Annotated in this window: 251 protein-coding genes, 6 tRNA genes, 1 other RNA gene, 1 pseudogene, 2 riboswitches and 1 other annotated feature; of the genes and pseudogenes, 214 read left to right on the top strand and 45 right to left on the bottom strand. The window is 36.0% G+C overall.

Annotation, left to right across the window (positions count from 1 at the left end):
* Positions 1-513: ComE operon protein 2 (locus VIG73_RS15665; RefSeq protein ID WP_331643745.1), on the top strand; the 513-nt coding region annotated here is incomplete at its 5' end.
* Between the two features lie 10 nt (positions 514-523).
* Positions 524-2,797, top strand: a complete 2,274-nt coding sequence (locus VIG73_RS15660) for a DNA internalization-related competence protein ComEC/Rec2 (protein ID WP_331643743.1) — start codon at positions 524-526, stop codon at positions 2,795-2,797.
* A 47-nt stretch (positions 2,798-2,844) separates the two neighbouring features.
* On the opposite strand, the gene VIG73_RS15655 is transcribed toward VIG73_RS15660, so the two are convergent.
* Positions 2,845-2,979, bottom strand: coding sequence for a YqzM family protein (locus tag VIG73_RS15655; RefSeq protein ID WP_331643741.1), 135 nt, complete (start codon positions 2,977-2,979; stop codon positions 2,845-2,847).
* A 321-nt stretch (positions 2,980-3,300) separates the two neighbouring features.
* Here VIG73_RS15655 and holA point away from each other — a divergent pair, with 321 nt between their 5' ends.
* Positions 3,301-4,323 (top strand): DNA polymerase III subunit delta, encoded by a 1,023-nt coding sequence (gene holA / locus VIG73_RS15650; protein WP_331643738.1) that lies wholly within the window; start codon positions 3,301-3,303, stop codon positions 4,321-4,323.
* A 30-nt stretch (positions 4,324-4,353) separates the two neighbouring features.
* Here holA and rpsT read toward each other — a convergent pair whose 3' ends face one another.
* Positions 4,354-4,614, bottom strand: coding sequence for a 30S ribosomal protein S20 (gene rpsT, locus VIG73_RS15645; RefSeq protein ID WP_331643736.1), 261 nt, complete (start codon positions 4,612-4,614; stop codon positions 4,354-4,356).
* 151 nt (positions 4,615-4,765) lie between these two features.
* Between rpsT and gpr the strand changes: the two genes are divergently transcribed.
* The 39 genes from gpr (at position 4,766) to VIG73_RS15450 (ending at position 45,242) form a co-directional block, all read left to right on the top strand.
* On the top strand, positions 4,766-5,854 hold the full coding sequence (gpr, locus tag VIG73_RS15640; protein WP_331643763.1) for a GPR endopeptidase: 1,089 nt from the start codon (positions 4,766-4,768) through the stop codon (positions 5,852-5,854).
* A gap of 102 nt (positions 5,855-5,956) precedes the next feature.
* The gene (spoIIP, locus tag VIG73_RS15635; protein ID WP_331643734.1) at positions 5,957-7,120 is read left to right on the top strand and encodes a stage II sporulation protein P; all 1,164 of its coding nucleotides are present in this window, start codon (positions 5,957-5,959) and stop codon (positions 7,118-7,120) included.
* Positions 7,120-7,425 (top strand): hypothetical protein, encoded by a 306-nt coding sequence (locus VIG73_RS15630; protein WP_331643732.1) that lies wholly within the window; start codon positions 7,120-7,122, stop codon positions 7,423-7,425. Before spoIIP ends, VIG73_RS15630 begins: the two co-directional genes overlap by 1 nt.
* A 156-nt stretch (positions 7,426-7,581) precedes the next feature.
* Positions 7,582-9,390: a translation elongation factor 4 gene (lepA, locus tag VIG73_RS15625; RefSeq protein ID WP_331643730.1), complete on the top strand. Its 1,809-nt coding sequence runs from the start codon at positions 7,582-7,584 to the stop codon at positions 9,388-9,390.
* A gap of 87 nt (positions 9,391-9,477) precedes the next feature.
* Positions 9,478-10,635, top strand: a complete 1,158-nt coding sequence (hemW, locus tag VIG73_RS15620; RefSeq protein WP_331643728.1) for a radical SAM family heme chaperone HemW — start codon at positions 9,478-9,480, stop codon at positions 10,633-10,635.
* A 76-nt stretch (positions 10,636-10,711) separates the two neighbouring features.
* Positions 10,712-11,740, top strand: coding sequence for a heat-inducible transcriptional repressor HrcA (gene hrcA / locus VIG73_RS15615; RefSeq protein WP_331643726.1), 1,029 nt, complete (start codon positions 10,712-10,714; stop codon positions 11,738-11,740).
* Positions 11,741-11,835: 95 nt separating this feature from the next.
* Positions 11,836-12,426 (top strand): nucleotide exchange factor GrpE, encoded by a 591-nt coding sequence (grpE, locus tag VIG73_RS15610; RefSeq protein WP_331643723.1) that lies wholly within the window; start codon positions 11,836-11,838, stop codon positions 12,424-12,426.
* A 40-nt stretch (positions 12,427-12,466) separates the two neighbouring features.
* Entirely contained in the window at positions 12,467-14,296 is a 1,830-nt protein-coding gene (gene dnaK / locus VIG73_RS15605) for a molecular chaperone DnaK (RefSeq protein ID WP_331643721.1), read from the top strand.
* A gap of 150 nt (positions 14,297-14,446) precedes the next feature.
* The gene (dnaJ, locus tag VIG73_RS15600; RefSeq protein WP_331643719.1) at positions 14,447-15,559 is read left to right on the top strand and encodes a molecular chaperone DnaJ; all 1,113 of its coding nucleotides are present in this window, start codon (positions 14,447-14,449) and stop codon (positions 15,557-15,559) included.
* An 18-nt stretch (positions 15,560-15,577) separates the two neighbouring features.
* Complete coding sequence (gene prmA / locus VIG73_RS15595; protein ID WP_331643761.1) at positions 15,578-16,525, top strand: 50S ribosomal protein L11 methyltransferase; 948 nt, start codon at positions 15,578-15,580, stop codon at positions 16,523-16,525.
* A 15-nt stretch (positions 16,526-16,540) separates the two neighbouring features.
* Entirely contained in the window at positions 16,541-17,299 is a 759-nt protein-coding gene (locus VIG73_RS15590) for a 16S rRNA (uracil(1498)-N(3))-methyltransferase (RefSeq protein ID WP_331643717.1), read from the top strand.
* Entirely contained in the window at positions 17,299-18,645 is a 1,347-nt protein-coding gene (mtaB, locus tag VIG73_RS15585) for a tRNA (N(6)-L-threonylcarbamoyladenosine(37)-C(2))-methylthiotransferase MtaB (RefSeq protein WP_331643715.1), read from the top strand. The genes VIG73_RS15590 and mtaB overlap by 1 nt, the downstream gene beginning before the upstream one ends.
* Positions 18,646-19,251: 606 nt before the next feature.
* Complete coding sequence (gene deoC, locus VIG73_RS15580) at positions 19,252-19,902, top strand: deoxyribose-phosphate aldolase (RefSeq protein ID WP_331643713.1); 651 nt, start codon at positions 19,252-19,254, stop codon at positions 19,900-19,902.
* Positions 19,903-20,173: 271 nt separating this feature from the next.
* On the top strand, positions 20,174-20,353 hold the full coding sequence (gene rpsU, locus VIG73_RS15575; RefSeq protein ID WP_331643711.1) for a 30S ribosomal protein S21: 180 nt from the start codon (positions 20,174-20,176) through the stop codon (positions 20,351-20,353).
* 18 nt (positions 20,354-20,371) lie between these two features.
* Positions 20,372-20,818 (top strand): GatB/YqeY domain-containing protein, encoded by a 447-nt coding sequence (locus VIG73_RS15570; protein ID WP_331643709.1) that lies wholly within the window; start codon positions 20,372-20,374, stop codon positions 20,816-20,818.
* Between the two features lie 187 nt (positions 20,819-21,005).
* Entirely contained in the window at positions 21,006-22,334 is a 1,329-nt protein-coding gene (locus VIG73_RS15565; protein ID WP_331643707.1) for a nodulation protein NfeD, read from the top strand.
* Between the two features lie 72 nt (positions 22,335-22,406).
* Positions 22,407-23,417 (top strand): flotillin-like protein FloA, encoded by a 1,011-nt coding sequence (gene floA / locus VIG73_RS15560; RefSeq protein ID WP_331643705.1) that lies wholly within the window; start codon positions 22,407-22,409, stop codon positions 23,415-23,417.
* Between the two features lie 26 nt (positions 23,418-23,443).
* Positions 23,444-23,983, top strand: a complete 540-nt coding sequence (locus VIG73_RS15555) for a hypothetical protein (RefSeq protein ID WP_331643703.1) — start codon at positions 23,444-23,446, stop codon at positions 23,981-23,983.
* Positions 23,984-24,082: 99 nt separating this feature from the next.
* The gene (yqfC, locus tag VIG73_RS15550; RefSeq protein ID WP_331643700.1) at positions 24,083-24,367 is read left to right on the top strand and encodes a sporulation protein YqfC; all 285 of its coding nucleotides are present in this window, start codon (positions 24,083-24,085) and stop codon (positions 24,365-24,367) included.
* Positions 24,368-24,387: 20 nt separating this feature from the next.
* Positions 24,388-25,608 (top strand): sporulation protein YqfD, encoded by a 1,221-nt coding sequence (yqfD, locus tag VIG73_RS15545; protein WP_331643698.1) that lies wholly within the window; start codon positions 24,388-24,390, stop codon positions 25,606-25,608.
* A 28-nt stretch (positions 25,609-25,636) separates the two neighbouring features.
* Positions 25,637-26,599, top strand: coding sequence for a PhoH family protein (locus tag VIG73_RS15540; RefSeq protein ID WP_331643695.1), 963 nt, complete (start codon positions 25,637-25,639; stop codon positions 26,597-26,599).
* A 33-nt stretch (positions 26,600-26,632) separates the two neighbouring features.
* Complete coding sequence (locus VIG73_RS15535; protein WP_331643693.1) at positions 26,633-28,759, top strand: HDIG domain-containing metalloprotein; 2,127 nt, start codon at positions 26,633-26,635, stop codon at positions 28,757-28,759.
* A gap of 2 nt (positions 28,760-28,761) precedes the next feature.
* Positions 28,762-29,229, top strand: a complete 468-nt coding sequence (gene ybeY / locus VIG73_RS15530) for an rRNA maturation RNase YbeY (RefSeq protein WP_331643691.1) — start codon at positions 28,762-28,764, stop codon at positions 29,227-29,229.
* Positions 29,219-29,584 carry a diacylglycerol kinase family protein gene (locus VIG73_RS15525; protein ID WP_331643688.1) on the top strand — a complete coding sequence of 122 codons (366 nt, stop codon included), beginning with the start codon at positions 29,219-29,221 and terminating at the stop codon, positions 29,582-29,584. The genes ybeY and VIG73_RS15525 overlap by 11 nt, the downstream gene beginning before the upstream one ends.
* 147 nt (positions 29,585-29,731) lie before the next feature.
* A complete protein-coding gene (gene era / locus VIG73_RS15520; RefSeq protein ID WP_331643686.1) occupies positions 29,732-30,637 on the top strand; it encodes a GTPase Era in 906 nt (301 codons plus the stop codon).
* A 108-nt stretch (positions 30,638-30,745) separates the two neighbouring features.
* On the top strand, positions 30,746-30,883 hold the full coding sequence (locus VIG73_RS15515) for a YqzL family protein (protein WP_331643683.1): 138 nt from the start codon (positions 30,746-30,748) through the stop codon (positions 30,881-30,883).
* Positions 30,884-30,906: 23 nt separating this feature from the next.
* Entirely contained in the window at positions 30,907-31,653 is a 747-nt protein-coding gene (gene recO, locus VIG73_RS15510; RefSeq protein ID WP_331643680.1) for a DNA repair protein RecO, read from the top strand.
* A 53-nt stretch (positions 31,654-31,706) separates the two neighbouring features.
* Positions 31,707-31,877, top strand: a binding site (T-box leader).
* Positions 31,878-31,934: 57 nt separating this feature from the next.
* On the top strand, positions 31,935-32,816 hold the full coding sequence (gene glyQ, locus VIG73_RS15505) for a glycine--tRNA ligase subunit alpha (RefSeq protein WP_331643677.1): 882 nt from the start codon (positions 31,935-31,937) through the stop codon (positions 32,814-32,816).
* Positions 32,813-34,897, top strand: coding sequence for a glycine--tRNA ligase subunit beta (glyS, locus tag VIG73_RS15500; protein WP_331643675.1), 2,085 nt, complete (start codon positions 32,813-32,815; stop codon positions 34,895-34,897). Before glyQ ends, glyS begins: the two co-directional genes overlap by 4 nt.
* 355 nt (positions 34,898-35,252) lie before the next feature.
* Positions 35,253-35,888, top strand: coding sequence for a helix-turn-helix transcriptional regulator (locus tag VIG73_RS15495; protein WP_331643673.1), 636 nt, complete (start codon positions 35,253-35,255; stop codon positions 35,886-35,888).
* 20 nt (positions 35,889-35,908) lie between these two features.
* Complete coding sequence (locus VIG73_RS15490) at positions 35,909-36,724, top strand: pyruvate, water dikinase regulatory protein (RefSeq protein ID WP_331643671.1); 816 nt, start codon at positions 35,909-35,911, stop codon at positions 36,722-36,724.
* A 349-nt stretch (positions 36,725-37,073) separates the two neighbouring features.
* The gene (gene dnaG / locus VIG73_RS15485) at positions 37,074-38,885 is read left to right on the top strand and encodes a DNA primase (RefSeq protein ID WP_331643669.1); all 1,812 of its coding nucleotides are present in this window, start codon (positions 37,074-37,076) and stop codon (positions 38,883-38,885) included.
* Positions 38,886-38,922: 37 nt separating this feature from the next.
* Positions 38,923-40,038: an RNA polymerase sigma factor RpoD gene (gene rpoD / locus VIG73_RS15480; RefSeq protein WP_331643667.1), complete on the top strand. Its 1,116-nt coding sequence runs from the start codon at positions 38,923-38,925 to the stop codon at positions 40,036-40,038.
* 38 nt (positions 40,039-40,076) lie between these two features.
* Complete coding sequence (locus VIG73_RS15475) at positions 40,077-40,637, top strand: hypothetical protein (RefSeq protein ID WP_331643665.1); 561 nt, start codon at positions 40,077-40,079, stop codon at positions 40,635-40,637.
* 80 nt (positions 40,638-40,717) lie between these two features.
* Positions 40,718-41,080 carry a cytochrome c550 gene (gene cccA, locus VIG73_RS15470; RefSeq protein WP_331643663.1) on the top strand — a complete coding sequence of 121 codons (363 nt, stop codon included), beginning with the start codon at positions 40,718-40,720 and terminating at the stop codon, positions 41,078-41,080.
* 74 nt (positions 41,081-41,154) lie between these two features.
* Complete coding sequence (locus VIG73_RS15465) at positions 41,155-41,868, top strand: tRNA (adenine(22)-N(1))-methyltransferase (RefSeq protein ID WP_331643660.1); 714 nt, start codon at positions 41,155-41,157, stop codon at positions 41,866-41,868.
* Positions 41,861-42,976: a Nif3-like dinuclear metal center hexameric protein gene (locus VIG73_RS15460; protein WP_331643658.1), complete on the top strand. Its 1,116-nt coding sequence runs from the start codon at positions 41,861-41,863 to the stop codon at positions 42,974-42,976. Before VIG73_RS15465 ends, VIG73_RS15460 begins: the two co-directional genes overlap by 8 nt.
* Positions 42,977-43,008: 32 nt before the next feature.
* Positions 43,009-44,331, top strand: a complete 1,323-nt coding sequence (locus VIG73_RS15455; protein ID WP_331643656.1) for a DEAD/DEAH box helicase — start codon at positions 43,009-43,011, stop codon at positions 44,329-44,331.
* A gap of 20 nt (positions 44,332-44,351) precedes the next feature.
* Positions 44,352-45,242, top strand: a complete 891-nt coding sequence (locus VIG73_RS15450) for a deoxyribonuclease IV (RefSeq protein ID WP_331643654.1) — start codon at positions 44,352-44,354, stop codon at positions 45,240-45,242.
* A gap of 22 nt (positions 45,243-45,264) precedes the next feature.
* Here VIG73_RS15450 and VIG73_RS15445 read toward each other — a convergent pair whose 3' ends face one another.
* Positions 45,265-45,546 carry a DUF2624 family protein gene (locus VIG73_RS15445; RefSeq protein WP_331643652.1) on the bottom strand — a complete coding sequence of 94 codons (282 nt, stop codon included), beginning with the start codon at positions 45,544-45,546 and terminating at the stop codon, positions 45,265-45,267.
* A gap of 133 nt (positions 45,547-45,679) precedes the next feature.
* On the opposite strand from VIG73_RS15445, the gene VIG73_RS15440 reads away from it, so the two are divergent.
* Positions 45,680-45,979, top strand: coding sequence for a DUF4190 domain-containing protein (locus VIG73_RS15440; RefSeq protein ID WP_331643650.1), 300 nt, complete (start codon positions 45,680-45,682; stop codon positions 45,977-45,979).
* A 10-nt stretch (positions 45,980-45,989) separates the two neighbouring features.
* On the opposite strand, the gene VIG73_RS15435 is transcribed toward VIG73_RS15440, so the two are convergent.
* Positions 45,990-46,325, bottom strand: a complete 336-nt coding sequence (locus VIG73_RS15435; RefSeq protein WP_331643648.1) for a hypothetical protein — start codon at positions 46,323-46,325, stop codon at positions 45,990-45,992.
* Positions 46,326-46,391: 66 nt separating this feature from the next.
* On the opposite strand from VIG73_RS15435, the gene VIG73_RS15430 reads away from it, so the two are divergent.
* The 10 genes from VIG73_RS15430 to VIG73_RS15385 all read left to right on the top strand — a co-directional run bounded on the left by VIG73_RS15430 (position 46,392) and on the right by VIG73_RS15385 (position 52,928).
* Positions 46,392-47,027: an NfeD family protein gene (locus VIG73_RS15430; protein WP_331643646.1), complete on the top strand. Its 636-nt coding sequence runs from the start codon at positions 46,392-46,394 to the stop codon at positions 47,025-47,027.
* A 130-nt stretch (positions 47,028-47,157) separates the two neighbouring features.
* The gene (locus VIG73_RS15425) at positions 47,158-48,786 is read left to right on the top strand and encodes a Na/Pi cotransporter family protein (RefSeq protein WP_331643644.1); all 1,629 of its coding nucleotides are present in this window, start codon (positions 47,158-47,160) and stop codon (positions 48,784-48,786) included.
* A gap of 528 nt (positions 48,787-49,314) precedes the next feature.
* A tRNA-Asn gene (locus VIG73_RS15420) sits at positions 49,315-49,389 on the top strand.
* Positions 49,390-49,393: 4 nt separating this feature from the next.
* A tRNA-Met gene (locus VIG73_RS15415) sits at positions 49,394-49,467 on the top strand.
* A gap of 23 nt (positions 49,468-49,490) precedes the next feature.
* Positions 49,491-49,566 (top strand) — tRNA-His (locus tag VIG73_RS15410).
* Positions 49,567-49,580: 14 nt separating this feature from the next.
* Positions 49,581-49,657, top strand: a tRNA-Ile gene (locus tag VIG73_RS15405).
* A 12-nt stretch (positions 49,658-49,669) separates the two neighbouring features.
* Positions 49,670-49,762, top strand: a tRNA-Ser gene (locus VIG73_RS15400).
* 43 nt (positions 49,763-49,805) lie between these two features.
* A tRNA-Phe gene (locus VIG73_RS15395) sits at positions 49,806-49,878 on the top strand.
* A gap of 172 nt (positions 49,879-50,050) precedes the next feature.
* The gene (locus VIG73_RS15390) at positions 50,051-50,659 is read left to right on the top strand and encodes a superoxide dismutase (protein ID WP_331643642.1); all 609 of its coding nucleotides are present in this window, start codon (positions 50,051-50,053) and stop codon (positions 50,657-50,659) included.
* A 142-nt stretch (positions 50,660-50,801) separates the two neighbouring features.
* A complete protein-coding gene (locus tag VIG73_RS15385) occupies positions 50,802-52,928 on the top strand; it encodes a penicillin-binding protein 2 (RefSeq protein ID WP_331643640.1) in 2,127 nt (708 codons plus the stop codon).
* Between the two features lie 42 nt (positions 52,929-52,970).
* Here the strand turns inward: VIG73_RS15385 and VIG73_RS15380 are convergent, their stop codons facing one another.
* Both VIG73_RS15380 and VIG73_RS15375 read right to left on the bottom strand, forming a co-directional pair.
* Positions 52,971-53,543 carry a hypothetical protein gene (locus VIG73_RS15380; protein ID WP_331643635.1) on the bottom strand — a complete coding sequence of 191 codons (573 nt, stop codon included), beginning with the start codon at positions 53,541-53,543 and terminating at the stop codon, positions 52,971-52,973.
* 55 nt (positions 53,544-53,598) lie between these two features.
* Positions 53,599-53,817 carry a hypothetical protein gene (locus VIG73_RS15375; protein ID WP_331643633.1) on the bottom strand — a complete coding sequence of 73 codons (219 nt, stop codon included), beginning with the start codon at positions 53,815-53,817 and terminating at the stop codon, positions 53,599-53,601.
* A gap of 169 nt (positions 53,818-53,986) precedes the next feature.
* Here VIG73_RS15375 and rpmG point away from each other — a divergent pair, with 169 nt between their 5' ends.
* From rpmG to VIG73_RS15355, 4 genes are all read left to right on the top strand, one after another.
* On the top strand, positions 53,987-54,136 hold the full coding sequence (gene rpmG / locus VIG73_RS15370) for a 50S ribosomal protein L33 (RefSeq protein WP_146936974.1): 150 nt from the start codon (positions 53,987-53,989) through the stop codon (positions 54,134-54,136).
* Between the two features lie 69 nt (positions 54,137-54,205).
* The gene (locus tag VIG73_RS15365; protein WP_331643630.1) at positions 54,206-54,784 is read left to right on the top strand and encodes a 5-formyltetrahydrofolate cyclo-ligase; all 579 of its coding nucleotides are present in this window, start codon (positions 54,206-54,208) and stop codon (positions 54,782-54,784) included.
* A 44-nt stretch (positions 54,785-54,828) separates the two neighbouring features.
* Entirely contained in the window at positions 54,829-55,014 is a 186-nt protein-coding gene (locus VIG73_RS15360) for a hypothetical protein (protein WP_331643628.1), read from the top strand.
* A 153-nt stretch (positions 55,015-55,167) separates the two neighbouring features.
* The gene (locus VIG73_RS15355; RefSeq protein ID WP_331643626.1) at positions 55,168-56,631 is read left to right on the top strand and encodes a rhomboid family intramembrane serine protease; all 1,464 of its coding nucleotides are present in this window, start codon (positions 55,168-55,170) and stop codon (positions 56,629-56,631) included.
* Here VIG73_RS15355 and VIG73_RS15350 read toward each other — a convergent pair.
* The gene (locus tag VIG73_RS15350) at positions 56,628-57,470 is read right to left on the bottom strand and encodes a hypothetical protein (protein WP_331643624.1); all 843 of its coding nucleotides are present in this window, start codon (positions 57,468-57,470) and stop codon (positions 56,628-56,630) included. The two genes, VIG73_RS15355 and VIG73_RS15350, sit on opposite strands and share 4 nt — an antisense overlap.
* Positions 57,471-57,797: 327 nt before the next feature.
* Here VIG73_RS15350 and VIG73_RS15345 point away from each other — a divergent pair, with 327 nt between their 5' ends.
* Positions 57,798-58,004, top strand: coding sequence for a YqgQ family protein (locus VIG73_RS15345; protein WP_331643622.1), 207 nt, complete (start codon positions 57,798-57,800; stop codon positions 58,002-58,004).
* Positions 58,001-58,957 (top strand): ROK family glucokinase, encoded by a 957-nt coding sequence (locus VIG73_RS15340; protein WP_331643620.1) that lies wholly within the window; start codon positions 58,001-58,003, stop codon positions 58,955-58,957. The genes VIG73_RS15345 and VIG73_RS15340 overlap by 4 nt, the downstream gene beginning before the upstream one ends.
* Before the next feature lie 43 nt (positions 58,958-59,000).
* On the opposite strand, the gene VIG73_RS15335 is transcribed toward VIG73_RS15340, so the two are convergent.
* Positions 59,001-59,180: a DUF2759 family protein gene (locus VIG73_RS15335; protein ID WP_331643618.1), complete on the bottom strand. Its 180-nt coding sequence runs from the start codon at positions 59,178-59,180 to the stop codon at positions 59,001-59,003.
* Positions 59,181-59,346: 166 nt separating this feature from the next.
* Here VIG73_RS15335 and VIG73_RS15330 point away from each other — a divergent pair, with 166 nt between their 5' ends.
* Positions 59,347-59,973, top strand: a complete 627-nt coding sequence (locus VIG73_RS15330; protein WP_331643615.1) for an MBL fold metallo-hydrolase — start codon at positions 59,347-59,349, stop codon at positions 59,971-59,973.
* Between the two features lie 223 nt (positions 59,974-60,196).
* Here the strand turns inward: VIG73_RS15330 and VIG73_RS15325 are convergent, their stop codons facing one another.
* The 9 genes from VIG73_RS15325 to comGA all read right to left on the bottom strand — a co-directional run bounded on the left by VIG73_RS15325 (position 60,197) and on the right by comGA (position 65,189).
* On the bottom strand, positions 60,197-60,439 hold the full coding sequence (locus VIG73_RS15325) for a DUF2626 domain-containing protein (RefSeq protein WP_331643613.1): 243 nt from the start codon (positions 60,437-60,439) through the stop codon (positions 60,197-60,199).
* Positions 60,440-60,512: 73 nt separating this feature from the next.
* Positions 60,513-61,199 carry a helix-turn-helix transcriptional regulator gene (locus VIG73_RS15320; RefSeq protein WP_331643611.1) on the bottom strand — a complete coding sequence of 229 codons (687 nt, stop codon included), beginning with the start codon at positions 61,197-61,199 and terminating at the stop codon, positions 60,513-60,515.
* A 93-nt stretch (positions 61,200-61,292) separates the two neighbouring features.
* Positions 61,293-61,709: a hypothetical protein gene (locus VIG73_RS15315; protein ID WP_331643609.1), complete on the bottom strand. Its 417-nt coding sequence runs from the start codon at positions 61,707-61,709 to the stop codon at positions 61,293-61,295.
* Positions 61,678-62,133, bottom strand: coding sequence for a ComGF family competence protein (locus VIG73_RS15310; RefSeq protein WP_331643607.1), 456 nt, complete (start codon positions 62,131-62,133; stop codon positions 61,678-61,680). The genes VIG73_RS15315 and VIG73_RS15310 overlap by 32 nt, the downstream gene beginning before the upstream one ends.
* The gene (locus tag VIG73_RS15305; protein WP_331643605.1) at positions 62,081-62,422 is read right to left on the bottom strand and encodes a type II secretion system protein; all 342 of its coding nucleotides are present in this window, start codon (positions 62,420-62,422) and stop codon (positions 62,081-62,083) included. The genes VIG73_RS15310 and VIG73_RS15305 overlap by 53 nt, the downstream gene beginning before the upstream one ends.
* The gene (gene comGD, locus VIG73_RS15300; RefSeq protein WP_331643603.1) at positions 62,409-62,837 is read right to left on the bottom strand and encodes a competence type IV pilus minor pilin ComGD; all 429 of its coding nucleotides are present in this window, start codon (positions 62,835-62,837) and stop codon (positions 62,409-62,411) included. The genes VIG73_RS15305 and comGD overlap by 14 nt, the downstream gene beginning before the upstream one ends.
* Complete coding sequence (comGC, locus tag VIG73_RS15295) at positions 62,837-63,160, bottom strand: competence type IV pilus major pilin ComGC (RefSeq protein ID WP_331643601.1); 324 nt, start codon at positions 63,158-63,160, stop codon at positions 62,837-62,839. The genes comGD and comGC overlap by 1 nt, the downstream gene beginning before the upstream one ends.
* A 12-nt stretch (positions 63,161-63,172) precedes the next feature.
* Entirely contained in the window at positions 63,173-64,216 is a 1,044-nt protein-coding gene (locus VIG73_RS15290; RefSeq protein ID WP_331643599.1) for a type II secretion system F family protein, read from the bottom strand.
* Entirely contained in the window at positions 64,188-65,189 is a 1,002-nt protein-coding gene (comGA, locus tag VIG73_RS15285) for a competence type IV pilus ATPase ComGA (protein ID WP_331643596.1), read from the bottom strand. Before comGA ends, VIG73_RS15290 begins: the two co-directional genes overlap by 29 nt.
* Before the next feature lie 92 nt (positions 65,190-65,281).
* On the opposite strand from comGA, the gene VIG73_RS15280 reads away from it, so the two are divergent.
* Together VIG73_RS15280 and VIG73_RS15275 are read left to right on the top strand one after the other, a co-directional pair.
* Positions 65,282-65,773 (top strand): shikimate kinase, encoded by a 492-nt coding sequence (locus VIG73_RS15280; protein ID WP_331643594.1) that lies wholly within the window; start codon positions 65,282-65,284, stop codon positions 65,771-65,773.
* 57 nt (positions 65,774-65,830) lie between these two features.
* Positions 65,831-66,010, top strand: a complete 180-nt coding sequence (locus VIG73_RS15275) for a YqzE family protein (protein WP_331643592.1) — start codon at positions 65,831-65,833, stop codon at positions 66,008-66,010.
* Between the two features lie 18 nt (positions 66,011-66,028).
* Here VIG73_RS15275 and VIG73_RS15270 read toward each other — a convergent pair whose 3' ends face one another.
* Together VIG73_RS15270 and VIG73_RS15265 are read right to left on the bottom strand one after the other, a co-directional pair.
* Positions 66,029-66,829 (bottom strand): YqhG family protein, encoded by an 801-nt coding sequence (locus tag VIG73_RS15270; protein WP_331643590.1) that lies wholly within the window; start codon positions 66,827-66,829, stop codon positions 66,029-66,031.
* A 5-nt stretch (positions 66,830-66,834) separates the two neighbouring features.
* Complete coding sequence (locus VIG73_RS15265) at positions 66,835-68,481, bottom strand: DEAD/DEAH box helicase (protein WP_331643588.1); 1,647 nt, start codon at positions 68,479-68,481, stop codon at positions 66,835-66,837.
* A gap of 160 nt (positions 68,482-68,641) precedes the next feature.
* Positions 68,642-68,742, top strand: a riboswitch (glycine riboswitch).
* Positions 68,743-68,839: riboswitch (glycine riboswitch) on the top strand.
* A gap of 57 nt (positions 68,840-68,896) precedes the next feature.
* Here VIG73_RS15265 and gcvT point away from each other — a divergent pair.
* The 3 genes from gcvT to gcvPB are packed head-to-tail and all read left to right on the top strand — an operon-like array spanning position 68,897 to position 72,840.
* Positions 68,897-70,006, top strand: coding sequence for a glycine cleavage system aminomethyltransferase GcvT (gene gcvT / locus VIG73_RS15260; RefSeq protein WP_331643585.1), 1,110 nt, complete (start codon positions 68,897-68,899; stop codon positions 70,004-70,006).
* A gap of 22 nt (positions 70,007-70,028) precedes the next feature.
* Positions 70,029-71,381, top strand: a complete 1,353-nt coding sequence (gene gcvPA, locus VIG73_RS15255; RefSeq protein ID WP_331643582.1) for an aminomethyl-transferring glycine dehydrogenase subunit GcvPA — start codon at positions 70,029-70,031, stop codon at positions 71,379-71,381.
* Positions 71,374-72,840, top strand: a complete 1,467-nt coding sequence (gene gcvPB, locus VIG73_RS15250; protein WP_331643581.1) for an aminomethyl-transferring glycine dehydrogenase subunit GcvPB — start codon at positions 71,374-71,376, stop codon at positions 72,838-72,840. The genes gcvPA and gcvPB overlap by 8 nt, the downstream gene beginning before the upstream one ends.
* Before the next feature lie 198 nt (positions 72,841-73,038).
* Here gcvPB and VIG73_RS15245 read toward each other — a convergent pair whose 3' ends face one another.
* Positions 73,039-73,407 (bottom strand): rhodanese-like domain-containing protein, encoded by a 369-nt coding sequence (locus tag VIG73_RS15245; protein WP_331643580.1) that lies wholly within the window; start codon positions 73,405-73,407, stop codon positions 73,039-73,041.
* Positions 73,408-73,665: 258 nt separating this feature from the next.
* On the opposite strand from VIG73_RS15245, the gene mntR reads away from it, so the two are divergent.
* The 3 genes from mntR (at position 73,666) to VIG73_RS15230 (ending at position 75,897) form a co-directional block, all read left to right on the top strand.
* Positions 73,666-74,085: a transcriptional regulator MntR gene (mntR, locus tag VIG73_RS15240; protein WP_331643579.1), complete on the top strand. Its 420-nt coding sequence runs from the start codon at positions 73,666-73,668 to the stop codon at positions 74,083-74,085.
* Between the two features lie 60 nt (positions 74,086-74,145).
* Positions 74,146-75,042: a patatin-like phospholipase family protein gene (locus tag VIG73_RS15235; RefSeq protein WP_331643577.1), complete on the top strand. Its 897-nt coding sequence runs from the start codon at positions 74,146-74,148 to the stop codon at positions 75,040-75,042.
* Positions 75,043-75,198: 156 nt separating this feature from the next.
* On the top strand, positions 75,199-75,897 hold the full coding sequence (locus tag VIG73_RS15230) for a DUF421 domain-containing protein (RefSeq protein ID WP_331643575.1): 699 nt from the start codon (positions 75,199-75,201) through the stop codon (positions 75,895-75,897).
* Between the two features lie 10 nt (positions 75,898-75,907).
* On the opposite strand, the gene VIG73_RS15225 is transcribed toward VIG73_RS15230, so the two are convergent.
* Positions 75,908-76,243, bottom strand: a complete 336-nt coding sequence (locus tag VIG73_RS15225; protein ID WP_331643573.1) for an SA1362 family protein — start codon at positions 76,241-76,243, stop codon at positions 75,908-75,910.
* Positions 76,244-76,375: 132 nt separating this feature from the next.
* Here VIG73_RS15225 and VIG73_RS15220 point away from each other — a divergent pair, with 132 nt between their 5' ends.
* The 26 genes from VIG73_RS15220 to spo0A all read left to right on the top strand — a co-directional run bounded on the left by VIG73_RS15220 (position 76,376) and on the right by spo0A (position 97,341).
* Positions 76,376-76,834 carry a YqhR family membrane protein gene (locus tag VIG73_RS15220; protein WP_331643571.1) on the top strand — a complete coding sequence of 153 codons (459 nt, stop codon included), beginning with the start codon at positions 76,376-76,378 and terminating at the stop codon, positions 76,832-76,834.
* Positions 76,835-76,924: 90 nt separating this feature from the next.
* On the top strand, positions 76,925-77,371 hold the full coding sequence (gene aroQ, locus VIG73_RS15215) for a type II 3-dehydroquinate dehydratase (protein ID WP_331643569.1): 447 nt from the start codon (positions 76,925-76,927) through the stop codon (positions 77,369-77,371).
* A 23-nt stretch (positions 77,372-77,394) separates the two neighbouring features.
* Complete coding sequence (locus VIG73_RS15210; protein ID WP_331643566.1) at positions 77,395-78,456, top strand: Xaa-Pro peptidase family protein; 1,062 nt, start codon at positions 77,395-77,397, stop codon at positions 78,454-78,456.
* A gap of 32 nt (positions 78,457-78,488) precedes the next feature.
* The gene (gene efp, locus VIG73_RS15205) at positions 78,489-79,046 is read left to right on the top strand and encodes an elongation factor P (protein ID WP_331643564.1); all 558 of its coding nucleotides are present in this window, start codon (positions 78,489-78,491) and stop codon (positions 79,044-79,046) included.
* A gap of 126 nt (positions 79,047-79,172) precedes the next feature.
* Complete coding sequence (spoIIIAA, locus tag VIG73_RS15200; RefSeq protein ID WP_331643562.1) at positions 79,173-80,144, top strand: stage III sporulation protein AA; 972 nt, start codon at positions 79,173-79,175, stop codon at positions 80,142-80,144.
* Positions 80,089-80,601, top strand: coding sequence for a stage III sporulation protein SpoIIIAB (gene spoIIIAB / locus VIG73_RS15195; protein ID WP_331643559.1), 513 nt, complete (start codon positions 80,089-80,091; stop codon positions 80,599-80,601). Before spoIIIAA ends, spoIIIAB begins: the two co-directional genes overlap by 56 nt.
* Before the next feature lie 39 nt (positions 80,602-80,640).
* A complete protein-coding gene (gene spoIIIAC / locus VIG73_RS15190; protein ID WP_331643556.1) occupies positions 80,641-80,847 on the top strand; it encodes a stage III sporulation protein AC in 207 nt (68 codons plus the stop codon).
* 6 nt (positions 80,848-80,853) lie between these two features.
* On the top strand, positions 80,854-81,246 hold the full coding sequence (gene spoIIIAD, locus VIG73_RS15185) for a stage III sporulation protein AD (RefSeq protein ID WP_331643554.1): 393 nt from the start codon (positions 80,854-80,856) through the stop codon (positions 81,244-81,246).
* 33 nt (positions 81,247-81,279) lie between these two features.
* Complete coding sequence (spoIIIAE, locus tag VIG73_RS15180) at positions 81,280-82,443, top strand: stage III sporulation protein AE (protein WP_331643552.1); 1,164 nt, start codon at positions 81,280-81,282, stop codon at positions 82,441-82,443.
* Between the two features lie 11 nt (positions 82,444-82,454).
* Positions 82,455-83,078, top strand: a complete 624-nt coding sequence (gene spoIIIAF, locus VIG73_RS15175) for a stage III sporulation protein AF (RefSeq protein ID WP_331643550.1) — start codon at positions 82,455-82,457, stop codon at positions 83,076-83,078.
* 4 nt (positions 83,079-83,082) lie between these two features.
* Entirely contained in the window at positions 83,083-83,709 is a 627-nt protein-coding gene (gene spoIIIAG / locus VIG73_RS15170) for a stage III sporulation protein AG (protein ID WP_331643548.1), read from the top strand.
* A gap of 11 nt (positions 83,710-83,720) precedes the next feature.
* Positions 83,721-84,266, top strand: a complete 546-nt coding sequence (locus VIG73_RS15165) for a SpoIIIAH-like family protein (RefSeq protein WP_331643546.1) — start codon at positions 83,721-83,723, stop codon at positions 84,264-84,266.
* A 247-nt stretch (positions 84,267-84,513) separates the two neighbouring features.
* Complete coding sequence (gene accB / locus VIG73_RS15160) at positions 84,514-85,017, top strand: acetyl-CoA carboxylase biotin carboxyl carrier protein (protein ID WP_331643544.1); 504 nt, start codon at positions 84,514-84,516, stop codon at positions 85,015-85,017.
* A gap of 14 nt (positions 85,018-85,031) precedes the next feature.
* On the top strand, positions 85,032-86,393 hold the full coding sequence (accC, locus tag VIG73_RS15155; protein ID WP_331643542.1) for an acetyl-CoA carboxylase biotin carboxylase subunit: 1,362 nt from the start codon (positions 85,032-85,034) through the stop codon (positions 86,391-86,393).
* A 12-nt stretch (positions 86,394-86,405) separates the two neighbouring features.
* Positions 86,406-86,786: an Asp23/Gls24 family envelope stress response protein gene (locus VIG73_RS15150; RefSeq protein ID WP_331643540.1), complete on the top strand. Its 381-nt coding sequence runs from the start codon at positions 86,406-86,408 to the stop codon at positions 86,784-86,786.
* A 133-nt stretch (positions 86,787-86,919) separates the two neighbouring features.
* Positions 86,920-87,300: a transcription antitermination factor NusB gene (gene nusB / locus VIG73_RS15145; protein WP_331643538.1), complete on the top strand. Its 381-nt coding sequence runs from the start codon at positions 86,920-86,922 to the stop codon at positions 87,298-87,300.
* Between the two features lie 14 nt (positions 87,301-87,314).
* Positions 87,315-88,172 carry a bifunctional methylenetetrahydrofolate dehydrogenase/methenyltetrahydrofolate cyclohydrolase FolD gene (folD, locus tag VIG73_RS15140; RefSeq protein ID WP_331643536.1) on the top strand — a complete coding sequence of 286 codons (858 nt, stop codon included), beginning with the start codon at positions 87,315-87,317 and terminating at the stop codon, positions 88,170-88,172.
* Positions 88,165-89,511, top strand: coding sequence for an exodeoxyribonuclease VII large subunit (xseA, locus tag VIG73_RS15135; protein ID WP_331643534.1), 1,347 nt, complete (start codon positions 88,165-88,167; stop codon positions 89,509-89,511). The genes folD and xseA overlap by 8 nt, the downstream gene beginning before the upstream one ends.
* Positions 89,508-89,738 (top strand): exodeoxyribonuclease VII small subunit, encoded by a 231-nt coding sequence (gene xseB, locus VIG73_RS15130; RefSeq protein ID WP_331643532.1) that lies wholly within the window; start codon positions 89,508-89,510, stop codon positions 89,736-89,738. The genes xseA and xseB overlap by 4 nt, the downstream gene beginning before the upstream one ends.
* 2 nt (positions 89,739-89,740) lie before the next feature.
* On the top strand, positions 89,741-90,622 hold the full coding sequence (locus tag VIG73_RS15125; protein ID WP_331643530.1) for a farnesyl diphosphate synthase: 882 nt from the start codon (positions 89,741-89,743) through the stop codon (positions 90,620-90,622).
* A gap of 711 nt (positions 90,623-91,333) precedes the next feature.
* Complete coding sequence (locus VIG73_RS15120; protein WP_331643528.1) at positions 91,334-91,900, top strand: CNNM domain-containing protein; 567 nt, start codon at positions 91,334-91,336, stop codon at positions 91,898-91,900.
* A gap of 28 nt (positions 91,901-91,928) precedes the next feature.
* Positions 91,929-92,741, top strand: coding sequence for a TlyA family RNA methyltransferase (locus VIG73_RS15115; RefSeq protein ID WP_331643527.1), 813 nt, complete (start codon positions 91,929-91,931; stop codon positions 92,739-92,741).
* Between the two features lie 22 nt (positions 92,742-92,763).
* Entirely contained in the window at positions 92,764-93,213 is a 450-nt protein-coding gene (gene ahrC / locus VIG73_RS15110; RefSeq protein WP_331643525.1) for a transcriptional regulator AhrC/ArgR, read from the top strand.
* Between the two features lie 39 nt (positions 93,214-93,252).
* Positions 93,253-94,959 carry a DNA repair protein RecN gene (gene recN, locus VIG73_RS15105; RefSeq protein ID WP_331643523.1) on the top strand — a complete coding sequence of 569 codons (1,707 nt, stop codon included), beginning with the start codon at positions 93,253-93,255 and terminating at the stop codon, positions 94,957-94,959.
* 164 nt (positions 94,960-95,123) lie between these two features.
* The gene (gene spoIVB, locus VIG73_RS15100) at positions 95,124-96,401 is read left to right on the top strand and encodes a SpoIVB peptidase (RefSeq protein ID WP_331643521.1); all 1,278 of its coding nucleotides are present in this window, start codon (positions 95,124-95,126) and stop codon (positions 96,399-96,401) included.
* A 154-nt stretch (positions 96,402-96,555) separates the two neighbouring features.
* Positions 96,556-97,341 (top strand): sporulation transcription factor Spo0A, encoded by a 786-nt coding sequence (gene spo0A / locus VIG73_RS15095; protein ID WP_331643519.1) that lies wholly within the window; start codon positions 96,556-96,558, stop codon positions 97,339-97,341.
* Between the two features lie 48 nt (positions 97,342-97,389).
* On the opposite strand, the gene VIG73_RS15090 is transcribed toward spo0A, so the two are convergent.
* On the bottom strand, positions 97,390-98,733 hold the full coding sequence (locus VIG73_RS15090; RefSeq protein WP_331643517.1) for an aspartate kinase: 1,344 nt from the start codon (positions 98,731-98,733) through the stop codon (positions 97,390-97,392).
* Between the two features lie 96 nt (positions 98,734-98,829).
* Entirely contained in the window at positions 98,830-99,060 is a 231-nt protein-coding gene (locus VIG73_RS15085) for a DUF2627 domain-containing protein (protein ID WP_331643515.1), read from the bottom strand.
* A gap of 134 nt (positions 99,061-99,194) precedes the next feature.
* Between VIG73_RS15085 and VIG73_RS15080 the strand changes: the two genes are divergently transcribed.
* The 8 genes from VIG73_RS15080 to VIG73_RS15045 all read left to right on the top strand — a co-directional run bounded on the left by VIG73_RS15080 (position 99,195) and on the right by VIG73_RS15045 (position 108,465).
* On the top strand, positions 99,195-100,934 hold the full coding sequence (locus tag VIG73_RS15080) for a sigma-54 interaction domain-containing protein (protein WP_331643513.1): 1,740 nt from the start codon (positions 99,195-99,197) through the stop codon (positions 100,932-100,934).
* 72 nt (positions 100,935-101,006) lie between these two features.
* Positions 101,007-102,098 carry a branched-chain amino acid dehydrogenase gene (gene bcd / locus VIG73_RS15075; RefSeq protein ID WP_331643511.1) on the top strand — a complete coding sequence of 364 codons (1,092 nt, stop codon included), beginning with the start codon at positions 101,007-101,009 and terminating at the stop codon, positions 102,096-102,098.
* Between the two features lie 30 nt (positions 102,099-102,128).
* The gene (gene lpdA, locus VIG73_RS15070; RefSeq protein ID WP_331643509.1) at positions 102,129-103,550 is read left to right on the top strand and encodes a dihydrolipoyl dehydrogenase; all 1,422 of its coding nucleotides are present in this window, start codon (positions 102,129-102,131) and stop codon (positions 103,548-103,550) included.
* 38 nt (positions 103,551-103,588) lie between these two features.
* Positions 103,589-104,581 (top strand): thiamine pyrophosphate-dependent dehydrogenase E1 component subunit alpha, encoded by a 993-nt coding sequence (locus VIG73_RS15065; RefSeq protein ID WP_331643507.1) that lies wholly within the window; start codon positions 103,589-103,591, stop codon positions 104,579-104,581.
* Positions 104,582-104,595: 14 nt separating this feature from the next.
* Positions 104,596-105,579: an alpha-ketoacid dehydrogenase subunit beta gene (locus VIG73_RS15060; RefSeq protein ID WP_331643505.1), complete on the top strand. Its 984-nt coding sequence runs from the start codon at positions 104,596-104,598 to the stop codon at positions 105,577-105,579.
* Positions 105,580-105,609: 30 nt separating this feature from the next.
* Positions 105,610-106,872 (top strand): dihydrolipoamide acetyltransferase family protein, encoded by a 1,263-nt coding sequence (locus VIG73_RS15055; protein ID WP_331643503.1) that lies wholly within the window; start codon positions 105,610-105,612, stop codon positions 106,870-106,872.
* 76 nt (positions 106,873-106,948) lie between these two features.
* Positions 106,949-107,380: a BrxA/BrxB family bacilliredoxin gene (locus tag VIG73_RS15050; RefSeq protein WP_331643499.1), complete on the top strand. Its 432-nt coding sequence runs from the start codon at positions 106,949-106,951 to the stop codon at positions 107,378-107,380.
* Between the two features lie 98 nt (positions 107,381-107,478).
* Positions 107,479-108,465, top strand: coding sequence for an aromatic acid exporter family protein (locus tag VIG73_RS15045; protein ID WP_414648425.1), 987 nt, complete (start codon positions 107,479-107,481; stop codon positions 108,463-108,465).
* Between the two features lie 26 nt (positions 108,466-108,491).
* Here VIG73_RS15045 and prli42 read toward each other — a convergent pair whose 3' ends face one another.
* Positions 108,492-108,626 carry a stressosome-associated protein Prli42 gene (gene prli42, locus VIG73_RS15040; protein WP_331643495.1) on the bottom strand — a complete coding sequence of 45 codons (135 nt, stop codon included), beginning with the start codon at positions 108,624-108,626 and terminating at the stop codon, positions 108,492-108,494.
* A 111-nt stretch (positions 108,627-108,737) separates the two neighbouring features.
* On the opposite strand from prli42, the gene mce reads away from it, so the two are divergent.
* The 3 genes from mce to VIG73_RS15025 all read left to right on the top strand — a co-directional run bounded on the left by mce (position 108,738) and on the right by VIG73_RS15025 (position 111,651).
* Complete coding sequence (gene mce / locus VIG73_RS15035) at positions 108,738-109,160, top strand: methylmalonyl-CoA epimerase (RefSeq protein WP_331643493.1); 423 nt, start codon at positions 108,738-108,740, stop codon at positions 109,158-109,160.
* A gap of 39 nt (positions 109,161-109,199) precedes the next feature.
* Positions 109,200-110,336 (top strand): M20/M25/M40 family metallo-hydrolase, encoded by a 1,137-nt coding sequence (locus VIG73_RS15030; RefSeq protein WP_331643491.1) that lies wholly within the window; start codon positions 109,200-109,202, stop codon positions 110,334-110,336.
* A 61-nt stretch (positions 110,337-110,397) separates the two neighbouring features.
* Positions 110,398-111,651 (top strand): DNA polymerase IV, encoded by a 1,254-nt coding sequence (locus VIG73_RS15025; RefSeq protein ID WP_331643490.1) that lies wholly within the window; start codon positions 110,398-110,400, stop codon positions 111,649-111,651.
* Positions 111,652-111,653: 2 nt separating this feature from the next.
* On the opposite strand, the gene VIG73_RS15020 is transcribed toward VIG73_RS15025, so the two are convergent.
* The 3 genes from VIG73_RS15020 to VIG73_RS15010 are packed head-to-tail and all read right to left on the bottom strand — an operon-like array spanning position 111,654 to position 114,715.
* On the bottom strand, positions 111,654-113,042 hold the full coding sequence (locus VIG73_RS15020) for an aldehyde dehydrogenase (RefSeq protein ID WP_331643489.1): 1,389 nt from the start codon (positions 113,040-113,042) through the stop codon (positions 111,654-111,656).
* Positions 113,043-113,969, bottom strand: a complete 927-nt coding sequence (gene rnz, locus VIG73_RS15015) for a ribonuclease Z (protein ID WP_331643487.1) — start codon at positions 113,967-113,969, stop codon at positions 113,043-113,045.
* A gap of 14 nt (positions 113,970-113,983) precedes the next feature.
* Positions 113,984-114,715, bottom strand: coding sequence for a glycerophosphodiester phosphodiesterase family protein (locus VIG73_RS15010; RefSeq protein ID WP_331643485.1), 732 nt, complete (start codon positions 114,713-114,715; stop codon positions 113,984-113,986).
* 127 nt (positions 114,716-114,842) lie between these two features.
* Here VIG73_RS15010 and VIG73_RS15005 point away from each other — a divergent pair, with 127 nt between their 5' ends.
* Complete coding sequence (locus VIG73_RS15005) at positions 114,843-115,811, top strand: MBL fold metallo-hydrolase (RefSeq protein WP_331643482.1); 969 nt, start codon at positions 114,843-114,845, stop codon at positions 115,809-115,811.
* 92 nt (positions 115,812-115,903) lie between these two features.
* On the top strand, positions 115,904-117,166 hold the full coding sequence (locus VIG73_RS15000; protein WP_331643480.1) for a DNA polymerase thumb domain-containing protein: 1,263 nt from the start codon (positions 115,904-115,906) through the stop codon (positions 117,164-117,166).
* Positions 117,167-117,198: 32 nt separating this feature from the next.
* Here VIG73_RS15000 and VIG73_RS14995 read toward each other — a convergent pair whose 3' ends face one another.
* Positions 117,199-118,110, bottom strand: a complete 912-nt coding sequence (locus tag VIG73_RS14995; protein ID WP_331643478.1) for an aldo/keto reductase — start codon at positions 118,108-118,110, stop codon at positions 117,199-117,201.
* A gap of 113 nt (positions 118,111-118,223) precedes the next feature.
* Here VIG73_RS14995 and VIG73_RS14990 point away from each other — a divergent pair, with 113 nt between their 5' ends.
* From VIG73_RS14990 to VIG73_RS14895, 20 genes are all read left to right on the top strand, one after another.
* Entirely contained in the window at positions 118,224-118,772 is a 549-nt protein-coding gene (locus tag VIG73_RS14990; RefSeq protein WP_331643476.1) for an NUDIX hydrolase, read from the top strand.
* Positions 118,769-119,938, top strand: a complete 1,170-nt coding sequence (locus VIG73_RS14985; protein ID WP_331643474.1) for an endonuclease Q family protein — start codon at positions 118,769-118,771, stop codon at positions 119,936-119,938. The genes VIG73_RS14990 and VIG73_RS14985 overlap by 4 nt, the downstream gene beginning before the upstream one ends.
* Before the next feature lie 85 nt (positions 119,939-120,023).
* Positions 120,024-120,665 carry a stage II sporulation protein M gene (gene spoIIM, locus VIG73_RS14980; protein ID WP_331643472.1) on the top strand — a complete coding sequence of 214 codons (642 nt, stop codon included), beginning with the start codon at positions 120,024-120,026 and terminating at the stop codon, positions 120,663-120,665.
* Between the two features lie 109 nt (positions 120,666-120,774).
* Positions 120,775-121,245: a Fur family transcriptional regulator gene (locus tag VIG73_RS14975; RefSeq protein ID WP_331643470.1), complete on the top strand. Its 471-nt coding sequence runs from the start codon at positions 120,775-120,777 to the stop codon at positions 121,243-121,245.
* Between the two features lie 94 nt (positions 121,246-121,339).
* Positions 121,340-121,540, top strand: coding sequence for a DUF4227 family protein (locus VIG73_RS14970; protein ID WP_331643468.1), 201 nt, complete (start codon positions 121,340-121,342; stop codon positions 121,538-121,540).
* 4 nt (positions 121,541-121,544) lie between these two features.
* Positions 121,545-122,438 carry a site-specific tyrosine recombinase XerD gene (xerD, locus tag VIG73_RS14965; protein ID WP_331643466.1) on the top strand — a complete coding sequence of 298 codons (894 nt, stop codon included), beginning with the start codon at positions 121,545-121,547 and terminating at the stop codon, positions 122,436-122,438.
* Between the two features lie 66 nt (positions 122,439-122,504).
* A complete protein-coding gene (deoB, locus tag VIG73_RS14960; protein ID WP_331643464.1) occupies positions 122,505-123,689 on the top strand; it encodes a phosphopentomutase in 1,185 nt (394 codons plus the stop codon).
* Positions 123,690-123,693: 4 nt separating this feature from the next.
* Positions 123,694-124,518 (top strand): purine-nucleoside phosphorylase, encoded by an 825-nt coding sequence (locus tag VIG73_RS14955; RefSeq protein ID WP_331643462.1) that lies wholly within the window; start codon positions 123,694-123,696, stop codon positions 124,516-124,518.
* A 12-nt stretch (positions 124,519-124,530) separates the two neighbouring features.
* Complete coding sequence (locus VIG73_RS14950; RefSeq protein ID WP_331643460.1) at positions 124,531-125,832, top strand: pyrimidine-nucleoside phosphorylase; 1,302 nt, start codon at positions 124,531-124,533, stop codon at positions 125,830-125,832.
* A 91-nt stretch (positions 125,833-125,923) separates the two neighbouring features.
* Positions 125,924-127,096 carry a D-alanyl-D-alanine carboxypeptidase family protein gene (locus VIG73_RS14945; protein ID WP_331643458.1) on the top strand — a complete coding sequence of 391 codons (1,173 nt, stop codon included), beginning with the start codon at positions 125,924-125,926 and terminating at the stop codon, positions 127,094-127,096.
* A 107-nt stretch (positions 127,097-127,203) separates the two neighbouring features.
* Positions 127,204-127,557: an anti-sigma F factor antagonist gene (spoIIAA, locus tag VIG73_RS14940; protein ID WP_331643456.1), complete on the top strand. Its 354-nt coding sequence runs from the start codon at positions 127,204-127,206 to the stop codon at positions 127,555-127,557.
* Complete coding sequence (gene spoIIAB, locus VIG73_RS14935; RefSeq protein ID WP_331643453.1) at positions 127,554-128,000, top strand: anti-sigma F factor; 447 nt, start codon at positions 127,554-127,556, stop codon at positions 127,998-128,000. The genes spoIIAA and spoIIAB overlap by 4 nt, the downstream gene beginning before the upstream one ends.
* 11 nt (positions 128,001-128,011) lie before the next feature.
* The gene (gene sigF / locus VIG73_RS14930; RefSeq protein ID WP_331643451.1) at positions 128,012-128,773 is read left to right on the top strand and encodes an RNA polymerase sporulation sigma factor SigF; all 762 of its coding nucleotides are present in this window, start codon (positions 128,012-128,014) and stop codon (positions 128,771-128,773) included.
* An 86-nt stretch (positions 128,774-128,859) separates the two neighbouring features.
* Positions 128,860-129,459: a stage V sporulation protein AA gene (locus tag VIG73_RS14925; protein WP_331643448.1), complete on the top strand. Its 600-nt coding sequence runs from the start codon at positions 128,860-128,862 to the stop codon at positions 129,457-129,459.
* Positions 129,449-129,862, top strand: coding sequence for a stage V sporulation protein AB (locus VIG73_RS14920; protein WP_331643446.1), 414 nt, complete (start codon positions 129,449-129,451; stop codon positions 129,860-129,862). Before VIG73_RS14925 ends, VIG73_RS14920 begins: the two co-directional genes overlap by 11 nt.
* A 33-nt stretch (positions 129,863-129,895) precedes the next feature.
* The gene (locus tag VIG73_RS14915) at positions 129,896-131,365 is read left to right on the top strand and encodes a spore germination protein (RefSeq protein WP_331643444.1); all 1,470 of its coding nucleotides are present in this window, start codon (positions 129,896-129,898) and stop codon (positions 131,363-131,365) included.
* 777 nt (positions 131,366-132,142) lie between these two features.
* Positions 132,143-133,453 (top strand): diaminopimelate decarboxylase, encoded by a 1,311-nt coding sequence (lysA, locus tag VIG73_RS14910; RefSeq protein WP_331643758.1) that lies wholly within the window; start codon positions 132,143-132,145, stop codon positions 133,451-133,453.
* An 89-nt stretch (positions 133,454-133,542) separates the two neighbouring features.
* Complete coding sequence (locus VIG73_RS14905; protein ID WP_331643443.1) at positions 133,543-133,977, top strand: peptidylprolyl isomerase; 435 nt, start codon at positions 133,543-133,545, stop codon at positions 133,975-133,977.
* A gap of 16 nt (positions 133,978-133,993) precedes the next feature.
* Entirely contained in the window at positions 133,994-134,467 is a 474-nt protein-coding gene (locus tag VIG73_RS14900; protein ID WP_331643442.1) for a site-2 protease family protein, read from the top strand.
* A gap of 223 nt (positions 134,468-134,690) precedes the next feature.
* On the top strand, positions 134,691-135,062 hold the full coding sequence (locus VIG73_RS14895; RefSeq protein ID WP_331643440.1) for a GNAT family N-acetyltransferase: 372 nt from the start codon (positions 134,691-134,693) through the stop codon (positions 135,060-135,062).
* Positions 135,063-135,115: 53 nt separating this feature from the next.
* Here VIG73_RS14895 and VIG73_RS14890 read toward each other — a convergent pair whose 3' ends face one another.
* Positions 135,116-135,205: a YjcZ family sporulation protein gene (locus VIG73_RS14890; RefSeq protein ID WP_331643438.1), complete on the bottom strand. Its 90-nt coding sequence runs from the start codon at positions 135,203-135,205 to the stop codon at positions 135,116-135,118.
* A 130-nt stretch (positions 135,206-135,335) separates the two neighbouring features.
* Here VIG73_RS14890 and VIG73_RS14885 point away from each other — a divergent pair, with 130 nt between their 5' ends.
* The 11 genes and pseudogenes from VIG73_RS14885 to VIG73_RS14835 all read left to right on the top strand — a co-directional run bounded on the left by VIG73_RS14885 (position 135,336) and on the right by VIG73_RS14835 (position 145,823).
* Complete coding sequence (locus VIG73_RS14885) at positions 135,336-136,067, top strand: segregation/condensation protein A (RefSeq protein WP_331643436.1); 732 nt, start codon at positions 135,336-135,338, stop codon at positions 136,065-136,067.
* A gap of 35 nt (positions 136,068-136,102) precedes the next feature.
* Positions 136,103-136,696 (top strand): SMC-Scp complex subunit ScpB, encoded by a 594-nt coding sequence (scpB, locus tag VIG73_RS14880; RefSeq protein WP_331643434.1) that lies wholly within the window; start codon positions 136,103-136,105, stop codon positions 136,694-136,696.
* Between the two features lie 88 nt (positions 136,697-136,784).
* Positions 136,785-137,585 (top strand): annotated as a pseudogene (locus VIG73_RS14875) (D-alanyl-D-alanine carboxypeptidase family protein); the annotation flags it as partial.
* A gap of 71 nt (positions 137,586-137,656) precedes the next feature.
* Entirely contained in the window at positions 137,657-138,244 is a 588-nt protein-coding gene (locus VIG73_RS14870) for a nucleoside recognition domain-containing protein (protein WP_331643432.1), read from the top strand.
* Positions 138,245-138,246: 2 nt separating this feature from the next.
* Complete coding sequence (locus VIG73_RS14865) at positions 138,247-138,774, top strand: spore maturation protein (RefSeq protein WP_331643430.1); 528 nt, start codon at positions 138,247-138,249, stop codon at positions 138,772-138,774.
* 62 nt (positions 138,775-138,836) lie between these two features.
* On the top strand, positions 138,837-139,577 hold the full coding sequence (locus VIG73_RS14860; protein ID WP_331643428.1) for a pseudouridine synthase: 741 nt from the start codon (positions 138,837-138,839) through the stop codon (positions 139,575-139,577).
* Between the two features lie 54 nt (positions 139,578-139,631).
* Positions 139,632-140,207: a thiol-disulfide oxidoreductase ResA gene (resA, locus tag VIG73_RS14855; protein WP_331643426.1), complete on the top strand. Its 576-nt coding sequence runs from the start codon at positions 139,632-139,634 to the stop codon at positions 140,205-140,207.
* Positions 140,208-140,231: 24 nt separating this feature from the next.
* Positions 140,232-141,905, top strand: a complete 1,674-nt coding sequence (gene resB, locus VIG73_RS14850; protein ID WP_331643424.1) for a cytochrome c biogenesis protein ResB — start codon at positions 140,232-140,234, stop codon at positions 141,903-141,905.
* Positions 141,902-143,086 (top strand): c-type cytochrome biogenesis protein CcsB, encoded by a 1,185-nt coding sequence (gene ccsB, locus VIG73_RS14845; protein WP_331643422.1) that lies wholly within the window; start codon positions 141,902-141,904, stop codon positions 143,084-143,086. Before resB ends, ccsB begins: the two co-directional genes overlap by 4 nt.
* Before the next feature lie 242 nt (positions 143,087-143,328).
* Positions 143,329-144,045: a response regulator transcription factor gene (locus VIG73_RS14840; protein WP_331643420.1), complete on the top strand. Its 717-nt coding sequence runs from the start codon at positions 143,329-143,331 to the stop codon at positions 144,043-144,045.
* 2 nt (positions 144,046-144,047) lie between these two features.
* Complete coding sequence (locus tag VIG73_RS14835; RefSeq protein ID WP_331643756.1) at positions 144,048-145,823, top strand: ATP-binding protein; 1,776 nt, start codon at positions 144,048-144,050, stop codon at positions 145,821-145,823.
* A 337-nt stretch (positions 145,824-146,160) separates the two neighbouring features.
* Here the strand turns inward: VIG73_RS14835 and VIG73_RS14830 are convergent, their stop codons facing one another.
* Positions 146,161-146,409, bottom strand: a complete 249-nt coding sequence (locus VIG73_RS14830; RefSeq protein WP_331643418.1) for a ferredoxin — start codon at positions 146,407-146,409, stop codon at positions 146,161-146,163.
* Positions 146,410-146,744: 335 nt separating this feature from the next.
* Between VIG73_RS14830 and VIG73_RS14825 the strand changes: the two genes are divergently transcribed.
* The 52 genes from VIG73_RS14825 to nth all read left to right on the top strand — a co-directional run bounded on the left by VIG73_RS14825 (position 146,745) and on the right by nth (position 193,638).
* The gene (locus VIG73_RS14825) at positions 146,745-147,794 is read left to right on the top strand and encodes a helix-turn-helix domain-containing protein (protein WP_331643416.1); all 1,050 of its coding nucleotides are present in this window, start codon (positions 146,745-146,747) and stop codon (positions 147,792-147,794) included.
* Positions 147,795-147,808: 14 nt separating this feature from the next.
* Positions 147,809-149,368: an ATP-dependent DNA helicase RecQ gene (locus tag VIG73_RS14820; protein ID WP_331643414.1), complete on the top strand. Its 1,560-nt coding sequence runs from the start codon at positions 147,809-147,811 to the stop codon at positions 149,366-149,368.
* Complete coding sequence (locus VIG73_RS14815) at positions 149,355-149,921, top strand: CPBP family intramembrane glutamic endopeptidase (protein ID WP_331643412.1); 567 nt, start codon at positions 149,355-149,357, stop codon at positions 149,919-149,921. Before VIG73_RS14820 ends, VIG73_RS14815 begins: the two co-directional genes overlap by 14 nt.
* 11 nt (positions 149,922-149,932) lie before the next feature.
* Positions 149,933-150,175, top strand: a complete 243-nt coding sequence (locus VIG73_RS14810; RefSeq protein ID WP_331643410.1) for a hypothetical protein — start codon at positions 149,933-149,935, stop codon at positions 150,173-150,175.
* Between the two features lie 113 nt (positions 150,176-150,288).
* Positions 150,289-150,867 (top strand): genetic competence negative regulator, encoded by a 579-nt coding sequence (locus tag VIG73_RS14805; RefSeq protein WP_331643407.1) that lies wholly within the window; start codon positions 150,289-150,291, stop codon positions 150,865-150,867.
* 135 nt (positions 150,868-151,002) lie between these two features.
* A complete protein-coding gene (locus tag VIG73_RS14800) occupies positions 151,003-152,283 on the top strand; it encodes a Glu/Leu/Phe/Val dehydrogenase (protein ID WP_331643405.1) in 1,281 nt (426 codons plus the stop codon).
* A 104-nt stretch (positions 152,284-152,387) separates the two neighbouring features.
* Positions 152,388-153,377, top strand: a complete 990-nt coding sequence (locus tag VIG73_RS14795) for a YpdA family putative bacillithiol disulfide reductase (protein WP_331643754.1) — start codon at positions 152,388-152,390, stop codon at positions 153,375-153,377.
* A gap of 279 nt (positions 153,378-153,656) precedes the next feature.
* Positions 153,657-154,331, top strand: a complete 675-nt coding sequence (gene prsW, locus VIG73_RS14790; protein WP_331643403.1) for a glutamic-type intramembrane protease PrsW — start codon at positions 153,657-153,659, stop codon at positions 154,329-154,331.
* 106 nt (positions 154,332-154,437) lie between these two features.
* The gene (gene sleB, locus VIG73_RS14785) at positions 154,438-155,226 is read left to right on the top strand and encodes a spore cortex-lytic enzyme (protein ID WP_331643752.1); all 789 of its coding nucleotides are present in this window, start codon (positions 154,438-154,440) and stop codon (positions 155,224-155,226) included.
* Positions 155,227-155,240: 14 nt separating this feature from the next.
* Entirely contained in the window at positions 155,241-156,584 is a 1,344-nt protein-coding gene (ypeB, locus tag VIG73_RS14780) for a germination protein YpeB (protein WP_331643401.1), read from the top strand.
* Between the two features lie 86 nt (positions 156,585-156,670).
* Positions 156,671-157,339: a flagellar brake protein gene (locus tag VIG73_RS14775; protein WP_331643399.1), complete on the top strand. Its 669-nt coding sequence runs from the start codon at positions 156,671-156,673 to the stop codon at positions 157,337-157,339.
* Between the two features lie 78 nt (positions 157,340-157,417).
* Positions 157,418-158,116, top strand: coding sequence for a (d)CMP kinase (gene cmk, locus VIG73_RS14770; protein WP_331643397.1), 699 nt, complete (start codon positions 157,418-157,420; stop codon positions 158,114-158,116).
* Entirely contained in the window at positions 158,116-158,694 is a 579-nt protein-coding gene (locus tag VIG73_RS14765) for a lysophospholipid acyltransferase family protein (protein ID WP_331643395.1), read from the top strand. The genes cmk and VIG73_RS14765 overlap by 1 nt, the downstream gene beginning before the upstream one ends.
* A gap of 132 nt (positions 158,695-158,826) precedes the next feature.
* Complete coding sequence (rpsA, locus tag VIG73_RS14760; RefSeq protein ID WP_331643393.1) at positions 158,827-159,960, top strand: 30S ribosomal protein S1; 1,134 nt, start codon at positions 158,827-158,829, stop codon at positions 159,958-159,960.
* A 116-nt stretch (positions 159,961-160,076) separates the two neighbouring features.
* Positions 160,077-160,664 carry a YphA family membrane protein gene (locus VIG73_RS14755; RefSeq protein WP_331643391.1) on the top strand — a complete coding sequence of 196 codons (588 nt, stop codon included), beginning with the start codon at positions 160,077-160,079 and terminating at the stop codon, positions 160,662-160,664.
* Between the two features lie 102 nt (positions 160,665-160,766).
* Entirely contained in the window at positions 160,767-162,077 is a 1,311-nt protein-coding gene (gene der / locus VIG73_RS14750) for a ribosome biogenesis GTPase Der (protein WP_331643389.1), read from the top strand.
* 12 nt (positions 162,078-162,089) lie between these two features.
* Entirely contained in the window at positions 162,090-163,118 is a 1,029-nt protein-coding gene (locus VIG73_RS14745) for an NAD(P)H-dependent glycerol-3-phosphate dehydrogenase (protein WP_331643387.1), read from the top strand.
* A gap of 59 nt (positions 163,119-163,177) precedes the next feature.
* Positions 163,178-163,432: a stage VI sporulation protein F gene (locus VIG73_RS14740; RefSeq protein WP_331643385.1), complete on the top strand. Its 255-nt coding sequence runs from the start codon at positions 163,178-163,180 to the stop codon at positions 163,430-163,432.
* Positions 163,433-163,665: 233 nt separating this feature from the next.
* The gene (locus VIG73_RS14735) at positions 163,666-163,863 is read left to right on the top strand and encodes a DUF2768 domain-containing protein (RefSeq protein ID WP_331643383.1); all 198 of its coding nucleotides are present in this window, start codon (positions 163,666-163,668) and stop codon (positions 163,861-163,863) included.
* Positions 163,864-163,883: 20 nt separating this feature from the next.
* Positions 163,884-164,600, top strand: coding sequence for a hypothetical protein (locus VIG73_RS14730; RefSeq protein WP_331643381.1), 717 nt, complete (start codon positions 163,884-163,886; stop codon positions 164,598-164,600).
* Between the two features lie 192 nt (positions 164,601-164,792).
* Positions 164,793-166,271, top strand: coding sequence for a stage IV sporulation protein A (spoIVA, locus tag VIG73_RS14725; RefSeq protein WP_331643378.1), 1,479 nt, complete (start codon positions 164,793-164,795; stop codon positions 166,269-166,271).
* A gap of 332 nt (positions 166,272-166,603) precedes the next feature.
* Complete coding sequence (locus VIG73_RS14720; RefSeq protein WP_331643376.1) at positions 166,604-166,876, top strand: HU family DNA-binding protein; 273 nt, start codon at positions 166,604-166,606, stop codon at positions 166,874-166,876.
* An 87-nt stretch (positions 166,877-166,963) separates the two neighbouring features.
* Positions 166,964-167,188, top strand: a complete 225-nt coding sequence (gene mtrB, locus VIG73_RS14715) for a trp RNA-binding attenuation protein MtrB (protein WP_331643374.1) — start codon at positions 166,964-166,966, stop codon at positions 167,186-167,188.
* A gap of 97 nt (positions 167,189-167,285) precedes the next feature.
* Positions 167,286-168,035, top strand: coding sequence for a heptaprenyl diphosphate synthase component 1 (locus tag VIG73_RS14710; RefSeq protein ID WP_331643372.1), 750 nt, complete (start codon positions 167,286-167,288; stop codon positions 168,033-168,035).
* A 28-nt stretch (positions 168,036-168,063) separates the two neighbouring features.
* Positions 168,064-168,768, top strand: coding sequence for a demethylmenaquinone methyltransferase (gene menG / locus VIG73_RS14705; RefSeq protein ID WP_331643370.1), 705 nt, complete (start codon positions 168,064-168,066; stop codon positions 168,766-168,768).
* 34 nt (positions 168,769-168,802) lie between these two features.
* Positions 168,803-169,774: a heptaprenyl diphosphate synthase component II gene (gene hepT / locus VIG73_RS14700; RefSeq protein ID WP_331643368.1), complete on the top strand. Its 972-nt coding sequence runs from the start codon at positions 168,803-168,805 to the stop codon at positions 169,772-169,774.
* Between the two features lie 100 nt (positions 169,775-169,874).
* Positions 169,875-170,321: a nucleoside-diphosphate kinase gene (gene ndk, locus VIG73_RS14695; RefSeq protein ID WP_331643366.1), complete on the top strand. Its 447-nt coding sequence runs from the start codon at positions 169,875-169,877 to the stop codon at positions 170,319-170,321.
* 62 nt (positions 170,322-170,383) lie between these two features.
* Positions 170,384-171,154, top strand: coding sequence for a protein-glutamate O-methyltransferase CheR (locus VIG73_RS14690; protein ID WP_331643364.1), 771 nt, complete (start codon positions 170,384-170,386; stop codon positions 171,152-171,154).
* Positions 171,155-171,237: 83 nt separating this feature from the next.
* On the top strand, positions 171,238-172,404 hold the full coding sequence (aroC, locus tag VIG73_RS14685) for a chorismate synthase (RefSeq protein WP_331643362.1): 1,167 nt from the start codon (positions 171,238-171,240) through the stop codon (positions 172,402-172,404).
* Entirely contained in the window at positions 172,404-173,486 is a 1,083-nt protein-coding gene (gene aroB, locus VIG73_RS14680) for a 3-dehydroquinate synthase (RefSeq protein WP_331643360.1), read from the top strand. Before aroC ends, aroB begins: the two co-directional genes overlap by 1 nt.
* Positions 173,483-174,772: a 3-phosphoshikimate 1-carboxyvinyltransferase gene (gene aroA, locus VIG73_RS14675; RefSeq protein WP_331643358.1), complete on the top strand. Its 1,290-nt coding sequence runs from the start codon at positions 173,483-173,485 to the stop codon at positions 174,770-174,772. The genes aroB and aroA overlap by 4 nt, the downstream gene beginning before the upstream one ends.
* A 20-nt stretch (positions 174,773-174,792) precedes the next feature.
* On the top strand, positions 174,793-176,037 hold the full coding sequence (locus VIG73_RS14670) for a tetratricopeptide repeat protein (RefSeq protein WP_331643356.1): 1,245 nt from the start codon (positions 174,793-174,795) through the stop codon (positions 176,035-176,037).
* A 36-nt stretch (positions 176,038-176,073) separates the two neighbouring features.
* Positions 176,074-176,640 (top strand): ReoY family proteolytic degradation factor, encoded by a 567-nt coding sequence (locus tag VIG73_RS14665; RefSeq protein ID WP_331643353.1) that lies wholly within the window; start codon positions 176,074-176,076, stop codon positions 176,638-176,640.
* 80 nt (positions 176,641-176,720) lie between these two features.
* Positions 176,721-177,179: a DUF2487 family protein gene (locus tag VIG73_RS14660; RefSeq protein WP_331643351.1), complete on the top strand. Its 459-nt coding sequence runs from the start codon at positions 176,721-176,723 to the stop codon at positions 177,177-177,179.
* A 156-nt stretch (positions 177,180-177,335) separates the two neighbouring features.
* Positions 177,336-177,848: a ubiquinol-cytochrome c reductase iron-sulfur subunit gene (locus VIG73_RS14655; RefSeq protein ID WP_331643349.1), complete on the top strand. Its 513-nt coding sequence runs from the start codon at positions 177,336-177,338 to the stop codon at positions 177,846-177,848.
* A gap of 6 nt (positions 177,849-177,854) precedes the next feature.
* On the top strand, positions 177,855-178,529 hold the full coding sequence (gene qcrB / locus VIG73_RS14650) for a menaquinol-cytochrome c reductase cytochrome b subunit (protein ID WP_147665587.1): 675 nt from the start codon (positions 177,855-177,857) through the stop codon (positions 178,527-178,529).
* Between the two features lie 16 nt (positions 178,530-178,545).
* Positions 178,546-179,325: a menaquinol-cytochrome c reductase cytochrome b/c subunit gene (locus VIG73_RS14645; protein ID WP_331643345.1), complete on the top strand. Its 780-nt coding sequence runs from the start codon at positions 178,546-178,548 to the stop codon at positions 179,323-179,325.
* A 74-nt stretch (positions 179,326-179,399) separates the two neighbouring features.
* The gene (locus tag VIG73_RS14640; RefSeq protein WP_331643343.1) at positions 179,400-179,999 is read left to right on the top strand and encodes a DUF1405 domain-containing protein; all 600 of its coding nucleotides are present in this window, start codon (positions 179,400-179,402) and stop codon (positions 179,997-179,999) included.
* Between the two features lie 25 nt (positions 180,000-180,024).
* Positions 180,025-180,288, top strand: a complete 264-nt coding sequence (locus VIG73_RS14635) for a sporulation protein YpjB (protein ID WP_331643341.1) — start codon at positions 180,025-180,027, stop codon at positions 180,286-180,288.
* 53 nt (positions 180,289-180,341) lie between these two features.
* Positions 180,342-181,028 carry a zinc metallopeptidase gene (locus tag VIG73_RS14630; RefSeq protein WP_331643339.1) on the top strand — a complete coding sequence of 229 codons (687 nt, stop codon included), beginning with the start codon at positions 180,342-180,344 and terminating at the stop codon, positions 181,026-181,028.
* A 155-nt stretch (positions 181,029-181,183) separates the two neighbouring features.
* A complete protein-coding gene (locus VIG73_RS14625; RefSeq protein ID WP_331643337.1) occupies positions 181,184-181,507 on the top strand; it encodes a nucleotide pyrophosphohydrolase in 324 nt (107 codons plus the stop codon).
* A 17-nt stretch (positions 181,508-181,524) separates the two neighbouring features.
* Positions 181,525-182,322, top strand: coding sequence for a 4-hydroxy-tetrahydrodipicolinate reductase (gene dapB, locus VIG73_RS14620; protein ID WP_331643335.1), 798 nt, complete (start codon positions 181,525-181,527; stop codon positions 182,320-182,322).
* A 29-nt stretch (positions 182,323-182,351) separates the two neighbouring features.
* Entirely contained in the window at positions 182,352-182,768 is a 417-nt protein-coding gene (gene mgsA / locus VIG73_RS14615; RefSeq protein WP_331643750.1) for a methylglyoxal synthase, read from the top strand.
* On the top strand, positions 182,765-183,886 hold the full coding sequence (gene bshA, locus VIG73_RS14610) for an N-acetyl-alpha-D-glucosaminyl L-malate synthase BshA (protein ID WP_331643333.1): 1,122 nt from the start codon (positions 182,765-182,767) through the stop codon (positions 183,884-183,886). Before mgsA ends, bshA begins: the two co-directional genes overlap by 4 nt.
* A gap of 23 nt (positions 183,887-183,909) precedes the next feature.
* Complete coding sequence (locus VIG73_RS14605) at positions 183,910-185,112, top strand: CCA tRNA nucleotidyltransferase (RefSeq protein WP_331643330.1); 1,203 nt, start codon at positions 183,910-183,912, stop codon at positions 185,110-185,112.
* A complete protein-coding gene (locus tag VIG73_RS14600) occupies positions 185,088-186,074 on the top strand; it encodes a biotin--[acetyl-CoA-carboxylase] ligase (protein ID WP_331643328.1) in 987 nt (328 codons plus the stop codon). The genes VIG73_RS14605 and VIG73_RS14600 overlap by 25 nt, the downstream gene beginning before the upstream one ends.
* A gap of 31 nt (positions 186,075-186,105) precedes the next feature.
* Entirely contained in the window at positions 186,106-188,898 is a 2,793-nt protein-coding gene (gene dinG, locus VIG73_RS14595; protein WP_331643326.1) for an ATP-dependent DNA helicase DinG, read from the top strand.
* Between the two features lie 231 nt (positions 188,899-189,129).
* Positions 189,130-189,666, top strand: a complete 537-nt coding sequence (locus VIG73_RS14590) for a DUF5590 domain-containing protein (RefSeq protein WP_331643324.1) — start codon at positions 189,130-189,132, stop codon at positions 189,664-189,666.
* Positions 189,667-189,692: 26 nt separating this feature from the next.
* A complete protein-coding gene (locus VIG73_RS14585; protein ID WP_331643322.1) occupies positions 189,693-190,877 on the top strand; it encodes a pyridoxal phosphate-dependent aminotransferase in 1,185 nt (394 codons plus the stop codon).
* Positions 190,878-190,897: 20 nt separating this feature from the next.
* On the top strand, positions 190,898-192,190 hold the full coding sequence (gene asnS / locus VIG73_RS14580; RefSeq protein WP_331643320.1) for an asparagine--tRNA ligase: 1,293 nt from the start codon (positions 190,898-190,900) through the stop codon (positions 192,188-192,190).
* A gap of 103 nt (positions 192,191-192,293) precedes the next feature.
* On the top strand, positions 192,294-192,992 hold the full coding sequence (locus VIG73_RS14575; RefSeq protein ID WP_331643318.1) for a DnaD domain-containing protein: 699 nt from the start codon (positions 192,294-192,296) through the stop codon (positions 192,990-192,992).
* Positions 192,982-193,638 carry an endonuclease III gene (nth, locus tag VIG73_RS14570; protein ID WP_331643316.1) on the top strand — a complete coding sequence of 219 codons (657 nt, stop codon included), beginning with the start codon at positions 192,982-192,984 and terminating at the stop codon, positions 193,636-193,638. Before VIG73_RS14575 ends, nth begins: the two co-directional genes overlap by 11 nt.
* 38 nt (positions 193,639-193,676) lie before the next feature.
* Here nth and VIG73_RS14565 read toward each other — a convergent pair whose 3' ends face one another.
* Together VIG73_RS14565 and recU are read right to left on the bottom strand one after the other, a co-directional pair.
* A complete protein-coding gene (locus tag VIG73_RS14565) occupies positions 193,677-196,364 on the bottom strand; it encodes a PBP1A family penicillin-binding protein (RefSeq protein ID WP_331643314.1) in 2,688 nt (895 codons plus the stop codon).
* A 14-nt stretch (positions 196,365-196,378) separates the two neighbouring features.
* Complete coding sequence (recU, locus tag VIG73_RS14560) at positions 196,379-196,969, bottom strand: Holliday junction resolvase RecU (protein WP_331643312.1); 591 nt, start codon at positions 196,967-196,969, stop codon at positions 196,379-196,381.
* A 111-nt stretch (positions 196,970-197,080) separates the two neighbouring features.
* Here recU and VIG73_RS14555 point away from each other — a divergent pair, with 111 nt between their 5' ends.
* From VIG73_RS14555 to VIG73_RS14525, 7 genes are all read left to right on the top strand, one after another.
* Complete coding sequence (locus VIG73_RS14555; RefSeq protein ID WP_331643310.1) at positions 197,081-198,010, top strand: DUF2515 family protein; 930 nt, start codon at positions 197,081-197,083, stop codon at positions 198,008-198,010.
* A 126-nt stretch (positions 198,011-198,136) separates the two neighbouring features.
* Positions 198,137-198,337, top strand: a complete 201-nt coding sequence (locus VIG73_RS14550) for a hypothetical protein (protein WP_331643308.1) — start codon at positions 198,137-198,139, stop codon at positions 198,335-198,337.
* A gap of 61 nt (positions 198,338-198,398) precedes the next feature.
* Entirely contained in the window at positions 198,399-198,785 is a 387-nt protein-coding gene (locus VIG73_RS14545) for a DUF1798 family protein (RefSeq protein WP_331643306.1), read from the top strand.
* Positions 198,772-199,182: a cytidine deaminase gene (cdd, locus tag VIG73_RS14540; protein ID WP_331643304.1), complete on the top strand. Its 411-nt coding sequence runs from the start codon at positions 198,772-198,774 to the stop codon at positions 199,180-199,182. The genes VIG73_RS14545 and cdd overlap by 14 nt, the downstream gene beginning before the upstream one ends.
* 96 nt (positions 199,183-199,278) lie before the next feature.
* Entirely contained in the window at positions 199,279-199,605 is a 327-nt protein-coding gene (gpsB, locus tag VIG73_RS14535) for a cell division regulator GpsB (RefSeq protein WP_331643302.1), read from the top strand.
* A gap of 59 nt (positions 199,606-199,664) precedes the next feature.
* An RNA gene (rnpB, locus tag VIG73_RS14530) (RNase P RNA component class B) lies at positions 199,665-200,035 on the top strand.
* Positions 200,036-200,166: 131 nt separating this feature from the next.
* A complete protein-coding gene (locus VIG73_RS14525; RefSeq protein WP_331643300.1) occupies positions 200,167-201,294 on the top strand; it encodes a class I SAM-dependent RNA methyltransferase in 1,128 nt (375 codons plus the stop codon).
* A 29-nt stretch (positions 201,295-201,323) separates the two neighbouring features.
* Here the strand turns inward: VIG73_RS14525 and VIG73_RS14520 are convergent, their stop codons facing one another.
* From VIG73_RS14520 to VIG73_RS14510, 3 genes are read right to left on the bottom strand one after another with little or no spacing between them, the layout of a single operon-like run.
* Positions 201,324-203,012, bottom strand: a complete 1,689-nt coding sequence (locus tag VIG73_RS14520; protein WP_414648424.1) for a b(o/a)3-type cytochrome-c oxidase subunit 1 — start codon at positions 203,010-203,012, stop codon at positions 201,324-201,326.
* Positions 203,012-203,515: a cytochrome c oxidase subunit II gene (locus tag VIG73_RS14515; protein WP_331643298.1), complete on the bottom strand. Its 504-nt coding sequence runs from the start codon at positions 203,513-203,515 to the stop codon at positions 203,012-203,014. The genes VIG73_RS14520 and VIG73_RS14515 overlap by 1 nt, the downstream gene beginning before the upstream one ends.
* 20 nt (positions 203,516-203,535) lie before the next feature.
* Positions 203,536-203,673 carry a cytochrome c oxidase subunit 2A gene (locus tag VIG73_RS14510; protein WP_331643296.1) on the bottom strand — a complete coding sequence of 46 codons (138 nt, stop codon included), beginning with the start codon at positions 203,671-203,673 and terminating at the stop codon, positions 203,536-203,538.
* 228 nt (positions 203,674-203,901) lie between these two features.
* On the opposite strand from VIG73_RS14510, the gene VIG73_RS14505 reads away from it, so the two are divergent.
* Both VIG73_RS14505 and VIG73_RS14500 read left to right on the top strand, forming a co-directional pair.
* The gene (locus VIG73_RS14505) at positions 203,902-204,987 is read left to right on the top strand and encodes a type III polyketide synthase (RefSeq protein WP_331643294.1); all 1,086 of its coding nucleotides are present in this window, start codon (positions 203,902-203,904) and stop codon (positions 204,985-204,987) included.
* A gap of 4 nt (positions 204,988-204,991) precedes the next feature.
* Positions 204,992-205,510, top strand: a complete 519-nt coding sequence (locus VIG73_RS14500; protein ID WP_331643292.1) for an isoprenylcysteine carboxyl methyltransferase family protein — start codon at positions 204,992-204,994, stop codon at positions 205,508-205,510.
* A 54-nt stretch (positions 205,511-205,564) separates the two neighbouring features.
* On the opposite strand, the gene VIG73_RS14495 is transcribed toward VIG73_RS14500, so the two are convergent.
* Complete coding sequence (locus VIG73_RS14495; RefSeq protein ID WP_146935938.1) at positions 205,565-205,765, bottom strand: cold-shock protein; 201 nt, start codon at positions 205,763-205,765, stop codon at positions 205,565-205,567.
* A gap of 280 nt (positions 205,766-206,045) precedes the next feature.
* On the opposite strand from VIG73_RS14495, the gene VIG73_RS14490 reads away from it, so the two are divergent.
* Together VIG73_RS14490 and VIG73_RS14485 are read left to right on the top strand one after the other, a co-directional pair.
* A complete protein-coding gene (locus VIG73_RS14490; RefSeq protein WP_331643289.1) occupies positions 206,046-207,716 on the top strand; it encodes a formate--tetrahydrofolate ligase in 1,671 nt (556 codons plus the stop codon).
* Positions 207,716-208,324 (top strand): HD domain-containing protein, encoded by a 609-nt coding sequence (locus VIG73_RS14485; RefSeq protein WP_331643287.1) that lies wholly within the window; start codon positions 207,716-207,718, stop codon positions 208,322-208,324. Before VIG73_RS14490 ends, VIG73_RS14485 begins: the two co-directional genes overlap by 1 nt.
* 26 nt (positions 208,325-208,350) lie before the next feature.
* Here VIG73_RS14485 and VIG73_RS14480 read toward each other — a convergent pair whose 3' ends face one another.
* Positions 208,351-209,385: an NlpC/P60 family protein gene (locus VIG73_RS14480; protein ID WP_331643285.1), complete on the bottom strand. Its 1,035-nt coding sequence runs from the start codon at positions 209,383-209,385 to the stop codon at positions 208,351-208,353.
* Positions 209,386-209,523: 138 nt separating this feature from the next.
* Here VIG73_RS14480 and VIG73_RS14475 point away from each other — a divergent pair, with 138 nt between their 5' ends.
* The 12 genes from VIG73_RS14475 (at position 209,524) to VIG73_RS14420 (ending at position 217,126) form a co-directional block, all read left to right on the top strand.
* Positions 209,524-210,480 carry a thymidylate synthase gene (locus tag VIG73_RS14475; protein WP_331643283.1) on the top strand — a complete coding sequence of 319 codons (957 nt, stop codon included), beginning with the start codon at positions 209,524-209,526 and terminating at the stop codon, positions 210,478-210,480.
* Between the two features lie 16 nt (positions 210,481-210,496).
* Complete coding sequence (locus VIG73_RS14470) at positions 210,497-210,991, top strand: dihydrofolate reductase (protein WP_331643281.1); 495 nt, start codon at positions 210,497-210,499, stop codon at positions 210,989-210,991.
* Positions 210,992-211,003: 12 nt separating this feature from the next.
* Positions 211,004-211,582 carry a molybdenum cofactor guanylyltransferase gene (gene mobA, locus VIG73_RS14465; RefSeq protein WP_331643279.1) on the top strand — a complete coding sequence of 193 codons (579 nt, stop codon included), beginning with the start codon at positions 211,004-211,006 and terminating at the stop codon, positions 211,580-211,582.
* Positions 211,583-211,667: 85 nt separating this feature from the next.
* Positions 211,668-211,868, top strand: coding sequence for a twin-arginine translocase TatA/TatE family subunit (gene tatA / locus VIG73_RS14460; RefSeq protein WP_331643276.1), 201 nt, complete (start codon positions 211,668-211,670; stop codon positions 211,866-211,868).
* 27 nt (positions 211,869-211,895) lie between these two features.
* A complete protein-coding gene (tatA, locus tag VIG73_RS14455; protein WP_331643274.1) occupies positions 211,896-212,054 on the top strand; it encodes a twin-arginine translocase TatA/TatE family subunit in 159 nt (52 codons plus the stop codon).
* Between the two features lie 77 nt (positions 212,055-212,131).
* Positions 212,132-212,890 (top strand): twin-arginine translocase subunit TatC, encoded by a 759-nt coding sequence (gene tatC / locus VIG73_RS14450; protein WP_331643272.1) that lies wholly within the window; start codon positions 212,132-212,134, stop codon positions 212,888-212,890.
* Positions 212,891-212,902: 12 nt separating this feature from the next.
* A complete protein-coding gene (locus VIG73_RS14445; protein ID WP_331643270.1) occupies positions 212,903-213,130 on the top strand; it encodes a YozE family protein in 228 nt (75 codons plus the stop codon).
* A 193-nt stretch (positions 213,131-213,323) separates the two neighbouring features.
* Positions 213,324-213,764: a VrrA/YqfQ family protein gene (gene vrrA, locus VIG73_RS14440; protein WP_331643268.1), complete on the top strand. Its 441-nt coding sequence runs from the start codon at positions 213,324-213,326 to the stop codon at positions 213,762-213,764.
* Between the two features lie 19 nt (positions 213,765-213,783).
* The gene (gene msrB / locus VIG73_RS14435; RefSeq protein ID WP_331643266.1) at positions 213,784-214,740 is read left to right on the top strand and encodes a peptide-methionine (R)-S-oxide reductase MsrB; all 957 of its coding nucleotides are present in this window, start codon (positions 213,784-213,786) and stop codon (positions 214,738-214,740) included.
* Positions 214,741-214,758: 18 nt separating this feature from the next.
* The gene (locus VIG73_RS14430) at positions 214,759-214,965 is read left to right on the top strand and encodes a DUF6501 family protein (protein WP_331643264.1); all 207 of its coding nucleotides are present in this window, start codon (positions 214,759-214,761) and stop codon (positions 214,963-214,965) included.
* Positions 214,966-215,084: 119 nt separating this feature from the next.
* Positions 215,085-215,324 (top strand): ferredoxin family protein, encoded by a 240-nt coding sequence (locus VIG73_RS14425; protein WP_331643262.1) that lies wholly within the window; start codon positions 215,085-215,087, stop codon positions 215,322-215,324.
* A gap of 275 nt (positions 215,325-215,599) precedes the next feature.
* Positions 215,600-217,126 carry an FAD-dependent oxidoreductase gene (locus VIG73_RS14420; RefSeq protein WP_331643260.1) on the top strand — a complete coding sequence of 509 codons (1,527 nt, stop codon included), beginning with the start codon at positions 215,600-215,602 and terminating at the stop codon, positions 217,124-217,126.
* Positions 217,127-217,131: 5 nt separating this feature from the next.
* On the opposite strand, the gene VIG73_RS15770 is transcribed toward VIG73_RS14420, so the two are convergent.
* The 5 genes from VIG73_RS15770 to VIG73_RS14400 all read right to left on the bottom strand — a co-directional run bounded on the left by VIG73_RS15770 (position 217,132) and on the right by VIG73_RS14400 (position 219,968).
* A complete protein-coding gene (locus VIG73_RS15770; protein ID WP_414648423.1) occupies positions 217,132-217,404 on the bottom strand; it encodes an undecaprenyl phosphate translocase family protein in 273 nt (90 codons plus the stop codon).
* A 376-nt stretch (positions 217,405-217,780) separates the two neighbouring features.
* Complete coding sequence (locus VIG73_RS14415) at positions 217,781-218,131, bottom strand: hypothetical protein (RefSeq protein WP_331643258.1); 351 nt, start codon at positions 218,129-218,131, stop codon at positions 217,781-217,783.
* Positions 218,115-218,288: a hypothetical protein gene (locus tag VIG73_RS14410; RefSeq protein WP_331643256.1), complete on the bottom strand. Its 174-nt coding sequence runs from the start codon at positions 218,286-218,288 to the stop codon at positions 218,115-218,117. Before VIG73_RS14410 ends, VIG73_RS14415 begins: the two co-directional genes overlap by 17 nt.
* A 755-nt stretch (positions 218,289-219,043) precedes the next feature.
* The gene (locus tag VIG73_RS14405; protein ID WP_331643254.1) at positions 219,044-219,394 is read right to left on the bottom strand and encodes a DUF2200 domain-containing protein; all 351 of its coding nucleotides are present in this window, start codon (positions 219,392-219,394) and stop codon (positions 219,044-219,046) included.
* 109 nt (positions 219,395-219,503) lie between these two features.
* Positions 219,504-219,968: an NUDIX domain-containing protein gene (locus VIG73_RS14400; protein WP_331643252.1), complete on the bottom strand. Its 465-nt coding sequence runs from the start codon at positions 219,966-219,968 to the stop codon at positions 219,504-219,506.
* Between the two features lie 435 nt (positions 219,969-220,403).
* On the opposite strand from VIG73_RS14400, the gene VIG73_RS14395 reads away from it, so the two are divergent.
* Entirely contained in the window at positions 220,404-220,808 is a 405-nt protein-coding gene (locus VIG73_RS14395; protein WP_331643250.1) for an HIT family protein, read from the top strand.
* Positions 220,809-220,837: 29 nt separating this feature from the next.
* On the opposite strand, the gene VIG73_RS14390 is transcribed toward VIG73_RS14395, so the two are convergent.
* The 3 genes from VIG73_RS14390 to VIG73_RS14380 all read right to left on the bottom strand — a co-directional run.
* Positions 220,838-221,392 carry a GNAT family N-acetyltransferase gene (locus tag VIG73_RS14390; RefSeq protein WP_331643248.1) on the bottom strand — a complete coding sequence of 185 codons (555 nt, stop codon included), beginning with the start codon at positions 221,390-221,392 and terminating at the stop codon, positions 220,838-220,840.
* Positions 221,393-221,442: 50 nt separating this feature from the next.
* On the bottom strand, positions 221,443-222,021 hold the full coding sequence (locus tag VIG73_RS14385) for a hypothetical protein (RefSeq protein WP_331643246.1): 579 nt from the start codon (positions 222,019-222,021) through the stop codon (positions 221,443-221,445).
* Positions 222,018-222,864, bottom strand: an 847-nt coding sequence (locus VIG73_RS14380; RefSeq protein ID WP_331643244.1) for a hypothetical protein, incomplete at its 5' end; no start/stop codon positions are given. The genes VIG73_RS14380 and VIG73_RS14385, both read right to left, overlap by 4 nt.

The following is a 222,864-nucleotide window of genomic DNA, read 5'->3' as shown; positions in this document are numbered from 1 at the left end:
TTACGTAGTACTTGTACAAGATTAATGGTTGGAGCGACAATTGTTCGCGATAAAAGAATTATTGCAGGTGGATATAACGGAAGTGTATCAGGCGGTGTACACTGCGTAGATGAGGGGTGTTATGTCGTTGATGGCCATTGCGTGAGAACAGTCCATGCTGAGGCAAATGCGCTTTTGCAATGTGCAAAATTCGGTGTTGCTACTGAAGGAGCACATATATATGTGACACATTTTCCGTGTTTACAATGTACAAAACAAATCATCCAAGCAGGGATCGATACCGTTTATTACGCCACAGACTATCGCAATGATCCTTATGCGATTGAATTGTTTCAAGAAGCGAACATCCATATAGAAAAAGTATCCGTTAATCAATATTCATTTGACCCACAGCGTGAATTAATGCAAGAATATGTATCTAAATTAATTGATACTATTGAAGCATTAGACATATCCGAAGATAAGTTAAAGCAAATAAAGGAGGAAGGAAAACAACTATTTTCACATAAATAGTTGTAGAAGAATGAAAGGGTATTGGCATATTCCGGCGTTTGGAATTATCGTCAGTTTCTTTACAGTTATTATGGACATGGCATGGTTTTTTCTTGTTTTTACAGGTTGGTTAATTTGGGTGGCTTTTAAAAAAAGATTACCGATCATGCCGTTTTTCTTTTCTTTCCTATTCTTTTTTTACTTTTTAAATAACGCATCTGTTGTTAAAAGCAATTATACTGAAAGGAATCAAAGGCAAATACATTCTGGAACAATAATGGGTGCTGTTACCTATACAGAAGATCGACTTGAATTCAAATTAATGAATGAAGAGACAAGAGAAAAAATGCTTGTACAACTATTTCCTAAGAATCAAAACCCACTCCCCATTAATAAGGATATTGTTAGAGGTGCCAAATGCCAATTAAACGCGGAGTCTACTGTCATTGATGAGGCAACAAATCCAGGGCAGTTTAATTATAAAAGGTATTTGGCACAACAACAGATATTTACAGTACTTCGACCTATATCTATAGACGAAATATATTGCTCAGGAGAGTCTGTATTCAGTCATCTCGATTCATTCCGTCAAACCATACAAGATTATCTTTTAGAAACGTATCGACTAAAAACTGCAGCATGGCTCAATGCTTTAATTTTTGGTAATGATTCATTAATTGATGAGGAAACGGTCGAATTGTTTAGACGTTGGAACCTAGCCCATATATTAGCGATATCAGGATTACATGTTGGTTTAGTTATTAGCATGCTATACTTTACTTTTGTCAAAACGGGATTACTAACAAAAGAGAAAGCACAAACACTTTTAATCCTTTTCCTCCCACTATACGCGGTCATAGCTGGGGGTGAACCATCTGTTTGGCGTGCGAGTATGATGGCTTTATTTATTTTGATATGTTTAAAATTTAACATAAAGGTTGCCATGCCAGATGTTATCAGTATCGTTTTTATCGTATTTGTTTTTATAGAGCCAGAAATAATATATCATATCGGATTTCAATTTTCTTTTCTAGTTACATTCGGATTAATTTTGTCAAAAAATTGGCTTCTAGAAGATACCTCTATTCCTTTTCAAATCTTGAAGATTAGTTTTGTCGCGCAAATGATAATTCTTCCACTGCAAATTATCTACTTCTATCAATTTAATCCGCTGTCAATCATCATCAATGTCGTTATTGTTCCTTATTTTTCATTATTTGTTATACCATCTATGTTTTTATTACTCATAATCAGTCCGCTAGCGTTTTTAAATAATTGGTTCGAATTATTATTTAATTCTATCCACTCCTTTATGCTGGCATTACTTGAGCGTATTGATATGAAGTTATATGTTTCGTGGACAGGTGGTGAATTTCCGGGTTATTTTCCGGTTGTGTTTTATGGTTTATTTCTCTTATTTATGTTGTTAATCGAACAGAAAAAGCAGAGGCAAGCTTTTCAGGTCGGTGTTTGTTTAACGTTGTTTTTATCATTGATGTTTTGTCGCCCGTATTTATCACCGTATGGAACAGTGACAATGCTTGATATTGGTCAAGGAGATGCATTAGTTATTGAATTACCTTTCAGAAAAGGTGTCATATTATATGATGCTGGTGCTACTTTTTCATTTACTGAATTTAAACCAGATGATCGTGTATTTCGACAAATCATTAAGCCATTTTTAGATTATAAAGGTATACAACAAATCGATGCATTAATCTTATCACATGAGGATATGGATCATATGGGGAGTGTTGATTTTATTGTTAAGGCTTTTTCAGTCAAACAAATTATAGTCAGTGACTATTATCATGTGAATATGTCACAACAACAAATATGGAGTGAGCAAGGAACAGAATTACAACGTGTTGAAACCAATGATAAAATTATCATTGGTAACCACCCATTTACCGTGTTAGCCCCTTTTAAAGATGCTGGCAATGATAATGATAATTCGCTTGTTCTTTATACAGTATTTGCTGATAAATCTTGGCTCCTAACTGGTGATATTGGAAAAAGTGTTGAACGGCAAATGATAAGGCACTATCCTAATCTGCAAATTGATGTTCTAAAGGTTGCTCATCACGGTAGTAATTCTTCAACAGATCGTCAATTTATTAAACAGGTTCAACCTACATATGCACTCATATCAGCCGGAAGAAAGAATCGCTATGGACATCCTGCTTCTGAAGTGATGGCCACCTTAGAAGAAAACGAAATCCGCGTTTTCCGAACGGATGAGCATGGGGCAGTCATTTTTCACTATCATAAAGAAGGGGAGTTTGATCTGTTTTTTAATAAATAAAAAAGAGACTGATATCAGCCTCTTTTTGCTATGTAATCCTATTTACCTTATGAGTAAAGAACGCTAATAAAAACTCCGATGGCAAAGATTAATACAAAATATAAAAATGAAAAAGTAAATCCTTTGATTGAGTCAGCAACATCTAAGTTTTTTGATTGTGAATCCTTTTCAAATTCATTCATAACTAACCCTCCTAAGCTCCATTCACTATCATATAGTATAAGATAAAATTTTGAAAAAATCCACCTTTAATAAAAGGATTCATCATTTCATCACATTTATAAAATGCACGGTCATAATTAGAAAGAGTTGTCAGCGATATTTTTACCATGTCCGGTTAGGCTATAAATAATCGTATAAAGCTTATGCTTATACGTTGATATAGATCGGGAGGGAAATATTCCCTCCTTTAAACATGACCAAATTGAATGATACTGTGCTTGCGAAACCATGTGTAACAGCGTACCATTATATATATCGTTTTATGGAATGGGGGAGACATGATGACTTATTTAAACCTAAGTCGCCGACTAAAAAAGAATGATATTCCATTAGTTAGTCTAGTTTATGGAGAGGAAACATTTTTTATCCAACGTTTAAAAGATTTATTCATTAAGCAAGTCAATACAGATTCTGAAAATATTATGACATATGATTTAACTGAAACCCCTATTCAGGATGTGTTAGCAGATGCGATGACTTATCCGTTTTTTGAGGGGAAAAAGCTTATTTTTGCTACAAATCCGATCTTTCTACAAACGAAAGCGAAAAAGCTCCCATTTGAACATCAGCTAACTGTATTAGAGGACTATTTACAGGCCCCGCCTGATTATTCAATCGTTGTTTTTATACATACTGCTGAAAAAATAGATAGTCGAAAAAAAATAACAAAGCAATTGAAACAAAAAGCAGAAATTGCCGTATGTGAAACAATTAAGCCGCATGAAGCGGAAAAATGGGTTATCACAATGGCTGAAGATTTACATGTTACGATTGAGCGTGAAGCAATTTATCTATTAGATCCAGATCTATTAATAAATCTCCAGTTATTACAAAGTGAAATATCTAAGCTCGCACTTTATGTTGGTGAAGGAGGCGTGATTACAAAGGAAATTGTTGAGAAACTTGTATCACATACACCGACTAGTTCGGCTTTACGTCTTGTTGATGCTGTCATGATAGCAGACCTTTACAAAGCAATTGCCATTTATCATGATTTATTGAAACAAAAAGAAGACCAAATCGCATTAATTGGTTTATTAGCCTATCAATTTCGGATGATTTTAAGGGTAAAGTTATTAAAACAAAAAGGATACTCCCAAGGACAAATCCAGAAAAGCCTAGGTGTTCACCCGTATGTTGTGAAGATTGCTCATGAAAGGGAACGTCAATTTTCTATTAAGCGCCTAAAATACATTATCAATCAACTTGCCGAAACTGATGCTCTCTTAAAACAAGGAAAAATGGATAAAAATATCGCTTTTGAATTATTATTGCATAACTTAATGAACCGGAATGTTAATTAAAAAAACGACCACATGTGGTCGTTTTTTTAATTAGGCTTGTTTTAACTTTTTTGCGAGTCTAGTCTTTTGACGATTTCCATTGTTTACATGGATAATCCCTTTTTGAATTGCTTTATCAATGACTTTAACTGCAGATTGGTATGCTTTTTGGGCTCTTTCTTTATCATTAAGAGCTACGGCACTTTCGACCGCTTTAATATGAGAACGCATCGTCGTGCGATCCTTTTGATTTTGTATCCGCTTTCTTTGGTTTGTACGTGTACGCTTAATCGCTGATTTAATATTAGCCATGTTAATTCCTCCTTTTAATTGTGAGAAATGCAATGATTCTAAAAATTCACGATATGAAATTTAAAATGCATCTAATGATATTTTGCATGAACGAATGAAAAATTGCAAATGATACTATTAATGACTTTTTGTTTGGAGGGTGTTATTGATGATGCAAGATGACCAATTTAATCCAGTTCGAACAGATTTAGCTGTTGAAGCTAAGGATATGTATGTTAAAGAGGCCGACCAACACCAACGTCAAGGGGTTGTCATACGTGATGTTAATAAAGATAATATAAAAATTTCCTATGTCGAAATAAATGATGATGGCGCCAGACAAACAGGAAAAAAGCCAGGTCATTATGTAACAATCTATGCTGATGGCGTTAAAAATCAAGATACGGCAAGTCAACAAGCAGCAGCGAAAATATTAGCTGCTGAATTAGAAAACATATTAACGTTAAATCACATTAAAAAAGGTGATAAAGGATTAATTGTCGGTTTAGGTAATTGGCATGTTACACCAGATGCATTAGGGCCAATGACAGTTGAAAAGATTTTAGTGACGAGTCATTTATTCGAATTGGAATATGAAACGGTGGCAGACGGCTATCGTCCAGTAGCAGCACTGACCCCTGGTGTTATGGGTGTAACAGGAATAGAAACGAGTGAAATTATTGCCGGGGTTATTGAACAATTCCAACCGAGCTTTGTCATTGCGGTTGATGCATTAGCTTCAAGATCGATTGATCGGATTAACGAGACGATTCAAATTTCTGACACCGGTATACATCCTGGATCTGGAGTGGGAAATAAACGTAAAGAATTAACTAAAGATACATTTGGCATTCCAGTTATTGCTATCGGTGTTCCAACTGTCGTTGATGCTGTTACGATTACAAGTGATACAATCGATTATTTACTAAAACATTTTGGTCGTTCATGGAAAGAAAAAGATCGCCCGTTCCAATCTTTATTACCGGGGGGCTTTACATTTGGTAAAAAGGAACTTCATGATGCAGACTTGCCGAATGTTGAAAAACGACAAACCTTTTTAGGGATGGTTGGTACATTATCAGAAGAAGAGAAGCGCTCTTTAATTACTGAAGTGCTTTCCCCAATTGGAAAAAACATGATTGTGACACCGAAAGAAGTAGATGATTTTATGAAAAACATGGCCCATCTCCTCGCTTCTGGTATTAATGCCGCCCTACATGAAACAATTGATGTAGATAACTTTTCTTCTTATACACGTTAAACATGAATTTTTTTATTTAAGTCAATAAGCTTGTTCTACTTTTCTACCCATTTTCATAGATTTAAAATAGAGCGACTATCAAGTTGAAAATGGGGTGGTATGATGTTTAGTCGTAAAGGTTTACCGTTTACACGCTTTATTAAAAAAGGAACTATCTATTTTTTTAGTATTTTTCTCACGTTTATGTTAATTGGGGTATTAACAACCGTATCGCCGACCTATCGTATTTCATTACAATTATTAACAGAGTGGACGAACAAAGTAGAAAGTGCAACATTTCTTCATTTATTTGGTATGGAAAATCGGGCTTTCCATCATGCAACTGATCTTGAACAATTGCCTAGCATTTCATCGACATTGTTTCGATTAGCAACTCATATAAAACCAAATGATGTCAGGAGTTTGCTCGGTAATGAATTACCAGGATTTCAGATTTTTGATACAAAAATATTGTTGGCAGGAGAGGGAACAGACTATACAAATTTACCGATTGAATCCGCAGCTCCTTTAGAAGATATCTTAAAAGAGCGCCATGCCATTATTAACGAGGATACGGAAGAAGGTTCTGATACAAAAACTGATTCTCCGTTAACAACTGGAAATAAAAATGTCGTTTTTATTTATAATACACATAATCGTGAATCATTCCTACCTGCTTTACCTGATGTTTCTAATGTAAATCTTGCCTTCCATCATGAAGCAAATGTAACCAAATTAAGTGAACGATTAGAAAAGGCATTGAAAACAGCAGGAATAGGGACGGTTGTTGATAAAACAGATCATATGCAAGTATTACAAGAAAAGGGATTAAAATATCCGAAATCATATCAAATATCAAGAGAGACTGTTGAAGTAGCTTTATCTAAACACCGTGATGTTGTCTATGTTTTTGATATCCATAGAGATTCACAGGGATATAATAAAACGACAAAAAATATAAATGGAAAAAAATACGCTAAAATCATGTTCGTTGTCGGAGCTGAACACGCAAATTATGAACGTAATTTACAATTTGCGACGGAATTACATTATTTACTGGAAGAAAAGTACCCAGGTATAAGTAGGGGAATATTTCAGAAAAAAGGACCAGGAACGAATGGAATTTTTAATCAGGATTTATCAGATCATGCCATTCTATTAGAAATCGGTGGTGTGGAAAATACGTGGGACGAATTAAATCGAACGACAGACGTGTTTGCTGAAATTTTCACTGAATATTATTGGGATGCCGAAAAAGTTAATAAAACGATTGAGGTGAAAAAGTAATGGCCCGATTTACAATATTCATATTATGTCTTGTTATATTTTTTCTAGTTGGAATGTTATTCGGGCTTGACAAACAAGCAAATAATCATGATATAGACACGTCTGAGCAAAACATAATCGACTCGATTGAATATGTAGACAATAACAATGAAGATATAGATGAAATTCAAATTCATCAATTAAATCAGCAGAACCAATCCCCCCATTTTACCCAAAAGCTAGCTACTGGGTTAGAAAAGATTGTGAAAGGGTTTTATGAGGGGGTCGTACAGATTATTTATCAATTATCAACCATGCTTTTTTAGTAGCTTTTCTCATCATGAAGATACCCTACGTGATATTGTCCTTGAAACGATGTGGGCGTATTGATATAATTTAACCTAGTGAATTATGTCAACATAGTGACCAAATGTATGATTTTATAGTCTCGCGGAAATGACACTTAGGAGTGAACAGCATTTATGTCTAAAAAGCAAGATAACATCCGGAATTTTTCGATAATCGCCCATATTGACCATGGTAAGTCAACATTAGCAGATCGAATTTTAGAGAATACAAAAGCATTGACTCAACGTGAAATGAAAGAGCAATTTCTTGATGCGATGGATTTAGAGCGCGAACGTGGAATTACAATCAAATTAAATGCAGTACAACTTCAATACGAGAGTAAAGATGGTGAAGAATATACATTCCACTTAATAGATACACCAGGGCATGTCGATTTTACATATGAAGTATCAAGAAGTTTAGCCGCATGTGAAGGAGCGATTCTTGTCGTCGATGCTGCTCAAGGTATTGAAGCACAAACACTAGCTAACGTTTATTTAGCATTGGATAATGATTTAGAAATTATTCCGGTTATTAATAAAATTGATTTACCAAACGCAGATCCAGATCGTGTAAAGAAAGAGTTAGAGGAAGTAATTGGAATTGATCCCGAGGATGTCATCTTAGCTTCAGCCAAAGCTAATATCGGTATTGATGATATCCTGGAACGAGTTGTTGAAGCTATTCCACCGCCAATTGGTGACCCAGATGAACCCCTTCAAGCATTAATATTTGATTCTTTATTTGATTCATACCGTGGGGTTGTCGCCTATGTCTGTGTTATGCAGGGGTCGGTTAAGGTAGGCGATAAAATAAAAATGATGGCTACTGGGAAAGAATTTGAAGTTAATGAGGTCGGTGTCTTTAATCCGAAACCGCAATCTGTTGCTCGACTCGATGTCGGCGATGTCGGTTATTTAACGGCATCTATAAAAAATGTATCTGACACGCATGTTGGAGACACGATTACTCATGTTGAACGCCCGGCAGAAGAGCCATTACCTGGATACAGAAAATTAAACCCGATGGTCTTTTGCGGATTATACCCAATCGACACGAATGATTATAATGATTTACGCGAAGCATTAGAACGTTTAGAATTAAATGATTCTGCCTTACAATATGAAGCAGAAACTTCACAAGCATTAGGGTTCGGTTTTAGATGTGGTTTCCTTGGTCTATTACATATGGAAATCGTCCAAGAACGAATCGAGCGTGAATTTAATATTGATTTAATAACAACTGCACCAAGCGTTATCTATGAGGTGAAAAGGACAGATGGTGAGATTATTAAGGTAGATAATCCATCAGATATGCCTGATCAGCAAGAAATCGAAGAAGTACGTGAACCGTATGTCGAAGCAACAATCATGGTGCCAAATGACTATGTTGGCCCAGTAATGGAAATCTCACAGAAAAAGCGTGGTCATTTCGTTAATATGGAATATTTAGATGATATACGTGTTAATGTCATTTACCATATCCCATTATCAGAAATTGTTTATGATTTCTTTGACCAATTAAAGTCACAATCAAAAGGCTATGCCTCCTTTGACTACGAATTAATCGGTTATCAACCTTCAAACTTAGTGAAAATGGATATACTACTCAACGGTGAACAAATTGATGCCCTTTCTTTCATTGTGCATCGTGATTTCGCTTATGAACGTGGAAAGCAAATCGTTGAAAAACTGCGTGAATTGATTCCGAGACAGCATTTTGAAGTACCTGTCCAAGCAGCAATCGGAAATAAAATTATTGCTCGCTCAACGATTAAAGCCATTCGTAAAAATGTCCTAGCTAAGTGTTATGGTGGAGATATTTCTAGAAAAAGAAAACTACTTGAACGCCAAAAAGAAGGTAAAAAACGCATGAAAATGGTTGGTTCTGTTGAGGTCCCGCAGGAAGCCTTTATGTCTGTATTGAAAATGGATGATAACTAATCGCTAGTTAAGAAAGGAGAAATTTTATGTGTCATCATTATCATAAAATTTTTCCTTTTCTTATTTGATTTGCTAAGGAGGAGCATCATGATTCAATCTGTCTATATTCACATTCCGTTTTGCCACCACATCTGTCATTATTGCGATTTCACAAAAATATTTTATAATGAATCGATGGCAACTCAATATATCGAAGCTTTAGGAAAAGAAATGGCGACTATACTACCTGGAACAAAAAATAAAGTCCGTACAATTTTCATCGGTGGTGGAACACCAACGGCACTAAATATCACACAGTTGAAAAAGTTGTTAGACCTCATTCATGAATTCTTTGATGTTGCTTCATGTGAAGAATTTACCATTGAAGCTAATCCTGGGGATTTTGACGAAGAGAAAATAAAATTATTAAAACATTTTGGCGTTAATCGGGTTTCTTTAGGTGTGCAAGTGTTTGATAATCAATTATTAAAAGACATTGGTCGGGCTCATCAAGTAAAAGATGTATACCGTACAATTAATGATTTGAGGAAAAACGGATTTGAAAATATAAGCATTGATCTCATTTATGCTTTACCACATCAAACCGTTTCAAACTTTACAGAAACTGTTAAAAAAGCATTAAGCTTTCATCTACCGCATTATTCAGCGTATTCATTACAGGTAGAACCACAGACCATTTTTTATAACCGTTATCGTAAAGGGAAGTTGCACCGTCCTGAGCAAGAAGAAGAAGTAGAGATGTATGCTTTATTACGACAGCTGATGACAAGTCATGGATTGAACCAATATGAGATTAGTAATTTTGCAAAACCATCCTATGAAAGTAAACATAATTTAACCTATTGGAATAATGATTATTATTATGGTTTTGGAGCAGGTGCATCTGCATATTTGCCAGGGAAGCGGACGATGAATATTAGAGCAATCCCTTCCTATATAAATCAAGCGAATCAAGACGGATACCCAATTATGAAGGTTGATTCTATTGGTTTAAAAGAGAAAGTAGAGGAAGAGTTTTTCCTAGGGTTAAGGAAGCGTACAGGGATCAACAAAAAACAATTCAATAAAAAGTTCGGTTTTCCATATGACCGTATTTACCAAAAACAAGTTAAAGATTTAATCGATAAAAACTGGTTGGTAGAAGATAAAAATCATCTGCGTTTAACAGAGGATGGCCTTTTATTCGGTAATGACGTTTTTGCGCACTTTCTACTCGATGAATCAGATTTAAATCATGTTAATTGACAAAAAAATAATGATTTGTTAACTTATTATTAGCATTAGCACTCGATGATACGGAGTGCTAACAGGGGTGAACATCATGTTGACGGAGCGGCAGTTATTAATATTAAAAATCATTATTGATGAATTTATTGACTCTGCACATCCAGTTGGTTCCCGTGTCATATCAAAGAAGGACGGTATCGCGTTAAGTGCTGCAACGATACGTAATGAGATGGCTGACTTAGAAGACCTAGGGTACCTAGAAAAAACCCATACATCCTCTGGTAGAATTCCATCAGAAAAAGGATATCGTTATTATGTTGATCATATTATTGCTCCGACAATTAAGAGAAGTGAAATCAACATTTTAAATAGTGTTTTACAAGAAGGTTACTTTGAGGTCGAGCAAATTGTTCAAAAAGCAGCAGAAGTATTATCTGAGTTAACAAACTACACAGCGATTATTTTAGGACCGGAAATCTATGATACAAAACTAAAGCAAATTCAGTTATTACCATTATCAGCGCATAGTGCTGTATCTATCTTAGTGACTGATACGGGACATGTCGAGCACCGTTCTTTCTCTGTTCCATTTGATATGCACGCTTCTGATTTGGAAAAAATGGTCAATATATTAAATGATCGTTTATCTGGTGTTCCAATCATTCATTTACAGGAAGTTATACGTGATGAAGTGATTCACTTAATGAAGCAATATGTAAATAATTTTGAGAAAGCTTATGCATATTTATCAAAGGTGTTTATTCAAGAACAACCTGTTAAAGTATATGTTGGTGGAAAATCAAACCTTTTATTGCAACCTGAATTTAGAGATATAAATAAAATTCACTCCTTCTTATCCGTAATGGAAGATGAACAAGAAATTGCTAAACTCATGCAAACGTCTAAAGAAGGTATCCATGTTCGAATTGGACAAGAAAATGATATGGATGCAATTAAGGACTTTAGTTTAATTACAGCCACATATCATGTATATGGTGATCAAACAGGGACGATTGGTTTGCTCGGCCCTACACGAATGGAGTATCGCAAAGTGATCACATTGTTAAATGCTTTTTCATCAGAAATGACTAAAGCTTTATATCTCATGTATAAAAACAATTGATATAAAGGGTAATCATTGTAGTGATTGTCTTCACTACATCTTTATTTTGTCTATTTTCACTAGTTTTAGTTGCAGAAATGTCGGAGGTGTAATAAATGTCAGAAAAGGATGTTTCACAAGAGCAAACAGAAGAAACAAAGGACGCATCTATAAATGAAGAATCAGTTGAGACGGTTGACGACGAAGAATTGGTTGAAGAAGATAAGCGAGATGAAACCAAGGAAATGAACGAGTTAAAAAATGAACTTGCCAAACTGACGGAAGAAAAAGATCAAATTTATAATCGCTTATTGCGTCTACAAGCGGAATATGATAATTATAAAAAACGGACACAAAAGGAAAAAGTTGCTGAAAGAAAATATAAATCACAAGATTTAGCAACAGAACTTTTACCTGCTTTAGATAATTTTGAAAGAGCCTTGAATATAGAGGATGTGCCAGAAGAAATGAAGGGATTTTTTGATGGCATGTCAATGATTTATCGACAAATTACCGAAGTGCTCAAAGCAGAAGATATCACAGAAATTGAAACAGTTGGTAAAGCATTTGATCCAAATATACATCATGCTGTAATGCAAGTTGAAGATGATTCAATAGATTCAAATATCGTTGTAGAAGAGTTACAGAAAGGTTATGTGCTTAAAGATAAGGTACTTAGACCAGCAATGGTTAAAGTAAATAAGTAAATCTACAAAGAGTCAAAATTAGCTAGGAGGAACAAAAAGAATGAGTAAAATAATTGGAATTGATTTAGGAACAACAAACTCTTGTGTGTCAGTAATGGAAGGTGGCGAACCTGTTGTTATCCCAAACCCGGAGGGAAACAGAACAACACCATCTGTTGTTGCGTTTAAAGACGGAGAAAGACAAGTAGGTGAGGTTGCTAAACGCCAGGCTATTACAAACCCTGATACTGTTCAATCCATAAAGCGTCATATGGGATCAGATTATAAAGTAAACATAGAAGGTAAGGACTATACACCACAAGAAATCTCAGCAATTACATTACAACATTTAAAAGCATATGCTGAAGATTATATTGGTGAAAAAGTAGAAAAAGCAGTTATTACTGTGCCGGCCTATTTTAATGACTCTCAACGTCAGGCTACTCGTGATGCAGGAATTATTGCCGGTCTTGAAGTCGAACGAATTATAAACGAACCGACAGCTGCAGCATTGGCATATGGAATTGACAAGAGTGATCAAGACCATACCATTCTAGTATTTGACTTAGGTGGAGGAACATTTGATGTATCGATCCTAGATATTGGTGATGGTACATTCGAAGTAATTGCTACTGCTGGAGATAATAAGCTTGGTGGAGATGATTTTGACCAAGTCATTATCGATTATATGGTTCAAGAGTTTAAGAAAGAAAATGGTATTGACTTATCCCAAGATAAAATGGCTACACAGCGCCTAAAGGATGCAGCTGAAAAAGCGAAAAAGGATTTATCTGGGGTTACTCAAGCACAAATCTCTCTACCATTTATTACAGCAGGGGAAGCAGGACCATTGCACTTAGAAATGACATTAACACGTGCTAAATTTGAAGAACTATCTTCGGATTTAGTTGATCGCACAATGGTACCAACGAAAAAGGCACTACAAGACGCAGGGTTGTCACCAAGTGAAATCGATAAGGTTATCTTAGTTGGTGGATCAACACGTATTCCGGCGGTTCAAGAAGCTATTGAGCGTGAAATCGGTAAAGAACCATCAAAAGGTGTAAACCCGGATGAGGTTGTAGCACTAGGTGCTGCTATTCAAGGTGGTGTGTTACAAGGTGATGTCAAAGACGTTCTGTTATTAGACGTCACACCACTTTCACTTGGTATTGAAACAATGGGTGGCGTATTTACACGACTTATCGAACGAAATACAACGATTCCAACTAGTCATTCACAAGTTTTCTCAACAGCAGCAGATAATCAAACAGCTGTTGATATCCATGTGCTTCAAGGGGAGCGTGAAATGGCTCAATATAATAAAACGCTCGGCCGTTTCCAATTAACAGATATCCCGCCGGCACCACGTGGTGTTCCGCAAATCGAAGTTTCTTTCGATATTGATGCGAACGGCATTGTAAATGTTCGTGCGAAAGATCTTGGAACAAATAAAGAACAATCGATTACAATTAAATCATCTTCTGGACTATCTGACGAAGAAGTCGAGCGTATGGTAAAAGAAGCCGAAGAGAATGCCGAAGAAGATAAGAAACGTCGTGAAGAAGTTGATTTACGTAATGAAGCCGATCAACTTATTTTCACAACAGATAAAACAATTAAAGACCTCGGAGAGAAAGTTTCTGATGACGATAAGCAAAAAGCAGAAGCAGCTAAAGAAGACTTGAAGAAAGCTCTTGAAGGTGAAGATCTCGAAGAAATTAAAGTGAAAAAGACTGCTTTAGAAGAACAAGTTCAACAGCTATCTGTTAAATTATATGAGCAAATGAATCAACAAAATCAAGCACAACAAGGAACAGCCGAACAACAAGATGATAATGTTGTCGATGCGGAGTACAGTGAAGTCGATGACGAAGAAGACAAAAAATAAGGCGTCCTAAAAGATAAAAAGTCAAAGTCGGGTTTTCCTTGACTTTGACTTTTTTACTGATAGTAAATAAAAGATTTCATATTTGTCATGCTTCTTTACTAGTGATAAGATGAAACGTATGTAAATGTGTTCGAGGAGAGTGGATAATAAGTGAGTAAGCGCGATTATTACGATGTGCTAGGAATTGAGAAAGATGCTTCAAAGCAAGAAATAAAGAAAGCATATCGTAAATTAGCTAGAAAATATCATCCTGACGTAAGTAAGGAAGAAAATGCTGAAGAAAAATTTAAAGAAGTGAAAGAAGCCTATGAAGTTTTAAATGATGATCAAAAGCGTGCCCAATATGACCAATTTGGCCATGCGGGTGCTCAAGGATTTGATGGTTTTGGAGGCGCCCAGGACTTCGGTGGCTTTGGTGATATTTTTGATATGTTCTTTGGCGGTGGTCGGAGAAGAGATCCAAATGCCCCGCAACAAGGAGCCGATGTGCAGTATACAATCACATTAGATTTTGAGGAAGCTATTTTTGGTAAAGAGACAGAAATAAGTATACCAACAGATGAAACATGTGAGACATGTCATGGCTCAGGTGCTAAGCCGGGAACACAACCAAAAAGATGTACGACATGTCACGGTTCAGGACAAATGAACCACGAACAGGATACCCCATTTGGCCGAATCGTCAATCGTCGGGTTTGCCATACATGTCAAGGAACAGGAAAAGAAATTCCGCATAAATGTCAATCTTGCCATGGCAGTGGAAAAGTGAAAAAACATAAACGTATACAAATTTCAATCCCTGCCGGAATCGATGAAGGTCAACAAATTCGTGTTTCTGGAAAAGGTGAGCCAGGCATCAATGGAGGGCCACCAGGAGATTTATTCGTTCTAATCCAAGTGAAAAAACACGATTTCTTTGAACGTGATGGCGACAATATTTATTGTGAAATGCCATTGACCTTTACTCAAGCAGCACTTGGTGATGAAATTGAAGTTCCGACTGTCCATGGAAAAGTAAAACTTAAAATTCCAGCTGGTACACAAACAGGTAAAATATTCCGTCTAAAAGGTAAAGGGGCTCCTAATGTACGGGGGTATGGACAAGGGGACCAACATGTTCGCTTCAAAATCGTGACACCGACAAACTTATCGGAACGTGAAAAAGAACTACTTCGCGAATTTAATAAATTACGTGGACATGAGTCAACAGAAGAAGATTCATCCCTTTTTAAACGGTTGAAAAATGCTTTTAAAGGTGAATAGAAAGGTACGTGATGTAAAATTAACTGGACGGAAGTATGTGTACACACGACAAATGAAGCTATAGAAGCCGTTTCACATATACTCATGGATTATGGTGCAAGCGGTGTCGCAATTGAAAACCAACTTGATTTAAACAAAAAGCGAGCGACAAAGTTCGGGGAAATATATGAGCTCAACCCCTCTGATTACCCCGAAGAAGGCGTTTTTATCAAGGCATATTTCTCAAAGCAAGATCAACTATTTGATGAAAAAGTGTCGCAAATTCAGAAAAAAATAAATGAATTACCTGATTTTCAAATTGATATTGGACCGAATATGATCTACTTACGTGAAGTCGCTGAGACAGATTGGGCGACAGCTTGGAAAAAATACTATGACGTTGTTCATGTTTCAGATCATGTTACGATTGTTCCGTCATGGGATTTTGAAAAGTATGAAGCGAAATCTAAAGATGAAAAGGTTATTAAGTTAGATCCAGGAATGGCCTTTGGAACAGGAACGCATCCAACAACGAAATTAAGTATTCAAGCACTTGAAAAATTTGTCAATATGAACGACTCGGTTATTGATGTTGGTAGTGGATCCGGAGTTTTGAGTATTGCCTCGAGCCTATTAGGAGCAAAAGAAGTATATGCTTATGATCTAGACCCAGTTGCTGTTAAAAGTACAATGGAAAATAGTAAATTAAACGGGCTTGAACAGGTTATATATCCTATACAAAAAGACCTATTAAAAGGTGCTGAGCATCAAGCAGATTTAATCGTCTCGAATATATTAGCAGAAATAATTGTCCAATTTATTGAGGATGCTTGGAATAACTTAAAACCGGACGGGTTTTTTATAACGTCAGGTATTATTAGTGAAAAACGTTTATTAGTCGAAAACGCTCTTAATGCACAAGGCTTTACAATATTAGAAATAAATCATCTCGATGATTGGGTATCGATCGTGGCGAAAAAACAGTAGGAGAAGGTGGGCAATGTGCAAAGATATTTTATCCCTTCAGATAACTGGCAAGACCATCATGTAACAATTAAAGGACAAGACGCACATCATCTTATGCGTGTTTTAAGAAGTGATGTAGGTGATCAGGTTATTTGTAATGACAGCGAAGGCCGGGCTGCTATATGTGAAATTAATGCGTTTGCTAATAAAGAAGTCCATTTAAAAATCATTGAATGGCTTGAAGAGGAGAATGAATTACCGATTCATGTAACGATTGCACAAGGATTACCTAAAGGTGATAAAATAGATTTCGTCCTACAAAAAGGGACTGAACTCGGTGCCCAAGCATTTATCCCATTTTCCAGTCAGCGATCAGTTGTCAAATGGGATGATAAAAAAGGCAAAAAAAAGCATGAACGCTTTTCTAAAATTGTAAAAGAAGCAAGTGAGCAAAGTCACCGGAACCGTATTCCTAAAGTGCATTTACCGATGAATTTAACCAAATTGATTGAAATGGGTCAATCATTTGATATAAAAATATATGCCTATGAAGAGGAAGCAAAGGTTGAAAAATTTCATTCCTTTAGTACAATAGTTAGGAAACTTAAAAAAGGCCAATCTTTGCTTATATTAATCGGTCCAGAGGGTGGATTTGCTGAAGAAGAAGTAGCAATGCTAAATAAAAATGGCTTCACATCTGTTCGCTTAGGTCCAAGGATTCTACGAACGGAAACAGCTGCTTTATATGCTTTAGCAAGTATCTCATATCAATTTGAAGAATTGGGGTGTTCTTAATGCCAACAGTGGCTTTTCATACATTAGGTTGTAAAGTAAATCATTATGAAACAGAAGGAATTTGGCGCATGTTCATGGAGAATGGTTATGAACGCGTTGAATTTGAGCAAATGGCGGATGTATATGTTATTAATACATGTACCGTGACGAATACAGGAGATAAAAAAAGTAGGCAAACGATACGTCGTGCGATTCGTAAAAACCCAGACGCTGTTGTTTGTGTAACAGGTTGTTATGCCCAAACATCACCAGGAGAAATCTTAGCCATACCAGGTGTAGATGTTGTTGTCGGAACTCAAGATCGAAAAAACATGATTCAATATATTGAAGAGCACCAAAAAACACGTCTACCTGTTAATGCTGTATCCAATATTATGAAAAATCGTGTGTTTGAAGAAATGGATGTCCCAGAGTTTACAGATCGTACCCGTGCATCATTGAAAATTCAAGAAGGATGTAATAACTTCTGTACATTCTGTATTATCCCTTGGTCGCGTGGTTTATTACGTTCGAGAAAACCAGAAAGTGTATTGAAACAGGCGCAACATTTAGTTGATGCAGGATATAAGGAAATCGTTTTAACTGGTATTCATACAGCAGGCTATGGTGAAGATATGCCTGATTATAATTTTGCTATGTTACTTCGTGATTTAGAAGAGAAAGTAGATGGTCTGAAACGAATTAGAATTTCTTCGATTGAAGCGAGCCAAATTACAGATGACGTCATTGAAGTGTTGGATCAATCGAAGAAAATCGTACGCCATCTTCATATTCCATTACAATCAGGTTCAAATGACGTATTAAAACGCATGCGTCGTAAGTATAGTGCGGAATTTTATTATGAAAAAGTGAAAAAAATCAGCAAAGCTTTACCTGACTTAGCAATTACCTCCGATGTCATTGTCGGTTTTCCAGGTGAAACAGAGGCCGAATTCATGGAAACATATGAATTTATCAAACAAGTCGGTTACTCTGAATTACACGTTTTCCCATACTCACAAAGAACGGGGACTCCAGCAGCTAGAATGGATAATCAAGTACCGAAAGATGTGAAAGAAGAACGTGTTCATCGTTTGATTGCTTTGTCTGATGAATTAGCTAAACAATATGCGATGCGTTATGAAAATGAAGTCTTAGAAGTCATTCCAGAAGAAAAAATTCATGATGCAGATCATCCAGATATATTAGCTGGCTACACAGACAACTATTTAAAAGTTCAGTTTAAAGGAACACCAGATTTAATCGGGAAAATTGTTCGTGTTAAAATTACAAAAGCAGGTTACCCTGTCAATGAAGGTGTATTCGTAAGAGTAATGGATGACGCAACACATGCAATGGCTAAGTGAAAAGAGGGCAGGACATAACTAGCCTCAAATAATGATTATAGATAGGTACATCATATTTTATTTACTGAAACGAAAGCCATAAGTTGGAAAATCGTTAGTATCGTTTGTTATAAAGAAAAATAATAATCCACTCCTTTTCCCTAGGGGTGGATTATTATTTATTAATAATATCAAAGTTATCATCACGTCTCTAAGCGCAAACTCCCAATACGATATAACTTTAACTAGCATCGCTGACTTATATACCATCGATGGCTTCAATGCGAGCTAACTTGAACTGACCTCGCCGACTTACATACCTTTGATGGCTTCAATGTGAGCTAACTTCAACTAACATCAATGACTTACACGCCATTGAACGCTTCAATGCGATATTACATAAAAAAGACACGATAAAAACGTACAAAACCTCGGCACATTGCCGGAGTTCTCTCAAAGATAATTGATAAAATCTGTCTTTATGAAAGGTATCAAGAAAGCAAAAACATCTTTTGCCCCGTCTTTTTTAATAATATGCTTCATTTTTAACCATTCGATTTTATTTGGCAGACATGCTATTATTTATGTAAAGATACATATACCATATCAGAAAAGAGGATGTTTTATATGGAAATAAGAAAATATATTGATCATACATTATTAAAGCCCGATGCGACACAAAATCAAATTGATCAAATCATTGAAGAGGCAAAGACTTTTCAATTTGCTTCTGTCTGTGTTAATCCGTATTGGGTAAAATATTGCTATGAACAATTAAAAGATACAGATGTAAAAGTTTGCACAGTGATTGGTTTTCCACTAGGTGCAACAACAACTGCTAATAAAGTCGCAGAAACAAAAGAAGCAATTCAATCAGGTGCCGAAGAAGTAGATATGGTTATTAATATCGGAGCACTAAAAGTGAATGACGATGAAACGGTCAAAAATGATATTTTAGCCGTTGTAGAGGAAGCAAAAGGACATGCGTTAGTCAAAGTTATTATTGAAACTGCTTTGTTAAATGACGATGAAAAAATGCGTGCTTGTCAACTTGCCGGAGAAGCTGGTGCTGATTTCGTTAAAACTTCTACAGGTTTCTCAGGTGGTGGTGCAACGGTCGAAGATGTTAAATTAATGCGCCAAACAGTCGGTGAACAAATGGGTGTTAAAGCATCAGGTGGGATCCGTGATCGGAAAGTAGCAGAAGCGATGATCGAGGCTGGTGCAAACCGAATTGGTGCAAGTTCCGGGGTTTCTATTGTCAAAGAAGAATTATGATATAGTAGACTGAGGTTTAGGTGGATTTTTACTACTCCCCCAAACCTTAGTCGCACTTAGGATGCACAGGACGTGGCGCTTTTAGCTTACCTTGCTTTACATGAGGATCCTTAGTAACCCCGCGGAGTTAAAAAACTACTAAATAGCACATACTTTCTCTGATAAGCTGTTGACCTTGAACATACCATATATTATAATGGCAAAAGGCATGAGAATTTTTTGTCAATGCCTTTAGAATTTGTTTTTGTTGCTTCGGAGGGAGGGAAATAGCATGTCAAACACAACCCGTGTTCGTAAAAATGAGTCTCTTGAAGATGCTCTTCGTCGCTTTAAACGTAATGTTTCAAAAAGTGGAACGCTATCAGAATATCGTAAGCGTGAATACTATGAAAAACCAAGTGTTCGTCGCAAAAAGAAATCTGAAGCCGCTCGAAAAAAGCGTAGATACTAATAAAGAAGGTGCCATTTCATGTCCATGTTAGAACAATTAAATAAAGATATGAAAGAAGCGTTGAAAGCAAAAGATAAAGAGCGACTTAGTGTCATTAGAATGGTAAAAGCTTCACTACAAAATGAAATGATTAAACTTGGAACGAACAAATTGTCAGAGGATCAAGAACTCACAATTTTATCAAGAGAGTCTAAACAACGAAAAGATTCCCTCCAAGAATTTAAAGCAGCGAAGCGTGAAGATCTTGTTGAGAAAATCGAAAATGAACTCGATATTTTACAACAATACATGCCAGAACAAATTGAGTTTGAAGAGTTAGAGCAATTAGTAGAACATACGATTCAGGAAGTCAATGCATCTTCTAAAAAAGATATGGGAAGAGTCATGGGCGCTCTAATTCCTAAGACTAAAGGAAAAGCAGATGGCGCTCTGGTCAGTAAACTTGTTCAACAAAAATTATCATAATGAATTTACAGGATTCCTTACAAATTTTGTAAGGAATCTTTCTGTATCTCACACCACATTCTGAAAACACTACTATGATTTCCCCGAAATTTTGTGTATGATTTTAATGAATGTCCCTATTAATAAAATATGAAACCAAATATAACATGAATACGTATAACTAATAAAGGCGTAGGGAGGTGAATGTATGGTAAAACGAATAATTGTTCCATACATAATGATTGTTTGTGTCATGTTTGGAATGTTTTTAAGCGACGGATTAGTTGTTGAAGCAAATGAAGAAGGTCGCGGTAAACTTGTGTATGTCATTCCTGTTGAAAAGGAAGTCGAACGTGGGCTTGAGGCATTTATGAAACGCGCTACAGATGAAGCGGTTAAAGAAGGAGCCAATCACATCATTTTCGAGATTAATACACCAGGTGGTCGTGTTGATGCTGCTGGGCATATAGCAACAATCTTACAAAATCTAGAAATTGAAACGACTTCATTTATCATAAATGATGCATTATCAGCTGGTTCATATATAGCTTTGAATACGGATAATATTTATATGAGGCCACATGCGACGATGGGAGCAAGTGGAGTGATAACAAGTGATGGAAATGCCGCTGAGAAAAAAGCACAGTCAGCGTGGATTGCTAAAATGGGTGAGGCAGCCGAATCTAAAGGTAGGGATCCACTCTATGCCATAGCTATGGCGGATGAAAGTATTGATCTACCTGAATACGGTGCAAGAAAAGGTGAATACTTGACCTTAGGTGCGAAAAATGCCGTCAAAGTTAAATATGCTGAAGGTATCGTACAAAATCGGACAGAATTATTATACGAACTCGGTTTAGATAAAGCGACGATCGTGGAAACTGAGCCGACATTTGCTGAAGAAATAGCACGTTTCTTAACAAATCCAATTGTTGTGCCGATTTTGCTATCCATTGCCAGCCTCGGATTAATTGTCGAGTTGTATTCCCCAGGATTTGGAGTTCCAGGAACGATGGGCTTAGTGTCACTCATTTTGTTCTTCTACGGTCATGTCGTAGCTGGTCTAGCTGGGATGGAAGCTATTCTATTGCTTATCGTTGGGATTGCTTTAATCATAGCTGAATTTTTTGTTCCAGGGGGGATTCTAGGTTTGCTAGGTGGCGGAGCAATTGTCGGCTCGCTGTTCTTGTCCGGAGCCAGTGTATCACATATGGCTTTAAGCATTTTTATCGCTCTCGTTGTTGCAGTCGTTGCTTCAGTAATTCTTTTTAAAAAAATGGGTTTAGAAAAAGGACTTTTTCGCCATATTATTTTAAAAGATAGCACAACGACTGAAGAAGGGTATGTGGCACATGCTAATCGTCTCGAATTAATTGGCTTGGAAGGTCAGACGATTACCGGACTCAGACCATCTGGAAGAGCCGAATTTCAAGATGAAACACTTGATGTTATTTCAGAAGGAACTTTTATTCAACAGGGTGAACGTGTTAAGATTGTCAAAGTTGAAGGAGCGCGGATTGTCGTTAGAAAAATTTAAGTTATCAAAGTCGGCATAATTTTCTTTGCCAACTTAGATATAGATTATATTACTTATTAGGAGGAATGTTTAATGGAGTTAGGAGTTCTAGAATTAACACCATTTATATTGATTGCAGTCGCGTTAATTGCACTAGCTATTTTATTTACATTTATTCCAGTAACGCTATGGATTAGTGCTCTAGCAGCTGGAGTAAAAGTTGGAATCTTTACTTTAGTAGGTATGCGTTTACGACGTGTTATACCGAGTCGTGTGATTAATCCACTCATTAAAGCACATAAAGCCGGGTTAAAAGTAACGACGAACCAATTGGAAAGTCATTATCTTGCTGGAGGTCATGTTGATCGTGTTGTGAATGCATTAATTGCGGCTCACCGAGCTAATATTGAGCTTACTTTCGAAAGAGCGGCAGCTATTGACCTTGCGGGTCGTAATGTTCTAGAAGCTGTTCAAATGAGTGTTAACCCTAAAGTAATTGAAACACCGTTTATTGCTGGTATAGCGATGGACGGAATTGAAGTAAAAGCCCTTGCACGTATTACGGTGCGTGCGAATATTGACCGCCTCGTCGGGGGAGCTGGTGAAGATACAGTTATTGCCCGTGTTGGTGAAGGGGTTGTTAGTACAATCGGTAGTTCAGATTCTCATAAACAGGTACTGGAAAACCCAGATTCCATTTCACATACTGTGTTGGCAAAGGGCCTTGATGCTGGAACGGCTTTTGAAATTTTGTCCATTGATATAGCAGATGTTGATATTGGTAAAAACATTGGTGCGATTTTACAAACTGACCAAGCTGAAGCAGATAAAAATATCGCACAAGCGAAAGCGGAAGAACGTCGCGCGATGGCTGTTGCACGCGAACAAGAGATGGTTGCTCGTGTTCAAGAAATGCGTGCACATGTTGTTGAAGCCGAAGCAGAAGTACCAAAAGCCCTTGCAGAAGCTCTACGCTCAGGCAAAATGGGTGTTATGGACTATATGAACTATAAAAATATAAACGCCGATACAGGTATGCGTGATGCCATAAGTAAACTATCCAAGGAAAAGGATGAAACAGATGACAAAAAGCCTAAGAAATAAGCTTCTTGTCTTAAAGGAGGGACAGTATGGAAGGATTAATTGACTTAATCATGAATAATATCGTCATATTTGTCCTTATTGTTGGTGCAATTTTTAAGTTCTTTAGCGGTGAAACAAATGCTGGTGGGGAAGACAAAAAAAACACCCCACCTCAAACGGTTCAGCGAAAAAATCCGCAAATAGAACCAGTCCAACCGAAAACGAGTCCTGTTTTTGTCGGTGAGGTGGAAGAAGTAGAAGAGATAGAAACACCTGAAGAAATCATGTCAAATATTAACTATGAATTACAGGACCAATTAGAACGTTATCAAGAACGAATGAACATTAATACACCAGAATCAGTAGAAACAGTTGGTGAGATTGCTGGTGAAATTACAGATAGCATCGCTCAACAATTGCGTCCTAAAGGTGAACAGAACAACTTACGCTATGAACAATTTCAGAAACAAATGAAAGGCCAGCTTACAAAAGATGGCCTCATTGAAGGCATTATTATGGCAGAAATCTTGGGGCCACCACGAGCTTTAAAACCATATCGTTCTGTCCCAATGAGTCGACAAGGCTAGGTCATTAAGGACCATTTACATTTTATGTGAATGGTTCCTTTTTTTGTTCTTATTACATTAGCATATTCATACATATAAATGATGAGAGGAGGCTGCCATTTGAAAAAAATCCATCAACACTTACGTCAATTATTGGTCAATTATTTTTCTCTACCCTCAGATGCCGTCATGGAATTACCGCGGATCACAATGCTTGGCGACTTACACGTATATATTGAAAACCATCAAGGTATAGCCATTTTCAAGAATGATTTGCTACGATTAAATATCCCGAATGGGTTCATTCAAATAAGTGGTTCCTCTTTTAAAATAAAGATGATGTTACCAGAAGAATTATTACTAGAAGGTAAAATTGAACATGTATCATTTCTTTCTAAAGAATAAACGTTAATAAGGAGGCAGAGATGAAGCAATTACAAATATCATACTTAATCGGTTATGTGACGGTTCAAGTAAAAGGGATGATGCCAGAAAGGTTTTTTCAAGCATGTGTCGACCAGCAGCTTGCTATATGGAATATAGAAAAAACAGGGCAACATACGTGCATTGGTTCGTTAAGAAAAAAAGATATCCGCACGATTAAGGAAATGGCCCAACAAACAGAATACTCATTAAAAATCGTTGAAGAAAAAGGGTTGCCTTATATATTTAAAAACATATTAAAACAAAATCATTTATTAATCGGCTTATTTATAGCGATCATTTCTCTATTTCTGCTTTCAAATATCGTTTGGCGTGTTGAAATATCTGGTTTTCCTAAAGAATTAGAACAAAAAATAATGAAAACACTTAAAGGGTACGGGGTATACCCTGGTGCATTGATGTTTCGTGTCGATTCTCCAAGTAAAATCCAGCAACAATTACTTCATGATTTACCTGAGCTATTATGGGTTGGGATTGAAAAGAAGGGGACAAGTTTTCAATTAGAAGGTGTCGAAAAAATAATAGTTGAGAAGGAGAAACAAATCTCACCCCAACATTTAATTGCTGCAAAAGACGGTGTCATTCAAAAAATATTTGTATCTAAAGGTGTCTCACATGTCGCTACATATGATTATGTGAAAAAAGGCGACTTATTAGTATCAGGTAATCTATTAGATGATGCTGACATAGATGAAAATGAGAAAAAAAAGGACAGGCTTGTTGCTGCGACAGGTGAAGTGATTGCTAAAACTTGGTATGAGGTTGATGTAACCATTCCTCTTAAAGGAAATGATGAACAACTAACAGGAAAACAAACGAGAAAATTTTATTTAAATATCTTTCATGTTGATATTCCAATATGGAATTTTTCCCAGGTGGACTATGCTTTAGAAAAGAAGGAAACAGTTGAACATCCTTTATATTTTTTGAATTGGCGACTTCCATTTACTCTTGTTGAAAATGTTCATAGTGAAAAAGAGTTACTATCTTGGAAACGCACGAAGAAAACAGCTCTTGATATCGGAATAGAACAAGCATATCAGGAACTACGTCTCCTTTTAGGACCAAAAGCAAAGATCCTATCGAATAAAGTTTTGCATGAAGCTATCGAGCATGATAAAGTTATATTAACCTTATACGTTACAGTAGAAGAAAATATTGCAAAGCCACAACCAATTATCAAAAAATCAGAAAAAGATTGAATTGATTACAGTATCTAGGAGATTGATTATGACAGAAAACCATCAAACTTTGGAACTCATGTTAAGAGACCCGAATGAAGCACTTGGATTATTCGGTAATCACGATCGCTATCTTAAGCGTCTTGAGGAACAACTTTACGTAAAAGTTGTATCTAGAGGTGAGCAATTACGTCTTTCTGGGGAAGAAAAAAATATTCGGCTCGCTGAAAAGGTTATCACAGCTCTATTATCGATTATTCGTAAAGGAATGTCTATTACAGAACGTGATGTTGTTTATGCGATTGAATTAGCTAGAAAGGGTAATTTAAGTCAATTTGAAACATTATTCGAAGATGAGATTGCCAGAAATACAAAGGGTAAAGCCATTCGGGTTAAAACATTAGGTCAACGTGACTATGTTCATGCCATTCGCGAAAAAGATCTTGTATTTGGGATTGGTCCGGCTGGAACAGGCAAGACATACTTAGCTGTCGTCATGGCAGTTACGGCTTTAAAGCAAGGCCTTGTAAAACGAATTATTTTAACAAGACCAGCTGTGGAAGCTGGGGAAAGCCTAGGGTTTTTGCCAGGTGACCTAAAAGAAAAGGTCGATCCATATTTACGTCCGCTTTATGATGCGCTTCACGATGTACTTGGGGTCGAACAGACGATGCGATTAATTGAACGTGAGATTATCGAAATTGCCCCTTTAGCATATATGCGCGGTCGGACATTAGATGATGCATTCGCAATCTTAGACGAAGCACAAAATACAACTCCCGAACAAATGAAAATGTTTCTAACGCGATTAGGGTTTGGATCGAAAATGGTCATTACAGGTGATATATCACAGATTGATTTGCCGAAAGGCGTCCAATCCGGTTTGAAAATCGCTAGTCACGTATTAAAAGATGTCAATGCTATTACGTTTATTTATTTAACAGAAACCGATGTTGTCAGACATCCACTTGTTCAAAAAATTATCGAAGCTTACGATAAACATGTAGACTAGGATTGCTAGACTTGAGGAAATGAGGTGATTTTATTGAACTCTAAACGAACGAACTTTTTTCGCTCGATACTTAACATTAAATGGATCTCAATCGTACTTCCACTGTTAATATTAGGTGTCTTTCTCCTGTTTTTAACGCTGAATAATGTTTTTACAAAAACATATGATATTAAACGGTTTAATACAGCAAAAGAAACCATACGCTCACCCATTACAATTGAAAATGAAAACGAGACTGAACGAAAAACACGTGAAGCTGTGCAGTCAGTAGAGGATCGTTATAGCATATCAGAAGAAATTACTGAACAGCGTCTCCATTACATTGCTGAGATTTTTGAGGCCATTACAACATTGGAAAAGAAAGAATGGCAAAAAGATGAGGATGGATCAAACATCCCATTAAGTCATCAAGAAAAATTACAACAATTAAAGCAAATCCTGTCACCAGAGATTAAAGAACAAATCAATGACAGTGTATTCGCTTATATCATTGAGTTAGATGAAAAGGAAAGAAAACGTGGCAAAGAGATTGTTACTGAACCTGTTAAAGAAGTTTTAACGAGCGGTGTTCGAATGGAAAATAAGGAACGTGCGACATCAGAAGTACGTTCAAGTATTAAATATACAGACATCGATGAAGAATTCAAAAAAAATCTCACGAGAATTGCCGAATTTGCCATCGTTGAAAACTCATTTTTTGACTATGATAAAACGATGGAAGCACAAAAAGCAGCGGCTAGTAATGTAGACCCTGTCATCATTCGTGCAGGTGAAATTATCGTTCGCGAAGGTCAAACAATTACAAATGAAATCTATGCGGAATTAAAGCTTGTAGGTTTATTAAGTGAGGAACGTAATTTTTATCCAATTATCGGTTTAAGCCTTCTAATCATCCTCATCATATCGATTATTGGTTATGAAATGTATCGACTAGATCAGAAAAATCAGTTGGATAAAGGTGTTATTGTAGCTGTGTTATTGATCACGCTATTAATAGCTGCCTTAATGAAAGTTATGAGCACATTTACAACGGCAACGAATCAATTGTTTTACATAGTCCCCGTTGCAACAGGTGTTTTACTTATTAAATTGTTAATTAATGAAAGGCTTGCCATCGTTTTAGCTTCACTCATAGCGATATTAGGTTCTGTCATTTTTAATGGTGAAATTCCAGGTTCTTTAAACATTGAAGCTGGTATATACTTTTTCTTTTCACAAATGGCAGCTGTTATCTTTTTAATGAATGTTAAAGACCGTTTAACGATTATTAAATCGGGCATAGGCATGTCCCTTGTTAATATTACAACTGTTATATTATTTATATTCTTGTCTTTTGAGAAATATACCTTGCCTGATTTATTTTTACAATCAGGGTATGGAATAGCTTCTGCCTTTCTATCAGCTGTTTTTACAATTGGACTTCTTCCATTTTTCGAAACGGGGCTGGGAATTTTATCGGATATTAAGCTACTACAACTATCGAGTCCAAATCACCCGTTATTAAAAAAATTATTAACAGAAGCACCTGGCACATATCATCATTCCATTATGGTAGCGAATTTAAGTGAGACAGCTTGTGAAGCAATTGGTGTCAATGGATTACTTGCTCGAGTTGGTGCTTATTATCATGATATAGGTAAAACAGTCAGACCGCACTATTTCATCGAAAACCAATTAGCAATCCAAAATCCACATGATTTTATTGAACCAAGAGAAAGTGCTAACATTATCATTGCGCATCCATATGATGGTGTTGACATGTTGAAAGAATATAAAATGCCACAGGAAATCATCGATATAGCTGAGCAACATCATGGAACAACCTTATTAAAGTATTTTTATTTTAAAGAAAAGAAGAATGATGAAACAGTATTAGAATCGGAATTTCGCTACCCGGGTCCGAAACCGCAAACAAAGGAAACAGCAATTGTATCAATATGTGACTCTGTTGAAGCGGCAGTGCGTTCATTAAAAGAACCGACAGAAGAAAAAATTGAAGAAATTGTTGCTTCTATTATTAATGAACGCCTAACAGATGGTCAGTTTGACGAATGTTCAATTACATTTAAAGAACTGAAAATTGCACAACAAGCCATCTGTGATACGTTAAAAGGAATATTCCATTCACGTATCCAATATCCAGTTAAGGAGGAAGCATAATCATGCAAATCGATTGCACTGATAAAACAAAGTCATTAAAGGAAACGCATATTCAATTAATACATGATTTGTTACAATTTGCAGCAGAAAAAGAACAAGTTAATACAGAAGCAGAAGTTTCAGTTAGTTTCGTAACGAATGATGACATTCAAGTCATTAATCGAACATATCGGGGACGGGATGAAGTGACAGACGTTATCTCATTTGCATTAGAAGAAGAAGTAGAAGATGAATTAGAAATTCAATTTGAATCATCTCTTCCACAAGCACTAGGTGATATTATTATATCCGTTGAAAAAACGATTGAACAAGCTCAAGATTATGGTCATTCATTTGAAAGGGAACTTGGATTTCTAGCTGTTCATGGATTACTTCATTTGCTTGGATATGATCATATGAATGAAATAGATGAAAAAAAGATGTTTACACGCCAAGATGACATTTTAGGAGCGTTTGGGCTTGAAAGATAAGAAACCATATATTGGTATTAGGTATGCATGGGCAGGTATCTATTATGTGATAAAGGCAGAACGGAATTTTCGGATACATCTTCTCGTTGCTTGTTTAGTTATCATCACAGGCATCATACTCCAAATCAGTCGTTCCGATTGGTTAGGTGTCATTCTGGTGATAGGTCTTGTGCTTGTGACTGAAACAGTTAATAGTGCGATTGAGCGCATCATTGATTATGTTAAACCAGATATTCATCCAGCCGCTAAAATAATTAAAGACCTTGCAGCAGGTGCGGTATTAATTGCTGCTATTATCTCAGTTGCAGTTGGATTAATTGTTTTTATACCATATTTCCGTGAAGTATGGCGATAAGAGACCCTTATAATCAGGTCTCTTTTTGTTTTTTGTCTAATTTTCATACCTTTTTATAACCTTTGTCGAAAGCATGAAAAGATAAGTATTTTATAGTATGATATTAACAAATCAACTTAATTTATCCGATAAAAAGTGGAGGATTATATGCAAACCAATCATTACAAATCAGGATTTATATCAATCATTGGAAGACCAAATGTAGGGAAATCAACATTTTTAAATTATGTTATTGGTCAAAAAATAGCAATCATGAGTGATAAACCCCAAACGACAAGAAATAAAATTCAAGGTGTTTTAACGCGAGATGATGCACAGTTTATTTTTATTGACACACCAGGTATCCACAAACCGAAACACCGCTTAGGCGATTTTATGGTTAAATTAGCAGAAAACACATTAAATGAAGTCGATGTAATACTATTTATGATTAATGCTGAAGAAGGTTATGGTAAAGGGGATCAATATATTATGGATCGTCTGCAATCCATGAAGAAACCGATCTTTTTAATCATTAATAAAGTCGATTTGATCAATCAAGCCGATGTTTTTCCATTGATTGAATTATATAAAGAAAAATGCAACTTTAGAGAAATTGTTCCTATCTCAGCTCGAGAAGGAAATAATATACCAGAACTTTTAGATATGATTGCCAACCAATTACCAGAGGGACCAAAGTATTATCCAGATGAGCAAGTAACAGATCATCCGGAACGCTTTATTATTAGTGAATTTATTCGTGAAAAAGCACTACAATTAACACGTGAAGAAATACCGCATTCAATCGCAGTTGTGATTGATGCAATTGAAAAGCGATCCTCAAATACAGTCTATATTCAGGCAACTATTATTACGGAAAGAAAGTCACAAAAAGGGATTATCATCGGTAAACAAGGTAAGATGTTGAAAGAAATTGGTGTAAGAGCGCGGCGTGATATTGAAGCATTATTAGGTACGAGAGTGTTTTTAGAATTATGGGTAAAAGTACAAGAAGATTGGCGAAATAAATTGTATCATTTAGAACAATTTGGTTTTAATGAAGAAGAATATTAGTACTGGTAATTTTTAATCATCATTGTTTTTTCTATCAGGGATAATCTAAGAAGTGTCATGGCCTATGTCTGTTTAATAATTTTTTCAAGTATAAGGAAGGTGGATTTTATGATTGACTTAACTTGGAAATTATTTAGTAAAACAGGAAATATTGAAACCTATTTATTGTTAAAGGAATTGGAAGAAGAATTTATTTTACAAGAAGGTAATCAAGAGATGACATCTGGTCTAGATAATAAAGAATAGTGCATGAGGAGAGGGGAAAAAATGTGCTTGAGAAAATCGACGGAATTATTTTGAAAACCCAAGATTTTAGAGAAACACATAAAATCGTAACTATTTTCGGAAAGCATATTGGTAAGTTCACTGCGGTGGCTAGAGGTGCTAAAAAACCAAAAAGTAGAATGGCTGCCATCACGCAGCCATTCATATATGGAACTTTCTTGGTTTATTTACGTTCAGGACTTGGTACCATTCAACAAGGAGAAATAATCGAATCCTTTCGGCCTATTCGTGAAGATATTTATAAAACAGCATATGTAGCATATCTTTCAGAATTAACTTATAAAATTCTTGAAGAAAAAAAACCCCAAGATTTATTACTAAATGAATTGTATCAAACGATGCATTGGATTGCTGAGAAAGAAGAAGTAGATATTCCGATGATCATGTACGAACTTAAAATGTATGAAGTTGGTGGTTTTTCCCCAGTGCTTAATATGTGTGTGCGTTGCTTAAGTAAACAATTTCCATTTGCTTTTTCAATTAATGAAGGTGGACTTCTTTGCCAAAGTTGTCGTCATATAGATGACAATGCCTTGTCCTTATCTGATACATTAGTTAAGTTATTTCATCTTTTTCAACATGTTAGTCTTGATCGAATTGGAAACATTTCGGTGAAGCATGAGAATAAATTGTTATTTCGTCGCATACTTGACGCTTATTATGATCATTACGGTGGCTATTATTTAAAATCACGTCGTTTTTTAAAACAATTAAAGGATTTACAAGGATAATGCCTTATTACACTTGACATTTCATCTATGTCTAATGTATGATTTTACATATATTTCATGCTGGGATGGAGAAGAGTACTTACCCTCTAATTACTTCTAGCGAGTTCAGGATCGTGTGAGCTGAATAGTAAATTGGTAAGGAAGGCACTCTGGAGCATATTTTGATAAGCGGCTCATGTTATTATGAGCAAATAGGGTGGAACCGCGGATTAACCGTCCCTATGTCTCCAATAGACATAGGGACGTTTTTATGTATAAGCCTAGAAAACGGAGGGTCTATTATGAATATTCAAGAAATGATATTAAGCTTACAAAAGTTTTGGTCAAAACAAAATTGTATTATCGTACAGGCCTATGATGTTGAAAAAGGAGCAGGAACGATGTCGCCGATGACATTACTCCGCAGTCTTGGACCTGAACCTTGGCGCGCAGCTTATGTCGAACCATCACGTCGACCAGCAGATGGAAGGTACGGTGAAAACCCAAATCGGTTATACCAGCACCATCAATTTCAAGTTGTGATAAAACCATCTCCGGCAAACATTCAAGATTTATATCTCGATTCTTTAAAAGCTATAGGAATAAATCCTTTAGAACATGATATTCGCTTCGTAGAGGACAATTGGGAGAATCCAACGCTTGGCGCTGCAGGACTCGGATGGGAAGTATGGTTAGATGGTATGGAAATTACTCAATTTACTTATTTTCAACAAATTGGTGGCTTAGAGGCCCAGCCTGTTACAGTTGAATTAACATATGGAATTGAACGACTTGCTTCATACATTCAAGACAAAGAAAATGTATTTGACTTAGAGTGGACAGAAGGAGTTACGGTTGGCGATATTTTCTTACAACCTGAATATGAGCATTCAACTTATACGTTTGATCTATCAGATACTGATTTATTATTTAAGCTGTTTAATATGTATGAAGGAGAAGCTAAACGAATCATGGAAAAAGGACTCGTTTTTCCGGCATATGATTACGTCTTAAAATGTTCACACACATTTAATTTATTAGATGCGCGTGGAGTTATTTCAGTTACTGAAAGAACGGGTTATATCGGACGTGTTCGTAACCTAGCAAGAGAAATTGCCAAGTCCTATGTTGCAAAAAGAGAAGAGCTTGACTTTCCAATGCTTAAAAAGGAGGAAAATAAATGAGTACAGATGTTTTGTTCGAAATCGGTGTTGAAGAATTGCCAGCTCGTTTTATTGATCAAGCTGAGCGAGAATTAAAAGAACGTACCACATCATGGTTTAAAGATATGCGCATCCCATTTTCAGAGTTGGTCACCTTTTCTACACCGAGAAGATTAGCTATCTTAATTCGAAATGTAAGTGACCAGCAGGAAACGATAGAAGAAGAAGTACGAGGGCCAGCTCTCAGCATCGCCAAAGATGCTGCTGGAAACTGGACAAAAGCTGCCATTGGGTTTACAAGAGGACAAGGTAAAACAACAGATGATATATATACTAAGGATATCAAAGAAACGACCTATATCTTTATAAACAAACGAACGGAAGGACAACAAACAATTGATATTCTCCCTTCCTTTAAAGACATCATCCTATCTATTCCTTTTAATCAAACGATGCGCTGGGGACAAGAATCTATTCGTTATGCACGTCCAATTCGTTGGTTAGTCGCCTTATATGGTGACGAAGTAATACCGTTCGAAATAGCACAAATAAAGACAGATTGTATAACAAAAGGACATCGCTTTTTAGGGAGGGATATCCATATTTCCGAACCTAAACAGTACGAAACATTATTACAAAAAGAATTTGTCATTGTTGATGCGAAAAAGCGTGAAACCCTCATTTTAGAAGGGATTAAAGAAATTGAAGAAAAAGAAAATGTACAAATTCCAGTAGATACTAACTTACTTAATGAAGTGCGAAACCTTGTTGAATATCCGACGGTTTTTATGGGGGATTTCGAGGAAGAATTTCTCCAACTACCAGAAGAAGTGCTTATTATATCCATGAAAGAACATCAGCGTTATTTTCCGGTAAAATCAACAGAAGGTCAATTATTACCACATTTTATCGGTGTTCGTAATGGTGATCAATATGCCTTAGATACTGTTATCAAAGGTAATGAGAAAGTACTTCGCGCCCGTTTAGCTGATGCTCGCTTCTTTTATGATGAGGATCAAAATGTTGATATTAATGATTACCAAGAAAAACTTAAATCTGTTATTTTTCAAGAAAAATTAGGAACGCTTCATGATAAAGTACAACGCGTTAAGCAAATAACGAAAGAGATAACAGAGCGACTTAACCTAGACAAAAGTCTATCAGATAAGGCGGTTCATGCGGCATCATTAAGTAAATTCGATTTAATGACAAATATGGTTAACGAATTTACAGAATTGCAAGGTGTCATGGGAGAAAAATATGCTTTGCTAAAAGGTGAAACGCCTGAAGTGGCCAAAGCGATACGTGAACACTATATGCCACTTCATGCGCAGGGAGATTTACCGAATACAGATATTGGTTCCATCGTAAGTATTGCTGATAAATTAGATACGATTGTTGGTTGTATTCATGTAGGATTAAAACCAACTGGTTCTCAGGACCCTTATGGTTTAAGACGACAAGCGATTGGCATATTACGTATTATGGATAAAGGAAAATGGCATCTATCAGTAGAAGAGTTAGTACAAATTGCAGTTGAGTTATATATGAATCAGCATATTCCGGGTATGGAAGCAGAAGAATTAGCAGAAGCTGTATTAACTTTTGTAAATCATCGGATTGAATACTTATTTAAACAGCAATCAATTGAATCAGATGTGATTAAAGCTGTTATTGATCAAGAAATTGGTATTTTAACATATGCCAAGGATAAAGCACGGTTACTATCAGCTAAAAGAAATGATGAGTCCTTTAAAACAAACCAAGAAGCACTCGTCCGTGTGTTGAATTTATCTGAGAAAGCTGAGCGAGTTGAAATTGACGAAGAGGTATTTATTACAACGTCAGAAAAAGCACTTTATCAGGCCTATTTAGAAACAAAAGAAACGTATTTAAAAGCCGAAAAAGCTGATAACGCAGAACAAGCATTAAATGCATTGAGTAAGTTATCACAGCCTATTCATGAATTTTTTGAAGACAATATGGTTATGGCGAAAGAAGATGACGTTCGACATAATCGGTTAGCCTTATTGTATAGCATATCAACCCTTATCCGTTCTTTTGCCAACTTACAATTAATCGAGTGGAAACAACATTTTTAATGATTGAAAAGAGGCTGGGGCAATAGCGCTTTATCTAAGAAGAATATGAACGATGTGCATATACGCTTCTTAGGAAATATACTTCGATTTTCTGAAGCGGCAGGTGAGTCTCCTCATGCTAACGTACTCTAGGGTCTCACCGATGCCTTTTTCCCGCAACGGACAGGAGTCCTAGTGTTGGTGTAAGACGCAGGACGTGACCGTTATTTTTCAAATCGAATTCTTAACTCATTTATAATAACTAAATGATCGATGTTTCCAACAATTGTATGACATACATATCCTTTATCTCCTAAATCATATATAATATAATTATATATAGTATGTCATATTGAGCGGTAGGGTGGTGATTTAGGTGGAACTATCAGCAAGACAAAAGAAAATAGTAGAAATTGTAAAAGAAAATGGTCCGATTACGGGTGAAAATATTGCGGATTTCCTAAATTTAACAAGAGCAACTTTACGTCCTGACTTAGCCATATTAACGATGGCGGGTTTTTTAGAGGCTCGTCCTCGTGTGGGATATTTCTATACAGGCAAAACCGGGGCTGAGCTCTTAACAGAGAAAATAAAAAAAATTAAGGTTCATGAGTATGTATCGATTCCAATCGTTGTAAATGAAAGTGTATCGGTTTACGATGCGATTACAACCATGTTTTTAGAAGATGTCGGTACATTATTTGTTGTTGATGGCGAGGGGCTTCTAACTGGCATCCTTTCGCGTAAGGACTTGTTACGGGCTAGTATCGGTCAACAAAAATTAAGCGCCATTCCAGTTCATATTATCATGACAAGAATGCCCAACATTGCCGTTTGTCGAAGAGAAGACCCTTTATTCGAGGTGGCAAAACTACTCATTGATCGTCAAATCGATGGTGTTCCAGTTGTGCGAGATAAAGAACCTGGACTTGAAGTTGTTGGGAGAATAACAAAAACGACGATTACAAAAGCCTTTGTCGAATTAGTTACAGATTCTGACCAACACTTATAAGAAGAGGAAGGAGTAAACTGATGGAAGGAAAACCGATTGCATATGTCTTATCTGATTCTGTCGGAGAAACAGCTGAATTAGTAATGAAAGCAGGTTTAAGTCAGTTTAATAATGGGGAATATAAGATACAACGCATTCCCTATGTAAATGATCCAAAAACGGTTGATGAAGCCATGCAATTGGCTAAACAAGAAGCAGGAATTATTGGGTTTACCATTGTTGATCCAAAGTTAAGAAAATATATTAATGAACAAGCACAGCAATTAAATATTGCTGTTATTGATATAATGGGTCCGATGCTTAATGCAATGGAGTATGCGTTTCAGGAAAAGCCAAAGCTTGAACCTGGTCTTATACACAAATTAGATAAAGACTATTTTAAACGTGTCGAAGCCATTGAATTTGCTGTGAAATATGATGACGGGAGAGATCCAAGAGGTATTTCACATGCTGACATCATTTTAATAGGTGTGTCGCGAACATCGAAAACCCCTCTTTCGCAATATTTAGCACTCAATAGATATAAAGTAGCTAACATACCAATCGTGCCTGAGGTCGATCCACCCGAGGAATTATACCATGTTGATCCTAGAAAATGTATAGGTCTCAGAATTAGTCCAAGTAAATTGAATGACATCAGAAAAGAAAGGCTTAAAGCACTTGGATTAGGTGGGCAAGCAACGTATGCAAACATGAAAAGAATCCATAATGAACTTGAATATTTTGATAAAGTAGTCGGAAAAATTGGTTGTCGAGTTATTGATGTCTCGAACAAGGCTGTAGAAGAAACAGCAAACATCGTGATGCATTACATGCAAAGTAATTGGGATAAATAAACAAATCTGATGATTCTAGTCCAATAGAATCATATTGTTAGCATTTTCATGTGAAATGTACTACAATGTATTTCCATGAAAACAGATTTAACGACAATATAGTAGAAAATCTTTTGTGCTATATTCCGAAAAATAAAACATTGCCCAGAAAGAAGGATTCTGCTTTAAGATGTCGAATAAGTATAATATAGTATCTTTTATGCGGATGAGATACGCTGAATATGAAATGCAAAATAAGACCTTCTATGATAGACATGATTTTTTTAGAAGGAATTTTTTTCGAGTCTAGTAAGAAAAATGTCGAATTTTGCAGAATCATAGAATATGATGCGAATATAATCAAAGAATGGTGGTTGATTTGTCAAACTTTGTTCCTGAAGACGTCATCGAAGACATTAGAAATGCAAATGATATCGTTGATGTCATAAGTGATTATGTTCAGCTTAATAAGCAAGGCCGAAACTATTTCGGATTATGTCCTTTTCATGATGAAAAGACGCCATCTTTCTCCGTAACACAAGATAAACAGATCTTTCATTGTTTTGGTTGTGGAAAAGGCGGAAATGTCATTACCTTTCTAATGGAATTAGAAGGACTTACCTTTATTGAAACCATAAAATATTTAGCAGATCGTCGTGGTATTGAATTACCACAATCCATTGTGCAAACAACTAAGACACAAGCTACTTCAAGTGATGAACAAATCTTATCAGCGTATAAATGGCTAGAAAAACTCTATCACTATTTGCTAAGGTTTGCTAAAGATGGTCAAGAAGGAAAGGAATACTTTGCTAAGCGTGGCTTAACAAATGAGACAATTGATCTATTTAAGCTCGGCTATGCACCGAATCAGAAAACTTTTACAGCTTCTTTTCTCGAAAAAAAAGGTTTCCATCTACAACAACTACAAAAGGCTGGTATTCTAATTAACAAATCAAATGGGGAAACAATTGATCGTTTTTATGGACGAGTCATTTTTCCTATTCGCAATCATTTAGGTGTCATAGTGGGGTTTGGTGCAAGATCTATTGACAAGCAAGCACCGAAGTATTTGAATAGTTCGGAAAGCCAGTTGTTCCAAAAAAGCAAGCTACTTTATAATTTTGATTTAGCAAAGAAACATATCCGTAAAGAGAATGAGGCAATTTTGTTTGAAGGCTATATGGATGTCATCTCAGCCTATCAAGCAGGGATTAAAAATGTAATCGCAACAATGGGGACTTCATTAACGGAATCCCAAGCACGTTTGTTAAGGCGTTATGTTGAGACTGTAATCATTTGTTATGACTCTGATGAAGCGGGTATTGAAGCAACATATCGAGCAGCACATCTACTAGAGCAAGTTGATTGCCATGTGAAAATTGCTGTTTTAAAAGATGGCTTTGATCCAGATACGTATATTCAAACCTATGGTGGAGATAACTTTATTAATAAAGTCCTCCAACCAAGTGAAACGTTTATGTCCTTTTATATGCGTTATTTAAAAAAAGATTTTAAACTCCAGTCTAAAAGTGATCAATTACGTTATATTCAAACCGTCCTTAAAGAAATTGCTAAAATGAACAGTTCAATTGAACGCGAATATTATTTAAAAGTGTTAGCAAGTGAATTTAACATTACATTAGAATCATTAAATCAGGAAATTAAAACATTTTTAAAAACGAATCAAGATCAACAGGATAACCGAAAGAAAGATAGTTATACTAAGAAAGCCACTCATTTTTATCAACAAAAACGATTATTGCCGGCATATCATAATGCAGAAAGACAGCTCATTGTATATATGCTACAAGATCGGACGATAACTGATAAAGTAAAAGAAGAATTAGGTGTAGCTTTCAATATTGATCAACATAAGATTATTGTGACCCATTTATATGCATATTATGAAGAAGGGCACCCACCTGATATTAGCTTATTTATTGAGAAACTAGAGGATGAATCATTAAAACACTTAGTAGCAGAAATAACAATGACATCACCGGTATATGAAGTGAGTAGTGATGAAATTAAGGATTATATCCGAATTATTCGTGAAGAATATGAGGATGTTTCTTATATAAATAAATTAAAGAAAGAACAAAAAATGGCCGAACAGCAAAATGATCCGCTTACTGCAGCGAAAATAGCATTAAAAATAATCGAACAACAAAGAAAGTAAGAATACGATGGACTTGAATTTTGAAGGAGGGGGACTCATGGCTGACAAAACAACAAATGAAATCAATGAATTTGACCCAGAAATGACTTTAGATCAGGCCAAAGAGCATCTTGTAGAAATAGGGAAAAAGCAAGGCACCCTAGAATATGAAGAAATTGCAAATAAATTAGCACATTATGAACTTGATTCCGAGCAAATTGATGAATTCTATGAATATTTAGAAGAAAAAGGAATCGAAATTAACGATGACTCAGATGAAGATACGGATGAAACACCGAAGAAAACGGAAAATAAATCACCAGACTTAGGTGTTCCACTCGGAATCAAAATAAATGATCCAGTCCGTATGTATTTAAAAGAAATTGGACGCGTTGATTTATTAACAGCTGAGGAAGAGGTAGAATTAGCCACTCGTATAGAACAGGGGGATGAAGTTGCTAAACGTCGTCTTGCTGAAGCTAATTTGCGATTAGTGGTAAGTATAGCTAAGCGATACGTAGGTCGTGGTATGCTATTCCTCGATCTAATTCAGGAAGGAAATATGGGTCTCATTAAAGCGGTTGAGAAATTTGACCATACGAAAGGGTTTAAATTTAGTACGTATGCTACATGGTGGATTCGTCAAGCCATTACACGTGCTATTGCTGATCAAGCGCGGACGATCCGAATTCCTGTTCATATGGTTGAAACGATTAATAAACTTATTCGTGTGCAACGTCAATTATTGCAAGACTTAGGACGTGAGCCGACACCAGAAGAAATTGGTGATGAAATGGATTTAACGCCTGAAAGAGTGCGTGAAATTTTAAAAATTGCCCAAGAACCTGTCTCATTAGAAACACCAATTGGTGAAGAAGATGATTCGCATTTAGGTGACTTTATTGAAGACCAAGAAGCTGTTTCACCATCTGATCATGCAGCATATGAATTATTAAAAGAACAACTTGAAGATGTATTAGATACATTAACTGATCGCGAAGAAAATGTATTAAGACTTCGTTTTGGTTTAGATGATGGGCGTACACGAACGCTAGAAGAAGTTGGAAAAGTTTTCGGCGTAACTCGTGAAAGAATTAGACAAATCGAAGCAAAAGCACTACGAAAATTAAGACACCCTAGCCGCAGTAAACGATTAAAGGACTTTTTAGATTAAATCGATAAACCGAATCGTTACTTTATGGGGTGAGAGAGATGTTAGACGAGCGCTCAAAAATCATTATAGAAGAAATAAAATTTTGGAAAGAACATAAAATACTTCCAGAATCATATTGTGATTATCTCATAAATCTCTATTCAAAAGGTGAGCCGGTAGAGCGAGGCGAAAACAAATCATTGCGATCAGGTGGACAGCCTCTCCTCCTGATCCAGCTCTCTCTCATCACACTTATGATACCGTTTTCATTTCTTGTTATTTATTTTACCGAATTTCACCCTCTAATGCAAACGGGAATTTTAAGCCTGTTTATTGCATATGCACTTTGGTTATTTTATGACTTAAAAAAACATCAGATCAAGTGGCTCTATGTTCCGTTACTAGCCCTTCTATTTTTAATATTATTTTCAACAGAATATATTGGTCAATTAATTATTACTGATCATTGGGTATCGGGAATCATAATTGTATTGAATTTTAGTGCATGGTATATTCTAGGAAAGAAAACAAAATTAAAATACGTGAAATATAGTGGTATCATCGGCTTATTAATGACGTGTATTTATTTTGTTTATAATTTTTCACACGTTGTACTTTAAACTGGAACGATTTTCGAGTAAGATAGTATATAGCTCTATGCTACATATAATAAAAAGGGATTCATAAGGAGGAAAAGAGCATGAAAAGAAACCCACTTATCCCTTATGGAATCATTGCAATCATAGGGATACTTGCTATAGTTATTGTTGCTGGAATGGGAGTAGGCCAGCGTGAAGCACTTCAAGCAGACCAAAATGGTGAAGGGCCTGTTGAAGAAGCAGCTAGTGACGATCCACAAGCACTGTATGACGCGAATTGTTTATCTTGTCATGGAGCTGATTTAAGCGGTGGCATGGGTCCAGACATAACAGACGTAGGCAGTAAGATGTCTGTTGAAGAAATTTCTGAAATCATCCAAAAAGGTCGAGGTGGCATGCCAGCCATCCAAGTTAGTGTCGAAGAAGCTGATTTAATTTCCGAATGGTTAAGTGAAAAGAAATAATTCAATATTTAAAAGAAAAGCTTTCTGCAAGCCAGAAAGCTTTTCTTTTACCGGTTGAAAATGAGGATACGCATATGAAAGAAAAACATTTACCAATTTCAAAACGACTTAAAACAATTGCAACATATCTCTCCCAGGGAAGTTACTTTTTAGATGTCGGTTCTGATCATGCCTATTTACCATGCTATGTCTGTCAACATGATCATAAAGCGCAAGCCATTGCAGGGGAGATTAATGAAGGGCCGTTTTATAGCGCTAAACAAACTGTTGAAAAATATGGTTTATCTAATCGAATTGATGTCCGCCTTGGTGACGGTTTAGATGTCCTCAATGATAGTGATGCCCCATTTGAGCTTGTTATTGCTGGAATGGGTGGTACATTAATTAAAAAGATTTTAGGAAGAGGACATCAACTATTAACACATTTTAAACGTATTATCGTACAGCCCAATATAGATGAAAGAGATGCTCGAATAGCTCTTCTTCGTTTAGGCTATACAATTACACATGAACATTTAATTAAAGAGAACGGACATATTTATGAAATCATTGTTGCCGACTTTATAAATAGCAAAGAAATGGAAAAGTGGGCAGAGAAAGATTTATTATTAGGAAGACAACTGCAGTTTGAACGCCATCCTTTATTTATAGAAAAATGGCAGTCAGAACACCGAGCCCGGGCACGAATATTATCACAAATGAAACGAGCAAAAAAGAAAAATGATGAAAAAATGGCTCGATTTGAACGCGAGTTAAGTTGGATCGAGGAGGTTTTAGATTATGAGTAGGAAGCGAACGACTTTAGACATTTTTACTCTAATGGAACAATGGGCACCGAAGTTTCTCGCTTATGATTGGGATCCGGTCGGACTGCAAGTTGGTTCGTATCATAAGACAGTCGATAACGTACTTGTAACACTTGATGTAACTGAAGAAGTTGTTGATGAAGCGGTTTCGAAAGACGTGGATTTAATCATTGCCCACCATCCACTATTGTTTAACCCGATTAAGCAATTGAATTTTGATGATCCACAAGGAAGAATGATCAAAAAATTAATCAAACATGAAATAGCAGTGTATGCTAGCCATACTAATTTAGATATTGCTCAAGGTGGTGTCAATGATTTATTATGTGACGCATTAAAGATTAAAAATCGCACACCACTCATTCAAACATATGAAGAATCTTTATATAAGGTAGCGGTATTTGTTCCGAAAACACATGTTCAAGCAGTGATGGATGCTTTAAGTTTAAAAGGAGCAGGTCACATTGGTAATTATAGTCACTGTACATTTCAAACGCCAGGCCAAGGTACATTTAAACCATTAGAAGGATCTAATCCATTTATTGGTCAAGCAAACAACTTGACGACTGTTGATGAAGTTAAAATTGAAACCATTGTCGAACAATCTAAATATGAACAGGCGATTGAAGCAATGATTCATGCCCATCCATATGAAGAGGTAGCTTATGATGTATATCCACTAAAAAATAAGGGGAAGTCCCTTGGCTTAGGTCGTATTGGCCAATTAGAACAACCAATAAGTCTAGAACTGCTTTGTCAACATGCGAAAAAGGCTTTTGATGTACCAGCACTACGAGTGGTGGGGAATCTAATCTCTGATGTTAGTAAAGTTGCCATTGTTGGTGGTAGCGGGGAGAAATATATAGTACAAGCATTTGAAGCAGGAGCAGACGTTTTGGTAACAGGAGATATAACATTCCATGCTGCTCAAATGGCACAAGAAATGGGTTTAGCTATTATAGATCCTGGCCATCATATTGAAAAGATAATGATAGAAGCTACTAAAGCATACTTAGAATCTGCTCTTAATGATGAAGCAATTGAAGTGATTGCCTCACAAGTTAATACGGAACCATTTCAATTTATTTAGTTTGTATTGCTCGATGCAAAGGAGTTATAGCGATGGAAAAAAATCGATTCAAACAATTAGCACTGAAACCACATATACTAGACATGATCAATTCTCTAAATTTCAACCAGCCTACTGAAATACAGGAAAAAGCAATACCAGCTATTTTACAAGGAAAAGACGTCATCGGGCAATCACAGACGGGTTCGGGTAAGACGCATGCCTATTTACTCCCATTACTGCAAAAGATCGATGAAGAGAGTCAAACAGTACAGTTTGTCATTACAGCTCCTACTAGAGAGTTAGCAAGACAGATTTATGATGAAATACGAAAGATGATTGCCTTTATTAATAAAGAACATCAATGGTTTATTCGATTACTTGTTGGTGGCACAGACAAAGAAAGACTAAAGGGAAAATTAAAAATTCCTCCACATATTATTGTTGGGACACCAGGTCGAATTCTTGATTTAGTTAATGAAGGGGCTCTTTCAATCTATAATGCAAAAGCGTTTGTTATTGATGAAGCTGATTTAATGTTTGATTTAGGTTTTATTAAAGATGTTGATCGACTACTTGTTCGCTGTCATGAGGAGATTCAAGTTCTTGTATTTTCCGCGACAATACCTGACAAATTGAGTCATTTCTTTCAAAAATATTTAAAAGATCCGTACCATATAAAGATAGCTAATCAATTGTCACCCGAAACAATGGAACATCTAATGATCGCAAAGCGTCATCGGGATGAAGCTGATATTATATATGATATATCACAGGTTATTCGTCCCTACCTAGCGATTATTTTCACAAATGGGAAAGAAGAAGCTGACATACTTGGACATGAATTAATCCAAAGAGGGTTAAATGTTGGTATTTTACATGGTGGTTTACAACCTAGGGTTAGAAAACGTATCGTTAAAGATATCCAAAACCTTCGTTATCAATATATTGTAGCAACAGACTTAATTGCTCGGGGAATTGATATTGAAGGGGTAAGCCATGTCATCAATGCCCAATTACCGAAAGAAGAACATTTTTATATTCATCGTGTCGGTCGAACAGCGCGAATTAATATGGAAGGAACAGCAATTAGCATTTATGATGAGGCTGATTATTTGCTTCTGGAAAAACTGGAAGGAAAAGGATTAACCTTTCGTTATGTCGATGTCAAAGATAAAACATTTGCCGAGGCGAAACATTGGGATAATCGAAAACGCCGTCGCAAGAAAAACCAATCAGTTGACCAACAAGCATGGTCATATGTTAAGAAGCCTAAAAAAGTGAAACCAGGTTATCGTAAAAAAATGAAAAAGCAACAAGAACAAGTGAAGAAGAAACTACAAAGCAAAAATAGAAAAGGAAAATATAGAAGATAGATAAAAGAGGGTGGAATCGGATGATAAAACTTGGATCTCATGTGTCGATGAGTGGGAAGAAAATGTTATTAGGTTCGAGTGAAGAAGCTGTTTCTTATGGTGCAAATACATTTATGATTTATACGGGAGCACCACAAAATACAAGAAGAAAACCAATTGAGGAATTAAATATTGAATTAGGTTTAGCGCATATGGCCGAACATGGTATTGATGAAATCATTGTTCATGCGCCATATATTATTAATATTGCTAACACAAATAAACCACAGACTTTTGAATTAGGAGTTAATTTCCTCAGGAGTGAAATTGACCGAACAAAGGCATTGAAAGCTAAGCAGATTGTTTTACATCCTGGTGCACATGTAGGTGCTGGGGCAGAACAAGGAATTAAAAAAATAATTGAAGGTTTGAATGAAGTTCTTACGGCAGATGAAGACGTACAAATTGCTCTAGAGACGATGGCCGGAAAAGGTACTGAAATTGGCCGTTCATTTGAAGAGCTGGCTAAAATCATTGATGGGGTGACCCATAATGAACATTTATCAGTTTGTTTAGATACATGTCATATACATGATGCTGGATACGATGTCGTTAACGACTTTGATGGCGTTTTAAATGAATTTGATAAAATAGTTGGTATTGATCGGATAAAAGTCGTCCATGTCAATGATAGTAAAAATGAGTGTGGCGCTGGAAAAGATAGACACGAAAATATTGGTTTTGGTCATATTGGATTTAAGCCGCTTTATAATGTCATCATGCACCCCCAGCTAACCGACATACCAAAAATATTAGAAACGCCATATGTAGGTGAGGATAAGAAAAATAAAAAACCACCCTATAAACATGAAATTGAAATGATAAAATCAGGTGAATTTGACAAACATTTATTAGAGAAAATTAAAGAGTAAAAAGGGCTATTTTTAGCCCTTTTTACTCTTTAAACAGATAATGTAAACCATAAGTAGCGATAAATTGATCTAATAGTCTCTCCGCTTTTTTAGCCGTTGATATGGTTGTTAATTTTTCCAAGTCTGAGATTAAGTTTTTTTTGCTTTGTAATGATTCAATAGGTGTTGTTTTTAAATAATTAACAATGGCTAATGCTTCTTGTCGTGAAATTGAAAAACCATATTGGTTACTATATGATAATACTTCCTCAACTGTAATAAGTTTTATTCTCCGTTTAATCAATTCCATTATAAACTGACTCATATATCTATTCTCCTTTATTAAGACACTTCATTATATGCCAAATGATAAATAATGTTTACCAAAAAATAACGATTGTATATTTATCCTTTTTCCACAAACTATGAGCGTATCGTACTTTCTAGAAAAGGGGGTTATGGCTTTGGATCGAAATCGAAATAATTTAGATGACGATTACAGAGAGGAAACTGCTGCTGAGATTTCTGGTGATATTAACAGTGATCGTGACGACTCAAATGCAAATGCTACTTTAGGCTGGATTGCTCTTGTGTTATCCGCTATTTCATTTTTTTGGTTACCCATATTAATGGGGGCAGCTGGTATTATTGTTGGTATTTTTGCAAGACAGAGAAATGCTGAAGTATTAGGTAATATAGCCATTATTGCAGGTGCTGTATCCATTATTCTCAGTTTATTTATCGATCCATTCACTTAGGAAAGTCCCCTTAATGGGGCTTTCCTTTAAAATCATATTTTGGGAAGAAATAAAAGTGCCCATCTTTTAATTGGTAAGGATTCGAATTAGGGTTAATCATTTTAAAGTCAGCGAGAATTTGCTTTATGTTTAGTGTATGTGGTCTGTTGCCACCATGAATTTCTTCTATAATTGATAAAACTGTTTCTCCTGTTTCAATTTGCCGTTTGATAACGTGGAAACGAATCATTTGATCTTGTTTAACTAACGGGGAATCAAGTTGTTTGTCAATTGTTATATCTTTGTATATGCTAATCAATAAGAGAAGGAACAATAGAAATATGCCTGATTTCTTTAAAATTCTCATGTTTTTTTCTCCTTTATGAAACATTTCATTCTTCTTGTTCGTATTGAAGAATGAGGAGGGATGATGATGCAAATATTCTCGTATGACTGGGTTGGTTTATTTATCGCTGGATTTGCTACTTTGTTTTTAATTGGAGAAGTTCTTGTTAATATGCGAGGCTTTTTTGGAATATTAGGATTGGGATTTATTATCGTTTATTTTTCAGTTTATGTTGAAGCTGAATCACTTATTCTAATGCTTCTTATGTATTTTATTGGTCTCATCCTTATCGTCATAGATGGTAAATTACTAAATGATGGTACATTATCAACAATTGGAGCTGCTACGATGATTTTATCAGTCGCTTTACCAGCACCTAGTTTCATTGCAGGCGTGTATGCTGTTCTTGGTGTTATGATTGGTGCAGCTAGCTCATTTTTATTTCTTAAAGTGTTTAAGCGACGTTCAATGTGGACCAAATTAACATTAAAAGACCAATTAACGACTGAGGCAGGTTACATTTCAATGAATGAAGCTTATCATGAATTATTAAACAAAGAAGGAGCGACTATTACAGATATGCGTCCAGTAGGCACCATTCAAATAAAAGGAAAAGAATACAGTGCGATTACAAATGGCTATTGGATTCCTAAAGGAACGACCATACGTGTTGTTGAAGTCGATGGAACAAAAATTCTTGTAGAACAAATAAATAATGAATAAATGTTTCATTATAAAAAAAGAATTGTAAAGTTAATGTAAATTTCACGTGAATTATCTTTACAATTGCTTTTTTTTTGTCATAATAGAATAGGTTGACATAAAACTGACATAGTGAAGGGATGAATGACCATTGGACTTTGATATTCAAGGAGTCTTGTTCGAATTCCTTGGAGGGCTCGGAATATTTTTACTAGGGATTAAGTATATGGGAGACGGCTTACAAAAGTCAGCAGGCGATCGGTTGCGTGAAATTCTTGATCGTTTTACAAGTAACCCGTTTCTTGGTGTTCTAGCTGGAATTATTGTAACAATCCTCATTCAAAGTAGTTCTGGAACGACTGTCTTAACAGTAGGATTAGTTAATGCTGGTTTTATGACTTTAAGACAAGCTATTGGAGTCATAATGGGGGCGAATATCGGAACAACTGTTACGGCATTTATTATTGGTTTTGATATCGGAGAATATTCATTGCCAATTGTTGCAATCGGAAGCTTTATGTTATTCTTTTTCAAACATAAGAAAGTCACTGCTATTGGACAAGCTGTATTCGGTTTTGGAGCACTTTTTCTAGGTCTGGAACTCATGAGTAATGGTATGAAACCATTACGTTATTTAGATACTTTTCACCAATTAACAATTGATATGAGTACAAGTCCAATTCTCGGTGTTGTCATTGGGACTGTCTTTACATTAATTGTTCAAAGTTCAAGTGCGACAATTGGAATTTTGCAAGGATTATTTTCTGAAGGTTTAATCGAACTTAATGCTGCGCTACCAGTATTGTTTGGAGATAATTTAGGAACGACAATTACAGCAGTTTTAGCCGCACTAGGGGCATCTGTTGCTGCAAAGCGTGCTGCATTAACACATGTTATCTTTAACGTCATTGGTGCAACGATATTTCTGATTTTTCTTGGTACGTTTACAACTTTCGTAGAATTTTTACAAAGTTATTTTAATTTAAATCCTGAAATGACATTAGCATTTGCTCATGGAAGTTTTAACATTGTGAATACAATCATCCAGTTTCCATTTATTGCTGGATTAGCTTGGTTGGTAACAAAAATAATTCCTGGTAAAGATGTCATTATCGAATATAAGCCGAAACATTTAGACCCCATATTTATCCAACAATCACCTGCTGTTGCTTTAGACCAAGCGAAAGCAGAGATAGTTCGTATGGGTGAGTATGCTTATAAAGGTTTAGAAGAAACCAATTTATACTTAACAACACAACAGCCTTCACATTCCGAAATGGCTATGCAAATCGAAGGTGCCCTAAATAATTTAGATCGAAGCATTACAGAATACTTAGTTGATTTATCAGCTATGTCGATGTCAGATGAACAAAGTGAAAAACATACATCATTAATGGACATGGTCCGTGACATCGAAAGAATTGGTGACCATTTCGAGAATATTATCGAATTAATTGATTATAAAATATCAAATAAAGTAGTCCTAACAGAACAAGCTCAAGAAGATTTAAATAATATGTTTGATTTAACAATTTTAACAGTTAAACAAGCAGTGAAATGTCTTGAAAATGATGATCGTGAAGAAGCACTAGCTGTCATACAAAAAGAAGATCAAATCGATAAAATGGAACGTATGTATCGAAAAAAACATATTATTCGTATGAACGAAGGTATTTGCCAAGGTTCTGCTGGAATCGTGTTTGTAGATATTATTAGTAATTTAGAACGAATCGGTGACCATGCTGTTAATATTGCAGAGGAAGTTTTAGGAGAGTATTAAGAGGCTGAGGCAAAATGCCAGTAAATATAAAAAGAGGTTAGGAAGTCCATCTTGAGATGGAATGAGCTAACTTCTTTTTATTTTAATTAAATGAAAAAAGATTCAAACAATCATTGAAGATAATCAACCGAAAAAGTTCCAGTTATCAAAGACCTTTTGATGTATTCTTGGCTAGTTATGTCCTAATCACTTTTATACCATTATTTATTATTTTGTGTTGAACTTTTATAGAGAAGGTGGTATAGTAATTATTGTCGTTTTTATTTGATGACTACATATTTACATTTTTTGACAAAAAATGCAAAATAGCTATTGACGATTCGATATAAACATGGTAATATAATTCTTGTCGCTACTTTAATAGCGAGATTATATTCCACAGTAGCTCAGTGGTAGAGCAACGAGCAAAGCATCTGCCGAAAAAGCTACGAGTAACCCCGAAGCATATAACATCTTCGAATAGCTAGAAGATGCAGGGGTGAGATTAAGTAATTAGTTAATACAAGACATATGAACGATTTATTATATTCCACAGTAGCTCAGTGGTAGAGCAATCGGCTGTTAACCGATCGGTCGTAGGTTCGAATCCTACCTGTGGAGCCAACATGGCGGCGTAGCTCAGCTGGCGAGAGCGTACGGTTCATACCCGTGAGGTCGTGGGTTCGATCCCCTCCGCCGCTATTTTTAACAATAAATAATTAATGGCGGTCGTGGCGAAGTGGTTAACGCACCGGATTGTGGCTCCGGCACGCGTGGGTTCAAATCCCACCGGTCGCCCCATTTTAAGTATATTGGGACCCTTAGCTCAGTTGGTTAGAGCAATCGGCTCATAACCGATTGGTCGCAGGTTCGAGTCCTGCAGGGTCCACCATTTAAGTATTATGGAGGTATACCCAAGTCTGGCTGAAGGGGTCGGTCTTGAAAACCGAAAGGGGTGTCAAAGCCCGCGGGGGTTCGAATCCCTCTACCTCCTCCATTTAATATTTATACATACGAGTTGCTAAAAACAAAACAGATACGGCTCGGTAGCTCAGTCGGTAGAGCAAAGGACTGAAAATCCTTGTGTCGGCGGTTCGATTCCGTCCCGAGCCATCCCAAGCTAATGATTAAACAATCATTAGCTTTTTCTATTTTTAGGGGTTTCTCCTATGATTATAGGGAAAAATATGCAAAACGGTTGCAAGTATGAGCAACAATTGGTATCTTCAATATAAAGGATACATTTATTTCCTTTTGAATATATTTTTTTAAGGAGGAATTTTTAATGGCATTTGAATTACCGAAATTACCATACGCATATGATGCACTTGAGCCACATATTGATAAAGAAACGATGAATATTCATCATACAAAGCATCATAACACATATGTCACAAATTTAAATGGTGCACTAGAAGGCCATGCTGATTTACAAGGCAAGTCCTTGGAGGAGCTAATTAGCAACTTAGATGCATTACCAGAATCAATTCGTACAGCTGTACGTAACAATGGTGGTGGCCATGCGAACCATAGCTTGTTCTGGAACCTTTTATCACCTAATGGTGGTGGCGAACCAAGTGGTGAGTTAGCTGATAAAATCAATGAAACATTTGGTAGCTTCGATAAATTTAAAGAAGAATTTGAAGCTGCTGCAAAAGGACGTTTCGGTTCAGGTTGGGGTTGGCTCGTTCTTAACAAAGGTAACCTTGAAATTATGAGTACTCCAAACCAAGATTCCCCTATTATGGAAGGGAAAACACCTTTACTTGGCGTCGACGTTTGGGAGCACGCTTATTACTTAAAATATCAAAATAGACGTCCTGAATATTTATCAGCATTTTGGAATGTTGTAAACTGGGAGCAAGTCGAAAAGAACTACAATGATGCTAAATAATCATATGACATATATTAACACATCGGTATTTATTTCATACCGATGTGTTTTTTATTTTTAAAACATATGATAAAACCGTTAAACAATTTGAATTTGATGGTATAATAGTAACGGAGAAAATGATGTCAAGTGGGGGAAAAAGATGTCACGAAAAGATGAAAAAAAGAAGCAAAGACGTGTACCAATACGTTTAAATATATTGTTCTTTATTGTATTCCTATTGTTTTCGGTGCTTATTTTACAACTTGGAGTTGTACAAATTTTAAATGGTGAAGCCTATCAAAAGGAAATTGATCGTACCATTAAAGATCGAACGAAAATACCTGTACCTCGTGGAAAAATATATGATCGGAATCAGACATTAATTGTCGATAATAAATCACTCTATTCTATTACGTATACACCTCCAAAAGGAGTTCAAGCAAGAGATCGCCTTAAAGTAGCTAAAGAATTATCCAAATATATAACAATGTATGATGCGAATGACCCAGAGGATAAAAAGAAAAAAATTAAAACTATTACAGAACGAGATCGGAAAGAATATTGGTTTTTGCTTGGGAAAAATAAGAAAAATGAAAAACTGGTTAATAAACGATTAACAAAAAAAGAAAAAGAAGAATTGGATCATGGAGAGCAATATAAGTTAATGTTGGAACGAATTACTGAAGAAGAGATTGCTCAACTTACTGAAAAAGATGAAGATATTATCCTAATTAAAAAAGAATTAGACAAAGCTTATTCTTTAACACCACAAATTGTTAAAAATGAAGGTGTAACACCAACCGAATATGCTTTAGTTGCGGAGCATTTAGATGAGCTTCCAGGAATCAATGCGACAACTGATTGGGATCGAGAATACCCATTAGATGATACATTAAAAAATTTATTAGGATCCATTACGACAGAAAAAAGAGGAATACCAAAAGAAAAGGTTCAGCATTATTTAGCAAAAGGATACAGCCGAAATGACCGGGTTGGTATTAGTGGATTAGAGGAACAGTATGAGGACGTATTACGTGGAAGAAAAGAACAAATTGAATATACAACAGATAAAAAAGGGAATATTATTGATGCAAAAACAGTTGTCGAAGGGAAAAGGGGAAAAGACCTTGTTCTAACAATTGATATTGAATACCAAGAACGTTTAGTAAAGGTCGTCCAAAAGCATCTAAAAAATGCTATCAATCACTCGTCAGCGAATCGCTTTTTAGAAGATGCAATCGCTATTGCCATGGATCCTAAAACAGGTGAAATCCTTGCTCTAACAGGACAACATTATAACCGTAAAACGGGAAAATTTGAAAGCCATGACTATAAAGTGCTTTATGATGCTCATCGTCCAGGATCTGCGATTAAAGGTGCAACCGTTCTAGCTGGATTTCAATCTGGAGTAGCTACGCCAGGACAACAATTTTTCGATACGCCGATAAAAATTGCTGGGACACCAGTTAAAAAGTCCGTCAATAATATGGGATGGGTAAATGATTTGGAAGCACTGAGACGTTCCTCTAACGTGTATATGTTTAATATCGCCATGCGTATGGGGGGCGAATATCATTACAGTCCAAATAAGAATATCAAGTTTAATCCGGCTTCATTACAAGAAATTCGCAACTATTTTAGCCAGTTCGGTTTAGGAGTTAAAACAGGCGTTGATTATCCATATGAAGCAACAGGATATAAAGGATCAAATCCACCGAATTTATTAGACTATTCCATTGGACAATATGATACGTATACAGCCATTCAATTGGTCCAATATATTTCAACGATTGCAAATGGAGGCTACAGGATGAAGCCACATTTTGTGAAGGAAATTCATGAGCCAATTGCACGGGATGATGACGAGTTAGGTCCTGTTTATAAAAACCACCACCCTGAAGTATTAAATCGTGTTCAAATGAAAGACGAGTGGATTGAACGCGTTCAACAAGGTTTACGTTTAGTATACTCAAGTGGTACAGCTTCTCGCTTCTTTTCCAATAAACCATATAATCCAGCTGGAAAGACAGGGACAGCGGAAAATGAAGTTCATGATGAAATTACGGGGCAAAAGTTAGGTGACACGAATAATTTAGTTTTAGTTGGTTATGCACCATTTGATGAGCCGGAAATTGCGTTTGCTGTTATTGTACCTAATTTAGGAGCGATCAGGGGACAATATCCAATTAGTAATCAAATTGGTCAAGGTATTTTAGATGAGTACTTTGATTTAAAAAAATCGCGAGAGCAAGGTACAATTTCTGAAACAGGTGAAGATGAAGAATAATCATTCAAACAAAAAAGGGCTATCAGGCCCTTTTTTGTTTGGTTATTTTGTTATCGCTTTTGCAATTTCTTCATACGTCATATCGCTTTTAATTTTGAATTCACCTAACTGAACTCTTTGACTATAATCCTTATCCTCTAGGAATTCATTGAATTTTTGAGCATCATCAATAATCTTATTTTTCTCAAGCATTTCACCAACTTTTGATGAAGGCATACCTGATTCAATGACTAATTTATATGTTTTTACATCATCTTTTTTATCTTTTTTCTTTGTTGATTTTTTCTGGTTATCTTTTTTATCTGTCTTTTGCTCGTTTGTTTTGGATGATTCTTTCTTTTCTGTTGAATCTGTTGTTTTTTCATCTGCTGAAGCAATTTGTTGTTTTTTTGCATCTTTATTCGTTTGGTTTTGCTGATCTTTTGTAACGGATAATGTGATATATTCTTCTTCTGTCATGACACGATAACCTTGTTTCTTCATTTCTTCAACCATGTCATCTACTGATAAATCCTGTTGCATATGTGCTGGTTGATCTGAGAAGTAATAAATACCTACAAGAAGTATCCCTGCTGTTAAAAGCCCTAACGCAAAGGAGCGTACAGTTTGTTTCAACGATAATCCTCCTTTCATAAACATCATCAAGTTGGTCAGATGCTTGTCCCAAAAATTATTTTCTTAGAGTTGATGCATCCTCTTGGAAACCATCAGTTAATATTTCTTCCTCGAGAATTTTAATTTTCTTCTTTAATTGATATGTATCCTGCATATTCGAAAGAGACATTTGTTCAACTTGGTTTTCTAAATCATCTATGCGATCTTTCATAAACAAGGATAATATTAATAACACAACCGCAACTACAATGACGGTAATTCCTGCATAAATCATTTTCTCCCCTCCATTTCAGTCTTACTATAGTTATATCATACTTAAGAAGAAGATAAAACTATAAAATAATAAATCTCCCTTGATTGCTATGTAAACATTTGCTATCATATAAAGGTCAAATGAAACACATGATACGTTGTTTATGGAATAATAGTTTGGAGGGATACAAATGCGTGTAAATATTACCTTAGCTTGTACTGAAACAGGAGATCGTAACTATATTACGACAAAAAACAAGCGTACGAATCCTGAGCGCTTAGAACTAAAAAAATATTCACCTCGTTTAAAACGACACACGTTACATCGTGAAACAAAATAATGTCGTATTATAAACCTTTATCAGCATTGTTTGATAGGGGTTTTTTTCATATTGAAAGGGTGGAAACTAATGGATAAGTCAAGCTTAAGGCGTCTAGTAATTGATAAGTTAAAACAAATCTCTCCTGAAGAGAAAGCTGAGATTGAACGTCAGTTACATAATCATTTATTTGCCTCAAATGAATGGAAGAAAGCAACTATATTAGCAGTCACCATATCGCGGGGAATTGAATGGGATACAGACCAAATTATTAAACAGGCTTGGAAAGAAGGAAAAACGGTAGTTATTCCCAAATGCAAACCGAAATCTAAGGAGCTTATCTTCTATAAGTACAAAGAAGGCGACCAGCTAGAACAGACATACTACCAACTATGGGAACCGATTCCTGACAGAGCAACCGCCGTATTAAAAAATAATATTGATCTTATCGTTGTCCCAGGCGTTGTTTTTGATAAAAATGGCTATCGAATTGGATTTGGTGGTGGCTATTATGATCGGTACCTAGTTGATTATACGAAAGATACAGTGGCGCTCCTACATACGAAACAATTGGCGAATCAAATTCCTAAAGAGTATTTTGACATCCCCGTTAAACAACTGATTACGGAAAAAGGAAAAATAAATCCCTTCTTATCGTCTCATGCATAATAATCCCCTGATTAAGGATAATAGTTCAACAAGGGGGTGCAAGCATGAGATATATCATTATCATATTGACCACCATTAGTGGCTTAGCTTTGTTAATTAAGCAACGTATGAGAATTTTAAATATGTTGTTGTCAATTGGTTTGTTACGAAAATTGATTGTTCGATTTATATTTAGTCGGCCACAAATTCGTTCACGGGTGATGGCGAGTATGATACCGAATAAGAACTAATGGAGTTGTAGAAAGCAACTCCTATTTTAAATATAATAATGGTATGATATATAGGTACAGATAAGTAGGAGGGGGGCGGGAAAAATTCATATTGAACAGGAATATATTCAGTATGCTGTAGCTAATCATTTAATCACTGAACAACAATATGAAATGATGCATATCGATGTTGTTAATCATGAGCTTTGGTTAAAAAAGGCTGTAACAAAGCGTGACGTACAAATCATTCGGCTTGTAGCTCGTGAATTTCATTGGAAAAATCATTTGAAAAATGATTTACTTCACGTATTCAAGCGCCTTGAACATGTATTCAAAAGAAAACAAGTTACGATTTATAATGTTTATGTTGCTGCGCACAGCCCAGTTGATTCATGGGACTTGTTAAAGCGACCCATCCATTTAGAATCTCGGGAAATGATCATGCATTTATTTTATCTTGATGTTTTTATGGAAAATCGTGAGATGGCCCGCTTAAGTGCCGCCCTTAAAATCAGTCCCATTTCATCACGATACGAGATAGATGTCATTCAAGCGACTCAACAATTGAAATATCGTTTAACAACGCTATTAAATGATAAAATTAAATATGAAAAAAACGTATTTTCTTTCGGAAAACCATTTTTTACATATATATTGATTGTTATTAATGCTATTATGTTTCTGTTCATGGAGATAAATGGTGGGACAACAGATACAGTCAATTTAATTAAATTCGGTGCTAAGTATAACCCCGCTATGCTCGTTGATGGGGAATGGTGGCGGCTTATTACATCCATGTTTATTCATATAGGTTTTTTCCATCTATTTATGAATATGCTCGCATTATTCTATCTCGGGCAAGTCGTCGAAAGAATATATGGAGCCGTTCGATTTCTGATGATCTATTTACTTGCTGGAATTGGCGGGAGCATATCGAGCTTCGCTTTTACTGAAAATGTTTCCGCGGGTGCTTCTGGAGCGATATTTGGTTTATTTGGTGCAATTTTATTCTTTGGGATTTATTATAAAGAATTATTTTTTAAAACAATGGGATTGAATATTATCTTTCTTGTTGGTTTAAATGTGGCAACCGGTTTTATGATTCCGGCTATTGACAATGCCGCTCATCTCGGTGGATTATTTGCTGGTTTTCTAGCATCAGGTATCGTCCATTTACCAAAGAAGAAAAGCTGGTCTATTCGGGCATTGGCCACAGCCAGTTTAGTCGGTTTGATAACTGTCATTTTTCTGTACGGTACATCGCAACATAAGGATACACCCGAATATGATTGGTATTTAACGAATCATTATTTAGAGAATGAATCATATGAAGAAGTCATTCAAATGGCTACGCTTGCTTTAGAGTCGTCCGATGAATTGGAAGTAGAATTTTTATTTCAACGTTCCTTTGCTTACTTAAAACTATTAGACTATAAATCTGCTATTTCTGATTTGAAACGATTAATCGATGTCGACCCATATATACCTGAAGCGCATTATAATTTAGCACTCGCATACATTGAACTTCAGGAATACAAACGAGCTGAAGAAGTAATTAAAACGGGTTATGACTTGCACCCTGACCATGAATTAATTAAAGAAATGTATGAACAATTACGTCAAAATGGCTTTGATTAAAAAGGGATATTTTGAATAAGCTTTTGTTTTTCACCATCGATATCATATAAGATGAGCAAATGATCATGATTTTTACTAATTAAAATAATTGGAATACCAGCCTGTATCGTTTTTTTTGCTGAAACGATTGGAATCAGATAATTTTTATAGAGTCCCTCCCATAATTGTCCAATAACTTGGGCAGTTTGCTTCTGGTCCAAATTAGGGAGTGGTTTGTTACTATATTCCGGTAAATGTGTAAGTGGTATCATTTCATAGTCGTTTTGTTGAATATTAAAATGATTTATTAACTTGTCCCAAAAAGGATGTAATTGTAACTGATTAATTAATTCTTCTTTAATTCTCTGTTCTTCTACTGATTGAGCTTGATGAAATGTAATCACTTGATCCGATGATAATCGTTTAATAAATAAAGTATCAGACGACATAAGCTGCTTACTTCGTATTGTTTCTTCATTCACATGGGATTCACCGTGATGTAATGTAATCGCTTGCCAAACACGTTCATCACCTGTCAATTTTTCCTGAAAGGATATTAAATCTGTTTGTTGAAGCCATTTATTATGAATCGCTTTTAATTTCCCATCGGCATAAACAAGCGATACATCTTGACGTAAATACATCGGTTTATTTGTTTTAGAATGTACATTCCATTCTATTTCAGCATGCTTGTTTGCTAGTTTTATAATATCTAAAGTAGTTGAATGTTCAACAAACGAAACCGTTTCATCAGGTGGGAAATAAGTGATGGTTGTTTCAGTTTGACTATAAATACGGTGTAAAATGATTGTGGATAATATGATAATCACCATTAGATAGAGTGCGGTCAGTTTCTTCATTGTTATTCCATCCTTTATATGTTTTTTATCTTTGTGCCGTTACTAAGGAGGCCGGGACAAAAATAATATGATCAATTCTAAAGCCGAACATTGTACCATTTAAGGGGAGGAGATATACTTAGACTCCTAGTTGGGTATTTACGGCCACGTCCTGTGCCAATGTCGGCACTCGTACAACCAGTACGTTGTAAGTGCGACTAAGGTTCAGGTGAAGTAAAAACTCCAACTGACAACTAAGTCTACTTTATAAGATATGATGTTTTTTTGTAAATTATGTTCAGACAGCGATTTTTACGTTTTGTGGTATAATTTAAGTGGTGATTTGAAGTGAAAACAGTATATGATGTGCAGCAATTATTAAAGCGATTTGGGATATTTATTTATGTTGGCGATCGAATCGCAGATTTAGAATTGATGGAAATTGAATTAAACGAATTATATGAACAACGCTTTATTAGTACAAATGACTATCAAATAGCTGTTCTGATATTAAGAAAAGAAAAGCGGCGTATTAAAGAAGGTGATATTATATGACAAAAATTCATATTGGCATTGATATTGGAGGAACGTCAATAAAGATAGGTTTTATTGATCAAGTAGGTCAGATTATACATAAATGGGAAATACCTACTCGAAAAGAGGAATCCGGAATACATATCGTTCAGGACATTAGAGATAGTATCGTAGAGAAACAAATTGCATTATCGATTGATGATAACCAATTTGTTGGGATTGGTGTAGGTGCTCCAGGATTTATTGATCATAAGAGGGGAACCGTTCATGCAGTCAATATTGGTTGGACTGATTACCAGCTGAAACAATGTGTTCAAGAAAAGTTCAATCTTCCCGTTTGGATTGAAAACGACGCCAATATGGCTGTTTTAGGAGAAAATTGGCGTGGTGCAGGAAATGGGGAAGAGAATGTCATGCTGATTACACTTGGTACAGGTGTAGGGGGTGGCGTTATTGCTAATGGGGAACTACTACGTGGTGAAAGCGGTGCAGCAAGCGAAATAGGTCATGTAACGGTTGAGCGAAATGGAGTGACGTGTAATTGTGGAAGAGAAGGGTGTCTTGAAACAATCGCATCAGCAACAGGAATGGTTCGTCAGGCAAAAGAAACAATCGATAAGCATCCACAAAGCCATATGGCGCAATTTTATAGAAAAAACAAAGCGATTTCGGTAAAAGATCTCTTTTCATTAGCCGAACAAGGTGAACAGCTAAGTCAACAGATTATTGATAATACGACAAATGTTTTAGCTACTGCAATACAAAATATGGCAACTCTTATCAATCCTTCACGTATATTAATCGGTGGTGGTGTTTCTAATGCAGGTGAGGCATTACTTAAACCGTTAAGAGATAAATTCATTGCCAAAGCCTTACCACGAATTAGTAAACCATGTGAATTGAAATCTGCGGAACTTGGTAATGATGCTGGCATAATCGGAGCAGCCTATGTTGTCTTAGTTCATTCAAAGTAAAATAAAAAAAGCTAACATATGTTAGCTTTTTTAGGATAAATCATTACAATGCATTTTTTAAGATATCAATAATTGTTGCGATTGAAAAGAATCCAAATGTTACTGCTGATAGTCCCGCAAAAACAACAGCGAGTTTGTTTTTAAACTTAAAGGAACGAAATAATCCTGCAACTGATAAAACAGCAACAACTAAGAAAATAATTGCTAAAACCAGATGATTCATAAATAATGTCCTCCTTACAGTTCTTATCTAGTTGAAAACCATTAGTGATATATTCTATTATGTATTTAATTTAATCCTTATTTATTATACCATCTAGACAGACGCGAGGCAAATCGAAAGTGAAGTCTAGAAAATTGATTAACTTCTGGAAAGTGAGATGATTATCATGAAAATCAAACAGATGCCTCTGGGACCATTAGGAACAAATTGTTATATTGTGTATAAAGGAGATGTAGCATTAATCATTGATCCAGGTGGTGATGAAAAAGAAGTGATCTCATTCATTGATCAATATCAATTAAAGCCATTAGCAATTTTATTAACGCATGCCCATTTTGACCATATCGGAGCAGTCGGTGCATTAAGACATTTATATGATATTGATGTGTATTTAGGCAAGGACGAGCAAGAATGGCTTGAAAACCCTCATTTAAATCGCTCGACCTTAATGGGAATGGAAATAAGGACAGAATCACCGGAACATTTACTAACCCCAGGTAAACTGAACATTGATGATTTTTCGATTGATGTTTTACATACACCTGGTCATTCTCCAGGAAGCTCAAGTTTCGTCTTTACAGATGATGAACTTGTTATATCAGGTGATGTTTTGTTCCGTCATGGAGTAGGGCGGACTGACTTACCTGGGGGAAGCTTTGTTCAGTTACAATCCAGTATTCTTAATCATTTATATCATTTACCAGATCATTTTATTGTATACCCGGGACATGGACCTAAAACAACAATCGGTGAGGAAAAACAACATAATCCATTTGTTCCAGGACAGGTTTAAAGGTTAAATAAACGAAAAAAAGAGGCTGATGGGGATCAGCCTCTAAGGGGGGATGTGTTTTGCTCTTTGTTGGTTAGGGATAAAAGTTAAGCTACAATTCTTACTATATACATATATTTACAACTTGTCAATAGTGTAAAGTGAAAAAGTAAAAAAATCCCTACATCTTCAAATATGATGCGGGATTTTTTCCTTATATAGAGTGGCTATGTACAGCTAATTCCTAGTGAGCAAATCCTGGTACGAGAATAAATTCGGAGTACCAAGTGAAACCAATCATAAACAATGTCAGATAAAGTCCAAATAAGTACATATACATACGTTCTGACAGTTTCAAATAGCCTACTGTAAGGAAAAAAGCTGTTTGAACGAGGAATAATAATGCAATATCAGCACGTTCTCCGACATAAAACATAACAGTGAAAATTCCTGTCCAAAAGGCAAGCATACGAAACACTCTGTCCATGCTTTCCCCTCCTTTAGCATACCTTCTCAATTGATATTATAAACGAGTCTGACTTGAATGTAAATAAAACATATTAAACAACAGATAATTTTGCGATATACGTACAGTTTTTACAACCATCGAGTATATTATTCGTCTCTAATAATGTAATATCTTCAAACAATGATTCAAACATGCCCTTTAAGAAATATTCATGCATATGGCAAATGGCATCATTCTCAGTAGCAACTTCTTTGAATGGGCAATTATTAATCGTATAAGTTATTGTTTGATCAGACTCGGAATATTGAAAGTCTGCATACATACCAAGTAATTTGGAGGCATCTCGTAACATTTTTAACTTTTCCTCTGTTGACAGTGTCGATGCATCTTGGTTATATGTCATTATCTGCTGACCATAAGTAAACCCTGTGTCAAACAAGGCCTTTTTCCCAGAGCTTCCTAGTTTTGCTAATGTTTCTAGGGCAATAGAAGAAAGTAATTTGTAGTCACGGTGCGGAAAATTGAGTTCAATAACATGATTCGATAGTTCATATAGTCGACTCGGTCGTCCGCCTTTTCCTGTCTTCTTTGTATACGAAATAACAAGTTCGACATCTTCTAATTTGGATAAGTGCATGCGTGCTACATTAGGGTGGATATCGAATGCCTTTGCTATTTCATTTACAGTAACCGCTTCCGATTGCTCGATAATATGTTGGTAAATGTTAAAGCGCGTTGGATCACTTAAAGCGTTTGTTACTTTTAATTTTTGCTCCATTATGAACACCTCTAACTGTATGTTAATTACATTATAATAAAAAAACGATGTTCACGGTGTCTTTGTTGAGAGATGTCAAAAAATATACACAATCTATTCATTTGTTTGTGACATTTCCATGGTTAATACTTCCGATACTGGAATAATATTCGTAATCGTTGATGAAGAGACACCTTTGTCTGTCGTAATAATATAGGCTAAATACAAATAATCATCTTTTCTTTCAGATGTAATGTCTACTTGGCCACTAGGAAATTGATAAAAGAAATGATTTGTCCGTTCATCAATTAGATTCTCTTGTGACGCTAAATCGTTTTTAAAACGGGCGAGACCCATTTGATATAAAGTTTCAATTTTCACATGTTCACTTAATCGATGCGTCATAATAACGTCATTTTGATAGCTTTTAATACTTGCCATGATCAACATAAAGATAACAATTGTAAAAAAGAGTACAAAAGGAAGGAAAAAACCACGCTCATTTGTTATAAAAGATGATTTCTTTTTCATATTGCCCTCCCTTAATGGTTTCAATTGAAACCGAAAAACCATAATCAAGTTCATACAGACGAAAAAAATGAACATCTCTTAAATAAATTTCGTACCCTTTATCATCAACTTTTCTCCTAATCATATGACCATTTAACCCGATTCGCACTTTATTTCCTGTATCAAGAGTTAAGTATAATTCATCGCGTATCAGGTGATATTCAATCGAACGTTTAACATCATCTTGTAAAAAGTACAAAAAATGTTGCACTGACAGCTCATCTTCAAGACTTATATGTTCTTGTGATTTCTGTAGTAAAACAATTAGAAATGGTATTGAACAGGTGATTAATACTAATGTGAAAAGAGCATTTATTAAGGTGAAACCAGCTTCATTTTTCTGGAATACCATATAGGCAGATTGATTCTTCTGTTTGTTTAACATTGTTCCATTCAACACATCCTTTGATCATGTTACCTTCTCGAATAAACGAGAAGGTAACTGATTTTAAGCCAATGTCTTTCTGGTAGGTATCTGGTACAGGATGATTTATCCATAAATACGGTTGTAGGGCATCATGTAGTGTATTTGTTAATTCAAGGCGATCCCTTTTAAGCGTCGTTTCTGTATTTATAAGCGAAACGATAGGGATAACCGTCATAACAAGCATAAAAATAATCGATATTGCAAAAAGTGCTTCAATCATTGTAAATCCATGATTATTCTTGAACAAAATAACCCCTTCCTTTACCAAGTGGAAAAATAAGTCTTATAACCTTACCATTTGCTTTATTGATTCGAATCGTTCCAGCACTTCCAATGGTTCCATTTAGGAAATAAATTGTATGATACATACTTCTTTCTACTTCCCATCCATCAGGTAGTTCACGAGTAATAGGCGATTCTGTGAGACTTTTATGCACTGAATAATAGGTCTTGTGGAAAACAAGCTTTGTCCGATGCTCCCTTATTCCTAGTGAAAGGTTTTGGACATAGAGAAGGTCTGATTGTAATGTCTCTAGAAATTGCGTTTCTTCTTGATTTTTTATTAACGAATGAGTAATTGGGATGGTCAAGACGAGAAGTACTGACAAGATTGAAAGGGTGATTAGCATTTCAATTAAGGTAAAGCCTCTTTGGTATGTCATCATCCATCACTCGGCGGGAGAACTCTGCCTTTTTCTGGATCATAACGAAGTGGGTTATCTGCTGCATTACCACAATATAATTGCTGATCAGTGATATACTCTTCGGAAACTAAAGTTTGTAAACTCGGTGGAAACGAGCCATTGTCTAAAGCATATGATTCTACTTGTGCTTGTACGACAGCAACAAGAGCATCACAACCTTTCGTATTTACTTCCTTTGTTTTTCCGGTTAAGTTAGGGACAATTAAAATAATCAACACAGAAATAATCATTAAAACAATTAACATCTCAATCAGAGTAAAACCTTTTTGGTTCTTAATCATTTGAATCTCTCCTTAAACAGTTTTGATAAGTTCAAACATAGGCCACATAAGGGCTAAATAGATAAAAATGATAAAACAAGCTAAACAAATAAAGAAAATCGGCTGAATCGAAACGACGAGTTTCATCATACGCTCATGAAACTCTTCGGCTTTAAATTCTGCATAAAAGGTTAGATCCGTTTCTAAAGCTGTCATATCAGCATGCTTTTGAAACATGTTACCTAATTGTGGGTCGAGTAATGGCAAGTTTTGTAAAAGATTTGTGATATAAATCCCTTTTTCTAGCTGCGCAATCATTAATTCAGCATAATAACAAATAATTGGCATGCTTCTTTGTCCCTTCATCATATTCAAAATTTCTTTTAAAGAAAGTCCTGTTTTTAGGAGCGTACTAAAATGTGTTGCAAAAAGGTATGAAGTGCGTATCGTTAAAAAATGTCGAAAAACAGGAATGGTAGCGTATAATTTAATTTGTTTTTCAATTGGTAATTTATGTTTAGCAATATACCATATAATGGCAACAAGTATTGCTATAATGATTAAGGTGATCCCGATCTGAAACATAAGCTGGACAACGAATAGAGATATTTGAATTGTTTTTGTGGTATGTGGATTAGCATGGAAAAGCTCCATAAATGAAGGGAGTACCGACTGTTTTATAAAAAAGAGTAGGATTGAAAAAATACTGAATAAGATGATTGGGTATCTTGAAAGTTGGCGTAACTTACTCGCGTATTCGACTTGTCTTGCGAAAAGGTCGGCACTTCTTTGAATGTTTTCAATTAAATCGGCGTCCCTTGCGAAATATAAATAAGATGTGATTGCTGGATGAAAGGCCGCTTTTTCCAATGCCTTATCGAAGGAATAACCATTTTGTAGAGAAGTTGTAATTTGGGAGATTGGTTTCAATAAGTCAGGATCCCATTTGAAAGCTTCTAGAGCTGTTAGAAGTGGGTAGCCATTTTTTAAAGCGCGAGAAAGTCGGTTGAGAAACTTAAGCTGTGTTTCTTTTGGCAATGGATTGTTTTTAAAAATCTTCTTCTTTAATAAACCCATAAGCATAAGCCTTCTTTCTTAAATGATGAAAAGAATAGATTGTTTTCTTTGCTTCATGTTCGCGTCCTGCTAATGTAAGCAAGATTTGATCTCTATTCAACATTTCCATTATGGCATAGCGTCTATTGATTTGTTTGTTAATGTGTACTGGTAGCAGCCGCAATGACGCGACACCAATTAAGGTTTGTCCAAGATCCGTCTTATTTAATCCCATTTCAAGTAAGCGATACAATGTTCCTACTGTATCATTAGCATGCATCGTACTTAATACGAGGTGGCCTGTTAAAGAAGCATCAAAAGCAAATTCAGCCGTATAGGCATCTCGAATTTCACCAACCATGATGATGTCAGGGTCATGTCGTAAGGCCGCCTTTAAACCCGTGTGATAAGATATGCCAGCTTTTTCATTGATTTGTACCTGTAAAATATCTTGTAAATTCTTCTCAATTGGATCTTCCAACGTAATCGTTTGATAGCGACTTTCTTTTATGACTGATTTTAATAGGGCGTACAATGTCGTGGTTTTGCCGACACCGGTCGGACCGGTTAATAAAATTAATCCGGCACGCTCACGAATCCATTGTTTTAATTGCTTTAGTTGATATGGAAAAAGAAATAGTTCACTTAAAGAGGATGTTTCATCCTGTGGAAGAATCCGAACGGCTAAACTTTCATTTTGATTAACGGGCAGGGTGGACAAACGTAATGAATAATTTTGTGAATTGATTTGATAAGGTAGCATTCCGTTTTGTGGTTTTCTCGTTTCACCTATATCCATTCCTGATGTAAACTTATAGTATGTGAGTAGAAGCTCATATTGTTGTGGTGAAATGGATTGGTAGTAAATTCTTTTACCATGTATGCGGTAAAACACTTTTGTTTCTTGGATGAAGGGGTAGAAATGGATGTCAGTCGCTTGCATTTGGCAAGCAGATTCTAGTAGTTTGACGGAAAGCGATTTAGCAGGATTCACGCGTAATTCACCTCCTTTAAATATATTATTCGACATCAACAAGCAAAATCCTGCTTTTTTTTCTAAAATATTTTTGAAAAGGATGGTCAAGAATGACTATTGTATATTTAGTTGGTTTTATGGGAAGTGGCAAATCAACGATTGCTAAGCGATTAAGTCAATTATGGAACAAGCCATATGCTGATACAGATCAAGAGATTGAGCAAACATATGATAAAACGATACCGGATATTTTCTCTGAGGAAGGTGAACATGTTTTTCGTGATTATGAAACAAATATATTAAAAAAAGTAAATAAGCCTATTGTCGCTACTGGTGGTGGTATTGTTGAGAGAATAGACAATATTCATTTGATGAAACAAAATGGCGTTATCATTTATTTACATACTTCCTTTAGCGAGATTGCTGATCGCCTTAAACATGATATGAACAGACCTTTGTGGGAGCAATCTTTAAAGGATAGGAAGGCACTTTATAAGAGACGACAACAAATGTATGAAGGTTGTGCAGATATAATAATTCATACGGATCAAAAAGATATCAATACAGTGGCGCAAGAAATCATGGATTGGTTGAATAAATAATGATTGAATTAGGAAAGATAAAAAAGAGTGACTATATAAGAAAATGAGGGAATGGTCGTGTCAGGAAAGGATATCATTAAATATGCCACTGAAACATTTGTCCGTTACCTGGATACTAGACCGAATAAACCGAAGCAAAAACAAGAAAAGCCGAAAGAACAAATGGCATATTATGATAGATGGTTTGGTGTCCTGCCGTTTCTAGTTAAAACAGCATTCAAATCACGCAAAAAATAGCATGAGCTGTATCTCATGCTATTTTTGATTGTGTTGGAATGATTGATTTAGATAAAACAGCCCCCCATTAATGACGTGGACGTGTATTTTGGGTTGAAGGCGGTTTTTTATATCTGTTTCTTCTTTTTTATAAAGTGCTTCATGTTCTTCATCCCCTGTTTCATAGAAATGTTGTAATAAAGATAATTCATGTTCACGCATGTCTAATGTTTCTTTTACCCAAGTATGGTCCTGATCATTGATATATTGCTTTAGTACATTCTCTATTCGACGATAACCGCTTTTAAGACGAATAAGGGGGGAAAGTGGGAAACAAAAATCCGGAATCGTGCGTTGAAAAGATAAGGTATTTAAAGCTTCCATCATATTCGTTTGCATCATACCATTAATTAAATTTAAGCCGATAGAGAATAATTCTTCTCTTGTTTGTTTCCCCTGATAAATAATTTTAATGTTTGTTACTAACCAAGGATAAAGTGGTGTTTCAGTTGTTGGTGATATGTGATGATATAGTTTGGCATGTGTTTCATTCATCTTTAAATGATCGATAATTTGTTGGAGACGCGGACTTCCCAAATGCCCCCATTCACCCGGTTGCTGGTCGGGGTGACTGGGATCGGTTATGATGGTAAGTTGCATTGGCTCTCCTGTCTGCCCTGTTTTTTCCATATAGTGCCAATAAAAAGGGCGATTCATTAAAGCTTGATCCATTTCTTTTGTTAGTTGCACTTTTAATATGCCATTTTCTTTAAGATGAACATCACATTGATGCGCTTTAAAGTATGTTGAAAAAAAATGATCTAGCTGTGATAGTGCCATATGGTTCACCCTTCACTTTCATGTAGATTGACATTTTCTTGAATGATGGTTGTTAAATGATTCAGTTTGACCTTTGCTTCGCCAGTCGATCTTGATTTGTGAAAAATCGTCTGAATTTCTGATTCTAAGTCTGTAATAAGAAGTCGTGACAAAATATCATCGAGTTCACCAATCACTCTTTCAAATAAATCGAGCTTTTTATATAAGATATTCATAATATGCTCTTCAACTGTTCGCTTTAAAGCAAGATTATAAATATATACATCTTGTTCTTGACCATAACGGTGGATTCGTCCAATACGTTGTTCAAGACGCATCGGGTTCCATGGTAGATCATAGTTAATCATATGGTGGCAAAACTGAAGGTTAATTCCTTCACCACCAGCCTCGGTAGCAATTAAAACTTGCCGATTATGTTGAAACAATTGCCGCATCCAATCTTTTTTTGAGCGTGAAAAACCACCGCGATACGGTACTGAAGATATCCCGTGCTGTTCTAAATACCATTGTAAAAAATATTGCGTCGCACGATACTCGGTAAATATAATAACCTTCTCATCTCCAATGTCCTTAATGATCTCAATTACCTTTTTTGCTTTTGCATGTTGTGGTAGTTCCTGTAATCCGTTCATAAAATCATGTAGCTCATCTTTTTGATGTTTGACTTTATCACTTAATTTCTTTAATGACATAAAGCATGCTTCCCGTGATGAACATATCTCTCTTAAAAAAGTTAATTTTAAAAGAGGAACTTTATTACCTAGTTCATGTTCGATTCTGTTATAAAATGTTTGTTCGTCTTCGGAAAAGTTAACCCATATTGTTTTAATATGACGTTTGGAAGGTTTAATGTTTGTTTCCTTTCGCGTATGACGGATCATCACTTTTTTAATTAATTCTTTTAAATAATGATTGTCTTCTGTAGTAGGTGTTCCTTTTGCATACTTATCCATAAATGCTTCATAATTTCCTAGATGTCCCGGCTTTAAAATGGATACAAGGTTGAAAATCTCACTTAAACGGTTCTGGACTGGCGTTGCAGTTAATAGTAAGCAATATTTCTTCTTAATCTCTTTCACAAATTGATAGTTTTTTGTTTGATGATTTTTTAGTTTATGGGCCTCATCTATAATGACTAAATCATAGTCAATGTTATGAATATCATCACAATGAGGGGCTCTTTTAGCTGTGTCTAAAGAAGCGACAATGATATCGATATGTTCCCATGTATAGCCCTTACGGAAAGCTGTGGCAGGTATGTAAAACTTTTTCACGAGCTCATCTACCCATTGATTGACTAATGAGGCTGGAACTAATATAAGTACTTTCTTAACTAAACCTCGAATCATATATTCTTTTAAAATCAAACCCGCTTCAATCGTCTTACCAAGACCAACTTCGTCGGCAAGAATAGCACGGCCATTCATATGCTCAATCACACGTTTTGCTGTATTGAGTTGATGTGGCAAACAGGTTAAATTTGGTAAATAATCAACGGCTAATAAGCCATCGAATGTATCGATTAACGTAAATTTCTGGACATCGTATGCCATTTTAAATAATTCCCATGACGAAGTGGGCATGTCGTTTAATGCTATTTCTTCCAGCTGGTGTATAAATGATTGATCAAAAACAATTTCTAATTCGTCCATATATTTATACTTCCTTTTTTTTGAATGTGTAGACAAATGTAAAAAAGATTAAGGCGAATCGGGAATTTCTGTGCTATAATGGTTTTGAAATAGATTGATTATAGCATTACTTATACATAGTTTAACCCAAAATAGCGATTTAATTATGATAAAGAGGCGAATGATAGTAAGGGGAGAGTGTACAGGCAACATAATTGATGTACCGCCGAAGGAGCAAGCAAGTTTTGCGAATCTCTCAGGCAAACAGACTCTTACTGGACGCGACTCTGGAGAGCGTTTGCACATCTAGCTGTAAACCACCCACGAAGCAAGCACTTGTTTTAAGTGTGCAACTTTCTGGTTATGGGACAGAGACGGAGCATCACGAATACGAAACTTATCAATGAATTTAAAAATGTATAAAGGAGAGGATGTCGTGAGTCAACTAAAAAGAACCCCTTTATTTTCAGAATATGAAAAATATGGGGCCAAAACAATTGATTTCGGAGGCTGGGATTTACCTGTTCAATTCTCTGGAATTAAACATGAACATGAAGTCACACGGACAAAAGCAGGGTTGTTTGATGTTTCTCATATGGGAGAAATCGTCGTTAAAGGACCGAAAAGCTTGTCATTCTTACAAAAAATGACGACAAATGACGTGTCAAAACTAACACTTAACCGTGCACAGTATACATTTATGTGCAATGAAAACGGTGGAGTCATCGACGATTTCCTTATTTATATGCTAGATGACAATTATTACCTATTAGTTGTCAATGCAGCGAATACAGAAAAGGACCTACAGTGGTTAAATGATCATAATCGTTACACAAACGAAGAACTGATTATATCTGATGTAACTAAAGACTATGTTCAGCTCGCATTACAAGGACCAAAAGCGGAAACGATTTTACAAAAGTTAACAGACACAAACTTAAAAGACATTAAGTTTTTCCGTTTTCGTTCAGATGTTCGTTTCCATGGATTAAATACAGAAGCAATTGTTTCTCGGACTGGCTATACAGGAGAAGATGGTTTTGAGATATATATTGATCAATCATGCGGTTCCAAACTTTGGAATGCCTTATTAGAAAACGGTAAAGAGGAAGGGTTAGAGCCGGTTGGCTTAGGTGCACGTGATACTTTACGATTTGAGGCGAACTTACCATTATATGGTCAAGAGTTGTCTGAAGATATCACACCAATTGAAGCTGGCTTAAACTTTTTTGTTAAAGTCGATAAAGGCGTGTCATTTATTGGAGAAGATGTATTAAAAGACCAACTCGAAAAAGGAACAACAAGAAAATTAGTTGGTATTGAAATGATAGATCGAGGAATTCCAAGAACGGGTTATGATGTGTGGCATGAAGATGAAAGAATTGGCCACGTTACTTCTGGAACACAAGCTCCAACATTAAAAAAGAATATCGGTCTAGCACTTATTAAAACAGCCTATGCCGAAGAAGGTACTGAAATAGACGTTCAAGTGCGAAAACGCAAATTAAAAGCGAAGATCATTGAAACACCTTTTTTAAAAAAGTAAATCAATAGGGGGAGGCTTTATTATGGATTTTCGTTATTTACCAATGACTGAAAACGATAAAAAAGAAATGCTGGAAGCTATTGGTGTCGAGTCATCTGATGAACTTTTTTCAGATATTCCAAGTGAGATTTTATTGAAAGAACCATTGAAATTGAAAAAGCCGGTCAGTGAACCAGAATTAAAAAGAGAACTTACACGGATGGCGAATAAGAACTATAATCTAACTGAATATACATCATTTTTAGGTGCTGGTGTATATGATCACTTTATTCCATCTGTTGTCGACCATGTCATTTCAAGGTCTGAATTTTACACGGCATACACACCATACCAGCCTGAAATTTCTCAAGGTGGTTTACAGGCGATTTTTGAATTCCAAACGATGATTTCTGAGTTAACAGGCTTACCAATAGCTAACTCTTCTATGTATGATGGAGGGACGTCTTTAGCAGAAGCCGTTACTTTAAGTGCTGGTCAAACAAGAAGAAAGAAAGTGCTTGTTTCAAAAACTGTACATCCTGAATCAAGGGAAGTTATTGAGACATATGCGCGTGGACAGCATATCGAAGTCGTTGAAATTGACTATAAAGATGGTGTGACAGATCTAAACCAGTTAGAAAAGGAACTAGATGATACGATTGCAGGTGTTGTTATCCAGTATCCAAACTTCTTTGGACAGGTTGAACCAATGGCTGAGATTAACAAATTAATTAAAAACCAAAAGAAGACAATGTTTATCGTATCAAGTAATCCATTGTCTCTTGGCTTTCTAACACCGCCTGCTGAATTCGGAGCAGATATCGTTGTAGGTGATACACAAGTTTTCGGTATTCCAACTCAATTTGGTGGTCCACATTGTGGTTATTTTTCAACAACAAAGAAATTAATGCGTAAAGTGCCAGGTCGTCTCGTTGGACAAACGGTTGATGAAGAAGGTAAGCGCGGCTTTGTATTAACATTACAAGCAAGAGAACAGCATATCCGTCGTGATAAAGCAACTTCTAATATTTGTTCTAACCAGGCATTAAATGCCTTGGCGAGCGCTGTTGCTATGAGCTCGTTAGGAAAACATGGCCTGAAGAAAATGACATTATTAAACATGAAAAAAGCTCGTTATGCAAAACAGAAGCTAGTAGATATAGGTGTTGAAGTTGCTTTTTCAGGTCCATTCTTTAATGAGTTCGTTATCAAATTACCAAAATCAGTCTCAGCTGTGAATAACCATTTATTAGAGAAAGGTATCATTGGTGGTTATAATTTACAAACAGTATATCCAGAATTGGAAAACCATATGTTAGTAGCCGTTACGGAAATTCGCACGAAAGAAGAAATTGATACGTTTGTAAAAGAATTGGGGGTTGTTCTGAATGGCTAATACAGATTTTCCGTTAATCTTTGAACGAAGTAAAGAAGGTAGAGTCAGCTATAGTCTCCCAGAATTAGATGTGCCAGAAGTGGATTTATCTGAAGAATTTTCAGATGAATATATTCGACAAACACCACCAGAATTACCTGAACTAAGTGAATTAGAATTGATGCGTCACTATACGGCTTTATCGACACGTAATTTCGGTGTTGATTCCGGGTTTTATCCGTTAGGTTCGTGTACGATGAAATATAACCCAAAAATAAATGAAGATGTGGCTAGACTACCAGGGTTTAGTCATATTCATCCATATCAAGATCCGAAAACAGTGCAAGGTGCACTCGAAATGATGTATGACATGCAGGAGCAGCTAAAAGAAATTACAGGCATGGATGAAATTTCTTTGCAACCAGCTGCAGGTGCCCATGGTGAGTGGTCTGGTTTAATGATGATTCGTGCCTTCCATGAGGCAAATGGTGATTTTAAGCGGACTAAAGTTATTGTTCCTGATTCGGCCCATGGAACAAACCCTGCATCTGCAACAGTTGCAGGTTTCGAATCAATAACAGTAAAGTCTAATGAAAAAGGGCTTGTTGATTTAGAAGATTTAAAACGAGTTGTTGGGGAAGACACAGCAGCATTAATGTTAACAAACCCAAATACGCTTGGTCTCTTTGAAACAGAAATTTTAGAGATGAAGAAAATCGTTCACGAAGCTGGTGGTCGATTATATTATGATGGTGCAAACCTAAATGCCATTATGGGCTATGCACGCCCAGGAGATATGGGTTTTGATGTCGTTCACTTAAATTTACACAAGACATTTTCTGGTCCACATGGTGGTGGTGGTCCTGGTTCCGGCCCAATCGGTGTAACAAAGGAATTGGAACCTTTTTTACCGAAGCCAGTCATTACTAAGGATGATAACGGTTATACATTTGATTATGATCGCCCACAATCAATCGGTCGTGTCAAACCTTATTATGGAAACTTCGGAATTTACCTACGAGCTTACACGTATATTCGTACGTTAGGAGCTGAAGGGCTGAAGAAAGTTAGTGAATATGCCGTAATGAACGCCAATTATATTATGCGTAAACTAGAATCAGCATACGAGCTACCATTTGAACAACATTGTAAACATGAGTTTGTTTTATCTGGTAAAAAACAGAAGAAACTTGGTGTTCGTACACTTGATATTGCGAAGCGATTATTAGATTATGAATATCATCCACCAACCATCTACTTCCCACTTAATGTAGAAGAAGCGATGATGATTGAGCCACCAGAAACTGAAACGAAAGAAACATTAGATGGCTTTATTGAAACAATGTTGACAATTGCAGATGAAGTGGAAAATAACCCAGAAATTGTTCAAGAAGCTCCACATACAACTGTCGTAAAACGGTTAGATGAGACATTAGCAGCAAGAAAACCTGTTTTAAAATATACAAAAGAAAATGAATAATATATCAAGGCTAGGACAAAACTAGCCAAGAATATATTAAAAAGGTTCCAATCATCGGTCTTTGATAATTGGAACCTTCTCTTGTTGGTCGGTTATCATCATTGATTGTTTGAATCTTGGGTCATTTACTTAAATTAAAAAGAAGTTAGATGATTCCGATTTCAAAATCGACTACCTAACTTCTTTTTTTGGTCATTATTAACGTTTAACTTTTCCAGTCCATTTTTTAAAGCCACCTTTAAGTTGGTTAAGATTTTGATAACCATTTTTATGAAGGATTTGAGCAGCCCTAGCGGAGCGGAATTCACTTTGTCCATATAGATAGACCGGTTTGTCTTTACGTAATTCAACAAGTCGGTGCTTTAGTTGTGAAAGCGGAATATTTCTAGCTCCTAATATATGACCATTTTTAAATTCTTGTGGTTCTCTAACATCAATAAGTTGCGCTTTTCGATAACCTTCAATAAATTGTGCCTCAGTTAATGTTTTTAAGAAACCGCGCTGTCTAAAATAACGAAACACACTAATGGTTACTAAAATAACTAGTGCAATGATTAAAAATTTCATGGATACTTCCCCCGTATTTCTTTAATACATATCATTATATTGTTTATCGACATTTTTTTCAAAGGTTTATTATAAAATAAATTCATCTAAATTAGGCAGGCCATTAATTTTTCCTCAAACCAAAAATGTTTATGAATACAGGTATTTTTTTAATTTCTGTATTTAGTCATTCCCGGGAAGCTTGTAATATCAATGCTTTTAGGGTATCATTTGTATGAAAGATTTTTGCCTTTTTGATAAGGGGAAAGAGGAGATATAATGCCAACACCGAGTATGGAAGATTATATTGAGAAAATTTATATGTTGATTGAAACAAAAGGTTATGCCCGGGTATCTGATATCGCAGAAGAACTCGAGGTTCATCCTTCATCAGTGACAAAGATGGTACAAAAACTCGATAAAGACAATTATTTAGATTATGAGAAATATCGTGGTTTTGTATTAACAGATAAAGGTAATAAGATTGGAAAAAGACTTGTATTTCGCCATGATTTACTAGAGGAATTTTTAGAAATTATTGGTGTTGATTCAGATAATATATATGATGATGTAGAAGGAATTGAACATCATCTTAGTTGGAACTCGATTGATCGTATAGCAGATTTAGTCACATATTTTAAAGAAGACGAAAACAGATTAGAGCAGCTACAAAAAATTCAGAATCCACCAGCTGAATAAGTTCTAATCATCTAGCCAGTCGCTTACAATAATAATAAAAGTTAAGCGAGGAGCGGATAGATGAAAATAGACGCCGTTTTTTCTGGTGGTGGTGTGAAAGCCTATGCTTTTTTAGGTGCTTTAGAGGAGATTTATGGGGCGAATTTAGTCATTGAACGTGTAGCTGGCACATCCGCTGGTGCAATCCTTGCGTCATTTCTTGCAGCTGGATACTCTATTGACGAAATCAAACAAATCCTTAAGCAATTAGATTTAAAAAAACTATTAGATCCGCCAAAGCTGGCCACGATGATTCCTGGGAGTAAGTGGTTATTGTTATACTTCCAACTCGGTCTATACCGAGGGAGAAAATTAGAAAGTTGGATTGAGCACGCTTTAGCTGAAAAGGGGATCCATACATTTGGCGATTTAAAACATGAATATTTGAAAGTTGTCGCCAGTGATTTGACTCTTGGCAGACTCGTTGTCATACCTGATGATTTAGAGCGTCTCTATGGCATTCAATCAGAAACTTTTTCAGTTGCAAAAGCAGTTCGTATGAGTGCGGGATTTCCATTTTTTTTCATGCCAGATAAAGTGTATGGAAAACAGGGTACTAGTATCATTGTTGATGGTGGTTTATTAAGTAATTTTCCATTATGGATATTTGAACAACATGAGCCCGGTAAGAAAACACTCAAACGTCCTGTGATCGGCGTTAAATTAAGTGAATCGGTTGAACAGACTCCACCTAGGAAAATAAAACATGCGATTGATTTATTTCTGGCACTTTTTTCTACAATGAAACAAGCACATGATGCTCGCTATATATCGAAATCTGATGAACCGAATATTATCTTCATCCCTGTCCATGAAGTTGAGACAACCGATTTTAATTTATCAGAGCAGACCATCAAACAATTAAAGGATAAAGGAAGGCAATATACAGAGAGGTTTTTAAAAAGATGGCCTCATTAAAATCCTACCAGGATCTTGAAAAAGAATGATACAGATTTGACGTGTATATGGAATATTGTGTACACGTCTTTTTTTATTGCATATTAAGAGACTTAACATAATTAAGCTATGATTGCACATACTAACAAACGTAAATTTGTTCGAGGATGTGGAAAGATGGATTTCTTTTTTTCTCAAGAGTCATTAACAGCTATACAGTGGGGGCTACGAGCTGTTGTAGCTTTTTTCTTTTTGTTAATTATTGCAAAAGTAATGGGGCAACGCTCAATTGCTCAACTACGTTTACTTGACTTCATGATGGCCTTATTGTTAGGCAACATTATTTCACACCCATTGTCAGATGAAAAGTTAGGATTGACTGGTTCACTCATTACAATGGCTGTCATCGTTTTTTTATATAGTTTAGGTATTTTTGCTAGCCTAAAATATAAACCTTGGCGGTTGTTTATAGATCCACAGGCGATTCCTGTTATAAAAAATGGTGAAATTAATTATCATCATTTAAAAAAAGCACGTATCTCACTAGATTATTTATTAGCCGAATTACGAAAAGAAAAGGTACTGGATGTCTCCCACGTATCATTGGCATTCTGGGAACCAGGGGGTCGCTTGTCGGTGTTTTTAAATCCACAATATCAAACAGTGACTCCAAATGATTTAAAACTAACCGTTGAACCGTTTCTTCACGCGATACCAATCATAAAGGAAGGAATGATTGATTTTAAAGCACTTGAACAAATAGGGAAAGACGAAAATTGGTTACTTACAAAAATCACTTATTTATATAGATTAGAAGACATATTATTAGCTACAGTTAATCAGAGAGAAGAGATCACGGTATATTTATATAACTAATAGGAATTCATCATTTCTTTTTTCCATCAATGACATGAAGATGGGAACGATTTTTACGATTACGAAATGTATGTGTGCGGTTTTTTTGCTGCTGCTTCTTTTCTTTATGAAGATAACGATATTTTCTTTTTGACTGTCTAACCGCTTGTTTATATTTCTTCATTTCATCTGAACGATTCGACAGAAACTTAACTAAGAAATAGCCGATTACCAAAATAATGGAAATAATAATTGAAAAATATAATAACTGTTTTATAAACCCAGTAAAGTTAGTTGTTAGTTGTGATAGAACACCAAAGATGGCAAGTCCGACAATTAACATGACTAGAATATGTTGACGTTTCATATTGACTCAATCCTTTCATTCATCATACTATATTTCTTTTATGCCACTATTTTTAATTATTATACCTATCTTTACCCAAATACGCATCGTTTTGTTGTCTTTGGGAAAATACGATAATTGGAGGGTTATATGATGGGAAATAGCATTCGAAATAACACGATCAACCATACTTTGTCGACAGGTTTTATTGGTGGTATGTTTTGGAGCATGATTTGGCTCATTGTATATGTATTTAATTTCACAGTTGTTTCTCCAAAGGCATTTTTACTTCGGTCCTGGTTAAAGGTAGAGTGGACAGAAACGTTTTTAGGGGATGTGATAACCATTCTATTGAGTGGTTTAGTTTCTATAGGGCTGGCATTTTTATATTATATCTTTCTAAAGAAAAGCCAGTCTATTTTAGCGGGAATTTTCTATGGAATTGCTCTTTGGGCGATCGCTTTTTATATACTAAAACCTGTATTCCCCCAAAATCCATCACTAGATGAATTACCATTTGACACAATTGTAACGACATTATGTCTTTTTATTATTTATGGTATCTTTATTGGCTATACCATTTCATACGATTATGAGCAAGCGAAACATTAAGATTAACATAAAAAACATTTTAATCCTACATTATCTTTCTAACCTATTTATGGTAAAATAAAAAGTGATACCATAAGGGGATTAGATAGCATGAAACAAATTTTATTACTAAACGGTCCGAATTTAAATTTATTAGGTGTACGTGAGCCTAGTATCTATGGTACTTTTACACTGGCGGATATTGAACGAACAGTAAAAGAAGTTGCATATAGAGAAGGTTATCATGTGACGTGTATTCAATCAAATCATGAGGGCGTCTTAATTGATGAAATCCAAGGGGCTCCCGGAAAATATGCAGGTATCATTTTTAATCCGGCTGCTTATACACATACGAGTATTGCGCTGTTAGATGCTATCTTAGCCGTTCATATACCGGTCATTGAGGTGCATATTTCTAATATTCATCAGCGTGAATCGTTTCGAAGACAATCACTCATTGCATCCGCAAGTTTCGGCCAAATTGTTGGTTTCGGGCTTTATGGCTATAAACTTGCCACGCAAGCCTTATTAGAGGAAGTCATACCAAAGCAACAATAATGAAGAAGGGGAGAGTTGAGAAAATGGATAGAATAAATAAAATTAGACAAGTCTTAGAACAAGAGAATCTTGATGCCATTTTGATTACAAAACCTGAAAACAGACGTTATATGACTGGATTTACTGGGACAGCAGGAGTAGCCATTGTAGGTTTAGAAGAAGCTGTTTTTATTACGGACTTTCGTTACACTGAACAGGCTGGTGAACAGGTTAAACACTTTAAGATTGTCGAACATAAGCAAGGTATTCATAAAGAGATTAGTTCACAACTTGAGAAGATGCATGCAAAACGTGTCGGCTTTGAGAAAAATCATTTGACCTTCGCTACTTACGAGCAATATAAACAAGTCATTAAAGGAGATCTAGTCCCTAAAAATCAAGTAATCGAAAAGCTTCGTATGTATAAAACTGAAGCCGAGCTAGAAATTATGAAAAAAGCGGCACAAATCGCTGATGATGCATACGTACATATTCAGAAATATATTAAACCGGGTGTAAAAGAAATTGAGATTGCTAATGAACTGGAATTTTTCATGCGTAAAAAAGGTGCAACCTCATCAAGTTTTGATATCATCGTCGCATCTGGATACCGGTCAGCTTTACCACATGGTGTCGCCTCTGATAAAGAAATCCAGGCAGGAGAACTTGTCACATTAGATTATGGTGCACTTTACAATGGCTATTGTTCCGATATTACAAGAACAATAGCAGTAGGCGAGATTAGTGACAAGTTAGAAGAAATTTATCATATTGTATTAGAGGCGCAATTAAGAGGAGTAGCTGGAATTAAACCAGGTATGACTGGAAAAGAAGCCGATGCTTTGACCCGTGACTATATTACTGAAAAAGGTTATGGCGAGTATTTTGGACACTCAACAGGACATGGTCTCGGCATGGAAGTTCATGAAGGACCTTCATTATCGTATCTTTCAGAAACAGTTTTAGAGCCAGGCATGGTCGTAACTGTTGAACCTGGTATATATGTACCGCAAGTTGGTGGTTGCCGGATTGAAGATGATATTGTCATTACCAAAACAGGTAACGAACGCTTGACAAAGGCGACGAAAGAATTGATTATATTATAGGTATGTCAGTTAACACTAAAGGAGGAAAATAAGTGATATCTGTTAATGATTTTCGTACAGGACTTACCATTCAACTCGATAATGATGTATGGCAAGTCATTGATTTCCAACACGTGAAGCCAGGAAAGGGAGCGGCATTTGTCCGTAGCAAATTACGTAATCTTAGGAATGGTAATATTCAAGAAAAAACATTCCGCGCTGGCGAAAAAGTTGCTAGGGCTCACGTCGAACATAAAAATATGCAGTATTTATATGCATCTGGTGATACACATGCTTTTATGGATACAGAAACATATGAACAAGTGGAACTACAGACAAATCAAATTGAATATGAACTAAAATTTATTAAAGAAAACACGGAAGTATCGTTAGTCATGTACGATGGTGAAGTGCTAGGAATTGATTTACCGAACACGGTTGAACTTTCTGTGACTGAAACAGATCCTGGAATTAAAGGGGATACAGCGAGTGGAGGATCTAAACCAGCGACATTAGAAACGGGTCTCGTTACCCAAGTGCCTTTCTTTGTAAATGTAGGCGATGTGTTAGTGATTAATACATCAGACGGTAAATATGTATCCCGCTCTTAATTATGATACTTTTTAAAAGGACAGTCTAAACGGCTGTTCTTTTTTTATGTCTTTATAGAGAGTTAATCATATTTTGTCCATTTGCGCATACAATGCTTATAAAGTTAATTGTAAAGAGTGATAAGAGTGGAAGAAATTCTTCGATTATTTCCGAATACGATTCGTAGGCAATTGGAGCAAAGGCTTACTTCTCGGTGGGACAAACTACAAGAAATACGCTTCCGTACTCAAAAACCGATAGAATTAATTTTTGACAATCATCATGAATGGCTGACTGAACCGATACCAACGCATCAAGATCGTGCTTATGTTGTTAATCAATTAAGTGAATTTTCATTATATCGGTTATCAGATGAATTGCGTGAAGGATTCATTACAATTGAAGGCGGTCATCGTGTTGGGATAGCGGGAAAAGTTAATACAGAAAATGGGGTAGTAAAAGCGATTCAGCCCATTTCCTTTTTTAATATTCGGATCGCTAAACAAATAAAAGGTGTATCGAAGTCACTTATTCCTTATTTATATGAAAAAGGATATAAAAATACGCTTATGATTGGTGCACCACAAACAGGAAAAACAACCTATATCCGCGATTTAACTCGGATGATGTCTAGCGGTTGGCAAAAGGCTCCAGCGCAAAAAGTTGGTGTCATTGATGAAAGGTCTGAAATTGGTGCATCGATTAATGGAATTCCGCAACATGATTTAGGTAAAAGAACTGATGTTTTAGATGCTTGCCCAAAAGCAGAGGGAATGATGATGCTTATCCGCTCGATGTCACCGGATATTTTAGTAGTTGATGAAATTGGCAGTGACCAAGATGTTACAGCCTTACTGGAAGCTATTCATGCAGGCGTAACGGTCATCTGTACTGCTCATGGAAATTCCGTTACAGATATTAGAAATAGACCTTCATTTTCTCGATTATTTGAACAAAATGTTTTTGAAAGGTTTGTTATTTTAAATCAGAAAAAAATAGGGCATATAAAAGCAGTTTATGATTCAACGATGCGACCATTATTAGAAGCAGGGGGCGATAAGCATGAAATGGTTTGGCGCCATACTAATCATCATCGCCACAACACTGATTGGATTTGAATGGAGTCATAGACTTTCTGGAAGACCTAAACATATTCGTCAGCTTAAGCATGCTTTACAAATACTAGAAGGTGAAATGTTATACAGTCAGCTGCCTTTACAAGAGGCATTTAATGTCATTAGCAAACGTATGCCTTATCCTGTCAATTATTTGTTTGAAACATTAGTGAAACAGATGAATGAAAGTGATGCCCATTTCCCTGAAGTATGGCGAAAAAGTGTACGTTTATTTTTGTCTCGTTCCCATTTAGGAAATAATGAAGCGGAAATACTTTATCAATTTGGCCGTTCGATTGGACAGCATGATTTAACACAACAACAAAAGCATATCTATTTAACGATGACTCACTTAGATCGAGAATTAGAAGAAGCACGAGACCAACATATAAAGTTTTCTCAAATGGCAAAATCATTGGGTTTTTTATTAGGTGTATTTATCGTGCTAATACTTATTTGACATCATGCCAAGTTTGTTAACTTTTGGAGGGGCGTATCTATGATATTAGATGCAACAATATTATTTCAAATTGCTGGAATCGGTATTATTGTAGCGATGATTCATACCATTTTAAAACAGATGGGTAAGGAAGAGATTGCTCATTTTGCAACTCTTGTCGGATTTATCATTGTCCTTGCCATTGTGATTAATGGTCTGTCTGATCTATTCCAAAAAATAAAATCCCTCTTTTTATTCCAAGGATAGATTGCTATGGAAATTGTTCAACTTGTTGTTATCGGTATGATTGCAAGTATTTTGTACTTAATATTGCAAGAATTTGGCGCCCCGATCGGTTTCTTAATTATTTTAGTTTCTAGTATTCTCATTTTTTCGGTCGTCATTAAACATATAAATGGTGTGTTTCAGTTGATTCATTATTTAGGTGAAAGAGCCTCTATAGAGGGGATGTATATAGAAACAATTTTAAAGATTATCGGCATTGCTTATATTACCGAGCTTGGTTCGTCTTTAACAAAAGATGCTGGTCTATCATCTATAGCAACAAAAATTGAATTGGCAGGTAAAATTTTTATTTTAGTCATTTCGATTCCGATTATTACAGCATTATTAGAAGCGATTATCAATTTCCTTCCTGTTAATTAACAAAGAAGAACACTTGAAAGGGGAATAATAAAAATGGCTATCTTTCGCATCATCATTTTCATCCCCTTTTGTATAGGCATATTTAGCAATTCGATTTCAGCAGAAACAGAAATGCCACTTGAGGATATGATATTAGACAATATGTCGCTAGATCAGATTGATACGTACTGGACAAGTATAGGAGATGAATACGGAGGATACTTACCTGATTTAAAAAAGACAAGCATAACCGAATATATAAAGAAACAGGATGGTTTCTCATTAAAGCAAATCTTTATCGGTTTTTTTGAGTTTTTACTTCATGAATTCATCATCAATGGAAAATTACTAAGCATGTTATTGTTATTGACCCTCTTTTCTGTATTTTTACAAACATTGCACACATCTTTTCAAAATAGCACAGTGAGTAAATTAGCCTATTTTATCGTTTATATTGTCTTATTGTTTATAGCTTTAAATAGTTTCTATACTGTATTTACGTATGCCAAAGAGGCGATTGAAATGATGAGTGGTTTTATGCTCGCATTAATTCCGCTTATGTTAGGGTTTATGGCTACGTTCGGTAATGTAGTTACAGTAACGTTTTTTCATCCGATCATTGTTTTTCTAGTCAATAGCAGCGGATTACTTGTTGGAAAGTTTATCTTACCATTACTTCTATTATCAGCATTATTAATCATTGTTAGTAGCTTAAGTGACCGCTATAAAGTAACCAACTTAGCAAAACTATTTAAATCCGTCGCAATTGGGTCATTAGGTGTTTTTTTAACGATATTTTTAGGGGTAATGTCTGTTCAGGGAGCTACTAGTGCTATTCGGGATGGTATTGGATTGAAAACAGCAAAATTTATTACAGCGAATTTCATCCCCGTGATCGGACGAACGTTTACAGATGCGACAGATACGATCTTAAGTGCATCACTATTATTAAAAAACGCAATTGGTATGGTCGGCGTTGTCGTTATCATTTTTATAACAATATTTCCCGCATTAAAAATTTTAGCTATTGCCATCATTTACAAGGTGGCTGCTGCCGTTCTCCAGCCACTTGGAGATGGGCCAGTGATTACGAGCATGGAAACAATTAGTCAGTTTATATTTTATATCCTCGCTTGCCTATTAGTCGTCTCATTTATGTTCTTTTTAGGTATCGTCATTATCATAGCAGCTAGTAATTTAACAATGCTGATACGATAAGGGGGGAAATCATGTCTTATATTATCGACTGGACAAGTCAAATCATTGTATTTATTTTATTAGCGATCATTATTGATTTTTTAACCCCAAAAGATACATTAAAAAAATATATCCGTTTTGTAGTCGGATTGATTTTAATTCTTTTGTTTCTCCAACCCGTCTTACATTTCTTTCAAATTGATATTAAATCTTCAATGAATCACATTTTTGCTCAATATTTACACACAAACGAACGTCATCATTCAGAGGGAGAAATAGAAAAAATGATTGAAAATGAAAAAAAAGAAATAGAATCAACTCAACATGCATATATTTTAGAACAAATGGCTGTCCAATTAAGAGAACTTGCCGAACAACCGATAAGAGAAGAATTCCAGGCTCGGATTGAGTCCATTGACTTTCAATTTACAAATGAACAGGACTTCTCTTATGAAAGTTTACAAGAGGTGATTGTTTATGTAGCAAGTGATGGAGAGAAGCGAGAGGGAGTGGTTCATGACGTTTCAGAAGTGAAAATTAATACGAAACAAAAAAAAGAAAAACCTAGCATCAAAAATACCGATGAAATGACCGAACGTTTAAAGGAGATTTGGCAATTAACTGATAAAAGTATTGTAATCATGTGGGAGGGATAAGACATTGTTTCAGAAATTGAAAGATTTTTTATCAAAGGACAAGAAAGATGAAAAAACATCTCCAATGAGGAGCTATATCATATTAATCGGACTTGTTGGCTTGCTTCTACTAATTATTAATCAATTTTTTACTCCCACAAAACAAGATGACACGTTGATCACATTAAACGATGAGAACCAAACAGCATCACAGTCTACTGGGGAGTACTCAGATGCAAAGTCTAATATAGATTACTCCGATTTGGAAAAAAGCTATGAAAAACAATTACAGACGATCCTGCAAAACATTAAAGGTGTTTCTGAGGTCGATGTGATGGTCAACTTAGATTCAACAAATATAAAAATATATGAAAAAAATTTAATCAGTGGTAATCAAGTAACTGATGAAGAGGATCGCAATGGCGGTAGTAGACAGATTGAAGAAACGACTGAAGAAACACAAGTTGTTGTGATTAGGCAAGGTGATAAAGAAACACCTTTGCAAGTACAAACAAAAAAACCACATGTTCGAGGTGTTATTATCATCGCAAAAGGAGTAGAAAACGCAACTGTTAAAAAAGGTGTTCTTGACGCTGTCTCTAAGGTCCTCGATGTTCCGACTCACCGTGTATCAGTTATGCCAAAAAATTAAGGAGGAAAAGTATGTTGAAAAAACAAACCGTTTGGCTGTTAACGATGTTAAGTCTCATTATCGTATTAAGTATCTATTATATTTTATCACCTGACAGAGAAGATTTAGCTTTTAAAAATGATCCGACGGCAGATGTTGGACAACCGAATGAAAATGATGATGAAGGTATTGATGTGAATGTAACAAGTGGCAGTGAAGATGAGGTGTTTACAACCATTCGAATGAACATTGAAGATGAGCGGAGTCGCACGATGGATCGACTGAAAGAAATTGTCGCATCAAGTGATGCCACATCAGATGAAAAAAATGACGCATTAAATACGATTGAACAATTAGGACAAACGGCATCAAAAGAGTTTATTCTAGAAAAAATGCTTCTATCTGAGAAGGAATATCAAGATGTGTTAGTTCGCTCAAATGGTGAAAAAGTACAAGTTCATGTCAAAGAAGAGGAACTTTCTAAAGAAGAAGTAGACCACATTATGCAACTTGTACGTGATGAATTCGGTGATTTAACGGTTGATGTTATCTTTCAAGAAGTAAAAGCAACTAAATAAACTTAAATAGAAAATGATTTAGGACCTATTCCTAAATCATTTTTTATTCAATTGGTAGTCGCTTCAAGAAACGAATCCTGTTATACTTGTATCAATATAATAGAAGACAAGTGGATCAACGGTTTGTCTAACAATTGATATGGATCAAATAATGATATGTATTGAACTTTGCATTCATGTTAGCGTAAAATGTTAAGAGGAGTTATTAATACCTAATATTAAAATTAACTTATGAGAGGTGTCACTGATGTTAAAACTCGAAGAACTTCGTGAAATTATTAAAATGATAGACGAATCGTCGATTGATGAATTTAAATATGAAACAAATGGTACAAAAATTAAAATGAAGAAACATCCAAACAATACCAACGAAGGCGTTGCTCTATACAAATCAGTTGAACCAAGTGATGTAGCGATACAACAAACCGTTGTTGAACCACTTCTACAATCCGAGCCTAAAACAGAAAGCCAGCCAGGAAATAGTGCAGGAAACAGCACAGAGGTTGATTATGATCATGAAATCGTCTCACCAATGGTCGGGACATTTTATTCTGCGCCTAGTCCGGAAAGTGACCCATACGTAAAAGTTGGCTCAAAGGTTGAAAAGGATACAATTGTATGTATTTTAGAAGCGATGAAACTGTTTAATGAAATTGAAGCTGAAGTTTCCGGAGAAATTGTAGAAATCATGGTTAAAAATGGTGAGCTTGTTGAATACGGTCAACCATTATTTAGAGTTAAAACAAAATGAGGGGACGAAGACAATTGATTAAGAAACTGTTAATTGCTAATAGGGGCGAAATAGCTGTACGTATTATACGCGCATGTAAAGAACTCGGAATAAGAACGGTAGCTGTTTATTCAGAAGCAGACCAGGAATCCCTTCATGTGCAGTTAGCAGATGAAGCGTATTGTATTGGTCCTGCTCCAAGTACAGAAAGCTACTTAAATTTCACAAACATCATGAGTGTTGCTACATTAACAAATGTTGATGCGATTCACCCAGGATATGGCTTTTTAGCTGAAAATGTTGACTTTGCTGAAGTATGTAAAGCTTGCTCTATAGCCTTCGTAGGGCCCTCACCTGAAGCTATTCAGAAGATGGGTATAAAAGATGTCGCGCGCGAAACGATGAGACAAGCTGATGTCCCAATTGTTCCAGGTTCAGATGGCGTTATAACAGATGAAGAAGATGCATTAAAAGTAGCAAAAGAAATAGGCTATCCAGTCATCATTAAAGCGACAGCAGGTGGTGGAGGAAGAGGTATTCGCGTGGCATACGATGAAAAAGATCTCATCCAAGGTATTAAGATTACACAAAAAGAAGCAGAAACAGCTTTTGGCAATCCAGGAGTCTATTTAGAAAAATATATTGAAGATTTTCGTCATGTAGAGATACAAATACTAGCAGACCAACATGGAAATGTGATACATTTAGGTGAAAGAGACTGTTCAATCCAACGCCGTTTACAAAAACTTGTAGAAGAAACACCATCTCCAGCTATTACACCAGATATTCGCAAAAAGATGGGTGAAGCCGCAATTAAAGCAGCTGAAGCTGTTGACTATGTTGGGGCTGGTACAATCGAATTCATCTTTGACCGTTCAACAAAACAATTTTATTTTATGGAAATGAATACACGAATCCAAGTTGAACATCCTGTAACAGAAATGGTTACAGGTGTCGATTTAATTAAAGAACAGATTAGAATAGCTAATAATGAGCCTTTGAGTATAAAACAAGCAGAAATCGAGTTTAATGGATGGTCAATTGAATGCCGTATTAATGCAGAAAATCCATTTAAACAATTTATGCCTTCACCTGGTAAAATAGAGATGTACTTACCGCCGGGTGGTCTAGGGATAAGGGTTGATTCATCTGTTTATTCAGGATATACGATTCCACCACATTATGATTCGATGATTGCTAAACTGATTACTTATGGTTCAACTCGTGAAGAGGCAATAAGGCGGATGAAACGAGCACTTGATGAATTCGTCATTGATGGGATTCACACGACAATACCCTTCCATCATGCCCTAATGGAACATGATATATTTATTAGTGGTGATTTTAATACGAATTTCTTAAAAGACTATCCAATCGTTGACAGTCAAAACGATTAGAGGAGTGAAACAATGGAAAATAGTTCAGTAAATGTAAGTGATCATACAGGATTAGGTAAGGTAGAGATTGCTCCAGAAGTTATTGAAGTCATTGCTGGTATAGCGGCTTCTGAAGTAGATGGTATTGCAGCAATGCAAGGTAACTTTGCCACTGGGGTTGTTGAAGCGTTCGGTAAAAAGTCCCATAAGAAAGGTGTCAAAGTTGAATTGACGGATGATGCCATTGTCATCGATCTATTTGTTAAATTAGCATTCGGTATTTCGATTCCGGAAGTTGCTCAAAAAGCTCAAGCAAATATTAGACAAACACTCAAAACAATGACAGCATTGGAGATATCGGAAATAAATATTCATGTCGTAGGTATTGAAATGAATAAAAATGAATCTAATTAGTCATTTTTCAAGGCCAAGGGGATTGTATTCTTTTGGCCTTGATTTTACTGTGATAACGACATGATTGACAATAGCATTGCATAATGAATCATGGTATGATTTGTATGAGATATATTCGGAGGAGTCAAATCAGATGAATAGGCGAGAAGTTAGGGAAAAAGCATTTCAAATTTTATTTCAAATCGATATGAATGAAATGGAAGTACAAGAATTGGAAGTCCAAATCACAAAGTACGAAACGAAGGACCCATATTTAAGTGACATCACACATGGTGTTCTAACAAATAAAGCATCACTTGATCAACATATTACTAAATATTTAAAGAATTGGTCTTTAAATCGGGTTGCTACTGTTGAAAGAGCCATATTGCGTATCGCAACATATGAGATCCTTTATATGGAAGATATTCCTTTAAAGGTGGCAATCAATGAAGCGGTGGAATTAGCTAATAAATATGGGGATGAGCAATCTGGAAAGTTTGTCAATGGTGTATTGTCCAATATTGTAAAATGAAAGGTATGACAAATATGACAGCAGAAATAATCAATGGAAAAGAACTATCGAAAGAACTAAAACAAGAGATGAAACAAGACGTTCTTAAATTACGAGAAAAAGGGTTAACCCCGCATTTGTCTGTTGTTTTAGTAGGAAATAATCCAGCATCAAAATCATATGTTTCAGGTAAAAAGAAGGCATCTCAAGAAGTGGGTATATCATCAGAAATTATCCATCTAGAAGAATCGACTTCAGAAAAAGAGTTACTCGAAGTGATTCAAAAATTAAACGAAGATGAACAGGTACATGGTATTTTAGTTCAACTTCCCCTTCCAGAACATATTGAGGAGCAACATGTCATTGAAGCGATTCGACCAGAAAAGGATGTCGACGGTTTTCATCCAGTGAATATTGGTCGTATGATGACAAATCAAGATACATTTTTACCATGTACACCGTATGGTATTATAACGATGCTTAAATCAAAGCAGATTGAAATTGCAGGAAAACATGCTGTTATTATTGGAAGAAGTAATATTGTAGGAAAACCTGTCGGACAACTATTATTAAATGAACATGCAACAGTTACATATTGTCACTCAAGAACAGAAAACTTGAAAGAAATGACGAAACAGGCTGATATATTAGTCGTGGCCATAGGGAAGCCTCATGTGATTACATCTGATTACGTAAAAAAAGGCGCCGTTGTGATTGATGTTGGCATTAATCGTCTTGACGATGGGTCATTGACAGGCGATGTTGACTTTCAAGAAGTAAGTGATAAAGCTTCTTATATCACACCAGTACCACGAGGTGTCGGTCCAATGACAATTACTATGCTGTTAGAAAACACGATAAAAGCGGCAAAAGGATTGGCAAATATTGATTGATCGCTATTTGACGGTGACGGCGCTAACACGATATATTAAACGAAAATTGGATATGGATAAACATTTACGAACCGTATGGCTTAAAGGAGAAATATCGAACTTCAAGCATCATAATCGTGGTCACATGTATATGACGATTAAAGATCAGCAAACACGTATTCAAGCAGTCATGTTCGCAGGGAACAACCGGTTCTTAAAGTTTATGCCAGAAAACGGGATGCAAGTATTAATTAAAGGAGAAGTAAGTGTCTTTGAGGCGGCTGGTCAATATCAACTTTATATCCAAAGTATGGAACCAGATGGAATTGGGCAGTTATACTTGGCATATGAACAATTAAAAAACAAATTAGAGAAACAAGGTTATTTTAATGAAGAACATAAAAAGGCTTTACCGACATATCCGAAACATATCGGTGTTATAACATCTCCTACAGGTGCAGCGGTCCGTGACATTATTACGACCATTAAACGGCGTTATCCTATTGTTCAAATAACGCTCATTCCAGCACTCGTCCAAGGACCTACTGCGAGCAAGTCGATTAGTCGTGCCATTGACATCGCGAATAAACAAAGTGTGTACGATGTTCTTATTGTTGGTCGTGGTGGCGGGTCTATAGAGGAATTATGGAGCTTTAATGAAGAAGTTGTAGTCAATGCAATCTTCCATTCGAACATACCGGTTATTTCTGCGGTTGGCCATGAAACAGATACAACACTATCGGACTTTGTTGCTGACTTAAGGGCGCCGACTCCTACAGGTGCAGCAGAACTTGCTGTCCCATCATGGCATCAATTATTAGAGAAAACGACTGCATTGAAAAACCAGTTAAATCAATTATTAAATCATCAATTAACCCAGTATCGAACAGTGCTCAATCGTCTAAAAAATTCATATGCTTTCAGATATCCAGAGCAGTTAATTAGACAAAAGGAGCAGGAACTTGATAAAACAATTGAACAGTTAACTAGACTGAGTGCACAAAGTAGCCAACAAGCAGAAGAATCATTTATCCAGCTGCAAAATCGGTTAAGGCGATGCTTTCCAGAAAGGCAATTAGAACATGCAGTAAACGACTATGTAAGGATAAATGATCATTTTCAAAAAACAATGAGTATATCTATGAAAGAGAAGAAAGAAACGCTTGGAATCATCATTGATAAATTGATGTTACTTAATCCTCTTGGCGTTTTAAAACGCGGTTTTTCCGTGACATATACAAAAGACAATCAAATTATTAAAAAGAGTGAGCAAGTTGAACCCAATGATCAAATATCCGTACGTATATCGGATGCTTTATTAAAATGTAAAGTTTTAAGCAAGGAGGAAGAAGATAGATGACATCGGAAAAAGATATGACTTTCGAAATGGCTATGAAACAACTCGAAACGATTGTGAAAAAATTAGAACAAGGCGATGTCGAGATAGAAAAAGCCCTGGAATATTATCAAGAAGGTATGAAATTATCAAAGATTTGTACAGATAAATTAACACATGTTCAAGAAAAAATGGTTCAGATCATGAATGAACAAGGGGAAACGCTCCCTTTTGAAGTACAGGAGGATTAAACGTGGGAACACTACAGCATTTCATAAAGCAGACACTTACGATTATGGACGAACAATTTAATACCCATATCGATGGACTTAATGTCCCTTCACGTTTAAAACAATCGATGCTTTACTCGTTAGAAGCTGGCGGAAAACGTATTCGTCCATTACTGTTATTGGCAACATATCAAGCGTTTGATTCAGAGCTTGAAAAAGTGTTTTCCACAGCTACAGCATTAGAACTAATTCATACATATTCTTTAATTCATGACGATTTACCTGCTATGGATGACGATGATTATCGCCGTGGAAAGTTAACGAATCATAAAGCTTTTGATGAAGCAACGGCAATATTAGCTGGTGATGCTCTTTTAACACATAGCTTTTATTTAGTTACAAATGATAATCATCTAACAGACAAAGAGAAAGTGAAGATTATTAGCTTGCTATCGGAAACGAGTGGACCAAAAGGGATGGTCGCTGGTCAAATACTTGATATCGATGCAGAAAATAAAACCATTAATGTCGACCAGTTAGAGAAAATTCACGTTTTAAAGACTGGCGAACTCATTAAATTTGCCGTAAAGGCTGGTGCAATTCTTGGTGGAGCAACAGAAGGGCAAATAAAGGATTTAGAATTATTTGCCTATCATTTAGGCTTATTATTTCAAATTCAAGATGATATTCTTGATGTTATTGGTGAAGATGAAAAATTAGGAAAAGCTGCAGGAAGTGATGAAGACCAAAATAAAAGCACTTATCCCAAGTTATTAGGATTAGAAAATGCGATAGCATTGCGTAATAAACATGCGCTTACTGCAAAAGAACTGTTGAATAGGACAGAAGCAAACACAGCGCTTTTAGAAGAAATCGTTGACTATTTTAACCAACGTGATCATTAATACCGAATGAACTTTCATAAAGAATGAATGTGGATTTTTCTTGAGAAACATGGTATAATATAGTTACAAAAAGGGATGGTGCAGTATTCTAGTCAGTCCTCTATTCCTGAAGGCGGGGCTAAAAATTCGCCAAAGGGCATATCGATGAAGTTTCTTGTGTTGGCTTGAGGCGCCCAGCTTTGGGTCAATGCTGGAAGTTAAGGTTTTTGGGCGATCCACAAAGGCATGTGGGCGTTGACCCAATTACCGCGGAGGCCCATCTCTGTGAAAGTAACTGAGCCAAGTTGCTTTTATGGAATGGGGTATGAACCTGCATAAAGAGTGAAGGGAAGCTTTACATGCAGCGTAGCCTGCCTTGAGTGGTCGTTGAGGGGATTAGAGTTAGGGTAATGATTAATTAGCGGCCACTGATTAATCATTAATCTCTATGAAATCAACACTGCAAAAGAGGCTAGGGAATAGCTAAAGACTGTTGAGGAAATCTCCTAGACTGTTCCAAAAGACATTTAAGTGGGATTATAGTATGGACTAAGTGGTAATCCAGTCTAGCATCTGGTGACGGAGCTAAGATGAAATTAAAGGGGAACCGCCCTAATGGCAACATGGGGTATTCATCTGGGAAAACCTACTGGACCTAAGCCATAGTTTTTACCATTTAAATGACCATTCCTTTCGTACATAACAATTAAACTTTTTAATTTGAGGTATATAATGGACGCACATATAAAAAGATCAATCAAGTTCAGCCTAACAATTGCCGTTATCACATTTGTGTTAGCGGCTATTTTTTCAATTATTTCGTCATCTATTTTAAGTAAAGTGATGTGGCTTATCGGGCTACTTGTTGTCTTATTCATTGTTTTTATTGGAGTTATTTTCGATATGCTTGGCATTGCTGCTACTGCTGCAGATGAGAAGCCTTTCCATGCCATGGCATCTGAAAAGGTACCAGGTGCCAAAGAAGCGATTCGGATTATACGTAATGCCGATAAATTTGCAAGTTTTTGCAACGATGTCATTGGGGATATATCGGGTATTGTGAGCGGTACTGCTACAGCCGTTGTCGTCATTCAAATTTCCCATTTATTGGGTCATCAAGACGGTTCGAGTATGCATATTGCATTAAGTGTTATACTGACAAGCTTAGTCGCAGCTTTAACAGTAGGTGGAAAAGCAATCGGAAAACATTATGCCATTCATTCTTCAACTAAGATTATATTTCGAACGGCAAAAGTGATTGAATTTATTGAAAAGAAATTCAAAATAAAAATATTCTAATAAACATTAATGAAAAGGACATAAACAAATGGCAAAACAAAGGTTAGATGTATTATTAGTAGAACGTAATTTAGTCGAAACGAGAGAAAAGGCAAAACGTCTGATCATGGCTGGACAAGTTTTTTCAAACGAGATGCGTTTAGATAAACCAGGCATGAAAGTCGACAGTACCCTTCCATTAAATATTAAAGGAAAAGAATTACCTTATGTAGGGCGCGGTGGATTAAAGTTAGAAAAAGCACTCGATTATTTTGATATTGATGTAAAAAACAAAATCATGGTTGATATCGGCTCATCTACAGGTGGATTTACAGACTGTGCCTTGCAACGGGGTGTTAAGTTAAGTTATGCCATTGATGTTGGCTATAATCAATTAGATTGGAAACTAAGAAATGATGAGCGAGTTATTGTGATGGAAAGAACGAATTTTCGTTATGTAACAAGTAACTTATTTACTCATGGTAAGCCAAACTTTGCAACAATCGATGTGTCCTTTATATCATTAGAGCTTATCTTGCCTGTATTACGTATGATCTTAGCCGAACAAAGTCAAATTATCGCACTAGTGAAACCACAATTTGAAGCTGGGCGAGAACAAGTAGGCAAAAAAGGTATTGTACGTGATAAGGATGTTCATATTAGTGTACTTAATAAAATCACTGAATTTGCAAGAAGTGAAGGGTATTTACTATATGGTTTAACCTATTCCCCAATTACTGGTGGGAGTGGAAATATCGAGTTTCTGCTACATTTAGGTTGGCAGGATAATTTGAATCGTCTAATTGAGCTAGATAAAAATGATGTGGCACAGATTGTTAATGAAGCACATGAGTGTCTATGAATGATTAATAGGTGGGACGAAAATGAGTAAATTGCAACGACAGATCAAAATTAGAGAACTAATCATGGAAAACGATATCGAAACACAAGATGAATTGGTAACACGTCTAAAAGAACTCGGCTTTAATGTTACACAAGCGACCGTTTCACGTGATATTAAAGAAATGCATCTTGTCAAAGTACCATCTGCTAGTGGTGAGTATAAGTATAGCTTGCCGGGTGATCAACGATTTAATCCTTTGGCAAAGTTAAAGCGCTTATTAATGGATGTTTTTGTTAAAATTGATTATGCTAATCATTTTATCGTATTAAAGACGTTACCAGGAAATGCACATGCCATCGGCGTTCTAATTGATAACTTAGAATGGGATGAAATCATGGGAACCATTTGTGGTGATGACACATGTTTAATTATTTGCCGTAATGAAGAAGATTCAGAACTTGTTCGTACGCGTTTTCTAGAAATGCTCTAATATAGCTTTGACTGTTTACATAATTGAGGTGTCAGGAGAATGCTCACTGAGTTGTCCATCCGTAATTTTACAATCATTGATGAAATATCTATCCAATTCCAAGAAGGATTAACGGTATTAACTGGTGAAACAGGTGCGGGGAAATCGATTATTATTGATGCGATTCAATTATTAATTGGCGGAAGAGGTTCTGTAGAGTTTGTCAGACATAAGAGTAAAAAAGCCGATTTAGAAGGCTTGTTTATTATTGATGATCAGCAACATCCTGTTTTTTCGCTTGCTGAACAATACGGGATAACATTGTCAGAAGGTGAATTAGTACTTGAACGTACGATTACAAATAGGGGAAGAAGTATTTGCCGGGTAAACGGTAAGCTTGTTACATTAGCAATCTTAAGGGAAATAGGCTCGCACTTAGTCGACATACATACACAACATGAAACACAGTCTTTAATGGATTCCAGCTATCATATTGAATTATTAGATCATTATAACTTCGAACAAATCCAAAAAGCAAAGGAAGAATATTTGCTCCTTTATCATAAATTGGTCAAACTTAAAAAACGTTACCGTGAATTAAGCGAAAATGAACAAAAAATGGCGCATCGACTAGATTTACTTGAATTCCAATACAATGAAATCGAACAAGCTGAATTGCAGCCTGATGAAGACATATTATTAGAAAAAGAACGCGAACAATTGGCTAACTTTGAACGGATACATCAGGCTATTTCTGAAGCTTACAATGCGTTATACGGTGAAAATAAAGGTTTGGATTGGTTTCATATTGCACAACAATCATTACAAGGTGCAAGTGATTATGATGCGTTTATTAAGGAGAAGGCTGAAGCGCTAACAAATACTTACTACAATATAGAAGAAATGACATATGACTTACGCCAATACTTAGATGAGCTTTCATTTAACCCAGAACAGTTAAATGTTATAGAAGCACGATTAAATGAGATAGATCGCCTAAAGAAGAAATATGGACCGAGCGTTATAGAAATTTTAGATTATATGGGAAAAGTTGCCGAGGAAATTGAGCAAATTACCCATAAAGATTCTCATTTACAACAGTTGGCATATCAAATTACTGAATTAGAGAAAGATGCATATTTAGAAGCAAAACAGCTTCATGAACTTCGTGTTCAGGCTGCTGAATCCTTAACAGATGACATTCACCAAGCTTTTAAAGAGTTATTTCTCGAGCACGCTAAGTTTCAAGTAACATTTGAAAGTCATGATAAATTCACAATAGATAAACGAACATCTCTTCATGAAAACGGTTTTGACCAAGTCCATTTTTATATTTCAACCAACCCTGGGGAACCATTAAAAGAATTAAATAAAATTGCTTCGGGTGGTGAGTTATCCAGGATTATGCTTGCTTTAAAAGGAATTTTTGCTAAACAAGAGCAAACGACGAGTGTGATCTTTGATGAAGTTGATACAGGTGTAAGTGGTCGTGTTGCCCAAGCAATGGCGGATAAAATTCATCATATTTCCAATGATTCGCAAGTCCTTTGTATTACTCATTTACCACAAGTTGCTGCAATGGCAGACACACATTTATTTATTCAAAAAATGGAGAAACAAGGTCGAACCGTGACAGCTGTTACGGAGTTAAATAAAATAGAAAAAGTTGATGAACTAAGTCGAATGTTAACAGGATCACAACTTACCGAAACAGCTATTCAACATGCAACTGAATTACTTGAATTAGCCGAAAAGAGGAAAAAATAATTTGTCTGAAGAGTTAGCACAGCAGCTAACTCTTTTTTATATATAAAAAGGAAATCTTACACAGTATTACTTATCTTTAACGCGTTTAAAAAGCAGGTGAAAAGGTCAAGTTATAAGTACAGATATAAAAATTGGTGTGGGTTGAAAGGAAGGAGAGTGAGACATTGAAAAAAAATGTTCGCTTTATATTTGGTTGTTTGATCTTAGTTTGCTTATTCACCATTCCTTTTATGACCCCTGTTAAAAAGTATTTATCTATTCCTAATGAAATCATGATATTGAAGGAAAATACTTCATTAGTATTTCCAAAGCTCGGAAATACCATAAAAGTTACTGCAAAAGAACAACAAATTGCCCAAACAAATTCCAAATACGAAATAGATAAACATGTTGTTGGAAACGATGAAATTATTTATCATGTCAATGGTTTGCCAATTAAAAAGGTCAATCTATCCGTATTAGAAAATAAAAAGGTTATCCCGGGCGGGCAATCAATTGGCGTTCAGCTCCAAACACGCGGTGTTCTCGTTGTTGGTCATCATCTTGTTACTACTGAAGCGGGAACTAAATCACCTGGGGAAGATGCTGATATTCAAACAGGGGACGTCATTTTAAAAATAAACAACCAAGAAATTAAAAATATGAGTGATATTAAACCATTAGTTGATGAAGCAGGGAAAAAAGAAAAGGCATTATCTGTCACTGTAAAACGAGGAAATGAGCTATTAGATACAACATTACACCCTATTAAAGATAAAAAAGAAAAGGAATATCGTATTGGTCTTTATATCCGTGATTCTGCAGCAGGGATTGGAACAATGACATTTGTCGATCCGGTAACAAAAAATTACGGAGCTCTAGGTCATATTATTTCAGATATGGACACTAAAAAGCCAATCGATATCCATCATGGCACTATTGTACGCTCCTCAGTGACGGCCATTGAAAAGGGCAATAGTGGTACACCGGGAGAAAAACAAGCTCATTTTTCAATAAAAGAGAATAAAATCGGCTCGATTAATAAAAATAGTCCATTTGGTATTTTTGGAAAGTTAAATAAAAACATGTCAAATGGCCATTATGATGAACCCTTATCAGTTGCATTACCGGATGAAGTGAAACCTGGTCCAGCAACAATATTAACTGTTGTAGATGGGGAAAAAGTTGAAGAATTCTCTGTAGAAGTAATCAGTGCCATACCACAAAAACGCCCAGCTACAAAAGGAATGGTTATTAAAGTAACGGATCCCAAATTATTAAAGAAAACAGGTGGTATCGTACAGGGGATGAGTGGTAGTCCGATTATACAAAACAACAAAATTATCGGGGCAGTTACTCATGTGTTTGTCAATGATCCGACATCAGGATATGGAGTCCATATTGAGTGGATGTTACAGGAAACCGGAATCAATTTAAGACAGGAAAATGCTCAAGCAAGTTAACGGAAAAGACTTGTGGTCAAAAGTACCACAAGTCTTTTTGTTTATAACTAAATCATTATAATCATCAAAAACTTTAGAAAAAAGAAGGATTATTCTATTTCATGTCGAATACAAATATAGGTGATTGAATCTGTCTTGAAAGGGGATAGGGGAAGTGAGTAAAATTACGGTATGTTTAGTTGATGATAATAAAGAATTGATTCGCATGTTAAAGGATTACTTTACGAAACAAGAGGATATTGATGTCATTGGTGTTGCAAATAATGGTAAAGAATGTTTAGATTTATTGAACGATATACAACCGGATGTGTTAGTACTTGATTTGATCATGCCTCATTTAGATGGGCTTGCCGTTTTACAAGAATTAAAAGCACAATCAGCAGCAGTGCCAAATGTCATTATGCTGACAGCTTTTGGACAAGAAGAAGTTATGAAAAAAGCAGTAGAGCTAGGTGCATCTTACTTTATTTTAAAACCGTTTGACCTGGATCATTTAGCTGACCAAATTCGGCAAACAAAAGGTATGCCTAGTGTATTTACATCTTCAATGACTTTATCGAGTGGAAACAAAAAACAACATAAAGTGAAAAACTTAGAAGCAAATATTACATCAGTCATTCATGAAATCGGTGTGCCGGCTCATATAAAGGGATATATGTATTTAAGAAAAGCCATTTCAATGGTATACAATGATATTGAACTTCTCGGTTCGATTACAAAAGTTCTTTATCCGAAAATTGCGATGGAATATAATACGACATCTTCACGTGTTGAGCGTGCGATTCGTCATGCAATTGAAGTAGCGTGGAATAGAGGGAATATCGAAGCGATTTCAAAGATATTCGGTTATACAGTAAGTGCATCTAAAACAAAACCGACTAATTCAGAGTTTATCGCAATGGTAGCTGATCGTTTACGCTTAGAAAATCAAGTTGTTTAATCCATAAAAAAAGCGAAGTCCTCAATTGAGAACTTCGCTTAATTATTTTTATTGAAAAAACATATCATAAAGTGAGACGATTGCTTTTTCAATATCAGATTTAAGAATACCAAACATCATGGACACCTCGGATGATCCTTGGTTAATCATTCGAATATTAACCTCGGCTCGTTTAAGCGCTGTTGTTGCTTTATGCGCGATTCCTAGCGTATTCATCATCCCTTCACCAACAACCATAATCATTGCTAATCCGTGTTCTAATTGAACAGTATCAGGATGTAATTCCTTATTAATCCGATTAATAATATTTTCTTCCTTCTCTGATGTCAACTGTGTATCTCTAATAATCACTGACATATCGTCAATACCGGAAGGGGCATGTTCAAAAGAAACACCTTCTTCTTCTAAGATAGCAAACAATTTACGGCCAAAGCCGATTTCCCTATTCATTAAATATTTACGAACATATAGGCTGCTAAAGCCTGTATCACTTGCAATTCCAACAACACAATCTTTTTGATGCTTCCGCTTTTGAACGATATGTGTTCCTTTGCTTTCAGGATTATTGGTGTTTTTAATAGCTACAGGGATGTTAGCTTTGAAAGCTGGCATCAATGCTTCATCATGAAAAACTGAAAAGCCAGCATATGATAATTCACGCATTTCTTTATATGTTAAAACATCGATTTTTTTCGGGTTTTTAACGATATTTGGATTTACTGTATATACTGAATCAACATCTGTGAAGTTTTCATAAAGTGATGCCTTAACCCCAGCAGCTACAATTGACCCCGTGATATCTGAACCACCTCGGGAAAAAGTAACCAATTCATTTGTTTTTGTATATCCAAAGAATCCTGGAATAACAAATCGTCCAGTTTGATGACGTAGTTGGTAAATGTTATCATAACTCTCGGGTAAAAGTTGGGCGTTACCAGGCTCATGACTAACAATAATACCAGCATCTTTTGGATTTAAATATGTAGCTTCTAAGCCAATTTTCTGTAAATATAGGCTAATAATCTTCGCTGAACTATCTTCACCTATTGCTTTTATTTCATCTAATTTCAATGCTTCATCTTTATCACTTTGTAAAATAGCGTAAATGGTCGCTTCAATTTCAGATACAATCGTCATATCAACCTTTAGTTCATTCGTAATTCTATTGTAACGATCAAGAATGGATTGTAAATAGAGATCTTTATCTCGCTTACTTTCCGAGTGAAAAAATTTAATTAATTGATCTGTCATTTTCTCTGTAAATTTATCGCTTTTTCCCGGTGCAGAAACAACGATAAATTTACGTTGGTCATCTTGTTTTATGATATTTCCGACTTTAATAATTTGGTTTGCATCTGCAACAGAGCTTCCGCCGAATTTTACTACTTTCATCGTAAATCTCCCCAGGTCAATGATTTTATTTTCAATCATATCATATTTTCATAAAAAAACCTTGCGGTAAGCAAGGTTTTTTTAAGTTTCAAACGACTATTTTTTCTTTTTTGTAATGAGGTTTCTCTTGCGATCTCGGTACACAATAAAACCCCCGATAAATAAAAAACCTCCGATAAGTAAGATTAATCCAACAATAAACTGGATGCTTGTATGTAAAAAGATTGGATGAAAATCATCAAATAATGTGTCACGCATGAGTTTAATGCCAATAACTGATAACACGCCGGGAATTAATAGTAATAAAAATGCAATGATTCTACCCACTTTGATGCCCCTTTATTAGTTTGTCCATACTTATTATAGCAGATATGATTTGAAAAAAGCTAAAAATTCATTTGAAAAAAATTGCAGATTGAAGTATGATAAAAGCGTGCACAATCTTGCAGGAGGAGGTTGATATGAAAAGAATTCTCATTATTGGTGCAGGGCAAATGGGAACAGCATTTCTAAAGTTACTCCATTCATTAACTTACATAAACAACATATTAGTTTTTGATTATGATCGAACTGCACTGGGAATTAAATTTGCTCGAGAAAATAACATACCATTTTGTAATCACTGGAAAGATTGTGTAAGTGGAGAAAGTAAATTTGACTTTGTTTTCATGACGATTGAGGACAGCGGGCTTCAACAGCCGTTTATGCTACAGGAAAACACGACTGTTATTCCTTACGCTTTATCACAGCTTATGTATGACTTTATTCTTAGGAAAGAAATTGAAGGTCAAATAAAGCAAACTGAATTAATGACACAGCATGAAGAATTAAAGCAAGTCAAAACCATGCTAGAAGCTATTCTTTATTCATTTGATGATGCGATAAGTGTTGTAGACCATGAAGGAAAAGGGCTTTACGTTAACCCCGCCTATACACGGATCACAGGCCTAGAAGAAAAAGACGTCATTGGCAAACCAGCAACAATTGATATCATGGAAGGCGACAGCGTGCATATGCGTGTTCTAAAGACGAAGCAACCCGTTCGTGGTGTTCGTTTACGGGTAGGTCCAAATAAGAAAGAAGTATTAGTTAATGTTGCGCCTGTCATCGTAGATCAAAAGCTTCGTGGCAGTGTCGGTGTTATTCATGACGTATCAGAAATTGTAACACTTACAGATGAACTAAAAAAAGCAAAAGAACGGATACGTAATCTCGAAGCAACATATCAATTTTCTGATATCATTGGCCACTCTGAGGAAGTGTTGTTAGCTTTAGAACAAGCGAAAGTCGGAGCTAAAGCACTTGCACCTGTACTATTAAGAGGACCTTCAGGAACGGGCAAAGAATTATTTGCTCATGCGATTCATAATGAGAGCCAGCGCCGAGACCAACCATTTATTCGTGTTAGTTGTGCTGCTTTATCGGAAAAGGTGTTAGAAATTGAACTGTTTGGTTATGTAGATGGTGCAATTCCGGATGCAAAGCCGGGTGGCAAAAAAGGATTAATTGAGGAAGCAGATGGTGGGAGTCTCTTTCTATATGAAATCAGTGAACTTTCACTCCATTTACAAGCAAGACTTCTAAATGTCATTCAAGAACAGACAATCGTTAGAATAGGTGGAACAGAATCAATTAAAGTGGATGTGCGAATGATTGCGGCAACCCATAAGAATTTAGAAAAAGCTATTCGTATGCACCGTTTTAGCGAACAATTATATTTTCAGTTAAATCGTTTGCCAATCTATATTCCACCATTAAAAGAACGCATGACTGATATCCCGTATTTAGTTGAGCATGTCATTAAAAGGCTTAATCAAGATTATGGCCGTCATGTTCAATCGATTTCAGAAGAAGCATTAAAGAAATTAATGGAATACGATTGGCCAGGAAATGTTCGTGAACTAGAGAATGTCATTGGTCGTGCGATGATCTATATGAAGCCAAACGAAGAAATGATTCAAAAACATCATTTACCGAGCTTTTGGACATATCCGATATCCTATCAAAAGGTTGAGTCACATACAGACTCAACACAAACACTAGAAGAAGCAATGGAACAATTTGAAAAAGAATATGTTATGCATGCATACCGTGTCAATCATTATAATAAGACAAAGACAGCAAAAGCGTTGGGTATTTCGATTCGTAGCTTATACTATAAAATTGAAAAATATCAACTCGATGAAGAAAAACAACGATAAGAAGTGACGTGGTATTTTTTTAAAAGTATAATAAAGCGCTTACATTACCAATTTTATAAAGGAGAGATTATTATGGGAATTTTTACCTATATGGAAAAATATGATTACGAACAACTTGTTTTTTGTCAGGATAAACAATCGGGATTAAAAGCGATTATAGCTATTCACGATACAACGTTAGGACCTGCTTTAGGTGGGACACGTATGTGGACATACAAAACAGAGGATGAGGCTATTGAAGATGCACTTCGCTTAGCAAGAGGGATGACGTATAAGAACGCTGCTGCTGGATTGGATTTAGGTGGAGGAAAAACGGTTATTATCGGAGATCCCAAAACAGATAAGAACCCAGACATGTTCCGCGCATTTGGGCGCTATATTCAAGGGCTAAATGGTCGATATATAACTGCAGAAGACGTAGGAACGACCGAGGAAGATATGGATTTGATTTATACAGAAACAGATTTTGTTACAGGGACATCAGGAGCAAAATCTTCAGGTAACCCTTCACCTGTAACAGCTTTTGGTGTGTATAAAGGTATGAAAGCAGCTGTTAAAGAAGCATTTGGTGATGATTCATTAGAAGGAAAAACTGTCGCTGTCCAAGGTGTAGGAAATGTTGCTTATAATCTATGTGAACACCTCCATAAAGAAGGTGCGAAATTAATTGTAACAGATATCAATAAACAAGCCGTTCAAAGAGCAGTTGAATCTTTTAGTGCAGAAGCCGTTGATCCAGATGATATTTACGATGTGGACTGTGATGTTTATGCCCCGTGTGCCTTAGGGGCGACGATAAACGATGATACATTAAACCGTTTAAAGGCAAAAGTTATCGCGGGATCAGCTAATAACCAATTAAAAGAAGCTCGACACGGTGATATGCTTCATGAAATGGGTATTGTTTATGCCCCTGATTATGTGATTAATTCAGGCGGCGTGATTAACGTAGCAGATGAATTGCAAGGCTATAACCAACAACGTGCATTGAAAAAGGTTGAAACAATTTATGATACGTTAGGACGTGTTTTTGAAATATCAAAACGTGATCAAATCCCATCATATATTGCAGCGGATCGTATGGCAGAAGAACGCATTGCGATGAAGAAACAATCACGTAGTCAATTTCTATTAAATGAGCATCATATTTTAAGTAGAAGATAATTAGATTTTTATGAACAGGGGTGTTAGTCTATGTCAAAAGAGTATGATTTAGTCATTCTCGGTGGTGGAACCGGTGGCTATGTTGCAGCTATTCGTGCATCACAGCTAGGGATGAAAGTGGCTGTTGTCGAAAAAGATCATTTAGGTGGAACATGTCTTCATCGCGGATGTATCCCATCAAAAGCACTGTTAAGAAGTGCAGAAGTTTATCGCCAGTCAAAACAGGCTGATGACTTCGGAATTGAAACATCTGATATAAGGTTAAATTTCTTAAAAGTTCAGGAAAGAAAAAGTAAAATTATTGAACGCCTCCATACAGGTGTACAAGGATTAATGAAAAAAGGTAAGATTGACGTTTACAATGGGATTGGTCGTATTCTTGGACCGAGTATCTTTTCACCAATGCCTGGAACGATTTCTGTTGAATATGCGGATGGTTCAGAGAATACGATGTTAATCCCGAAGCATGTTCTCATCGCAACTGGTTCAAGACCAAATACCTTACCTCATTTAGAAGTTGATGGGGAGTTTGTTCTAACATCTGATGAAGCATTAGAGATGGATGAACTGCCTAAGTCAATAATTATTGTTGGTGGTGGTGTCATTGGCATTGAATGGGCTTCGATGTTAGCTGACTTTGGTGTTGACGTAACAGTCGTTGAATATCTTGAGCAAATTTTACCAACAGAAGATCGTGACATTGCTCGAGAAGTGTCACGCCAGTTAAAGAAGAAAGGTGTTAAGATTCATACAAATACAAAGGTCTTACCAGATACATTAAAGAAAGATCAAGGCGTTATCATAGAGGCAGAAAAATCTGCTAAAACAATCTCATTAGAAGCAGAAAAAATTCTCGTTTCTGTTGGCAGAAAGGCCAATACTGAAAATATCGGTCTTGATAATACACAAATCGTCGTTGAAAATGGATTTATTCAGACAAACGATTGGTATCAAACGAAAGAGTCACATATTTATGCCATTGGTGATGTAATAGGTGGCATGCAATTAGCTCATGTCGCTTCCCATGAAGGCATTGTTGCTGTTGAACATATGGCTGGGGAAGAGAGTTATCCAATAAATATTGAGCATGTCCCAGCATGTGTTTATTCACATCCGGAAGTTGCTCGTGTCGGTTTAACAGAAGAAGAGGCTAAAAAGCAAGGGTTTTCAGTAAAAGTTGGGAAATTTCCATTTCAAGCAATCGGAAAAGCACTTGTTTTCGGGGATGCGAACGGTTTTGTTAAAATCATAACGGACGAAAAGACGGAAGATATACTCGGAATCCATATGGTCGGTCCACATGTGACAGATATGATTTCAGAAGCTGGTCTAGCAAAAGTACTTGATGCAACAGCTTGGGAAATTTCAAAAACGATCCATCCACACCCATCATTATCAGAGATTATGGGGGAAGCTGCACTAGCTGTTGAAGGATTACAAATTCACGGTTAGTTTTAAGGGTGGTCTCAATTTTAAAGGAGGGAATATTCATGTCAAAAAACCGTCATGAATCATTAGGACTATCAAATGATGATGTCATTAAAATGTATAAAACGATGTTATTAGCTAGAAAAGTTGATGAGAGAATGTGGTTATTAAACCGCGCCGGTAAAATACCTTTTGTTATTTCATGTCAAGGACAAGAGGCTGCTCAAGTTGGTGCTGCTTTTGCTTTAGATCGTGAACAAGATTATGTGGCTCCTTATTATCGTGACCTCGGTGTTGTTTTAGCCTTTGGTATGACAGCTAAAGATTTAATGTTAGCTGCTTTTGCTAAAGCAGAGGATCCGAATTCCGGTGGGAGACAGATGCCAAGTCATTTTGGTCAGAAAGAAAATCGGATTTTAACAGGTTCTTCACCAGTTGCCACACAAATACCACATGCAGTCGGAGTTGGCCTAGCGGCAAAAATGGAAGACAAAGACTTTGTTTCCTTTGTCACATTGGGTGAAGGATCAACGAATCAAGGGGATTTTCATGAAGGATTAAACTTTGCGGGCGTTCATAAATTACCAGTTATTACGATGGTTGAGAATAATGGATATGCCATTTCCGTGCCATTAGATAAACAAGTGGCTTGTGAAAGTATTGCTGACCGTGGAATTGGCTATGGAATGCCGGGGGTTTCAGTTGATGGCCATGATCCTTTAGACGTTTATAAAGTAGTTAAGGAAGCGAGAGAACGGGCAGCAAAAGGGGATGGACCAACATTAATTGAAGCCATGACAACCCGTTTTACAGCGCATTCTAGTGATGATGATGATCGCCAATATCGTGATATAGAAGAACTTGAAAAGGCTAAACAAAATGATCCGATTGTCACATTTGCTAACTATTTAAAAGAAGCAGATGTTCTAACAGAAGCAGAACTTAAAAATATTGACACTGAAATTATGGATGAGGTTAATAAAGCAACGGATTATGCTGAAGAAGCACCATTTGCTGAACCAGAAGAAGCATTAAAGTATGTTTATGAAGAATAGGGAGGGTATGACTGATGACTGTAATGACTTATATTCAAGCAGTGACCACTGCTTTAAAAGAAGAAATGATGCGTGATGAAAATGTATTTATCCTTGGGGAAGATGTCGGAAAAAAAGGCGGCGTGTTTAAAGCGACTGAAGGTTTATATCAGGAATTCGGAGAGTATCGTGTACTAGATACGCCGCTTTCGGAATCAGCGATTGCAGGAGTCGGAATTGGTGCTGCCATGTATGGTAAACGTCCCGTTGCTGAGATGCAGTTTGCGGATTTCATTATGCCGGCTGTTAACCAAATTATTTCTGAAGCTGCACGCATTCGTTACCGTTCTAATAATGATTGGTCATGTCCGATAACGATTCGTGCACCATATGGTGGTGGTATTCACGGAGGCCTTTATCATTCTCAATCGGTTGAGGCAGTTTTTGCTAACCAGCCTGGTTTAAAAATTGTGATGCCATCAACACCGTATGATGTAAAAGGTTTACTTAAAGCAGCGATTCGCGATAATGACCCCGTCTTATTTTTCGAACATAAACGTGCGTACCGTTTGTTAAAAGGAGAAGTTCCTGATGAAGATTATGTTTTACCGATTGGTAAAGCTGATGTCAAGCGCGAAGGTTCAGATGTAACTGTCATCACGTATGGACTCTGTGTTCATCTCGCCTTACAAGCGGCAGAAAAATTACAAGCAGAAGGTATTGATACACATATACTTGATTTACGGACAGTTTATCCATTAGACAAAGAAGCAATTATTGAAGCAGCAACGAAAACAGGTAAAGTCCTCTTAGTCACAGAAGACAATCTTGAAGGAAGTATTATTAGTGAAGTATCAGCCATTATTGCTGAAAACTGTCTATTTGATCTAGACGCACCGATTAAACGTTTAGCAGGGCCAGATGTCCCAGCTATGCCATATGCCCAACCAATGGAGCGTTTCTTCGTCATTGATGAAGATAAAATAGAAGCCGCTATTCGAGATTTAGCTGAATATTAATTGATATAAATTTTTAAAGGAGGTTTTTTAATGCCAATCAAGGAAATTACGATGCCTAAATTAGGAGAAAGTGTAACAGAAGGAACGATCAATACATGGCTTGTTCAAGTGGGCGACCATGTAAATAAATATGACCCAATTGCTGAAGTGATGACAGATAAGGTTAATGCTGAGGTACCTTCATCATTTACAGGTACGATTAAAGAATTGATTGCTAATGAAGGTGATACGCTTGAAGTTGGCGAGTTGATCTGTACGATTGAAGTGGCTCATTCAGAAGAAACGGTCGCTGATACAAAATCAGATGATTCTAAGGAAGAGTCTGTAGCCGAGGTTCAGTCACAGATAGATCAATCTATGAAAAAACGGTATTCGCCAGCTGTACTAAGATTAGCGCAAGAGCATGATATTGATTTACTCCAAGTTGAAGGTACAGGACGTGGCGGTCGTATTACACGTAAAGATATTGAAGAAATAATTGCCAGCGGGGAAATGCCGCAAGCAGTAGAACCTGCAAAACAAGCTACACCAGAAAAAGTTACACCAGCAGCTGTAGAAAAGCCAGCCCCAGCTGTCTTACCAGATGCTCAAACAGGTGATATCGAAATACCTGTTACAGGTGTTCGAAAAGTAATTGCAGATAATATGGTTCGGTCGAAAACAGAGATTCCACATGCTTGGATGACTGTTGAAGTTGATGTGACAGATTTAGTCAATTATCGTAATGAAGTAAAAGAAAGTTTTAAGGAAAAAGAAGGTTTTAATCTCACATATTTTGCTTTCTTTGTTAAAGCTGTTGCTCAAGCATTAAAAGAATTTCCGCAAATAAATAGTATGTGGGCAGGAGATAAGATTATTCAAAAGAAAGATATCAATCTTTCAATTGCAGTTGCTAAAGATAATGAACTCTTCGTTCCTGTTATTAAACATGCAGATGATAAGAGTATTAAAGGGATTGCTAAATCGATTTACGAATTAGCAATGAAGGCACGTACAGGAAAATTAACGATGGATGATATGCAAGGTGGAACATTTACGGTTAATAACACTGGATCATTCGGTAGTGTGCAATCAATGGGAGTCATTAATCACCCACAAGCAGCTATCTTACAAGTTGAATCGATTGTCGAACGTCCTGTCGTAATAAATGGAATGATTGCGGTTCGTCATATGGTTAATCTTTGTTTATCGCTCGATCATCGCATATTAGATGGTTTAATATGTGGTCAATTCTTAGCCCGCATTAAAGAGATTTTAGAAAATATGAACAAAGATACGATTTCAATATATTAATTGTTAAAAATTGAATTCTCATTCTAAACTTGGTAAGCTAATGTTGTTACTAGTTTAGATAAAGGTGGGTTACAATATGGATTTCAATATGTTTATGAACGATGTCGTTAACGCAGCTCGTGAAGATATAAAAGAAGCAGGCTATGAGGAACTGACGACACCAGAAGAAGTTGATGAGGCATTAAATCGTAAAGGGACAACCCTTGTGATGATTAACTCTGTCTGTGGTTGTGCTGGTGGTATTGCTCGTCCTGCTGCTGCCAATGCGATTCATTATGATAAGCGCCCAGATCATCTTGTGACTGTTTTTGCAGGCCAAGATAAAGAGGCAACAGAAAAAGCCCGTGAATATTTCGTTGGCTATCCGCCATCATCACCATCATTTGCCTTTTTAAAGGACGGAGAGATTCTTGCAATGATTGAGCGTCATGATATTGAAGGTTTCAGTCCAGTAGAAGTCATGACAAAGCTCCAAGCTGTTTTTGATGCTCATTGTGAAGAAGTTTAATCTCATATAATAAATGAAAAACAAGGCTGCCCTATAAGGTATGCCTTGTTTTCATCTATTGAATAAAAGGCTACTTCATCATTAAAGGAGATATGATTGTGAAAATTGGCTATCGTACAATAAAAACAGCTGTAGGCACACCGATTGCCATATCTATAGCACAATTTCTTGGGCTAGAAAACCATGTGACCGCCGGCATACTGACGATGCTTTGTATTCAGCCATCGCGGAAACAATCTGTTGTTAGTGCATGGGACCGATTCTTAGCATCTATTATAGCGAGCTTATTTTCGTTTTTTTTCTTTGAGTTATTCGGCTATAATACGATTATTTTAGGGATTATGTTGGCATTTTTTATCCCGACGACCGTGATGTTAAACGTAACCCAAGGAATAACGACGAGCTCAGTCATCATTATCAACCTGTATAGTGCTCAACATATTGATTATCCATTTTTATTTAATCAATTCATGCTTATTTTTGTAGGAATTGGTGTCGGTTTATTAGTAAATTTATATATGCCAAGTTTGGATCGATCTTTAAAAGCTAAACAAAAAGAACTCGAACATTATTTTCAAGTTATTTTATTTGAAATTGCTCTTTATATCCGGAATAAAAACATGGATTGGGACGGAAAAGAACTTGTTAGTGCGAAAGAATTACTCGAAGAAACGCTTGATTTAGCAGAATTAGACCGAGAAAATCATATGCTTCGTTCTGAGCATACGTATTATGAATATTTTACCATGCGACATAAACAATTTATACTTCTTGAAAAAATGCTCCCATTAGTAACAAAATTACCGAATCAAGATACCGTCTCAGAACAAATCGCAGACTTCTTTGAGAAACTCTCTGAAGCTGTTCATCCTGGAAACACAGCGATTGTTTATCTTAATGAATTGGAACGATTGCGCGAGGAGTTTTTAAATGAAGAATTACCTGAGACACAGGAAGAATTTACGACACGGGCTAATCTATTTCGCTTACTACATGAAATTGAGGATTATTTATTAATTAAGAAGCGGTTTAAAAAATCAGATTTATCATTTCCTAAACGGGTAAAAAAGACTGGACAATCATGACTGACGCTTCCAGTCTTTTCCACATTTTATAATATAGAAGCTAGTCCTATAGTAACCGTAGATAATATCATAGCAAGAATCATTAAATAAACGATAATTTTCATTCGGCGTTCCCGTTTGGATGGTTTTCTTGTATATGATTTTTGTGGTTTAGTAGACATGTTTATTTCCTCCTTTAAACGAGCATCTTAATAGTATTTTAACGTTTAATTGATATTTGGACAAGAAAAGATTTACTTCATGGTTAAGTTTACATAAGGGGTGAGGTGCTAGTGAATAAGAAACCAAGCTTTAAACGCATTGATCATATCGGGATAGCTGTTCGTAGCATTGATGCTACTCTTCCTTTTTATACGGAAATTCTTGGTCTTATGTTAACAGGAATTGAAACGGTTGAATCGGAAGGCGTGCGGGTTGCCTTTTTAAAAATTGGTGATGTCCAACTTGAGTTACTCGAGCCGTTATCCCTTCAATCAACGATCTCACATTACATAGATAAGTATGGCGAAGGAATACACCATATTGCCCTTGAAACATCAGAAATCGAACAGCAGATGAAACATATCGTTGAACACGGTGGAGAATTGATTTACGATCAGCCACGTACAGGAGCTAATCAAACACGTATGACCTTTATACATCCACGATCTGCTCATAGCGTCTTATATGAACTATTAGAAAAGAAGACAATATGATAAACTAAAGATAGACTGTTGTGTTTTAGGAGGAATTTGATGAGCCAAATAAGTGTAAACAAACAACGATTAATCGAAGAATTTATCGAACTTGTACAAATCGACTCTGAAACGGGTCATGAAGCACAGATTGCTTCCGTGTTAAAGGAGAAATTTTCTAGCTTAGGTCTGGAAGTGATTGAAGACGATGCTAAGGCAATCACAGGGCATGGGGCAGGTAATTTGATTTGTACATTAAAAGGGGCAAAAGAACATGTTGATCCTATCTATTTTACATCACATATGGATACCGTTGTTCCAGGAAAAGGGGTAAAACCATCGATTAAAGATGACTATATTGTGTCAGATGGCACAACGATACTTGGAGCGGATGATAAAGCGGGACTTGCTGCTATTATTGAAACGATTCGATGTTTAAAAGAAAACAAAATTGAGCATGGTGATGTTCAATTTGTTATTACAGTAGGTGAAGAATCTGGTTTAGTTGGTGCGAAAGCATTAGACAAAGAATTACTTTATGCTAAGTTTGGCTATGCGATTGATAGTGATGGTGATGTTGGTGATATTATTGTTGCTGCACCAACACAAGCGAAATTACATATAGAGATAAAGGGAAAACCAGCACATGCTGGTGTCGCACCGGAAAAAGGGATATCTGCCATTACCCTAGCAGCTAAGGCGATTGCTAAAATGCCTCTAGGCCGTATTGATGAAGATACAACAGCAAATATTGGTCGCTTCGCTGGTGGAAAACAGACAAATATCGTTTGTGATTATGTTGAAATCCATGCAGAGGCGCGTTCACTCGTTCCGGAAAAAATAAATAAGCAAGTTGAAACAATGAAAGAAGTATTTGAAACAACTGCAGAAGCCTACGGTGGGGAAGCAGTCGTTGATATTAAAAAGATGTATCCTGGCTTTTCACATGAAGCGGGTGAAGAAGTTGTTGAAGTAGCGCGGTCAGCAGCGAAAAATATCGGCAGGACGAGTAAGCTACTTAAAAGTGGTGGCGGTAGTGATGCGAATATCATTAGTAGCTACGGCATTCCAACTGTTAATTTAGCTGTCGGCTATGAAGAAATCCATACCATTAACGAACGAATTCATGTTGATAACTTAGAAAAAATCGCAGAACTCGTCTATGCGATTATTATTGAAGTAGCAAATAAGGCCTAATATGAAAAAAATCCTAGTTTAATACTGGGATTTTTTCGTGAAATGACAGAGGTGTCATAAGATGTTACAGTTTAAACCACAAAAAGGGAGAGTTATTTTTCATATTGATATGAACTGCTTTTATGCGTCTGTAGAAATGGCATATGATCCATCATTAAAAGGTAAGCCATTAGCGATTGCAGGCAATCCTGAAGAAAGAAAAGGGATTATCGTGACGAGTAGTTATGAGGCACGAGACGAGGGTGTTTATACAACAATGCCTCTATGGGAAGCACGTAAAAAATGTCCTCATTTAATTGTTAAAAAGCCGAATTTTGATCGTTATCGCAAGGCATCAAGAAAAATATTTAGTTTGCTCACGGAAGTCACACCTTTAGTAGAGCCTGTCTCCATCGATGAAGCTTATTTAGATGTAACAGAGACGCATCATCCAGGTGGTCCTATTCAATTAGCTAAAGATTTGCAAAACCGCATATACACTGAATTAGATTTACCATGTAGTATCGGGATTGCACCAAATAAATTTCTTGCAAAAATGGCTTCAGATATGAAAAAGCCAATGGGCGTGACGATTTTAAGAAAGCGTGAGATAGAAAAGATCCTTTGGCCACTTCCAATTGAGAAAATGTACGGTGTTGGTAACAAGACGGCTAAAAAGCTTCATACGTTGCAAATTGAAACCATTGGTGATTTAGCAAATAAAGATGTTTATATATTAAAGCAAATGTTAGGTATTAATGGAGAACGATTAAAGAATCGCGCTAATGGAGTTGATTTACGTCCAGTTGATCCAGATGCGGTTCATGAATTTAAGAGTATTGGTAGTTCACAGACGTTGCCACAAGATACAACGGATGAACGTGAAATCATCCGTTTGCTATCAGAACTAGCTGATAACGTGATGCGCCGTACGAAACGAAAAGAAAGAGCAGGTAGAACGGTACAATTAATGATTCGTTATTATGACCGTCAAACGATAACCCGTAGTAAAACATTACCGTACTATATCGATGATAAGGCTGATATGATAACTATTGCAACTGAATTATTAGACAATCATTGGGATCGTCGCCCCATTCGCTTATTAGGTGTGACATTACAAGATGTTGAAGAGACGAAGCATATTGCTAAACAATTAGACCTCTTTACATATGAAGAGGAAGCTGAGAAAGAAAAACTCCACGATACAATCGAACAGTTAACTGAAAAATATGGAAAAAATCCTTTCAAACGACTTGCTGATTCTGAAGATTCATTGGAACCGCAGACAAGTTTTCAAAAGGATTTTCTCGATGATTTTTTATCCAATAAATAATCTTATTTCATGATTTTTTTAATGAGCTGTTGCATTATCCTTCCACTGGGGTAGCGAAAAGGTAAATCAAAGCGTGTCGATTGTTTTAAAATACTTTTCTTATGAGTAAACGTTTCAAAGCTATATGCACCATGATAATGCCCAAGACCACTTGCACCAACTCCGCCAAAAGGTAAGTGGGGATTTGCCAAATGATATACTGTGTCATTTATACAACCACCGCCAAAGGAGAGTTGCTCTAATACGCGTTGTTCGTTTTTCTTATTCTCGCCAAAATAATAGACGGCCAGTGGTTTATCTTTTGATTGAATAGCCGAAATGACATCACCCATATTTGAAAATGTAAGAATAGGTAATATAGGACCGAAGATTTCTTCTTGCATAACAGGATCATCCCATGTTACATCATCTAACAGAGTAGGCTCAATTTTTAATTGAGCTTGATTATAATGTCCACCATGTATAATATGTTTTCTGTTTTTAAGAAGTCCGGTTAAACGATTAAAATGTTTTTCTGTTATCATTCTAACAAAATCCTGGTTCTCAAGTGGCTGTTTACCGTAAAAAGAACGAATATACTTTATGAGTTGTTTAATAAACTTCTTTTTGATTTTTTCATGCACATAAACATAATCTGGTGCTACACATGTCTGCCCAGCATTCGTAAATTTCCCCCAGATCATTCGTTTTGCCGCTAATTGAAGATGAGCATCCTGATCAACAATAGCTGGGCTTTTACCTCCAAGTTCTAGTGTGACAGGGGTTAGAAACTGGCTTGCTTTTTCCATAATAATTTTTCCTACATGTGTACTTCCCGTAAAAAAGATATAATCAAATTGTTCATTTAATAATTGTTGAGTCGTTGTTTGATCACCTTCAATAACCGCAAAATAATGACTTGGAAAATAGTGACTAACCAACTCTTTTAATAAATCCGAGACATGTGGACTATACTCAGATGGTTTTAAAATAACCGTGTTTCCTGCAGCTATCGCACCAATAGCTGGAGCAAGTGATAATTGCAGTGGATAATTCCACGGGGCTATGATGAGAACAACTCCATATGGTTCTTTTAAAATATAGCTTTCCGATCCTTTGTGAGTGATTGGTGTTGGTACTTTTTCCGGTTTCATCCAATCTTTTAAATGTTTAATAGCAAAATCTATTTCTAAATATAGGATACCGAGCTCTGTTGTCAATGCTTCATAGGAAGATTTATTTAAATCTTGTTTTAATGCATGGTAAATTGCTTTTTCATTTTGCTTTAGCATTTGTTTTAATCGTTTCAACTGTTTTTTCCTAAACGAATAGTCTTTCGTCTGTTGGCTAAAAAAATATGTCCGTTGTGATAATAAAACCTTATGATGATTTGGCAATTTTATCACCTCCATTTAGCTGTTACGTCGAATAAGCTCTTCCTCGTAAAAATCTGTTGCGAGTACCGTGTTTTTAAAAATCTGTTTTGCTTCATCAAGTAATGCAGCATAGTCTTGTTCTTGATAACGTGATGAAATATGTGTCAAAATTAGCTTTTTGACAGTACCAAGTTTTGCTAATTGAGCAGCTTGTTTTGTTGTTGAATGATGATATTTTTTAGCTAAATCTTCATGGTCCTTACTAAAAGTTGCTTCATGCACAAGGACATCAGAATTTTTGATAAATGTATGGTATTGTTCATGTGCTATTGTATCACCAAGGATTGATACGATTCTTCCAGGTCGTGTCGGTCCGAGAATCTGTTTACGGTCAATGATTGTGCCATTTGGTAGTGTGTATGTTTCGTTTTCGATAATTTCTTTATAGATTGGACCTGGGGAAATACCGAGTGCTTTTAGCTTGTCTACTTGTAATTTACCAGGACGATCCTTTTCTTCGATTCGAAAACCGTAGCTTGGAATTCCATGGTCAAGTTTTTTACAATACACATTAAATTGTTTCGTTTCTAATATCTTTCCTTCACTAAGTTCGACGATATGAAGGGGATAAGAAAGATGTGTTTCACTTATGGCCAAACTTGTTTCTACATATTGTTTAATGCCTTTTGGACCGTAAATTGTTAATTTATCACCATCCTGAAAGGAACGACTGCTTAAAAACCCCGGCAAACCAAAAATATGATCACCGTGGAGATGGGTAATAAAAATATTATTTATTTTTCGTGGTTTGATAGATGTATGTAAAATTTGGTGTTGGGTTCCTTCACCACAATCAAATAGCCATACACTATTTGATTCTTGTAGTAGGGAAAGAGCGATTGCCGATACGTTACGTTCTTTAGAAGGCATACCCGCACCTGTTCCTAAAAATGTTAGTTTCATTTTTAAACCTCCATTTATATCCGAAAAAGGCTTCGTATTCGCCGTGCTTTATGTGGGACATCTGTTATTATACCATCACATTTCTTATGGAAGCATCTTAAAAGTTGTCGCCGTTTGTTAACGGTGTAAACACGCAATGGCATGTTTTCTCTACGGCTTTGTTCGACGATGTTCTTTCGTAGCAAGCGATAGCGAACGTGTAACGCTGTTGCTCCGAGTGTTTGCGCATATTCAACAAGATCCTTGCGTTTTTGAGAGGTGAGTAAAGCTGTTTGAATATGTGTCATTTTCGCCAAACGCTGAATGCTTGTCGGATTAAAACTCGATAAAATCGTTCGATCTGCTACTTGAAAATGTTCGACCATTTCAAGGACAATGTCTTCTAAATGTTTATAAGCTACTTTATTATTTTTTAATTCTAGATTGATTGTAAGTGGTTTATCTTCCACCCATGTTAAAAAATCTTCTAAAGAAACAACAGGCGTTTCAATGAACTTTTTGGAAAACCAGGAGCCGACATCAAGCGTAGATAACTCCTGGTAAGTCAAGTCTTTAACATATCCTTTTCGATTCGTCGTGCGATTTAGACGAATATCATGAAATAACACTGGGATGTGATCTTTTGTTAACTGCACATCTGTTTCAATTGCATCTGCTTTTAATTGATAAGCCATTTCGAAGGCAGGCATCGTATTTTCAGGAGCTAGCTTACTCGCCCCTCGGTGAGCAAATATTTTTCCACACATATTATACACCTCTCGTTTGATTGTGTTGTATTTTCTTCGAGTTGTCAATTCATTCTATGTGACAATTCGTCTTAAAAGGGATAGAATAGAATGAAACTGAATGGTCATTCATTTTAGGAGGTTGCATATGGCAGTTTCTAGACATGCTATTCATCAAATCACAGTACCAACTCCATTTCCAGTCGGGGATGTACATATGTACTTGTTGACAGGTGACGTACTTACATTAATTGATACAGGAGTTAAAACGAAAGAAGCATGGGAAGCTTTAAATGATCAGTTAAAAAGCATCGGTTATAGTGTTCATGATATTGAACAGGTTGTTTTAACACACCATCATCCTGATCATATTGGGTTAATCGATCAATTACCACGGGTTAAACAGATTGCTGCTCACGCATATATTGACCCTTGGTTAACACGTGATCAGGTATTTTTTGAGCAATACGAATTGTTTTATGAACGCTTTTTTAAACGTTGTGGTGTCCCAGGTGATGTGAGAAGTTCTTTACAAGGGTATCGTGGGATGCTTCATTATATTGGAACAGGTGAAGTGACACATGAGCTTACAGATGGAGATATTCTACCTGGACATGATGATTGGCAAGTCATCGATACAAAAGGCCATGCACAAAGCCACTTATCATTTTTTAACGAGAAAGATGGAACGTTTATCGGTGGTGATCATCTTTTATACCATATTTCACCGAATCCATTATTAGAACCTATTGACCAAGTTGAACGTGCGAAACCACTTTTACAATATCAAACGAACTTAAAAAAATGCCTTTCACTTGATATAAAGAGCGTCTTACCAGGACATGGCCCCGTATTTTCTAATATTTCATCACCTATTGCAAAGCAATTAAAGGAACAACAAGAACGAGCTTCTGTTGTATACAAGATGATTCAACAAAAGCCACGTACACCATTTGAGATTTGTAAAAAGCTATTTCCAACACAATATAGGACACAATTGGTATTTACGATGTCTGAAACAGTTGGGCAACTCGATTATTTAGAAGCACATGATAAACTTATAGCAAGTGAAGAAAACGGTGTACTCGTTTATCGTATTAAAGAGCCATCTGAATGAGATGGTTTTTTTTGTTAGAAATCACAACTTGAAAAACGGAACATATATTCGTATAATAGGAGGTGCATAATGAAGAAAGGGGATTGGGTGGGATGATTGATTATGGTGCATTACCGAAACGGACGATTTTTTGTATCGATATGAAAAGCTTCTATGCGAGTTGTGCTGCACTTGACAGAGGGTTAGACCCATTAACAACTTACTTAGCTGTTGTCGCTGATACAAACCGGGAAGGAAGTGTCGTTTTAGCTGCTACACCAGTACTGAAACATGAATTTGGTATTCGGACTGGCAATCGTCTATTCGAAATTCCCCGAGATGATCGAATTATCATCGTTCCCGCACAAATGAATTTATATTTAAAAGTATCCGTTGAGATTACACGTTTATTTAATAAATACGTTCCACAAGAAGCGATTCATACGTACAGTGTGGATGAAAGCTTTTTAGATGTTTCTGGTACTTGTCGGCTTTTTGGAGATTATGATCAATTGGCTAAACGAATCATCGATGAATTAAAAGATACATTCGGCTTAACCGCTACGATTGGGATAGGTCCGAATATGTTAATGGCAAAATTATGTCTTGATTTAGAAGCGAAAAAGACGAGAATTGCTCATTGGACATATGATGATATTCCGACGAAATTATGGCCTATTAAGCCTTTGTCAAAGATGTGGGGAATTGGTCGTCCGTTAGAAAAGCGACTCAATCGTATGGGAATCATAACAGTTGGTGATTTAGCTCACTATCCTTTAACTCAATTAGAAAAAGTTTTCGGTGTAATGGGTAACCAACTATATTATCATGCGCATGGTGTTGATTTATCACAATTAGAGACCCCGCTTTTAACAGAGCAAGTCAGTTATGGAAAAAGCCAAATCTTATTACGTGATTATCATCATCCAGAAAAAATCGCTCATGTTATTTTAGAAATGTGTGAAGAAGTTGCAAGAAGAGCTCGGGAAGATCGGAAAGCAGGGCGAACGATTTATCTTGGCATTGGTTATAGTAAACATGATGGTGGAGGGGGCTTTTATCGTTCGCTCTCTCGAGAAACACCTACAAATATAACGATGGAAATATATGCGGCTTGCATGTATTTGTTTCGGCAATTTTATACGCATAAAACGGTCCGAAAAATATCGGTCTCATTGGGACAGATTGTTGAAGACAACCAACTGCAATTGCAATTATTTGCAGGAAATCGCCTTCGTGAACAGAACCTCGGTTACGTAATGGATGATATTCGCCAATATTATGGTTCAGATGCTTTATTACGAGCTATCTCTTTTACAGAATATGGAACAGCTAGACATCGCAGTCAATTAGTAGGGGGGCATTACGCGACATAAAGAAACGAGGCAGCTTGGTGCCCCGTCTAACTTTAACGATGCTGTGTATAAGTAATTGGCTTCGTCAATGTTTGAATATGTTCGTATAAGTCATCATTCATTGTATCTGTTAAGTCGATGGTGATATTTTCTTGAAGTTGTTTTAAAGAACTAGCTCCAAAAACAACACTGCTAACTGCTGGGTGTTTTAGTATATAAGTCAATGCAAGTTCATTTAGATTTAGATTTAATTGATTTAGCTGGTCGAATATCGTTAAAAGCTCGTCAGTGGAATAGTTTAAGTAGCCTTGTTTGCCTTTCTCGAAGATTCTATTTCTACCGTTCGTCGTTAGCATTCCTTGAGCCAAAGGTCCACGAGCTAGTACACTAATACCTTCTGATTCGAGCAATGAAAGAACTGCTTCTTCTGGTCGGCGATCAAGTAGATTATATTGCATCATCACAGCATCAATATTCGATCGCTTTACATATTCACGAATCACATTTGGTCGAATTGAAGAAATACCGTATGCACGAATAAGTCCTTCTTTTTTTAATGTCTCAAAGGCATCAATCGTTTCATCGATTGGATCGTCAATCGTACCACCATGTAACATATAAAAGTCAATATAGTCCGTTTGAAGTCTCTGTAGGCTCTGTTTAACAGCTTCTAAAATATATTTTTTGGAAGGGTCCCAGAACCAATCTTTTTTGTGCGAATCGAAATGATTACCTACTTTTGTCGTTAAAATAATTTGCTTGCGTCTGTCTTTAATAACTTCTCCAATGATCTCTTCATTGATGCCAAAATCATATAAATCCGCTGTATCAAGATGATTAATGCCATAATCAAGAGCCGTATCAACAATTTGTTTTGCTTGTTTCTTGTTTGTTCCAAGTGACATACATCCTAAAGTGAGTTCAGAAATATAAAGGTCGGATTGACCGAGTCGATTCTTCTTCAAACATAACACCCTCCTCAAATGATAGCTCCTTCTATTTTAAGAATCGTTCAATAAAAAGGCAAGCGTATGTTACAATTGAGAGGATTGGTTAAACTATAGCTGAGGTGACACAGATGCGTAAATTTGAAGAAAAAACAATTAAAACTGAACATATATTTCAAGGAAAAGTTGTCCAATTACAAGTGGACGATGTCGAGTTACCGAATGGGCAATATTCAAAGCGAGAAATTATTAAACATCCTGGGGCAGTAGCGGTTATTGCTATTACGCCAGATAAAAAAATCGTCTTCGTTGAGCAGTATCGAAAACCACTAGAGAAATCATTAGTCGAAATACCAGCTGGAAAATTAGAACCAAATGAAGAACCTCTTACAACAGCTCGTCGTGAATTAGAAGAGGAGACGGGTTATACAACGACAGATTTAACATTGGTGACATCATTTTATACATCACCAGGATTTGCAGATGAATTAATGTGCATCTATTTAGCTAAGGATCTTGTTCGTTTGGAAGATCCACCTAAAGGAGATGAGGATGAATTTGTTGAAGTGATCGAATTGACACTTGATGAAGCACAACAATATGTGAAAGAACAACGCATTCATGATGCTAAAACAAATTATGCCGTCCTTTATCTCGAATCAATGGGGCTATTAAAATGAGTTTACAAACATATTTTGCTGATATGCATATTCATATTGGGCGTGATAAATGTAATCAACCTGTAAAAATTACCGCCTCAAATCAATTAACATTAACACGTATTCTAAAAGAAGCGAGTCGTCGTAAAGGAATTGATTTGATTGGGGTTATCGATGCTCACGCTCCGAATGTCTTGCTTGAATTAAAGGAGCTTTTAGAAGCTGGTTTTGCGACTGAATTAACTGATGGTGGTATTCGCTTTGAAAAGGTGACGCTGTTATTAGGAGCTGAGATTGAAGTATATGATGCATATTGCCGGGGTCCGATTCATGTGTTATGTTATGTTCCCACTGTTGAATCAATGGATATATTCTCATCTTGGTTAAAAGGGCGCATGACAAATATTTCATTAAGCTCACAACGATTTTACGGTTCGGCTCAAGAACTACAACAAAAGGTAAAAGAGTTAGCAGGTCTATTTATTCCAGCTCATGTATTTACGCCTTTTAAGAGTTTATATGGTAAGGGAGTTGTCACATCTTTACGAGAAGTGTTAGACCCAAAACTGATTGATGGTATTGAGCTAGGCTTAAGTTCCGACACATCGATGGCAGATCAAATACAAGAACTCCATTCGTATACGTTTTTAACGAATTCTGATGCCCATTCACTAAAGAAAATTGCTAGAGAATATCAACAAATTGCTTTAAAAGAACCATCGTTTAAAGAGTTTTCGCTAGCACTTAAACAAGAAGATGGAAGAAGATGGATACGTAACTTCGGTATGAATCCTAAACTTGGGAAATATTATGCAACTGTTTGCCAAGAGTGCATGCATCAGAATAAGCCCGGCGCTAATCAATGTGTTCAGTGTGGCGGAAAGAAAATCATTAAAGGGGTAAGAGACCGCATAACAGAAATCGGCCAAGCGGATATGAAGCGTATAAATCGTCCTCCTTACTTATATCAAGTACCTCTGGAATTTCTACCAAAACTAGGTCCGAAAACATATGAACGATTACTAACCCATTTCAATACAGAGATGAATATTCTCCATCATGTATCATATGAGCAATTAATTCAGGTGATTCAGCCAAGTTTAGCTATGCTAATTATTCAGATGCGTGAAGGGAAACTTGATATTATCCCTGGTGGGGGTGGCAAATATGGACGAGTTAAAAAATAATATATAAATCTCTATTTTAAGACATGTTTACTAGATATCCTTCATAGATTAATGATATAAATGGTCAGAGAAATGGAGGATATCAATGTATACACAAAAAATCATTTTGACTCACTTTAAAGAACATGCGACAACATATGTATTTACAGTGATTTTATTTTTAACCGGTATTATGTTCGGTGCGTTTATCGTAAATAGCATGCATTTTGTCCAAAAGCAAGATCTCTTTTTTTATTTAGAAAAATTTTTTGGGCAACTGGCTACAGAGGATTTTTTGAATCGCCTTGATATTTTAAAAAGTAGCTTTGCCTATCATGTTAAATATCTCTTCTTTATTTTTATTTTAGGTCTGTCAATCATCGGGTTACCACTCGTTTGGATTTTGTTGTTTTTAAAAGGTTTAGTTGTTGGGTTTACCGTCGGTTTTCTCGTTAATCAACTTGGCATGAAAGGTTTCTTTATTGCAAGCATAGCAGTTGCACCACAAAATCTCTTAATTATACCAATCTATTTAATTGCCGGGAGTCTGTCGATGATTTTCTCGTTAACCTTATTCAACAAACTCGTTTCTCGTAAATTCTCACAACCGATTTTTAGACCATTTGCACAATATTTAGTTGTTTTTCTCTTTCTTATGGTGATATCGTTCCTAGCTGCAACAATTGAAGCTTTTATTACAAATGAAGCGATGCAATCACTGATTAAATCATATTATACATCAAAATAATACGAATGAACTTAAAATCGTATGGGCTTTTTCGTGTAAAACGAATTATACTTTGACATGATTTTTTTGTGTGCATATAATAAAGATGGGATATGAGGGAGGGAAGCTCATGGAACATCGTCTAGATCGAATAAAAAAACAACTTCATGCACAAAGTTATAAATTGACTCCACAACGTGAAGCTACCGTTAAAGTATTGTTGGAGCGTGAAGAAGATCATTTAAGTGCGGAAGATATTTATTTATTAGTTAAGGAAAAAGCTCCGGAAATTGGCCTAGCCACGGTCTATCGAACATTAGAGCTTTTATTAGAATTGCAAATCGTTGAGAAAATAAATTTTGGTGATGGTGTTTCGAGGTATGATTTACGTCAAGAAGGACTGGAACATTTTCATCACCATCTTGTGTGTGTTGAATGTGGATCGATTCAAGAGATATTTGAGAATCTATTAGTTGATGTTGAAAAGAAAGTTGAAAAGGAATGGGGATTTCAAGTACAAGATCACCGATTAACATTTCATGGGGTATGTAAACAGTGTCAACAAGCAACTACTCTGAAAAAAGCGCGGACAACGAAATAGTTCATTAAAATAACTTTTAGCCAATGACATGTATAAAATCTCTCTTTTTTGGCATATCTTTTAACAAGTAGTATTGAGAAAGAGGTTATGCTAGATGAAGAGAATGGTTTGGCATTCATTAAAAGTTTTTATAATTTTTATTGCGTGTACGCTCTTGTTTTATTTCGGGCTACGTTTTATGCATTTAGAATATGAACAATTCCATCGTTATGAACCACCTGAAGGTCCTGCTATTAAAGTGTTTCATAACGATGATGTGAAGCGTTTTAGACTATTCTTTAGATTTGGAGAATAATTTGATGTTACAATATGCGATAGATGATTTCCTACATTATTTACAAGTAGAAAAAGGACTAGCACCAAATACGTTGAGTGCGTATGAGCAAGATTTAACGACGTATCGTCAATTTATAGCCAAAGAACGATTGAAATCAGAATGGACAGATGTTACAAAACTCGATTTGATTCAATATTTTAGTTCGCTTAAAGAAAATGGTAAAGCGGCAACGACCATAGCGAGAAACGTGTCCTCATTACGGATGTTCCATCGCTTTTTATTACGGGACGGTATCGTAAATAACGATGTTAGTGAACATATTAACACTCCAAAAAAGCCACGTAAATTGCCAAATGTATTATCAACATTAGAAGTTGAAAAACTGTTATCTATTAACATAAAAACGCCACTAGATATGAGGAATAAAGCAATGATTGAGTTGCTTTATGCGACGGGGTTACGTGTAACTGAATTAATCGAACTGAATCAAAGTGATTTTCATCGGACGATGGGCTTTGTACGTTGTGTGGGCAAAGGGTCAAAAGAAAGGATTATACCAGTTGGAGATATTGCTTTACAAGCAGTTAACGACTATATAGATACAGCGAGACCTAAGCTAGTCAAACAAAATAAATCTGAAAACGCTCTCTTTCTTAATCACCATGGACGCCCTTTAACGAGGCAAGGGTTTTGGAAGATTATTAAACAACTAGCGCAAGAAGTTGGCATTAAAAAGCAAATTTCACCACATATGTTGCGTCATTCATTTGCGACACATTTATTAGAAAACGGGGCCGATTTAAGAGCTGTTCAAGAAATGCTCGGACATGAGGACATTTCAACAACAGAAATTTATACTCATGTTACGAAGACGCGAATGAAAGAAGTTTATAATAAATATCACCCACGTGCTTAATTCTTCTTTTTTAGTTGTCTGACATCATACAACTAAAACATCATTTAAATTAGGAGGTTGAAAAATATGAAGAACTTTAAACGAATCTTTCTCGTTGTACTCGACTCAGTTGGTTTTGGTGAAGCAACAGATGCTGAACAATATGATGATAAAGGTGCTGATACAATTGGTCATATTGCAGAGGAGATGGGTGGGCTACATATGCCACATATGGAAATGTTAGGTTTTGGTAATATACGCCCAATAAAAGGAATCTCAGCTGTTCATCCAGCACGAGCTCATTATACGAAAATGCAAGAAGCATCTGTTGGTAAAGATACAATGACTGGTCATTGGGAAATCATGGGGTTACATATTGATAAACCGTTTCGAACATTTCCAAACGGATTTCCGAATGAATTAATTTCCAAACTCGAAGAAAAAACAGGTCGAAAAGTGATTGGAAATAAACCAGCATCCGGAACAGCTATTATAGAAGAATTAGGAAAAGAGCACATTGAAACAGGTGCCATCATTGCCTATACTTCAGCGGACAGTGTGTTACAAATTGCTGCACACGAAGAAGTCGTTCCGCTTGAGGAATTGTATCATATTTGTGAGATAGCTCGTAAACTAACACTAGATGAAAAATATATGGTTGGACGCGTGATTGCTAGACCATTTATCGGAGAAATTGGCAACTTTACACGTACAGCTAATCGACATGATTATGCGTTAAAACCGTTCGGACGTACAGTGATGAATGAATTAAAAGACAATCATTATGATGTTATCGCTCTTGGAAAAATAGCAGATATTTATGATGGAGAAGGGGTAACAGAGGCCGTTCGAACAACAAGTAATGATGATGGCATGATTAAACTAATAGAAGCTGTCGATCGTGATTTCCATGGCTTATGTTTCTTGAATCTTGTTGATTTCGATGCGAAATATGGGCATCGCCGTGATCCAATAGGTTATGGAAAAGCACTTGAAGCATATGATCGCCAGCTAATTGATGTGCTTAATAAACTAACATCAGATGATTTATTAATCATTACGGCTGATCATGGAAATGATCCGACACATCATGGTACAGATCATACGAGAGAATATGTCCCACTCATAACTTATTATCGTGACATTATTGAAGGAAAACAGTTACCACTTAGAGAAACATTTGCAGATATCGGTGCGACTATTGCTGATAATTTTAATGTTACTCTTCCAGAATACGGGACAAGCTTTTTAAAACAAATGACAGGGGAGTGATTGAATGGACGTGAATTATATTAAAGAGGCAAGTGCATTTATTGAAAAACATATTGATAATAAACCAGCAATTGGTCTTGTTCTAGGCTCTGGATTAGGTGTCTTAGCTGAAGAAATTCAAGATCCAGTTATGATTAATTATGAGGACATTCCTCATTTTCCGACTTCTACTGTAGCGGGACATAAGGGCCGCCTTGTAATAGGAACACTACAAGGAAAACATGTCGTAGCGATGCAAGGCCGTTTTCATTATTATGAAGGCTATACGATGCAACAAGTGACATTTCCAATTCGTGTAATGAAAGAATTAGGCATTCATTCCCTTATTGTGACTAATGCTGCAGGGGGAATTAATAAAGCATTTATTCCAGGTGACTTGATGATTATTACAGATCATATTAATAATATGGGAACTAACCCATTAGTTGGACCGAACGATGACCGATTAGGTCCGCGTTTTCCTGATTTATCAAGAGCGTATGATCATCAATATATTAAAATCGCAAAACAATGTGCTGAAACGATCGGTCTTAATATAAAAGAAGGTGTTTACGTGGCCAACCAAGGTCCAATATATGAAACACCTATTGAAGTAAACATGCTCAGAACCTTAGGAGGCGATGCAGTTGGTATGTCAACTGTACCAGAAGTCATTGTAGCTAATCATGCCTCACTTCGCGTTCTAGGGATTTCGTGCATTTCGAATATGGCGGCAGGCATCTTAGATCAACCTTTAACACATGATGAAGTGATTGAAACAACGGAACGAGTAAAAGAAGATTTTCTGAAATTTGTTAAAGAAACGATAAAACAATTACCGAATAAATGAAGGTGATCGAATATGAGAATGTATGACATTATTGAAAAGAAACGAGACGGTTTAACATTATCAGAGGAAGAAATTCGTTATTTTATTCAAGGATATACGGAAGGATCGATTCCAGATTATCAAGTAAGTGCCCTTTTAATGGCAATTTATTTTGAAGGAATGAACCAGACAGAATTAGCCTATCTGACAAAAGCAATGGTGGATTCTGGCGATACGATTGATTTATCAGCTATAGATGGGATAAAAGTTGATAAACACTCGACAGGTGGAGTGGGTGATACAACGACATTGATATTGGCTCCACTCGTTGCCTCAATAGGTGTTCCAGTTGCTAAGATGAGTGGCAGAGGGTTAGGTCATACGGGTGGGACATTGGATAAATTGGAAGCTATACCAGGATTTCATATTGAAATTAGCCGTGACGAATTTATCGAACTTGTCAATCGTAATAAAGTGGCTGTTATTGGACAAACAGGTAATTTAACACCTGCTGATAAAAAAATATATAGTCTAAGAGACGTCACAGCTACAGTTAACTCCATTCCTCTTATTGCCAGTTCTATCATGAGTAAGAAAATAGCAGCTGGTTCAGATGCTATCGTATTAGATGTGAAGACAGGTCAAGGAGCATTTATGAAACAGGTATCTGAAGCAGAGGAATTAGCCAAAGCAATGGTAGCCATTGGCAAGAAAACAAGCCGAAAAACAATTGCTGTTATATCAGATATGAATCAACCACTCGGTTATGCAGTTGGCAATGCCCTTGAAGTAAAAGAAGCAATTGAAACATTACAAGGAAAAGGGCCGAAAGATTTAACAGAACTTTGCTTAACATTAGGCAGTCATATGGTTGTTTTATCAGGTGTGATTGAAAATGAGGCAGAAGCTAAAGCAAAGCTAGAAGAAAACCTTCATAATGGAAAAGCTTTTGAAACGTTTAAGCTTTTTCTCGAAGCACAAGGTGGAAATGCAGAAGTTGCTGATAAACCTGAACGTTTACCACAGGCTAAATATAAAATTGATATTCCAGCGAAAAAGTCAGGTACGGTTGCTAAAATTATAACTGATGATATAGGTACAATTGCTATGACATTGGGAGCAGGTCGACAAACGAAAGAGGATGAAATTGACTTGGCAGTAGGGATTGTCCTTCATAAAAAAATCGGTGATTCAGTGAAAGTAGGAGAGCCTCTCGTAACAATTCATACGAACAATCAGGATATATCAGCCATTAAACCTAAAGTTTATGAGTGTATCATGATCTCGGATGACCAGGTGACACCACCACAATTAATTCATAACATAATTTCCTAAAAAACACATGTCTCAACATGTGTTTTTTTGTTTAAAAAAACAAATAACTGGAAACGATATATATGATATTGATTGCTGGAGGTAAGAGAATATGAGAATAAGAACAATACTTTATTTGTTTCTCAGCTTATTATTTATTTTTATAAGTATAACACCTGTATTTGCCCAAGAAGATGAACAAGCATTAGATTTAGCTTCTGATGCTAAATCAGCCCTTCTCATGGAACGAGATACCGGAACAATTATATTTGAAAAAAATGCAAATGAACCACTTCCACCTGCTAGTATGGTAAAAATCATGACGTTATTAATTGTTATGGAGGAATTAGCGAAGGGAAACTTGAAAAAAAATGAAATGGTTAGAGTAAGTGAAAATGCATCATCAATGGGTGGGTCACAAGTGTTTCTAGAAACTGGAGAGGAAATATCGGTTGATGATTTGATTAAAAGTGTCGCAATTGCCTCAGGAAATGATGCCAGTGTTGCACTAGCTGAACGAATCAGTGGTAGTGAGCAAAGCTTTGTTAAAAGAATGAATGAAAAAGTAGCAGAATTACAGCTTAAAAATACAAGATTTAAAAATGTTACAGGATTACCAGCGAAGGATCAGTACAGCACAGCATATGACATGGCAGTTATTGCCAAAGCATTATTGCAATACGAGGATATCACAACGTACACATCGATCTACGAAGACTATTTACGTAAAGGACAAAAGAATGAATTCTGGCTCGTTAATACGAACAAACTCGTGCGTTTTTATCCGGGGGTTGATGGTTTGAAAACAGGCTACACAAGTGAAGCAAAGTATTGTTTAACTGCAACTGCTGAAAAGAACGACATGCGAATGATTACAGTTGTCATGGGAGCTGACTCCGTTAAAAAACGGAATCATGCAACATCAGAGATGCTTGATTATGCATTTAATCATTATGAAACAGAACAATTATTTGCAAAAGGTGACGTTATAAAAACAGTTCCATTATTAAAAGCAGAGCAAAGAGATATTCAAATCGTTACAGGCGATTCTGTTCGTACGATTTATAAGAAGGAAAAACCATATGAAAATATTAAAACACATGTAAAAATTGAAGATGATTTTTCACTGCCAATTAAAAAAGGGGAACAAGTCGGTGTATTAACAGTAAAAGATAACAATCATGTGTTATCGGAAACGCCTTTAATCGTCGACTCAGACATCAAGGAAGCATCATTTTTAACGCTTTTTAAACGCACATTGGAAAATTTGTCGAAAGCTCGCTAACAAAGTGTTTTTTATTGCGAATAACAACTTCTTTTGTCTAAAAGCAGGAATTGATTAAATGAATAAAGAATCTCTATGTATACCTATTAATGCGAAGGGGGATTGACATGGGTTTATTTTACACATTTTCTGTTAAAGAAGACGTTCTTGTCGTGAGATTAAGTGGTGAACTCGATCATCATGAAGTAGAAAAATTAAGAGAATCATGGAAGGAAAAATTGTATACTCATCCAATTAAACACGTCCTATTAAATTTAGAAGCAGTCACTTTTATGGATAGTTCAGGCCTAGGTGTTATCTTAGGTCGTTATAAGGAAGTGTTGCAGCTAGGCGGGGAATTTGTTGTCTGCTCTGTTTCCCCAACGATTAGAAAGATATTTGAAATGTCGGGATTATTTAAGATTATTCGCCAAGAAAAAGATGAAATAAACGCATTAGTGACATTGGGGGTGGCTTCATGAGAAATCGAATGTATTTAGAAATAGCCAGTATGAGTGAGAATGAATCATTTGCTCGAGTGGCGGTGGGCGCCTTTATTTCGCAACTAGATCCAACGATGGATGAGTTAATGGAAGTGAAAACGGTTGTATCTGAAGCGGTCACAAATTCGATTATACATGGTTATAATGAAGAACCAAATCACACGATAGAAATTTCTTGCCATTTATATGATAGGAAATTTGATTTAACAATAACTGATCATGGAATGGGCATAGAAGACATAGAAATCGCGCGCGAACCAATGTATACTTCGAAACCAGAGCTAGAACGTTCCGGAATGGGATTTACAATCATTGAAAATTTTATGGATTCAATCGAGATAGAGTCGTCAATTGGAAAAGGGACAACAATCCATATGACGAAAATATTATCTCCAAAAAAAACGAAAGTTGTCCATGAATAGGAATGGGGCCTATGAATGTCAATGTTAAGAAATCAGAAGCTAAGAAGAAAGGCTTATTATCGGATCGTGAAATAAAAGAGTATTTATTAAAAAGCCAACAAGGTGATAAGAGAGCCCGAGATTATTTAGTGGAAAAGAATACCCGACTTGTTTGGTCTGTTGTTCAACGATTTATGAATCGTGGGTATGACCCAGATGATTTATTTCAAATCGGCTGCATCGGGTTAATCAAGTCGATAGATAAGTTTGATTTATCATATGATGTACGCTTTTCTACTTATGCTGTTCCGATGATTATCGGAGAAATTCAGCGATTTTTACGTGATGATGGGAGTGTCAAAATTAGTCGCTCCCTTAAAGAAACAGCTAATAGGATTCGACGAAAAAAAGATGAATTAACAAAACAAAATGGTCGAACACCAACGATTAGCGAAGTTGCTGAAGCATTAGAGATAACACCTGAGGAAGTGGTGCATGCTGAAGAAGCACTTAAAACCCCACAATCAATCCATGAAACGGTATTTGAAAATGATGGTGACCCCATTACATTACTCGATCAACTAGCAGATGACAATAAGAATTGGTTTGATAAACTCACATTAGAAGAAGCTATACGTGCTTTGGACAAACGGGAACGGCTTATTCTTTATTTACGATATTATAAAGATCAGACCCAATCCGAAGTCGCCAAACGTTTAGGTGTGTCACAAGTACAAGTCTCACGCTTAGAAAAAAAGATACTTGAAGAAATGAAACAAATAATGAGGACTTAAAACCATCCAATCGGGTGGTTTTTTTATTCATAATATGTTTTTTTTATCAAATAATAGAAGAGACTATGAAAAAGAGGGTGCTTTTTGTGAACAATACGGTTTATGTACGTATGAAACAGAAGATTAATGTAAGAAAAGGCACAAGTCTCACACTAAATAAACTCGCTGATGTGTCAACAAGTACACCATTATCTGAAGAGATTAATCAGTTTGTCGTTTATCAACTTTCCGATAACGAGAAACATGTTATTGTGTTCGATCAATTTTTTATACTTGAGCAATTACAAAAGAAATATCCAGAAATTGATGTTCATTTTTTAGGGGCAAATCAAACAATCGTTCAAATATCGAATAAACAGAGCCCGCCATCGATTCTACTAGCAGTTATTGTGTGGTTTATTTTATTTATTGGGACAGCAATGACCATCATGAATTTTCATTACGATGTGAGTATGCAAGAAACACAACAAAAGATTCATTATATGTTAACAGGAAAAGCTGTTCAATCACCCTTATGGATTCAAATTCCATACTCACTCGGCTTGGGAGTCGGTATGCTTCTGTTCTTTAATCATTGGTTTAAGAAACGCTTTAATAATGAGCCAAGCCCACTTGAAATCGAGATTTCTAAGTATCAGGATTCACTTGATGATTATATAAAGAAACATGAAAAACATGTGGATTAACCTTATAGAAATGATCATCGGCTTTTCAAGTGGTTTGGCCGTTGGGGCTGGTTTTGTAGCATTAATAACATTGCTAAAAATCTTACCGAGACTAATCCAATTGACAAAAACAGTTTATTTTATCCACGTTTTTATAAGCTCGATTATTGCCGGTGCTATATTTGCAGGTTACTTATCTTTTGCACCAATTGTTTGGCACTATTCTATATTTGGATCAATGATATGGGGTGGGTTTCACGGGATATTTAATGGAATGCTAATTGCTGCATTAGCAGAAGTGTTAAATGTATTTCCCATCTTTTTGAGAAGGCTTAATTTAAAAGTCTGGCTGAAATGGTTTGTCATGGCATTTGTATTTGGAAAAATGGCTGGTTCATTATTCCAATGGTTATTCTTTGATTGATTATAATGATTCATAAAACAGGAGAGAAATCTAATGGTAATGAAGCGAATATATGAAAACGTTCAAGATGTTGAAAAATATATGAAAAAACGCATCGGTTTAGGGACATCCTTTGATGTTGGTGTTAAACATTTTGTTGTAATGAATAAAAAGGCTCAATTATATTTTGTTAATGGTTTAATTGATAGTATGATTATTAGTCGATTATTGGAAGAACTTGTTGAGTTTAATAACCGTGATCATATGCTTAAGCGTGATGTGTTGGCCACCATTGAAAATCGGCTAATACATGAACAAGTTTCACGTGTTAAAACAATGGATGAAGCAGTTGATCAAATATTAACCGGCTTGATTGCCATTTTTATAGAAGGACAAAAATCAGCCTTTATCATTGATGTCAGAAGTTATCCAGGGAGAAGTCCGGAAGAGCCAGATACAGAGCGCGTTATTCGTGGTTCAAGAGACGGGTATACGGAAAATATCATAGAAAATACCGGATTAACACGGCGGCGTATTAAAGATGAACGTTTAAGAAATGAAATGTTAGTTGTCGGTGAACGCTCTAAAACGGATGTCTGTGTAAGTTATATTAAAGATATAGCGGACGAGACATTTGTGGATGTCGTTAAACACAAAATTAGTGAAATTGATGTAGATGGTATTCCAATGGCTGATAAATCACTTGAAGAGTTTATCTTAGGTGGAAAGTGGAGCCCTTTTCCGATGGTTCGTTATACAGAAAGACCGGATGTAGCAGCACGTCACTTGATGGATGGTCATGTTATCGTTCATGTCGATACATCTCCAACAGTAATTATTTTACCGACAACATATTTTAACTGTCTTGAACATGCAGAGGAATATCGCCAAGCTCCAGCTGCGGGAACATTCATACGTTGGGTTCGTCTATTTGCTGTATTAGCATCGATCTTCCTTTTACCATTATGGTTATTATTTGTGATGGAACCATCATTACTGCCACCTGAACTTAGTTTTATTGGACCGAAAGAAGAAGGAAATGTGCCGATTGTTTTCCAAATAATATTAGCCGATGTCGGTGTTGAATTTCTCCGAATGGCTGCCGTGCATACACCAACCCCTTTAGCAACAGCCATGGGCTTAATAGCCGCCGTATTAATCGGACAAATTGCTGTTGATGTCGGGTTACTCAGCTCCGAGGTTATCTTATATGTCGCGATTAGTACGATTGGTTCCTATGTTACCCCGAGTTATGAATTGAGTATCGCTAATAAAATAGCTAAATTGTTTTTAATCATTACGACAGCTTTATTCGGTGTGTCTGGATTTATGATTGGAACATTGGTTACATTAATCTATCTCGTTCGCCTGAAAGCATTCAAAACACCTTATATGTGGCCGTTTATTCCATTTGATTTACGAGGTATGTGGCATTTTATAATGCGTATTCCTGTCCCATTTTTAAACATTAGACCAGAAATTGTCCACCCTAAAGATCAATTTTCACAGCCACAGAAAAAATAAGGTCCTTTTGTTTTTTACTTTGTTGTGGTAAAGTGTTTGTAAGATTTTGAATGAAAGACCTGCGGTAATATGTCAAGAGAAAAATAAATAAATATTTTGTTATCAAGGTTCAAATTACTTAAAAAAAGCAAACTCTAAGCTAGACCAGTAATAAAATGGAAATTACCGGAATTATATAAAAGGATTAATGAAGCTAGTTATCTTTCATCTATAACGCTCCTTTCGATTTAGAATCATTGGAACTTAAATCTTGGACGCTCTGAGATATCCCTAGTGTGAACGCCGATCAGCAGCCTCGTGTATGAGTACTATCCTTGCATCGAAAGCCGCCCTAGAGCTACTATCATCTAGGTTCGAACGTCAAGGTGTACAGCCTGCGTGTATGTAGGTCGAAACGCACACTGGGAAACAGTCTTTCTAATGCGGTTGTCCGCAAGGAGAGTAAGAATTGTCCCAAATGATCCCAAGACCATTATCTAGGAACATCACGGAACGTCCAAGACATTTGACATATTATCTAAGGTCTTTACTAATTCATGAGTTTGTCCAAACCAAGTTACTTGGAACGGAAGGCGGCGACTCCTGCGGGAAAAGCATGAGACTTGAGACCCAAGAACGAGTTTTTTGCGAGTGAGGAGGCTCAAGCCATGCCCGCGGAAAGCGTCCGCCTACAGTGGAAAGTAACGGTAGCACGAGCAGATACAATTTTATAAATTAGTTAGAATAAAATAGGCGGAAAAATAACGCCTAAACATAATATACGAGGGGAGAGTCATGATGCTATTTACACACCATCAGTATCAAGTTAATGAACATGGTCATCTCGTTATCGGGGAAGTAGATGTAACCCGTTTAGCTGAAAAATATAAAACCCCTTTATATATTTATGATATTGAGAAAGTTAGACAAAACTGTCGTGATTTTATCGATCCTTTTAAAGAGCAACATATAAAAGGACGTGTAGCATACGCGAGTAAAGCATTTTCGTCAATCGGTATATTACAAGTGATCCAACAAGAAGGATTATCAGTTGATGTCGTTTCAAAGGGTGAGCTCTATACAGCCATTCAAGCAGGGTTTAATCCGGAAAAAATTCATCTTCATGGAAATAATAAGAGTAAAAGCGAATTAGAAATGGCGATAAAAACAGGAGTAGGCTGTATCGTTATTGACAATTTTTATGAGATAGAGCTACTAAATGAATTATTAAATAAATACAAGAAAAAAATTAATGTGTTACTACGTGTCACACCTGGTATTGAGTCAAATACACATCATTATATTATGACGGGTAATGAGGACTCAAAATTTGGTTTTAATTTACAAAACAGGCAAGCTGAAGCAGCATTATTAAAAATTCAGCACCATCCCTATCTCAATTTAAAAGGATTGCACTGTCATATCGGGTCACAAATATTTGAAACGGAAGGCTTTCTCTTAGCAACAAATCGCTTATTTAGTGAATTAAGTCGATGGCATAAAGCGTATCAATATGAACCAGAAGTCATTAATTTAGGTGGTGGATTCGGTATACAATATACGAAGGAAGATAAGCCACTTCACCGTTCGAAATATGTGACTGCACTTATTAAAGCCGTTCAAGAACAATCTAAAAACATTCAAATCCCAATGCCTGAAATATGGATTGAACCTGGTCGTTCAATTGTGGGGGATGCAGGTATAACGTTATATACGATAGGATCAATGAAAGATATTCCTGGCATTAGAAAATATATTTCTGTCGATGGAGGAATGACTGATAATTTAAGACCAGCTCTTTACGGAGCGAAATATGAGGCTATATTAGCAAATAAAGCGAATCAACCAGCTACTCAAAAGACATCTATCTCTGGCAAATGTTGTGAATCAGGCGATATGCTTATTTGGGATTTACCACTACCCGATGCAGAACCAGGCGATCTACTAGCTGTTTTTGCAACAGGTGCATACGGATACTCGATGGCAAGTCATTATAATCGCTTTACTAAACCGGCTGTTGTATTCGTTGAAAATGGTCAAGATCATCTCGTTATTAAGCGTGAAACATATCAGGATGTTGTTCGCAATGATTTACCATATATCGGTTAATTTGAGCCTTTTCTTTTCATAAATCGTGATACATGATAAGATGAATGATGAGTATACTTTATTTAATGGAATAGAAGGTGTGAATGAATATGGCTAAAGGATATATTCTTATGGAAGACGGTAATAAAGTTGAATTTGAGCTTTATCCAAATGAAGCTCCAAAAACAGTTGAAAACTTTATTAAATTAGCAAAGGATAATTTTTATGATGGTTTAACATTCCATCGTGTTATACCAGGTTTTGTTAGTCAAGGTGGTTGCCCGATTGGTAACGGAACAGGTAATGCGGGATATACGATCAAGTGTGAAACAGATGGTAACCCACATAAACATGTTGAAGGATCTTTATCAATGGCGCATGCAGGAAGAGATACAGGAAGTTCACAATTTTTCATTGTACATGAACCACAACCACATTTAGACGGTGTACATACCGTATTTGGAAAAGTAACTTCAGGAATAGAACATGTGAAAGCTATGGCAAATGGCGATGTCATGACAAAGATAGAAATAACAGAAGAATAACGTATACGCATTAACAATGGATGCATACATAATCGTCTATTTGCTTTTATTTGTTGCGCCAATAAGCGCTTTAATTCATGAATCTGGTCACATGATTGGATCGGTCATGACTGGATCTAATCATGTGCACCTATCAATCGGTTATGGAAAAGAAATGGCATCATTTTCGACTGAAAAAGTGCATATTTCAATTCATTTATATTTTTTTCTAAGTGGTCAAGCGATTAGTGAAAGAAATCGCCCTTACAAAACATGGGAACTTGTTTTTATATCGATTTGTGGTCCTCTCAACAATGTCATATTTGTTTTTTTGTTTTATTTTATTTATAATATCATTCCTAGCAAATATATTTTACTTTTACTTTTTTTTAATGGCTGGCTTGCGATTACAAATATCATTCCGTACAAGGTAAATAAAAAACGATCTGACGGTTATATCGTTATGAAAGCTATAAGGCAACATTTTGCCCAGAGGTATAAAAAAAGGTAAATAGGTTATGGTTTTAGGAAGAGGCTGATTGACTTGAACCAACGTAAAAGAAACATTATACTTTTTATTATTTTACTCGTATTGGCACTTGTTTGGGGCATCTCCTATTGGTTCATTTTTGTTTTATAGAATGAACGTAATGGTACACGTGGAGTTTTGTAGAATTTTTCGATATACATGCATAAATTATTGCAGCAAGTCATTTAGTTAATGAGGGGTATCTATGTTAATTCGTTATAAAAAGAACTTGGAAAAAATAGCAATGGGTTTGCTTTCTTTTATGCCGACTGTAAAAGATGTGAAAGCATTGCAAGATATAATTAAACAATATGAGACGGATCCTAATTGGCATCTTTATCTTTGGAAAGATGATGATGATATGATTGGTGTAATCGGTCTAAAGGTGAATGAGGAAAAAAAGCAAGCTGTTATTCAGCATCTTTCAGTTAGCCCATCACATCGTAACCAAGGGATAGGAAAGTTGTTAATTAGTGAAATTCATCAACAATATGATCAGTACCAGCTTTGTGCTGAAAAAGCGATTGATGATTTTTATAAAAAATGTGATTTAGAAAATGATTCCACTTCAAAATAAAACCCAGCCCAGTATAATGGGCTGGATTTTTAATCTGGATAGGGTGTTTATTTTTAGTACCAAGCTGCACCAACAATAATCAATAGGATGAATAGAACGACAATCAATGCGAAACCTCCGCCATATCCGTATCCACCGCTCATTTTATATTCCTCCTTTTGTTTCAATGGTATAATAGAGACATTCAGCCTTTCCTTAATACATTATGTTATGGGATACAAACGTGTATGGGCATTCGTAAAATTTTTGTCATTTAAAAAGGAGTATGGGTGTATGAGTCAAGCCTATAAAGTTAAGTTGTCAACATTTGAAGGACCGCTTGATTTATTATTGCATTTGGTTAATCAATATGAAATCGATATTTATGACATACCGATGGCGGAATTAGCCGATCAATACTTAGAATATATTCATACGATGCAAACATTAGAATTGAATATCGCAAGTGAATATCTAGTCATGGCTGCAACATTAATAGCCTTAAAAAGTCAAATGCTCTTACCAAAGCAAGAAATTGACCCTGAACTTGATACATACGAAGAAGACCCACGCGAAGAGTTATTAATACGCTTAATTGAATACCGAAAGTATAAAGAGGCTGCTAAAGTATTATCTGAAAAAGAGAAAGATCAGAATCAAACCTTTACAAGAACACCTAAAAACTTCGGAAAAGAAGAAAAGAAACCAATCATTATAGAAGGAGAAGCATCTGTGTATGATATGTTAGATGCTCTAAAGCATATGTTTGAACGGAAACAATGGAGTCGTCCACTTGAAACCAAAGTTGAAAAACAAGATATTCCTATTGAACAGCGTATGGAAGAAGTTCTTTATCTCGTTCGACATGCAAATGAAGGTATTTTATTTGATAATCTCTTTCCTTATCCATCACGTTCACATATCGTGATTACGTTTATGGCATTACTTCAGCTCATGAAGCAAAATGAAGTAGTCTGTCGTCAAGAAGATAATTTTACTCATTTATATATTTATCCATTTTCATAAAATGATGAAGTTGAGTTGTGAGGTGTAACGTATTTATGGAATTACCGAGTTATAAAGCTATTATTGAAGGATTACTGTTTGCTAGTGGAGATGAAGGTATAACTGTAAAACAGATTGCGAAGATCATCGAGACAACAGAATCATCAGTTGTACATATTTTACATGAATTAGCTTATGATTATGAACATACAGATCGTGGGGTAATGATGACAGAATCAAATGGGGTATTTTACTTAACGACAAAGCCAGAACACAGTGAGTATTATAAAAAACTACTTGAAACACCGCATTCAACCCAGATGTCGCAAGCTGCATTGGAAACATTAGCCATTATTGCCTATAAGCAACCTATTACGAGAACTGAAATAGAAGAAGTTAGAGGTGTTAAAAGTGATCGACCAGTGCAAACGTTGTTATCCCGTGGATTAATCGAAGAAGTCGGACGCAAAGACGCGATTGGTCGTCCGATGTTATTTGCAACGAATAAGGACTTTTTAACGTACTTTGGTCTCACATCTCTGGATGAATTGCCTCCATTACCTGATGACCTCACGAAAGAAGATATTGAACAAGAGGCACATTTGTTTTTCAAAAATATGGACGAAGAAAATAAAAGTTTTACAGAGTAAACCTGGGTCACTTTAGACAGTGAACAGGTCTTTTTTTTGGACAAGTCTATCATAACCGAATAAAAAGAGCATAAAATATACAGATGACATGACGAAGGGGGCAACGGTTTTGAGTCGATTTGTTCTGTTTCTAGTTGTAACTCTCTTATACTATTCATCTGTTGTATATGCTCAATTACCTTTGCAAATATCTGCTGAACATGCAATCTTAATAGAGCAAAAAACAGGAGATGTCCTATTTGAAGAACGTGCCCATGAGAAGAAACCAATTGCCAGTATAACAAAGATTATGACCGCAATTATTGCGATTGAATCAGGTAAAATGTCCGATATTGCTATTACAAGTAGACGAGCTATATATACTGAAGGATCTTCTATCTATTTAGAACAAGGAGAGAAAATGACCATTGAAGACCTAGTTTACGGATTAATGCTTCGTTCTGGAAATGATGCTGCTGTTGTTATTGGTGAACATATTGGAGGTAGTGTTGAAGGTTTTGTTCATTTAATGAATGAAAAGGCAAGATGGCTCGGTATGACTAATACACATTTTGATAACCCACATGGTCTTCATTCGGACAACCATTATTCAACAGCATATGATATGGCATTATTAATGCGGTATGCGATGGATAATGAAACGTTCAGGACTGTGTCGGGCATGGATTCATATCGTGCTCATACACGGACGTATAGTTGGCAAAACAAGAACAAATTATTAACATCTCTTTATGAAAAATGTACTGGCGGAAAGACAGGATTTACAAAAAAGGCAGGGCGTACATTAGTGACAAGTGCGAAAGAAAAGGATCTGGAGTTAATTGCCGTTACATTAAATGCAGCAGATGATTGGAATGATCATATTTCTATGTATGAATGGGGCTTCAAACATAAACATGGCGATACATTTTTAAACGATGCCCTTGAAATATTCCAGCAAATAATAAAGGTGGGTGAAAGATGGTAAATGTTATTTGGGTTATGATGCTAGTGATTGGTATTATTTATGCCCTTTTTAATGGTACGCTTGAAGAAGTCAATCAAGCGATCTTTGAAAGTGCCGACCAAGCAATTAGCCTTGTCATTCAATTAATGAGTGTATTAATCTTTTGGTTAGGGATTATGAAAATAGCTGAAAGAGCTCATATTCTTAAGGCATTGTCATCATTTTTTCGTCCACTTATTACGCGTTTATTTCCAGAATTACCGAGAGATCACCCAGTCATTGGGTATATTTTATCAAATATAACAGCCAATATATTTGGTCTTGGGAATGCTGCAACACCTATGGGAATTAAAGCGATGGAAGAAATGCAAACTTTGAATCAATCAAAAGACACAGCCTCACGTTCAATGATTACTTTTTTAGCTTTAAATACATCGGGGCTTACATTAATTCCAACTACTGTTATTGCGATCCGGATGCAATATGAATCGACGGCACCGACTGAGATAGTCGGGACTACCATCATAGCGACGGTTATTTCAACCATCTCAGCGCTTTTATTAGACCGCTTCTTTTATTATCGAAGTGTTTGGAGGAAATAACGGTGAGTATCATAACAACGATTAGCTTAAGTATTATTCCGTTATTTATTTTAATTGTCTTATTGGTGGCTACTTGGAAAAGGTTACCGGCTTACGAGCTATTTGTTGAAGGTGGTAAAGAAGGGATAACGCTTGCCATATCGATTTTACCCTTTTTATTAGGTATGTTAGTAGCGATTACCGTTTTACGCAGTTCAGGTGCACTGGATGCGTTTATTCAGTTAATAACACCATTATTAAGTTGGTTAGGCTTTCCTCCCGATATTGTTCCTTTAGGTCTAATTCGCCCTGTTTCAGGGACTGCTGCCTTGGCAATGACGACAGAATTAATTCAAACACATGGACCAGATTCATTTATTGGCCGGCTCGCTTCAACCATGCAAGGAAGTACGGATACAACATTATACATATTAACGATTTATTTTGGAGCAATTGGAATTAAAAGAATACGTTACGCTCTTAAAGTTGGACTACTCGCCGATTTGATTGGTATAATAGCTTCAGTAATCGTTGTATCATGGATATTTTAGGGAAATACAGCGTTAACTTATGTTAACGCTATTTATTTTGTATATAAAGAAATGGTGATAAAATGGCAGATTCAAGAATCAGATTACAAAAGGCAATTGCTGAGAGTGGTGTCACATCGAGGCGAAAGGCAGAGAAGCTGATCGTTGATGGAAAAGTAAAAGTTAATGGTATTACGGTGACAACATTAGGAACAAAAGTCTCAAAGAATGACGAAATTGAAGTAAATGGTATAAAATTAGAAAAAGAAGAACCTGTTTACTTTATGTTTTATAAACCGCGAGAAGTGATTTCGAGTGTGAAGGATGAAAAGGACAGAAAAGTTGTTCTTGACTTTTTTTCTGAAGTAAAGGAGCGTATTTTTCCAATTGGTCGCTTAGATTATCAATCATCGGGGTTGCTTTTATTAACAAATGATGGAGAGTTTGCTAATGTGGTGATGCACCCCAGGCATGGTATTGAAAAAGTTTATATTGTGAAAGTGAAGGGGATTCCTCATAAGCGCGAACTTTTTCAAATGAAGAAGGGTGTACGTGAGGGACGCGATCTACTAAAAGCTCTACGTTGGAAAGTCCTGTCAACAGATGCAAAACAAAAGACAGCTATTTTAGAAATCACATTAGGAGAAGGGAAAAATCGCCATATCCGTCGCATGATGGATGTGCTAGGTTACCCTGTACTAAAGATTAAACGTGAAAAATATGGTTTATTAACATTGGATGGCCTCCATCCAGGCGAATATCGACCGCTTACTCCTAAAGAAGTCAAACAGATGTGGAGCCTTGGAACAAAAAATGTTAAATAATCGCCATAATTTCTACTACGTTTGAGTGGTATAATGGTTCGAGGAGTGATGTGCATGAGTTTAGAACAACGTAAAGCAAAAAAAGCACAGAAAATGAAGAAACGATTTATTTTTCGTTCTATCATATTAATCGTGATGCTGGCTGCTATTGTGTATGCATTAGTCGCTAATTTTAACAAGGATAAATCAATTTATCGAGCTGGTGATGTAGCACCTGATTTTAAATTAGAACAAATCAACTCACATAATGAACTAGAATCGATACAGCTGAGTGATTTAAAAGGAAAAGGAGTCATGTTAAATTTCTGGGCAACGTATTGCAAACCATGTGAAGCAGAAATGCCATTTATGGAAAAACTCTATCCTGAATATAAAGAAAAAGGGATTGAAATCGTTGCCGTCAACTTAGATGTAAATACATTGGTCGTTGATCGATTTATTGATAAATATGATTTAACTTTTCCTATCCTCCCAGATCATAAAGAACAAGTAATGGATCTATATAAAGTTGGACAACTTCCTAGTACATTTTTTATTGATGAAAGTGGTGTCATTGTAGATAAAGTGGATGGTGCACTCACACTTGAAAATTTAGAAAAGCAATTTCAAAAGATTTTACCGAAAAAATAATCATAACAAGTTATGAGGGATAGAATGGATAAGATTAAATGTGATTGTGGCCACGTAAACCCAGAAGGAACGGTCCTATGTGAGGCATGCGGAAAACCGATAGAGGGAAACCAACATATCGATGGAAATGATCATAAAAAGCTATTAAATATGCGTTATGAAGGTTCCGCAAGGCGTTCCAAAACATATACCAATTCAATCGTTGATAAAATTTGGTCCTTTTTTTCCTCTGTCAAGGTCGGTGTTTGGTTAATTGTCATTGCTTTAATTGCTTCGGCCTTAGGGACTATTTATCCTCAGGCACAATATATTCCACCTGAGGCTATCTCACGTGATCCAGCGGTATATTATGAAGCAACCTATGGACTGACAGGGAAAATTTACTATCAACTCGGTTTTCATGAATTATATAGTTCATGGTGGTATATGATTTTGCTCGCCTTAATTGGTGTTTCGTTAGTCATATGTAGCTTGGATCGATACATACCGTTACGCCGAGCATTAAAGAAACAAAAACCAAAGCGTCATGAAACATTTATTAAACGTCAACGTTTCTTTAGTGAGACAGATGATGTCACCAAAGAAGAAATTAAAAGAGTTAAGGAAAACTTAAAACAACAACGCTATCAAATTTCCGAAGAAAATGGACATGTTTTAGCCGAGAAAGGCCGATTTTCTCGTTGGGGTCCATATGTCAATCATATTGGATTAATTATAATTCTAATTGCAGCACTTCTACGTCAAACACCTCTGCTCTTTTTGGATGAATATGTTTGGGTGAGAGAAGGAGAGCAAACGGTTATCCCGGGAACAGATGGCGAGTACTATATTGAAAATAAAAAATTCATCCTTGAAACATATAGTGAAGAAGATGGTGAAATTTATAAGAAAGCACTCGAAAAGCAGGAAGAAATGGTCCCTAAAAACTTCCAAACCAATGCGGTTATTTATAAGAAAAAAGGGGAAGCTGTTGTTGGTGCTGAACCAGAATTAGAAGTTGTTAAAGAAACGGAAATTCGCATGAACGAACCAGCTAAGATTGGTAATGGTTTTACCTTATATCAGGCAGGTTATCAGTTGAATGAATTTCATACGATGAGTTTTAAAGTACATCGGACAGATGACAAAAATCAAGAAGCTTTAGCAACATTTACAGTTAATATGAATGACCCAGAATCCATATATGAATTCGATGATGGATTAAAAGTTAAAATTGATCAATATTATCCTGAGTATGAATTAGATAATGGCGAACCACGTTCAGTATCAAAGTTTCCTAGAAACCCGGCATTTGTCTTTCTAATTTATCCTCCAAATGAAACAAAGCCAGAGGTAAGCTTTGTTGGTATTGGTAAAAATATCGACCCAACCAATGAAAATGAATATAAACTTGGAATTGTCGATTTTGATATGCGAAATGTCAGTGGATTAACCGTACGAAAAGATTATACATTACCTGTCTTTATTGTAGGAGCATTGATTTTCATGATTGGTGTCATACAGGGAATGTATTGGCAACATCGTCGTATATGGATTCATCCAAAAGGGAAAGGCGTACTTTTAGCAGCACATACAAACAAGAACTGGCATGCATTAAAACAAAACATTGAAAAAGCTCTCGCTAATACGTCGTTAAATATTGTTGAGGACCAACAAGAATTAGATAATGATGTTTCGAAACAAGGAGGAGAATCATGAATTTATTACAGTTTAGTAATGGGATGCTATACGCATCATTTATCTTGTACTTAGTCGCAACTGCTTTCTTTGGCGCAACAATTAAGCGGAAAAAAGGCGCCCAAAAAGGGTTGTCTGAAAAAATTGCGGTTACGCTAACAATCATCGGATTTTTAGCTCAGCTTACCTATTTTGGTACTAGATGGGCAGCTAGTGGACATGCTCCAGTAAGTAATATGTTTGAATTCGTTACAGCATTTGGTATGGCAATGGTACTAGCATTTATTATTCTATACTTTATGTATCGTCTAACGGCACTTGGACTATTTGCTCTTCCAGTTGCTCTTACAGTGACAGGTTATGCGAGTATGTTTCCAAGTGACGTGGCGCCACTTGTACCATCATTACAAAGTCATTGGCTAACAATCCATGTCATAACGGTTGCTCTATCAATCGGGATTTTATCAATTAGTTTTATCGCAGGGTTAATTTATTTAGTCAAATTTGTCGATCAATCAAGCCGAAGCAAGCAAACAACTTGGTTAGAACTAGTTTTGTTTACGATATTTGTATTCATTGGCTTTATCGTTGTCTCAGTCACATTCAATGCAATTGGCTATGAAGCTAAATTCCAATATATAGATGGAACGAAAGAAGTAACGACTGTTTATGAGATGCCACCTTTAGTTAAGCCACATGAAGGTGAAGCATTAACCCCTGAAGCAATGAAAGCTTGGTTCCAAGCTCCTAGTTGGATGTTAGGGAAAGATGCAGGTCGTAAGTTTAATACATTAATTTGGTCCTTTATGGCGGGAGGACTAATCTATTTAATCGTTCGTTTAGCTGGCAGAAAGCGTGTTGGTGCATTATTACAACCAATGTTAAAGAAAGTTAATTTAGATCTTGTCGATGAGATATCATATCGTGCAGTGGCTATTGGATTTCCACTCTTTACACTTGGAGGCTTGATTTTCGCCGCCATTTGGGCACAAATTGCTTGGGACCGCTTCTGGGGCTGGGATCCAAAAGAGGTTTGGGCATTAATTACTTGGTTTTTCTATGCCGCATTTTTACACTTACGTCTATCAAGAGGATGGCATGGGGAAAAATCAGCATGGCTTTCAATTATTGGATTTGCCATCATAATGTTCAACCTAGTCGGCGTTAACTTGTTATTAGCTGGATTACATTCTTATGCCTAAGTTAAGAGACGTATCATGATAAAAAAGGATGGCCTCATGTGTAATTCACACGAAGTCATTCTTTTTTCTTATACATTTCTAATATATTCGTTTATACTAGTACATAAAGGCTTAATTACTAAGACCTGCGATAATATGTCAAGAGAAAAACAAATAAATATTTGGTTATTTCACGGAACGTCAGAGACATTTGACATATTATGAAAGTAATGCCTAAACATACAATACGAGGGGGATTTGTTGTGGAGAATAATGCACATATTTTGGTAGTGGATGATGAGGAAAGAATCCGCCGCTTACTTAAAATGTATCTTGAACGTGAAGATTTCATTATAGAGGAAGCTGAAAATGGGCAAGAAGCACTAGAGCTTGCTTTAAAGAAAGACTTTGATCTCATCTTACTAGATATTATGATGCCAGAAATGGACGGGATAGATGTTTGTCAAGAACTTCGCAAAGAAAAGAATACCCCTGTCATTATGTTGACAGCAAAAGGCGAGGAAGCAAATCGTGTACAAGGATTTGAGGTAGGAGCCGACGATTACATCGTTAAACCATTTAGCCCGCGAGAAGTTGTCTTACGTGTCAAAGCTATATTACGTCGGGCAACGGCAGCCGATTATAATCAAATGGATGCACAAGCAAAAAATGTTTTAGTATTTCCACATTTAACGATTGATCATGATGCACATCGTGTAACAGCAAATGATCAAGAAGTAAATCTAACACCAAAGGAATATGAACTACTGTGTTTCTTAGCCAAATCACCAGATAAAGTATTTAATCGCGAACAACTACTAAAAGAAGTATGGCAGTATGAATTTTTCGGGGATTTAAGAACCGTAGATACACATGTTAAGCGTTTACGTGAGAAACTAAGCAACGTATCTAAAGAAGCAGCAAAAATGATTGTCACCGTATGGGGTGTCGGATATAAATTTGAGGCGGATGATAAGTAATGATGTTTTGGCGAAGTGTTGTAGGTAAACTAGCAGTAACAATCTTATTGCTAGTTTCTTTTGTTTTATTTATCTTAACGATATTGTTGCTCGAGTTCTTTGAAAATTTTCATATCGAAGAAGCGGAAAAGGACATGCTACAAACAGCTATGAAAATATCGGTTATGGCAGAGCAATATCAAGATCATGATTTAATTACCGATACAACAGAGCGTGTCAAAGATCCATCAAGCAGGATTGTTATTTATTTTCCGGATGGTGGTGTATGGGTATCTGGAAGTAATGATGAACATTTAGGGTTATTGAGCGAAAACTGGATCGTTGAACATGCAGATCAAACAGAATTATTAGGTGAAGAACGGAAAGTTAAAAAACAAGTAAAGCTACCTGATCAAGATATGGGAGCATTTTTAGTAGGGACAATTACAAATGACAAAAAGACTGCAGTCTTTATTTACCAATCGCTTGCTGTTATGGATCAAACAAAACATGAAACGACAAAGATTATTCTTTTAGCAGCAGGTATTGCTATTATATTAACGACGATTTTTGCCTTCTTTTTATCAACTCGAATTACATCCCCTCTGATTAAAATGCGTGAGGCGGCATTTGACTTAACAAGAGGTGAATTTAATACGAAAGTACCTATTTTAACGCATGATGAGATTGGTGAATTAGCAATGGCGTTTAACCGTATGGGTAGACAACTGAAATTTCACATTAATGCGCTTCGTCAGGAAAAAGAACAATTAACGAGTATTTTAAGTTCAATGGCTGATGGTGTTGTGACATTAAGTCGTAATGGAAACATGATTGTAACAAACCCTCCAGCAGATCGCTTTTTTGATGATTGGTTTTATGAATATAATTATCCGCAAAGAGAAACACAACGAACATGGCCTAATGAATTAAATGATGTTCTTCAAGAAGTTATTCAAGGTGAAAAAGAAGTGCTTAGAGAAATTAGTTTACAAGGCCGTAGTTGGGTCATGATTATGACACCATTATATGATCAATCATATGTACGTGGTGCAGTCGCGGTTATTCGGGATATGACAGAAGAAAGGCGTTTAGATAAACTAAGAAAAGACTTCATTGCCAATGTGTCACATGAATTACGAACCCCGATTTCGATGTTACAAGGATATAGTGAAGCAATCGTTGACGACATTGCTGAAACGAAAGAAGAAAAAAATGAACTCGCGCAAATTATTTATGAAGAATCGTTGCGCTTAAGTCGACTCGTAAATGATTTATTAGATTTAGCACGAATGGAAGCGGGGCATATCCAATTGGATAAAGAGCCTGTTGATTTGGAAGATTATATGGGTCGCATTTCGAGGAAATTTAAAGGCGTTGCTGAAGAAAATCAGATTAAACTTGAACTAAATCAAGACATCAAGGAAAAGATAGCTGTATTTGACGTTGATCGCATCGAACAAGTTATGACGAACCTCATCGATAATGCGATTCGTCATACGTCTGAGGGTGGTTTTGTTGTCGTTGATGTGTCACACCACGATGAGATGCTTGAGGTTTCAGTAAAGGACAGTGGCAGTGGTATCCCAGAAGAAGATCTACCATTTGTCTTTGAACGGTTTTATAAAGCAGATAAATCAAGGGCCCGTAAAAAGAATGCAAAAGGGACAGGGTTAGGATTATCCATTGCTAATAATATTATTCAAGCACATCAGGGGACGATTACTGTTAAAAGTAAAGTTAATCAGGGGACTACTTTTACATTTAAAATTCCAGTTAATAATACAGAAGACGAGTAAAAATAAATGCGGCTAGGCTGGAATAATAATAATGTGCTGACTCAAAGACGAACATTGTACTATTCTAGCGGAGAAAATATACGTAGACTCCTGGTCGGCTAGGTATGGCCACATCCTGTGGCCTACGCCGACACTAGACGCACAGTCTGTCGCGGGAAAGAGGCATCGGTGAGACTCTGGAGTCGAGTAGGCTCACCAACAGCCCGCTAAAAAGCGAAGTATAATTGTGAAGCGGTTTATATGCACTTCGTTGGGATCTTTATTTGATAAAAGATTTTGTCCCTGAATCATTTGTCAGATGCTTTAGCATGTGACATGATATACTAAACGATGTTATTCATTCATATTTATTTGGATTACCATTAAATGGCTTTTTACATATTTTAATTGAAGCACTTGGACATGATTCATACGCATCCATCACGTCATCCTGTAATGATTCAGGAATTTGTTTTATACCTTGATTTTCATCTATAATAACTTCAGATAAACCATCTAAATCATAATCAAATACGAGGGGACAAGCTACTCCACAGACCCCACATGCAATACATGTTCCCTTATCAACAATGGTAAAGAGACTCACTGACGGTACAACCTCCTATAAAAGCACTGAAAAAATATATAATATGAGTGAATTTGATAATGTCTAGTCCTTACAGAAAAAGGATTTCAAAATACAATAAAATTCAAAGACCCTGAAACAAATTTTTTTTCAAAATAAGGTTTACTCCGGACCCGCATTTGAAAAAACAATCTTTAACTTTATTTTGTTCAACTACCATTCTATATTCTTTAAGGAAGTTCTTTATTCTTTGTATCTATTATCAAATTACTTCAGTGTATCTATTATTATAAAATGAAGATTGGTTTGTGTCTATTAGTCAATATAATCCAATGCAAAGGAAGGAAAGTTGTCTCGTGTATTTTGATAGTTTGTTTTTATATTGCCAAAAGCAAATCAATACCAATCGTACGTCATCAGCTATTTTTCGTTTGTTGAAAGGGTTTAAAGCCATCCAAACTTTACAAGATGCAAAGCTATTTCAAGTACAACGATTTTATGGTGTTTACCCAAACTTAACAGAAAAGCAATATGAAAATAAAATCGAACAGCTCATGAAAAAGAAATTAATCGTTAACGTAAAATCAACGAAACATATTATTAAATTAACTGATACCGGCGCAGCTAAACTACATGAAAATCGTCATCTACTTCATTTTAAAATGCTTAATGGCATGACGTATCACAAAATAGATGTAATATTTAAGCAAAGATTGCTTTTATATATTCAAACATTATTAAACGCCCAGAAGAATAACTTTAACTTTATCCCGATTATTGATTCAAGTCCAATTACCGAATGGGTGCGTACATATTATTATCAAACAAAACAAAATCTGGATCAGATTCACCTTAAACTATACGGGGAATTAATGCATTTATTACAATCATTGCCTGATCAATGGGCAGCCATTTTTGTCGATCGTTTAACAGGTTTTCAAGCTTATGGTTTAAATACGTTTCAGTTAGCGAATAAATATCAACTCGCTACCGAAGACATACCAATTATAGAAAAATCAATTACCCACTATATGTTAGCAACTATTAATCACGATAATCGGTCCTTCCCTATTCTATCAGCATTTATGAAGCGCCATCATGCAAACATAGCGATGACGATGTCAGCTAAAAAAACATACGGGCTTCTTAAACAAGGCTATTCGCTAGAGCAAATTGCTCAAATACGATTACTTAAGAAAAGTACAATTGAGGATCATATCATTGAGATCGCACTAAATGATGTAACTTTTCCTTATGAAACATATCTATCAGCAACAGTTATGAATGAAATCAGACAAGCAATTCACGAAACAAAAGGATATAAATTAAAAGATATCAAAGACAAATTACATGAAGATATCAGCTATTTTCAAATAAGACTATATTTGGCAATAGTAAATGAATAATCAGGTGATATGAAATGGGCGAAAGGTACGTAAAGAAAAATTTAATAAAACATCTTAACGATTATTTCGGTTATGATTCGTTTCGCATGGGGCAACGTGAAATTATTGAAGATGTTCTTCGGGGCGAGGATGTTCTTGGTATATTGCCAACCGGATCTGGTAAATCAATTTGTTATCAACTTCCCGCCCTACTATTAGAAGGAACGACGATTGTTGTATCACCATTAATAGCTTTGATGATTGATCAAGTGAAACAACTGAAAGCAAAACAGATTAAACGTGTCGTTGCAATTAATAGTTTTATGACACCACAGGAACGTTCAAAGATTTATCGGCAATTAAATCACTACCAATTGATTTACGTGTCACCGGAATTATTACAACAAGAAGATTTCATGTTTTATTTAAAGAAGCTTTCAGTTCAATTATTTGTAATCGATGAAGCACATTGCATTTCCCAATGGGGACATGAATTTAGACCAGATTATATGAAGTTACAACATATTATTCAATTATTAAAGAAGCCTACTGTTTTGGCATTGAGTGCAACGGCTACACCTCATGTCCAAAAAGATATCATCACGTCTTTAGGACTTACAACGATGGTAAAACATATATATCCAATGGATCGGGAAAACATTGTCTTCTTAGTTGAAAAATTGCATCATCGTGATGAGAAAACAACTTATATTTTAGATGTTTTAAAACGTTTCGAAGTGCCTACATTAATTTATTTTTCGAGTCGGTATGATGCAGAACAGATGACCCATACAATTATGCATGAGCTTCCAGATGTACCCGTTGCATTCTATCATGGAGGAATGGAACAGATTGATCGTATAACCGTTCAACAACAGTTTATGAATGATCAATTAAGGGTCATTTGCTGTACGAGTGCTTTTGGTATGGGGATTGATAAGAGTAATATTCGTTTAATCGTTCATTATCATTTACCTAATCAACTAGAATCCTATGTCCAAGAGGCGGGTCGTGCAGGTCGCGATGGCAAGCAAAGTATTAGTGTTGTACTCTATACGGCAGAAGATGAATTTTTACCGAAGCAATTAATAAAAAACGAACTCCCTACAGAGGAAGAAATCCGGTATATATTTTATCTGTTATATAAATTGTATGAACAAAAACAGGCACTCCCAACTCAATCTGACCAATTAGCACTATTGTTTCAGCTTAATGAAGTCCAATGGCGCTTTCTTTATGCTCAACTAGAAAAACATGGTATGATTAAAGAAAATACAATTATCTATGAAAAAGAACGATGGAAACGGGCCTATACAAAGATTAAACAATCGACTACTCAAAGATTACGTGTAAAAACGGCTAAATTGCAACAAATGGTAACGTGGATTCACGAAAAACAATGTTTACGTCATGCACTCTATAAACCATTTCAATCAAACTATACAGAACCTGAACAAGATTGTTGTAGTCAATGTGGCTTTTCTATCGTTGATTGGAAAGTCAATCATTTCGAGAGAGAAAAGATGTCAGCTAAAACATGGCAACAAGCATTAAAAGAAATGTTTTTCATAGGAGATGAAGATGAAACAAAGTGAGATCATTAAACAACTAAGTGATCAAGAACTCAAAAAATCACTATTATTAACACAACTATCCATACTTATTTTTTCGATTACTATTAGTATGTTTGTTTTTGATCAAATGACGGATTGGTTTTTACAAATAAAATGGGATCTTGCAGAAATCTTTTATTATGGTGTCATTCCAGGTATTATCATTATATTATTTGATATCATACTCTTTTTAGTTGTACCTAAAAGACATCTAGATGATGGTGGAATCAATAAGCGCCTGTTTAAAAGTATGTCTTTTATTGAGATTTTTTTATTTACTTTACTTATTGCTATAGCGGAAGAAGCGTTGTTTAGAGGTGTTTTGCAATATACATTAGGATACGTCATTGCTAGCATCATTTTTGCTCTTGTTCATATTCGATATTTAAGAAAACCAATTCTATTTCTTTCTGTTGTACTTGTAAGTTTTTTTCTCGGTTATATATATAAATTAACTGGGAATTTATTAACGGTAATTACAGCGCACTTTCTTGTAGACTTTATATTAGGTCTTTTTATCCATTATAAAAGATGAGGTGTATGTCAATGAATGATGTACAAGATGATCAAATCGAGCTATCGAAAGAATTAGAAGATAACCACAGAGATATTAAGAACGAAAAATCACCTGATGAGATTGATGTGTTAAATTTACCACCACGAAGTGTTGTTCACCGAGATCATGGTAAGACACGTATAAAGCTAGGAAAACCGTTGTTACGCTTTCTTACCGTTGTCGTCGTCATTATGTTGTTAATCATTGTTGTTGTACGTTTAAATATTATTTAAATGTTATGGAATACTGTTCAAATACATGTAAATAACATATAATATAACAAATACAATTTAGTTGCAGGACTTTGAGACAAAAAACAGTTTGTCTTTGCTAAGGAGGGTGCTGTATGAGGATAGAAAGAGTATCACCAAATCAGTTTACGATTTTTCTTACATTTGATGATCTGTTGGAGCGTGGCTTCACAAAAGAAGATCTTTGGTACGATGCTGTGAAAGTTCGTAATCTTTTTAGTGATATGATGTATGAGGCAAGTTCAGAATTAGGTATTGAATTAGAAGGGGAACTTGTTGTTCAAGTTCATTTAATGCAGGCCCAAGGAATGCATGTCATTGTGACACAAGAAGTAACAGATGTTGAATGGGATGAAGAGTTTATCGAGATGAAAGTTACCTTAGATGAAAGTGAAGAGCTCATTTTTTCATTCCATGATTTTGAAGATATGATTAATGTAGCGGGATTATTATCTCATCAATCGATTCAAGGTGGGCAAGTTTTTTATTTCGATCATCGTTATTATTTGCTTTTAGAGGAATCTGATTTAAATGACCATGATAAAGATGATATCATTGCTATTTTGTCAGAATATGCAACACCGAGTATTATTACCTCGCACCGTTTATTAGAATATGGAAAAATGATTTACCAAAATGAAGCAATTCAACAAATTCACGAGAATTTTTACTAAACGAATAAATTCTTTCGTTTTTGACGGAGAATAATTGAGTTGTGTTGATTGCAATATTATAATGAAAGTGTATACTAATGCTTGAGTAACGCATTAGTAAACGATTATTTAAAGATAAATTTAGGAGGTAAATTCATGGTAGCCGATAAAGCAGCAGACTCTCATAATGAAGATAAAAAGGAAACGAGTATTCTAACGTCAACAAGGTCTGTCATTAAAACCGCGTTGGATAAGTTGGGTTACCCTGATGAGGTTTATCAATTATTAAAAGACCCCGTTCGTATGGTTACTGTTAGAATTCCAGTTCGCATGGATGATGGTTCCGTTAAAGTTTTTACAGGGTATCGTGCTCAGCATAACGATGCAGTCGGACCAACAAAAGGTGGCGTACGCTTTCATCCTGATGTGACGGAAGATGAAGTTAAAGCTTTATCGATTTGGATGACTTTAAAAGCTGGAATTGTTAATTTACCATATGGTGGTGGTAAAGGTGGGATTATTTGTGATCCCCGCGAGATGTCTTTCCGTGAATTAGAAGGATTAAGCCGTGGCTATGTTCGTGCTCTTAGCCAAGTAGTTGGACCGACAAAGGACATTCCTGCACCGGATGTTTTCACCAATTCACAAATCATGGCATGGATGATGGATGAATATAGTCGGATTGATGAATATAATAGTCCTGGCTTCATTACAGGTAAACCGATTGTATTAGGAGGCTCGCATGGTCGAGAGACTGCTACGGCAAAAGGGGTTACAATTGCGATTAACGAAGCAGCAAAAAAGCGAGGCATTGATGTTAAAGGTGCCAGAGTCATTATTCAAGGATTTGGAAATGCAGGAAGTTTCCTCTCTAAATTTTTATATGATGCAGGTGCTAAAATTGTAGCAATATCGGATGCGTATGGTGCACTTTATGATCCAGAGGGATTAGATATTGATTACTTATTAGACCGGCGAGACAGTTTTGGAACAGTAACGACATTATTCGATAATACAATAACAAATCAAGAAATGCTTGAATTGGATTGTGACATTCTTGTTCCAGCTGCTGTTGAAAATCAAATTACTGAGAAAAATGCCGCTAATATTAAAGCTGAAATCGTCGTTGAAGCTGCAAATGGCCCAACAACAATGGAAGCAACTAAGATTTTAACTGAACGGGGTATTCTCCTTGTTCCTGATGTTTTAGCATCATCAGGTGGGGTTACCGTCTCATATTTTGAATGGGTACAAAATAATCAAGGATATTATTGGTCTGAAGAAGAAGTAGAAGAGAAACTCCACGAAACAATGGTATCCGCTTTTAATACGATTTATGATTTAGCAGAGACACGACATGTTGATATGCGTTTAGCAGCGTATATGGTTGGAGTAAGAAATACAGCCGAAGCTTCTCGTTATCGTGGCTGGGTCTAATGTTATATGAATAAAAAACTCTTATCTAATCTTAGCAAGATCGTGATAAGAGTTTTTCTCATAATCTAGAAAATGTTTATGATAAAGAAGGAAGTGCTTTATTGATGCAAAAAGAAGAAGTCATCATTATCGGTGGTGGGCCATGTGGCATGTCCTGTGCAATCGAACTACAGAACATCGGTATGAAGCCACTGATTATTGAGAAAGGAAATGTAGCGAATACGATTTATCATTTCCCTACACATCAAACTTTTTTTAGTTCAAGTCATAATTTAGAAATTGGTGGCATCCCTTTTATTAATGAAAGACAAAAGCCTGTTCGTATTCAAGCACTAGCATACTATCGTGAAGTAGCAAAGCGAACAGAATTAAATATGAATACGTTTGAAAAAGTGACTCATATAAAGAAAAATGTGGATTCATTTGTTGTTACAACGAAGAAACGAAATGGAAAAGAAAAGATGTATCAAGCTAGATATGTAGTCGTTGCAACAGGGTACTATGATCAACCCCATTACATGAATGTACCGGGTGAAGACTTACCTAAGGTCTCACATTATTTTAAAGAAGGTCATCCTTATTACGATAAAAATGTTGTCATTATTGGTGGTAAGAATTCTGCTGTTGATGCAGCATTAGAACTTCATAATGCTGGTGCAAGTATCACAGTTTTGTATCGCGGTCATGACTATTCTAGTAGTATCAAACCATGGATTTTACCGGACTTTGCTTCATTAGTACGTAAAGGAATTATCCGAATGGAATTTAATGCCCATATTACTAAAATCACTGATTCTTCTGTTTATTACGAGCAGGCTGGTGTTGAATATGAAGTGAAAAATGATTTTGTATTTGCAATGACAGGCTATCGACCAGATATGACCTTATTATCTCATGCAGGGGTTACCATCAATCATAAAACCGGGAAACCTTTATATGATGAACTAACATTTGAGACAAATGTAGAAGATTTATATGTAGCAGGTGTTGTGGCATCAGGGAATAATAATAATGAAATATTTATTGAAAATGGTCGATTTCATGGTGCAGGCATTGCCAAATCGATAAAAGAAAAACAATCGATTAAGAATTAATAGCTAGGACAAATCACCAGTGAATGTAAAAAGAAATTGGGTAGTCTATCTTGAGATGGAATCACTTAGCCTCTTTTTATTTTAATTAGGTGAATCTACTTCACGGTGAATACGATAATGAAATTAAGTAACAAAAAAAGGTTCCAATCTCTAAAGACCGATGATTGGAACCTATTTCTTATTATTTTTGGTTAGTAATGCCCAGCTACATTTTTTGTATGTTCAATTCTTGCATATCATGGTACGATGGTATTAATGAGTATGAAAGAGGGAGAAAACATGATTGCTGTTTTGTCAGCGGGTATTGCTCCAGCAATAGCTTTGATGGCTTTTTTTTACTTAAGAAAACATTATAGCGAACCTCTAACTTTGATCGTCAAAACATTTATTTTTGGTGCCCTGCTTGTTTTTCCTTTAATGTTCTTACAATATGCGTTTAAAACAGAATTGTATTTAGGACCACTATTTCATGCTTATATTGTTAGTGGAATGACTGAAGAGTTTTTTAAATGGTTTATCTTTATGTATGTCGTGTATCAACATACTGAATTTGATACACATTATGATGGCATTATCTATGCCGTTTCAATTAGTCTCGGGTTTGCCAGCTTGGAAAACATCATGTACTTATTAAGCCATGGCATTGAATATGCGTTGACACGTGCGATTTTCCCTGTTTCTTCACATGCTTTATTCGGCGTGATGATGGGCTATCACTTTGGTATAGCAAAAATTATCAAACGACGTCGAACATGGAATATATTTTTAGCGTTATGTTTACCTTTCTTTTTACATGGCACTTATAATTATATTTTGCAGACAAATAATGAGTATTGGCCATTTATCCTCGTTCCTTTTATGATTTTTCTTTGGGCAGTTGGTTTATATCGAGTCAGAGTCGCTTCTAAAGAGATACAGAGCGATGCTTATAATCAAGAAATCACCGTCAAATAAGATGGTGATTTTTTTTATGAATAAAAATCTTAATTTCTCAAAAAATACAATATACCAATGGACATCTGATAGGAGGATTTGTATGGTTTTTAGACCATTATTTTATATGTTGATTTTAGGGACGATTATGTTTAGCTCTGCATTATTTATACCACAGTATACAAAAGCTTTTAGTCCACAAGTAATCCAACACGGTGCTGTTGGGGATGATGTCATTGAATTACAAGCACGCTTACAGTATTTAGGTTTTTACAATAAACAAATAGATGGGGTTTTTGGTTGGAGTACGTACTGGGCACTGAGAAATTTCCAATATGAGTTTGGGCTAAACATTGATGGGCTAGCTGGTCAGACAACGAAGGATAAGTTAGTAAAAGCCAGTCAATACAATGAACAAGACGTAAAGGAAAAAGTTCGTTCAGGAGATAAATTTACGCATTACGGAAAAGAGGGAACTAAAAAAGATACAAATAAACAACAGCAAGAAACTACACCATCAACACCACCAACGACTCCAGCAGTAAACGTTCCGAATGGTTTTTCACAAAATGATATTAAACTATTAGCTAACGCGGTTCATGGGGAAGCACGTGGTGAACCTTATGAAGGACAGGTTGCTGTTGCTGCTGTTATATTGAATCGAGTTCAAAGTCCAACATTTCCAAATACGGTTTCAGGTGTAATTTTTGAACCACGTGCTTTTACAGCTGTCGCTGATGGACAAATATGGTTAACACCAAATGATACGTCAAGACGTGCAGTTTTAGATGCCATTAATGGCTGGGACCCATCCGGAAATGCCCTTTATTATTTTAATCCGGATACGGCAACATCACCTTGGATTTGGACAAGGCCTCAAATCAAGCGGATTGGGAAACATATTTTCTGTAAATAGAAAGGATGACTTACATGATTCGTTCAATACTTCTCATTATATTGTCTTTGGGCGTTATCGGTACTGGTTATTGGGGGTATAAGGAGCATCAAGAGAAGAATGCAGTGTTAATTCATGCGGAAAATACTTATCAACGTTCATTCCATGAACTAGCATATCATATGGATCTTTTACACGATAAAATAGGAACCTCCTTAGCCATGAATTCAAAAACAAGATTGTCACCACAATTGGTTGATATTTGGCGCATTTCATCTGAGGCGTTAGCTAATGTTGGTCAATTACCATTAACATTACTGCCTTTTAATAAAACAGAAGAATTTCTGTCTAATATTGGAGATTTTACGTATCGGACAGCTGTTAGAGATTTAGATAAAGAACCACTTTCAGAAGATGAGATGACTTCACTGAAGAAATTATATAAACAAGCAAGTGAAATAAAAGATGAGTTACGCAATGTTCAATATGCTGTATTAGAAAATGACCTACGCTGGATGGATGTTGAACTTGCTTTAGCAACACATGATGACCCCCTTGATAATACAATTATTGACGGATTTAAAACAGTTGAAAAGAAAGTCGAGGGTTATAGTGAAAGTAGTACTGATTCTCCATTGATGACTGAAACAGGAAAAGGTCAAGACTTAAAACAATTAAGCGGAAAAAAGACATCTGAAAACGAAGCATTAAACTATGGTAAAAAGCTTTTCGATATTAAGGATAAATCAGATATCCAACTAACTAAAAGTGGTGAGGGATCAGATATTCCTATATTTACGCTATCTTATGAACAAGGTGATAAGCGTGGGTATTTAGACATGTCTGTTCACGGCTCCCATCCCATTTCACTATTAGTCGAAAGACCATTAAATAAAAAACAACTCAGTTTAAATGAGGGATATGAACGAGCAAAGAAGTTTCTGACTAACAATGATTTTAAGGATATGACATTACAGCAAAGTACAGAATATGATCAGATTGGGGTTTATACATTTCTTTATCAACAAGATAACGTAAAAGTGTACCCGGATTCAATCGAAGTTAAAGTAGCTCTTGATGATGGCGATATTTTAGGATTAACAGCCAAAAACTATTATATGCACCATAAACAAAGACAGATCGATACCCCAGCATTATCAATGGCAGAAGCAAAGAAAAAAGTAAATCCACAAGTTAAGATTATGGATGATGGCCTTGCTGTCATAAGAAGTGATTTAGGTGATGAAGTTTTAACGTATGAATTTATTGGAACATATGAGGATGACACATATCGGATCTTTATCAATGCGATGGATGGAACAGAAGAAAAAATTGAAAGATTACAAAAGGCGGAGAGAAATTTTTCACATGGAACGTAGGAGGGGTGGAACACACCTTTCCTTTTTTTTGCATTTCTGCAATAATGGATGTATAGGTTTATTAGTATTAATGAGGAGTAATGCTTATGAAAATCGGGACGACACTCACATTAAAAAGCCGTAGTTCTAATGAAAACCATGATATGATCTATAGCTGTAAACTCATTGATGAAACTGAAGAATACTTAATCGTTACACCCCCTGTTGATGAAAAAACAAGGCAAACGAAAGTCTTCATTAATGGAACCGAGCTACTTGTTAGCTTTATTAAAGAAAACCATGCTGTATATCAATTTAAAAGTCAAATCATTAAGAAGACTAACATGCCACATCCTGCTTTAATGATATTAAAGCCTGAGAAAGATTCGTTAAAACGTATCCAAAGGCGACATTTCGTACGAGTTAAAACGACACTCGATCTAGTTGTTAGTAGTCCAGAAAACGGCTTTTCGCCATTTGAAACAGTAACTGTTGATATTAGTGGTGGAGGCTTAATGCTGGTAGTTCCTAAAGGGGTTCAATTGAATATCGGTGATTTATTACATATTTCACTCGTTCTTCCGACCGATGCTGTTGATGGTGAATCTCTAGATTTACTGGGTAAAGTCGTTCGCTTATCACATTCAGCGGACATAAAAAGGGCATCTGTCACATTTATTGATCTTCCTTTTCAAATTGAACAACAACTTATTCGGTATTGTTTTCTCATACAACGTCAAGAGAGAAGAAAAGAACTAGGAAATATCGAAAGATAACAGTTTTTTGTATGATAAAATGGTATAATCAACATATGAAAAAGAGAGAAATTTAAGGCTTGTAGAGAGGAATGACTGATGTTGTTAAATGTACCTACGATTAAAGTTGCAATTGACGGCCCTGCAGCTGCAGGTAAAAGTACTGTAGCTAAAATGGTTGCTAAAGAACTATCATATATTTATGTTGATACAGGAGCGATGTATCGCTCGATAACACTTAAAGCCATTAATGAATCAATCGATTTATCAGATGAAGACAAATTATTAACGCTGCTAAAGGAAACCAATATTGAGTTGAAACAGTCTCACGACGGTCAACATGTTTTTCTTGACGGGGAAGATGTTACGCTTTTAATTCGTTCTAAAGAAGTGACAAAACATGTATCACTCGTTGCGAAATGGCCTAAAATAAGGGAGGAAATGGTTATTCGACAACAAAAATTAGCATCAAAAAAAGGTATAGTCATGGATGGACGGGATATTGGTACCTATGTATTACCTGATGCTGAAGTGAAAATATTTTTAGTTGCTTCGGTTGAAGAACGTGCTAAAAGACGGCATAAGGAAAATCAAGCAAAAGGTATTCCATCTGATCTAGAATCGATTAAAGCTGACATTAAACAACGTGATGATATAGATACGACTCGAGAGGTTTCACCACTTACAAAGGCGGTTGATGCGATAGAGATTGATACGACATCACTTACAATTAATGAAGTTGCCGAACTTATTTTACAAGAAGCACAATCTGCAATAAAGCGTAAAGGGGAATTATGATGAGTTTATATCAATTAGCTAAATTCATTGTTTCCATTATTTTCTACCCATTATTTAGAATTAAAGTAAGAGGGAAAGAAAATATCCCTAAAGAAGGAGCAGTCATCATCTGTTCAAATCATATTTCTAATTTAGATCCACCTGTAGTCGGTATTACATCACCACGTGTCATTCACTTTATGGCCAAAGAAGAGTTATTTAAAAAAACGTTTTTGAATAAGTTACTCACTGGAATAAATGCATTTCCAGTCAGACGTGGTATGGGTGATCGTAATGCTTTACGAAATGGATTAAAGATATTAAAAGAAGGAAAAGTACTCGGGCTCTTTCCTGAAGGTACTCGGAGTCGAACGGGAGAGTTAGGCAAACCCTTAGCAGGTGTTGGCTTTTTCGCTTTACGATCGGATGCTGTTGTCATTCCCTGTGCGATAGAAGGTTCGTATAAGCCTTTTAGACGCACGATTGTGACTTATGGAAAACCGGTCAATATGGCCGAGTTACGTGGGCAAAAAGCAAGTGCCCAGGAGACAGCTGACACAATTATGAAAGAAATAGATAAATTATTGAAGGATTCATAATAATTTGCTTGACAAATATATACAATTGTTAGAAGTTATAAAGAGAAGGTATTTATAAATTTCTAAAAAGTAATAGAAACGGACTCATTTCTTGATGTGTAAATTCGTTTTTGTTCTTAAGGAGGAAAAATCATGAGTGAATTAAACAACGACTTACCAATCTTAAACATAGGAGATACTGTAACAGGCACCGTTGTGAATATTGAGGAGAAACAAGTGCTTGTTGATATTGGCTATAAGACAGAAGGTATTGTCCCAATTAGCGAATTATCTCACTTACATGTAGAGACCCCAAGCGATGTTGTCAGTGATGGCGAAGAATTAACATTAATGGTTACAAAACTAGATGACGATGAAGTTATTCTTTCGAAAAAGGCTGTTGACGCTGATAAAGCATGGCAAGAATTAGAACAAAAGCAGGCAAATGATGAAGTATTTGAAACAGAAGTTAAAGAAATTGTTAAGGGTGGTCTTGTAACAGATGTTGGTGTTCGAGGATTTATTCCAGCATCTTTAGTCGAAACATTTTATGTGGAGGACTTTTCCGATTATAAAGGAAAAACACTTGATGTAAAAATAGTTGATTTAGATCGTTCGACAAATCGCGTTATTTTATCTCATCGTGCTGTCGTCGAAGAGCAAGCTGAAAAAGAAAAAGTAGCGTTTTTACAATCTATTGAGGCAGGGCAAGTTTTAGAAGGGACTGTGAGCCGACTAACAGACTTTGGTGCATTTATTGACTTAGGTGGTGTAGATGGGCTTGTACATATTTCTCAATTAGCTCATGAGCATGTTGAAAAGCCATCTGATGTTGTTACAGAAGGTGAAACAATCAAAGTCGAGGTATTATCAGTAGACCGTGACAATGAACGTATCTCTCTATCACGTAAAAATGTTTTGCCAGGACCGTGGGAAAATATTAGTGACAATGTAAAAGCCGGTGATGTGGTAGAGGGTAAGGTAAAAAGACTCGTTAGTTTTGGAGCTTTTGTTGAAGTATTACCTGGTGTTGAAGGGTTAGTACATATTTCACAGATTGCTAACCGCCATATTGGCACCCCACAAGAGGTTTTAGAAGAGGGACAAACAGTAAAGGTTAAAGTACTTGATGTGAACGAAGACGAAGAAAGAATGTCTCTAAGTATTCGTGAATTAGAAGTTGAAGAAGCTGAAAAAGAATACAAACAATATGAAAAAGAGGAAGAACAATCAAGCTTCCAATTTGGAGAAATAATTGGTGACCAATTAGATAAATATAAAAATTAATTGACACGCCATCCTGATGATAGAAACCTTTCCATTTTACAATGGAAAGGTTTTTGTTTAAAAGATCGGTATATTGTCATACTTATACTACGATTCTTTTTAAGGAGTGGAATTGTATGTCATCGGGTTTGGTGTTTTATTGGTTAAGTTGGATATATTTTGTTTGCGCTTTGTTTTTTATGGAACCTAGTAAGCGACAATGGTTTTTTATGTATTGGATTTTAATCCTTATTAGCACATCAAATATGTTTATTTCGATTGGTATGTTAGATTTTTCAGTTGCTTATTTTATTTTATTTCTTGGGAGTTTAATGTTTTTGCTTCAGGCGAATCATCGATTTTTTTACTTCTTTGTTTCATTTACGATAGCAATTGCCTATGCTAGTTTTTTAGTTTGGGAGCACGAAACCCCATTATTACTTATCTTTCCGAAATATGTTGTTCTTCCGTCATTTATTGTTCTTATAGCTATCTTTTTAACGAAGGAATATATGAAAAGGTGTTTTGTTGCTTTATTAGGTATTTGTGGGGGTGAATTGCTTTATCATATTTCATTATTTGATTATGCGTATTATAATACCATGGGGAACGAAGTGTTTTTAGACTTATGTACAATAATAATCGGAGTCTTGTTCGTTATAGCTTTATACGAATATATTATTGATAGATTATTTATGATGTTCTCACGCATAAAACAACGATAATCAACAAAAGATATAGCATGAGATATGAAAGTTTATTGTTTATTTATAGTTCTTTTGCTAGAATAAATAAAGTCACAAAAAAAGAGAAAGGGTGTTCCTTTCATGCAAAAACCTGTTGTCGCAATTGTAGGAAGACCTAATGTAGGTAAATCAACTATTTTTAATCGCTTAGTTGGTGAACGAATTTCAATTGTTGAAGATAAACCAGGCGTAACAAGGGACCGTATATATGCTGAAGCAGAATGGCTGACAACAGCTTTTCACATTATTGATACAGGTGGAATAGAAATTGGTGATGAACCATTACTTTCCCTTGTTAGACAGCAAGCTGAAATTGCGATTGATGAAGCCGATGTCATTATTTTTATCGTAAATGGTCAAGAAGGAATAACAGCAGCTGACGAAGAAGTTGCTAAATTATTGTATAAATCTAATAAACCAGTTGTTTTAGCTGTAAACAAAGTGGACAATCAAGAACAAAGAGAACAAATCTATGAATATTATTCCCTCGGATTCGGTGAGCCGTATCCAATCTCAGGTGCTCATGGACTAGGATTGGGCGACTTACTTGATGAGGTCGTCAAACATTTCCCTACATTTGAAGATGCACAAGATGATGATGATATCATATCCTTTAGTTTAATTGGTAGACCAAATGTTGGAAAGTCTTCATTAGTTAACGCTATACTGAACGAAGAACGTGTTATCGTGAGTGATATTGAAGGAACAACACGTGATGCAATCGATAGTTATTTTGAAAAAGACGGTCAAGAATATACAATTATCGATACAGCTGGTATGCGTAAACGGGGTAAAGTATATGAGAAAACAGAAAAATACAGTGTCTTACGAGCTTTAAAAGCAATTGATCGTTCAGATGTTGTTTTAGTGCTGATCGATGCAGAGACAGGTATTCGTGAACAAGATAAGCGAATTGCTGGTTATGCGCATGATGCTGGAAGAGGTATTATTATTGTCGTTAATAAATGGGATACCATTGAGTCTAAAGAACAATCAATGCAAAAGTTCGAAGATGAGATACGAATGCATTTTCAGTTTCTAGATTATGCGCCAATAGTGTTCTTATCTGCAAAAACAAAGAAACGGTTACATACTTTACTACCCGTGATTCGTTTAGTGAGTGAAAGTCATGCCAAGCGTGTTCCAACAAATATTTTGAATGAGGTCATCATGGATGCTATCGCAGTCAGCCCACCCGCCACACTAAAGGGAAAAAGATTAAAGGTTTTATATGTTACACAAGTGTCTGTTAAACCACCTTCATTTGTTGTTTTTGTGAATGACCCTGAGCTCATGCATTTTACTTATCAACGATTTCTTGAAAATAAGATTAGAGATACGTTCGGTTTTGTAGGAACACCGATCAATATATTTGCGAGAAGACGTCAATAAGGAGTGGAGAAAATGGCAAAAGTAGCAGTACTAGGTGCGGGTAGTTGGGGAACAGCCTTAAGCATTGTTTTAGCCGATAATAAACATGATGTTCGTCTATGGACACATAATGAAGAACAAGCGATTAAGATGAATGAAACTCATAAAAACGAAAAATATTTAGAAATCATGATTCCTGAAAGCATTATCGCATATACCGATATGAAAGAGGCAGTTCGTGAAGTGGATGCTATCGTTATGGTTGTACCGACAAAAGCAATCCGAGAGGTATGTCAAAAATTGACAGCTGTATTAACAAATAAACCAGTGCTCATTCATGCCTCAAAAGGTATTGAACCTGGAACATTAAAACGTGTTTCAGAAATCATCGATGAAGAAATGCCACAATATGCTTATGAAGATATTGTTGTTTTATCAGGACCGAGTCATGCTGAGGAAGTTGCACAGCGGCAACCAACAACAGTTACAGTTGCATCTTTAACTGAAGAACACGCAAGATTTACTCAGGACTTATTTTTTAATGAATCATTTCGTGTCTATACAAGTGATGATATGATTGGAATTGAATTAGGAGGCGCCCTTAAAAATATTATCGCTCTAGGCGCAGGAATTTCTGACGGTTTAGGTTATGGAGATAATGCAAAAGCCGCGTTAATAACACGTGGTTTAGCTGAAATGACTCGACTAGGTACCGCTTTAGGAGCCCATCCACTATCATTTTTAGGTTTGCCTGGAGTTGGCGATCTGATTGTAACGTGTACGAGCGTCCATAGTCGTAACTGGAAAGCAGGGCATTTGCTAGGAAAAGGCTTGAGTTTAGATGAGGTCTTACAACAAATGGAAATGGTAGTAGAAGGGGTTAGAACGGCAAAAGCGGCTTTTAAATTCGCTCAGGAAGAGAATGTTGACATGCCGATAACAAAAGGAATCTATGACATCTTATTTGAAAATAAGCACCCGAAAGAGATTGTTGGACAACTAATGAATCGAACAAAAAAAGATGAAATGGCTGATATATTTGAAGAGGGTAAAAAGCCATAACACATCCATATCTTCCTTGCATATACTATGTTGAATGTTACATGTAAGGAGGAGCAAGTGTGGATAAAAAAAATCCCTTTGAAAAAATCCGTCAGCGTACAAATTTAAACCCGACTGATATTTATAAAATAGCTGAATCGGTGAAGCATGCTAATTTTTCGGATGAACAGACGGTAAGAAATTTAGTGAAAAGATTGACGAGAATGGCAAATAAATCGCTTCCGAAAGAAACGGAAGACAAAATTGTACACGCCATCACGTCTAATAAGATTCCTGCTGATATGCAGTCGCTAAACAAGTATATAGATAAGTAAAACTGTGGGCTTCTGATGATGCAGTAAGCACTTAATTAGCATACAATACACCGTGTGAGCATTCAATGTTAGAGTTGCTGTGGGTATTATTTAGTCAAACCGAGGTTAAAGTTGACCCCACTTTATCCTCGGATTTTTTGTTGTACTTGATGTGATTAGCGAGCATCAATTATCGATTTATATGTGTTATAATGTAATTTACAAATGTCATTGCTACATGTAGGAGTGAAAATATGTCCGCTGCAGAAATAAAAGAAATCATCTCATTTGTAGGAATTGGTCTACTCATTTTAGCAATTGTCTTTATTCAATTAGGTAGAAATAAATTATCTGGTGTATTTGCTACCATCGTTTCCTTCCTTGCTTATATCTGTCTTATAGTGGGGGCATTAATTGTTTTTTATGTCGTTCTAAGTGGACCTACTCAATAAGGAAAAGGGGGAAACAAAAAATGAAACAAAAAAGCATATTCATCCTTGTCTTAATCACATTTATTTTAACTGGTTGTATGTATCCAAAGGAGGAGCTTGCTCAGAATCAAGTTCCAAATGAAATTCAGTTAGAAATGGTTCAATCAGCAGTCGAAAAGTATAAAGAAGAAACGAACGGACTCGTTCCGATTAAAACAAAAGATAGTGACACACCAATTTTTCAGAAATACTTAATTGATTTTTCGTTATTAAAGGAAAATCAGTTACTAACTGAAATACCATCCACTGCGTATGAAAATGGCGGGGTTTATCAGTATACGATTGTAGATCCAGAAGATAATCCGCAGGTGAAATTAATTGATTTACGAACAACTGAAGCTATTCGAAAAATCAATGTACATCTCGATCATTATCGAAGTAAACATATTTACCCACCATTTGATAAGAAAATTAGTCCGGGTGTCTATACATTGAACTATGAGAAATTAGGACTTGACGCACCACCAAGTGTCATCAGCCCTTTTTCACAAGAGAGTCTACCGATTATCATTGGTTCTGATGGTCAATTATATATAGACTATCGTAAAGATCTACAGGAAGCTTTAAATGAGTATAAGCATAATTATAAAGAAGGTGATGATATTCGATTTCTTTTAGTTGAGCATTCACCGTTTGTACCAGCTTATTCTCTACCATATACTGTTAAGAATAAAGAACCTGTATTTTTAAATGAATAATGGTATAAATGAGCCTTTGTAACAATATATTGTTGCAGGGGCTTTTTTAGTGTTCAAATATCTGATTACCAAGCTATACAAACCTAATATATTCAAGTCATAATTCACATGGACAACATCATAGACTTGTAATATCAATGATTCGTCACGTCATTATGATTATGTGTAGAGTTAGATCAGGAGGGATGTTTGATGAAGAAAGTAGACATTTTTAAAGATATTTCCAAACGCACTGATGGGGATATATATCTCGGAATCGTTGGTGCAGTAAGAACCGGGAAATCGACCTTTATTAAGAAGTTTATGGAGCTTGTGGTACTTCCGAACATTCGTGACGAAAATGAACGTTCACGAGCTCAAGATGAATTACCCCAGAGTGCTCAAGGTAAAACAATTATGACGACCGAGCCAAAATTTATTCCAAACCAAGCAGTTACAGTCAATGTTGAAGATGGACTGGATGTCAACATAAGATTGGTTGATTGTGTTGGCTATGCGGTTGAAGGTGCAAAAGGATTTGAAGACGAAAATGGTCCCCGCATGATTCATACACCATGGTATGAAGATCCGATTCCTTTTCATGATGCAGCTGAAATTGGAACAAGAAAAGTCATTCAAGAACATTCAACAATTGGTGTCATTGTAACTTCTGATGGTACAATTGGAGAAATTCCGCGTTATGAATATGTTGAAGCAGAAGCACGGATAGTTGAAGAATTAAAAGAAGTTGGAAAACCTTTTATAATGGTTATTAATTCAACACAACCAAGCGCTCCGGATACAGAGAATTTACGACAAGAACTAGTAGATTTATATGATATTCCTGTCTTGGCTATTAATGTGGAAACGATGACAGATCATGACGTCTATAATGTGTTACGTGAAGCATTATATGAGTTTCCTGTTTTAGAAGTCAATGTGAATTTACCGAGCTGGGTGATGGTTTTACGTGAGGATCATTGGTTACAACGAAACTATCAAGAATCAATTCAATCGACCGTGAAGAACATTAAACGTCTAAGAGATGTTGATAAGATTATTGGCGACTTTATGGCATTCGAATATATTGATCGTGCCAATATCGCCGGAATGGAGATGGGAGATGGCATTGCCGAAATCGATTTACATGCACCTGATCATTTATATGATGACGTATTAAAGGAAATCGTAGGTGAAGAAATTCGTGGTAAAGACCATCTCCTCCAGTTAATGCAAGACTTTTCTTATGCTAAACGTGAATACGATCAAATCGCAGGTGCCTTACAGATGGTAAAACAAACGGGCTATGGGATTGCTGCTCCAAGTCTAGAAGACATGGAATTAGATGAACCAGAGATCATTAGACAAGGTGCTCGTTACGGTGTTCGTTTGAAAGCTGTTGCACCAAGTATTCATATGATAAAAGTAGAAGTTGAATCCGAATTTTCTCCTATTATAGGTACTGAGAAACAAAGTGAAGAATTGGTACGTTATTTAATGCAAGATTTTGAAGAAGATCCACTTTCGATTTGGGAGTCAGATATATTTGGCAGGTCCCTAAGCTCAATTGTAAGAGAGGGTATCCAAGCCAAAATTGCCCTCATGCCAGAGAATGCTCGCTATAAGTTAAAAGATACGCTCGAGCAAATTATAAATAAAGGCTCGGGTGGATTAATCGCGATTATTTTGTAAACGAACCACCTCAATGTTTATCAAATTTCAGTTTATATCAAGGACTTTTTTCTAGAAAACTAAGAAACATCTAGGTTTGGACTAGATTTTTGCCTCCATAGTATGTCATAATACCTATAAGGAAGAGATAACATGATTTCTGTGAAGGTTTCAATAAAAATGATAGAAATGATAAGTTTTTGTTGAAATTTACACGAGTGTAAGTTATTATATTCCTTGTCACCATTGATTTTAATGGCTTTCGAGTATAAAAGAAAGCAAATTGGTAAACAAATGATGATAGCAATAATTTGTTCCAATGTTACAGGACATATTGGGAGGAGGTGAATATCATGAACAAAACAGAATTAATTAATGCTGTTGCTGAGAAAAGCGAACTTTCAAAAAAGGACGCTGGTAAAGCAGTTGATGCGGTTTTTGAAACTGTCATGGATTCACTTAGTAAAGGTGAAAAAGTACAATTAATTGGCTTTGGTAACTTTGAGGTACGTCAACGATCTGCTCGTAAAGGACGTAATCCACAAACCGGAGAAGAAATTCAAATTCCGGCAAGCAAAGTTCCTGCATTTAAGCCAGGAAAAGCCCTTAAAGAAGCCGTGAAATAATCGAGTACATAGGGCGATAAAGGGGTGCGTGAGATGTGCGCACCCTTTTTATTTATGTAATATAAACATATGATAGGAGGTACAAATATGGAAAGCCCTCATAACAAATCCGACTATTTTGTCATAAAAGCGTTAGAAGATGGTGTTAATGTGATTGGTTTAACACGTGGAACCGAAACTCGTTTCCATCATTCAGAAAAGCTAGATAAAGGTGAAGTGATGATAGCTCAATTTACTGAACATACTTCAGCTATAAAAGTTAGAGGAAAAGCACTCATACAAACGAACCATGGTGAAATAATGACCGACTAAAATAATCTTCTAGAGTTTGTTAGTTATCCCCTAGCGTTAATTATGTTATAATAGCAAAAGCTAAGGTGGAATAGTTGGAAGGGTCAAGGTGATTCTTTTGCATAACATTATGCTAGACTTAGAAAAGATACAGACATTAATAAAAGAGCAAGCTCATTATCAGTATTTAGACAAACACATCCAAGCACCGAATATAGATCAAGGTAAACTATTACTTCTATACACATTGTTAAAGAACCGTGACATTCCAGAGCAACAAAAAGAAAACTATGTAATGACAACGATGCTCGTTCAAATGGCGCTTGATACACATGATCTAGTCAATAATAAAGAGAAAAATCAGGACAGTGAAGGCGTTTCACTCGAACAACAACTTCTCGTATTAGCAGGAGATTATTATAGTAGTTTATATTATTTATTACTATCCAATATCGATGAATACGAATTAATCCAAACACTTGCTATAGCCATTCGCAAAATAAATGAAGCGAAAATAAAAGTATATTATCGTGAATTTGATACATTCGAAGAGTTACTAGAACTCATTAAAACAATAGAAGCGTCTCTATACACACATCTAGCTTTATATATCGACGAACCGGCAATTGTTTCTTATATAGAGGAATGGTTATTAATATATACTTTAAACAATGGTCATGAACATAAAAAGTCGATTATTAACCAGCTTCAATTGGACTTGGATTATGAATTATTCCTATCGTTTATAGAAAATGACATGGAAGAGCATATGATGACATTAAGAAAACAAGCGTCTCAATTACGGCATCATCATGACCTGTTTATTAATCAGTCACAATCATTCTTAGATCAAATAATTAACTCATAATACATCAATATGTGGGAAGGGCTGTCATATGAAACAACAAACTAAAGAAGAACGTGTGCATCATGTCTTTGAAAAGATTTATAAGAAGTATGATACGATGAATTCCATTATTTCTTTTCAAAGGCATAAGTCATGGCGTAATGATGTCATGGACCGTATGAATGTTGAACCAGGTTCAAGTGCATTAGATGTTTGCTGTGGAACGGGTGATTGGAGTGTTGCTTTGGCTGAAGCAACTGAATCGCATGGTGAAGTAATTGGTTTAGATTTTAGTAAAAATATGCTCAGTGTTGCGAAAGAAAAAAAGGCTGAAACGGATCTTGACCATTTAACGTATATTCACGGTAATGCAATGGATTTACCGTTTGCTGATAATTCATTTGACTATGTCACCATTGGTTTTGGCCTAAGAAATGTTCCAGACTATATGACGGTTTTAAAAGAAATGTATCGGGTTGTGAAACCTGGAGGCAAAGTCGTCTGCCTAGAAACATCACAGCCAACTTTGCCAGTATATCGTCAATTATATTATTTTTATTTTCGTTTTATAATGCCATTATTTGGTAAAGTCTTTGCAAAAAGTTATGAAGAATATGCATGGTTACATGAATCAGCAAAAGACTTTCCTAACAAAAAGAAACTAAAGCAAATGTTTCTTGATGCAGGTTTCACAAAAGTTGATGTGAAGAGCTATACTGGTGGAGTAGCAGCAATGCATATGGGATATAAATAATGTGTTGTCTTAAAAATTGCAAAAGGTGAATCGCATGAAATTAGCCAAAACATACAGTTATCTTAGAAAAGAGCTACAAACAATTGAAAAGGCATTAGGTTCAGTCATTCAAGCAGAACACCCAGTATTAAGAAATGCATCCACGCAATTACTTAAAGCGGGAGGTAAACGAATCCGGCCAGTTTTTGTATTGCTTTCCGGAAAACTTGGTAATTTTCAGATGGAAGAAATTAAAACTATCGCCGTTTCTTTAGAATTAATCCATATGGCGACACTTGTGCATGATGATGTTATAGATGATGCTGAGTTGCGACGCGGAAAACCGACAATCAAGCATCAATATGATAACCGTGTGGCCATGTACACAGGCGATTATATGCTGGCTAGAGCACTAGAGAGTATCACGGCAATTAAAGTGCCAGAAATCCATCGCTGCTTATCAAAAGCATTGGTTGATGTGTGTATCGGAGAAGTCGAACAAATTAAATATAAATATAATTGGGAACAGAATTTACGGGTATACTTACGTCGTATTAAACGTAAGACCGCACTATTGATTGCGACGAGTTGTAAACTCGGTGCCATCTCTGCAGGGCTACATCAGTCTGATGTCCGCAAATTAAGTAAATATGGTTATTATATTGGTATGTCATATCAAATTATTGATGACATACTAGACTTTACATCAACTGAAAAACAACTTGGCAAACCAGCAGGAAGTGATTTAAGACAGGGAAATATAACCTTACCTGTTCTGTTTGCAATGAAAGACCCTATATTTTTTCAAGAACTTATCCATATTTTTAATCATCCTAAAGAAATAACAGATGAAAAAATAAATGATTTAATTCAATCGATTAAAGATTTAGGTGCCATAGAAGCGGCTTATCAAATGAGTAATCAATATTTACAAAAAGCATTAGATATGATTAAGGACATACCTGATTCTACTCCTAAACAAACATTAGAGAATATTGCTCATTTTATCGGGAAACGACGTTTTTAAATCGTTTCTACCAATACATAGATTTGAACATCAGTTGTTAATTGAATTGAAATTTGATAAAATCTTAACGGTTGATGAAATAACAAATGAGGTGTAAAACATGGAAAAAACATTTTTAATGGTCAAACCAGACGGGGTTCAACGCAATTTAATCGGAGAGATTGTTGCTCGTTTTGAGCAAAAAGGGTTCCAATTAGTTGGAGCTAAATTGATGCAGATTTCTGATGAATTAGCACAACAACATTACGGAGAACATAAAGAACGCCCGTTTTTTGGAGAGCTTGTTGACTTTATCACATCCGGACCAGTATTTGCGATGGTTTGGGAAGGTGAAGATGTCATCAAAACAGCTCGTACAATGATGGGAGCAACGAATCCAGCTGAAGCTCTTCCAGGTACAATCCGTGGGGATTTCGGTGTAACGATTGGTAAAAATGTTATTCATGGTTCCGATTCTCCTGACAGTGCTGAACGCGAGATTAATCTATTCTTTAAAGAAGAAGAATTGGTATCTTATAAAAAGCAAGACCAAACATGGATTTACTAAGCAAAAGCCTCCGACATACGGGGGCTTTTTCAACAATTATGAATTACAAATGGAGACAACATATGGCAGATTATCAAACATTCATATTACAGATTAATAAAAAGCTTGGGATTGATTTATCGTTATATAAAGAGGCTCAGATGAGACGGAGATTAACATCATTAAGGAATAAACGCGGATTTCAAGATTTTTCTTCATATTTCCGAGCACTTGATAAAGATCCACAACTCATGAATGAATTTACCGACAGGATTACGATTAATGTTTCTGAATTTTTTCGAAATCCGAAACGTTGGGATGTCCTTAGAGAAACAGTCATTCCATCACTATTAGAAACTAAAAATCACCTAAATATATGGAGTGCAGCATGTTCAACTGGTGAGGAACCATACAGTCTTCTCATGATGCTGGAAGAGTATTTTCCACATGTTCAATTCAATATAACGGCTACAGATATTGATGAAAATATTTTACAAAAGGCTCAAAATGGGGTATATAAAGAACAAGCATTAAAAGAAGTTCCTGACAATATAAAACGTAAATATTTTACCTTCGAAAATAATTTATATAAGATAACAGAACATATTAAACAACAGGTAACATTTAAAAGGCATAACTTATTAAAGGACTCATATCCATCGGGAATTGATTTAATCATATGTAGAAATGTTTTAATTTATTTTACTGATGAAGCTAAAGAAGATATTTATTTACGTATCGGAAATGCTTTAACGACCAATGGTATTTTATTCGTGGGGAGTACGGAGCAAATCTTCCATCCTGAACGCTTTAATCTTCGCTTGTTCGATACATTCTTTTATCAAAAGATCTAAGAAATATAACTCTTATCTTCCCTTAGATAAGAGTATTTTTGTATAATATACATAGCTTTAAACATGTAAAGGAGGCAGGATCGTTGCGTTATTTAACAGCAGGTGAATCACATGGTAAACAAATGACAACAATTATAGAAGGTGTGCCTGCAGGTATGCCGCTTTTAGCACAAGATATTAATGCGTCATTACATCGCCGGCAAAAAGGTTATGGGCGTGGTAAACGTATGGAAATAGAGACTGATGATGTTAATATTATGAGTGGGGTAAGACATGGTTATACGTTAGGATCACCAATAACACTTGTCGTTACGAATGATGATTATAAACATTGGACAGACATTATGGGAGAAGAACCGATTGATCCAAATCGATATATTAGGCGAATTGTTACGAAACCGAGACCTGGTCATGCCGATCTAAATGGCGCTTTAAAATATGGCCATCGGGATATGCGTAATGTACTGGAACGATCATCCGCTCGTGAAACAGCGGCCCGTGTTGCCGCAGGTGCTGTTGCTAAAACATTATTAAATCATTTAGGTATTAAAGTAGTAGGTTATGTTAAAGAAATAGCAGGTGTTGTTGCTAAAGATCTTCCTTCATTATCAATCGAAGAACGAATTGATATTTCCAACCAATCACCCGTACGTACTTTAGATAAACAAGTGGAACAGAAAATGATGGATAAAATTGACCAAGCTAAACAAGATGGTGATTCAATCGGTGGTGTTGCCGAAGTGATTGTAGAAGGTGTGCCTGCAGGTATTGGTTCATACGTTCATTATGACCGGAAGTTAGATGGGCGAATTGCGGGTAGTGTGATGAGTATTAATGCATTTAAAGGCGTTGAATTTGGTATTGGCTTTTCAGCAGCACGTAAAAATGGAAGTGAAGTCCATGATGAAATTATGTGGTCCGAGAAAAGAGGATATTATCGTAAATCAAATCGATTAGGTGGTTTTGAAGGTGGTATGACAACTGGGATGCCACTAATCGTCAAAGGTGTGATGAAGCCGATACCGACACTTTACAAACCACTCCAAAGTGTCGATATTGAGACAAAAAAACCGTTCCATGCTAGTATCGAACGTTCTGATGCTTGTGCTGTTCCTGCAGCAGCGGTTGTGATGGAACATGTTGTCGCTTTTGAGATAGCTAAAGCGATTACGGAGCAGTTTTCGAGTGACCAATTTTCAGTGTTAAAGCGTGAAATAGACCGCTTTCGTGAAACAAGCAGGTGCTTTTAATGAAACAGATGATGATTAAATCTGCTTCAACATCTTATCCTATCTATCTAGGAAAAGATTTGTTAATTAACTTAGATCAATATATCGATCCAACTTATTCATCCATTTTAGTTATAACAGATCAGACGGTGGCAACCTATTATTTAGACAAGGTAATCAAAGCCTTGAAGCAATTTCCTGTTAATCAAGTCGTTATTGAACCTGGAGAACAATCTAAATCAATTGAAAGCTTTTATGATATTCACACGAGGGCTATCTCATTTGGAATGGATCGACATTCATTAATTATCGCATTAGGTGGTGGTGTTGTCGGTGATTTGGCTGGTTTTATCGCCGCGACATTTATGCGTGGCATTGATTTTATTCAAGTGCCGACAACGATATTAGCACATGACAGTAGTGTCGGCGGAAAAGTTGCAATTAACCATCATCTAGGTAAAAATTTAATTGGCCATTTTTATGCGCCAAAAGCAGTCATTTATGATGTGTCAACGCTTCATACTTTAAATACCCGAGAAATACGATCAGGTTATGCCGAAATCATTAAAGAAGCATTAATTTGGGATGAGGCTTTTTTTAACGACCTTCTCTTAACAAATATTTATCAAACCGATGACCAAACTCGTGTCAATCACCTATATCATGGCATGCGAATTAAAGCAAATGTCGTTCAAAAAGATGAGAAGGAACAAGATATACGGCGCTACTTAAATCTTGGCCATACATTAGCACATGCACTTGAACAGCAATTAGGATATGGGCAACTAACACATGGTGAGGCGGTTGCGATTGGCTTGCTCTTTGCATTATATGTCAGTGAAGACGTGTATCAAAACAAGCACGCCTATCAACCTTTACTAGGCTGGTTAAAGAAACACGATTATCCATTAACGATTCCAGAAACTAACGTAAACGAACTTATTAAGCGAATGAAAACTGATAAAAAGGTTGTTAACCGTCATATTCAGATGGTTCTATTAAAATCAATTGGACAACCTGTCATTAAGTCATTTACTGATCGGGAAGTAAGAGACTTTGTAACGTTGTTTTTGGCGGATTTGGAGAAAGGAATTTACACATGAAACCAATAAAACTTGATTTTAATGCCCATGCTTTAAGAGGGAGTCTAGATGTCCCAGGGGATAAATCGATAACTCATCGAGCGATTATGCTTGGTTCATTAGCTAATGGTACAACAACTGTTTCCAACTTCCTTCCTTCTGAAGATTGTCTATGCACATTGGAAATTTTTCAGCAATTAGGTGTTCCTATTGAACGAGATGGAGAGATGGTTACCATTGAAGGAAAAGGTGCTTCTGGGCTAGAAGAACCTTTGAAACCACTTTATTTCGGCAATTCAGGAACAACCGCCCGACTAATGCTTGGATTATTAGCAGGATTACCACTTTTTACAACGGTTTATGGTGACCAATCATTGAGTAAGCGTCCGATGGATCGGGTGATTCAACCATTACAACAAATGGGAGCATCCATTTATGGAAGAGATCATCATAAACGGCTACCTTTAGCCATAATAGGTAAACCATTATCTGGAATGACACACAAAATGCCGATAAAGAGTGCTCAAGTTAAATCAGCTATGTTATTAGCAGGATTACATGCCGATGGACAAACAACCGTTATTGAACAAACGCCAACACGAAATCATACAGAATTGATGTTACGGAGTTTTGGCATATCTTTAGAAACAGAAAATAATCACATAACAATAAAGGGTAAACAACAGCTCAAAGCAACAAAAGTCAATGTTCCGGGCGATTTTTCATCAGCTGCTTTCTTCCTTGCTGGGGCACTTCTTTTGCAAGGTAGTCAATTAGTCATTAAAAACATTGGTCTTAATCCAACACGAACCGGTATGTTAGATGTACTTGAACAAATGGGTGCTTGTATTCATGTAACTGAAAAAAATGAAACAGGTGGAGAACCCGTTGGTGACCTTGTAATCGAATCTGGTACCTTGCAAGGTACAACGATAGGCGGAAATTTAATTCCACGGCTTATTGATGAATTACCAATCATCAGTTTATTAGCAACCCAAGCAGAAGGAAAAACAATTATTAAAGATGCTAAAGAACTACGTGTCAAAGAAACGGATCGGATAAAAGCCGTTGTTGATGTATTGACGACTCTAGGAGCAACAATCGAAGAAACAAATGACGGAATGATTATTTATGGAAAAAAGGCTTTAACAGGTGGATATGTTTCAGCATATGGAGATCATCGAATGGCGATGATGATTGTTATTGCCTCTCTCATAACTAAACAACCGGTACATATCGATAACTTATCATGCATTAATATCTCTTATCCTAATTTTATCCATGATTTAAAGCAAATTGTCATATAATATAAGAAAGGAAGCTATATATGGATACGATTAAAGAAGCAAGCCAATTAATGGAAATGAATCTAGCAAACGAAGCCATTATATTAATCCAAGAAGCACTTGATAAAGCGACAGATCATGAAAAAAAAACATATGCTGCTTTTTTTATGGAATGGGGATTTTTAGATGAGGCGCGTTCTATTTTAGAACCATTAAATGACATGTCTCATGATAGTCATGTCATCTTAATGCTTGCGGAGATATATACCGAGCAACAAGAAGATGCTATGGCAATTGAATTACTTTTATTAATTGATTCAGAGGACGATGCTTATCTTCCTGCATTAGTTCAATTAGCCGATTTATATGAACAAGAAGGATTATTTGAAGTTGCCGAGCAAAAATTGTTAGAAGCCAAACGAATTGCTCCCCAAGAAGAGGTGATTGATTTTGCACTTGGCGAACTGTATTATTCCGTCGGTGAATATAACCGGGCCATATTGTATTATGAAAAGATGACAACAGATATGTTAGATGTGTCCATTTCCGAACGATTGGCGCATTGTTTTACAGCGATAGGAAAGTACGAAGTTGCCTTTAATTATTTTAAATCAATTAAAGAGCCTAATTTTTTTACTCTATTTTCATATGGATTGACGGCATTTCAGTTAGAACGTGATGATGTTACAATCCATGTCTTAGAAAAATTATTGAAACAAGATCCTTACTATCATTCAGCTTATCCACTACTTGCAGAAGCATACGAGAGACAGGGGTTAATCAATGAAGCATATAACACAGTGAAACAAGGTCTTGAATATGATGAATTTAATAAGGAATTATATTATTATTTAGGTATCCTTTCGCAAAAATTAAATCGTATTGCTGAAAGTGAAGCTATGTTTCAAGAAGCAATAGCACTTGATCCAGACTATAAAGAAGCCATTTTATCGCTTATTGCACTATGGAAAGATGTGGGAAGAACGGAATCGATTATTGGATTGATAGAAGATGTCAAAAAAACCGGTTCTGTTGATGCACTCTATGAATGGGAATTAGGAAGAGCATATTTAGAAATAGATGAAAGAAAACAAGCATTAAATGCATATAAACAAGCATATACTAATTTACAGGATGACCCAGATTTTCTAAAGGAATATGGTACGCTTCTTAATGAAGAAGGCATGCAACAAGAAGCTTTAAATACATTTAGAGCGTATTTAAACATTATCTCAGATGATTATGATGTAGCAGCATTTGTCGAACGCATAGAAGAGAGGGATTAACAGAAGGATGTTCCAATATGGTGAGGAGATCGATAAATGAACACACCTGTATCGTTAAAAGATAAGAAGGATTTCATTACTTGGGTACTAAATCATTTACATTTTAAAAAACGTGAGAGCGTATGGATTCTGCATTACTTGTTAGGACATGAAACGATTTTAGAAAACATTCATTTTGTAAATGAAGCCAAATTCTGTCCGAGAGGTTTGATAATGTCAACAATATGTTCCGGTGATGTTCCTTTTCGTTACTATAAGAGCCATATAGTGACAACCGATTCTGACAAGACATTTCATGATATACGCATGAACCAAGATCAACCCCTTTATATCGAAATAAATTTTAAACATGCACATAAAAACGCACGGTATGTTAGTGTATTGGAAGAAAATCCATACTTACCGGAAGATTATTTCCTTTCCGAAGAAGATATACAACATGCACATCAATTACTTGATATATCGGTTTATCTCTTTCAAAAAAAACGATTAAAATCAAAAATTGATGTTGCTTTAGACCAAGGGGATAAGAAGGAATTTTTAAGGCTATCCCGGGCATTAAAACAACTTGAAGAAAACAAAAATCAACCACCCTCTTGTTAATGGTTGATTTTTTTTTGTAAGAAAAGATATGATAGCATATATATCCACATTTATGTAAATAATATAAAGGGGAGACAGTCATGAAGTGGCAACAAGATGATTTATCTAAATATGTAACAGCAAAAGAGTATATTGATACCATTTTACTGCCTTTACATCCGTTTCAATTATCAAACGAAGATGAATTAGTGAAGCACGCCTATCAAAGTGATGTATTAACGATATTCATTGACGAATTGGAGCGGGAATTATCAGGTCGAACAATGAAGATACCACCGTATACATATCTAGATACAGAAGATAAACAAAATGAACTTCCTAGAATCAACACATGGATTAAAGATATTCAAACACAACCATTCCAACATATTTTCTTCATCACATTTGATATGAAATGGAAGAAATACGAAAGAAGCTTGCAAGGTCAATTAATTTGGTTACCTGTTATTCAAGTGGACAATATTCAAGATGCTGAATTAAAACATTGGATGCGAGAAAATGTGTTACAAGTCAGTGAATTAATTCGTTCTTACTGGTGAAAACAGGAATAATTTTGCCAACTATGAACAAGTTTTAACTTTTATTAGATATTGATTGACCAGGCTGTTACTTTGCGCTATCATGGTAATGTCCTAGTAATCTGATTTTAAAACATATTATGTCCGTGCACATCAAAGTAAAGAGGGGGGAAAATCATGAGTGATAAAAAGAAGCAAGTAACCCGAAGACAATTTTTAAACTATACGTTAACAGGTGTTGGCGGGTTCATGGCAGCAGGAATGTTGATTTCACCTTTACGCATGGCGATTGACCCTGTTCTACAACCATCTGGTACTGGTGATTTTGCGAATGTAGGCTTGTCCGTAGATGATATTACAGCAGAACCACAACCTGTTGAGTGGGATGTAGAACAAGTTGACGCTTGGTATAAATCCGACGTTACTCGAAAAGCATTTGTATTTAAAAATGAACAGGATGAGATTGTAGCTCTTTCCCCAAAATGTACTCATCTAGGTTGTATGGTTTCGTGGGAAGGAAATGAAAGTCATCCAAATCAATTTTATTGTCCATGTCATGACGGACGCTTTACAAAAGATGGTACTAACGTTGAAGGTACACCACCTTTAGAGCCGTTACATGTATATGACCATAAAGTTGAAAATGGCATGCTGTTTTTAGGAAAAGCATATCCAAGAGGGGAGGCGTAATCATCTATGTTACAAAAAATGTATGATTGGATTGATGAGCGGATAGATATTACGCCAATTTGGCGAGATATCGCGGATCACGAAGTTCCAGAACATGTTAACCCAGCACATCACTTTTCAGCATTTGTTTACTGTTTTGGAGGATTAACGTTCTTCGTTGTCGTGATTCAGATTTTATCGGGCATGTTTTTAACAATGTATTATGTGCCGGATATTGAAAACGCTTGGAAGTCCGTGTATTATTTACAAACACAGGTAGCACATGGTCAAATTGTTCGTGGTATGCACCATTGGGGCGCCAGTGTCGTTATTGTTATGCTCTTATTACATACACTACGAGTGTTCTTCCAGGGAGCATATAAGAAACCACGTGAACTAAACTGGATGGTAGGAGTTCTATTATTCTTTGTCATGCTTGGTTTAGGATTCACAGGATACTTATTACCATGGGATAACAAAGCATACTTTGCTACAGAAGTTGGTTTAAACATTGCTGGGCAAGTACCTTTAATCGGGGATTGGCTAATCACCCTTCTCGGTGGACATCCTGAAATTATTGGTGCGCAAACATTAACTCGATTCTTTGCAATCCATGTATTCTTCTTGCCGGGAGCATTATTCGCTTTATTAGCCGTACACTTTATTTTAATTCGTAGACAAGGTATTTCTGGACCACTATGATGAGGAGGGATAAAGAATGAAAAGGGGTAAAGGAATGAAGTTTGTTGGTGACTCTCGTGTTACAGCAGAGAAAACATCGACAACTCCAAAGGATTATTCGGAATATCCTGGTAGAACCGAAGCTTTCTGGCCTAACTTCTTATTAAAAGAGTGGCTTGCAGGTTCAGTTTTTCTAGTAGGGTTCCTTACACTTGTATTAACCCATCCATCACCTCTAGAAGGTATGGCTGACCCTACGACAGCAGGGTATATACCATTGCCAGACTGGTACTTTTTATTCTTGTATGAATTATTAAAGTACAAATATGCAGGTGGAGATTTCGTATTACTTGGTGTTGTAGTCATCCCTGGTCTAGCATTTGGTGCACTCTTTTTAGCACCATTCCTTGATAATGGACCAGGACGTCGTCCAAGTCAACGTCCAATTGCAACAAGTATGATGTTATTAGCTTTAATTGCTACTATTTGGCTAACATATGATTCAGCTTCAGCTGTTGATTGGGAAGCACGTGCGGAGGCAAACAAGCCTATCCCACCATCAGAAGTTGAAATTGATACATCTGATCCAGGTTACGAGGTTTATAAAAATAGCTGTGCATCATGTCATGGTGATGACTTAACAGATGGCGCTGCTGGTCCACCATTAATTGGAATTGAACAGACTGCAGAGGAAATTGCTAAAATCTCTGTAGATGGAACAGGTAACATGCCAGCAGGTATCTTTGACGGTACAGATGAAGAACTCGAACAGTTAGCTGAGTTTATTTTTTCAGTAAACGAACAAAATAAAGAATAATAAAGCTAAGTAAAAGCACCTTTGCCATCACAGTGGTTAAAGGTGCTTTTTAACCTTTTAAAGGAGGTTTCTAGATGTTCAGGTATGTCTTAACTGATCGACGTGTGCTCATTCTTTTATTCCTCATTAACCTGTTTGGAACAATATACGGATTCTATTGGTATAAGTATCAATTAGCTATCACCCCAAGCAAATTTCTCATATTTGTTCCCGATAGCCCAACAGCTAGCATGTTTTTTACCATCTTCTTGTTATTCTTTATTTTTAAGCGCAATGTTCCGTATATCGAAGCATTGGCGTTAATTACATTGTTTAAATATGGCGTATGGGCAGTTGTAATGAACTTATTAACGTTGTATATAGATGGTTCATTAAGTCCACAAGGATACATGCTTATATTATCCCATGGTTTAATGGCTGTTGAAGGTGTGCTTTTTGCACGTTTCTATAAAATTGAATTAAAACATCTCGTTGTTGCAAGTATATGGACTTTACATAATGATGTGATTGATTATGTATTTGGTATGATGCCAGTATATCATTCGTTAACAGATTATATGAGTGGCATTGGCTATTTCACATTTTGGTTAAGTGTTGTTTCCATTTTCATCGCCTATCAATTAACGATCAAACGACAACATCGGTATAAAGCGTTTACCTCCCGCATAGATTAGATTAAAAGTACTGCGGGGGATCTCTATGAAATATTTTATCAGGCAGATCAATAAAATCATATTTTTCTTTGTCATAGGGATACTAACAGTTTGGAGCATGCCACTAACTACGACAGCAGAAATAAAACAACAAACAGTTAAAAAAGGTATGGATATGATTGCTTTTTATTGGGTATTATTTGTCGTAGGAGGATTGATTGCCCTTACATTAACTTATGTAAGTTGGAGAAAATATAGAGGAGAAAAACGAAAAACACAACCTAAAACACAAGACAAAAAAGTTGACTGATATGACGTGTTTGACTAAAATTGACCTATAGACAACTTTTGGAGGGACAATGCATGTATTTTAGCTCAGGAACCCTATTACTTTACTTTGCAGTGCTAATACTTGTACCATTATGGGCACAAGCAAGGGTCAAACGAACATACTCTAAATATTCAAGAATCGCTACATCTTCTCAAATGACTGGAGCGCAAGTGGCTAGACAAATATTAGATCATAATGGTCTCAATCATGTTACAGTTGAAGAAACAAAGGGCATTCTGTCAGACCATTATGATCCACGTTCAAAGACAGTCCGTTTATCCAGTGATAATTATCACGGATATTCAATGGCAGCTTCCGCAGTTGCTGCTCATGAAGTCGGACATGCTATCCAAGACGCAGAGAACTATGCTTTCCTTAAATTTCGTTCAGCATTAGTACCTGTTGCAAACCTTGGATCTAACCTATCTTTTATTTTGATTATTGCTGGGCTATTTCTAAATATGATGAATTTAGCCGTATTCGGTCTATTATTTATGGCTGGTGCTGTTTTATTCCAACTTGTCACATTACCAGTTGAGTTTGATGCATCGAGTCGAGCCATGGGACAACTTGTCAGTGGCGGATTTATTACAAATCGTGAGGAACGTGACACGAAAAAAGTACTAAATGCTGCGGCTATGACATATGTTGCAGCTGCTTTAGTTGCTGTCATGGAATTGATTCGTTTTGCGTTAATTATTTTTGGTAACCGAGAATAGTAATTGTTCTAATATATTAAGGGGTGACTTTCTTTATAAGTACACCTCTTTTTTCATGCATATTTGCCATAAAACATTTGTCAAAGAATGGACAATTAGCTAACATTGATATATGTTCATATACTTAGTTATAATGAAGGGAGTGCCATTTTTCTATGAATTATTATACGACGAAAGAAATTCAAGAACGAGTTGATTCTTATATATCACAATTTAAGGAAGGCTATTTTTCACCATTAAGTTTAATGGCACGCATGACGGAAGAAGTTGGTGAGTTGGCACGTGAAGTGAACCATTATTATGGAGAGAAGCCTAAAAAAGCCTCCGAACAAGAAAAAACAATTGAAGAAGAATTAGGCGATATGTTATTTGTTCTAACATGTTTTGCTAATTCTTTAGAGATTGACCTATCGCAAGCATTTGAACAATCTATGACAAAAATTGAAACACGTGACAAAGATCGCTGGACTCGTAAATAATCAAGGAGCTGACAACTATGACACTAAAAGTAATCGTATCAGGACCGAGAGGCAGAATGGGTAAAGAAGCCGTTAAGATGATTTTAAACGAAGATAATATGGAGCTTGTCGCTTGTATTGATCGCATACATAACGGAAAATTATTAAAGGATATTAACGGTTCACCAGATGTTGATGTACCGATATATGAGGATCCAAATCAGTGTTTTCAATCCATTCAAGCTGATGTATTCTTAGAATTATCAATTCCAGATGTCGGATATTTACATACAAAACTTGCTTTACAAGCAGGTTTAAGAGCGGTTGTAGGAACTTCAGGCTTTACGAAGGAACAAATTAATGATTTAACACAAATTGCAGGGGAAAAGCAGTTAGGATGTATTATTGCTCCTAATTTTGCAATTGGAGCTGTCTTGATGATGCAATTCGCCAAAAGAGCTGCGAGATATTTCCCAGATGTTGAAATTATTGAAAAGCATCATGATCAAAAATTGGATGCCCCATCAGGAACCGCTGTGAAAACGTTAGATATGATTATGGAAACGAGAGAAGCTAAAAAACAAGGGCATCCTAATGAGAAGGAGACATTGCCAGGTGCAAGAGGAGCTAATCAGGCAGGTGTCCACATCCATAGTGTTCGCTTACCTGGTTTAATTGCTCATCAAGAAGTGATTTTTGGTGGTACGGGGCAGACATTAACGATCACTCATGATTCCTATAATCGTCAATCCTTTATGACAGGTATACAATTTGCCTTAAACAATGTCACTGAGATCACCGGACTTATTTACGGATTAGAAAATATTATAGATTAAGTGAATTTAACAAAAGGGGAATATGCATGATGAATATTGCATTAATCGCGCATGATGAGAAAAAGCAAGAAATGATTCAATTTACCATTGCATATGAAGAGATTTTAAAGCATCACAACTTATATGCAACTGGGACGACTGGTAAACGCATTGAAGAACATACGGATTTAACGGTAACTCGCTTTCAATCAGGACCATTAGGTGGGGATCAACAAATTGGTGCCATGGTTGCCAACAATGAGATGGATATTGTGATCTTTTTTAGAGACCCTTTAACTGCTCAGCCTCATGAACCAGATATAAGCGCATTAATGAGATTATGTGATGTATATTATATACCATTAGTTACGAATCTTGCTGCGGCAGAAATTATGATAAGAGCGTTAGAACGTGGAGATTTCGCTTGGCGTGACATCATCAAACAAAGGGAAGGACGTTCGTCATGAAAATCGGAATGACATGTTACCCAACGGTAGGTGGTTCAGGTGTTATTGCGACAGAGTTAGGGATGCTTTTAGCGAAGCGTGGTCATGAAATTCACTTTATCACTTCAGGGCTTCCATTTCGTTTGAATCAAGTTAATCCATTTATTTATTATCATGAAGTAGAGGTTAATCAATATCCCGTCTTCCAATATGCACCATATGATTTGGCCTTAGCCTCTAAAATGGCAGAGGTCATTGACCAGCACGAACTTGATATATTACATGTTCATTATGCCATACCTCATGCGATATCGGCAATTTTAGCACGTGATATCGCAAAGCGCGATGTGAAGATTGTGACAACATTACACGGTACAGATATTACCGTATTAGGAGTCGACCAGCTCTTTAAAAAAATGATTGCCTACGCTATCGAGAAATCTGATGCTGTAACGGCCGTTTCTAATAGTTTGAAAGAGCAGACAATCGAATTGACCCATGTTAACAAAGAAATCGATGTTATTTATAATTTTATAAATGAAAAGGTCTATTATAAGAAAGAACTCCCATATTTAAAGTCACAATATGGGATTGAAGATGATGAGAAAGTGTTGATTCATATTTCTAATTTTCGTAAGGTAAAACGGATAGAAGATATTATTCAAACATTTTATCACGTGCAAAAACGAGTTAAAGCGAAACTTCTCCTCGTTGGAGATGGACCCGATTGTACGAATGCTTATCAACTGGTTGAGAAGTTAAATCTAGAAAACAATGTGTTGTTTCTTGGAAAACAAAAAAATATTAGTGATCTTTTATCCATTTCGGATTTACATTTATTATTATCTGAAAAAGAAAGCTTTGGACTCGTCATTCTAGAAGCCATGGCCTGTCAAGTACCGACAATCGGTTCTCGTGTAGGAGGAATACCTGAGGTCATTAAACATAATGAGACTGGATTTCTTGTTGAGGTTGGCCAAGTTGAGGAAGCAGCAAAAAGGGCGATTGAATTATTGACTAATACAGAAAAATTAGCTCGTTTTTCACAACAGGCGTATAACCATGCACAAGAACACTTTCATTCAGATATGATTGTTAAGCAATATGTAAATTTATATAAATCATTATTAAACCGCTAATGTTAAAGAATTTTGGTGATTATATGCATACAAACCCGTTTCAAAATGCACGCTATATTATCGATAAAATCGAAGAACATGGCCATCAGGCATATTTTGTTGGCGGTTGTGTTCGTGATTCGTTATTAGATAACGATATAAAAGATATCGATATTGCCACATCAGCGAAACCGGAGAAAATTCAGGCCATATTTGATAAAGTTATCCCTGTAGGTATTGAACATGGAACAGTTGTCGTACGTCATCAAGGTGTATCGTATGAGGTGACAACATTTCGATTAGATGGCTCCTATTCAGATGAAAGACACCCTGATTCCGTTCAGTTTATCGATCGTATTGACGAAGATCTTGCTAGAAGAGATTTTACAATGAATGCTCTAGCTATGGATAAATCCGGTCAGATTATCGATTTATATGGTGGCAAACATGATTTAAATGAGAAAATTATTCGTACTGTCGGAGATGGTGCTGAGCGCTTTACTGAGGACCCATTACGTATTATACGGGCATTGCGTTTTACAAGCCAATTAGGTTTTTCGATAGAAAGCGATACATTACAAGCAATGAAAAAATTAAAAGAAAAAATTGAACATTTGGCAGTTGAGCGACTTCATCAAGAAATGGAGAAGTTTTTTGCAGGGAAATATGTCGATAAAGGCATGTCTTATCTCATAGATTTAAAAATACATGATTACTTACCTGTTTTTAAACATGAACCTAACATTGTGAATCAATTTCCAAGACCGATTATGCCTTTAAAATCATTTGCTGAAGTGTTATGTGTGGCACATCTGTTAAAACCGACGATAACTGTTCATTCCTGGGCTAAGCAATGGAAATCATCTAACCAAACAAAGCGAAAAGCAACGATATTGGTTGAGTCTATATTACATTACAAAAAGTATGGGATCGATCAATGGCTTGTTTATCAATTGCCCAATCAATATGACGAGGCTTTTACACGTGTTGCTCAATATATTTTAGACGACTGTACCATCGACCTTAATACAATTCAGAAGATAAGAGAACAGCTTACCATTCATTCAAAAAAAGACCTAGCCATAGATGGATATGATATGATGAAGATGTTTCCTGAAAAGAAAGCAGGACCATGGATTCAAGCGCTTTTAAATCATATTGAAAGATTAGTCGTCATGGAGAAAATAGATAATAATAAAGAAAAGTTAAAGGAGTGGATCAAATGCAATCCACCCGGAATAAATTAATTGATTTACTTGCGAATAATCAAGACAAATATATTTCTGGGCAGCATTTATCGGAAGAACTAAATATCTCTCGGAGTGCTATTTGGAAACATATGAAGGAACTCGAAAAAGACGGTTATGAAATAGAAGCTCGCCAACGACGTGGTTATCGCATCATTTCCTTTCCAAATAAACTAAGTGAAAACACATTAAAATGGGGCTTAGAAACAGACTGGTTAGGAAATACAATTATCCATAAAACAAGTACAACTTCTACGCAACATATAGCCCATCATTTGGCGCGGGAAGGTGCTAAACACGGTACTATTGTTATTGCAGATGAACAAACAGGTGGAAAAGGAAGAATGAATCGACCGTGGCATTCTTCAAAAAATCAAGGGATTTGGACAAGTCTAATCCTAAGACCTGAGATCTCGCCACATCAGGCACCGCAGTTAACATTATTAACAGCAACTGTCCTAGCCGATGTCATTTATAAAGAAACGAATATACGCCCATATATCAAGTGGCCTAATGACATCTTAATTGAAAATAAAAAATTAAGTGGTATATTAACTGAAATGCAAGCCGAACAGGACCGGATTCAATACATAATCATCGGTATCGGAATGAATGTTAATCAAACAATTCATGAACTACCAGATGATCTAAGTGAAAAAGCGACATCATTAAGAATTGAAACAGGTCATCAACTTGATATGATCAAACTCGTGCAAGCCATTCTAGAACAGTTTGAACGTACTTACGAAACATATTTAAATGAAGGTTTTAAATCGATTAAAACAAAATGGGAAAGCTACGGATTTAAAATAGGCGAAAGAATTAATGTTAAAACAATGAACCAACAATGGGAAGCAACTTTTTCAGGTATCGCCCCAGACGGTGGTTTACTTGTTGAAAATAAACATAATGGTAAGGTGGAGAAACTGTACTCAGCTGAAATTGACTGGTTTCGTGAATAATTAAGCATAAATAGAAAGGTGGGGAGTTAAATTGCAAAGGTTTGTCGTTGTAGATTTGGAAACAACTGGGCATTCGCCTGCTGAAGGTGATAAAATCATTGAAGTAGGGATCGTTGTTATTGAAAATGAGACGATAACTGATACTTATAGCACGCTGATTAATCCTGGCCAACCCATCCCACCATTTATCAGTCAATTAACAAATATTCGTGATAAAGATGTCAAAGATGCACCAATGTTCTCGGAAAAAGCTGAAGAGATTAGTCGCTTCTTTGAATCAGCTTATTTAATTGCGCATAATGCCCAATTTGACCATGAATTTCTAAATGCGATGTTCATAGATGAAGGCTATGCTCCATTAAGAAACCCAGTTCTTGATACAGTTGAATTGGCACGAATCTTTTTTCCGACAGCTTCTGGCTTTAAACTGAATCAATTAGCCGACTATTTACAAGTAAAACATGATATGCCACATCGGGCGTTATCAGATGCATATGTCACAGCAGAAATTTTCTTGAAAATAATAGGAAAACTAAAAGCATTACCATTCGAAACCATATCACATTTACTAGAACTTGAACCCTTTTTAAAATCAGATTTATTTGCCTTACTCGAAAAAGAAAAGCAAGTGAAGGCATACCAAAATAATCTCGAAACAATAGCTGTCTATAAAGGTGTACCCTTTCGAAAAAATGAGCAAACAGAAGTAGAAGCTACAGAGCAATCAACCTCTTCATATGGAGATTTAATAGATGATATTTATGCGCCTAATGGTTCGTTAAAACAAACGCTAACACATTATGAAGTCCGTCCTGGTCAGAAAGATATGTCAGAGCTTATTTATGACATATTTAGGCAAAAAAAGCATGGATTAATCGAAGCTACCACTGGTACTGGTAAATCACTCGCCTATTTAATTCCTGCGATTTATGAAGCAGTTAGCCTTAATGAACGTATTGTTATTAGTACATACACAACACAATTACAAAGCCAGCTGTTAGAAGAAGATATTCCTATATTAAAAGCAATTATTCCCTTTCCATTTCGAGTTTCACTTTTAAAAGGAAAGCGGCACTATATTAGTTTAGATAAATTCGTAAAAGAATTAGCTCATTCTGCAGGTGATCACTATGGCATTGTTATAACGAAAGCAATGATTCTTGTTTGGCTTACAGAAACAACGACTGGTGATATTGATGAAATTCATCTGCCTTCAAGTGGTTATTATTTTTTCAGAAAGGTTTCCGCGGAATCCGAAGATATCAATGATGTTAAATCAGCTTGGCACCGTTATTCCTATTATCAAAAAGCGCATGAGAAAGCGTCGAAAGCAAATCTTATCATTACAAATCATGCTTTGTTGTGTGCAGATATTGTAAGTAAACATATATATTTACCACGTTATAATAAAGCAATTATTGATGAAGCACACCATCTAGAAGAAACGGCTTCACATTATTTTGGATTACAATTTGATTATATGCAAAACGTATTTGTATTAAATCAAATTGGAGCAAGTAATGAAGGGAAATGGATGACTAAAATAGCTAATATTTTTTCTAGTCAAAGCACTTGGACACTTATAAATCAATGGGACTCTTTATTTACGACATTTAGAACGGAATTAGACGATGTGTTTCGCAGTATTCATCGATACGTGCTAAAACATTGTAGCGAGTCGTACAATGATATTGGTCGTTTGCAGTATCAACTTCATGATAGAAGCTTTGATGAACCATACTGGCAATCAATTGCAGAGGATTTGACTTCTATTGATATGATGGCAAAGGAGCTCTGTGTTATTTTAGAACAAATCATGTCGTATCCCTTTGTTGACTCCTATATATCTGATCAAATTAAACAAAGTCTCAACTTAATTGAAGCAACTAGAGAACAGCTGAATATTTTCTTTCTAAAATTAGATGATAACCAAATTAAGTGGATAGAAATTGAGGCAACAGGTGCCAAAAATGCCGTTTATATTTATGCTGAACCGAAAAATACAGCAACAATATTAAAAGAAAAGTTTTTTGATGAAAAGCAGTCGATTATCTTAACGAGTGCAACATTGACAATGAAACAATCATTTCGATTTGTTCAAGAACAGCTTGGTCTAATTGATCAACAATTGATAAAAGAGCAAATTCAATCACCATTTAATTTTGAGAAACAAGTACAATTGCTTATACCAAGTGATTTTCCAGATATTCGTACGGATCCTGATGAATTTATTTATTCCTCATGTGAAGCAATCCTCTCCTTAGCAGAGATTACGAAGGGAAGGATGCTTGTTTTGTTTACATCTTATGACATGTTAAAAAGGTCATACTATATTTTAAAAGAAATGTTTCAAGAAGACTTTACATTAGTTGCTCAAGGGATAACTAGTGGAAGTCGTGCCCGACTAAAGAAGAAATTCCAATCGTTTGAAAAGGGGATACTTTTAGGAACGAGTTCTTTTTGGGAAGGTATTGATATTCCAGGAGATGCTTTATCATGTTTAGTTATTGTTCGCTTACCATTCCAGCCGCCGAATCATCCGGTATATAAAGCGAAAGCTAATGAATTAAAACAGACAGGAAAAAATGCCTTTTATCATTTAGCTTTACCACATGCGGTTATACGATTCAAACAAGGATTTGGTAGATTAATTCGTTCGAAAACAGATAGAGGTCTCGTTTTTGTCTGTGATTCGCGTCTGAAAACAGCAACATATGGGTCATTTTTTCTAAACTCTATTCAAAAGTTACCAGTGCATTACGATACAACGTATCATTTGATAAAGAAAGCTGATACGTGGTTTAATCACCAAAATCTCATTTAAAAAACAGCGTAAACATACCGATATTCATCAGTATGTTTACTAATAATTGGTGTAGGTTGTTTTTTTGTTGATTTTCATAAAAACAAAACAAAATCTTAATAAAAATTGTTATAATAAAGAAGATGATGTTTGTATGATGATCAACTATGCCTTTATTGTACACATTTCATTCAATCATATAAGTAACAATTTTTAGGTATTCATTATTGTATGTACGGGTTAGGTGAAAGTATGATAATCGAAAAAGAAAAACGTTTCAAATTAACGTGGCTAAAATGGCTGGTTGTGCTATGTAGTTTATTAATTATTGGTATAATGGTGTATAGTGTTTATTTGTACTACACGATACTAAAGAATAAGGAAACAGATTTTTTACAATCTGAAGAAATCATTTTGGAACAAACAAATTTAACGACCATCGAGAAGGTTGAACGATTCCACGGTGACACGTTCTACCATGTTATTACAGGATTAACTCGTGATGGGGATATTTATTTTGCTTATTTACCTAAAAAAAATAGTAAAAAGAAACAAAAAATTACACTCATCAATCATGCGAACATCTTACCTAAGAGTCAGATTAAAGCGAATTGGTTAAAGACTTGTGAATCCTGTTATTATGTTAGCATGACTCCTGGGTTAATCGATGAACGTCCAGTCTGGGAAATGACATATAAGGATGGGGCTGGAAGATATGTATTCGATTATTTATCCATGTATGACGGTGAAAGTGTAGAGCAATTTCGCTTTAAGCGATTTATTGAATAATAATATACAATAGAGGGTGATACATAATGGAATTAGCTACACGGGTAATGAACTTAACACCATCATCAACATTGGCAATATCAGCCAAAGCTAAAGCACTTAAAAGTGAAGGACATGATGTGATTGGCCTTGGTGTAGGAGAACCTGATTTTAATACACCTCAATACATCTTGGATGCTGCATCTCAGGCAATGCTAGATGGCTTAACGAAATATACACCTTCTGGAGGAATTCCAGAATTAAAACATGCCATTGCTAAAAAGTTCAAAGAAGACAATAAGCTTGACTATGAGCTCGATGAAATTATTGTAACAACAGGGGCTAAACACGCATTATACACGTTATTTCAAGTGATTTTAAACCCTGGTGATGAAGTGATTGTGCCAACACCGTATTGGGTTAGCTATCCAGAACAAATTAAGTTAGCAGAAGGAGAACCTGTTTTTGTAAATGCTTTAGAAGAGAATGATTTCAAAATTACACCAGAACAACTTGAAAAAGCAATCACGAATAAAACGAAGGCTCTCATTATTAATTCTCCGAGTAACCCAACTGGGATGATGTACTCAAAAGAGGAACTTCAGGCACTAGGAGAAGTCTGTATTAAACATGATGTATTAATTGTTTCAGATGAAATTTATGAAAAGCTCATTTACACGAGTGATCAACATGTTTCAATCGCCCAATTATCACCAGCATTAAAAGCACAAACTGTTGTCATTAATGGTGTATCAAAATCTCATGCGATGACAGGTTGGCGAATTGGTTATTTAGCTGGGCATAAAGAGATTGTTAAAGCAATGACAAATCATGTATCACATGCAACAAGTAACCCAACATCGATTGCTCAATATGCGGCATTAGCAGCATATGAAGTAGACGATGATCCAACAGTTGAAATGAGAGAGATATTCCAGGACCGTTTACACACATTATATGATTTATTGACGAATATTCCTGGAATTACATGCCGTCAACCTAAGGGTGCTTTCTACTTATTTCCGAATGTGAGCGAAGCTGTTAAGCAAAATGGTTTTGATACTGTTGACGCATGGGCAGAAGCACTTTTAGAGGAAGAGAAAGTAGCGCTCGTTCCGGGGTCTGGTTTTGGTGCGCCTGATAATATACGTTTATCATATGCGACATCAAAAGAGGAATTAATAGAAGCGGCACGTCGTATTAAACAGTTTGTAGAAACAAATCAACAATAGACTTTTGGAGGTCATTTATCTTGAAAACAACGATTCAACATGTAGCAAAATATGAAGGACAAGAAGTAACCATTGGTGCATGGCTAGCAAATAAACGTTCAAGTGGTAAAATTTCATTTTTACAATTACGTGATGGAACTGGTTTTATGCAGGCTGTAGTCGTGAAAAGTAACGTAGACGAAGAAGTGTTTAAATTAGCAAAAAATATTAATCAAGAGTCTTCAATCTATATCACTGGAACTATAGTGGAAGACAAACGCTCGCCAATTGGTTTTGAAATGCAAGTTAAAGATATCGAATTAATTCAAGAAGCAGTTGATTATCCGATAACACCTAAAGAACACGGTACAGAATTTTTAATGGATCATCGTCATTTATGGCTACGCTCCAGAAGACAACATGCTGTGATGAAAATACGTAATGAAATTATTCGTTCAACATATGAGTTTTTTAATGAGCGTGATTTCGTTAAAGTCGATCCACCAATACTAACAGGAGCGTCAGCAGAGGACACTACTGAGCTATTCCATGTTGAATACTTTAATGAAGAAGCTTATTTATCACAAAGTGGTCAACTCTATATGGAAGCCGCTGCAATGGCTTTAGGAAAAGTATTTTCTTTTGGACCAACATTCCGTGCAGAAAAATCGAAAACACGTCGTCATTTGATTGAGTTCTGGATGATGGAGCCGGAAATGGCTTTTGTAGAACATGAGGAAAGCTTACAAATTCAAGAGCAATATGTCAGTCATATCGTACAATCTGTACTGGACAATTGCCAAACGGAATTACAAGTACTCGAACGGGATATAGAAAGATTAGAAAAAGTAAAAGCACCATTTCCTAGAATTACTTATCATGAAGCCATTCAATTTTTGAAAGACAAAGGATTTACTGATATTGAATGGGGAGATGATTTCGGTGCACCGCACGAAACAGCGATTGCCGAAAATTATGATAAGCCGGTCTTTATTACAAATTGGCCTAAAGAAATAAAAGCTTTCTATATGCAACCACATCCAGACAATCCCGAGCTTGTTCTTTGCGCAGATTTAATCGCGCCAGAAGGGTATGGCGAAATCATAGGTGGTTCTGAGCGTATTCATGATTATGAATTAATGAAAAACCGTTATGAGGAACATGAATTAAGTGGACCAGCATATGAATGGTACTTAGAATTAAGAAAGTATGGCAGTGTACCACATTCTGGATTTGGTCTAGGGTTAGAACGAACAGTTGCATGGATATCAGGTGTTGAACATGTTCGTGAAACAATTCCATTCCCAAGACTCTTAAACCGTCTGTATCCATAATGTAAATAAAATCCCTTGCAGAACGAGCAAGGGATTTTATTTTTTCGTTTACGATACCTTCTCATGCTATACTATATATAAGAAATATGAGGTGTGCATCAATATGAATAAACAAATGAATTTAGAACATATTTTGTCGAAACAACTATCAATACCCATTAAGTTACTAACAGACTACCGTTTATTAGGGCTTGATGAAACAGAACTGATCGTTATTATTCAATTACATCGTTTTAGTCATGAAGGCAATGATTTTCCGACGCCACATGATTTGTCACAATGCTTGTCAATCAATGAAACGGAATGTGCTCATATATTACGGCGTTTAATTCAAAAACAATTTCTATCCATTGATCAAATTGACAATGATAAGAATCAAATCAGTGAAGTCTATTCATTAGAACCACTATGGACTCAATTATTTACCGAAAATGTATCCCATAAAGAAGTGCCAGATGACGGTAAGATTTTTATTCTATTTGAACAAGAATTCGGTCGCCCTTTATCTCCTTTTGAAATTGAAATGATTAATACATGGTTGGATGTAGATCAAATTGCACCATCCTTAATTAAAGCTGGCTTAAGAGAATCTGTGCTAATGAGTAAATTAAATTTTAAATATATTGATCGTATTTTACGTAGTTGGAAGAAAAAGGGGATTAAAACAGTTGAAGAGGCAAGACAAGAAAGCCGCTCGTTTAAAAAGCAAACAGCCCAACATACAACATATAAACAATCGGAACCTAAGGATGATACATTATATTTCAATTGGTTAACAGGGGAGGATGGTCATGCTAAATAAAAAAGAAATACGTTTTTGTTTAGATGAAATGGAGAGGATGTTTCCACATGCGACATGTGAATTAATTCATCGAAATCCATTTGAATTGGTTATTGCTGTTGTCTTGTCTGCACAGTGTACCGATGACCTCGTAAATAAAGTCACGCGCGAACTATTTAACAAATATAAGACACCTGAAGATTATTTAGCAGTCTCGCAAGAAGAATTACAGCAAGATATTCGTTCAATTGGTTTATTCCGTAACAAAGCAAAGAACATTCAAAAATTATCACATCAAATCATTCATGAGTATGATGGTAAAGTTCCAGAGTCTCGAGATGAATTAATGAGGTTAGCTGGGGTAGGGAGGAAAACAGCTAATGTGGTTGCTTCTGTTGCATTTAACGAACCAGCCATTGCAGTGGATACACATGTAGAACGTGTTGCCAAACGGCTAGGGTTTTGTCGTTGGAAAGATAGTGTGTTAGAAGTTGAGAAAACATTAATGCGTAAAATCCCAGAAGATGAATGGAGTGCAACACATCATCGGATGATATTTTTTGGTCGGTACCATTGTAAGGCGCGAAACCCAGACTGTCCAGAATGTCCACTCCTTGAATTATGTCGTGAAGGAAAAAAGAGGATGAAACGTATTAACAAAGCGTAATAAAGTCCCGTACACATTCATGTACGGGACTTTTTCATTTATTGTTCGCCATCTTCATCATCATCATCTTGATTATTATTTTCATCTTGTTCATCATTTGGTATTGTGATTTGGACTGAATTTGCTTCACTTCGTTTTCCAGACTGCTTTCCAATCGCTGTGACCACAATCGTATATGTTTCACCAGGTTGTGCACCTTTTATATTAACACCCATTGAATTTTTCATCTCTTTTTGACCATTAACTGAGACTTCAAAGGAAGCTGGTGGACCGTTATAGCCCCAATTAACTTGAATCATGGATCCCTTATAATTGGCACTTAAATTTTGAACAGATGGAATTGTTTCCTCTTCAGGTTCATCTTGCTCATCATCATTGTCCTCATCCTCTTCTGAATCATCATCTTCATCTGGCCCAGTTCTAACTTTGACTATTTGTGGGTTACTTTTAAGCGAACTATCATCTTTACTTATTGCAACAACTTGAATATCATATTCTGCTCCAAGTTCCACTTGTTTAATTTCAAGTTCAGTATCGTCTGTTGTTGATAATACATTCATCTGACCGCCATTTATACGAGTGCTGACTTCGAACTGAACGTCATCCTTTTTGTCATGTGACCACTTAACATGAATCGCTTGCTTACCCTCGTCAAATGTTGCTTGTAATCCTTTAACAGGATCTAAGCGGTCATACTTAACCGATGATTGTTTTGGTTCTGTTCCTTTCACAAATAATTCAGTAACAACTTGTGAACTAGGTGTATAACTACTTGGTAATGTGGGTGGATTTGAACCTTTTTCAATGTTAACTTTGACGACGGAATCTGGCATTTTGAAATCAGGCGTCTCAATGTTTTTCGAGATCTCGGTCATTGTATTACGGAACAAATCTCTTGCTATTCCAGTATAACCAGATGGAATTGGTTGTCGTTTATCTTCTTCATCATAATTTCCTGTCCATACAGAAATCGTGTAATTCGTTGAGTATCCGACAAACCACGAATCTTTGTTTTCATTTGTTGTTCCTGTTTTACCTGCAATAGGTATTCCTGCTATATTTGCCCCACGACCTGTACCTTCTCTAACTACAGATTTTAGCATATCTGTAACCATATATGCTGTGTAATCATTCATTGCTGCTTTCGGTTCAGGTGTTAACTCAATCACTTTACCATCAGGGAATTCAACTTTTGTCACCGTATGTGGTTCGATATAGATTCCTTCATTTCCAAACGCTTGAAAAGCACCGGCCATTTGAATTGGACTTACTGATGTATCAGTTCCACCGATAGGGTCACGAATATCAATACCCGTTTTCGGAAATTTAATGCCTAATCCTTCAGCAAATTGCTTCACTTTATCAGCACCAACTTCTTCATATGTCTTAACAGCGGGTACGTTTAATGAATGGGTTAAAGCATAGCGTGCGCTGACCCAACCTTGATATGCACGATTATGATTTCGAATCGGATTAGAACCTGCTATTTCATACGGTTTATCATCGTTTATTTGATGATATGTTGACCATTTATTAAATTCAATCGCTGGTCCATAGGCCATAATAGGCTTCGCTGTTGAAGCAGGTTGAAAGCCGGCCTGGGCATAGTTAAATTCATCGCCTTGACTATTTCTTCTACCACCAATCGCTTGAATGGCTCCTGTTTTAGTATCGACAACAACCATTCCCGATTGCATCGTGTCATTCGGAAATTTAATCGGATTTTGTTCCTGATCTGTTAATAAAAACTCAACATGTTTTTGAACACCTGGATCTAATGTTGTGTATATTTTTAGTCCATCAGTATAAATATTAGCGCCGTCAACTTTTTCTTTTACTTCTTTTTCAACTTGTTGAATAAATGCTTGAAACTGAGTGGCTTGCGGACTGCTATCAGTAAGCAATGATTCAATATCTACTTTTCTTGCTTCATCAGCATCTTTTTTTGTGATTTTATCATGGCGAACCATCAAATCTAACACAGTATTCATCCGCTTTTTAGTTAAGTCTGGGTTTTTAAATGGATTATAAGCTGTCGGACGCTGCGGTAAACCAGCTAAGATTGCTGCTTCTGGTAATGTTAATTCATGAAGATCTGTTTTACCAAAATAAACTTCTGCTGCTCGAGCGACCCCATATGCGCCATTACCATAAAATATTTTATTTAAATACATCTCTAAAATCTGTTCTTTAGAGTATTGACGCTCTAATTTTAGAGCAATCCATTGTTCTTGAACCTTTAATTTTAATTTCTTGTCAGATGCTAAAAAGGCGTTCTCTGCCACTTGTTGTGTAATCGTACTTGCACCTTCAGATCCAAAACCATGTTTTATATTGGCAATGATAGCTCCGCCAATTCGTTTAATGTCAATTCCTGGATGCTTAAAGAATCGTGAATCCTCGGTTGCTATAACCGCGTCAACGAGGACTTCAGGCAAATCATCGTAAACGATTTTTGTTCTTTTCTCTGAACCTAAATTACCGAATACCTCGCCATTTTTATCAAGAACTTTCGATGAAAAGGGATCTGATAATTTACTAGCATCAATGTTAGGTGCAGTTGCAATATAATACCCAAATAATGCCATAACACCAATTCCCATCGCTAAGATGAGAACTAGAATAGACAAGATTATTTTTTTCCATATCGGTTTTTTCTGCTTTTGTTGTTTCTGTTGTTTATTTTGTTTTTTTCTTCCCATACGGGTTTGGTTATTTGTAACCATTATTTTACCTCCGATTATTTAAAATACAGTCGATCGACTACTGATAGGTAATCAACCCTTGCTTGGAATTTAAAAGGTATTAAAACACCATTTTGTTGAATCCTATGATAAGGAATGGATTTACGACCATCTTTTAAATGTTGCTTCCAATCTATTAGTAAATACTTCGCGGGATACAAAAAGGTTTCATCCTTAACTGAAAAACGGATAATGAAGAAACATATTCCACCATGCTGTAAAACAGTTTGCATATGTTTGACCTGATGATCTTGAATATTAGCTAATGGAAAAGATGTTTTATTTTTCGTTTCCTTCGCTTCAAAATCAATGTATCTACTGCGATATATTCCGTTATAATCTGTTGTTGATGCCTGTTTAAAATATGCTTCTTTAATCACTGCTGCGCTTCTTCTAGGATAATGTACGTCTACGATTTGTACAGGTGTTGGCTTTTTATGAATGACAGCTCGATCTGTTTCTAAATAATGGGTATTCGTTATGTTAATATCCTCTTCAAGATTCATCCCGCGATTACCATAGCGAATTGATAAGGGCTTTACTTGATTTGTTGCTGTTCTTCTATTTTGTCCATTCGGGTAATTCATAAGAATTCCTCCTAATGCCTGAAAGTATCATATCAAAAAATCGATGTTTTGATAATCAAAAAATAAAATTGTGACAAAAATGTCCATATTCCTTAAGGAAGAGGTTTTACAATGAAGGAATTAAATGACTATATACATTATATAACAAAACAAACAGAAGAACATAATTTCGATAACATATCCCGAACAAAAGCCTACTTCGACTATTATTGTCAAAATCCTGAAGTCGAGTGGACTTTTCTAGCAAGTATCGTATCACGAAATGCTGGCTGGAATATGACTGATTTAAAGTTATTGATGTTCCAACAACTGCTTGGAAAAAAGACATGTCATGATTTGTTTATGACTTATGAGGAGGCGAATGCACGTATCTTTTCGGACGCCTATCCCCAGCTTCTTATTTACGCTTTATCAAAAAATGAAAATCGCCCTTTATTTCATTTATTACATCATTTTAATGTATCACAGTTCATGCAAAAAGAATGGACTCATTTTTGGAGAAGCAAGCAAAAAACACGTCTTGTCATCGCCTTAATCATTAATGAACAACATGTTATTGAAACACCTATTATACAGAAACATACTGTGTTTCATGAACTTCCGTATCGAATTCAAAATATATTTAAATTAAATGCTGTGCTACTACCAACAATAACAGGCAAAATCTATGGTTCTTATACACATGGATTTACAAAAATTAATTGTCGTATTAAATTAGGTAAAACGATCTATTCTTTATTATTTCACCCACGCATTTATCCACTAATTTACTATTTTAGTAAAAATATACCTCACACTGGGTCGCGTCATGATTATGAGCAATTTCTTTCAACGAATTTACCTAGCGCTCCCCCTTTACGAAAGCTTTATTCCCATATTCCCTATCTTGAAGAGGGGAAGGAAGATTGGTCTTTAAATATAGCTATTCCCATAAAATGGTCTAGACCAAACATAATACGAAACTTTAAAGAAATAGGCCCAAGTTTCTACTTTAAGCGTCGACTGTTGAATGTTTACTATCGTCTTAAAGAAGGACAATGAATTTGTCGAATTATTGTACGATCATGGTTCTATAATCGATGAATGGTTAGATATGGCTTCTAGTTTTGTCGAACATGCAGGTGAAAGAAAGGTCATAGCGAAATATATAAGAAGGAGGTGACAAGGATGGGGTATGCTATAAATATAAAGCCTACAGTTCACAAAGAGGGGATGACAAAAGCTCAATTTATGCAGTCACTCAGTGATATGGAACATCGCCTAACCTTCATAAACCAAAGATTATCACTCCATATTAACCAAGTTGTTCAAAACTATTATTATGATTCAGCAAACATCTTAAACAGTATAAATCAGAAGTACAGCTAATGTTCATGTTATAATAGGTTATACTTAACTTGTTTATATGAATGGAGCGGTTTAAAGTCAAATGAACAGTGTCAATCATTTAACGATATTATTGAAAGAAAAACTAAATGAATTATGCGAAATATATCATAAAGGTGAGCCACCTGAAAATAGAAGGGACACACAATTTTTTTCATATGTTAAGGAGGAAACAGCCCCGATTTTCTCATTACTCGATGAATGGGAACAAGCATGTCTAAATGCTTTCGAAAATAAATCCATTAATGTTTTTCCCGGGCAAATACAATCGACAAAGGAAAATATGGAATTAGTCATCATGCACAGTTATTATATAGATATAAGAAAAAAACGCTATATGTCATACATCCAATCGATTGAGTATGTATTTGACCAAATAAGGAACAAACGAGATAAGCATATGAGGGGGAAAACTAATGGAAAACAATGAATTACTTCAATCAGCGAAAGAAGCATTAAAAGGTGCTTATGTGCCTTATTCTCAATTCCCAGTTGGTGCTGCATTGCTTGCCAAGTCTGGAAAAGTATACACAGGTTGTAATATTGAAAATGCATCATACCCATTAACTTGTTGCGCCGAACGTGTAGCTATCTTTAAAGCAATATCTAATGGAGAGAGACAATTTTCGAAAATGGTCGTTGTGGCTGACACAGACAGACCTGTGCCACCATGTGGTGCCTGTCGCCAAGTGATGAATGAATTTTTTGATGCAAAGATGCCAATCTACTTAGCGAATCAGACGAATGAGATTAAATTGGTAAATATCGAGAGCCTATTACCTTTCTCTTTTCAACCAACAGATTTAAACGAGAACAGACGAAAATAAATGTTTCGTGTTATAATAGTTAAAGAATAACATATTCCCTAAAATCTGTAATAGAAATGAATAGAGAATAACATATAGCTAAGTAGGGGTGAGCATATGGCTGATAAAAAAATACAATTTACGAGTAAAGATATCTTAGAGAAGGAATTTAAAGTTTCAATGCGTGGTTATAATCAGGACGAGGTAGATTCATTTCTTGATAAAATTATTTTAGATTACCAATTATTCAATGAGGAAATAATGACATTAAAGAAAGAAATTTCTCGTTTGAAAAAACAAAACACACATAAAGAGGAAGTTAAGGTGAGTGAACCAACCCGAGTCATCCCTCCATCACAAGTTAATTATGATGTGTTAAAACGACTTTCTAATCTAGAAAAAGCCGTATTTGGTACACCAAGTCGTACAGAGGACGATGCATAAAAAAACAACGGATGAAAAAACAAAGAAAATATGGTATAATACAATTATGTTCATGTTGAATACTGACGTAATCGCTGCACAGTTATCTGTGTAGAGGAAAGTCCATGCTCACACAGACTGAGATGTCTGTAGTGTTCGTGCCTGACGAATTCATAAGTCAGGGGATAACGGCGGCAAAAAATCCTAAGTTCAATTGAATATGGATGAGTATGCCTGAAGGTGCCACAGTGACGAAGCTAGATTGGAAACAGTCTAGGTGGAACGAGGTAAACCCCACGAGTGAGCAACCCAAATATTGGTAGGGGCATCCTTGATTAGAGAATCCAATCGAAAAAGGGACGAGCTAAAGTCTCGTAGATAGATGGTTACGACCAGAGTACGAGGTTGACTACCGCTTGTAGTACAAAGGTACAGAACATGGCTTATGACGTATTCAACACGTCAGATAGAACATGAAAAAACCTATTTATGGACGAATACGCCATAAATAGGTTTTTTGTTTATTTAAGGAAACGTATGTTAAACTAATTTTTAATAAGAAAATAAGAAAGGAATACATGAATGGAACAACAGGTTACACTTATTGCCACAGCAGCAATGGGATTAGAAGCAATTGTTGGTAGGGAAGTTAGAGAATTAGGTTATGATGCAGCGATTGAAAATGGACGTGTTTTGTTTAATGCTCCGCTTTCGGCTATTCCGCGTTGCAATTTGTGGTTAAGAACAGCAGATCGTGTAAAAATACACGTCGGGGAATTTAAGGTGACTAGCTTTGATGAGCTTTTTGAAGCAACAAAACAATTACCTTGGGAGCAATATATAAATGAAGATGGTCAATTTCCTGTTTCCGGAAAATCTGTGAAGTCTAAACTATTTAGTGTCTCTGATTGCCAGGCAATTGTAAAAAAAGCGATTGTTGACCGTTTACGTTTAAAATATGGTATTGCTTCGAGAATGCCAGAGACAGGTGCGCTTTATAAAGTTGAGGTTGCCTTACATAAAGATATTGCTACTCTAACGATTGATACATCAGGAAGTGGGTTACACAAACGCGGATATCGCGTCTTACAAGGTGAAGCACCGTTAAAAGAAACAATGGCAGCAGCTTTATTATTGCTTACAAATTGGACACCAAATAAAACATTGATTGATCCTTTTTGTGGATCGGGAACAATTCCAATTGAAGCTTCATTAATTGGTCAAAATATCGCGCCGGGATTTAATCGTAACTTTGCTTCAGAATCATGGAACATGCTTCCACAAGATTTATGGGACAAAGCGTTTGAAGAAGCAGAAGACTTGGCAAACTATGATCAAGAGCTAAACATTATTGGTTCAGATATCAATCACAAAATGATTGATGCGTCACGAGAAAACAGTCAAGAAGCAGGTCTAGGTGATTTGATTCAATGGAAACAAATGCAGGTGAAAGACTTAACCATCCGTAAAGAAGGGGGATATATTGTCACAAATCCTCCATATGGTAAGCGATTAAGTGCAGATAAAGAAGTGGAGACAATTTATCGAGATTTCGGTGCTATCATGAAACATCATCCGACATGGAGTGTTTATGTGATGACTGCTTATAACCAATTTGAAAAAGCTTACGGGAAAAAGGCAACTAAGAAACGAAAACTATTTAATGGGTTTATCCGTACCGATTATTATCAATATCACGGAGAAAAATAAAAAAGCAGGGAAATCCCTGCTTTTTTTGTTTAGTTACCGATTGGCCAGCTAAATGGCGGTGAGCCAGGAGGTGAGTACTGAATCATATCGAATACCGGAATAGAGTATGCGAATAAGATTAACGCAACGGTAATTCCAACCCACATTTTCCAGTTTTCGAACCAAGCTGGTGTCGGTTCTGCATCTGGCTCTTCTTGTGCTATTGGATACTCTGTTTCACCTTTTGGAGCGAAGAAAGCCATTTTAACGAAAATATAAAGCATGAGTAGGATAGCAACGAATAGGATTGTTCCACCAACAGCTTGTGCTACTTGATAGCCAATCCATTCTTGTGCTTGAGCTGTACCACCGTACTCTGAAAACTCAGAACGACGTGGTCCGCCTTTCAAACCTTGAATGTGCATTGATGTTGACATAATCAACATTCCAACTGACCAGATGATGGATTGAATAATTCCTAATTTATTAAGTTGCGGTGTTAACTTTCGTCCTTTTAGATGTGGTACTAACCAGTAAGTAACACCAAAGAATGTTAAGAGAACAACTGTTGCAACTGTTAAGTGGAAGTGACCCGTTACCCATATGGTATTATGAACAACCATGTTTAACTGGTGTGATGCGTTAATAATTCCACCTGCACCACCTGGGATAAATCCGACCATACCTAGGAATGGTGCTAAGAAACGTACGTCACCCCAAGGTAACTTTTTCATCCAACCGAAAACACCTTTTCCACCTTTTTTACGTCCGGTAATTTCAAACGTAGCAAACATAGAGAATGCTGTCATTAATGTAGGAATAACAACCATCATTGTTAATGCAACTTGGATAAATTTCCAAGTAGGGTGAATACCAGGCTCAGTTAACTGATGGTGAAAACCTACAGGAATAGAGAAGAATAATAGTAATACGAATGACATTCTTGCTAATGCGTCACTGAAAATTTTTCCACCGATAATTTTCGGGATAATCACATACCATGTCATATAGGCTGGTAATAACCAGAAATAGACAAGTGGGTGACCGAAATACCAGAATAACGTTCTACTTAATAGAACATTAATTGTTGATGCGTAACCTAATGACCATGGAATAAACTGAACCAGAACTGCAACAGCAACACCAAGTGAAGCGATAAACCACATAATCATATTAATAGCAACCATAAATGCAGGAAGTGGTGTTTTCTCACCTGGATGTTTCTTTTTCCATACAGCAATTTGATGCCAGTTAACAAAAGCGGCAATCCATGATCCGATAATAACTAGAGCTAAACCGATATAGAAAGCAGGATGCCCTTTAAGTGGTGCATAGAACGTATAAAGAACACTTGCTTTTCCAAGTAGAATGGTCGTTGCTGTTATGATTGTTCCAATTAGCATGACCCAAAAACTTACCCAACCCCATTTACGTTGTTTATCGGACATTCCAACTGACTTTTCCATTAAAGAGAACTGAAATCCAATAATGAAAAATGTCGTCATCACAAGTGCTAAAATAACACCGTGAACAGTAAGGATTTGATAATAACCAATTCCCCAAGGTAGGCTTAACTTACCTGAACGAACAAAAGTTTGTAATAACCCCATTAATCCTCCGATTAATAAGGAGATAAATGTAACATACATAAAGGACATATATAATTTCTTACTTTTATCATGAATTGGATATGCGCCAATTTCTTGAGTCGATGATGTTTCTGCTTTTGCTAACGCCATTATTCATACACCTCCAGTGTACCAAACATTAAGTGGTGACCTACACCGCAATATTCATTACATACGATTGTGTATTCACCAGGGTTATTTAACACCGTTTCCATTTTACTTACATAACCTGGTTCAATCATCATGTTGACGTTTGTTCCAGCAATATTAAATCCATGGACAACATCCGGAGAAGTAACTTGGAATAAAACATTTGATCCTTTTGGAATACGAATCGTCTTAACCGCATTCCCGTCTTTATCTGTTCCTAAATCGTAGTTAAATGCCGATGCAACGACGTTTATTACATAACGCTTTTCATCTACTTTATTAACTCCTAAATTTTCGGGCTTGAAAGCATCATATGCTTCAACATTATTTGGGTCGATAATTTGACCGTGACTCTGTGGGTGAGTTCCTTTCCAGAATGCTCCATAGCCGAGAATGACCATAAAGAGTACGAGAGACCCAATCCCAAATACGAGCCATATTTTTTCAAATTTGTGTAAATGCACTTTCATTCACTCCCTTGTCTTTATCTAGATAAGAATATCCCTAATACTCCAAACCAACTGATGACGATAAATGCCAGGACGAACATAACCGAGGCAAATGTTCCTCTTAAATCTGGTTCGTTTTTATCGCCGAGATTCTTGTTTGTTTCGGATACCATGTTTTCCACTCCCTCTGCCTTTTTGTTGTCTTCATTACCATCATACAAAATTTAGCAGGCTAACTTAAGGTTTTATAATAGATGTCACATTTTGTTCAAAACATTACTGCAACACTATATCTATCAACTTTCCTAACGGTTCGGTTAGAAAAGAATGTGAATACTATGTGAATAAATTATTAATAAAGTTTGAAGAAATGGGCAGTATATATATAAAAAGGTGAAAACATGACAAAAATTGCCTCAATTGGATTGGGGATTCCCAGCTATGAATTGGAACAAGAGACAGTAAAAGACTTAGTGAAACATATTTTTCTAGACGAGAAGCGATTGGTCAATCGTTTATTAACGATATTTGAAAATGCTGCCATTGAATCACGTCAATTTGTTGTGCACCCTGATTGGTTTCAACTGGATCACGATTTCAAAGTTCGTAATGATTTGTATATCAAGCATGCGCTTGAATTATCGTTAAAAGCTATTGAAGATTGTTTAATACATCCTGATTTTTTACAACAACCAATCCCTTTCTCCACGATTGATCATATTATCTTTGTATCTAGTACAGGGGTTGCAACACCGACAATGGATGTGCACATTATGAATCGAAAACCATTTAAGGAAACGATATCACGTATGCCATTATGGGGACTTGGTTGTGCAGGGGGTGCAATTGGACTTGCGCATGCTCATCGAATCTTACAAGCTCAAACGACAAAAAATGTACTTCTTATTTGTTGTGAATTATGTAGTTTAACGTTTCAAAAGGACGATCTTAGAAAAAGTAATATTGTCGGTACCGCTTTATTTGGAGATGGGGCAAGTGCTGCTTTATTAGTGGGGAAACAATCACCCTTAAATAAGTTTATTAAAAGTAAATCAGTACCGGTCATTAAACGAACGAGCTCTTATACAATAAAAGATACAGAAAATGTTATGGGATGGAATATACATACAAATGGTTTTGAGGTTATTTTTTCAAAACGGATTCCAAAGCTTGTTCACACCTTGTTTAAGCCGCATCTGGAAAACTTTTTGGAAGAAAGCCAGTTAAAGAATGACGATATTGATTCATTTGTAGCCCATCCTGGTGGGAGAAAAGTGTTGGAAGCGATGGAATCATCTTGTTCCATCGCTTCAGCAAAATTACGCTACTCATATGAAGTATTAAAAAATCATGGCAACATGTCATCTCCAACAGTGTTATATGTCTTACAAAAATGGATGAAAGATTTACAAACGAAACAAAAAAGTGTTTTATCAGCGCTAGGACCCGGATTTAGTTCCGAATTACTATTATTGGAGTGGAGTTAAATTGATGATATGGATGTGGATTTTATTTGTTTGTATTATCATGCAACGATTAGTCGAATTAGTTATTGCTAAAAATAATGAAAAATGGATGAAAGAAAGGGGAGGAATCGAGACTGGAAAAAAACATTATAAGTGGTTTGTTATTGTACATTGTTTATTCTTTTTAGCAATTTATTTGGAAGTTTATTTTTATGGTCGTGATGAATTTGCTGTTAACTACCTCTTACTTAGCGTGTTCTTAGTCACACAATTCATTCGTATTTGGTGTATCGTTTCATTGGGACGATTTTGGAATACGAAGATTATCATTCTTCCACGGGTTGCTTTAATTCGCAAAGGACCTTATAAATATGTTAAACATCCTAACTATATTATTGTTGGGATTGAGCTATTAGTCATTCCTTTGCTATTTGGAGCATATTTGACAGCGGTGGTATTTCCGATTATTCATCTTATACTATTAAAGATACGTATCCCTGAAGAAGAAGAAGCACTAGCCATGTCATACGATATCCAACGCTAACAGAAAAGCGGCAGTCCTTACATATAGGACTACCGCTTTTATATATGAGGTTTCTTATTTTTTTTCTACATTAGCAGCTTGTGGGCCACGTTCACCTTCAACAATTTCAAATGTAACTTCTTGGCCTTCTTCTAATGATTTAAATCCCTCTTCTTGAATAGCGGAATAATGTACAAATACATCATTTCCTTCTTCTACTTGAATAAAACCGTATCCTTTTTCTGCGTTAAACCATTTAACTACTCCGTTTTGCATGTAAATAATCCTCCTAAAAACTTTCACGTAAAACGTGTTAATACAAAGGGAATGAACATCAACAACAAAAAATAGCTGTTTATAGATGTCAAATCGCTTTGCTTATGTTTACTATAGCTTATTAATACCATTACGTCAATTATCACGCTTTTAAAAACCGTGTATAATATGAAAAATCTGTGAATTAATTATATAATTATCTTCATTATATATGGTATGATAAACATGAATAAATAAAAAGAGAATGAAATAAATGAGGAAAGGATTAGGAGGTCGTGTTATGAAAACAGATATCCAAATTGCACAGGAAGCTGAACTTAAGCCAATTGAAGAGATTACCGCAAATCTTAATTTACAAAGAGATGATTGGGAACCCTATGGCCATACAAAAGCAAAACTATCTGACCATCTTATCGAAAAATTACAAGATAAAGAGGACGGTAAAATTATTCTTGTCACTTCAATTAATCCAACTGCTGCAGGTGAAGGAAAATCAACAGTTACAGTGGGACTAGGACAAGCGTTAAATAAAATAGGTAAACATGCGGTTATTGCTTTAAGAGAACCATCACTTGGACCTGTCATGGGACTTAAAGGTGGAGCTGCTGGTGGTGGATACTCGCAAGTTCTACCAATGGAAGATATTAATCTACATTTTACTGGTGATATCCACGCGATTACAACAGCAAATAATGCTTTAGCAGCTATGATTGATAATCATATTCATCGAGGGAATGAATTAAAAATCGACCCGAGAAAAATAGAGTGGAAACGTGTGATGGATATGAATGACCGTGCCTTAAGAGAAATTGTTATCGGTCTTGGTGGGCCTCTTCAAGGTGTTCCGAGAGAAGATGGCTTTAATATCACTGTTGCTTCAGAAATAATGGCAATCCTCTGTTTAGCGACAAGCTTAAAAGATTTAAAAGAACGTCTCGCTAAAATCGTCATCGGTTATACATATGATGATGATCTAGTTACTGTAAAAGATTTGGATGTTCAAGGTGCCCTCACCTTATTATTGAAAGAAGCCTTTAAACCAAACTTAGTGCAAACCATTGAAAATACTCCAGCTATTATTCATGGGGGACCATTTGCGAATATTGCCCATGGTTGTAATAGCATTATGGCTACTAAAACGGCAGCTAAATTAGGAGATTATGTCGTCACTGAAGCTGGCTTTGGCGCAGACCTTGGAGCAGAGAAGTTTCTAAATATTAAGACGCGCGCCGGTGATTTCGAACCGGATGCGGTAGTTATTGTCGCAACGATTCGTGCTCTAAAGATGCATGGTGGACTTGAAAAAGACCAATTAACAGCTGAAAATATTGACGCATTAGCAAATGGAATGGAAAACTTAGCTAAACATATAGAGACCATTGAAAAATTCGGGCTGCCATATACAGTTGCTATTAATAAATTCCCGACCGATACGAATCGTGAAATCGAATATGTTGAGAAATGGTGCCAAGAAAGACATGTCGATGTAGCCTTAGCAGATGTATGGGCAAAAGGCGGCGATGGCGGTATCTTGTTAGCAGAAAAAATCGTGAAAAAAATAGAGTCATCAGAAAATAAATTTTCCCATTTATATGATTTAGATTTACCACTAGAAGAAAAAATTAAAACAATCGCCCAAAATGTTTATGGTGCAAAAGACATTGAATTATCAGCGAAAGCTAGGAAGCAACTTAGTGATTTTTCTTCAAGAGGTTGGGATCAATTACCTGTTTGCATGGCAAAGACACAATACTCTTTATCGGATAATCCTAACTTGCTTGGACGACCAGAAGACTTTACGATTACTATCCGTGAATTACGCCCATCTATTGGTGCAGGATTTATCGTTGTGTTAACAGGAGAAATGTTAACAATGCCTGGCTTACCGAAAAAACCTGCCGCGTTAAATATGGATGTAACAGAAGATGGAAAAGCCGTTGGATTGTTTTAATGATGGAAAGAGAAAAGCAATTACAACACATCCAGCAATATGTCTATGACTTGTTTTCTAATGACACAACAGGGCATGATTTCTTCCATCTACAACGAGTTGCTTTAATGGCGGAAATGATTGCCGAAAAGGAAGGGGCAGATTCTTTTCTATGTCGAATAGCCGCCTGGTTACATGATGTGGGGGACCATAAGCTATTTTCTCGTCCTCAAGAAGCATTATTAGAAATGGAATCGTTTCTTTACAACATCCATTTTACAGAAGCAGATGTCAAGCAAATTATTTTAGCTATTAGAGATGTTTCTTTTTCGAAAGGGAGAACACCTCATACAATAGAAGGAAAAATAGTTCAGGATGCCGATCGCTTAGATGCAATTGGAGCCATAGGCATTGCTAGGACATTTGCCTATGGAGGTGCGAAAGGACAACCTATATATGACCCAATAAATCCGAAACAGACAAGTATCGATCATTTCTTTACGAAGTTAATCCATTTAAAGGAACTGCTCCATACTCAAGCAGCCATCCAATTAGCAAATGAGAGACACTTATTTTTAGAACATTTCTTACAGCAGTTTTTTACCGAGTGGTACTTGAAAAAGCCATAAAGAAAGAGCCATTTTTGGCTCTTTCTTTATTGACTAATCCGCTTTGCTCCTAAAAACCTTGTTTGCCAGTAATCTAAATTGATATCACTAATTTCTACTCCGCGAGAACTACCTGCATGAATAAATTTACCATCTCCTAAATAAATACCGGCATGAGAGGGTCCGGGTTTATAAGTCTCAAAAAAGACGAGATCTCCGACTGAAGGGGATTGAACTGACGTAGCAAAGTTCCATATATCTGATACAGTTCGCGGAATATGAATATCTTCAGTTTGATAGACGAATTGTAAAAAACCACTGCAATCAAAACCACTCGGAGTCGTTCCTCCCCATTGATATGGCGTACCGATTAATGATTGAGCTGTTTGAATAATATGAGGTGAAGCAGATTTGGTTATTGCTACGGGTTGAGGTGGTTTCTCTGCCACTTTAGTTTCTTTTGGCGTTTCAGTTTGAGTAGTTTGAGTTGTAGGGTCAGTTTGTTTCGGTTTCTTTTTTTCCTTCTTTTTATTTTCATATACTTTTGTTAACGGCTCCTTTAAATGAACATTGACTAATGTAATATGGTGTTCTTTTTCGGCTAACTGAATGGATTCAGCAGTTATTGGACCATAAATCCCATCAATGTTTCCATTATAATAGCCAAAGTACTGTAAAATTTCTTGTGTCTTTCGTACATCTTCGCTTTGTAAGCCGGGATATATTTTCTCGGAAAGCTGTTCAATTTTCTTTAAGTATTGCGTCATCTCGGCTTCTATGATTTTATGAATCGTATCATCATCTATAAGGCCAGAGGATGTTAGATGATGCTTTTTTTGAAACTGTTTGATTGCATATTCGGTTAAAATACCGAAATCACCATCAACCTCATCATCATAGAAGCTAAATTCTTTTAATTTTACTTGTATCGCTTGAACACGTTCACTATGTTCCCCATATCGTGGAAAGTCTTTCTCCTCTAATAAATCTTGTAAAACATAGCCTTGCATTATGATTGGTTGACTAAGGATGGCACCATACATGAATGAATGTTTGACGATATGCTGTAACGTATCATTCATACAAAAACTCCTTTCATCGTCACCTTCTTACACTACATTTTATGGAGAAACGAAATAACTTATGTTTTACGATTTGATTACAATCGAGTAAAACAGTAAAATGAAACATACAATAGAAACTGTTTTGGAGGGATTTAAATGCAATATGGCGAACAAGCCTATTTAGATTTATGTCAACACGTCTTGAATCATGGAACACATCGACAAGACCGTACAAATACAGGAACCCTTTCATCTTTCGGACATCAAATTCGGTTTGATTTAAGTAAAGGATTTCCATTACTTACAACAAAACGTGTGCCGTTTCGTTTGATCATAAGTGAATTGCTTTGGTTTATTAAAGGTGATACGAACATAAGGTATTTACTAGAACATCAAAATAATATATGGAATGAATGGGCATTTAAAAAATGGGTTGAAAGCGATGCTTATGACGGGCCTGATATGACTGATTTTGGAACGCGTTGCCAAAAAGATCCAGAGTTTCGCGAGCAATATGAAGCACAAATGGAGCGCTTTAAGTCACTTGTATTAACGGATGAATCATTTGCTAAACGATTTGGTGATCTCGGCTTTGTTTATGGTAAACAATGGCGAGCTTGGAAAACGAGTAAAAATGATACCATTGACCAACTTAAGGATGTCATCACATCCATTAAAACGAATCCAAATTCAAGACGGCATATTGTGTCAGCATGGAATCCCGAAGATATTCCACATATGGCTTTACCGCCATGCCACACTTTGTTTCAATTTTATGTAGCAGACGGTAAATTATCATGCCAATTGTATCAACGAAGTGCGGATCTTTTTTTGGGCGTACCTTTTAACATTGCTAGTTATGCTTTATTAACGCACATCATTGCACATGAATGCAATTTAGAAGTAGGTGAATTTGTTCACACTTTTGGTGATGCGCATATATATTCAAATCATATCGAGCAAGTTAACACGCAATTAGCCCGTTTTCCGAAAACATTACCAATACTAGTCATAAATACGAATCGAGAAAGTATATTTGATTTTGAAGTAGATGATTTTAAACTAAAAGGATATGAACCACATCCTGCGATTAAAGCACCTATCGCAGTGTAAAAGGAGAAGATAATAGATGATATCATTTGTCGTAGCAATGGGTAGTAACCATGTTATTGGTCACAATAATAAAATGCCGTGGCATTTGCCTAAAGATCTAAAGCATTTTAAAGAAACAACGACAGGACATACCATTATTATGGGTAGAAAAACATTTGAATCAATCGGAAGACCACTACCGAATCGAAAGAATGTAGTAATCACAACAGACAAACAAATCGATTTACCCGAATCCGTTGAGAAGGTTAACGATATTAATACGATACTTAATTGGAATCAAGACAATCCGAATGAAACGTACTTTATTATCGGAGGCGGGACAATCTATAGACAAATGCTCCCATATGCTGATCGTTTGTACATTACATTGATTGATCAAGCGTTTCAGGGAGATACCTTTTTCCCTGATTTTGATAAACAAGCTTGGAAATTAACTAAAAAGGTTAGAGGGGAAAAAGATAATAAAAACCCATATGATTATTACTTCCTTCAATATGATCGAATAAAGTAAAGAGGGGATGTTATGGATATTTGTTCTGTTATTTTAGCAGGTGGTGAGTCATCACGCATGGGAACAAATAAAGCATTATTAAAACTTAACAACGAAATCGTTATTGAGAAAATATTCAACGAACTTCAACAATTATCTAGTCGAGTGTATATTGTTGCAAATGAGAAGAAGATATATGATTTTTTAAACATACCTATTATATCTGACCGCTTTTACGGTAAAGGTCCATTAGCTGGTATTGAAACCGCATTGTATCATGCAGCAGAGGATGTTATAGTGATTAGTCCATGTGATACTCCGTTTATACATAAAGAAATCTATAGATACTTAGTAGATGAACTGAAGACCTATGATGCTGTTATTCCTTATTATGATAATCAGCCACAACCTTTATCTGGAATATACAAAAAAAGGATATTACCGATTATTCAAGAACAGTTACAGAATGATGAATTGAGGATTAGAAGTTTTTTCTCAAAGATAAATGTTAAATATGTGCATGATTTTGGACACATATCAGATTTAATAATTGAAAAACATTTCTTTAATATGAATGACCCGGAAGCATACAGCCGTGCAAAAACATATTAAACTTGTACACGAATACAAAAACATGATAAACTAAGGATGAATTAAGGATTATTTGAGTTTAATAAATATCAAAGGGTGTTTGTTTATGTTATCAAGTATTGGCTTTCCCGGCTTAATCTTAATATTAATTATCGCTTTAATCATTTTTGGACCGTCCAAATTACCAGAGATTGGTAAGGCAGCAGGTGATACATTAAAAGCCTTTAAAAAATCTACAAATGATTTAACAAGTGATGTCAAAGAAGAGTTAACTGAAGTGAAAGAAATCATTAAGGACAATAAATAACTATAATATGTGTTGGAGTGAATCATCATGTTCAGTAACATTGGTATTCCAGGACTAATATTGATTTTAGTTCTTGCTTTAATCATTTTTGGTCCATCGAAGTTACCTGAGATTGGTAAAGCATTTGGCACATCATTAAAAGAATTCAAAAACGCAACTAAAGATATGACAGATGAATCGAAATAAGTTTAAGTTGTTTTAAAGGAAGGTGTAGGGGGAAACCTTACATCTTCTTTTCTGCTTACTTACTAGGAGTGAAGTAAATGAGTAAAGAAAATCAGGCCAATATAGAGAAAGAGATGAATGTTACAGAACATTTATCAGAGTTAAGAAATCGCTTAATTGTTACAGCTATTATTTTTATTACTCTCTTTATTGTTGCTTTTATATACCATAAACATATTTTTCGTTTTTTTGAGAAGGATATGCCATTTCAGCTAGCGGTGACTAGCCTTGGTGAAATTATTTGGATTTATTTTACATTAGCTGGTGTCGTTGCACTTGCGGGAACTATTCCGATATTAAGCCTTCAACTATGGTTATTCATTAAGCCTGGTCTAACGAAAAAAGAGCGGAAAGCATCACTAATGTATATTCCTGTTATATTTCTGTTATTTCTTGGCGGACTAATATTTGGTTATGTCATGTTTATTAAACTCATCCTACCATTTCTCTTATCTCTAAATGATGGGATGTTTACAGAGATTTTTACTGTTGGAAATTATTTCCGCTTTGTGTTTAAGATCAGCTTACCATTTGCAATCTTTTTTGAAGTACCGATTATTGCCATGTTTTTAACTCAACTAGGCATTTTAACACCAGATTTTATGAAAAAAATACGTAAATATGCCTATTTTATAATGGTTATTATAGGTGCAGCCATTACACCACCTGATTTTATTATGCAAATTATCGTTGCGATTCCATTAATCGTCCTATATGAAATAAGTATATATTTATCTCATTTTGTCTACCGCAAAAAAATCGCTAAACACGAAGCATTTATGGAAGATGCGAATTAAGAGGATGATTTGATGCAAACTTTTTATCAATTTGTTATAACCTATCGAGGTAAACTCGAGGATGATGATGAAAGCCTCTTGGCAGAATGGATTTTTCAGGATCATCTTTTTCCTAAGTATTCTACGAGTTATAATGAAATAAGCCATTATTTAGAAATGAATAGCCCATTTATTCATGCGTTAGCTGTATTTGATACTTTATGGGACGTCTATAATGATCAAGTAAAGGGAAATATATGATATGATGACTAAACAATATCATATTTAGACAAGTTGTTATAAATAATGACAGTATAAAAATATAACCTTTGGCGAAGTATGTTGGAATATGCGCTTGCCTGGGAAATAGTTAAGCATTAAAAACAATGCCTACACGCTTCTGTAGGCACAGCGTATAATAGTCTAGATGACATTTCTGAAAAGAGGGATTGAGATGATATTTCCACCACCATCACGTCATCACTATGCTCCACCGGGCTTTCAACATACTAAGCCACCAAGTCAGAGTAAAAATCCTTTGCAATCCATTTGGCAACGATTTTTGCCTGCGTCGGGGTCATCCAATACAACGGGCACAATTTCAAATGTCTTAACACATGTGCAAAGTGTTTTGAAAGTCATTGAGACAACAGCGCCATTAATAAAACAATACGGACCAATTGTAAAAAGTTTGCCAACGATGTTTCAGATGTTAAAGGCTTTCCAAGAGATGGAATCTGTTGACGATAATGAAGCTAGCGAAAATATGAATGAGGAGATGGCTGAACCAGATCTCCAAGCCGTTGACGAAGTACATGAAGAGAAAGAAGTGCACCAATCACATACAACTCAGACAAGGCAATCAGGTGAATCCATACCAAAACTGTTTATATAAGAACCTTGGAGGGATAAGAATGCGAGAACTTGCGACTTTTGCTGGAGGATGCTTCTGGTGTATGGTAGAACCATTCGATGAACGTCCTGGTATATATCAAGTCATTTCTGGTTATACGGGCGGTCATGTAGAAGAACCGACCTATGAACAAGTTGTCTCAGAACAAACAGGTCATGTAGAAGCAGTGCAAATTGAATTTGATCCTCGTATCATGTCTTATGAGGAACTTCTTTCTACTTTTTGGCAACAAATTGATCCAACTGATGCGTCTGGACAATTTCATGATCGTGGCGAGTCTTATCGTACAGCAATTTTTTACCATGATGCTAAACAAAAAGAAATGGCTGAAAAATCAAAACAACAACTCGCAGAAAGTGGCAAGTTTTCCCGTCCAATCGTTACTGAAATCTTACCTGCTCAGCCATTTTATCCAGCTGAAGAAAGCCATCAATATTATTATAAAAAACAAGCTTTTCATTACAAAATGTATAAAAAAGGATCTGGGAGAGAATTGTTTATAAACGAACATTGGCAACCTAAGCATGATTCTAATCTAAAGGAACAACTATCATCCCTCGCTTATCATGTAACTAAAGAAAATGGTACTGAACCACCATTTGCCAATCAATATTGGAACAATGAAGAAGAAGGGATCTATGTCGATATTATTTCAGGTGAGGTTCTTTTTTCATCAACAGATAAATATGATGCTGGTTGTGGTTGGCCAAGCTTCACAAAACCAATCGACTCATATTATGTAACAGAACATCTTGATTTATCACACGGGATGCGACGTATGGAAGTAAGGAGTAAGCATTCTGATGCTCATTTAGGACATGTCTTTCCGGATGGTCCAAAAGAAGCGGGCGGTTTAAGATATTGTATTAATTCTGCTGCACTTCGTTTCATTCCAAAACGAGAGATGGAAAGGGAAGGATATGGTCACTATTTATTTTTATTTACGGATAAAGAATGAGGCAAAGGAGAGTTTTAAATGATTCATTTAACATGGGAAGAACGCCCAACACTAAAACAAATTAAATGTGTTCATGCAGATGCAAAGAAATTTATCATAAATCGTAAACTAACACCTGGTAAATTGTATGATGTGAAAAATGAAACAGATGAATTTTACTTTATCATTGATAATAGTGGACGAATTGGTGGTTTTTTAAAGGAATATTTTAAAGAGCTTAACTGATATTTGGTTTTTCTTGAAACTGCCATCTCAGTTTTGTAAAATAAAATAATATGTACTTATCATAATAGTAATCAAGAACAAGACGTTGTTTTAAGCATCATAAAGGAGGAAGAAAACACATGGCATTTGTCATAACGTCACCATGTAAAACAGAGAAAGCGGCTGAATGTGTCGAGGTTTGTCCCGTTGATTGTATAGAAGAAGGGGAGGATATGTTCTATATTGACCCTGATGTTTGTATTGATTGCGGTGCATGTGAAGCTGTATGCCCAGTCGAAGCTATATTTATAGAAGATGAGGTACCGGAAGAAGAAAGTGAGTATATTGAATTAAACCGAAAATTCTTTGAAAATCGTTAGAAATAATAAAGGGCTGGGACAAAACTAGCCAAGAATACATTAAAAAGGTTCCAATCATCGGTCTTTGATAATTGGAACCTTTTCTTGTTGGTTGATTAAATCTTGATTATGGCAAAGTACTTTCATAAGTGTAACACCATAAACGCAAAGCATAAAATTAAATGTTAAAGATAATTTCATATTAAGTTGACTGGGCCCAACCTCTTTCTAATGTTCGCATATTTCATCTTTGATGGGAAAAACTATCCTTAGTGTAAAATGAGGAGTTGAACCCAATGACTAAAGAAAAAATAAATCCAGAACCTATTTGGCGGCACACGATTAATCTCCCAACATTCCCTCCATTAAATGAAAACATTGAAGTTGATGTTGGAATTGTAGGTGCAGGAATAACTGGTATTACAGCGGCATACCTATTAACTGAACAACATGGATTAAATGTCGCTATATTAGATTCAGATATCATTTTAAATGGAACAACAGGTCATACTACTGCAAAAATAACAGCACAACACAGTCTGATATATGATGAATTGATTAAGCATTTTGGTGAAGATGATGCACGTTTATATTATGAAGCACAAGTTGAGGCAAGTGATTTAATCAAACATTTGATTGAAAAATTACAAATAGATTGTGATTTAACAGAAGAAGATGCCTATATCTTTACGAATGATGAAAAATACGTTAAAAAATTACAAAGTGAGAAAAAAGCTTATGATCAGTTAGGTATTAAAGGTGAGTTACTTGATCAGATGCCAATCGATATCCCAATGAAATTAGCTTTACGTATGAATAATCAGGCGCAATTTCATCCGTTAGCATATTTAAAACACTTGGTAGAAGAACTTGAAAAAGCAGGGGCAAAATTATTTGAAAAGACGACAGCGGTCGATATTGAGTTTAATAAACGTCCAGCCATCATAACTGAACAAGGCAAACGAGTCATCTGTAAAAATGTCATCGTTGCCAGTCAATTTCCATTTTATGATGGACAAGGTTTTTACCCGATGCGCATGTACCCTGAAAGAGCATATGTTCTTGCGGTCAAACCAACAACTAAATATCCAGGTGGTATGTATATTAATGCTGAATCACCAACACGTTCTGTACGAAGTGTTCATTATAATGGTGAAGAGCTATTATTAATTATTGGTGAAAACCATAAAACAGGTCAAGGTAAAGAAACAATGCATCATTATCAAGCACTAGAAGACTTCGCTAAAAAAATAATACAAACTTCAGAACCGTTATTGCGCTGGTCAACACAAGATTTAACTACTTTGGATAAAGTTCCATATATTGGACCGATTACAAGCACACATCAAAATGTTTTTGTAGCAACAGGATATCGAAAATGGGGAATGACCAATGGAACAATTGCAGCAAAAATCATATCCGATCAAATATCTGGGATGAAAAATGGTTATGAAAAACTGTTTACACCATCTAGATTCCAGATGGATCCTGGATTGAAACAGTTTGCAACAATCAATTTAGATGTTGCTAAACATATGATTAAAGGTAAATTTGATAATACGGAAGATATAAAAGCGATTGAGAAAATGCAACCAGGTGAAGCGTTAATTACGCGTGTTAATGGTAATCGGACAGGCGTATATATGGATGAAAATCATAAAGTGCATTTGGTTGATACAACATGTACACATTTACGTTGTGAAGTCGAATGGAACTCAGGTGATCATACATGGGATTGTCCATGTCATGGCTCAAGATTTTCTTATGCAGGTGAAGTTGTAACAGGCCCAGCTAAAAAACCATTAAAAAGAATAACTGAATAACAATTTTAAAATATCTCAATATCACAAGTATACTTAGGTATTGAGATATTTCTTCTTTTATTTTCATTACTTCCTATAATATATATTATGTAAACTAGTAAAGTCTTTAAAATAGAGAGTACAAATCCAATAACCATAATAACCATAAGGTAATACTTTTTTCGTTGATTAGTCGTCAAAATGCTTAATGAATAAATGAGACACTCATATATCCCTTGAATCATTGCAACTGTACTACCGCTAACTCCTGGAACGGTTTCCGTAACCCCCACCGCCATTCTCCGAAATATAACTCCCGACATTTAGCTTCAATACCTCAATCACTGATTAATGTACAAACAACAATCCAAATACTATAAGCATACCTATGAATCTCATAAATACAATTGTTAGACAATCGCACCCGTTTGGCTATCATTATTCTCTGTTTATATTTCTAATTTCCTTTATAATCTCGGGTATGCCTGAAAAAATTATTATACTGATTATCACTGCTAAAAAATGTCTGTGCTTATTAAAAAAAGTAATAATATAATAAAAGAAATATCACTCGCTAAATAATCATAAATCCTCTCTTCAACTAAACTCCTCCAGTATAGAAAACAATCAAACCCGATTCTAACATAATGTTGTACCTAAATTTTAAGTGGAGTTTCACTTCTTTGCAACAAGAGAAATTGCTAATGCAATCGGCGGAACCATAGGTAAAAAGAAAGTCCACCCAATCAGGTAAAATATAGGTGCAAGAAAAATTATTGCACCAAATAAGATATATAATTGTGATCTTTTTTGAAAGCCAAAAATGAACAGTAATAGTCCGACTATTGACAATATTACAAGGGTAATATTAAGCAAAATAATAATAATCACCTCCGATATTGGCACTAATATTATGATTATCTTACCCATTATTATATGATTACTATTAGCTTTTCTAATTTCTTCTTTAACTGCTTTTAATGCCGAATAGACCGCAGTTCTACTCTTTTTAGCTATAAAATCCATAAGCAATGGTTCCAAGTAATAGGCCTATTCCAGCCCCCAATGCAATTGAATATCCTTGGGAGATTGATTCTAAAAACATTCCTAAAATTACATCGATGGCACCACCTAAAATCATTCCAAATGGTATTAAACTATTTATTAAATCTTTCTTTTTCATAGCTAGAGTCACCTCTCCATTTATGTAACTGCAAATATACATTATTAAAATTCAAACAAAAATCTGGCCCGAAAGTGATTTACTTCTCCATCAGATGAATATAGATAAATTTTTTTCCTTCCACTTGAGCAATCCCAAGCTAAGCCTGATCTCATCTGAATTAACCTCAATAAATACAGCTTGAAACGCATAAAAACAAGTTGGTAAAGTATCAGCAAGAGTACCATTAAAATCAAAAATAATCGCTTTTATTAACTACACGCTATTTACCAAAATATTTAAATATACGACCTAAGATGGATTTGAGTAATGTGCAGCAACATTGTTTTGTATTGTTCTTTTCGCTTTACCATTAATATGGTTAATTTTACAGTTGTTCATAAAAACCCACAACTTTAGATCGGATTCTATAAAGTAACTAATATTAATACTCCAAAACACTAAACTAATAAACTCTTTTTAAATTTGGGGCTAAGGCTAAATGAATGCTGTCTAATGTTTCGGAAACGCTTACTTCCCTATTTTATGACTGGGGTGTACATAGTCTCTTGTCCATATAATAAGGCAAAGAAGGTGTACAAAATCAAAGATATGTCTTGTAAATCGAGGATCTACCTTCTATTTCTTGTAAAAACATTTATGCCCTATTACAACATACCATTATTAAAAGAATACCTTGCATCAGCAATGACTTACACAAAACACTAATTCATATATTTTAGAATATATGAATTAGTGTTTTACACTCTTAATTGTTATTTACGTAAAATTTTCTCCATTGCTTTTCCTTTTGCTAACTCATCGATTAGCTTATCTAAATAGCGAATTTCGCGCATGGTTGGTTCTTCGATGTCTTCCACGCGGACACCGCATACCACACCTTTGATCAAATCTCGCGAAGGATTCAGTTGGGGAGCTTCCGCAAAGAAGTTCTCAAAGTCTGTCTCTTTTTCCAGTTGCGCTTCTAACTCTTCCTGGCTATATCCTGTCAACCAACAGATGATTTCATCGACTTCTTTTTTCGTACGTCCTTTTTTCTCCGCCTTCGTAACATAATGGGGATAGACACTTTCGAAACTCATTGTATAGATTTTATGTTTGGTCATGGTATATCCTCCTTAAATTTTCGGATAATGGTCCAATTCAAAATATTTCTATATATCTTAATTCCAAAGTCCGCTATTAGATCAGTGCGCCCCTTTTATGGAGCAAGGTTCAGTTAATATCTCCTAAATAAACTGAAGACTTTTCATCATAAAAATATTTTACTATATATTTTCTTAACTCTTTAGGATATATCCTGTATTGAAGTAACTCATTAATATGTATCCATTCTATCCCTACTTGGTGGCTATCGGGATTGGCAGGTTTTATGGAGTTTTTCATTTCATTATCAAGCTTGCAAACGAAGTAATATTCAATTTGGTGAACATTAAAATCAAATGAAGAGTGCTCGTGGTTTTTACCAATATACTCACGAATATGGAGAAGTTCTCCGATTTCTACTTGCTGTCCAACCTCTTCAATACACTCTCTTTTTAATGCGCTATGAAGCGTTTCACCGTGTTCTTGTCCTCCTCCGGGGAAAAGATAAAAATAACCCTCGTTGTCTTGATTTTTCGTTAGTAATATCTTTGCTTCCTTAATGATAATAGCTTTTGCTGAGTTCCTGATATGCACTTATATCCCCCTCTACTCCCTGCTAATTTTACAACAAAAACAATTTTAGGGCTTTCCTTATTAATTTTTATTCAACAATATAACCGTTGGTTAATTCCTCTTAGTTTCCCTAGCCTGCATCAAAAAGAATGTTTAACTTCCGGCTTGAATTTTGTACGCCAAAAAAACGTCCAGGCACAGGCGGCTTACAAGATGTAATGTTGCACGTATTTTTTATGGCACCATCAGGATAAATGCGCGGTAATCGGGTTAATTGCCCGACAATCTGATCAATTGCATAATTAAAGGAATAATTGCGTCAACCTCCATTTAAAGCGGAAATGACCCAATGCAGGGATAACTTTTTTATAGAAAAGAGCAGGAAAGTGCGGCATCCTTGTAGTACATCTAAGTTTATAAGGTACTCGTCCATTATATACGTTGGGAGGCGGCAGGGTGAGGGATTGTCTCTTTTGCTCCATTGTTTCCGGCCAGGAGGAAGGATATATCGTGTATGAAAATGAGTGGGTCTGCTGTTTTCTCGACAAATATCCGATCAATAAAGGCCACACGCTGATTGTTCCGAAGAAACATTACACGGAATTTAGTGATGTAGATGAAAAGAGCTTGGAAGAGGTGATGAAAGCGGCACAGCGGGTGGCCGGCACGATTGAGGGGCTTTTCGAAACGGACGGCATCACTGTCATGCAAAACAATGGGATATTCAAAGATGTCGACCATTATCATATGCACGTGATCCCTCGTTTTAAAGATGACGGGTTTGCCTGGATTGAACCCGTCACAGATGAAAATATTGACTTTGAACTATTAAAGTCACAGTTTATGAGTCATCTGCTTTAACCTTAAATGAGGCTGTCTAAGAGACAGCCTCATTTTTCATGCCGTGGATTAATAATACCGTAATAAACAATGTCTTCGAAAGAGCCATCTTTAACAATATGATCTTTCAGTGTACCTTCGCAGGTCATTCCGCACTTTTCCATAATCCTTCCGGATCCGGGATTTGATATAAAATGACGTGCATACACACGATGATAATCCTGCTCTTCAAAAACAAATTCCAGCATGGCTTTGGCTGCTTCCGTTGCATATCCATTTCCCCAATATTCTTCTCCAATCCAGTAAGCAAGTTCACCATTTTGGTAATGCGAATGATTTGATATGGCAATGGCACCGTATAACTGTCCGCTCCTTTTGTCTGTGATAGCGAACTCATACATCCTGCCCATTTCAAAATTTTGCTCATGATTGGCAATCCATGACAGAGCACATTCTATAGGATAGGGGTAAGGCAAACTCAATGTGCTTTTATAAATATTATAGTTATTGCACAACAGGCTGACATCCTTTGCATCAGATTCGTTAAAAAGACGCAGGCGCAGCCGTTCCGTAACGATTGTCTTTTCGGCTTTGCTATAAATCATTCTACACACACACCCTTTAATGTTGATTCTTTGTAGAGGCTTCCTCCTTTTCATCCAATCGTTTTGGGCATATTTGCCTTATCCTGCTCCATAAAATGGCTTCGGAAGTTGCGGAGCAGAACAAGGATCATGATTTCAGCAGCAATTGCTGCGAAAGCACACCCGAATATAATAAGGATGGCCCCATGTTCACCAATATTTAGGATGAAAGGTATGGCAGCAATCGAAATAAGTGAAATGATGATATATCCGGTTAGCCTTTTTTCCGCGTTTGCCCCAGAAATTTCAATCAATCCTGTAATGGCAAAAGAAACAAGCAAAATATGGATGAGGCTCAAAATGGCCGTTGCCAAAAGCATCAGGAGGATGCTGCCTGTAGGCTGGAATCCTTCAAGCAAGTTGACGGGAATCTGGAACATCGCAAGGAAGGAAAAAATGGACAGGGTGACGGCTGCCAATCTTGCTTTCAAAAATGAAGGGCTATACGGCTGCAATTGACCGAGCCCAGAAGCCACAATAGCATAGCCGATAAAGTCTGGAAAAACATCAAAAAAGATGATGTTAAAATCGAGCAAAACGATAATGAGCCCCCAAAACAGTTTATTGATAGCAGCGGGCATGCTGGTCATTTTTTGGCCTCCCGTACAAGCTTCCGGACTGCATGATTATCTAAATATGGCTGATGGAAAATGGTAAGGTCCTCGGTGAACCGCCCCCCATTTACATCCTTTCCATGAAGTTTTGCATTGATTTGAAAAAAAGCATATTGATTTGGATCGTCCTTTTTGTACGTATAGTGGTAATTGACCGAAAATAGCTGCCCCTCTCTTAATGAAAAAGGGAATATGTCTGCAGTCATATCCTTACCTATTGGGAACTCTGAAGGTTCAACCCGATCAGCGTATCGCTGGAGTTGTTCTTGATTGACATTAAGACCAAAAAACAAGGCGGATTTCAGTTTTTCATAAAACGGGATTTCCATTTGAGTGATCTCCAAATCACTGTCCGCTTGGAACAGGTAATAGCCTCTTTCGTCATTGGATGAACCAGTGCCCAGCATGGTCATATGTGGTGCCACCCTTTGATATGCTGTCACCTCTCCAATCTCGAGCAGCTTATTTTCTCCATTTGCCAGGGAAGCGCTGATTTGGGTGATACGGCCGCCATGTTTTTTCAGCTCGTTTATATGATGCTCATTTAGGCTGGCAGAAAGGGTTTTTAATTCGTGATGATTGAAAATCTGTCCGTCATGGTCAGACGGAAAAAACATGATATCGGTACCGGGAACCGAAGCCCATTGAATATCCATCTTTCCATCCCGGTTCGCCAAATAATGAAATTGGAGGAGAAATCCTTCCTCGAGAGGAATTTCATAATAATGTTTCATCATGATGGGCTCTTTCAGCTGGCTGCCGGCAAAGACAGCAAAATTTCCTGCCCAGCTCAAAAAAATAACGATAAGTCCAATATAG

The sequence above is a fragment of the Cerasibacillus sp. genome (assembly GCF_036516575.1).
Taxonomy (GTDB): Bacteria; Bacillota; Bacilli; order Bacillales; family Amphibacillaceae; genus Cerasibacillus.
Note: the sequence above shows the minus strand (reverse complement) of the source record. Positions and strands in the feature narration are given on the sequence as shown.

Excerpts from the sequence above, each read along its gene's own strand:
- VIG73_RS15660 (WP_331643743.1), top strand. The coding sequence starts at position 524 with ATGAAAGGGTATTGGCATATTCCGGCGTTTGGAATTATCGTCAGTTTC.
- VIG73_RS15655 (WP_331643741.1), bottom strand. The coding sequence starts at position 2,979 with ATGAATGAATTTGAAAAGGATTCACAATCAAAAAACTTAGATGTTGCT.
- holA (WP_331643738.1), top strand. The coding sequence starts at position 3,301 with ATGACTTATTTAAACCTAAGTCGCCGACTAAAAAAGAATGATATTCCA.
- rpsT (WP_331643736.1), bottom strand. The coding sequence starts at position 4,614 with ATGGCTAATATTAAATCAGCGATTAAGCGTACACGTACAAACCAAAGA.
- gpr (WP_331643763.1), top strand. The coding sequence starts at position 4,766 with ATGCAAGATGACCAATTTAATCCAGTTCGAACAGATTTAGCTGTTGAA.
- spoIIP (WP_331643734.1), top strand. The coding sequence starts at position 5,957 with ATGTTTAGTCGTAAAGGTTTACCGTTTACACGCTTTATTAAAAAAGGA.
- VIG73_RS15630 (WP_331643732.1), top strand. The coding sequence starts at position 7,120 with ATGGCCCGATTTACAATATTCATATTATGTCTTGTTATATTTTTTCTA.
- lepA (WP_331643730.1), top strand. The coding sequence starts at position 7,582 with ATGTCTAAAAAGCAAGATAACATCCGGAATTTTTCGATAATCGCCCAT.
- hemW (WP_331643728.1), top strand. The coding sequence starts at position 9,478 with ATGATTCAATCTGTCTATATTCACATTCCGTTTTGCCACCACATCTGT.
- hrcA (WP_331643726.1), top strand. The coding sequence starts at position 10,712 with ATGTTGACGGAGCGGCAGTTATTAATATTAAAAATCATTATTGATGAA.
- grpE (WP_331643723.1), top strand. The coding sequence starts at position 11,836 with ATGTCAGAAAAGGATGTTTCACAAGAGCAAACAGAAGAAACAAAGGAC.
- dnaK (WP_331643721.1), top strand. The coding sequence starts at position 12,467 with ATGAGTAAAATAATTGGAATTGATTTAGGAACAACAAACTCTTGTGTG.
- mtaB (WP_331643715.1), top strand. The coding sequence starts at position 17,299 with ATGCCAACAGTGGCTTTTCATACATTAGGTTGTAAAGTAAATCATTAT.
- deoC (WP_331643713.1), top strand. The coding sequence starts at position 19,252 with ATGGAAATAAGAAAATATATTGATCATACATTATTAAAGCCCGATGCG.
- rpsU (WP_331643711.1), top strand. The coding sequence starts at position 20,174 with ATGTCAAACACAACCCGTGTTCGTAAAAATGAGTCTCTTGAAGATGCT.
- VIG73_RS15570 (WP_331643709.1), top strand. The coding sequence starts at position 20,372 with ATGTCCATGTTAGAACAATTAAATAAAGATATGAAAGAAGCGTTGAAA.
- VIG73_RS15565 (WP_331643707.1), top strand. The coding sequence starts at position 21,006 with ATGGTAAAACGAATAATTGTTCCATACATAATGATTGTTTGTGTCATG.
- floA (WP_331643705.1), top strand. The coding sequence starts at position 22,407 with ATGGAGTTAGGAGTTCTAGAATTAACACCATTTATATTGATTGCAGTC.
- VIG73_RS15555 (WP_331643703.1), top strand. The coding sequence starts at position 23,444 with ATGGAAGGATTAATTGACTTAATCATGAATAATATCGTCATATTTGTC.
- yqfD (WP_331643698.1), top strand. The coding sequence starts at position 24,388 with ATGAAGCAATTACAAATATCATACTTAATCGGTTATGTGACGGTTCAA.
- VIG73_RS15540 (WP_331643695.1), top strand. The coding sequence starts at position 25,637 with ATGACAGAAAACCATCAAACTTTGGAACTCATGTTAAGAGACCCGAAT.
- ybeY (WP_331643691.1), top strand. The coding sequence starts at position 28,762 with ATGCAAATCGATTGCACTGATAAAACAAAGTCATTAAAGGAAACGCAT.
- era (WP_331643686.1), top strand. The coding sequence starts at position 29,732 with ATGCAAACCAATCATTACAAATCAGGATTTATATCAATCATTGGAAGA.
- VIG73_RS15515 (WP_331643683.1), top strand. The coding sequence starts at position 30,746 with ATGATTGACTTAACTTGGAAATTATTTAGTAAAACAGGAAATATTGAA.
- glyQ (WP_331643677.1), top strand. The coding sequence starts at position 31,935 with ATGAATATTCAAGAAATGATATTAAGCTTACAAAAGTTTTGGTCAAAA.
- glyS (WP_331643675.1), top strand. The coding sequence starts at position 32,813 with ATGAGTACAGATGTTTTGTTCGAAATCGGTGTTGAAGAATTGCCAGCT.
- VIG73_RS15490 (WP_331643671.1), top strand. The coding sequence starts at position 35,909 with ATGGAAGGAAAACCGATTGCATATGTCTTATCTGATTCTGTCGGAGAA.
- rpoD (WP_331643667.1), top strand. The coding sequence starts at position 38,923 with ATGGCTGACAAAACAACAAATGAAATCAATGAATTTGACCCAGAAATG.
- VIG73_RS15475 (WP_331643665.1), top strand. The coding sequence starts at position 40,077 with ATGTTAGACGAGCGCTCAAAAATCATTATAGAAGAAATAAAATTTTGG.
- cccA (WP_331643663.1), top strand. The coding sequence starts at position 40,718 with ATGAAAAGAAACCCACTTATCCCTTATGGAATCATTGCAATCATAGGG.
- VIG73_RS15465 (WP_331643660.1), top strand. The coding sequence starts at position 41,155 with ATGAAAGAAAAACATTTACCAATTTCAAAACGACTTAAAACAATTGCA.
- VIG73_RS15460 (WP_331643658.1), top strand. The coding sequence starts at position 41,861 with ATGAGTAGGAAGCGAACGACTTTAGACATTTTTACTCTAATGGAACAA.
- VIG73_RS15455 (WP_331643656.1), top strand. The coding sequence starts at position 43,009 with ATGGAAAAAAATCGATTCAAACAATTAGCACTGAAACCACATATACTA.
- VIG73_RS15450 (WP_331643654.1), top strand. The coding sequence starts at position 44,352 with ATGATAAAACTTGGATCTCATGTGTCGATGAGTGGGAAGAAAATGTTA.
- VIG73_RS15445 (WP_331643652.1), bottom strand. The coding sequence starts at position 45,546 with ATGAGTCAGTTTATAATGGAATTGATTAAACGGAGAATAAAACTTATT.
- VIG73_RS15440 (WP_331643650.1), top strand. The coding sequence starts at position 45,680 with ATGGCTTTGGATCGAAATCGAAATAATTTAGATGACGATTACAGAGAG.
- VIG73_RS15435 (WP_331643648.1), bottom strand. The coding sequence starts at position 46,325 with ATGAGAATTTTAAAGAAATCAGGCATATTTCTATTGTTCCTTCTCTTA.
- VIG73_RS15430 (WP_331643646.1), top strand. The coding sequence starts at position 46,392 with ATGCAAATATTCTCGTATGACTGGGTTGGTTTATTTATCGCTGGATTT.
- VIG73_RS15390 (WP_331643642.1), top strand. The coding sequence starts at position 50,051 with ATGGCATTTGAATTACCGAAATTACCATACGCATATGATGCACTTGAG.
- VIG73_RS15385 (WP_331643640.1), top strand. The coding sequence starts at position 50,802 with ATGTCACGAAAAGATGAAAAAAAGAAGCAAAGACGTGTACCAATACGT.
- VIG73_RS15375 (WP_331643633.1), bottom strand. The coding sequence starts at position 53,817 with ATGATTTATGCAGGAATTACCGTCATTGTAGTTGCGGTTGTGTTATTA.
- rpmG (WP_146936974.1), top strand. The coding sequence starts at position 53,987 with ATGCGTGTAAATATTACCTTAGCTTGTACTGAAACAGGAGATCGTAAC.
- VIG73_RS15365 (WP_331643630.1), top strand. The coding sequence starts at position 54,206 with ATGGATAAGTCAAGCTTAAGGCGTCTAGTAATTGATAAGTTAAAACAA.
- VIG73_RS15360 (WP_331643628.1), top strand. The coding sequence starts at position 54,829 with ATGAGATATATCATTATCATATTGACCACCATTAGTGGCTTAGCTTTG.
- VIG73_RS15355 (WP_331643626.1), top strand. The coding sequence starts at position 55,168 with ATGATGCATATCGATGTTGTTAATCATGAGCTTTGGTTAAAAAAGGCT.
- VIG73_RS15350 (WP_331643624.1), bottom strand. The coding sequence starts at position 57,470 with ATGAAGAAACTGACCGCACTCTATCTAATGGTGATTATCATATTATCC.
- VIG73_RS15340 (WP_331643620.1), top strand. The coding sequence starts at position 58,001 with ATGACAAAAATTCATATTGGCATTGATATTGGAGGAACGTCAATAAAG.
- VIG73_RS15335 (WP_331643618.1), bottom strand. The coding sequence starts at position 59,180 with ATGAATCATCTGGTTTTAGCAATTATTTTCTTAGTTGTTGCTGTTTTA.
- VIG73_RS15330 (WP_331643615.1), top strand. The coding sequence starts at position 59,347 with ATGAAAATCAAACAGATGCCTCTGGGACCATTAGGAACAAATTGTTAT.
- VIG73_RS15325 (WP_331643613.1), bottom strand. The coding sequence starts at position 60,439 with ATGGACAGAGTGTTTCGTATGCTTGCCTTTTGGACAGGAATTTTCACT.
- VIG73_RS15320 (WP_331643611.1), bottom strand. The coding sequence starts at position 61,199 with ATGGAGCAAAAATTAAAAGTAACAAACGCTTTAAGTGATCCAACGCGC.
- VIG73_RS15315 (WP_331643609.1), bottom strand. The coding sequence starts at position 61,709 with ATGAAAAAGAAATCATCTTTTATAACAAATGAGCGTGGTTTTTTCCTT.
- VIG73_RS15310 (WP_331643607.1), bottom strand. The coding sequence starts at position 62,133 with ATGTTAAACAAACAGAAGAATCAATCTGCCTATATGGTATTCCAGAAA.
- comGD (WP_331643603.1), bottom strand. The coding sequence starts at position 62,837 with ATGACATACCAAAGAGGCTTTACCTTAATTGAAATGCTAATCACCCTT.
- comGC (WP_331643601.1), bottom strand. The coding sequence starts at position 63,160 with ATGATTAAGAACCAAAAAGGTTTTACTCTGATTGAGATGTTAATTGTT.
- VIG73_RS15290 (WP_331643599.1), bottom strand. The coding sequence starts at position 64,216 with ATGGGTTTATTAAAGAAGAAGATTTTTAAAAACAATCCATTGCCAAAA.
- VIG73_RS15280 (WP_331643594.1), top strand. The coding sequence starts at position 65,282 with ATGACTATTGTATATTTAGTTGGTTTTATGGGAAGTGGCAAATCAACG.
- VIG73_RS15270 (WP_331643590.1), bottom strand. The coding sequence starts at position 66,829 with ATGGCACTATCACAGCTAGATCATTTTTTTTCAACATACTTTAAAGCG.
- VIG73_RS15265 (WP_331643588.1), bottom strand. The coding sequence starts at position 68,481 with ATGGACGAATTAGAAATTGTTTTTGATCAATCATTTATACACCAGCTG.
- gcvPA (WP_331643582.1), top strand. The coding sequence starts at position 70,029 with ATGGATTTTCGTTATTTACCAATGACTGAAAACGATAAAAAAGAAATG.
- gcvPB (WP_331643581.1), top strand. The coding sequence starts at position 71,374 with ATGGCTAATACAGATTTTCCGTTAATCTTTGAACGAAGTAAAGAAGGT.
- VIG73_RS15245 (WP_331643580.1), bottom strand. The coding sequence starts at position 73,407 with ATGAAATTTTTAATCATTGCACTAGTTATTTTAGTAACCATTAGTGTG.
- mntR (WP_331643579.1), top strand. The coding sequence starts at position 73,666 with ATGCCAACACCGAGTATGGAAGATTATATTGAGAAAATTTATATGTTG.
- VIG73_RS15235 (WP_331643577.1), top strand. The coding sequence starts at position 74,146 with ATGAAAATAGACGCCGTTTTTTCTGGTGGTGGTGTGAAAGCCTATGCT.
- VIG73_RS15230 (WP_331643575.1), top strand. The coding sequence starts at position 75,199 with ATGGATTTCTTTTTTTCTCAAGAGTCATTAACAGCTATACAGTGGGGG.
- VIG73_RS15225 (WP_331643573.1), bottom strand. The coding sequence starts at position 76,243 with ATGAAACGTCAACATATTCTAGTCATGTTAATTGTCGGACTTGCCATC.
- VIG73_RS15220 (WP_331643571.1), top strand. The coding sequence starts at position 76,376 with ATGGGAAATAGCATTCGAAATAACACGATCAACCATACTTTGTCGACA.
- aroQ (WP_331643569.1), top strand. The coding sequence starts at position 76,925 with ATGAAACAAATTTTATTACTAAACGGTCCGAATTTAAATTTATTAGGT.
- VIG73_RS15210 (WP_331643566.1), top strand. The coding sequence starts at position 77,395 with ATGGATAGAATAAATAAAATTAGACAAGTCTTAGAACAAGAGAATCTT.
- spoIIIAB (WP_331643559.1), top strand. The coding sequence starts at position 80,089 with ATGAAATGGTTTGGCGCCATACTAATCATCATCGCCACAACACTGATT.
- spoIIIAC (WP_331643556.1), top strand. The coding sequence starts at position 80,641 with ATGATATTAGATGCAACAATATTATTTCAAATTGCTGGAATCGGTATT.
- spoIIIAD (WP_331643554.1), top strand. The coding sequence starts at position 80,854 with ATGGAAATTGTTCAACTTGTTGTTATCGGTATGATTGCAAGTATTTTG.
- spoIIIAE (WP_331643552.1), top strand. The coding sequence starts at position 81,280 with ATGGCTATCTTTCGCATCATCATTTTCATCCCCTTTTGTATAGGCATA.
- spoIIIAF (WP_331643550.1), top strand. The coding sequence starts at position 82,455 with ATGTCTTATATTATCGACTGGACAAGTCAAATCATTGTATTTATTTTA.
- VIG73_RS15165 (WP_331643546.1), top strand. The coding sequence starts at position 83,721 with ATGTTGAAAAAACAAACCGTTTGGCTGTTAACGATGTTAAGTCTCATT.
- accB (WP_331643544.1), top strand. The coding sequence starts at position 84,514 with ATGTTAAAACTCGAAGAACTTCGTGAAATTATTAAAATGATAGACGAA.
- VIG73_RS15150 (WP_331643540.1), top strand. The coding sequence starts at position 86,406 with ATGGAAAATAGTTCAGTAAATGTAAGTGATCATACAGGATTAGGTAAG.
- nusB (WP_331643538.1), top strand. The coding sequence starts at position 86,920 with ATGAATAGGCGAGAAGTTAGGGAAAAAGCATTTCAAATTTTATTTCAA.
- folD (WP_331643536.1), top strand. The coding sequence starts at position 87,315 with ATGACAGCAGAAATAATCAATGGAAAAGAACTATCGAAAGAACTAAAA.
- xseB (WP_331643532.1), top strand. The coding sequence starts at position 89,508 with ATGACATCGGAAAAAGATATGACTTTCGAAATGGCTATGAAACAACTC.
- VIG73_RS15120 (WP_331643528.1), top strand. The coding sequence starts at position 91,334 with ATGGACGCACATATAAAAAGATCAATCAAGTTCAGCCTAACAATTGCC.
- VIG73_RS15115 (WP_331643527.1), top strand. The coding sequence starts at position 91,929 with ATGGCAAAACAAAGGTTAGATGTATTATTAGTAGAACGTAATTTAGTC.
- ahrC (WP_331643525.1), top strand. The coding sequence starts at position 92,764 with ATGAGTAAATTGCAACGACAGATCAAAATTAGAGAACTAATCATGGAA.
- recN (WP_331643523.1), top strand. The coding sequence starts at position 93,253 with ATGCTCACTGAGTTGTCCATCCGTAATTTTACAATCATTGATGAAATA.
- VIG73_RS15090 (WP_331643517.1), bottom strand. The coding sequence starts at position 98,733 with ATGAAAGTAGTAAAATTCGGCGGAAGCTCTGTTGCAGATGCAAACCAA.
- VIG73_RS15080 (WP_331643513.1), top strand. The coding sequence starts at position 99,195 with ATGAAAAGAATTCTCATTATTGGTGCAGGGCAAATGGGAACAGCATTT.
- bcd (WP_331643511.1), top strand. The coding sequence starts at position 101,007 with ATGGGAATTTTTACCTATATGGAAAAATATGATTACGAACAACTTGTT.
- lpdA (WP_331643509.1), top strand. The coding sequence starts at position 102,129 with ATGTCAAAAGAGTATGATTTAGTCATTCTCGGTGGTGGAACCGGTGGC.
- VIG73_RS15065 (WP_331643507.1), top strand. The coding sequence starts at position 103,589 with ATGTCAAAAAACCGTCATGAATCATTAGGACTATCAAATGATGATGTC.
- VIG73_RS15060 (WP_331643505.1), top strand. The coding sequence starts at position 104,596 with ATGACTGTAATGACTTATATTCAAGCAGTGACCACTGCTTTAAAAGAA.
- VIG73_RS15055 (WP_331643503.1), top strand. The coding sequence starts at position 105,610 with ATGCCAATCAAGGAAATTACGATGCCTAAATTAGGAGAAAGTGTAACA.
- VIG73_RS15050 (WP_331643499.1), top strand. The coding sequence starts at position 106,949 with ATGGATTTCAATATGTTTATGAACGATGTCGTTAACGCAGCTCGTGAA.
- prli42 (WP_331643495.1), bottom strand. The coding sequence starts at position 108,626 with ATGTCTACTAAACCACAAAAATCATATACAAGAAAACCATCCAAACGG.
- VIG73_RS15030 (WP_331643491.1), top strand. The coding sequence starts at position 109,200 with ATGAGCCAAATAAGTGTAAACAAACAACGATTAATCGAAGAATTTATC.
- VIG73_RS15025 (WP_331643490.1), top strand. The coding sequence starts at position 110,398 with ATGTTACAGTTTAAACCACAAAAAGGGAGAGTTATTTTTCATATTGAT.
- VIG73_RS15020 (WP_331643489.1), bottom strand. The coding sequence starts at position 113,042 with ATGGAGGTGATAAAATTGCCAAATCATCATAAGGTTTTATTATCACAA.
- rnz (WP_331643487.1), bottom strand. The coding sequence starts at position 113,969 with ATGAAACTAACATTTTTAGGAACAGGTGCGGGTATGCCTTCTAAAGAA.
- VIG73_RS15010 (WP_331643485.1), bottom strand. The coding sequence starts at position 114,715 with ATGTGTGGAAAAATATTTGCTCACCGAGGGGCGAGTAAGCTAGCTCCT.
- VIG73_RS15005 (WP_331643482.1), top strand. The coding sequence starts at position 114,843 with ATGGCAGTTTCTAGACATGCTATTCATCAAATCACAGTACCAACTCCA.
- VIG73_RS15000 (WP_331643480.1), top strand. The coding sequence starts at position 115,904 with ATGATTGATTATGGTGCATTACCGAAACGGACGATTTTTTGTATCGAT.
- VIG73_RS14990 (WP_331643476.1), top strand. The coding sequence starts at position 118,224 with ATGCGTAAATTTGAAGAAAAAACAATTAAAACTGAACATATATTTCAA.
- VIG73_RS14985 (WP_331643474.1), top strand. The coding sequence starts at position 118,769 with ATGAGTTTACAAACATATTTTGCTGATATGCATATTCATATTGGGCGT.
- spoIIM (WP_331643472.1), top strand. The coding sequence starts at position 120,024 with ATGTATACACAAAAAATCATTTTGACTCACTTTAAAGAACATGCGACA.
- VIG73_RS14975 (WP_331643470.1), top strand. The coding sequence starts at position 120,775 with ATGGAACATCGTCTAGATCGAATAAAAAAACAACTTCATGCACAAAGT.
- VIG73_RS14970 (WP_331643468.1), top strand. The coding sequence starts at position 121,340 with ATGAAGAGAATGGTTTGGCATTCATTAAAAGTTTTTATAATTTTTATT.
- xerD (WP_331643466.1), top strand. The coding sequence starts at position 121,545 with ATGTTACAATATGCGATAGATGATTTCCTACATTATTTACAAGTAGAA.
- deoB (WP_331643464.1), top strand. The coding sequence starts at position 122,505 with ATGAAGAACTTTAAACGAATCTTTCTCGTTGTACTCGACTCAGTTGGT.
- VIG73_RS14955 (WP_331643462.1), top strand. The coding sequence starts at position 123,694 with ATGGACGTGAATTATATTAAAGAGGCAAGTGCATTTATTGAAAAACAT.
- VIG73_RS14950 (WP_331643460.1), top strand. The coding sequence starts at position 124,531 with ATGAGAATGTATGACATTATTGAAAAGAAACGAGACGGTTTAACATTA.
- VIG73_RS14945 (WP_331643458.1), top strand. The coding sequence starts at position 125,924 with ATGAGAATAAGAACAATACTTTATTTGTTTCTCAGCTTATTATTTATT.
- spoIIAA (WP_331643456.1), top strand. The coding sequence starts at position 127,204 with ATGGGTTTATTTTACACATTTTCTGTTAAAGAAGACGTTCTTGTCGTG.
- spoIIAB (WP_331643453.1), top strand. The coding sequence starts at position 127,554 with ATGAGAAATCGAATGTATTTAGAAATAGCCAGTATGAGTGAGAATGAA.
- sigF (WP_331643451.1), top strand. The coding sequence starts at position 128,012 with ATGAATGTCAATGTTAAGAAATCAGAAGCTAAGAAGAAAGGCTTATTA.
- VIG73_RS14920 (WP_331643446.1), top strand. The coding sequence starts at position 129,449 with ATGTGGATTAACCTTATAGAAATGATCATCGGCTTTTCAAGTGGTTTG.
- VIG73_RS14915 (WP_331643444.1), top strand. The coding sequence starts at position 129,896 with ATGGTAATGAAGCGAATATATGAAAACGTTCAAGATGTTGAAAAATAT.
- lysA (WP_331643758.1), top strand. The coding sequence starts at position 132,143 with ATGCTATTTACACACCATCAGTATCAAGTTAATGAACATGGTCATCTC.
- VIG73_RS14905 (WP_331643443.1), top strand. The coding sequence starts at position 133,543 with ATGGCTAAAGGATATATTCTTATGGAAGACGGTAATAAAGTTGAATTT.
- VIG73_RS14900 (WP_331643442.1), top strand. The coding sequence starts at position 133,994 with ATGGATGCATACATAATCGTCTATTTGCTTTTATTTGTTGCGCCAATA.
- VIG73_RS14895 (WP_331643440.1), top strand. The coding sequence starts at position 134,691 with ATGTTAATTCGTTATAAAAAGAACTTGGAAAAAATAGCAATGGGTTTG.
- VIG73_RS14890 (WP_331643438.1), bottom strand. The coding sequence starts at position 135,205 with ATGAGCGGTGGATACGGATATGGCGGAGGTTTCGCATTGATTGTCGTT.
- VIG73_RS14885 (WP_331643436.1), top strand. The coding sequence starts at position 135,336 with ATGAGTCAAGCCTATAAAGTTAAGTTGTCAACATTTGAAGGACCGCTT.
- scpB (WP_331643434.1), top strand. The coding sequence starts at position 136,103 with ATGGAATTACCGAGTTATAAAGCTATTATTGAAGGATTACTGTTTGCT.
- VIG73_RS14870 (WP_331643432.1), top strand. The coding sequence starts at position 137,657 with ATGGTAAATGTTATTTGGGTTATGATGCTAGTGATTGGTATTATTTAT.
- VIG73_RS14860 (WP_331643428.1), top strand. The coding sequence starts at position 138,837 with ATGGCAGATTCAAGAATCAGATTACAAAAGGCAATTGCTGAGAGTGGT.
- resA (WP_331643426.1), top strand. The coding sequence starts at position 139,632 with ATGAGTTTAGAACAACGTAAAGCAAAAAAAGCACAGAAAATGAAGAAA.
- resB (WP_331643424.1), top strand. The coding sequence starts at position 140,232 with ATGGATAAGATTAAATGTGATTGTGGCCACGTAAACCCAGAAGGAACG.
- ccsB (WP_331643422.1), top strand. The coding sequence starts at position 141,902 with ATGAATTTATTACAGTTTAGTAATGGGATGCTATACGCATCATTTATC.
- VIG73_RS14835 (WP_331643756.1), top strand. The coding sequence starts at position 144,048 with ATGTTTTGGCGAAGTGTTGTAGGTAAACTAGCAGTAACAATCTTATTG.
- VIG73_RS14820 (WP_331643414.1), top strand. The coding sequence starts at position 147,809 with ATGGGCGAAAGGTACGTAAAGAAAAATTTAATAAAACATCTTAACGAT.
- VIG73_RS14815 (WP_331643412.1), top strand. The coding sequence starts at position 149,355 with ATGAAACAAAGTGAGATCATTAAACAACTAAGTGATCAAGAACTCAAA.
- VIG73_RS14810 (WP_331643410.1), top strand. The coding sequence starts at position 149,933 with ATGAATGATGTACAAGATGATCAAATCGAGCTATCGAAAGAATTAGAA.
- VIG73_RS14805 (WP_331643407.1), top strand. The coding sequence starts at position 150,289 with ATGAGGATAGAAAGAGTATCACCAAATCAGTTTACGATTTTTCTTACA.
- VIG73_RS14800 (WP_331643405.1), top strand. The coding sequence starts at position 151,003 with ATGGTAGCCGATAAAGCAGCAGACTCTCATAATGAAGATAAAAAGGAA.
- VIG73_RS14795 (WP_331643754.1), top strand. The coding sequence starts at position 152,388 with ATGCAAAAAGAAGAAGTCATCATTATCGGTGGTGGGCCATGTGGCATG.
- prsW (WP_331643403.1), top strand. The coding sequence starts at position 153,657 with ATGATTGCTGTTTTGTCAGCGGGTATTGCTCCAGCAATAGCTTTGATG.
- sleB (WP_331643752.1), top strand. The coding sequence starts at position 154,438 with ATGTTGATTTTAGGGACGATTATGTTTAGCTCTGCATTATTTATACCA.
- ypeB (WP_331643401.1), top strand. The coding sequence starts at position 155,241 with ATGATTCGTTCAATACTTCTCATTATATTGTCTTTGGGCGTTATCGGT.
- VIG73_RS14775 (WP_331643399.1), top strand. The coding sequence starts at position 156,671 with ATGAAAATCGGGACGACACTCACATTAAAAAGCCGTAGTTCTAATGAA.
- cmk (WP_331643397.1), top strand. The coding sequence starts at position 157,418 with ATGTTGTTAAATGTACCTACGATTAAAGTTGCAATTGACGGCCCTGCA.
- VIG73_RS14765 (WP_331643395.1), top strand. The coding sequence starts at position 158,116 with ATGAGTTTATATCAATTAGCTAAATTCATTGTTTCCATTATTTTCTAC.
- rpsA (WP_331643393.1), top strand. The coding sequence starts at position 158,827 with ATGAGTGAATTAAACAACGACTTACCAATCTTAAACATAGGAGATACT.
- VIG73_RS14755 (WP_331643391.1), top strand. The coding sequence starts at position 160,077 with ATGTCATCGGGTTTGGTGTTTTATTGGTTAAGTTGGATATATTTTGTT.
- der (WP_331643389.1), top strand. The coding sequence starts at position 160,767 with ATGCAAAAACCTGTTGTCGCAATTGTAGGAAGACCTAATGTAGGTAAA.
- VIG73_RS14745 (WP_331643387.1), top strand. The coding sequence starts at position 162,090 with ATGGCAAAAGTAGCAGTACTAGGTGCGGGTAGTTGGGGAACAGCCTTA.
- VIG73_RS14735 (WP_331643383.1), top strand. The coding sequence starts at position 163,666 with ATGTCCGCTGCAGAAATAAAAGAAATCATCTCATTTGTAGGAATTGGT.
- VIG73_RS14730 (WP_331643381.1), top strand. The coding sequence starts at position 163,884 with ATGAAACAAAAAAGCATATTCATCCTTGTCTTAATCACATTTATTTTA.
- spoIVA (WP_331643378.1), top strand. The coding sequence starts at position 164,793 with ATGAAGAAAGTAGACATTTTTAAAGATATTTCCAAACGCACTGATGGG.
- VIG73_RS14720 (WP_331643376.1), top strand. The coding sequence starts at position 166,604 with ATGAACAAAACAGAATTAATTAATGCTGTTGCTGAGAAAAGCGAACTT.
- mtrB (WP_331643374.1), top strand. The coding sequence starts at position 166,964 with ATGGAAAGCCCTCATAACAAATCCGACTATTTTGTCATAAAAGCGTTA.
- menG (WP_331643370.1), top strand. The coding sequence starts at position 168,064 with ATGAAACAACAAACTAAAGAAGAACGTGTGCATCATGTCTTTGAAAAG.
- hepT (WP_331643368.1), top strand. The coding sequence starts at position 168,803 with ATGAAATTAGCCAAAACATACAGTTATCTTAGAAAAGAGCTACAAACA.
- ndk (WP_331643366.1), top strand. The coding sequence starts at position 169,875 with ATGGAAAAAACATTTTTAATGGTCAAACCAGACGGGGTTCAACGCAAT.
- VIG73_RS14690 (WP_331643364.1), top strand. The coding sequence starts at position 170,384 with ATGGCAGATTATCAAACATTCATATTACAGATTAATAAAAAGCTTGGG.
- aroB (WP_331643360.1), top strand. The coding sequence starts at position 172,404 with ATGAAACAGATGATGATTAAATCTGCTTCAACATCTTATCCTATCTAT.
- aroA (WP_331643358.1), top strand. The coding sequence starts at position 173,483 with ATGAAACCAATAAAACTTGATTTTAATGCCCATGCTTTAAGAGGGAGT.
- VIG73_RS14670 (WP_331643356.1), top strand. The coding sequence starts at position 174,793 with ATGGATACGATTAAAGAAGCAAGCCAATTAATGGAAATGAATCTAGCA.
- VIG73_RS14665 (WP_331643353.1), top strand. The coding sequence starts at position 176,074 with ATGAACACACCTGTATCGTTAAAAGATAAGAAGGATTTCATTACTTGG.
- VIG73_RS14660 (WP_331643351.1), top strand. The coding sequence starts at position 176,721 with ATGAAGTGGCAACAAGATGATTTATCTAAATATGTAACAGCAAAAGAG.
- VIG73_RS14655 (WP_331643349.1), top strand. The coding sequence starts at position 177,336 with ATGAGTGATAAAAAGAAGCAAGTAACCCGAAGACAATTTTTAAACTAT.
- qcrB (WP_147665587.1), top strand. The coding sequence starts at position 177,855 with ATGTTACAAAAAATGTATGATTGGATTGATGAGCGGATAGATATTACG.
- VIG73_RS14645 (WP_331643345.1), top strand. The coding sequence starts at position 178,546 with ATGAAAAGGGGTAAAGGAATGAAGTTTGTTGGTGACTCTCGTGTTACA.
- VIG73_RS14640 (WP_331643343.1), top strand. The coding sequence starts at position 179,400 with ATGTTCAGGTATGTCTTAACTGATCGACGTGTGCTCATTCTTTTATTC.
- VIG73_RS14635 (WP_331643341.1), top strand. The coding sequence starts at position 180,025 with ATGAAATATTTTATCAGGCAGATCAATAAAATCATATTTTTCTTTGTC.
- VIG73_RS14630 (WP_331643339.1), top strand. The coding sequence starts at position 180,342 with ATGTATTTTAGCTCAGGAACCCTATTACTTTACTTTGCAGTGCTAATA.
- VIG73_RS14625 (WP_331643337.1), top strand. The coding sequence starts at position 181,184 with ATGAATTATTATACGACGAAAGAAATTCAAGAACGAGTTGATTCTTAT.
- dapB (WP_331643335.1), top strand. The coding sequence starts at position 181,525 with ATGACACTAAAAGTAATCGTATCAGGACCGAGAGGCAGAATGGGTAAA.
- mgsA (WP_331643750.1), top strand. The coding sequence starts at position 182,352 with ATGAATATTGCATTAATCGCGCATGATGAGAAAAAGCAAGAAATGATT.
- bshA (WP_331643333.1), top strand. The coding sequence starts at position 182,765 with ATGAAAATCGGAATGACATGTTACCCAACGGTAGGTGGTTCAGGTGTT.
- VIG73_RS14605 (WP_331643330.1), top strand. The coding sequence starts at position 183,910 with ATGCATACAAACCCGTTTCAAAATGCACGCTATATTATCGATAAAATC.
- VIG73_RS14600 (WP_331643328.1), top strand. The coding sequence starts at position 185,088 with ATGCAATCCACCCGGAATAAATTAATTGATTTACTTGCGAATAATCAA.
- VIG73_RS14590 (WP_331643324.1), top strand. The coding sequence starts at position 189,130 with ATGATAATCGAAAAAGAAAAACGTTTCAAATTAACGTGGCTAAAATGG.
- VIG73_RS14585 (WP_331643322.1), top strand. The coding sequence starts at position 189,693 with ATGGAATTAGCTACACGGGTAATGAACTTAACACCATCATCAACATTG.
- VIG73_RS14575 (WP_331643318.1), top strand. The coding sequence starts at position 192,294 with ATGAATAAACAAATGAATTTAGAACATATTTTGTCGAAACAACTATCA.
- nth (WP_331643316.1), top strand. The coding sequence starts at position 192,982 with ATGCTAAATAAAAAAGAAATACGTTTTTGTTTAGATGAAATGGAGAGG.
- VIG73_RS14565 (WP_331643314.1), bottom strand. The coding sequence starts at position 196,364 with ATGGTTACAAATAACCAAACCCGTATGGGAAGAAAAAAACAAAATAAA.
- recU (WP_331643312.1), bottom strand. The coding sequence starts at position 196,969 with ATGAATTACCCGAATGGACAAAATAGAAGAACAGCAACAAATCAAGTA.
- VIG73_RS14555 (WP_331643310.1), top strand. The coding sequence starts at position 197,081 with ATGAAGGAATTAAATGACTATATACATTATATAACAAAACAAACAGAA.
- VIG73_RS14550 (WP_331643308.1), top strand. The coding sequence starts at position 198,137 with ATGGGGTATGCTATAAATATAAAGCCTACAGTTCACAAAGAGGGGATG.
- VIG73_RS14545 (WP_331643306.1), top strand. The coding sequence starts at position 198,399 with ATGAACAGTGTCAATCATTTAACGATATTATTGAAAGAAAAACTAAAT.
- cdd (WP_331643304.1), top strand. The coding sequence starts at position 198,772 with ATGGAAAACAATGAATTACTTCAATCAGCGAAAGAAGCATTAAAAGGT.
- gpsB (WP_331643302.1), top strand. The coding sequence starts at position 199,279 with ATGGCTGATAAAAAAATACAATTTACGAGTAAAGATATCTTAGAGAAG.
- VIG73_RS14525 (WP_331643300.1), top strand. The coding sequence starts at position 200,167 with ATGGAACAACAGGTTACACTTATTGCCACAGCAGCAATGGGATTAGAA.
- VIG73_RS14520 (WP_414648424.1), bottom strand. The coding sequence starts at position 203,012 with ATGGCGTTAGCAAAAGCAGAAACATCATCGACTCAAGAAATTGGCGCA.
- VIG73_RS14510 (WP_331643296.1), bottom strand. The coding sequence starts at position 203,673 with ATGGTATCCGAAACAAACAAGAATCTCGGCGATAAAAACGAACCAGAT.
- VIG73_RS14505 (WP_331643294.1), top strand. The coding sequence starts at position 203,902 with ATGACAAAAATTGCCTCAATTGGATTGGGGATTCCCAGCTATGAATTG.
- VIG73_RS14500 (WP_331643292.1), top strand. The coding sequence starts at position 204,992 with ATGATATGGATGTGGATTTTATTTGTTTGTATTATCATGCAACGATTA.
- VIG73_RS14495 (WP_146935938.1), bottom strand. The coding sequence starts at position 205,765 with ATGCAAAACGGAGTAGTTAAATGGTTTAACGCAGAAAAAGGATACGGT.
- VIG73_RS14490 (WP_331643289.1), top strand. The coding sequence starts at position 206,046 with ATGAAAACAGATATCCAAATTGCACAGGAAGCTGAACTTAAGCCAATT.
- VIG73_RS14485 (WP_331643287.1), top strand. The coding sequence starts at position 207,716 with ATGATGGAAAGAGAAAAGCAATTACAACACATCCAGCAATATGTCTAT.
- VIG73_RS14480 (WP_331643285.1), bottom strand. The coding sequence starts at position 209,385 with ATGAATGATACGTTACAGCATATCGTCAAACATTCATTCATGTATGGT.
- VIG73_RS14475 (WP_331643283.1), top strand. The coding sequence starts at position 209,524 with ATGCAATATGGCGAACAAGCCTATTTAGATTTATGTCAACACGTCTTG.
- VIG73_RS14470 (WP_331643281.1), top strand. The coding sequence starts at position 210,497 with ATGATATCATTTGTCGTAGCAATGGGTAGTAACCATGTTATTGGTCAC.
- mobA (WP_331643279.1), top strand. The coding sequence starts at position 211,004 with ATGGATATTTGTTCTGTTATTTTAGCAGGTGGTGAGTCATCACGCATG.
- tatA (WP_331643276.1), top strand. The coding sequence starts at position 211,668 with ATGTTATCAAGTATTGGCTTTCCCGGCTTAATCTTAATATTAATTATC.
- tatA (WP_331643274.1), top strand. The coding sequence starts at position 211,896 with ATGTTCAGTAACATTGGTATTCCAGGACTAATATTGATTTTAGTTCTT.
- tatC (WP_331643272.1), top strand. The coding sequence starts at position 212,132 with ATGAGTAAAGAAAATCAGGCCAATATAGAGAAAGAGATGAATGTTACA.
- VIG73_RS14445 (WP_331643270.1), top strand. The coding sequence starts at position 212,903 with ATGCAAACTTTTTATCAATTTGTTATAACCTATCGAGGTAAACTCGAG.
- vrrA (WP_331643268.1), top strand. The coding sequence starts at position 213,324 with ATGATATTTCCACCACCATCACGTCATCACTATGCTCCACCGGGCTTT.
- msrB (WP_331643266.1), top strand. The coding sequence starts at position 213,784 with ATGCGAGAACTTGCGACTTTTGCTGGAGGATGCTTCTGGTGTATGGTA.
- VIG73_RS14430 (WP_331643264.1), top strand. The coding sequence starts at position 214,759 with ATGATTCATTTAACATGGGAAGAACGCCCAACACTAAAACAAATTAAA.
- VIG73_RS14425 (WP_331643262.1), top strand. The coding sequence starts at position 215,085 with ATGGCATTTGTCATAACGTCACCATGTAAAACAGAGAAAGCGGCTGAA.
- VIG73_RS14420 (WP_331643260.1), top strand. The coding sequence starts at position 215,600 with ATGACTAAAGAAAAAATAAATCCAGAACCTATTTGGCGGCACACGATT.
- VIG73_RS15770 (WP_414648423.1), bottom strand. The coding sequence starts at position 217,404 with ATGGCGGTGGGGGTTACGGAAACCGTTCCAGGAGTTAGCGGTAGTACA.
- VIG73_RS14415 (WP_331643258.1), bottom strand. The coding sequence starts at position 218,131 with ATGGATTTTATAGCTAAAAAGAGTAGAACTGCGGTCTATTCGGCATTA.
- VIG73_RS14410 (WP_331643256.1), bottom strand. The coding sequence starts at position 218,288 with ATGAAAAAGAAAGATTTAATAAATAGTTTAATACCATTTGGAATGATT.
- VIG73_RS14405 (WP_331643254.1), bottom strand. The coding sequence starts at position 219,394 with ATGACCAAACATAAAATCTATACAATGAGTTTCGAAAGTGTCTATCCC.
- VIG73_RS14390 (WP_331643248.1), bottom strand. The coding sequence starts at position 221,392 with ATGATTTATAGCAAAGCCGAAAAGACAATCGTTACGGAACGGCTGCGC.
- VIG73_RS14385 (WP_331643246.1), bottom strand. The coding sequence starts at position 222,021 with ATGACCAGCATGCCCGCTGCTATCAATAAACTGTTTTGGGGGCTCATT.